We start from the raw sequence: 230,686 nt of genomic DNA, 5'->3' as shown, positions 1-230,686 counted from the left end.
GGCAGGGCGAGCCGCTCCGCGTAGGCCCGGCGGGGCCATGCGCAGGTGGAACCGGGACCGGTGGGGCAGGGCGGCCGGAGCCCCGGCCGGGGTGCCGGCCCGCCCTCACCCGCATTAGCCTAGTGCGCAGGCGGGGCAAAGGTGCAGGGAAGCCGGGCAACCGGCCCATCCCGGGCGGCCCGGAGGCGGAGCCGGGCCCCGGCGGACCGGGACCCGCCCTGGCTGCACGCCGCGCCGGTTCACGTTCTAGGGGCGGAGGATCCGGCGGCGGGCCGCAGGTGGGTAGGGCGGTGACGTGGCGCCAGGCTCAGTGGCGCCGCTCGAGGAAGGCCTGGTCCTGGAGCCGGCGCAGGCCATCCTTAATGGCCCGGGCGCGGATGCCGCCGATGCCCTCTACTTCGTCCAGCTGGTCGACGGTGGCGGCCAGGATGCGGGGCAGCCGCTGGAAGTGGCGGACCAGGTTCTCGATCACCGCGGCGGGCAGGCGGGGGACCTTGTGCAGGATGCGGTAGCCCCGGGGGGTAAGGGGGGATTCGTCGTCCTCCTGGGCGGCGTAGCCGAGGCAGCGCGCCACCGCCGCCCGCTGGGCCAGTTCCTCGGGCGAGAGGGCGTGCAGGGCGGCAAGGGCCTCCCGCTCGGTGCCGGGCTCGGCCACGTAATCCCGCACCACCAGCCGGTACTCGTTTTCCAGGCCGCTGAGCAGCTCGTCCAGCTGCAGGCGGACCAGCCGGCCCTCGGTGCCCAGCTCGACGGTGTACCCCTCGATCTCCTGGCCGATGCGGCGGACCTGCTCGGCCCGCCCCAGCACGTAGGCCACGTCGCCGGCGGTGACCAGGTCCTCGAACTCCAGCACCGTCAGGTGCCCGAGGGCCTGGAGGAACACGGCCCGGTAGCGCTCCAGGGTGGCCAGGGCCTGGTTGGCCTTGGCCAGCATCAGGGCGGGATCGCGCAGCACGTAGCGCAGATCCCCCCGGTAGACGGTGATCACGTTGCGGCGCTGGGAGATGGCGATCACCAGGGCGCCCGTCTGCCGGGCCATGCGCTCGGCGGTGCGGTGGCGGATGCCCGTCTCGAAGGACAGCACCCGCGGGTCGGGGATCAGCTGGACGTTGGCCCGCACGATACGCCGCCCGTCGGACGAGAGGATGATGGCCCCGTCCATCTTGGCCAGCTCGTAGAGGTGGGCCGGGGTCAGCTCCACGTCGAGCTCGAAGCCCCCGGAGCACAGCTCCAGCACCTCCGGGCCGTCGCCCACGACGATCAGGCCCCCGGTGCGGGCCCGCAGGATCTGGTCCAGGCCCTCCCGCAACCGGGTGCCGGGCGCCAGGCGGCGCAGGGCGGCCATCAGGCTGTCCTTGCGGTCGTCGGCGGTCATGGCAGCCTCCTCGCTGGCGGGCCGGGCCAGCCTGGCCCGCCTCCTAGCCCACGGTGGCGGCGATGGCTTCTTCCACCCGCTGCACGGGCACCAGCTCCAGCTCGCCCGCCACCCCCGCCAGGGCCGGGGTCAGGTTGCCCCGGGGCAGCACCACCCGGCGGAAGCCCAGGCGCTGGGCCTCCCGCAACCGCTCGTCAACCCGCTGGACCGAGCGCACCTCGCCCGCCAGCCCCAGCTCGCCGATGACCACGGCCTCGGGATCGGCAGGCCGGTCCCGGTGGCTGGAGGCCAGGGCGACCGCCAGGGCCAGATCCAGGGCCGGCTCGTCCACCCGCAGCCCGCCTGCCACCTTGAGGTACACGTCACAACCGCCCAGGTGGAGGCCGGCCCGCTTGTCGAGCACCGCCAGCACCAGGGCGGCCCGGCCCAGATCCAGGCCCGTGGCCACGCGGCGAGGGTTGCCGTAGGGGGCCGGCGCCACCAGGGCCTGGATCTCCACCAGCAGGGGCCGCGTCCCCTCCACGGCGGCCACCACCGCCGAGCCCGCCGCCCCCCGGGGCCGCTCGGAAAGCAGCCGCGCCGACGGGTTGGCCACCTCCGCCAGGCCGCGATCCTGCATCTCGAACAGGGCGATCTCGTGGGTCGCCCCGAAGCGGTTCTTGATGGCCCGCAGCAGGCGGTAGGCGTGGTGGGCGGGCGATTCGAAGTAGAGCACGGCGTCGACCATGTGCTCGACCACCCGCGGCCCGGCGATGGTCCCCGCCCGCGTGACGTGGCCCACCAGCACCAGGACCACCGGCAGCCGCTTGGTCACCGCCATCAGAAGCGCCACGCTCTCCCGGACCTGGCTGACGCTGCCCGGTGCCGAGGCCACGTCGGGGTGCGCCAGGGTCTGGATGGAGTCGATCACCGCCAGGGCGGGCTGGTAGCGGCCGATGGCCTCCGCCGCCTGCAGGGCGTCAGTGGTGGGCAGCACCGCCAGGTCCGGGGCCAGGGCTCCCAACCGCTCCGCCCGCAGCCGTACCTGGGCGGCCGACTCCTCGCCCGTTACGTAAAGCACCGGCAAGCCGCGGGCAGCCAGGTGCTGGGACACCTGCAGGAGCAGGGTCGACTTGCCCACCCCGGGGTCGCCGCCCACCAGTACCACCGACCCCGGGACGAACCCGCCCCCCAGCACCCGGTCCAGCTCCGCCATGCCCGTGGGCAGCCGCGGCTGCCGGCCGGCATCCACCTGGTGCAGGGCGATGGGCTCCACCGGCTCCGTGGCCGCAGCCAGAACGCCGGCCAGGGCATGACCGCCGCGGCGCCCGCCACCTCGGGCGGGCGCCGCGGCCCGTTCTTCCACGAAGGTGTTCCAGGCGCCGCAATCGGGGCAGCGGCCGAGCCACTTGGGGCTCGCGTGGCCGCAAGCCTGGCACGTGAAGACGGTGCGCGAGGCCACCGCCGTCCTCCTTCCACCGGCCGGCCGCCTACCGGCGGGCTGCCTGCGTGGCCGGCCACGGGGCCCGGGGGTTCGCGCCCGGGCCTGGCCCCCGGGACCCGGGCCGCACGCCGGACCCCCGGCAGGGGCGATCCCGCAGAGGCCTGCCCTACTGGGCGGCCGGTTCGTCCGCGCCGGCCGGGCCGCCGCCGGCCGGAGCCGCCGCGCCCGCCGCCACCTTCTCGCCCTGGCGGAAGACGATCTTGCCCTCGGCGTCCACGTCGACCAGCACGGTGTCGCCTTCCTTGAAGCGGCCCGCCAGCATCTCCTCGGACAGCGGGTCCTCCACCAGCCGGGTGATGGTGCGGCGCAGCGGCCGGGCGCCGTAGACCACGTCGGACCCTTCCTTGACCAGCTTGCGCTTGGCCGCCTCGGTGACCTCCAGGGCCAGGCCGTGTTCCTTGAGCCGCTCGGCCACGCGCTTGAGCATCAGGTCGACGATCTTCATCAGGTGCTCTTCCGTCAGCGCGTGGAAGACGATGAGCTCGTCGATGCGGTTGAGGAACTCCGGCCGGAAGGTCCGCTTGACCTCGTCCATGATCTTGCGCTTCATGTCCTCGTAATCGGGCGCCTCCTGCTCGGCGGCCTGGAAGCCCACCCGGCCCTGGCGCCGGATCAGGTCGGCACCCACGTTGGAGGTCATGATGATCACCGTGTTGCGGAAGTCCACGGTGCGGCCCTTGGCCTCCGTCAGGCGGCCCTCCTCCAGGATCTGCAGCAGCACGTTGAAGACCTCGGGGTGGGCCTTCTCGATCTCGTCGAACACCACCACCGAGTAGGGCCGGCGGCGCACCTGTTCGGTCAGCTGCCCGCCTTCCTCGTAGCCCACGTACCCCGGCGGCGACCCCACCAGGCGCGATACGGTGTGCCGCTCCATGTACTCCGACATGTCGAGGACGATCATGGCGTCCTCGTCGCCGAACAGCGCCTCGGCCAGGGCCTTGGCCAGCTCCGTCTTGCCGACGCCCGTGGGCCCCAGGAAGATGAACGAGCCGATGGGCCGCCGCGGGTCCTTGAGGCCGGCCCGGGCCCGGCGGATGGCCCGCGCCACGGCCCTGACGGCATCGTCCTGGCCGACGATGCGCTCGTGGAGGATCTCCTCCAGCTTGAGCAGCCGCTCGCTCTCCGCCTGCTCCAGCCGGCGCACCGGGATGCCCGTCCAGTTGGAGACGATCTGGGCGATGTCGTCGGCGGTGACCACGATTTTCTCGTTGAGCTGCTGCTGCTGCCACTCGCTCTTCTTCCGCTCCAGCTCCTCCACCAGCTTCTGCTCCTGGTCCCGCAGGTTGGCGGCCTTCTCGAACTCCTGGGACTGCACGGCCGCCTCCTTCTCCTTGCGGATCTCCTCCAGGCGCTGCTCGATCTCCTTGAGCTCGGGCGGCGCCACGAACGCCTGCAGCCGGGCGCGGGAGGCCGCTTCATCGATCAGGTCGATGGCCTTGTCCGGGAGGAACCGGTCGGAGATGTAGCGGTCCGCCAGCTTCACCGCCGCCACGATGGCGTCGTCGGTGATCTCCACCCGGTGATGCGCCTCGTACCGGTCCCGCAGGCCGCGGAGGATCTGGATGGCGTCCTCCACGCTGGGTTCCTCCACCATGATGGGCTGGAAGCGCCGCTCCAGGGCAGCGTCCTTCTCCACGTGCTTGCGGTATTCATCCAGCGTGGTGGCGCCGATGGTCTGCAGCTCGCCCCGGGCCAGGGCCGGCTTGAGGATGCTGGCCGCGTCGATGGCCCCCTCGGCGGCGCCGGCCCCGATGATGGTGTGCATCTCGTCGATGAACAGGATGATGTTGCCGGCCCGGCGGATCTCGTCCATGACCTTCTTCAACCGCTCTTCGAACTCGCCCCGGTACTTGGAGCCGGCCACCAGGGCGCCCAGGTCCAGGGCCACCACCCGGCGGTCCTTGAGGATCTCGGGCACCTTGCCCTCAGCGATGCGCTGGGCCAGGCCCTCGACGATGGCCGTCTTGCCCACGCCGGGTTCCCCGATCAGCACCGGATTGTTCTTGGTCCGCCGGGAGAGGATCTGGATCACCCGCTCGATCTCCTTGTCCCGGCCGATGACGGGATCCAGCTTGCCCTCCTCGGCCATCTGGGTCAGGTCCCGGCCGAAGTTGTCCAGCACCGGGGTGGTGCTCTTCTGCCGGCGCTGGCGGGCTGCGGGGGCCGGCGCCGCGGTGCCGCCCAGCAGCTTGATCACCGTCTGGCGCACCCGGTCCAGGTCGGCGCCCATGTTCTCCAGGACCTTGGCCGCCACGCCCTCCCCCTCACGGATGAGCCCCAGCAGGATGTGCTCGGTGCCCACGTAGTTGTGGCCCAGCAGCCGGGCCTCCTCCGGGGCCAGTTCCATGACCACCTTCTTGGCTCGCGGCGTGTAGCCGATCTCCCCCTGGATGGGGCCGTTGCCGCGGCCGATGATCTTCTCCACCTCGGCCCGGACCTGCTCCAGGTTGATACCCAGGCTCTGCAGCGCCTTGGCGGCGATGCCCGTGCCCTCCCGGATCAGGCCGAGCAGCAGGTGCTCCGTGCCGACGTAGTTGTAGTTCAACCGGCGCGCCTCTTCCTGGGCCAGCAGGATCACCCGCTGGGCCCGCTCCGAATACCGGCCAAACATGGGCGGACCCCCCTCCACCGGTCACTGGGTAGTTTTCCGTAGCGCTGCGGCGATCCTCTCCCGGATCAGCCGCGCCCGGAGCAGATCCCGCTCCCGGGCATCCAGTTCCTTGCCCGCCAGCTTCTGCAGGCAGGCCGGCCGCGTCAGCACGATCAGCTCGTTGAACACCTCCGGCCGCACGTGGGAGAGAACGTTCAGGTCGATCCCCAGGCGCAGGTCCGAGAGCAGCCGGATCGCCTCTTCCGACGAAATGGTCCAGGCGTTGGTCAAAAGGCCGTAGGCCCGCATCACCCGGTCCTTGACCCCGTCCTCGTTCTCCCGGTAGAGCCGCTCCCGGGCGCTGCGCTCCTGATCCAGCAGCTGGCGGGTGAACCCGATCAGGTTGTCGATCAGCTCCTCCTCCGACGGCCCCAGGGTGATCTGGTTGGACACCTGGAAGACGTTGCCCAGGGCCTCGGTGCCCTCGCCGTACAGGCCCCGCACCACCATGCCCACCTTGCCCAGCTGGCTGAGCAGGCGGCCCGCCTGGCGGGCCAGCACCAGCCCCGGCAGGTGGACCATCACCGACGCCCGGATGCCCGTCCCCAGGTTCGTCGGGCAGGTGGTCAGGTAGCCGCGCTCGTCGTCAAAGGCGTAGCGCACGTGGGCCTCGATCACGTCATCCACCCGGGTCGCCACGGCCCACGCCTCGTGCAGCTGCAGCCCGCCCAGCAGGCACTGGATGCGCAGGTGGTCCTCCTCGTTGACCATGATGCTGATGGAGCGGTCGTCGTTGAGGATCACGGCACCCGTGGCCGCGTTGCGGGCATGCTGCGGACTGATGAGGTGCTGTTCCACCAGCACCCGCCGGTCCAGGGGGCTGAGGTCGGCCATGCGCAGCAGGGTGAACCGGCCCAGGCCCGCTGCCGACAGGTGCTCGGTCACCCCCTCCATCAGCCGGATGATCTCCTGGCCTTGCTCAGGGCCCAGCAGGGTGGGGAACGGGTAATCCTCCAGGTTGCGGGCCAGGCGGATCCGGCTGGAGAGGACCAGATCCGCAGCGGGCCCGCCCCCCTCCATCCACCGCACCCGCTGGACACCCGGGTTTGCCGTCATGTCCGGTCCCTCCTAACGGCCGGGTGCGGTGCCCGGGGGCGCACTGCCGGGACCGCCCGGCGGCGCCCCGGGCCCGGCGGTACCCGCCCAGCCCTCGCCCGCCCGCACCCGCTGCTCCAGCTGGCGGATCTGGTCGCGCAGGCGGGCGGCTTCCTCGTATTCCTCCCGCGCCACGGCCTCCCGCAGCCGGGCCCGCAACTGCTCCAGCTGCCGGCCCAGCTGGACCCGGCTGCCGGCCCGGGACGGCACCTTCCCCCCGTGACGAACCTGCCCCTGGATCCGCCGCAGCACGGGCTCCAGCTGCTGGCGGAAATCCTCATAGCAGTGGCTGCACCCCAGGAGCCCCGTCCGGGCGAACTCCCGGTAGCGGAGACCGCAACGGGAGCAGCGCAGATCCTGCACCGTGCCCGCCGGCGGCTGCCATCCTTCCAGCAGACCAGCCAGCAGGTTGTGGATGGAAAACTGGGGCTCGAAGAAGAACTCGTGCTCGTGCCGCTGGGCGCAGTGGGCGCACAGGTGCCGCTCGGTCTTCTTACCGTTGATGATCTGGGTCAGGTGCACCGTGGCCTTGCGCTGCCCGCACTCGTCGCAGAGCATCGCCACCGCCTCCGTCCTCCCGGGTAGGCTCCCCGCCCTTGAGCAGCTCCAGCACCATGGCCTTGAGCAGGCGGGCCCGGACCATGTCCCGCCAGGGCAGGTCGACGGCCAGGGTGTTGCGGTCCACCGCCGCCCGCATCAGCGCCGCCTCGCGGCGGCCGGCGATGCCCTCTTCCTCCAGCCGCGCGATCAGCGCCTCGGCCCCGTCCTGGTCGATCATGTCGCCCACCCAGCGGTCCAGCACGTCCAGCAGGTTGCCCCGCTCCGCCAGCGGCAGCCGCACGATGCGGATGAACCCGCGGCCGCCGCGCCGGCTCTCGATGGCGTAGCCGGCCGCCGGCGTGAAGCGCGTCTCCAGCACGTAGTTGATCTGGGAGGGTGCGCAGGCGAAGCGGGCCGCCAGCTCGCTGCGCTGGAGTTCGAGCACCCCGCCCGCCCGCTCCAGCTCCCGCTTGAGATATTGCTCAATCAGGGAACACAGCGATGCCATGGCTCCTCCTCCCCGCTTGGCCCCACCAGCACCCGCGGGCCCGGGCGCCGCACCCCTCCCGGTGGCCCGGGCCCGCCTGGCGGGCCCCGCGGCCTGAGCGGCCCTGTTTGACTATCTTTGACCTTTCGCCCTTATTATAGGAATCCCCCAGAGGCGCCACAAGGGGGCAACCCTGGACATTCCCACCCGCAGCTGCCAGCAAGAGGTCACGGGCGGGCGGGTCGTGGCGGTGGGATGCGCCCCCCCCACCACCGTCGCCACCGGCTTGCCGCGTCGGGCCCGGCTTGCCGGCCGCGGGCACCCCGGCAGCCCCGGGCCCGGCTGCCCGCGGCACCGTGGCAGGGGCATCGCCCCACGGCCCCGAATCCCGAGGAGCGGACTCGACGGAAAAGGGAAAGGGTGTCCAGCCTTGGCCGCATCCCCCCCACCGCATCGCCCCCGTCCCGGGGACGCACCCGCCGGTCCCGCCGGTCCGGTTCCCAGCCCGCCCCGGCCGCCCGGGTCAGAGGACCTGGGCACCCCCGCCATGGTGCTGGCCCCCGGCCGCCGGCGCCGGACGGGCGACCGGCCTTTGCAAGGGCGGCGCCTGCTGGCCGTCGCCCTGACGGCCGCCGTGGCCCTGTCCCTGCTGGGCGGTACCGCCTACTGGGTCCGGACAGCGGCAGGACAGGGCACGGGGAGGGACCCGCAGGGCCTGCCCGGGCCCCACGGCGGGGTACCGGGTGGTACGCCAGCCGGCGCCGCGGGCCCGGCCCCGGCGTCGGGCGACCCTGCGGCTGCCCCTGGGCAGAGCCCGGCGGCGGCCACCGGCGCACCCCCTGCCGCCGGAAGCGGCCATCCTCCGGCCGCCGGCCCCGGTGTGCCACCGTCCGGGGGCACCGGTCCCTCCTCGGGAGGCGACCGCCCCGGCGACGCCCGGGATAGCGGCGCTGGGCCGGCCTCCGCGGGCCCCGTCTTCGACCTGTTGATCCGCGGCGGCCTGGTGGTCGACGGCAGCGGCCGGCCGGCTTACAGGGCCGACGTGGGCGTGCGGGGTGATCGGATCGCCGCCCTCGGCCGGCTGGACGGTGCCCGCGCCCGCCGCGTCGTCGACGCCGACGGCCTCGTGGTGGCGCCAGGCTTCATCAACGCCCACTCCCACACCTACGAGTACGTGACGTCGGTGCCGGGCGGCGATGCGGACCTACTTCAGGGCATGACCACGGTGATCGGCGGCGTGGACGGCCGCTCGGCCATTCCCCTGGGCCCGTTCCTCCGGCGCCTGGAACGGCAGGGCGTGGGCACCAACCATGCTCTCTTTGCCGGTCACGGCAGCATCCGGGCCGCGGTGATGGGCACGGTCCGGCGGGAGCCCACGGGCGCCGAGCTGCGGGCCATGACCCGGCTGCTGGAGCAGGCCATGGCGGACGGGGCCCTGGGCCTGTCGACGGGCCTGGAGTACGTGCCCGGGCGGTACGCCACCACCGCCGAGATCGTGGCCCTGGCCCGGGTCATCGCACCGTACGGCGGCATCTACTCGACCCACATGCGCAGCGAGGGCGATGCCGTCGCCCAGGCGCTGGCCGAGGCTCTGGCGATCGGGCGGGAGGCCGGTGTGGCGGTGGACATCTCCCACTTCAAGGTGGTCTACCGGCGGAACTGGGAGGTGCAGCCCCAGCTGATCGAGCAGATCCTGGCCGCCCGGGCGGAGGGCCTGGCCGTGGTGGCCGACGTCTACCCCTACCGGTCACCGGACTACGCCAGCGCCCTGCCCCTGGCCCAGGCCTGGAACCGCTACCCCCCAGAGGATCTGGTGATCCGGCATAGCCGCCTGCCGGAGGTGGAGGGGATGACCCTGGCCGAGCTGGCCGCCGCCCGGGGAACCTCCCCCGCCGCCGCGGCGCGGTGGCTTCTCGACCGCGACCCGGGCGCCGTGGCCACGGCCCTGGTCGTAGGCGAGGACAACCTGCGCCAGCTGCTGCGACAGTCCTTCACCATCATTTCCAGCGACGGCGGGGCCCGCTCCCCGTCCGCCGCCCGCAGGGACCCCCGGCTCCACCCGCGGGTGTACGGCGCCTACCCGCGGGTGCTGGCCCGTTACGTTCGGGAGACCGGGGTGCTGGGGCTGGAAGAGGCGATCCACAAGATGACGGGCCAGCCCGCCGCCTTCTTCGGCCTGCGGAACCGGGGCCTGATCCGGGTGGGCATGTACGCGGACCTGGTGGTCTTCGACCCGGCCACCGTGGCGGACCGGGCCACGTGGCAGGAGCCGGCGGTGCCGCCGGAGGGCATCGACCTGGTGGTGGTCAACGGCCGGATCGCGGTGGAAGATGGCCGCCGGGTTCCCGGCGTCCTGGCGGGCCGGGTGCTGCGCGGCGGGCGGGATGCCCTGATGGCCCCGGCGGCTGGCGCTGGCCGGGACTGAGGGCGGGACTCAACCCTGGCGCGGCCCCGGGCCGGCCCCCTCAGCGCCCGCCCGGGGCCGCCTCTTCCTCCAGCCAGCGCAGATAGTCGGGGTTCCCGTCCCGCACCTCGAAGACCAGGATGGCAGGCACCGTATAGCTGTGCCAGCCGCGCACGGCCCGGATCAGCTCGGCCACGCGGTCGCGCCGGGTCTTCAGGACGACCACCGCTTCGTGGTCTTCCACCAGCTCCCCCTGCCACCAGTAGAAGGAGTCGATGTGCGGGTAGACGTTGGCACAGGCGGCGAGGCGCTGTTCCACCGCCTGCCGCCCGATTCGCCGGGCCTCGCCGGCGTTGGCGGCGGTCACGTAGACCAGCACGGCCTGGGCCCCGCCCGCCTGGGGGCGGCCCGCGGCCGGTTCGACCCCGGGACCTTCCCCTGCGGGCCCTTCCGTTCCGGGCACCCGCGCGGCCGCGGGCTGCTGGGGGCTGACATCCCGTGCCATGGCGATCCCTCCAGCGCACGTCCCGGCCGGTGTCCGGGCGGGCCCGCCAGGGACACCGCCCGTTTGCGGGCCCTCGGGCCCGGGACGGGCTCAAGTGGCCGGCAGGCTGCGACGGCGGCGCCGGCGTCCCTCCTCCTGGCGCTGGGGCAGGCCGATGGCGAAGTCCTGCTTGTAGATGTCCAGCACCAGGGAGGTCTGGGTGTTGGTGATGCCCTCGATCTGCGACAGTTCCTCCAGCAGGAAGGACGCCATCTCCCGGTTGTCCGAGAAGAAGGCGTACACGATGATGTCATAGATGCCCGTGGTCATGGCCACGTAATGGACCCGGGGCAGCCGGGTGAGCTTCTCCACGATCTCGCGGATCCGGCTCTGGTCCACGTTGAGCCCGATGATGGCCGGCGCGTTGAACCCCACCTCGAAGGGATCCGTCACCGCGGCGATCTTGATGATGCCCTCTTCCAGCAGCCGGTAGAACTTGCGCCGGATGGTCCCCTCGGTGACCCCGATCTGCTCGGCCATGTCCACGAAGGACATGCGCCCGTCCTTCTGCAGGAGCTTGACGATCTCCCGCTCGGTCTTGTCCAGCACCACCATGGTCTGCGCCTCCGTCGACCCGCGCCCGCCGGGAGGGCCGGGGCGGCCCGGGCCTGGGCCGTCCCGGCCCCGCGCCCGTCACCGGAACACGGCGGCCAGGGATTCTTCCAGCACGTCGCACGCCTCGTCGATCTGCTCGGGGGTGATGACCAGCGGCGCCAGCACCCGGATCACGTTCCCGTACAGGCCTGCCCGCGCCGTGATCACGCCCCGCTTGAGGGCCTCGGCGATGATGCGGCCCACCGCCTCGCTGGCGGGTTCTTTGGTCGCCCGGTCGGTGACCAGTTCCATGGCCACCATGGCACCCAGACCCCGCACCTCCCCGATCTGGTCGAACCGGCTCTGCATCGACTCGAACCGTTGCCGGAAGCGGAGGCCCACCTCCTCCGCCCGGGCCAGCAGGTTCTGCTGCTCGAACACGTCAAGCACCGCCAGGGCGGCCGCGCAGGCCACAGGATTGCCCACATAGGTCCCGCCGATGGCGGTGTCGCGGGCGGCGTCCATGATCTCCGCCCGGCCGACGACCCCCGAAAGCACCATGCCGCCGGCAATGGACTTGGCCACCGTCATCAGGTCCGGCTCGATGCCGAAGTGCTCGGTGGCGAACATCCGGCCGGTACGGCCGAAGCCGGTCTGGACCTCGTCGCAGATCAGGACGATGCCGTGCCGCGTGCACAGCTCCCGCACCTTCTGGAGGAAGTTGGCCGGCGGCACGACGAAGCCGCCCTCGCCCTGCACCGGCTCGATGACGATGGCGGCCACGTCCTCGGGCGCCACCGTCACCTCCAGCAGCCGCTCCAGCTGCCGGTACGCCCACAGGCCCACCTCGTCGGGCGACAGGCCCTGGGGTCCGCGGTACGGGTAGGGATAGGGTGCCCGGTAGACCTCGGGGACGAAGGGCCCCAGGCCCGCCTTGTAGGGCTTGACCTTGTGCGTGAGGGTGAGGGCCATCCAGGTGCGGCCGTGAAAGGCGCCTTCAAAGGCGATCACGGCCCGGCGCCCGGTGTAGTGCTTGGCGATCTTGACGGCGTTCTCCACGGCCTCGGCGCCCGAGTTGAAGAAGGCGGCCTTGACGGGGCCGGGGATGGGTACCAGGTCCGCCAGGCGCTGGGCTAGGCGCACATAGGGCTCGTAGGGCACCACGGTGAAGTCGGTGTGGGTGTAGCGCTGCGCCTGGCGGCAGATGGCCTCCACCACCGCCGGCTGGGAGTAGCCCACGTTCATCACGCCGAAACCGCCTGCCAGGTCGATGTAGGTGTTCCCGTCCACATCGGTGATCAGGGCGCCCTCCGCCCGCTCGATGAACACCGGGGCCAGCACCGACTTGGCGTTGGCCACGTACCGCTGCTTCAGCGCCAGGAGCTCCTGCGAGCGCGGGCCGGGAATCTCCGTCCGGCGCACGATGGAACCTGCCACCCCGATCCCCTCCTTGGGCTGGTGAACCGCACATCCTTACAGTGACCCCTGCTGCGATGCCAAGGGCACCCGGGCCATGCGATCGCCGGCCGCGGCACCGGCGCCTGGGCCGTTCTTCCTGCCGGTTCTCGCATGAAGAAAGCGCCACCGCCGCGATGGCGCAAGTAAACCTTTATAGTATTCATGCTTTTCCCGCAAGCCCCTGCCGCGGCCGCCCGGGAGGCCCGCCTTCGGCGCCCGCCCGCGGGGCCGGTGATCCGAACACCCTGAGGCCCACGTCGAACCCGGACGACCAGGTGGACCGAGCATCCTGGGACGGCCCCGGGGGCGACCCGGCCCCGGTGACCTTGGCGGCGGACCGCATCGCTGGCGAATCCCGTTTCTCTCTACACCTAGTAAAAGGAAATTAGCCTATCGACTGGAAGTATCCCGGGAAGCACCCCTACCGGTGAGGAGGACTGCCCTTGCGACCGGTCCATGCCGCCAACCCCAGCAGTGCGCCCGGGCCCGCCGGCTCGCTGTCACCCGGCCCGGCACCCGTGCCGCCACCGGCTTCACCCGCCATCCACGGCCGACCACGCCCTTCGGGGCCGTGCCCGGACAAGGCCACATGGGCCACGGCGATACCGGCAGCCCGGGGAATGGGACCTGCGCCCATCCCCGCGGCTCCTGCCGCAGGGTTTCCCCACGGTCTGGGCATTTCGCCTCAGGACTGGCGGTGGGCCATGGCCCAGGCCCAGATCCGGCGCTGGCGGCCCGGCGAGCTGGTATTCGCGGGAGGCACCGCAGCCCAGGGTATCTTTTGGCTCGCCCGGGGCGCACTACGCCTGGCCACCGATGACGGCGGCGAAGCGCGCCTGGTGGCCGTGGTGACCGCCCCCGCCCTGGCCGGGGATCTCGCCCCCCTCTTCGGCCGCCCGGCCGCCCTGCTGGCCGCCACATCCATCACCGCCTGCCACACCGCCTTCTGGCCGTACCACCGCTTCGCCGCCCTGCTGGCCCAGCGCCCGGGTCTGGCCCTCCTTCTCGCCCAGCAGGGCATGCAGTCCTACCACCAGACCCTGGGCCGGGTCACAGGGTTGCTGTGGCCGTGCGCCCGCCTGCGCATCCTCCACGTGCTGGTCACCCTGGCCCAGGCTTTCCCCGCGCCGGGCGGCGGGGGAAGCCGGCTACCGGCAGCGCTGACCCAGCGGGCCATCGGCCTGGCGGCCAACACCAGCCGGGTCAGCGTGAACCGCGTTCTGGCCGACCTGCGGCGCCAGGGCATTGTCGGTCGCACCCGGCCGCTCCACGTCCGGGACACCGCCCGGCTGGAAGCCCTTTTGCAGGCGGAAGTCCTGGCGGCCGGCGAGGAGGCCGCCGGGTGCTGATCCGGGGGTGATCCGGGGACCGTGACACCGGCACCGCTGCGGGGTGCCGTGGCACCGGCACGGCCGCGCACACCCGGTTCCACCCGCGGGCATGGGCCGGCCCGGGGCGGGCGCTGGCCGCACCCGCCCCGGGCCGTTTCCCTCCGGGCCGCGGACTGGTTCAGCGGCCCCGGCCGGTTCCAGGACCACCTGCGGGGGCCGGCGGCCGGTCCTCAGCCTGCCGTTCCACGCGGGACCACCGGTGCCCCAGCGCCCCTGGTTGAGCCGCGACCGGCCTCTCCTGCCGGATCCTGGCCAGGGTAGGGAACGGGCCTGACCTGGCCTTCCGGCCGGCCATACCGGTCCTGCCGGGCTCCCCGGCCGGCGTGGAGGGCGCCGGGTACATCGGAGCCCGCTCGCGGCCCTGCGGCGTGATCCCGGGAACGGGCTCGGGCGGCTTGCTCCCCCTTGCGGAGGCCGGTAGGGCGCGGTACCGATCCGTGCAGGGCACCAGGTACCGGGGCCCGGCGACGGGCGGGCGGGTGCCGCCGCGCCTGCCGGGGCGGCAAGGTCCAGCGGGAGGGGTGCTCGGCGGCCAGCAGGGCCAGGTCGCGCAAGATGTCGGTGAGGTGGACGGGCGACACGGGCACCCGAGCCTCCGCCAGGCGGCCGAAACTCTGGCGGGCCGCCTGTTCGTCGTTGCGCCCGGGCAGCCGCTGAACGGCAAAGTCCTCGCCGGTCAGCCGGCCCTCGTCCCAGGTCTCCACCCGGCTCTTGATGTAGAAAAAGACGGCCCCATGGGGCGTCCGCTCGCGGCAAAGGATGTACCAGTACCGGCGCTCCACGCCACCGGCGGCCAGGGAGCGGCTGGCTCTTGCCAGCTCGGTGTAGGCGGCCACCTTCCCCCACCGGCCGTGCTGTGGCTGGTCCATCGACTCCATCCCCCATCTCTCCCCCGGCTGCCGGCTGCAACGGCATCCGGCAGCCTGCTCAGGCGTGATGACACCTCCCAGCGTGCACCGGTGCAATTCCTGGGAGGCCCATTATAAAACGGGTCCGGGCCCCACCTGTGTTCAGCACGATACACCGGAAGCGATTTCCGTGGACCCTGGCGCCCATTTTTTGCCCGAGGTAGCCATGACGGCTACCCCATGGTGGACCCGCACCCCGACGGGACGGGTCCGGACGGCGGTGACGGCAATGGGCTATCCTGGAGGGGAGCGGCCTTCCGGCCGCCAGGTATCCCTGCCGGCCTCCGGCGAAGGATGAGCGAGCATGGAACGGAACCACCCTGGCCGTCCCCCGGCCGATCACCTGCTGGCCGCCGTCGACGAGGCCATGCTGGCCCGGCTGGCGCCCGAGCCTGTTCGCATCCGGGCCCTGGACCTGTTTCTGCTGGGCCGGGTGGAACACCGCCTGGTTTCGGGTGTCCGGTTGCTGGGGGAAGTGCGCGGCTCTCGCGGCGTCTACCGGACGGTGGTCCATGTGCTGCGCGGCCCGGAGGGGCCCGATGCGGCAGGCCAGTGCGAGTGCCCGCGCCGGGCCCGGGGCGGCCTGTGCAAGCATGCCGTGGCGCTGCTTTACGCCTGGATCCACGCGCCCGAGACCTTCGCCTCCGTGGACCAGCGGCTGGAGCACCTGGAGGAACGGCCCCGGGGGGAGCTGCTGGAACTGATCCGCCGGCTGGTCGAGGAAGAACCGGCCCTCTTGGCCGAAGTGGACGCGGCGATCCCGGCTCCGGCCCCGCCGCCGGAGGAATCGGCTCCGGCGGGCGGCACGGGCCCGGCGGGTACCACCCCTGGTGCCCAGGGGGATGACGGCTCCGCCTCCCGGCAGGATCCCGTTGCCGCCGGCGGCCGGGAGCCGGACTCCGCCGGGGCGCCGGAACCCGCACCGGACGGCCGGGTGGCCGCGGCACCGGCGGGCTCCCGGCCTGCCGCGCGCCCGTCCGCGTGGCTGCTGGAGCTGGAGCGCCGGGCAGACCCCGACCCGGAGACCCTGCACCGGTGGGCGGATGCCCTGGAGGCCGGATGGGCAGGCACGCAGAGCTCCCCGGCCCCCCTGGCAGGCCCCGGCTCTCCCTCCCGGGCCCTGGCGGCGGCCGCCGTCGACGCCCTGACCCTGACGGTGACGGGGCTTCTCTGGCGCCAGGCCGGCCTGGTGCTGGCGGCCCGGGCCCGAGGCGAGGCGGCGGCCGCCCGCTGGCTCTTCCGCCGGTGGGAGGCAGCCGCGCGCCTGTTGACCCGACTGGAAGCCCTGCCCACCGGCGGCTCACCGGAGGCCCTCGGCCACGGTCCGGGCACCGGCGACCCCGCAGCCGGGTCCGGCACCCCCGGCACCCGCGGCGCCGGCGAACCGGCGACCCGGGACGGGAACGGAAGCCGCGCCCCCCGCCACGTTCCGGGTGCCGCGGGCCGGCCCGGCCACGGCGTCACCCACCCGGCGGGCCAAGGGCTCGCGGCCCAACCGGCGGGCGGTCCCGGCCGGCCGGGACCGCTCCGGTCCCGCGCAGCGGCCTCCGTGGCCGTCACCGCCGCTGCCCTGGGCCCCGAGGCGCTGCTGGCCGGGAGCCGGTTCTTCCGGGAAACGGGGCGGTACGAGGTGGCCCTCAGCCTGGCTCGCCGTGCCCTGGCCCAGGCGGGCGAGCCGGACGTCTTGGCGGCGGCCCGCCAGGCCGTGGCAGAGGTGTGGCTGGACCGGGGGCGTCCCGAGCGGGCGGTACCGTATCTGGCCGCCAACTTCGCCGACCGCCCGTCCCGGGCGGCCCTGGACGCCCTGGAGGCCGCCGCCCGGGCCGCGGGCGAATGGGAGAGGGTGGCCCCAGGGGTAGAGCGCCACCTGGAGCAGAGGGGCGATGCCGCCCTGCGCGCCGAACTGCTGCTCCGCCAAAACGATTGGCGCCGTCTGGCCGCCTGGTTGGAGCAGCCCGACGCCCGCTCGGTCCTCCCCGCCCGGCTGCTGGTGGCCGCGGCCGACCAGCTCCGGCGCCCCGCACCGGAGCTGGCCGCCGTCCTCTACCGGGAAGCCATGGCCCGCCCGGACGCCGGCAACCCGCGGGATCTGGCGGCCCGCTGGCAGGCCCTGCAGCACCGCCTGGGAGGCGGCCACCCCGTGCCGCCCGGGATCTCCTCGGGCGGCGACGGCGGCAGCCCCCAGGAGGACGGGGAACGGTGAAGTCATCCGCCCCCGGCTACGGGTGTCCAAGCGGGCGGCGGGGGCCATCCCCGCAACAGCCGGGCGGCCCGGCCTGCCGGCGCCCGCTCAGGGAGCCGCCGCCCCCGCCACCACCGCCGCCCCCGCAATGACCAGCACGGCCAGGACGGCCAGCCCCAGGAAGGCCAGAACGGGAACGAACAAAACGATGAGCGCGTCGCCGCGGCTGAGGTGCTTGGTGGCCCGCAGGGCCCGGTAGGTGAGGATCAGCGACCAGATGCCCATCGCCAGGGCGCTCACGTCGCGCAGCGCACTCCCGGCGCTGCCCAGCCGCGCCGCCAGCGCCTCCAGGGGGATGCCGATCAGGTTGGGGGGCAGGGAGGCCAGCGCCATGGCGGCCAGCAGGTGGACCCCGCTTCCGCGGCCGCCCGCCAGGTCGGCGACCAGGTGGAGGAACCCGGCTCCCACGAATATCATCACCACGCCCAGGATGGCCACCAGCACCCCCAGGGCCAGGTTCACTCCCGGATTCCGGGCCAGGTCCGGGGGCAGCAGCGGGGATTCCCCGGGCGCCACCGGCAGGGCCAGCTCCCGGACGGCCGCCGTGCCCTGCACCAGGCCGCTGACGGCGGTGATCAGGATCGCCACGGTGAGCAGCATCCCCAGGGGCGGGCGGTCCAGCGCCGCCAGGCGGGCAAAGGTCGCCCGCGGCGTGAAGATCACCCCGAACACCCAGTCCACCAGCCCCGGCCGGTCGCCGGTGCCCAGGGGCTCTGCAACCCCTCCGGGCCCGCTGGGGACCCCCTCCCGGGAGGCCCCCCCGTCCCCGTCGCGCCCGGCCCTCTCCCCGGAATCGGATCCCGCCGGGGAAGGGGCCGGCTGCTGTTCCGTAGCGGGCCGCTGATCGGCACGGGACGGCCCGCCGCCTCCATCGGGCTGCTGGCGGGCGGGCGACGCCCCCGCCTCCTCCTGGAAACCCCGCTCCGTCTCCGCCTGCTCGCCCTGGTTCCTCGGCTGCTCTTCCACTCCGCCCTTCCCCCCTGGTCGCGCCCCGCCGGTGCAGGCCGGGGCGCTCCTCACCCGCTGCGGTTTCCCGGACCGCGGCCCCGAGGTACTAGCGAGGCACCGCCCGGTACAGCTCCCAGCGCACCAGCTCCGGCACCAGGCCGGCGCCCTGGACCAGTCCCGTGCGGCCGCTGGCGGCGAGCCAGCGCAGCAGGTCCTGCAAGGGACTGGAGGGACCGTATTCGATGAGCTCGTAGTCTTCAAGCCCCGCCAGCTGGGCGGCCAGGTCGGCCGCATCCTCGAAGGTGCCCAGCTGGTCCACCAGGCCCTCCGCCTTGGCCTGGCGCCCCGTGAAAACCCGTCCGTCGGCCAGCTCCAGCACCCGCTCCCGGCTCATGCCCCGCCCCCGGGCCACCACGTCGACGAACTGCTGGTAGATGTCGTTGACCAGCCCCTGAAGCAACCGCCGCTCCTCGGCCGTCAGCGGCCGGGTGGCCGAGCCGATGTCCTTGAAGGGCCCGCTCTTGATGGTCTCGACATCGATGCCCAGCTTCTCGTAGAGGTCCTCGTAGTGGGTGACCTCCATGATCACGCCGATGCTGCCGGTCAGGGAGGCCGGGTTGGCGACGATGCGGTCGGCCATGGCGGCGATCCAGTAGCCTCCCGAGGCACCCAGGTCGCCGATGGACACCACCACCGGCTTCCCCGCCTCCCGCAGGCGCTGGACGGCCACGCCGATCTCCTGGGCCGCGGCCGCGCTGCCACCGGGCGTGTTCATCCGGATGACCACGGCCGCTACCGCCGGGTCCTCGCGGGCCTGCTGCAGCTGGCTGACGATGTCGTCGGCCCCCACCACGGCGCCCAGCAGCCCCTCGGCGCTGGCCCCGGCGGCGATGGGCCCGTCGATGGTCACCACGGCGATCTGGCCGGCGGTTCCTGCCCCCAGGCCGTCTCTTCCGCCGGGTACCAGCAGGGCCACCACCGATCCGGCCACCAGCAGGCCGAGGACGAGCACAAAAGCCCACTGCAGGCGCCGGCTGGCCCATGGCTGACGCTGGCTGGTCATGGTTCGCTTCTCCTCGTGGGGGATTCCTCCCGCCGGTCGTCCGGGCCCCGCCGGGTACCCGGTATCCCTGCCGGTTCAGGTTCAGGTTCCGTTCAGCCGCCCCGGTTCCCTGCCGGCGCCCGCGGGGTCAGGACCGGGCCCCTGCCCGGACAGGCCGCAGGCCGGCTCGCTCCGCCGCCGCCCGGACGAAACCGGCAAAGAGGGGGTGGGGACGCGTGGGCCGCGACTTCAGTTCGGGGTGGTACTGGGTACCCACGAACCACGGATGGCCCTGCAACTCGACGACCTCCACCAGATCGCCTTCCGGCCACACGCCGGTGGTGCGCAGGCCCGCGGCATTGAGGCGGTCGCGGTACCGGTTGTTCACCTCGTAGCGGTGGCGGTGCCGCTCGTAGATCAGCTCCTGCCGCCCGTAGAGCTCCCAGGCCAGGGATCCCGGTTCCAGCCGGCAGGGATAGCGCCCCAGCCGCATGGTGCCGCCCAGGTTGGTGACCTGCTTCTGTTCCTCCATGAGGTCGATGACGGGATGGGGCGTGCCGGCGTCGAACTCGGTGCTGTGGGCTTCCTCAAGCCCCAGCACGTGGCGGGCGAACTCGATCACCGCGCACTGCAGCCCCAGGCAGATGCCCAGGTACGGCACCCCGTGTTCCCGGGCATAGCGGGCTGCGGCGATCTTGCCCTCCACGCCGCGGTAGCCGAAGCCCCCGGGAACCAGGATGCCGTGCATGTCCTTGAGAAGGCGCTCGGCGCCCTGTTCCTCCACGGCCTCGCTGTGGATCCAGTGGAGGTCGACCCCCAGCCGGTGGGCGATGCCGCCGTGGCCCAGGGCCTCCGCCACGCTGATGTAGGCGTCGGTCAGGTCCACGTACTTGCCCACCACGGCGATCCGCACCTGGCCGTCGGGATGCTTGATGTGTTCGACCATCTCCCGCCACTGGCGCAGGTCCGGTTCCCGCCGGGGCAGGCCCAGGCGGCGCACCACGATCTCCCCCAGCCCCTCTTCCTCCAGGCGCAGGGGGACCTCGTAGATGGTGTCCACGTCGGGGTTGCTCACCACCGCCGAGGGTTCCACGTCGCAAAAGAGGGCGATCTTCTCCCGCACGTCCCGCGGCAGGGGCCGCTCGCAGCGGCAGACGATGGCGTCGGGCTGGATGCCGATGCTGCGCAGCTCCTTGACGCTGTGCTGGGTCGGCTTGGTCTTCAGCTCTCCGGCGGCACCGATGTAGGGGACCAGGGTCACGTGGATGTACATGACCTCGTCACGGCCGATGTCCCGGCGCAGCTGCCGGATGGCCTCCAGGTAGGGCAGGCCCTCGATGTCGCCCACCGTCCCGCCGATCTCGACGATCACCACGTCGGCCCCGCTGGTCTCGGCCACCGACAGGATGCGGCCCTTGATCTCGTTGGTGATGTGGGGGATCACCTGAACGGTACCGCCCAGGAAGTCCCCGCGCCGCTCCTTTTCGATCACCGCCTGGTAGACCTGCCCGGTGGTGACGGTGTGGGCCCGGGAGACGTTCTCGTCGATGAACCGCTCGTAGTGCCCCAGGTCCAGGTCCGTCTCGGCCCCGTCTTCGGTGACGAACACCTCGCCGTGCTGCAGCGGGCTCATGGTGCCCGCATCCACGTTGATGTACGGGTCGATCTTCTGGATGGCCACCCGCAGGCCGCGGGCCTTGAGCAGGCGGCCCAGCGAGGCGGCGGTGATGCCCTTGCCCAGGGCCGAGACCACGCCTCCGGTGACGAAGATGAACTTGGCCATCGATCCCCCTCCGGATTGCTCGCTGGCCGCCCGGGCGGGCGGGTCCCGCGGCAGGACCCCGGCCCGGGGCGGCCGCCGGCGCCGCCTACATCCGTTCGGGCGCCGTCACCCCCAGGAGCCCCAGGGCGGTCGCCAGCACCTGGCGGGTGGCGTCCACCAGGACCAGCCGGGCCCGGGCCACGGGGTCCTCCTCACCCAGCACGCGGCAGCGGGTGTAGAACTGGTGGAACAGGGTGGCCACGTCCTTCAGGTAATAGGTCAGCCGGTGGGGCTCCCGGGCTTCGGCCGCCGCCGCCACCTCACCCGGCAGATCCAGCAGGCGCCGGGCCAGATCCCGCTCGGCCGGGTCGCCCAGGGGGCTCAGGTCGGCCGACCCGTCAGGACGCAGGCCGGCTTCCGCTTCCGCCTGCCGCAGGATGCCGCAGGCCCGGGCGTGGGCATACTGCACGTAGTAGACCGGGTTTTCGCTGGAGCGCAGGTTGGCCAGGTCCAGGTCGAAGTCCAGGTGGGTGTCGGGCGAGCGCATCAAGAAGAAGTACCGGGCCGCGTCCACATCCACCTCATCCAGGAACTCGGCCATGGTGACCAGCTCGCCGCGCCGCTTGGACATGCGCACCGCCTGGCCGCCCCGCACCAGGTGCACCATCTGGGTCAGGAGCACCTCGAACCAGCCGTCGGGCAGGCCCAGGGCCCGGAGCGCCGCCTGCATCGGCACCACGTGGCCGTGGTGGTCCTGGCCCCAGATGTCGATGGCGCGCTGGAAGCCCCGCTCCCACTTGGTCAGGTGATAGGCGATGTCCACCAGGGTGTAGGTGTACTCGCCGTCCCGCCGCACCAGTACCCGGTCCTTGTCGTCTCCCACCGCGGACGAGCGCAGCCACAAGGCCCCGTCCTGCTCGTACACCATGCCCCGCTGGCGCAGGCGCTCCAGCACCCGCTCGGGGTAGCCGGCCTCCCGCACCCGGGTCTCCGGGTACCACTCGTCGAACTCCACGCCGAACCGCGCCAGCTGGGTGCGCATCTGGGCCACGATGGCCTCGACGGCGAACCGGGCCATGCGCTCCCAGCGCTCTTCCTCGGGCCGGTCCAGGAGGGCCGGGCCCTCGGCGGCCAGAAGGTCCCGGGCGATATCGATCAGGTACTCGCCGGGGTAGCCGCCTTCGGGGATCTCCGCCGGCTGGCCCAGTTCCTGGCGCATGCGGGCCTCCAGGGAGAGGGCCAGCTTGCGGATCTGGTTGCCGGCGTCGTTGAGGTAGAACTCCTTCTCCACCCGGTAGCCCGCGGCTTGGAGCACCCGGGCCAGGGCATCGCCCAGGGCGGCGGCCCGGGCGTTCACCACGCCCAGCGGCCCCGTGGGGTTGGCGCTGACGAACTCCACCTGCACCCGCAGGCCGCCGCCCCGGTCCGTGCGCCCGAAGGCCTCGCCCGCCCGGAGGATGGCCCGCACGCCCTCCCTCCACCAGTCGTCGGCGAGATGGAAGTTGAGGAACCCGGGGCCGGCTGCCTCCACCTTGCGCAACCAGGCGCCGCCCGGCAGGTGGCGCTCCAGGACGGCGGCCACCTCCCGGGGGGCCCGGCGGGCCCGCCCTGCCAGCGCCAGCGCCGCATTGCTGGCGAAGTCCCCGTGGCGGGGATCCCGGGGCACCTCGACCTGCACGCCCCGCCAGGCCTCGGTGCCGGGCGCCGCCTCGCCGGGCAGCTCGCCCGCGGCCACCGCTGCAGCGGCGGCCGACTCCAGGGCCTGGCGCACCTGCTGCCGCGCCGCCGCAACGGGATCCATCGCCATCACTGCGCCACCTCCCCCGTGAAGGCCAGCAGGATTTCCCGGGCAATCTTTGCCGCCACGATTTCCGTCCGCCCGCTGGGGTCCAGGGGCGGCGCCGTCTCGACGATGTCGGCCCCCACCAGCCGCGCTCCGGCCCGGGCCAGCCGGTAGAGGGCCCGCAGCAGGGTCGCGAAGTCGGGCCCGCCGGGCTCGGGGGTGCCGGTTCCCGGCGCCACCGACGGATCCAGCACGTCGATGTCCACCGTCAGGTACAAGGGAACGCCCCGCAGCGGCCCCGCCAGCTGGCCGGCCAGGGCGTCCGCACCCTGCTCCACGTCGTGGTAGAACCGGCCCTGTTCCCGCGCCAGCTGGAACTCTTCCCGCAGCCCCGAACGGGGCCCCAGCTGCCAGAGCCGGCCGGGACCCACCAGGTCCAGCACCCGGCGCATCACCGTGGCGTGGGAGTAGGGCTCGTCCAGGTACCGGTCGCGCAGGTCCGTGTGGGCGTCCAGCTGGACCACCACCAGGTCCGGATAGCGGTCCAGGGCGGCGTTCACCGCCGCCAGGGTGACCAGGTGCTCGCCGCCCAGCAGGAGCACCCGTTTCCCGCCGGCGTAGGGCCGCCGGAGGGCGGCCTCGATCCGGGCCAGGCTCTGGCCCAGATTGCCCAGCGGCAGGGCGATGTCCCCGGCGTCGTGGATCGCCAGCTCCTCCAGGTCCCGGTCCAGATGGGGGCTGTAGGTCTCCAGGGCGTAGGACGCTTCACGGATGCGGGCGGGCCCCCAGCGGGTGCCCGCCCGGTAACTGACGGTGAGCTCCAGGGGCGCGCCGGCCAGCACCCACTGGGCTTCGGGGTAGCCGGCCTCCGCCGCCATGAACCGTCCCGGCCGTTCCCAGAGGCCGGGAGACCAGGGTTCTTCCATGGCCGTGTCCCTCAAGACCCCTTGCCGCCCGGAACCGGTGGGCCACCCGCCGGTGCACCGGCCGGCTCCGGCTCCACCAGCTCGGCAACGAAGGGTGGTAGTGCAAAAGCTGCCCGGTGGACCTCCGGACTGTAGTACCGCGTCTGGAGGCGCGCTTCTTCCCAGGCCCCTTCCCGCGGCCGGCGCGGGTCGGTGCCCCGCGTGCCCACGCTGTAGGTCCAGAAACCGCCGGGGTAGGTGGGCACCACGCCCCAGTACAGGCCGGCCACGGGGAAGACCTGGCGCAGCGAGGACTGCACCTGGCGAATCAGCTCGCGGTTGAAGAAGGGCGACTCCGACTGCTGGACGAAGACGCCCCCGGGCCGCAACGCCCGGAAGACGGCACGGTGAAAGTCCGAGCCGAAGAGGGCCACCGCCGGCCCCACCGGATCGGTGGAGTCGACGATGATCACGTCGTAGGTGTCGGGATGCTCTTCCACGTGGCGGATGCCGTCGGTGAAGAACACCCGGGCGCGGGCGTCGGCGAAGTTGTTCAGCTCGGGCAGGTGGCGGCGCGAGACCTCGACCACCCGCTGGTCGATCTCCGCCATGTGGGCCTCCTCCACCGTGGGGTGGCGCAGGACCTCCCGCAGGACGCCGCCGTCCCCGCCGCCGATCACCAGCACCCGCCGCGGGTGGGGGTGGGCGAACAGGGGCACGTGGGCCATCATCTCGTGATAGGCGAACTCGTCCTTCTCGGTGGTCTGGATCACGTCGTCCAGCACCAGCATGCGGCCGAACTGGACGGTGTCCAGCACCATGATCTCCTGGTAGGGGCTGCGCTCCTGGTGGAGCACCTGCCGCACCCGTACCGAGATCCGGAGGTCGGCCGTCTGGTCTTCGGAGAACCAAACCTGCACTGCGCCCACCCCGCTCTACCGCCGGAACGGCGCCCCTCCGGTGGCGGGTCCGCCGGCCGGCATGCTGAAACCTAATACCAGAGCACCGCCGCAGCCACCACGGCGCCGGGCCGGTCCCCCACCACCATCTCCGCCGCGGCGACCCGCACCTCCCGCAGGGCCATGCCCCGACGCCGGAAGGCCTCTTCCACCATGGCCCGCACGGCCTGCTCGGCTTCCTTCTGGGTACAATGCCCCGAAAATTCCATGATGGTGCCGTAGTCACGGTCGGAGAACCCGACCGCCACCGCCGCGGCGATCCGGTCGCCCTTGACGTCGCTGGCGATGGTTCCGTAGGCCGTGGGGGTCAGGGAACCCGGAGGGATGTCCAGCTTGTCCACCACCTCGCAGTCGGGCGGAAGGATGCTGGACACCTTGATCAGATTGAGGTTGCCGATGCCGGCCGCCAGCAGGGCGTTGTCGAAGGCCGTCAGCTTGTGGTCGCCCTCGCCGCTGCCCGCCACCACAGTGACCTTCTTGGGTGTGGGAAGCAACCCCTTCGCCTCCTTGCCCGGTGCCGGTATGCGGCGCGGGGGCTCGCGGGGCCCTGGCCGCCGCGAAAACACGGCCGCCGGCCCTGTTCCCGGCCGGCATGCCCCTGCAGCGCCGGACGGGCGCCCGGCGAGCCGCACCGGCGCCGTCCACGGCCCCGCGCCCGCTTTGCCGGCCGCTCGTCCGGCCGGGCCGTCCTGAAAACCATGCTGTAATGTATCGAAACCCTCCCGGCCATGCAAGGACGAGTTGGGCGGCCATACTACCCGTGGGAGGGTTGCCGATGGGCACCGCCAACGGCGGCCGGCACGGGGGGACGAACCGGCCCGGGCCGCGCGGCGGGGACTACACCGAGTGGCGCCCGCGGCGCCGGGCCGGCGGTATGGGCGACCGCCGGCCCGGGCCCGCAGGAACCGGCGGGCGCGGTTCCGGACCTCGGGGCGGCCGCCACGGCCGGCCGTCCCTGGCCCGGCGGGTTGCCCGCTGGGCGGGCCTGGCGGTGGTCTTCCTGGCCCTGGCCGGTGCCGGCGTCGTGGCTTTCGCCGCCGCCACGCCCCTGCCCAAGCCCCAGGTCCCCCAGGCCACGGTGGTCTACGACATCGAGGGCCGCATGATCGCCAGCCTGTACCGCCAGAACCGCCAGCTGGCCCGGCCCGAAGAGATCCCGCGCAGCTTGCGCCAGGCCGTGGTGGCCGCGGAGGACGCCCGGTTCTACCGCCACCACGGCTTCGATCCCGTGGCCATCGGCCGGGCCGTGGTGCGGAACCTGGAAGCCGGTCGCATCGTGGAAGGAGGCTCGTCCATCACCCAGCAGCTGGCCCGGACCCTGTACGACCTCTCCCTGGAACGCACCTTCGGCCGCAAGTTCCGGGAAGCCCTGCTGGCGGTGAAGCTGGAGACCCACTACACCAAGGACCAGATCCTGACCATGTACCTCAACCAGGTGTACTTCGGGCGCGGCGCCTACGGGGCCAAGGTGGCGGCCCGGGAGTATTTCGGCAAGTCCCTGGATCAGCTGACCCTGGCCGAATCGGCCACCCTGGCCGCCTTCATCCGCGGTCCCGAGATCTACTGGCGCGATCCGGAGCGGGCCAAGGGGCGGCGCGACTGGGTGCTCTCGCGCATGGCCGAGCTGGGGATGATCACGGCGGCGGAAGCCGAGCAGGCCCAGGCGGAGCCCCTGCGCCTGCGGCCGCCGGACGAGCCGGACACCCGGGCGCCCTACTTCGTCGACTACGTCCGGGACCAGCTGGCCGCCCAGATGCCTGAGCTGGCAAACCAGATCTATACCGGCGGGTTCCGCATCTACACCACCCTGGACCTGGACATGCAGCAAGCGGCGGAAGCCGCCGTGCAGCGGCTGGACGACCTGGTGGCCCCCCTGGAGGAGCACCGGGGCATCCCGCAGCCCCAGGTGGCCCTGATCGCCCTCGACCCGTCCACCGGCGGCATCCGGGCCATGGTGGGCGGCCGTGACTTCAAGACCACCCCCTTCAACCGGGCGGTGCGGGCCCGCCGCCAGCCGGGGTCCGCCTTCAAGCCCTTCCTGTACACGGCCGTGCTGGCCTCCGGGGAACCGGTCACCGCGCCGGTGGCCTGCCGTGCCCGCGAGTACCCCGGCGGCGAGGGCGGCCGGCCTTACGTGCCCAGCGACTACGGGGACGAGAGGTACCACAACGCCTTCCTGGACATCCGGCGGGCCGTGGCCATCTCCGACAACGTGGTGGCCGTGGAGTGGATGAACCGGGTCAAGCCGGGCCGCGTGGCCGCCCTGGCCCGGCGCATGGGCATCACCTCGCCCCTCACCACCCAGCACCTGACCCTGGCCCTGGGCGAATCGGCGGTCACCCCCCTGGAGCTGGCCCGCGGCTACGCCACGCTGGCCAACCTGGGCCAGCGGGTCGACCCCTTCGCCATCCTGCGGGTTGAGGACCGGGACGGCAGGGTGCTCTTCCGGAACGACCCCCAGGCGGAACGGGTCCTCGCCCCCGAGGTGGCCTGGCTGATGACCGACGTGCTCAAGAGCGTCTTCGATCCGGCCTATAGCGGCACCGGGCGCGCCCTGGGCATCGGCCGGCCTGCGGCGGGCAAGACGGGAACCACCGACGCGTCGCGGGACGTCTGGTTCGTGGGCTATACACCGGACCTGGTGGCTGCGGTCTGGGTTGGTGCCGATGACAACCGGCAGACGGTCCGGCTGCCCGGTGGCGCGGGGGCCACGGGGAGCAGCACCGCCGGGCGCATCTGGCAGGCGTTCATGCGGGTTGCGCTGGAGGGCCGCCCCGCCCGGGACTGGCCCCGTCCCGACGGGGTGGTGCGGGCCAGCGCCTGCACCCTGACCGGTGCCCTGGACAACCCGCAGTTCCAGTGGCGGGAGGAATGGTTCCTGGCCGGGCACGTGCCTCCGCCCAACTGCCTGGCCCTCCTGCAGGATCCTCACATCCGGGAGGACCTGGCCGCCGCCGGAGGCGCGCCCCGGGGGCTCTTGCCGGTGCCCCTGCCTTCGCTGCCCGAGCTACCGGGGCTGCCCGGGTTGCGGCCTCCCGCAACGGAGCCGCCGGGCCCAGGGCGGGAAGCACCGGAGGGCGGCCCGCCCGGCGGCCGTCCCGATCCCGAGAGCCCGCAGGCGCCGGCGGAGCAACCTCGCGGGCCGGCACAGGGACCGGAAGGCGGGCCGGAAGGGGAAGAACCGGAAGAAGCTCCGTCCCAGCCCGGCGGCCCCAGCCCGGGCGCCGCGCGCGGGGGTAGGGAGCGCGGCGGGCCAGGCTCCCCGCCTGGCAGCCCGCAGGGCGAGGCCACCCCCGAACAGGGCCCTGCCGGCCAGGGCGGGCCGGAGGCGCCCGCAGGAGACGTGCCCGGCAGCGGTGCCGGTCCCGGGCAGGACGGTGCCGGTGACGCGACCCCGGGGCACCGACCGCCGGCCGGTCCCCGGGATGCCGGTGCGGGCTGGCCCTGGGAGAGCTTGCCGCGCCCGCCCGAGGGCCGGGCACCGCAGCCCTCGCGGAACGGCTGGGCCAGCTTACCGGGTCAGTAGTGGTACGGCTCGCCCCGGAGGATGCGGAAGGCGCGGTAGAGCTGCTCCAGCAGGATCACGGGCACCATCTGGTGGGGGAAGGTCAGGTGGGAGAGGGACCACCGTTCCCGTGCCCGCTCAAGGACCTGGGGTGCCAGGCCCAGGGGACCGCCGATGATGAAGACCAGCCGGCTGTCCCCCTCCACCATGCGCTGGTTGAGCCACCCGGCCACGTCCTCGGAGGTCAGCATGCGACCCCGGCGGTCCAGGGCCACCGCGTAGCTCCCCGGATCGAGGGCGGCCAAAAGCCGCCGGCCTTCGGCCTCCAGGACCCTTTGGACCTCCCCCTGGGTCCGGCGGGCCGGGATGGGCTCGCCGGGCACCCGCCGCTGGTGGACCCGGGCGTAGCGTTCCAGGCGGCGCGCGTACTCTTCCGCCGCCCGCCGCAAGGCCGGCTGGTCCAGGTCCCCGACCGCCAGCAGTTCGATGTGCACGGGCAATGGGCTCACCCCGGCCCCATGATACACCCTGTCAGGTACCGAGTTCGGCCAGGGTGACCTGGATGCGGCGGGTGCCGGCGGCACCGGCCACCTCCAGGGTGACCTGCTGGCCCGCGGCCTTGCCGTCGATGATGCGCAGGAGGTCGACGGTGTCATGGACGGGCTCGCCGTCGCAGCCTACCACCACCTGACCGCGGGCCAGGCCCACGCGAGCCGCCGGGGAGCCGGGTTCGACCCGCCAGATGACGGCGCCGCGCCCGCGGGCCAGAGCCGTGGCAAACTCCAGGGCCCAGGCGGGATCTTCCCGGGCCAGCGCCGTCACCTGGACCACGTCCACCACCTCGACCCCCAGGGAGGGCCGCCGCACCCGGCCGTAACGGATCAGGTCGCCGGCGATGCGGCGCACGTCGTTGGCGGGGATGGCGAAACCCAGCCCCTCGAAGTGGTCCTCGAGGCCGCCGCCGCCGGCGATCTTGACGGTGTTGATCCCGATGACCCGGCCGCGGGCGTCCACCAGGGCCCCGCCGCTGTTGCCCGGGTTGATGGCCGCGTCGGTCTGGATCAGCCTGAAGATCCGTTCGCCCACCACCGGGGCGCCTGCGGCGGGCGGCGGCACCGGCTGGAACAGTTCCTCCCGCACCCCGCTGACGATGCCCAGGCTGACGGACCGGAAGAGCCCGGCCGGGCTGCCGATGGCGGCCACCCACTGGCCCACCCGCACCCGGTCGGAATCGGCGAAGGTCGCCGGCTGGAGGGGGCCCGCCCTCTTGGGGTCGACCCACAGGACGGCAAGGTCGGAATAGGGGTAGTCTTCGGCGACCAGCCGCGCCGGCACTCGCCGGCCGGTGGGGAGCAGGACTTCGATGCGCTGGGGATGGATGTCCCCGTGCCGGTCCGGCCCGCCGCCCGCGCGGCCCGGGCTGCTTCCGGGCGGGGAGGCGGAGGGGGACGGCGGCCCGCCGGGGGCGCTGGCGGAGCCGGTGCCGCCCGCGGTCGTCCCGGGGGCAGCCGGCATGGACACCACGTGGTGGTTGGTGACAATGAAGCCCCGCGCATCGAAGACGACCCCCGAACCGGTCGCCCGGGCAGCCACCATGGGCGTTCCCGTCACGGGATGGGGTCGCAGGTAGGTGCTGATGACACCGACCACCGAAGGCCCGGCGATGCGGTGGATCGCCTCGGCGGGGGAGGACGCCGCGGGGCCGGCGGGCCACAGCCCCGTGCCCGGGAGACCGGACTTGGCAAGCCAGGCCGTGCCCGCGCCCACCAGCCCGCCCACCACGCCGGCCAGCAGCGCCAGCGCCCAGCCGGCGGCCAGCCGGCGCACGGCGCGGCGGCCCCCTTCTCCCAATCCTTTCACCGGCCTGCCTCCTCGGGTCAGGAGCCCGGTGCCCCCGGCAGCAAGCGTGCCGGTTCGACCCCGTAGACCTGGCGGGCCGCCGCGGCGAAGGGGCGCCCTGCGGCCAGCTCCCGGGCCGGCTGGGCCAGATGGCCGGGCCCCGCCTGGGCGGCCAGCCGGTCGTAGAGGCACAGGGCCGCGCCGTAGGCGTCGTCCGTGGGCAGGGAGGCAAAGGCGCCGTTCAGGGCGTCCCATGCCACCGGCGGGCACTGGCCGGCCCAGCCGAAGGTGAAGCCCGTCAGCTCCCGGTCCACGGCCTGGGCGAGGCCCTCGGTGAACCAGGCGGGATAGTTTCCAAGGGCGGCCCGATCCAGCAGCCAGTGGGCCAGCTCGTGGGGCACCGGTCCCAGGCGCATGAAGGTCTCCCGCTCCCCCGCCCAGGTCAGGGGGTCGGCCACGTGGATCACGCCCGCGGCGTAGAACCCCAGGGGCGGGTCCTGCGGGTCCCATCCGAAACTACGCGCCAGGTCGGCCGGGGATGCGTGCACCACGAATACCGCCGGCTGGGCGGGCAACGGCAGGCCGGTGACCTGGGCCACCCGCGGCAAGGAGGCAAGGGCGTAATCCCGTACCCAGAGGGCCCCTTCCCGGTGGCCGGTAGGGTAGATCACCTGCACGCTGCCTGCCGCCAGCTGCTCCCAGCCTGGCCGCGGCAGCTGGACGGCAGCCCGGGCGGCGGCGGTGCGAGCCGTCCAGGCCACCTGGGCGGCCCGCACCGAGGGCGAGGCGCCACCGGGCGCCATACCCAGCACCCATCCCAGCAAGGCGACCAGCAACAGGGCGGCCAACCGGCGCCGGAGGTGGGCTCGGTGCGGGCCCCCGGTTACAGGGTCCGGGGCGCCACCGCCCGTCGCAGGATCCGAAGCGCCGCCCGCAGCCGGGCAGGCAGCCGGCGCAAGAAGGCAGGCGGAGGCCGGCACGCCGGAAGCGGGCCGATCCGCGGGCAGGTCCGCGGGCCGGCCCGTCCCGGGCGCGCGCCGGTTGCGCAAGAACTGGTGGATCCAGCGATGCAAAATCCCCATGGTGGCGCCTCCTCCGGTCTCTCCCGCCTTTCTTTGTACAGCGGGCCGGTGGAAGGCGCCACGTAAGAACTGCCACAGCCGCGCCGGTCACGTTCCAAGGGGCCGGATGCAGAGACGATGGGCTTGCTTGATCGCCAGGTCCCGGCACCGGCGCGTCCAGGCTCGCGCCGGCCGGCGCCGTCAGGCAGGAAGGGACGAGCGGCACCCGGGCTGGGTGCCGCTCCCTGGAATTCCGGATCGCCCGGGGATCAGAGCAGGCAGCCCCACGGCATCAGGGCAGGTGGGGCCATGGCGAGACGGCGCAGCCGGGGCTTGGGCAGCGGCGCACCTCGAAGTGCAGGTGGGAGCCGGTGCTGTAGCCGGTGCTCCCGACGTAGCCGATGACCTCGCCCTGGGCGACCCCCTCGCCCACGCGCACCGCGATGCGGCTCATGTGCGCGTAATAGGTGTACAGCCCACCCTGGTGGCGGATCTGGACGGCGTAGCCGTACCCGCCTGCCCAGCCTGCACTGACCACCGTGCCGCCGTCGGCGGCCCGCACCGCCTGGCCCGTAACGCCGTCGATGTCGATGCCGGTGTGCAGGGAGCCCCAGCGCGGGCCGTAATTGGAGGTGATGCGGCCGCGCAGCGGCCAGATGAAGCGGCCCGTGCTGACACCGGCCACGGGCCTGGTGCCGATGACCACGATGCGGTCCACCGGCTGGCGAGTGACCTCTTCCTTGACCTTCTCTTGTTCGACGATGCGGCCGTCCTGGCGCTTGACGGCGTAGGTGATGACCTTCTCGCCGTATTCGCCCTCCTGCTTCACCCGCTGCTTGCCCGCATCCAGATCGTCGTCGTACTCGCGGCGGGTGGCGAAGGGCACGCGCTCGGTGACCACCAGGAGTTCTTCCGACTCGAAGCTGATCCACTGCTCCGGCACGTTGAGGCGCAGCTCCTGGCCGGGCTGCAGGCGCTCCGGGTCGACGTCCGGATTCGCCGCCAGCAACTGGTCGACCGTGAGGCCGTTGGCGGAGGCGATGGTCCAGGGCGACTCGCCCTCCCGGACCACGTGCACCTTCTCCTCTTCCTTACCGGCCGCCAGCATGGCGAGAACCTGGACCGCATCCTTGATCTGATCGACGGGGACGTTGTCGCGCTCCTGGAATTCCACCTTCTGGCGGATGGTCACCCGGCGAACGTCCAGCTTGCCCTTGCCGGCGCGGGCCTCCAGCTCCCGGACGTACCGCGCCTTCAACTCATCCAGGACGGACTGGGCGGCTTCTTTTGAGGGCAGCGCCGCCACTTCCTGACCGTCGACCACCAGCACGGTCGCCCGGGTCAGGAAATCGCCCGCTGCCCGCAAGCGCTCCGCCAGGGCATCCTGGGAGAGGGTGGGGTACCGGTCGTGGGTCACGATCTGCTCGACCGAAGGCGGCGTGGCGAGGCGCACCGGAAAGCCGAACTGGTTGCTGGCGTCGCGCTCGGCCTGGGCCACGGCGTCACCCACCGTCTGCTGGCCGGCGACATACCCCAGGGTCTCGCCCCGCAACTCCACACGGTAATAGGTCGACTGGGACTGGACGTAGACCGTGGTGCCAAACAAGTACACCACGATGGCGGCGGGAATAAGGGCAACCCACCAGCGCCTCCCCCCCGGCGGCGCGTGGGAGCCAAAGAACGACAGGATTCGCTTGGCCACGGGCCGATTCTCCCTCCCCGGAGGATACGGAACCCATAAAGGGGATTCGCACGCCCACCAGGTTTTCCTTCTGGTGGACAGCCCTTTTTTCGCATTGGCAGGGTCCTCGCCGTCAACACGCGGGGAAGGCGGCCCGTCCTGGGCCAATTACGGTTCATGCGCGGCCGGTGCTTGTCCAGATTGGTCAACGCCAGCCCGCCAGCCACGCGGCGTACTCGACGGGCGAGCGGTGGATGCGTTCATGGGCCTGCGGGTCGTGGGCAAAGATGCCCAGGTCCGGCCCGCCGTTGCATTCCAGCAGCCAGAGGCGCCCGCCCTGGTCCACCGCCAGGTCCAAGCCGAGGTCGGCCAGGTGGGCAAAGCCGCGATCCAGGGCAGCGGCCACCAGCAGCGCGGCCTGTGCCAGCTCGCGGGCGAGTTCCGCGCCGCGGGAGGGGCCGAATACCTCGACCAGCACCGCCTCCGGATCCATGGGGGTGGTGCCATGGCGGATGTGGGTCAGGACCGCGCCCGGTGCGGCCACTCGCGCCACCGCAGCCGTGCACTGCCAGTCGCCACCGGCCCCGCGCTGAACCATGTAGCGGAAGTCGAAACGGCGCCCGTGCCAGCAGGCCAGGTCCAGCCCCTGCTGCACCAGGAAGCGGCTGCCGGGCGCCAGGCGCTCCAAGAGAGCCACCAGTTCTCCGTGGGAGGCACGACGCCGGTGGCCTGCGGGCTGTTTGGCGGCTGATCCATGGCGATGTACCGGGGGCAGTGGCCGCAACGGACACGAGCATGAGCAACCGCCCAATTTGGTGAAACCGGCGACATTGCGCGAAGCAAAAACAAACCCGCCGCGGGTCGCGCCGCGGCGGGCTCTGGAGCTGGTGGCCGGATTCGAACCGGCGACCTGCGCATTACGAGTGCGCTGCTCTGCCTGCTGAGCTACACCAGCCCGTCGGTGGGAATGGCGCCGGGTCTCCCGGCGCTAAGCCACACCCATTCTAGGCCCCGCCGGCGGGAGCCGTCAAGCCGCCCGGCCCGCTGCCGCGGGGAACGGGGCGCGCGCCTTCAGGGGACGATGGCTCCTGAAGCCCTGCCGTACCCGCGGGCCCTGCGGGGCCGTCCCCAGCCGGGAATTCCCGGGCCCGCCTCCGCGAGCGCCGGTACAGCCAGCGCAGCCAGAGAAATCCGCCCAGGTCGCCCAACAGGCGACCCGCCACGTAGAGGCCGCCGCCCACCCACAGGGCGTATTGCAGGAGGGAGAACGGGTATCCCCACAGGGGCACCCGCAGGCTGTGCCAGGACACCCATCCGGCCGCCAGGGGAAGAACCAGCAACGCGGGCAGGGCCGCCCAGGCCCAGCCGTCGGGCCGCCGCCCGATCCGCCACAGGCCCGCGCGCGCCAGCGCGAAGACCGTCCAGGTGACCACCAGGAGCCAGAGCACGTCCCGGCGCCGGGTCACCACCCGGCCCCACATGCCGGTGGTGGCCGTCGTGGCGACAACCACCCGGGGCGGCGCCGTCTCCCAGCGGTGATAGCCGTAAGCCCCCGGCCGGGATCCGGCGCGGCCGGCCTCGTCCCGGACCCCCTGGCCGGTAGAAGCAGGTTGCGGCCCTCCCTGGTCAGGGCCGGATGCAGCCACGCCCGCCACGTAACCCGGCGGCACCGCCACGTGCACGTCGACGGGGCCGAAACCGGCCCATGCCTCCGGGGACAGTGGAACCTCCAGCTGGTAGACGGGCGACAGGTACCTGCTGGTCTCCCATCCCAGGGCCACGCGGGGAAAGCGCAGGAGAAGTTCGTGGCTCTGTCCCGGGCGAAGGGTGACGTCGGTCCCCAGGGCCTGGCTGGCAACCAGGGCGGCCGGTGGCGACGGGACGGGGTAGAACGCGCCCGCCAGCGGGTCCAGCCACAGCCCGGCGCCAGCGGGCGGCCAAGGCGCCCTGGTGCCGGGTCCGGGTTCCGTCCCGGTGCCCGCCGGCTGTCCGGGCTGCTCGCCGGGGTAGACACCGGGATACAGCTCGGCCGGCCGCCCGTCCCATCGGGCGTCGACCTCCGGCGGCGCCAGAAACCGCAGCGACACCGCGCGCGGGCGGCCAGCCTCGCCGGCCAGGCGCAGGGTGTACCGTGCCTCCACCGTGGCCGTCACCCGGGCGGGCAGCAGGGAGAGGGTGGCCTCCTCGGCCTCCACGTTCACCGACAAGACCAGGCGGCTGACCTCCACGGGCACGGCCTTGTCCACCGGTACCACGCCCCCTACGGCGGGTCCTGCTACTACCGGCGGCAGGCCGTCCTCGGCGGCTGCGGGCCCCGTCGCCAGCGGCCCCGCCACTACCGCCGCGCCAGCCACGGCAGCCACCAGGAACCAGCGCGCCAGGACCCGCAGGGGACGTCTTGGGAGCCGCGGCCCTGGTCCCCGGGTATCGATGGTGCCGCCCCGCCCTGGATGCTTGACCCCTCGGCCCATGCCATCACCGCCGCCATTCGCTGCCCGCGCCATGCGCCGGCCGGCCCGGTCCTGCCGGGCTTGCCTCGTCAACCGGCCTTCGCCAGCGGCGGCGGCCGTTCCTGCCGCGTTCCGCTAAGCTCGCGGGTCTACCCATGACGCCCTGGAATCACCCGGGCGGCAGCGCCAAGCGGCAAGAAGCGGCACGAAAAGGCCGGGGCGCCCGGGTCCCCAAAGGGACCGGGCGCCCCGGTTCCGGGTCGTCACCGGCTGCCTGGCTCCGGTCCGGCCGGCGGTTACCGGCCTCGCCATCCAGGCTGGTACCGGTCAGATGGCCTGGCGGAGGCGACGGGGATCGAACCCGCGATCTCCGGCGTGACAGGCCGGTGTGTTAACCACTACACCACGCCTCCAACCGCAGCACCCGCCACCGCAAAAGCTCCCGCCGGTGTTCGGGAACCCTGGCAGGAACGGCCCCGGCGGCGCCGGGCGCGATGGTCATTCTAGCACCGGGCCCGGGCGGGTGTCAACGGGCGTCGCGGGCCGCGGCCTCCGGCCGGCACCGTCAACCCAGGCCGCCCGCGCCCCGCGGCACGAAAACGTCGCGCAACCCCAGGGTCTGGGCGCGCTCGCGGCCGATGGACACCAGCACCACGGGCACGCCCACCAGCTCGGCGATCCGCTCCAGGTAACGGCGCGCCGCAGCGGGGACCTCCTCCCAGCGGGTGAGCCCCGAGAAGTCGGCCGGCCAGCCGGGCAACTCCTCGTAGATGGGCCGGCAGCGGGCAAGCTTGAGGGCGCCGGGCGGCAAATCCTCGACCCGCCGCCCGTCCAGCTCATAGGCCACGCAGATGCGCACGGTGTCCAGACCGCCCAGGGTGTCCAGGCGGGTGATGGCCAGGCCCGTCAAGCCGGAAACCCGGGCCGCGTAGCGCAACACCACGGCGTCCAGCCAGCCGCAGCGCCGCGGCCGCCCCGTGGTGGTGCCGTACTCATGACCCCGCTCCCGGATCCAGTCGCCCGTCTCGTCCAGCAGCTCGGTAGGGAAGGGGCCGTCGCCCACCCGCGAGGTGTAAGCCTTGGCCACCCCGATGACCTGGTCGATCCGCGTCGGCCCGACGCCCGCGCCGATGCACGCGCCGGCCGCCGTGGGGTAGGACGAGGTCACATAGGGATACGTCCCGTGGTCCAGATCCAGCATGGTCCCCTGGGCGCCCTCGAACAGGACCCGCTGGCCGGCGTCGATGGCATCGTTGATGAGGCGGGAGGTATCGGTCACGAAGGGCCGCAGCCGCTCGGCGTACTCCAGATATTCCTGGAGCATCTGATCGTAGTCGTACCCCTCCACGCCGTAGACCCGCTCCAGCAGCCGGTTGACCTGGTCCAGGTTGCGGCGCAGCAGGCGGCGGAACTGGGCCTCGTCCAAAAGATCGTCGACCCGGATGCCCGTGCGCGCCGCTTTGTCGCGGTAGGCGGGCCCGATGCCCTGGCGCGTGGTGCCGATGCGGTCCTCGCCCCGCCCGGCCTCCTCCAGCTCATCCAGGCGCTTGTGGTAGGGCATGATGACGTGGGCGGCGCCGCTTACGGCGACGGCGTCCACGGCGTGGCCCCGTTCCTCCAGATATTCGATCTCCCGGAGGAACACGGCCGGATCCAGCACCACCCCGTTGCCGATGACGCAGCGCTTGCCGTGCAGGATGCCCGAGGGAATCAGGTGGAGCCGGTACTCCCGGCCGTCGACCACCACCGTGTGGCCGGCGTTGGCGCCGCCCTGGTACCGCACCACCATGTCCGCCTGTTCCGCCAGGTAGTCCGTGATCTTCCCCTTGCCCTCGTCGCCCCACTGGGCGCCGACGATCACCACCGTGGACATGGGCGTCCCCTTTCTTGTTCCCCGCCCTGGCCTGGGGCGTGCGTTGCCAGCCCGGGCCCGGCTTGCCTGTACCCCGTTCCCTAGCCCGCCGCGTAGCGGGTGGTGTCCAGGTTGCCGAAACGGCCGAACTCCTTCAGGAAGTATAGCTTGACCGACCCTGTGGGGCCGTTGCGCTGCTTGGCCACGATGATCTCCACCACGTTCTCGGCAGCGTCCTCCGGGTTGTGGTAGATGAACAGCACCACGTCGGCGTCCTGCTCGATGGCCCCCGACTCCCGCAGGTCCGACAGCTGCGGGCGCCGGTCCTGCCGCTGCTCCACGGCGCGGCTCAGCTGGGACAGGGCCAGCACCGGCACCTTGAGCTCCCGGGCCAGCGCCTTGAGCGACCGCGAGATCTCGGAGATCTCCTGCTGGCGGCTTTCGGCACGGCCCCGGGTGTGCATGAGCTGCAGGTAATCCAGGACCAGCAGGCCGATGTCGTGTTCCGCCTTCATGCGCCGGGCCCGCGCCCGTACTTCCATGATGGAGAGGTTGGGCGTGTCGTCGATGAACACCGGCAGCTCGCTGAGCCGGCCGATGGCGTCGGTGAGCCGTGGCCAGTCGTCCTCGGCCAGCATGCCGGTGCGGAGGCGCTGCTGGTTCAGCCGCGCCTCCGCCGCCAGGAGACGCATGGCCAGCTGGTCGCGAGACATCTCCAGGCTGAACACGCCCACGGGATAGCCATGGGCGGCGGCGTGGGCCACCATGTTCAGGGCAAGGGTCGTCTTGCCCTGGGAGGGCCGCGCCGCCAGGATGATCAGCTCGGACGGGTGCAGGCCCGCCAGCATGCTGTCCAGGTCGCGGAAGCCTGTGGGCACGCCGATGGTCTCGCCCTGGTGCAGGTAGAGGCGCTCGATGTGCTCGAAGGTGTCCACCAGCACGTCGCGGATGGCGGCATAGCCCTGCCGCCGGCGATCCTGGGCGATGGCGAAGATGGCCTGCTCGGCCGCGTCCAGCTGTTCCTCCGCCGGATCCTGGCCCTCGTAGGCGCGCCGGGCGATGTCCGTCGCCGCGGCCACCAGCCGGCGCAGCAGCGCCTTCTCCTCGACGATGCGGGCATAGTGCTCGGCGTTGGCCGCCGTGGGGACGGCATTGGCCAGGGAGGTCAGATAGGTCAGCCCGCCGACTCGTTCCAGCCAGCCCCGCTGGCGCAGGGCCTCGCTGAGGGTGATGGTGTCCACCGCTTCCCCGCGCTCGAAGAGTTCGGCAGCCACCTCGAAGATGCGCTGGTGGGCTTCCCGGTAGAAGTGGGAGGGCTCCAGGATCTCCAGCACCCGGGCCAGGGCCTCGCGATCGATCAGGATGGCGCCCAGCACCGATTGCTCCGCTTCCACATTCTGCGGAGGAACCCGGTCGGGTGGTGGCAGGGTGCTCACGGTCTCACGCCTCCGGGCGCACCACCACGGTGACCCGGCAGGTCACCTCAGGGTGCAGGCGCAGGACCACGTCGTAGGAACCCAGTTGCCGCAGCGGTTCCGGCAGCTCGACCCGCTTGCGATCGATCTTGACGCCGAAGGTCCGGGCCAGGGCCTCCACCACGTCCTGGCTGGTCACCGAACCGAACAGGCGGCCGCTCTCTCCGGCCCGCGCGCGCACCTCCACCGCGCGGCCGTCCAGCCGCTGGGCCAGCGACCGGGCCTGCTCCAACTCCTGGCGGGCGCGCCGCTGCCGGGCCGCCTCCTGCTGCTGGATCTGGTTCAGCACCTCGCGGGTGGCCTCCCGGGCCAGGCCCTTCGGCAGGAGGAAGTTGCGGGCGTAGCCGTCGGCCACGTCCTTGATGTCGCCCTTGCGGCCAAGCCCCTTGACGTCCTGCAGCAAGACCACCTTCATGTTTCTCGCCCCCTGCCCTGAGGTACCGCCGCGTGACTCCGCCAGCGGCCGCGCCGCCGCGGCCGCCGGCCATCCGGTACCGCTGCAGGCCGGTTGGTGCGGGCCGGCCGGCGGTCGCGGTGCCTGGCTTTCACCCGGATGCCTGGCCCGTCTCCTGCGGCCGCCCGCGGCGCTCCAGGTGCTGGCGGATGGCGGTCAGGTCGCCGAACCGGTCCTCCAGATAGTGGCCGCTCAGCGCCTCCGCGGCCAGGCGGCGGGCCACCTCGGCGTCCAGGCGCTCCAGTGGGATGCCCCAGCGGCGGGCCAGGGAGTAGACCGTGATCTGCAGGGCAGCCAGGGTTTCCAGCAAGCGTGCCGGCTCCCGCGCCACCCCGGCACGCAGCACCGCCCCGGCGGCCGCGACCAGCTCGGCCTTGAGCCAGTCCAGCACCTGCAGGCTTTCGGTGATGTCGAGCCCCGGCACCGGGTCGTCCACCGCTGGTGCTCCTTCCTTCTCCCCCGGGCGTGGCCCGGACCTGGCCGCCGCCGCGGGGCGGGCGGCCCCGGGGCTTCTTTCCTTCGGCGGCGCCCGGGTGGTTCCCTTTGCCCGCGCACCCGTTGGCCGCAAGGCGACCGGACCCGCCGAGTCGCCGCGACCGGACGGCGGCGGCGGCAATGCCGGGCCCAGCGACAGGCAAGGCCCGCCGGTGGCGGGCCCTGACCTGGCGTGAGCTGCCGTGATGCACCGGTCCGCCGCCGGACCGGTGCATCACGGCCGGCCGGAACCCGGCTGCGGCACCGGCTTGCCGGATCGCACCGGGCCGGGCGGCGCGGCGCCGGTGAACGGCTCACGCCCTGCGAACGGCTTACTCGATGGTGAACGGCAGCAGGGCCATGATGCGCGCCCGCTTGATCGCCCGGGTCAGCTGGCGCTGGTGCCCCGCGCAATTGCCGGTGATCCGGCGCGGCAGAATCTTGCCCCGCTCCGTGAGAAACTTGCGCAGGCGGGCGCTGTCCTTGTAGTCCACCACCGCGATGCGGTTGACGCAGAACTCGCAGACCTTGCGCCGCTTGCGCCGGTCACGGCGCCCCATGATGGCTCCAACCTCCTCAGGATTCAGAAGGGGATGTCGTCGTCCGGCAGGCCCGTCACGTCGCCGAAGTCGGCCAGGTCCTCGCCTCCCGGGGAGTTGCCGCCAGGAGCGCTTCGCTCCCCGCCCGGCCCCCGGTCAAGGAAACGGACGTCGTCAGCCACCACTTCGGCCACGCGCCGCCGCTGGCCGTCCTGGGTCTCGTAGCTGCGGACCTGCAGCCGTCCCCGAACGGCCACCAGGCGGCCCTTGCTCAGGTGGTTGGCACAGGTCTCGGCCAGCTTCCGCCAGACGACGATGTCGATGAAGTCCGCGTCGCGCTCGCCCTGCTGGTTGGCAAAGGGCCGGTCGACGGCCAGCGTGAAGCCCCCGACCGCCACGCCGCTGGGCGTGTAGCGCAGCTCGGGATCGCGTACCAGGCGGCCGATCAAGACCACCACATTCAGCACGGGAGCGACCTCCTTGCCCCGCGGCCCGCCTCCAGGCCCTATCCGGCCGGCGCAGGCTTCGGGTGCCGGCACCGCCGGTGCCGGCACCTCCGGGCACGCGCCCGCGGCGGACCTTGTCGCCCGGCGGCCCTCAGGCCACCTTCTCGCGCAGCACGATGATGTGGCGGATGATGTCGTCGGTGATGCGGATCACCCGCTCCAGCTCGTGGGTCACCCCGGCAGGGCCCTGGAACTGGACCACCGTGTAGTGCCCCTCGCGGTAGCCGGCGATCTCGTAAGCCAGCCGGCGGCGGCCCCATACGTCCACCTGCTCGACGGTGCCACCCCCGTCGGTGATGATCTTCTGCAGGCGGTCGAGGAGCGCCTTTTCCGCCTCCTCGTCCAGGTCGGGGCGGGTGATGTACATGAGTTCATAGGCGCGCACGACGGCACCTCCTTCCTCCGGACAAATGGCCCCCGCCCGGTTGCCGGGCGGCAACGGCGGGAGCAGGAAGGCTCGTGGAAGCCTTTTGGCGTACCCGATGGGGATCGCCGGTGCTGATGCAATGGAAAGGACCCATGGGCCCGGCAACCGGTGCCGGACCACACGCTAACTCTAACCCCCGCCCGCCTCGGGTGTCAACGCGGCCTGCTGCCGGGCTCCCCCGGCGGCGCGCCCGGTCCACGCCAGGGCCTGTGGCACCGGGCGCTGCCCTGCCGCCGCACCCGTCATGGGGCCGAACCGGTTCCCTGGGCCGGGTCCTCCTGGGGCGGGCGGTTGGGCCCGCCCAGCACCTGGCGGACCGCCCGCTCGAACTTGCGGCGGGGCATCATCACCAGATGACCGCAGCCCAGGCAGCGGATGCGAAAGTCCATCCCGACCCGCAAGACCTCCCAGCGGTCCGAACCACAGGGATGCGTCTTGCGCATGCGGACCACGTCTCCCAGATAGAACTTCATCGGTCCCGCCATGATGGGCTCCTCCCCACGGCGCCGTCCCGCGGCGCGCAGTGCGCCGGGCACCGGGCCGGCGGCGCCCGCCGGGCTCGGCCGTCCCGCCCCGCGGGGGGCCATGCCGGCCTGCGGCGGTCCCGGGCGGTCCCGGGTCGGAACGTTCAACGGGTTCCGGTTGCGGGCAAGGCGCCCCGGCCCAGGGCGGCCCAGACCCCTTCCCCGAGGACCAGCAGGCCCGCCGCCAGCCGCGATTGCTCCATCCCGGTCCACCACGCCGGATCGATCCAGCCGGGTGCCAGGCCGGCCAGCTGGCGGGCCAGCAGCAGCAGGCCCGCCAAAAGCAGCGCTCCTTCCAGGCCGCCCGCCACCACCCCCAGCAACCGGTCCCAGCGGCCCCAGCCCCGGTGGTGCACCGTGCCCGCCAGGCGGCGGGCGGCGGCCGACAGCACCAGGCCTCCGGCCAGGGGGAGACCGTACAGGGCCACGTCGGCAATGACAGCCGAGGCCAGCACCGTGGCCAGCAGGCTCGCCACCGTCGTCTGGCCCCCGGCGGCGCGGGCGGCCTCCCGCAGGGCATCGGCCCACTCTGCCCGGACTGCCGGCGGCAGGGGCATGGCGTCCAGCACATGGAGGACCCGCAACACGTAGGCAGGCTGCACCGGAGCCCGAGCCACCTCCGGCGGCAGCCAGGCCGCCGCCGCCGGCTGGAGCAGCTCGGCCAGGCGGGGCAGCAGCCCGGTACGGGCCGCCCACGCCTGGACCTCGGCCGCCCGGGTGGCGACGAACCAGGCGGCCGCGGCGAAGCTCAGCAGGCCCGCCGTCGCCACCAGCCCGCCTCGCCGCCATCCCTGCCAGGCGGCGATTAGGATCATGGCGGCCAGCCCCGCATCCAGGGCCCAGGCCCCGGCCCCCGGGGCGGGCCCCCCGGTACTGCCCCCCACCACCTGTTGCCTCCCTGCCTCGAGGCCCCGGGCTCCGGACGAACCCGGCGGGAAGCGGCCACCCAAGGCCGGCCGCAACACCGGCCGGGCACCCTTCGCCATCACGGCCGCCCGCCGGGGCGACGTCGGGCCGGCCGCCGCCTGCGCCGGTCCTCTAGGCACCCAGGTAGGCGGCCTGGACCCGCGGATCGTCGATCAGCCGGTCCGCCGGGCCCTCGAGGGCCATGCGCCCGCTTTCCAGGACGTAGGCCCGGTGGGCGATCTGCAACGCCTGGTGGGCGTTCTGCTCGACCAAGAGGATGGTCACGCCGTCCCGCTGGTTGATTTCCTTAATGGTAGCGAAGATTTCCCGGACCAACAAAGGGGCCAGGCCCAGCGACGGCTCGTCCAGCAGCAGGAGCCGGGGCCGGGTCATCAGGGCCCTGCCGATGGCCAGCATCTGCTGCTCGCCGCCTGACAGGGTGCCGGCCAGCTGGTGCTGTCGCTCCTCGAGGCGGGGGAACCTGGCAAACACCTCCCGCATCCGGGCCTCCACATCGCCCCCGCTGCGCACCGTGTAGGCACCCAGCTCCAGGTTCTCGCGGACGGTGAGGGGAGCGAACACCCGGCGCCCCTCGGGAACGTGGACCAGGCCCGCCGCGACGATGCGGTGGGCCGGCCACTGGGTGATCACCCTGCCGTCGTAGACGATGCGTCCCGACCGGGGCCGGATGAGCCCGCTGATGGTCCGCAGGGTGGTGGTCTTGCCGGCGCCGTTGGCACCCAGCAGGGCGACGATCTCCCCTTCGCCCACCTCCAGGGAGAGGTCCTGGACGGCCTTGATGGCGCCGTAGGCTACGTTCAGTTGTTCCACCGCAAGCAGCATCAACCCGCCTCCTCCCCCAGGTAGGCGGCGATCACCGCCGGGTTGCGGCGCACCTCATCCGGGGTGCCCACGGCGATGGTGCGGCCGTAGTCAAGGACCACCACCCGCTCGCAGACACTCATCACCACGTCCATGTGGTGTTCGATGAGCAGCGTGGTCAGGCCGAACCGGCGGTGCACCTCTTCGATCAGGTCCCGCAGTTCGCGGGATTCGCTGGGGTTCATCCCCGCCGCCGGCTCGTCCAGCAGGAGGATGCGGGGCCCCGTGGCCAGGGCCCGGGCGATCTCCAGCCGCCGCTGCTCGCCGTAGGGCAGGTTGCGGGCCAGCTCCTCGGCCCGGTGGGCCAGGCGCAGGGTTTCCAGCAGCTCCAGGGCCCGCCGGGTCACCGCCTGTTCCTCCGCGTGAAAGCCGCGGGTGCGCAGGATGGCCGGGATCACGCCGGTCCGGGTGCGGGAGTGGAAGGCCGTCCGCACGTTGTCCAGCACGGTCATGTTGCCAAAGAGGCGAATGTTCTGGAAGGTGCGCGCCACCCCCAGCTGGGTGATGCGATGCGGCTTCAACCCCGCGATGGGCCGGTGGAACAGGCGGATCTCACCGGCGGTGGGGCGGTAGATGCCGGTGATCAGGTTGAACACCGTGGTCTTGCCCGCGCCGTTGGGCCCGATCAGTCCCACCAGCTCCCCCTGGCGCAGGGTGAGGTTGAAGCCCGCCAGGGCGACCAGTCCTCCGAAACGGATGCTGACGTCCCGGCACTCCAGCACCACGGGCAGCGCGCCGGTGTCCAGGCCGGCCTGCTCCCCGGCGGCGTCCGGCTCACCAACAAGCCCCGGATCGCCGGAAGCGGCCGTGCCGCCGGGTGTGAACGTGCCCGGCCGGGCGCCGGATGCGGCAGCCGGGGCGGTCCCGTACGGTTCCGCCGGGCCGGCGCCGGTATGGGTGCCGGTGTTGCCCGCCTGTTCTTCTTCCCGGGGTTCCCGTTGCACGCCCATCACGCCTGCCCTCCTCTGGCCACACCGCGCTGCCGGCCGGCACCGGTGAGCAGGCGCCAGGCCCGGCCCAGCTGGTCCCAGGTGAGTTCGACCCCGCCCAGCAGGCCGCGCGGCCGGACCAGCATGACCACGATCAGCAGCACGGAGAACAACACCATCCGCACCGCCGGAGGGTCGATGGACGGGGGCAGGTGCAGCGCCTGCATCCAGTTGGGCAGCGCCTGGTTGGTGTAGGTGAAGAACACGGCGGCGGCCACCGCCCCCGTGGTGCTGCCCATGCCGCCGATGACCACGATGACCAGGATGAACACGGAGTTCATGAAGCCCGCCACGGCAGGGTTGAGATAGAGGTACTGGTGTGCGTACAGCCCCCCGGCCACCCCGGCCAGCATGGCGCTGATGGTGAAGGCCAGCACCTTGTAGCGGGTGGACGGGATGCCCATGGCCTCCGCCGCCACCTCGTCCTCGCGGATGGCGATGCAGGCGCGGCCGTGGGTGGAGTGGACGAAGTGCCAGACCACCTTGATGGCCAGCACGGCCACCAGGTAGGTCCAGGCAAAGGTCGTGTGCCGGGGAATCCCGATCAGCCCCTGGGCGCCGCCCACGTCGATGACCCGGTCCCCCACGGGCACCTCGTTGATCAGGGAGAGAAGGACGCTGATGATCTCGCCAAAGCCCAGGGTGGCAATGGCCAGGTAGTCGCCCCGCAGCCGCAGGCTGGGGATGCCCACCAGCAGTCCGGCCGCGCCTGCCGCCACGGCCCCCGCCAGCAGCGCTGCCGGAAAGGGTACGGAAAAGAACTTGGTCAGGATGGCCGCGGCGTAGCCGCCCACCGCCATGAAACCCGCATGGCCGATGGACAGCTGCCCGGTATAGCCCAGGATCAGGTTGAGGCTGACGGCCAGGATCACGTAGATGCCCGCCTGGGTCAGGACCACCAGCAGGTAGCGGTTGCCTCCTACCCAGGCCAGAAGCAATTCATAGATCCCGACGATCACCGCCAGCTGCAGCAACCAGCGGCCGATGACCACCGGCCACGGCGTGGCCCGCAAGGGTCCGGCTGTCGCTGCCGGTGCCAGCTCGCTCACCGCACGACCTCCTTCGGCGCTAGACCTTGTCGTAGACCCGCTCGCCCAAAAGACCAGTGGGCTTGAAGAGCAGCACGATGATCAGGACCAGGAAGGCCACGGCGCCGGTGAGTTCCGAACGGACGGACGCAACCCCCACCTCGGCCATACCCATCAGCAGGCCGCCCAGCATGGCCCCGGGAATGCTGCCGATGCCCCCCAGCACCGCCGCCACGAACGCTTTGAGTCCGGGAAAGATGCCCATGAAGGGGTCGATCCGGGCATAGGTCACGCCGACCAGCACCCCGGCACAGGCCGCCAGGGCCGATCCCAGCATGAAGACGGCGGCGATGATGCGGTTGACGTCGATGCCCATGAGCCGCGCCGCGTCAAGGTCGTAGGCCACGGCGCGCATGGCCTTGCCGACCCGGGTGCGCATGACCAGATACTGCAGTCCGGCCATCATCACCAGGGCGATGAGGAAGGCGACACCGAAGCGGAGGTTGATGACGATCCCGGCCAGGTCGACCTGGCGCAGGGGGATGAGCCCCGGAAAGGGGCGCGGGTTGGGCCCGGCGATGATCTGCATCAGGTTTTCCAGCAGCAGGGAGACGCCGATGGCCGTGGTCAGCGCCGCCAGCCGGGGCTGGTTCCGTAACGGCCGGTAGGCGGTGCGTTCAATGAGGGCGCCCAGCAGCGCACAGCCCGCCATGGCCGCCACCAGGCCCACCGCGAACAGCACCAGCGCCTGGCCCGGCGTGACGTCACCCGCAGCGGCCGCCGCCGTCACGGCAAAGGCCACGTACGCGCCCACCATGTACACGTCGCCGTGGGCGAAGTTGATCATCTTGACGACGCCGTAGACCATGGTATAGCCCACGGCGATGAGGGCGTAGATCGCGCCCAGCTGCAGCCCGTTGATCAGCTGTTGCAGGCCGTAGATGCCCACGTAGGCGACGACCAGTAGGACGATCAGGGTCAACACGCCCCACCGGCGTACCCTGGCGCCCTCGGCCACCTTCTGCACCGTCGTCTGGGCTGTCGTCTGCACCGTTGCCGACCCTCCCGACCGCCGGGAAGCTTGGCGCCGCCCGGACCCGGGCGGCGCCGCCCCCCTCGTGTGCGGTCATGCTTGCCGGCCGGTGGCGCCCGTGGGGGCCGGGAGGGCTCTCAGCCTCCGCCCAGGGTGCGGGCCGCCGCCGGCCTGCCCCGGTGTGTCACTGGGGCGAGACGGTGGTCACGTACTTGTGCCCCTCGGAAGTGGTCTGCAAAACCACCGCGTCCTTGATGGGGTTGTGGTTTTCGTCGAAGGAGATGGTGCCCGTCACGCCCTTGAAGCCCTGGGTCTGCTCCAGCGCGTCGCGGATCTGCGCCGGGTCGGTGGGATCGCCGCCGCCGTCGATCACCCGCTGGATGGCATCCAGCAGCAGGTTGGCGGCATCGTAGCCCAGAGCCGCCAGGGCGCTGGGGTCTTCACCGTACTCCTGGCGGAAGGCTTCGACGAAGGCCTTCGATTCGGGATTCTCCTGCTCGATGGAGTAGTGGTTGGAGAAGTACCCGTCCAGGATGGCCTCGCCGCCCAGCTCGTAGAGCTTGCTGTCGTCCCAGCCGTCAGCCCCCAGCAGGGTCGCCTTCACACCCACCTCGCGGGCCTGCTGGGCGATGACGCCCACCGGATCATAATAGTCGGGCAGGAAGAGCACGTCCGGACCGGCCTGGGCGATGCTGGTCAACTGGGCCCGGAAGTCCTGGTCACCGGTGCGGTAGGAGTCCACCTTGACCACCTGGCCGCCCATCTCCTGGAAGGCCGCCTCGAAGGACTTGTACAGGCCCTCGCTGTAGGGGTTCGCCATGTCGTAGAGGATGGCCGCCGTCTGGGCGTTCAGCTCCTCGCGGGCGAACTTGGCCATGACCTGGCCCTGGAACGAGTCATAGAAGCAGGCTCGGAAGATCCACTTCTTCCCCGGCGTCAGGGAGTCCGCCGTGGAGGTGGGCGAGATCATCACCACGCCCTGCTGCTCCAGCACCTCGGACACCGGGATGGAGATGCGCGACGAGACCGACCCGATGACGGCCACCACCTGGTCCTCGGTGACCAGCTTCTGTACCCGCGCCACCGCTTCGGTCTCGTTGTTCTTGTCGTCCTCCACGATGGGGTTGATGGTGTAGTTCCCCACCTTGTTGCCCTTCTGCTTGATGGCCAGCAGGGCCCCGTTGCGGGTCTGCTCACCGAACTGGCTGATTTGCCCCGTCAGCGGCATGAGGAGGCCGATGTTGATCGTTCCGCCACCGTCGCCGCCGCCTCCCCCGCCCTCTCCCCCGGAGCTGGGCGCGCCGCCGCCCCCGCCGCAGGCCGCCAGCAGGAGCGATGCCGCCATCAGACCGGCCAGGACCGCCCGGCGCCGCCAGCGCTTGGACCTTGCACCCACCCGACAATCCCCCCTGCATGAAGTTTAAGTCCGAAGATTCAACGAAAACTGGACAACTCCTGCAATCTGGGTGAGCTATTCGCATGCGGAACTGGGAGATGCGATGGATTTCGTCCAAGGTCTTGGGAATCGGAACCGGTTCGGGCTGCGGACTGTGCTGGCGCCCCGGCCTGGCCGACGGTCCGAGCCCCCGCCGCGCTCCCCCACCGCTCCCCGCCCTGGCTCCCGTTGCGGGTGCTACGGCCATCACGTGCCCCCTTTTGTGCGCCGCTGAATACCCTGCCGCGCGCCGGCCATATACTTCAGCGGTGTCCCCCGGCAGTTCGGGCTTCTGCCCTGGCCCGGCCAGGGATACCGGTTCTGGCGGGAGGGAGCCGGCGTGCCGCGACGTGACGCCCCACAAGCCCAGGAGGGCCCGGCCCTGCCTCCGTTCCGGGCGGAACTTCGGGTCCGGGCAGAGGATCCCCGCGGATGGCAATTGCTGGGCGAGACCCTGGCCGCCTGGCTGGAACAGCGGGGCAGCCGCCGCCTGGCCGTGGTCTGCATCGGCACGGACCGTTCCACGGGCGATGCCCTCGGGCCCCTGGTGGGCACCCTGCTCGCCCGCAGCGGAGAGGCCGCCCGGCAGGAGGTGGTGTTGCTGGGAACCCTGGACGAACCGGTCCACGCCGGCAACCTGGACCAGGCCATCGCCCGGCTGGCCGCCCTGGAGTCCGGCACCACCGTGCTGGCGGTGGACGCCTGCCTCGGGCGCAGCGAGAACGTGGGCAGCATCAGTGCAGGGCGGGGCGCCCTGCAGCCGGGGGCGGGCGTCAACAAGTCGCTGCCGGCGGTGGGTCACCTGTTCGTCACGGGCACCGTCAACGTAGGGGGGTTCATGGAATACTTCGTCCTGCAGAACACCAGGCTGGGACTGGTCCTGCGCATGGCCGAAGCCATCGCCGCGGGCATCGCCCTGGCCGCCCGCCTGCACTTTGCGCGGCCGGGCCCGGCGCGGGCCCCCGGCGGGGTAGCCGTGGCCCTGAGGGCGACCCGTGACCTCCGGCCCGGCGGCGAAGAGGTCCCCGGGGCACCCTTCACCGCACGGCGGGTGCCGGCCGGCGCCGGGTGGGCTGCCCCGGCACCCGGCGGCACCGTTCCGGCCGGCGGGAAACCGGGCGATCCGCGGGGCTCCGGCGCGGGCGCCGGCGGTGCGGCAGAGGGGCGGCACCCGGCAGGCGAACCGCTCCCGGGCCGCGCCGGTTCGGCCGCCCCCTTGCCGCTGACCCTCAGCCTGGTGGCGGCTTCCCAGCGGCCTGGGACGACGGCCGGGGACCCGACAGAAGCCACAGCCGGGAGCAGCAGCGCCCAGGGTTAGGTCGGCCTCCGTCCGGCCGTCGCCCGCTGCAGCGCCGGTCGCCGCCGGCGGGGGCACCGTCCCCCGCCAGGGCCGGCGGCGGAACCGCCTCTATTCGGAATGGGCCTTGGGGGAATGGGCGGGCGCAGGTTCGCCGGGCGGCCGGGAGGCTGCCGCCGCATGCCGTGCCGCGCCGGCCGGCACCACCACCGCCATGCCGCCGGGGTGATTGCGGTAACGCACCGGGAGGTAGCCTGCAGGCTCCCCGTCGGCGTGTACGGCCACCTGCTCCCGGCTGCGGATCTCCACCGTGGCCCCGCGGAGGCAGGTGACCAGACGGTGCCGCACGTGGGTGCCGCGGAAAACCTTCGGAAAGACCATCAGCGTCTCAAGCTTCCCCAGGTCCCCGATGAGGAGGATGTCAAACTGGGCGTCGTCGGGGGTCGCACCCGGCAGGATGTGCATGCCCCCTCCGTAATAGGGCGAGTTGCCGACCACCGTCATCAGGGACACGTGGCGATGGACCCGGCCGTCCACGTGGATCTCCATCTGGACGTTGCGGTAGCGGCGCAGGGTGCGCAGCATGGAGAGGACATAGGGGAGGGCACCCCGTCCGGGACCGCCCTCTTCGTATACCCGGCGGGCGACCTCGGCGTCGAACCCGGCGCCGCTGACGTTGACGAAGTAGCGCCCGCCCTCGGCCGTCTCGAGATGGCCCAGGTCCAGCCGGCGCACGTGCCCCCGGGTCACCACATCCGCGATGCCCTCCGGCGTGGGGCTGATCTGGAGACCGCGCGCCAGATCATTCCCCGTTCCCAGGGGCACCACCACCAGGGCCGGGCCTCCCGGCCCTAGCCCGTTCACGGCTTCGTGGACGGTGCCGTCGCCGCCCGTGACCAGCAGCAGCTCCACGTGCCGCTCTCGGGCCCGGCGGGCCATCTCCCGGGCATCTCCTGGCGCCGCAGTATACCAGACCTCCGGGGAGACACCCCGCCGCCGCAGGGCGGCCTCGAAGGCCGGCCAGGTCCGGCCGGCCCGCCCCCGTCCCGCCACGGGATTGACGATGGCCACGATCCCGGACAAGCGCATCGACTCCTCTCGCGACGGTGCGGCCCAGGCCGCCCGCTCCACAGCCCCCGCAATAGGCTGCTCCCGGCGCCCTGCCGAGGCCGCACGGGTTCCCCGCGCTCCGGTCCGCGGGAGCCCGCCCGGGAGGCCCTTCCTGCCCTAGCGGGTCGAACGCGGCCCCGCCCGCCCCGGTGCAGGAGCGCCCACCGCCGGTGCCGGCGGCTCCCCCGCCAGAGCCCGCCGGATGGCCTCCCGCTCCTCCTCGCTGAGCAGATAGGGGGAACTGCCGCCGGCGATGGGCTTGGCATACGTCCGCGTTTCCTCCCGGCCCGCCAGGGTGGTGATGACGGCGCCGTTGCCGTGGGCGTCGAGAAGGGCCAGGGCGAAGCTCTGCTCGCCTCCGGTGTTGGGGAAGGCATTGAACCGCACCACCGCCACGTGGCGCACGCAGCGGGCCAGTTCGTCCGCCATCGCCATCACCCGCCGGCCGGTATCGTCCTGGGCCACCTCCAGGCGGTGCAGCCGGGCCAGCACGTCCCCCAGGCTGGGTTCGTCGGGCTGGCGGGTGGCCGCCACGCCGTCCCGTCCCGGGGCGCGCAACCAGCGCTCCAGGGTACGCAGGCGGCGGTGGGCGGCGCCGGCCCGCCAGGTCGCGATCAGGGCGATCACCAGGGAGGCGGCCGCCATCCCGCCGGGGCGGGCCGCGATGGCGGCCAGCAACTGCCGGAACGATTGGGCGAGGTCTTGCCATGAAAACGAAGCGAGAAAGTCCTGCATCCCTGTCTCCCTGCCGTTTCCGAGGGACTTAGAACGACGCCGCGGCCGGCGATTCCAGCCGGGCCAGGATGCGCTCCAGGTCGTCCCAGCTGTAGTACTCGATGACGATCTGGCCCCGCGGGCCGCGCCCCCGCAGGGCCACCCGGGTGTTCAGGGCCCGCTGCAGGCGGTCGATCAGGTCCTGCACTTCCGGTTCGGGCGCAGGCGGCCGGCTGGCGCCCGGACGGCGCCGGGGGGCCTTGCCCCCGCCCGCCACCCGCTGCTCCAGCTGCCGGACCGTCAACCCCTCCGAGAGGACCTCCGCGGCCAGCCGGCGCATTTCGACCGGCGAGGGCACGCTGAGCAGCACCTTGGCGTGGCCCGTGCTAAGCTTGCCCTCGGCCACCAGCCGCCGCAGGTCGTCCGGAAGGGAAAGAAGGCGCATCAGGTTGGCGATATGGGAACGGCTCTTGCCCACCCGCTGGCTCACCTGCTCCTGGGTGAGCCCCAGTTCCTCGCACAGCATCCGGTAGCCCTGGGCCTCTTCGATGGGATTGAGGTCCTCCCGCTGGAGGTTCTCCACCAGGGCGATCTCCATCATTTCAACGTCGGAGAACTCCCGCACCACCGCGGGGACTGTTTCCAGGCCCGCCGCCTGGGCGGCCCGCCAGCGGCGCTCGCCGGCCACCAGCCGGTAGCCGTCGCCCTCGGGGCGCAGCAACAGGGGCTGGACGATGCCGTGTTGCCTCACCGATTCCACCAGCTCCGCCAGGGCGTCGGGGTCGAACTGGCGGCGCGGCTGGTAGGGGTTGGGTCGGATACGGTCGACCGGAACCTGCTCCACCTGCTGGCCGGCCGCCGCAGCCTCCGGACGAACCCCCGGCAAAAGGGCATCGAGGCCCTTGACATCGATCCCTCTAGCCAGCCCGCGCTTGTTCCTCGACATAGTCCACCACTTCCTTGGCCAGTTCCATGTACACCTCGGCCCCCCGGGACCGGGCATCGTAGAGGATGACCGGCTGGCCATGGCTGGGGGCCTCCGACAGGCGGACGTTGCGGGGGATGATGGTCCGGAAGACCTTGTCCCGGAAGAACCGCTTGACCTCCTCCACCACCTGGATGGAGAGGTTGGTCCGGGCGTCGAACATGGTCAGCACCACACCATCCAGCACCAGGCCGGGGTTGAGATGGGCCTGCACCGCCCGCAGGGTGTTGAGCAGCTGGCTCAGGCCCTCCAGCGCGTAGTACTCGCACTGGATGGGGACCAGCAGGCCGTCGGCCGCAGCCATGGCGTTCAGCGTGAGGAGCCCCAGGGACGGGGGACAGTCGATGAGGATGAAGTCATACCCGTCCTTCACCCCCTCCAGCGCCCGGCGCAGGCGGGTTTCGCGACCAATCATCCCCACCAGTTCCAGCTCCGCTCCCGCCAGCTCGATGTTGGCCGGGACGAGGAACAGGCCGGGGATGGCCGTCGAGCGGACCACTTCCCGCAGGCCGCGGTCATCGATCAATACATCGTAGATGCTCCGCCCAACCCGCCCCTTGTCCAGGCCAAAGCCGCTGGTGGTGTTGGCCTGGGGATCGATGTCGACCACCAGCACCCGCCGGCCTAGGGCCGCCAGGCACGCCCCCAGGTTGACGGTGGTGGTCGTCTTGCCGACTCCACCCTTCTGGTTCGCAATGGCGATAACCCGTCCCACGGGGTGAGTTGCCTCCTCCCGGCCGGGGACTCGGGGCCCCTGCGGGTGACGGGCCCCGGCAAGCCTCCGGGTCGCGGCCGTCGCTGGCCTCTCATGCAGCGGCGGGGCATCCTAATGTTCCACGTGGAACACACCGGGTTCCTGCCGCGCCGTGGCCCGGACCCTGCCCTGTTAGGACCCGGGATGAACCCGCCCCGCGGCGGGCGGCCACCGGCCTCCGCCCCGGGCGGCCGCGCCTGCTAGGGCTCCCGCCCCGGCGCTCCGCTCGCCCCACCCGAACCCGCTGCGGCTCCTGACCTGCCTGCCCCTCCCGGGCCACCGCGGACGGGGGCCGCCTTCGGAATGCGAATCCGCACCTCGATCCACTCGGCCCGCTCGGACTGCTCCACCTCGGCGGCCAGACCGGCCCGCCGCAGCGTCTCCACCCCGGCCCGCACGGTATTCAAAAGGATCCGGACGTCCTTGATCGCCCGCAGCCCCTGCAGCCGCCGCTTCCGCCGCCGCACCGGCGGTTCAGCCCGTCCGGCCGCCAGCGCCCGTTCCACTTCCTCCTCCAGCTGCCGCACGCTCCACTGCCCGGCGATGGCCAGCTCCAGCAGCCGTTCCTGCTCCTCCGGGGTGGGCAGGCGCAAAAGAGCCCGGGCGTGCCGCTCGCTCATCCCCGCCGCCACGATCCGCTGCCTCAGGCCGACGGGCAGGCGGAGCAAGCGCAGCTTGTTGGCGACCGTCGACTGCTGCCGCCCCAGCATGGCGGCCAGCTGTTCCTGCGTCAACCCGAACCGCTGCAGTAGATCCTGGTAGGCCGCCGCTTCTTCAAAGAAGCCCAGATCCTCCCGCTGCAGGTTCTCGACCAGGGCCAGCACTGCCGCATCCTGGTCTCCCATGGGGCGGACCAGTGCAGGTACCTCGTCCAGGCCTGCCAGCCGCGCCGCGCGCCACCGCCGTTCGCCCGCCACCAGCTCGTAGCCGCCACCTGGGACCGGCCGAACCAGCAGCGGCTGCAGCAAGCCGACGCGGCGAATGGATTCGGCCAGTTCCGCCAGCGACCCCTCATCGAACTCCACCCTGGGCTGAAAGGGATTGGGCCGGATGTCCGCAAGCCGGATCCGCCGGACCGTCCCGCCGGGCGGCCCGTCACCTGCCGCCGCCGCGGGCCTGCTGCGGCCATCTTCCCGGTTGCCGCCCATCCATGCCAGCCACTGCCCTGCCCGCATTGCCGACCTCCTCCAACCCCGGACGTCAGCCCACCTAACCGCTCCCCGGCCACCAGCCCGCCCCGACCCTCTTCTGACGGGCCCGAGGGCTTCTCCCTCCCGCAAAGGCAGCCGCCCGCCGCCCCCGGCACCCCGGCAACCGGCCCTCCCCAGACCATGGGGCCCCGGCCGGCTGCCCACACCCCCTGTTGCGCGACCCACCACGGTCCAGGGGCCTTGCTGCGGGCCCTTCGCGGGACCTGCTCCTCCTTCCGGCGTCCCCGCCGGCGCGCCCACGCACGCCGCCGCCGGCCCTCGCCGGCCCGCCCCGCCCTGCCTCCCGCCTGGCGCAGCCCGTACGGGTCCGGCGAATTCCGGCCGGCGTCACGACGGCAGCGCCTCACCCGGACAGCACCGCCCCCTATCACCGGCCGCCGCTGCTGGCCTGGGCCGCCGCGGTGGAGTCGCCTTCCCTACGCTCCGAGGGGGCGGCGGGCCGGCAGTCCCGGGCGCCGTGGGTAGCCGGCTGGGGTGGGCTCCTCCTTCACCACCTCGACCAGCACCCGCCGCCCCGCACCCCCCGGAAGCTCCACTTCCCGCGCTCCAACCAGACGGCCGCCCAGCACGGTCGCCGCCCGCCTTCCCGCTTCCCACTCTTCGGCGACGCGCGGGCCCTTGTACGCCCACAGCCGCCCCCCGACCCGCAAGAGCGGCAGCCCGTATTCCGCCAGGACGTTGAGGGGAGCCACAGCCCGCGCCACCACCAGGTCGGCCTGCTCCCTCCAGGAATCCCTGCGGCCCGCTTCCTCGGCCCGCACCGGCTCCACAATGACCCGCCCGTCCAGACCCAGCACGGTCACCGCCTCCCGAAGGAAAGCAGCCTTCTTCCCCTGGGATTCCAGCAGCAGCCCCCGCCAGCCCGGCCCCAGGGCCACCAGCAGCGGAATCCCCGGAAACCCTGCTCCACTCCCCAGGTCCACGAGCAAACCCTCCGCCGCCCAGGGACCGGCGATCCCGAGCAGCACCAGCGAATCCACGTAGTGCCGCACCAGCGCCTCCGCATCCTCCCGGACGGCGGTGAGGTTAAAGCGGCCCGTGGCCTCGCGAACCAGTTGCCAGTGGCGCCACAGGGCGACCAAGGCATCCCCGGAGAGCCGTACCCCAAAGGCCGCCCCCAAGCGCGCCAGTTCGTCCTGCCAGCGCGCGCCGTCCACCGCTCCACCTCCGCCCCGAACCCCCGCGACCCGCCCGGCGGATGCAAGCCGGCGGATGCAAAAAAACGGCCGGCCGGCCTCAGGGCCGGCCGGTTCCCGTGCTGACGCCACCCCGACCCGGCCTGCGCGGCACGATCACCACCCGGCGGTAGGGTTCCGTTCCGGTGCTTTCGGTTCGCACCTCCGGGTGGTTCTGCAGCGCCAGGTGAACCACCCTCCGCTCCGCCGCCGGCATCGGCTCCAGGGTGACCGGACGGCGGGTCCGCCGCGCCCGCTCCGCCATCCGCAGCGCCAGCCGCTCCAGGGACTGCCGGCGCCGCTCCCGGTATCCCGCCACGTCCAGCACGACCCGCCGTTGCTCCTCGCTCACCCGCGCCGCTGCCACGTTGAGCAGGTACTGCAGGGCTTCCAGGGCCACGCCCCGCCGCCCGATCAGGGCCCCCAGCTCCGGCCCGCCCTCCATCCGAGCCAGGATCCGGTCGGGCCCTTCCTCCACCGCCACCTGCACCGCCAGCCCGGCTGCCCGGGCCAGCTCCTCCAGAAAGGCCGCCGCGAACCGCGCCTTGGTCGGACGAACCCGGGCCTGGACCACCGCATCCCGCTGTCCCACCAGCCCCAGGAACCCCCGCGACGGTTCCGCCACCACCCGCGCCTCCAGCGCCTCGCGGCCCACGCCCAGACGGCGCGCCGCCGCCTCCAGGGCTTCTTCCACCGTGCGGCCGCGGGTTTCGATCCAGGGCCCGGCACCCAGAACTTCACGAAACGCCGCGCTCATGCCCCGCCTTCCCCTTTCCGGCCGGTGCCGGCGCCGGCCGCCGGTTCATCAGAACCTGCTGGACGATGGAGAAGATGTTGCTGGTCACCCAGTAGAGTGCAAGGCCCGCGGGAAAGCTCCAGGCAAAGAAGGTCAGCATCGCGGGCATCAACACCAGCATGGTCCGCTGCTGCGGCTGGACGGTGGTCATCGAGGTCTTCATCTGAAAGTACGTGGTCACACCGGCCAGGACGGGAAGAACAAACCAGGGATCTGGCTTGCCCAGGTCGGGAATCCAGAGAAACGAGCCGATGCTGAAGTCGCGGAAGGCGATGAACAGCGCGTAAAGGATGGGAAACTGGATAAGAAGCGGCAGGCACCCCGCGGCGGGGTTGACGTTGTTCTCCCGCCACAACTGCATGATGGCCTCGTTGGCCTTCTGGGGGTTGTTCTTGTACTTTTTCTGGATGCGTTCCACTTCCGGCTGCAGCGCCTGCATGCGCTGCATGGACCGCGTTTGGGAGAAGGTGAGGGGTAAAAGCACGAGGCGGACCAGCACGGTGAACAGGATGATGGACAGGCCGGCGCTGCCGGTGGCCGACCGGCTCAGCTCCAACCCCGCCTCGATCAGGTCGACGAACCACTGCCACAACTGGCTCAAGCCGGGGCGCCTCCTTCTGCCATCCCTGAGCCGGCCGCGGAGAACAACCCCTCGCCGGGGCATCCCCGGGCCGCCGTCGTTTCACAATCTTTTGCCAATTCGACCACGGGTATCCTGAATCCTTGCCCCGGTCGACCCGTCTTGCGCCTGCCCCGCGTCGTCACCCGGAGTCGTCGCCCAGATTCTTGGATCCCGCGCCGCGATCCCCGCCACGGCCCGTCACCAACCTCAGGGGCGCAAGCTGCGGAACGGGGTCATAACCGCCCGGCGCCCAGGGATGGCAGCGCAGCACGCGGCGCACCGCAAGCCAGCCTCCCCGCAGGACGCCGTAGCGCTCCACGGCCTCCATGGCATACGCGGAGCACGTCGGCGTGTACCGGCAGGCAGGCGGCTTGAGGGGCGAGATCCACCGCCGGTAAAATCGCAGGAACGCCAGGGCGACCCGCGTCAGCACATGCGTCACCCTTCCCCCGCCCGCCCGTCCCGGCCATCGTCTTCCCGGGCATCGCGAAGGCCCCCTGCCAGAGGGGGCCTCAGAATCCGCGCCTTGCGCAGGACGTCTTCCACGGCACGCCGCGCGGTCCCAAAATCCATTCCCGCCGCCGCATCGCGGGCCACGAACACCAGCCACCAGCCCCCCTCCACCCGGGGGGCCAGCTGGCGGTAGGCCTCGGCCAGAAGGCGCCGGACCCGGTTTCGCCGGACGGCCTTGCCCAGCCGGCGGCCGACGGTGAAACCTGCCCGGCTCGGGTCATCGCCGCCGGCCCCGCCCGGTCGCCAAGCAAAAAGGACCACCCAGCGGTTGCTCCAGGACCGGCCCTGCCGCCGGACCTGGCGAAAGGCGTCACCGCGTTGCAGGCGCCAGGGCCGTGGCAGGCTCACGCGTCCCTCGCCTCACACCGCCAGGCGGTGGCGACCCTTGCGCCGCCGGCGAGCCAGGACCTTGCGCCCGCCGCGGGTGCGCATGCGCACCAGAAAGCCGTGGGTACGGTGACGGCGCCGGCGGTTGGGCTGGAAGGTTCGCTTCATCCCACTCCACCCCGCTTTCCAAACCTGCGGGCCGGTGCAAAAGCCGCCGGAAACCAGACGGCTAGCCCGTTCCGGCGGCTCAAAAGCATGCCCATTATAGCGGCGCCTCCCGGACAGTGTCAACGCGACCGGGCGTCTCGGCCCACAGTACCCCCGCCCGCCCGGGAACCACCGGCCCGCCTTCGGGGCCGCCGCCGGGCGGCGGCCCCCGCTTCGTCCCGCCGGGCTTCGTCTCTGCGGCCGGCAGCTCATCCGTTCCCGATTGTGGAAGTTCCCGGGCCTCTGCTATCATCTTGGCGCCGGCCCTCCATGCAGGCATCCGTCATGCCGCCGCCCTGCCGGGGTGGAAGCCCGCCGGGGCGGCCGCCGGCCGGGCGCCGTGACGTCCTTTCTTATTCACACCCTGTGGATAGACTGTTGATAGATCGGCGCGGCGGATGCGCCGCCGACAGCGCCCGGCCCGGTTCGACTCCCCTCGCCGGCAGGAGAGAGGCCGGCCAAGGGGGAACTAAACCGACCCATCCCTCGCTGTCGTACAGGGGGCCGACAAACTTCGACCTTCCACCACCCGCACGGGTGGTGGAAGGGTCTTTTTGCGTTAGGGGCTCTGTGGATAGGTTGTGGATGAGCCGTGGACAAGCGGTGGGCACGCCACCGGGCGGGTCGGGTACGGCGGCTCCGCGACGGCTCAAGACTGCCCACCACGCCGTCCCCAACTTATCCACAATCCGGACCCACCCGTTAGGAGGACCGTACCGTGGTAAAGGGCGAGCTGGCCGAGGTATGGGCCGAGGCGCTGCAGCTGATCGAGCGCCAGCTGACCCGGCCGAGCTACGAGGCCTGGTTGCGCAACACGCGACCCCTATCCCTGGAGGACGGCCGCCTGGTGCTGGCGGTCCCCAACCAGTTTGCCCGGGACTGGGTGCTGGAGCGCTGCTCCACCGCCATCGTGGACTCCCTGCGGCGGGTGTTGGGTCACGACGTTCGCCTGGAGGTGGTGGTCGAACCGCAGCCCGCCCCGGCAGCCGGCCAGGTGGCGGCCACGAGCGAAGCCGCCCTGGCACCGGGCACACCGGCGGGACCGGCCGCCGACGCCGGCTCCTCCTGGCGGACGCTGTCCCAGCCGCTCAACCCCAAGTACACCTTCGAGACCTTCGTCACCGGCTCGGGCAACCGGCTGGCCCACGCCGCGGCCCTGGCCGTGGCGGAGGCGCCCGCGCGTACCTACAACCCCCTGTTCATCTACGGCGGGGTGGGGCTGGGCAAGACCCATCTGATGCAAGCCGTCGCCCACCACGTGCTGCGCAAGCATGGCAGCCGCGTGGCCTATGTGTCCTGCGAGACCTTCACCAACGAGATGATCAACGCCATCCGCGACGGCAAGACCCTGGAGTTCCGCAACCGCTACCGGAACGTGGACGTGCTGCTGGTCGACGACATCCAGTTCCTGGCGGGAAAGGAAAGCACCCAGGAGGAGTTCTTCCACACCTTCAACGCCCTGCACGAGGCCAACCGCCAGATCGTCATCTCCAGCGACCGGCCGCCCAAGGAGATCCCCACCCTGGAGGAACGGCTGCGCTCCCGTTTCGAGTGGGGGCTGATCTCGGACATCCAGCCGCCCGACTTCGAGACGCGGGTCGCCATCCTGCGCAAGAAGGCCCAGCTGGAGAAGCTGCGGGTGCCCGACGACGTCATCGCCTTCATCGCGGAGCGCATCGACACCAACATCCGGGAGCTGGAAGGCGCCCTGATCCGCCTGGTGGCCTTCGCCTCGCTGACCAACCACGAGATCGACCTGGATCTGGCGGCGGAGGTCCTGAAAGACATCTTGCCCCCGCCGCGGGCCAACAAGGTCACCATCGCGCGGATCCAGGAGGTGGTGGCCGAGTACTACGGGGTCAAGGTGCGGGACCTCAAGGCCCGGCGCCGCACCCGGGCCATCGCCTTCCCGCGGCAGGTCGCCATGTACCTCTGCCGCGAGCTGACCGAGGCGTCCCTGCCCCGGATCGGGGAGGAGTTCGGCGGCCGCGACCACACCACGGTGCTCCACGCGTACGAGAAGATCAGCCAGGATGTGCGCAACGATCCCCAGCTGGGCCGCCAGGTCAAGGAGCTGATGGAGCTGATCCGCAAGGGCTGAGCTCCGCCCGGCCGCCCCGGCCGCAACGGGCCCGCGGGCTGTGGCTCCCTGTGGCGTTCCTGTGGAAAGGCCGTGGACAAGGCGCCGCCTCCTGGGGACAAGGTGGGGAGCCATCGCAGGATCCCCGGCACGGCCGGGGAAAGTGTGGACAGAGGCGACGGGTTATCGACAGGTTGTCCCCCGTCACGACACCGTTCGACACCAGGGTCCGGCGGGCTTTTCCACAGTGCCCACAGGCCCTACTACAACTACGGCGAGGAGACCGATTACATTCTTTGAGGAGGAAGGCCACCTTGCGCCTGACCATCGACCAGAGCGACCTGCACGCGGCGCTGCAAGTGGCCAGCCGGGCTGTGGCCACGCGGACCACCCTGGCGGCCCTCTCCGGGATCCTCCTGGTGGCCGAGCCCGAGCAACTGCGCCTGGTGGCCACCGACCTGGAGATGACGGTGGAGGCCCTGGCGCCTGCCCGGGTCCAGGAAGAAGGGTCCGTCATCCTGCCCGGCCGCCACCTGGCGGAGCTGGTTCGCCGGCTTCCTCCCGGGGAGGTCCAGCTGGAGGTCGATCCCGGCCACCGGGCCCGCTTGCTGCAGCACCGCTCCCGCTTCACCCTCCACGGCATGGATCCCGCGGCCTTTCCGGCCCTGCCCCGGGTCGGGGCGGGCAGCACGGTCCTGTTCGACAACGCGGTGATGCGCCACGTGCTGCGGCGCACCACCATGGCCGTTTCCACCGACGAGTCGCGGCCCATCCTGACCGGGGTGAGCTTCCGGGTGGAGGGCGACCGCCTGGAGGCGCTGGCCACCGACGGGTTCCGCATCGCCGCGTCCCGCGTCACCCTGGAGCGGCCCGTGGAGGGCCAGCCCGTGGACGCGGTGATCCCCGGCCGGAGTCTGGCCGAGGTGGCGAGGCTGCTGCCCGACGAGGGGATCGGCCGGCTGATCCTCGACGACACCCAGGCGGGATTCCAGCTGGGGGAGGTCCGGCTGATCTCGCGGCTCCTGGAAGGGACGTACCCGCGGGTCCTCGACCTGGTGCCGTCCCAGTACCCCACCCGGGTGCAGGTGCCGACCCGGGCCTTCCAGGAAGCGTGCGAGCGGGCCGCCTTGCTGTCGGATACGCGCCAGGCGGCGCGCTGGCTGATCCGCCTGACCGTGGAACCCGGGCGACTGGTCGTCACGGCCAGCGATCCGGAGCTGGGCGAGGCCCGGGAGGAGGTTCCCGCCCAGGTGGACGGGGAGGGCATGACCATCGGGTTCAACGCCCGGTACCTGGTCGACGGGCTCAAGGCCATCGACAGCGACGAGGTCCTGTTCGAGCTGACCGACCCGCTCAAGGCCAGCCGGCTGCGGGGCGTAGCGAGCGACGACTTCTTCTACATCGTGCTGCCGGTCAAGATCAGCTGACCGCCCGCAGCCGGCGGCGGCCGGGGGCAGGAAGCGCCCGCCAGCCGACCGCCCGCGGCCGGGGTGGAACCGGCTGCCACCGGTACCCGGTCCGGGCACGGGCCAGGGAGGGAAGGCTGTGGTCATCCGGAGGGTGGTGCTGCGGCAGTTTCGCAGTTACGAACAGGCCACCCTGGAACTGGATTCCGGCCTGACCCTCCTGGCCGGTCCCAACGGCATCGGGAAGACCAACCTGCTGGAGGCGATCCACTTCGCCGCCACCGGCCGCTCGCCGCGGACCACCCGGGACACGGACCTGATCCGGCACGGGGCGCCGCTGGCCTACGTGCGGGTGGAGTGGGACGACCCGGTGGCGGGGCGCCGGGTGGTGGAGATGGCCCTTCACCGCCAGCACGGCAAGGCCCTGCGCCTGGACGGGCGCAAGCGCCAGCGGCTGGCGGATCTCCAGGGCGCGCTGCCCATCGTGTACTTCGCGCCGGAGAGCCTGGTCCTGGTCAAGGCGGGGCCCGCGGCGCGGAGAGGCTTCCTCGACGACCTGCTCGGCCAGCTGGTGCCGGGATACACCCAGTTGTTGCATGACTACCAGCGGGTGCTGGCCCAGCGCAACCAGCTGCTGCGGGAGATCCGTGCGGGCCGCGCCGCCGGCTCCCTGCTGGCCATCTGGGACGAGCCCCTCTACCGCCACGGCCAGGCCATCCGCCAGCGCCGGCAGCGGCTTCTGGACGAGCTGGCCCCGCTGGCCGCAGCAGCGGCGGGCCGGGTAGCAGCGGGCGGTGCGGCGGGGGCCGGTGTGCTGGAGCTGGATTACCTGGCCGCCGAGCCCGATGGACGGGTGGAGGGCGGCGCCGTTTCCTCGCCGGAAGGGCTGGCCGCCTTCCACCGGGAAGAGGTTGCCCGGGGGACGACCCTTTGGGGACCCCAGCGGGACGACTTCGCCCTCTTCCTGGATGGCCAGGACGCCCGCGCCTTCGCCTCCCAGGGGCAGCAGCGGGCTCTGGCCCTGGCCCTGACCCTGGCACAGGTCGAGCTCATCCACCGGCGGCTGGGCCGTTGGCCGGTGCTGCTGCTGGACGATGTGCTGTCGGAGCTGGATGGAAAGCGCCGGCGGTACCTGCTTGAGGCCGTCAGCGACCTGCCCCAGGTGATCCTGACGGCCACCGAGCCGCCGGAATGGCCCGAGGGCACGAGGCCTCGGGTCATCCCGCTGCCGCTGGGGCCGGAAGGGGAAGCGGAGCCGGGATGGCCGGGATGAGACGCCAGCCCGCCAACAGGGACGCCGGCGCCATGGCCGGGCGAACAGGCAGGGAGGCCGCGGAGGGGCGGTCAGGGGGACCGGCCCAGGCGCTGGGTCCCGTGCTGGAAGGACTTTTGACGCGCCTGGGCCTGGCCACCCGGGCCCGGCGCTTTCGGATCCTGCAGGAATGGGCCCGGGTGGTGGGGCCGGTGATCGCCGCCCGGGCCCGGCCCTACCGGCTCACCGGTGACGTGCTGTGGGTGGCCGTTCAGCACCCCGGCTGGGCCCAGGAGCTGTCCTTCCTGAAGGGAAAGATCGTGGCGGACCTGAACGCCGCCGCCGGTGTCCCCGTGATCCGGGACATCCGCTTCACCGCCGGGCCGCGCGGCCCGCGCCGGGAGGCGCCTTCTGGTGCCCCTTCTGCGGCGGTTTCCCGGGTGCTTTCCGGCGGCTGCGCATCGCCGGGGGACGGCAGGGTACCGGCCGCGCCCTCCGGCCGGGAGCTCGCCGGGGAACCGGGCGGGACGGACAACCGCCTGCCTTGGCCCGCCGATCCGGCGCTGCAGGAAGCCGCCACGCGCTGGCTGGGGGCCGCCCGCTGGCGGCGAAGGTGGGCTTTGGAGCGGGGGTGGCGGCCCTGCGGATCCTGCGGTAGCCTATTCCCCCCGGGACCGGAGGCCGGCGGTACGGCCGGGGCCGGCCTTTGCCCGGCCTGCCGGGCGGCCCGGGAGGAGCGGCTGCGGCAGCAGGTGCGGGCTCTCCTGGAGCGGGATCCCTGGCTCACCTGCCCCCAGGTAGCCCAGGCGCTGGGGGTAGGGCCGGAGGTGGTGGCCCGCCTCTACCGGGAGGAACGGGCCGCCCTCCAGGATCGCTGGCGGGCCCGGTTGCGGGTGCTGGCGGCCGGGCTCCGCCGCGGCGAGCCACCGCCGCCGGAGACCCGCTCGCTGCTGCTGCGCTACGTTCTCCTGCGCACGGGGCGAGAACCGGGTGCCCTCACGGCGGAAGAGGCGCTGGCAGCGCTGGGGGTGAGGCTGGCTCCCCTCTGGGAAGCCTGCTTCAGCGGCAGCCTTCCCGGGGCGAGTGCCGGCCCGGCCGGCGGGCACCGTCGGCCGCTGGGCCGTGAGCCCGGCGGCCGGGATGCGGGCCGGGAGGGGCCGGCGGTTCCTCCCGGCCAGGGTCGTCCGGCCCGGTCGCGGCCCGGCAGCCGCCCGCGGCGGCCCGGCGCGGTGGGCGAGGGGCCGGGTGAGGGAACGTAAGAAACGGGTACGTGCGGTACCCTGGAAGCGGGGGTTGGCCGTGTTCCTCCACATCGGGTCGGATGCGATCCTGCCCTGTCGGGAGATCGTGGCCATCCTGGACGCGGAGCTCCTGCGCCACTCGCAGGCGGTGCGCGACCTGGTGGCCCTGCAGCAGCTCGAAAAGCGGGTCACCGACCTTTCCGGCGGGCAGCCCCGCTCCATTGTGGTGGCCGACCGCGGGATCTTCCTCTCGCCGATCTCGGTGCTCACCTTGCGGCGGCGCGGCAACGTGTTGCTGACCGAGGGGACGGCCCCGGCCCGGTGAGGGGTGGTGCCGCCTCGGGCCGGTGGTGCCGCCGGCCGCCGGCGGCGGGAGGCAGCGGGCGATCGAACCGGATCGCCCTCCAGGGCACCGGGCAGGCCGGCCGGGCGGCGCTCCAACCCGGCCGGTCGCCTGCGGCCGGCCGCCGCCCCGGCACGGCTGCGGACCCCGCCGGCCGTCGCCGGAGTGCCAAACTATTCATGGTATAATCAACGCCGTGTCTACCGCCCGTTGGACCGCGCCGGCGGCCCGTTTCGCCGGCGACATCGTCACCCAGCAAGGAGGCTTCGGCGTGGCGCGCACGGGTTACGACGAGAGCCAGATTCAGGTCCTGGAGGGCCTGGAAGCCGTCCGGCGGCGGCCGGGCATGTACATCGGCTCCACGGGACCGCGGGGGCTCCACCACCTGATCTGGGAAGTGGTGGACAATGCCGTGGACGAAGCCCTGGCGGGCCGGTGCACGGCCATCACCGTGACCCTCCACGCCGACGGCAGCTGCAGCGTGCGCGACAACGGCGGCGGCATCCCCGTGGGCATCCACCCCAAGGTGGGCAAGCCCACGGTGGAAGTCGTCCTGACCATGCTTCACGCCGGCGGCAAGTTCGACGGGCAAGCCTATAAGGTTTCGGGCGGCCTCCACGGGGTGGGCGTGTCGGTGGTCAACGCCTTGTCGGAGTGGCTGGAGGTCGAGGTTCGCCGCGAGGGCCGGATCCACCGCCAGCGCTACCGGCGGGGCCAGCCGGAGACGGGCCTGGAGGTGGTGGGCACCACCGCCGCGGACGACACCGGCACCTACGTCCGGTTCAAGCCCGACCCCGAGATCTTCGAGGAGACGGAGTTCAAGTACGACGTGGTGGTGGGCCGGCTGCGGGAGATCGCCCTGCTCAACTCCGGCCTGTACATCGAGCTGCGGGACGAGCGCACGGGGGAGCGCAACCTGTTCCAGTTCATGGGCGGGCTGCGGTCCTTCGTGGCGCTGCTCAACCGGACCAAGGAGGCCCTGCACCCCGAGCCCATCAGCTACAAGGCGGAACGCGACGGCGTCGAGGTGGAGATGGCCCTGCAATGGACCACCTCTTATGTGGAGACCCTGTACTCCTTTGCCAACACCATCCACACCCACGAGGGCGGCACCCACGAGGCGGGCTTCAAGATGGCCCTGACGCGGGTGGTCAACGACTACGCCCGCAAGGCGAACCTGCTGAAGAACGGGGACGAGAATCTCGCCGGCGACGACATCCGCGAGGGCCTGACGGCCGTCCTCAGCGTGAAGCTGCCTGAGCCCCAGTTCGAGGGCCAGACCAAGACCAAGCTGGGCAACTCTGAGGTCCGGGGCGTGGTCGATTCCGTCACCGGCGAAGCCCTGGCCACCTACTTTGAAGAAAACCCCCAGGTGGCGCGGCGGGTGGTGGAGAAGGCCATCACCGCCATGCGGGCTCGGGAGGCGGCCCGCAAGGCCCGGGAACTGACGCGGCGCAAGTCGGCCCTGGAGGTCACCGCCCTGCCGGGCAAGCTGACCGACTGCACGGTTCGCGATCCGGCCATGGCCGAGCTGTTCATCGTCGAGGGCGACTCGGCCGGCGGCTCGGCCAAGCAAGGGCGGGACCGGCGCTTCCAGGCGGTGTTGCCGCTGCGGGGCAAGATCCTCAACGTGGAAAAGGCGCGGCTGGACAAGATCCTGGCCCACGACGAGATCCGGGCTCTGATCACCGCCATCGGCACGGGCATCGGCGACGAGTTCGACATCCACCGGGCCCGGTACCACAAGATCATCCTGATGACCGATGCCGACGTGGACGGTGCCCACATCCGGACGCTGCTTCTGACCTTCTTCTTCCGGTACATGCGGCCGCTGATCGAGGCCGGCTACGTCTACATCGCCCAGCCGCCCCTGTACCTGGTACGGCAAGGCAAGGAAGAACACTACTTCTACGACGACGACCAGTTGGAGGCCTTCTTCCGCCAGGTCGGCAAGCGCATGCCCGCCCAGCGGTTCAAGGGCCTGGGCGAGATGAACGCCGAGCAGCTCTGGGAGACCACCATGAACCCGGAAACCCGGACCCTGCTCCAGGTCACCCTGGAAGACGCCATGGCGGCGGACCAGATCTTCTCCATCCTGATGGGAAGCCGCGTCGAGCCGCGGCGGGAGTTCATCGAGCAGCACGCCCGCAAGGTGCGGTTCCTCGACACCATCGGGTGACCCGGTGGGCCGGCGGAACTGGCGGGTAGGACCCGCCGGTCCTCCGCGGCCCTGCCGGCCGGCGGCTTGAAGCGGGGGTAGCGCGCCACGCCTCCGGCAGGGCTGCGCAGGAGCGGGAGGTGCACCGGGCCCTGGGGGATGGGGGCCCGGTGGGAGCGGCTGGCAGGAGCAGAGGGCGCAGGCTCGTCCGGGCGGGGGCATGGCGCGGGCGGCGCGCCGGCCGCCTCCATGGCGCGGGCTGCCGGTGCCCGCCCGGCTGCGTTCGTCCGGTGACGGTCCGGACCCACCCCGGGGGATGAACCCGCCGGCCCGCGGGCCGCGGCGACGGCGGCGCGGACGGGCCCGGCACGGAGGACGAGGAGCGACGCAATGGCAGAGTACACTCACGGCAAGATCCTCCCCGTCGACATCGAGGAGGAGATGAAACAGTCCTACATCGATTACGCCATGAGCGTGATCGTCAACCGGGCGCTGCCCGACGTGCGGGACGGCCTCAAGCCCGTCCACCGCCGCATCCTCTTCGCCATGCGGGAGGGGGGGAACACCCCCGATAAGCCCTTCAAGAAGTCGGCCCGCACCGTGGGTGACGTGCTGGGCAAGTACCATCCCCACGGCGATGCCGCCGTCTACGACGCGCTGGTGCGCATGGCCCAGGACTTCTCCATGCGCTACCCGTTGATCGAGGGCCATGGCAACTTCGGCTCCATCGACGGCGACCCCCCGGCGGCCATGCGCTATACCGAGGCCCGCCTGAGCCCCCTGGCCATGGAGCTCATGCGGGACCTGGACAAGGACACCGTCGACTTCGTCCCCAACTTCGACGAGACGGAGCAGGAGCCGGCCGTGCTGCCGGCGCGCTTCCCCAACCTGCTGGTCAACGGGGCCGCGGGCATCGCCGTGGGCATGGCGACCAACATCCCGCCCCACAACCTGCGGGAGGCCATCGACGGCGTCATCCACCTGATCGATTATCCCGATGCCACCGATCGCGATCTGATGAAGGTGATCAAGGGGCCGGACTTCCCCACGGGCGGCATCATCGTGGGGCGGGAAGGCATCCGCCAGGCCTACACCACGGGCCGGGGCATCATCACCATCCGCGCCCACGCCCAGATCGAGACGGCGGCCAGCGGCAAGGCGCGCATCGTGGTCACCGAGATCCCCTACGAGGTGACCAAGAGCAAGATCATCGAGAAGATCGCCGAGCTGGTCCAGGAGCGGCGCATCGAGGGCATCACCGACCTGCGCGACGAGACGGACCGCTCGGGGCTGCGGGTGGTCATCGAGCTGGCCCGGGGCGCCAACCCCAACGTGATCCTCAACCAGCTGTACAAGTTCACCCCCATGCAGGTCAGCTACGGCATCATCCTGCTGGCCCTGGTGGATGGGCAGCCGCGGGTGCTCACCCTCAAGCAGCTCTTGCGCCACTACCTGGACCACCAGAAGGACGTGATCGTGCGCCGGACCCGGCACGACCTGGCCAAGGCCGAGGCCCGGGCCCACATCCTGGAAGGGCTGCGCATCGCCCTGGACCACATCGACGCCGTGATCACCCTGATCCGCCAGTCGCGCACCGTCGACGAAGCCCGCACCGGGCTGATGGAGAACTTCAACCTGACGGAAAAGCAGGCCCAGGCCATCCTGGACATGCGCCTGCAGCGGCTGACCGGCCTGGAACGGGAAAAGGTGGAGGAAGAGTACCAGGAGCTCTTGAAGGAGATCGAATATCTGCGGGCGGTCCTGAACTCGGAGAAGATGGTGCTGGACATCATCAAGCAGGAGCTGGGCGAGATCCGGGACCGCTTCGGCGACGACCGGCGCACCAAGATCGTCGCGGGCGCCGCCGAGTTCGAGGTGGAGGACCTGATCGCCGAGGAGGACGTGGTGATCACCCTGACCCACCGCGGCTACATCAAACGGCTGCCCGTGGACACGTACCGCAGCCAGCGTCGCGGCGGCCGGGGCATCACCGGCATCCAGACCCGGGAGGAGGACTTCGTCTCCCAGCTCTTCATCGCCACCACCCACGAGAACCTGCTCTTCTTCACCAACCGGGGCAAGGTCTATCACCGCCGCGTGCACGAGGTGCCCGAGGCCAGCCGCACGGCCCGGGGCACGGCGGTGGTGAACCTGATCGAGATCGGGCAGGACGAGCAGGTGACCGCCGTCATCCCCGTGCGGGATTTCGGGGAGGACCGCGACCTGCTCATGTGCACGCGGCGAGGGGTGGTCAAGCGCACGGCCCTGGCCGAGTTCGGCCACATCCGCCGCGGCGGGCTCATCGCCCTGTCCCTGGATCCGGGCGACGAGCTGGTGGCGGTCCAGCTCACCGACGGCCGCGGCGACGTCCTGCTGCTGACCCGGCAGGGCCAGGCCATCCGCTTCCCGGTGGCGGAGGTCCGCACCATGGGCCGGACCGCCCGCGGCGTGATGGGTATTCGCCTGGAAGAGGGCGATGAGGTGGTGGGCATGGAGGTGGCCGACGACGAGGCCCACCTGCTGGTGATCACCGACCGGGGCTACGGCAAGCGCACGCCCGTCCGGGAGTTCCGGGCCCAGGGACGCGGGGGGAAGGGGATCCGGGCCATCACCCTGACGGCCCGCAACGGGCAGGTGGCCGGCTTCGAGGTGGTGCGGCCGGGTGAGGAGGTCATGCTGATCTCCCAGGGCGGCATCGTGCTGCGGGTCCCCGTGGACCAGGTGTCGATCCAGGGCCGGGCGGCCCAGGGGGTCACGGTGATGCGCCTGGAGCCGGGCGATCGGGTCTCCGCCGTGGCCACCGTGGCCCAGCGGGGAGACTGAGGGGACATATCGGGTCATCCGCCCCCACTCCCGGGTGGCCAGTCCGTGGCTCCGGGGCTGCGGACCAACCGGCGGACGAACAGGCGGGGGAGAGGCGATGAACCAGGATCCCACCAGGCCCCAACCGGCTGCGGCCGCACCGGGCCAGCCCGCCGGGCCCAGGGCCGGCGGCCCGGGCGAGTTGTTGCCGGAGGGCAAGCTGCCGGCCGCGCTGTTGAAAAAGCTGGTTCTTCCGCGGACGGGGATGCAGCGGCGCGAGGTGGTGCTGGCCGCGGCCCCGGGGGAAGACGCGGCCGCCCTCGACCTGGGGGGCGACCTGCTGGTTGCGGCCAGCGACCCCATCACCGGAGCGGGTCACCATGCCGGCTGGCTTGCGGTGCACGTCAATTGCAACGACGTGGCCGCCACCGGCGCTGAACCCGTGGCCGTGCTCCTTACCATCCTCCTGCCGCCGGGCGCGCCCCAGGCGATGCTGGAAGAGCTGATGGCCGGGGCCCACGCCGCCGCCCGGGAGGTGGGTTGCCAGATCGCCGGCGGGCACACCGAGGTGACCCCCGGCCTGGCCCAGCCCCTGGTGGTGGCCACGGCCCTGGGCCGCACGCCGCCGGAAGGCCTGATGCCCAGCGGGGGCGCCCGGCCGGGCGACGTGCTGCTGCTGACCAAGTGGGCGGGCCTGGAGGGAACGGCCATCCTGGCCGCTGACTGCCGCCAGGCCCTGCGGGACCGGGGCGTGGCCGAGCCGGTGCTGGAGGCAGCGGCCGGCCTGGGGCGCTGGCTCAGCATCGTGCCCGAGGCCCGGGTGGCCGCGCGGCGCGGCGCCCACGCCATGCATGACGTCACCGAAGGGGGCGTGCTGGGCGCCGTCTGGGAGATGATCGCCGCCGCCCGGCAGGCCCAGGGCGAGCCCGTGGGCTGCGTGGTGGAAGCCGGTGCCATCCCCGTGCGCGACGAGACGCGGGTCATCTGCGCCGCCGCGGGGATCGATCCGCTGCGGCTCATCGGCTCGGGAGCCTTGCTGGTGGCGGCACCGCCCGCCCGGGCTGCGGAGCTGCAGGCGACATGGCAGGAAGCGGGCATCCCGGCGGCAGCCATCGGCCGGGTGACCGGAGACGGGCGGCTGCGCCGGGTCGGCCCCGGTGGACAGGAAGGGAAGCTGGAGCCGCCCGGGACCGACGCCCTGTGGGCCGCGCGGGCGAGGCTCTCCTGATGGCAGGCCGGCCCGGCCGGCCAGCCGGGCCGTCGCGGATCGGCGCCGGGGAAGCGGGGGTCCGGCCAGCGTGCTCGCGCGGCCGGGTGCTTCCGCCCTGAGTGGGGCGGTGCCCGCCCACCTCAAGCGAAGGGGGAACGATCGTTGCTGGACCTGCGCTTTGTACGCCAGCATCCGGAAGTGGTGCGGGAAGCCCTGCGCCGGCGACGCCTGGATGCGGCGGACCTTGACGCCCTGCTGGAGGCTGACGCCCGCTGGCGCCAGCACCTGCAGCGGCTGGAGGAATTGCGGGCCCGCCGCAACGAGACTTCCGAGGCCATCGGGCGCTTGCGCCGTGAAGGGGCCGATACCTCGGAACTCATTGCCGCCATGCGCCAGGTGGGCGACACCATCAAGGAACTGGAAGAGCAGGTGCGCCAGCTGGAGCAGGAGATCCAGGACCGGCTGCTGCGTTTGCCCATGATTCCGGACCCCGAGGTACCCGACGGCGACGACGCCGGCGACAACGTGGAGGTACGCCGCTGGGGCACGCCGCCGGAGTTCGGCTTCGAGCCCAGGGCCCACTGGGATCTGGGACCCGCCCTGGGGATCCTGGATTTCGAGCGTGCCGCCAAGATCACCGGCGCACGCTTCACCGTCTTTCGCGGCCCGGGCGCGCGGCTGGTGCGGGCACTGATCCAGTTCATGCTGGACCTGCACACCCGGGAGCACGGCTATGCCGAGGTGCTCCCGCCCTTTCTGGTCCACCGCCAGAGCATGATCGGTACCGGCCAGCTGCCCAAGTTCGAGGAGGACGCCTTCCGGGTGGCCGACTCGGACTTCTATCTGGTCCCCACGGCGGAGGTGCCCGTCACCAACCTCTACCGGGACGAGATCCTGGACGCGGGCCAGCTGCCGATCTACCACGTGGCGTACACGCCCTGCTTCCGCGCGGAGGCGGGGTCGGCCGGCCGGGACACCCGCGGGCTGATCCGCCAGCACCAGTTCGACAAGGTGGAGCTGGTGAAGTTCGTCCGGCCCGAAGCGTCGCCGGAGGAGCACGAGAAACTGGTGGCCGATGCCGAGGCGGTGCTGCAGCGACTGGGCCTGCCGTACCGGGTCGTCCTGATCTGTACGGGTGACATGGGCTTTGCCCAGGCCCGGCAGTACGACCTGGAGGTCTGGATGCCCAGCTACGGGCGTTACGTCGAGATCTCGTCCTGCAGCAACTACCGCGACTACCAGGCGCGCCGGGCGAACATTCGCTTCCGCCCTGAACCCGGTGCGCGGCCGCAGTTCGTCCACACCCTCAACGGGTCCGGCCTGGCCGTGGGACGTACCCTGGCGGCCCTGCTTGAAAACTACCAGCAGGCCGACGGCAGCGTGGTGATCCCGCCCGCCCTGCGTCCGTACGTGGGGGTGGACGTGCTCCGGGCATAAAAGGCGTTGCGGACGAGCGACGCCGGGCCCGTGCACCGTGGTCCCGGGGGGCAGGCGTTCCCGTGGGGCGGGCGCGGGCGCCCGGCGTGCACGCGGCAGGCACCCACAGGACCGGGTGTCCCAGCGGCAGGGATCCTGTGCCAGCCCGGGCGAAGCCGGTAAGGGGCAAGCCCGCGGGCGTCCGGGGCTCCACCTGCGCCCCCGCGGCTCCACCCGCGCCCCTGGGGCTCCATGCCGCGCCCCCGCGGCTGCGTGCCGTGTTACAATTCTGAATGTCTCCGGTCTGGATGTCTCCGGATGTCCGGAAGGGTGGCGGAGTGGTTGAACGCGGCGGTCTTGAAAACCGCTGTGGGCCTCGGGCCCACCGTGGGTTCGAATCCCACCCCTTCCGCAGGACTTGTTCCCGCGCGAGCGGTCCGCCGGCGGGCGGCGTAAAGGCGGGACCCCGCGCCACACCTTCCATGCCGCCCCGACTGCCGGGCCGGCCCAGCCGACTGGCGACGGCCAGGCCCTTACCCGATACGGGTACCGATGAGGATCAGGGCCACGCCTCCCAGGATCAGGGCCAGCTTGAGGGGCGGCAGGGAGCCGGCCAGGCCGGCCAGGCCGATGGCCGTGGCCAGCATCATGGCCAGCGGCCCCGCCCCGGCCAGGAGGGCGTTGATCTCCAGCGCGCGGTCGACGCGGCCGTAACGCCAGATCAGCACCGCCGCCAGCACCTCCAGGCTGCCCGAGAGGAGCCGTGTCAGGGCCATGCCGGCCACGTACGGGTTGGGCGGTACCACAGGCCTCGCCTCCGTTCCCAGTCCACCCTACGCCGGCCGGCGGCCGTCCATGATGGAGTGCCGCCAAGGTGCCGGTGGTTGCGGGCCGGCGCGCCCGGCGCGCGGGCAATTCGGCGTCCCGGTGCGTCCGTGCCCGGAGCCGGGCGGCGCCGCCTGGCGGGCGACGCGGGTTGCACCGCCCGCGAGCCTGTGCTAACATTGGGGCTGTCGCCGGGAAGGGTGCCTGAGAGGTCGAAAGGAGCCGCCTGCTAAGCGGTTGAGGGGCCTTTAAAGCCCCTCCGAGGGTTCGAATCCCTCCCCTTCCGCTGAGCGCCAAGCCTAGTCGTGCGCCGTTAGCTCAGTCCGGATAGAGCGGCTGACTACGGATCAGCAGGTCGGGGGTTCAAATCCTCCACGGCGCACCGAAGAAACCCGGAACCAGGCAGGGTTTCTTCAGCGTTTCCAGCCCGGGAGCCTCGGCTCCCGGGCTTTTGCGCTGCAAGCAGGCTTTCAGACCAGCGTCGGCCTGATCCGCCGGCGGATCGCGAGCGATCCCCGCGCCAGCTTCCGCCGGACCTGCATCCAGAACCGCCACGCCGCCGCTGGCCCGCGGTCCGGCAGGTGCCCTGCGGGAACTTGAGCGGCTGCGCCCGGGCACCGCGGTGCACCGGTGGGTTGCCGTCCCGCCGCCGGTCCAGGGCTTCCAGGCGGGTGCCAGGTGGGTGCGGCGGGCCCGCGAGCACCGGCTGCCGGCGACCGATCCTGGGACCCGATGGCTCGGCCCGAGGTGCCTGAGCGCCAGGTGGTTCGGCTCGCGGTGGCTTAACGCGCCTGGCGGCGGCGGAGCACCTGAACCAGGGGATAGCCAAGAAGAAACACGACCCCCGCTTCCCCGGCGCCGATCCACAACACCCAGGGCAGGTAGGGGGTATGGGTCAGGTAGGACAGATAACCGCCGACCAGCACGGCGTTCAACACCACGGGCGCCAGATAACCCACCGGGTGGAAGGGGAAGCGGCGGGTGATCAAGGCCGCGGCCAGGGTCACCAGGGAGCCTCCGACCACGTCCCAGAGGCCGAAGGGGCTCTGGAGGTTGGCCAGGGCCACGCCGGCAAAAAGGCCCGGCACCGCCTCCGCCCAGAGCATGGGCAGCAGGGTGAGGGCCTCGCTCACCCGGAACTGGACCTGCCCGAAGGAGATGGGCTGGAAGATCAGGGTGAGCACCACGTACAGGGCGGCGATCATGCCCGCCCGCAACCAGCGCCGGAGGTCCATGCCATGCGCTCCTTCCTCAGCCGTTGTCGCTCCTTTCCCGGCCGTCACCAGGCCGGGCCGGGGCGCCGCGCCGGGACGCCGTCCTTCCCTTCCCGGATTCCGGAGGCCGGACAACCGCCGGGCGGCACCGGGTTCGGCAGGATCATCGCCGGCCCGCGCACGGCCGGGGCGACCCCGGCGAACCCTGTCAGGCCGGGTCGCCCGGCGGCCAGGGTCCATGATAGAATAACCGCGTGGCGGCGCGTAGCCCGGCGGTCCGCCACATGCGCCCGTAGCTCAGGTGGAAGAGCGCTTCCGTCCTAAGGAAGGCGTCGGGGGTTCGAGTCCTCCCGGGCGCACCGTGCAGCGTCATGGCGGGCGCACCACGGGGCGGGGCCGGTGGCACCGGCCAGCGGCTGGACCGCAGACCGCTCCGTCCCGCCGGATCCCGGCCAGAGCCCGGCTGCTCTGGCCTTTCTCATCGCCTCTTTCGTCCCCGGCCGCGGCCTGAGGGTGCGCCGGCCGAGGGCGCACCGCCAGCCCGGTGTCCTGAGGCGGCGGGCGCGCGGGCGGCCCCGGCCAGCTCGGAGAGGGGGTGCCGTAGTGGCCGGTACCGTTCATCCGGACGAACCGGCTCCGGGCACCGCGGCCGCGGAGGGTGGCGCGCAGGCCGGCGACGACCCGGACCAGCGGTACATGGCCGAGGCCCTGGCCGAGGCCCGGCGCGCCCTGGCCCTCGGGGAGGTTCCCGTGGGGGCGGTCGCCGTCTACCAGGACGCCATCATCGCCCGCGGCCACAACCTGCGCGAGCGGCTGGGCGACCCCACGGCCCACGCGGAGATCCTGGTGCTGCGGGAAGCGGCTGCGCGCCTGGGAGGCTGGCGGCTGGAAGGGGTGACCCTGTACGTCACCCTGGAACCTTGCCCCATGTGCGCGGGTGCCATCGTTCTGGCGCGGGTGCCGCGGCTGGTCTATGGTGCTCGCGACCCCAAGGCCGGCGCGGCCGGCAGCTTGATGAACCTGGTGCAACATGATAGACTGAATCACCGAGTCGAGCTGCGTTCCGGTGTGCTGGCCGACGCCAGCGCCGCTTTATTGCGGGGCTTCTTCCGCCGGCTGCGCGACACGGGCTTGCGGGATCCGGGCGGCGTGTTCCCGGATCCCGGTATGCGGCCCGATCCCGGTGGAGCCGGCCCGGGCGCCTGAACGTGTGGGCCGGACCGGCGGCGGGGGCGGCTGGCGGCGGCGGTGAACCGCCGTCGCGGCGGCCGGGGAGGGCCGGGGCGGAACACCGGAGCGTGGCCGGCGGGGGTCTGCGGCGCTGTGCCCCCCGAGGGGGCGAGGCCATGGCCGGGTCGCAGGCAGCATGGAAGGGTGCCGGAGTGGTTGAACGGGGCGGTCTCGAAAACCGTTGTGGGCGCAAGCCCACCGTGGGTTCGAATCCCACCCCTTCCGCAGGATGCCGGCCCGGCCGCACTCGCGGTCCGGTCCCGGGACCGGCCCCGGCCCGCTGCTTGGATGCCCGTCCCGGACGGCCGGCGGCGGTCCGGCCCAGCTGAAAAAGCGAGCAGGGCACGACGGAGAACCGTCCACGGCGAGGAAGGGTGGCCGAGCGGTTTAAGGCACACGCCTGGAGAGCGTGTGTGGGCGCAAGCCCACCGTGGGTTCGAATCCCACCCCTTCCGCCCTTTTTGTCTTCAGGACTCGCCTTTCTTGCCTTGGGTTTTGGTTCTGGCCTTTACCTTTATGCTTTGGCCGTGCTAGACGGGGAGGTAGCGGTGCCCTGTACCCGCAATCCGCTATAGCGGGGTCGAATTCCCGTCCGAGGCCCTCGCGGTCGGGGCCAGCACCGGACACGGGGTGTTGAAGGCCGGGTCCCGCGCAACGCGGACTCGTGAACCCCGCCAGGCCCGGAAGGGAGCAACGGTAAGCGAGCCACCGCGTGTGCCGCGGGGTAGCCGGGCCGGAGCCCACGGTTCGGCCAGCGCCCGGGTGCGGGTGTCGACGACGGGTGCACGGCCAAGCCTTTGCGGGAGGGCGACGGCGGAACCGCTACCGCCGCCGCCCTTTCTTCTTGGCAGGGGGGTTTTTGTTGAGCCAGCCCTACCAGGCCCTCTACCGCAGCTGGCGGCCCCAGCGCTTCGACGGTGTGGTGGGGCAGGAGCATGTCATCCGGACCCTGGCCAACGCCCTGCGCACCGGCCGTGTGGCCCACGCGTACCTCTTCGCCGGGCCGCGCGGCACCGGCAAGACCTCCGTCGCCAAGCTCCTGGCCAAGGCGGTGAACTGCCAGTCCCCCGAAGGCGTCGAGCCCTGCAACCGCTGCGACCTCTGCCGGGAGATCAACGACGGCTCCACCATGGACGTGCTGGAGATCGATGCCGCCTCCAACCGCGGCATCGACGAGATCCGCGAGCTGCGGGAGCGGGTGCGCTACGCGCCGGCCCGCGGGCGGTACAAGGTGTACATCATCGACGAGGTCCACATGCTGACCACCGAGGCGTTCAACGCCTTGCTGAAGACCCTGGAAGAGCCGCCGGCCCATGCCCTCTTCATCCTGGCCACCACCGAGCCTCACCGGCTGCCGGCCACCATCATCTCCCGCTGCCAGCGCTTCGACTTCCACCGGCTGAGCCCCGAGCAGATCGTCCAGCGGCTGGAGGCGGTCTGCACCGCCATGGGCGTCGAGGCGGAACCCGAAGCGCTGCGCCTGCTGGCCCGGCTGGCCGAAGGCGGCCTGCGGGACGCCTTGAGCCTGCTGGACCAGTGCCTGGCCATGGGCGGTGACCGGCTGGAGGTCGCCGTGGTGACCGAGCTGCTGGGGCTCGCCCCGGGGGAAGGCATCCTGGCCCTGACCCGCGCGGTGGTGGAAGGCGACATGGGCGCCGGCCTGCGGGCGGTGGCCGACCTCGCTGCCCAGGGCGTCGACCTGGCCCAGGCCCTGCGCGACTGGGTCGCCTGCTGGCGCGACCTGCTGGCCCTCCGTTCCGGCCTGGACAGCCGGCACCTGCTCTATGCCGGCGAAGACCTGGCGGCCCGGCTGGAGCCCCTGGCCCGCACCCTGGACGACGCCACCGCTCTGGCCTGCTTTGATGCCCTGGCCGAAGGGGAGGCGCTGTTGCGCTGGAGCGGCCAGCCCCGCCTGGCCTTGGAGGCTGCGCTGATCCGGGCGGTGGGGGAGCGGCTCGCCCGGCTTCCCGGTGGTGCCGATGGCACGGCGGCGGCGCCGGCCGGCGCCGAACCGGCCCGCACCGCCTGGGGCGGCCGGCCCGGGGACGGGGGGCCGGGCCGGGGGGCGGGGGCGACCGCCCCCCCGACTGCACCCGCCGCCGGGCCGGAGCGGCCCGAGCCGGAGGCGTCCGGGCCGGAAGGGCCGGCCACCCGGACGCCCGCCCGGGAGCGGTCCCGGCCCACCGGGGGGAGCGGGCAAGCCTCCACAGCAGGCCCGGCACCGGCGGGGCCCGACCCCGCTGCGGAGGGCGGCGCCGCGCCGGGGCAGGCGGCGGTCACCCCGCCCCAGGCGCTGGCCCGACAATGGGAGCGCTTCTTGCAGTCCCTGCGCCGGCGGCGGGAGTGGACGGCCCTGCATGCGCTGCTGCGAGCGGCGGGCGCGCCCCGGGTGGCAGGGGACGAGCTGGAGATCCCCTTTGCCCAGCCGGGGATGGCCCGGACGGCCGAGGTCAAGCTGCCCCAGCTGCGCCGCGCCATCGAAGCCTTTCTCGGCGCGCCGGTACCGGTCCGGGTTACCGTCGGCAACGGTGGTCCACCTTCCGGCCCGGGGGCGTCACCGGCCCAGGCCCAGGAGGCCGACGGACCGGCCGCCGCCCCCGCCGCAGGGCGGGCCAGGGAGCCGGAAGGGCGTGCGGACGGGGCGGCCCCCGAGGTCGCAGGGGCGCAGGAGCCCCCCACCACCCCGGTGGACCCCGGGATGCAGGTGCCTTTTGGGCCCGCTGCGCCCCAAGGTGCCCATGCCCGGCAGACCCCGGACCTGCAGGAACGCGATGCACCCCCTGCGACCGGGGGCGACGGCGCGGCCCAGGAGAGGGAAAGGGGAGCGGCGCCGCCTCGTGGCAGCGGTGACACCCCGGGGGCAGGCACGGCGTCACGCCTGGCGCCGGGGCCGGCCCAGGGGCAAGCCGCGGAGAGGGGGGCCGCCGGCAACTCCGGCGGGCGGGCGGCAGCCCGCCGCCATCCGCCGATGGGGCAAGGGGGGCCCGAGGCCCAGCTTCCGGGGACGCAGCCGCTGGCTGCGTCCGATCCTCCGCCGGCGCCGGCGGCGGCCGCACCGGCGCCGGGTTCGTCCGACGAGAACCTGCCACCGGACCTGGACGCGGTGCAGAGGGCGGCCTGGGAACTCTTTGGAGGGCAATGGATCCCGGTGAAGGAGGAATGGCAGCGTGAGCTTCGGCCCCATGGGCAAGATGCTGAAACAGCTTGAGAAGATGCAGCAGGAGATGGCGCGCCTGCAGGAAGAGCTGGGCCAGCGCGAGGTGGAGGCTACGGCCGGGGGCGGCATGGTCAAGGCGGTGGTCAACGGGCGCCAGGAGCTGCTGCGCCTGGAGATCGCACGGGAAGCCGTCGACCCTGACGACGTGGAACTCCTGCAGGACATGATCGTGGCGGCGGTCAACGAGGCCAGCCGCAAGGCCCAGGAGATGGTCCAGGCCGAGATGGCCCGGGTGACGGGCGGGCTCAAGCTGCCGAAGCTGCCGGGCTTGCCCGGCTTCTAGGGAGCGCGATGCCGGCATGGAGCACGCGCCTGCCTTTGCCCGCCTGATCGCCGAGTTGGAGAAGCTGCCCGGCATCGGCCCCAAGACGGCCCAACGCCTAGCCTATCACCTGCTCTTCCGCCCCCAGGAGGAGGTCCGGGCCCTGGCGGAGGCCATGGTGCAGGCCCGTGCCAGCGTCCGTTACTGCAGCGTCTGTGCCAACCTGACCGACCGCGATCCCTGCCCTGTCTGCCGGGATCCCGGGCGGGACCCGCGGGTGATCTGCGTGGTCGAGCAGCCCCGTGATGTGGTGGCCATGGAGCGCACGCGGGAGTTTCGCGGCCGTTACCACGTGTTGCACGGGGTCATCTCACCCATGGATGGCGTGGGGCCGGAGCAGCTCAGGGTGCGCGAGCTGCTGGCCCGCCTGCGCCAGGACCCGCCGGTGGAAGAGGTGATCCTGGCGACCAACCCCACGGTGGAGGGCGAGGCGACCGCCCTTTATCTGGCCCGCCTGATCAAGCCCCTGGGCATCCGGGTGACCCGCATCGCCCGCGGCGTGCCCGAGGGCGGGGACCTGGAATACGTGGACGAGCTCACCCTGACCCGCGCCCTGCAGGGACGGCAGGCCCTGTAGGATACGCCAGCCCTCTTCCTTGCTGGAATAAATCCCTGCTTCTGGGTCCATGTTTCCTCTTGCCGGCCGGCCGCGGCGGTGGTTCAACCCGCGTGTCCCGCCGCATACCCATAGGACAGGGGTCACCGCATGCCGGGACCCCCAGGCCGGCAAGGGGCGTGGAAGGGAATGCACGCAGAACGGGAACGCAGCTGGCTGCGACGCTGGTGGTGGCTGTGGCCCCGGCGGCGGCCCGCCGGCCCGGCCGGGGACGAACCGGCCAAGGTCCTGGTCCCGTGGCCCGCAGGAGGTCCGGGGCCTTCTCCGCATCATCCCCACGGTTCCTCCTCCCTCGCGGGATGCGGGCGGCCGCGCCCGGCCCCAGGCCGGCGCGCGCTTCGCCTCCCCTTCTCCCCCGCCGGGCCCGGCCAGGAAACCCGGGCTGGGGGCCGGGGAGCGCGGACCGGCAGCCCTGAGGACGACGCCGCCTTCGACTGGGTGCGCGCCGTCGAGGAGGCCCGGCGGGACTGGGAGCAGGCCCGCCTGTACTTCGAATGCGTCACCGACCAGGACCTGGTGGACCAGGCCATCCACCTTGTGCTTGCGGCGGAAAAGCGTTACGCCTACCTGCTGAAACAGGCGCGCCAGCGGGGCATCCAGGGCCTGCCGGCCCACCCCGGGGATCCGGCGGGACGGAAGGTGGCGCCTTGAAGGCCTTGAAGGCGGGGTGATGGCCATCGCCGGCGACGGCACCTGGGGGACCCTGGGCCTGGCCGCGGTGCTTTTGGGGGCCCTTGCCTGGCGCGCAGCCACGGCCGCGTCTGCCGGTGAGGCCCTGGCGCGCCTGATGGCCGACCTGGCCGTCGGGTCCGGCTGGGTCCTGGCCTTGAACCTGCTGCTGTCCCCTCTGGGTGCCCACGTGGGGTGGAACCCGGCCACCGCCTGGCTGGCGGGCACCCTGGGCCTGCCCGGCGCCATGGCCCTGGCGCTGCTGGCCGTGATGGCGCGCTGGCAGCCCTAGCGGCCCCCTGCGGGCGCGCCCCTTGGGCGATCCCCTGGGGCGCCCCGGGTGCCCCTCCCATGCCCGGCCTCCCTTTCCTGGGCAGCCCTCCCCGGGCCCTGCCTCCCTTTCCTTGACGCTGCCAGGCCGCTTTGTTACGATACCGCCGCTCCTGACGAGGCCGCGGCGGGCCGAGCCGGCCCCTGGCCCGGCGCGCGGCCGGTTCGTCCGGCATCATTTCGCGATGTTCGCGGTCGCGAGGAGGCAAGCCCCATGTCCCAGCCGGTGCGGGTCCGGTATGCGCCGTCGCCCACGGGTTACCTGCACATCGGCGGCGTCCGGACCATCCTGTTCAACTGGCTGTTTGCGCGGAAGCACGGGGGCCGGTTCGTCCTCCGGTTTGAAGACACCGACCCCGAGCGGTCGCGGGATGAATTGATCGAACCCATGCTGGAGAGCATCCGCTGGCTGGGCCTGGACTGGGATGAGGGCCCCGACGTGGGCGGTCCCTACGGCCCCTACCGGCAGTCCCAGCGGCTCGACCTGTACCGGCAGGAGCTCGACCGCCTGCTGGCCGAGGGGAAGGCGTACCACTGCTATTGCACCCCCGAAGAGCTGAACGCCGAACGCGAGGCGGCGCGGGCGGCGGGCCGGCCGGCCGTCTACAGCGGCCGCTGCCGCCATCTGACCGAGGCCCAGCGGCGGGAACTGGAGGCCGAAGGGCGCCGCCCGGCGGTGCGCCTGCGGGTGCCCGATCAAGGGCTGGTGACGGTCCGCGACCTGGTGAAGGGCGAGGTCGCCTTTGACGTGGCCCAGTTCGGGGACTTCATCATCGCCCGCGCCGACGGGATGCCCGTGTACAACTTCGCCGTGGTGGTGGATGACCACCACATGGCCATAAGCCACGTGATCCGCGGGGACGAGCACCTCTCCAACACGCCCAAGCAGCTGCTGGTCTACCAGGCGCTGGGCTGGGAGCCGCCCCAGTTTGCGCACGTGCCCATGATCCTGGCGCCCGACCGGAGCAAGTTGAGCAAGCGCCACGGTGCGGTGGCCGTCGACGAGTACCGGCGCCAGGGGTTCCTGCCCGAGGCGATCCTCAACTACGTGGCCTTGCTGGGCTGGTCCCCCGGAGACGACCGGGAGATCCTGTCCCTGGACGAGATGATCCAGCTCTTCGATCTGGACCGGGTCTCCCATACCGCGGCCATCTACGACGTGGAAAAGATGGCCTGGATGAACGGCCACTACCTTCGCGAGGCCGATCTGGACCGGGTGGTGGAACTGGCCCTGCCGCGCCTGCAGGCAGCGGGACTTCTGGACGCGCCGCCCCAGGGCGAGGAGCGCCGGCGGCTGCGGGCCATCCTGGACGCCGTACGCCAGCGGGTCCGGACCCTGGATGAGCTGGTGGAAGCCAGCCGCTATTTCTTCACCGACGTGGAGGGGTACGACGAGGCCGGGGTGCGCAAGCACTTCGACCGCGACGACGCCATCCCGATCCTCGAGGCGGTGGCGGAGACCCTGGCCCGGGTCGAGCCCTGGACCCAGGCGGCCATCGAACAGGCCTTACGCGGCCTGGCGGAGCGGCTGGGTGTGGGGACCGGGCGCATCTTCCACCCCACGCGCCTGGCGGTGTCGGGGCGCACGGTGGGCCCCGGTGTCTTCGATGTGATCTGCTGGGTCGGGCGCGAGCGCTGTCTGGAGCGGATCCGGCGCGCCATCGGGTGGATCCGGCAGCGGCGGGCCGCGCGGGCGGCGGCGCAGCCGGCTGGGCGCCCGGGCGGGCCGGTGGGCAGCTGAGGCTGTGCCTTGCGCCTTCGGGGTTGCCGGTTCTACCGGAGCCGGTGGCGGCACGGGCTGCCGGCCGGCCGGGCGGTTAGGGCCGCCCGGCGGCGGGAACCGCCAGGCCACCGGCCTCCCGCCGCCCCCCGGCCGTGCTTGGCGCGGTGGTTTTAAGGGGCCGTGGGGCGGGCGTTGCCGGTGCCGGTTTCCGGCTATGTCATGGGCTTCCCTGCCCGCCATCGGGAACAGAGGCACCAGGCGTGCCCGTGTTTCCTCCACCGCAGCCTTGGGTATGATAGGGCCCGGCCGGACCGCCGCGGCCCGTGCGTCGCGAGGCAGGGAGGGACCGGCATCCCCGGGACGCCCCAGCGGCACCACAGCCTGCCGGCCGGCCCGTGGGGCCAAGCAGTTGTAGCAGCGCGGATGCCGTGCTATAATGCGTGTTGCGCCCGCGGGGCGCCGGTTCGAAGGCCTTGACAGGCTCGCGAATCGAGACAACATGATGGGGATTGGGGTAACGGCAGCCCGCCAGGTTCTGGCCCTGGTAGTCCAGGTTCGAATCCTGGATCCCCAGCAGTGCCCCGTTCGTCTAGCGGCCTAGGATACCGCCCTCTCACGGCGGAGACACCGGTTCGAGTCCGGTACGGGGCACACCAGCACCCGGGAGCTCGCTTCCGGGTGCTGCTTCTGCGGCGGCCTCGGGCCGCCTCGGGCGCGCGGCAAGCCGGCGCCACGGGGTGTTGACAGGGTCAAAGGCCGCTGCTAAGATACCAAACCGTCGGCGCCACGAGCGCCGGGCGAAACGACTGGTCCTTGAAAACGGAGCAGCGCGTGGAGAGGCAGGCCTTGCGAGCCTGGTGGTCATCGTGCCGCTGCGCGGGAGCGCAGGGGTGGCGGTGGCCGGGCAACGCGAAAAGAGCGCGAGCCGCGAGAGGACTCTCTTGCGGGAAGGGAACTTTCCGGAGGAGAGTTTGATCCTGGCTCAGGACGAACGCTGGCGGCGTGCCTAAGACATGCAAGTCGAGCGGGGGGACTGGGGAGCTTGCTCTCCGGTCTCCTAGCGGCGGACGGGTGAGTAACACGTGGGCAACCTGCCCGGCAGTGGGGGATAACCCTGGGAAACCGGGGCTAATACCGCATACGGTCCGCGCTCCGCATGGGGTGTGGAAGAAAGGCCGTCGTGAGGCGGTCGCTGCCGGAGGGGCCCGCGGCCCATCAGCTCGTTGGTGGGGTAACGGCCCACCAAGGCGACGACGGGTAGCCGGCCTGAGAGGGTGGCCGGCCACACTGGGACTGAGACACGGCCCAGACTCCTACGGGAGGCAGCAGTCGGGAATCTTGCGCAATGGGCGAAAGCCTGACGCAGCGACGCCGCGTGGGGGAGGAAGCCCTTCGGGGTGTAAACCCCTGTCGTCCGGGACGAAGGTGAGGGGCTGAAAGGCCTCTTGCTGACGGTACCGGAGGAGGAAGCCCCGGCTAACTACGTGCCAGCAGCCGCGGTAAGACGTAGGGGGCGAGCGTTGTCCGGAATCACTGGGCGTAAAGGGCGCGTAGGCGGCCTGGCAAGTCGGATGTGAAAGGTCCCGGCTCAACCGGGGAGGTGCATTCGAAACTGCCGGGCTTGAGGGCAGGAGAGGGCAGCGGAATTCCCGGTGGAGCGGTGAAATGCGTAGAGATCGGGAGGAACACCAGTGGCGAAGGCGGCTGCCTGGCCTGGCCCTGACGCTGAGGCGCGACAGCGTGGGGAGCGAACGGGATTAGATACCCCGGTAGTCCACGCCGTAAACGATGGGTGCTAGGTGTGGGAGGTATCGACCCCTTCCGTGCCGGAGCTAACGCACTAAGCACCCCGCCTGGGGAGTACGGCCGCAAGGCTGAAACTCAAAGGAATTGACGGGGGCCCGCACAAGCGGTGGAGCATGTGGTTTAATTCGAAGCAACGCGAAGAACCTTACCTGGGCTTGACATCACCGCGAACCTGGCCGAAAGGCCGGGGTGCCCTTCGGGGAGCGCGGTGACAGGTGCTGCATGGTTGTCGTCAGCTCGTGTCGTGAGATGTTGGGTTAAGTCCCGCAACGAGCGCAACCCCCGCCCTGTGTTGCCAGCGGCTTGGCCGGGCACTCACAGGGGACTGCCGGTGACAAACCGGAGGAAGGTGGGGATGACGTCAAATCATCATGGCCCTTATGCCCAGGGCTACACACGTGCTACAATGGCCGGTACAACGGGTTGCGAACCCGCGAGGGGGAGCCAATCCCTAAAAGCCGGTCCCAGTTCGGATCGCAGGCTGCAACTCGCCTGCGTGAAGCCGGAATCGCTAGTAATCGCGGATCAGAATGCCGCGGTGAATACGTTCCCGGGCCTTGTACACACCGCCCGTCACACCACGGGAGCCGGCAACACCCGAAGCCGGTGGCCCAACCCGAAAGGGAGGGAGCCGTCGAAGGTGGGGCCGGTGACTGGGGTGAAGTCGTAACAAGGTAGCCCTACGGGAACGTGGGGCTGGATCACCTCCTTTCTAAGGAGTGCCCGCCGGTGCACCGCACCGGCCCACTCCAGGTCGATCCTGCCTCGACGAAGCGCGCTGCTCGGTTTTCAAGGACCGGGTCGCCCGGTGCCTGGGCGCCCTGGGTTTTGCACCTTGACAGCGGCATAGGGGAAGCAGGAGAGCGTGACGCGGGAAGCCGGTGTGCGCGCCTTGCGCGTGGGCACCCGCGGGGCAGCGGTTGGCGCTGCGGCGGGTGGGTGGCGTGTGAGGGCGAGAAGGTAGGAAGGGCACACGGTGGATGCCTCGGCGCGAAGGGCCGATGAAGGGCGTGGTAAGCTGCGAAAAGCCTCGGGGAGCCGCAAGCAGGCGTTGATCCGGGGATGCCCGAATGGGGAAACCCGGCGGGGGGAATGCCCCGTCATCCCGGACTGAATCCATAGGTTCGGGAGGGGAACCGCGGGAACTGAAACATCTCAGTACCGCGAGGAAAAGAAATCAACCGAGATTCCCCGAGTAGCGGCGAGCGAAAGGGGAGGAGCCCAAACCCGGGCGGTGGAGAAGGCTGCCACCGTTGCCGTCCGGGGGTTGCGGGGCGCAGGAGCGGAGCTTGGCAGGGCTCCGGCGGAGTGAGCAAGCCGTCCGCTAGCCGAAGCGGTCTGGAAAGGCCGGCCAGAGAGGGTAACAGCCCCGTAGGCGAAAGCGGAAGGCCTCCGTTGCTGCGTTCCCGAGTACCACGGGGCACGTGGAACCCCGTGGGAAGCTGGGGGGACCACCCTCCAAGGCTAAATACCCGAGCGACCGATAGTGCACCAGTACCGTGAGGGAAAGGTGAAAAGCACCCCGGGAGGGGAGTGAAAGAGAACCTGAAACCGTGTGCCTACAGTCAGTCGGAGGGGCGCAAGCCCTGACGGCGTGCCTATTGAAGAATGAGCCGGCGAGTGACCGTCTGCAGCGAGGTTAAGGGCCGCAGGTCCGGAGCCGTAGGGAAACCGAGTCCGAACAGGGCGCCAGTTGCAGGCGGTCGACCCGAAACCGGGTGATCTACCCATGGCCAGGGTGAAGCGCGGGTAAGACCGCGTGGAGGCCCGAACCAGGTTGGTGTTGAAAAACCATCGGATGAGCTGTGGGTAGGGGTGAAATGCCAAGCGAACCCGGAGATAGCTGGTTCTCCCCGAAACCACTTGAGGGTGGGCCTTCCGGGCTGACGCGCGGGGGTAGAGCACTGCTTGGGCTAGGGGCCTTCGCGGGTTACCGAACTCAGGCAAACTCCGAATACCGCGCGGTGAACCGGAGGAGTTAGAGCACGGGGGATAAGCTTCGTGCTCGAGAGGGAAACAACCCAGACCACCAGCTAAGGCCCCCAAGTCCGTGCTAAGTGGCAAAGGATGTGGGGTCGCTAAGACAACCAGGATGTTGGCTTAGAAGCAGCCATCATTTAAAGAGTGCGTAATAGCTCACTGGTCGAGCGACCCTGCGCCGAAAATGACGCGGGGCTCAAGCACGGCGCCGAAGCTGTGGACGGGCGCAAGCCCGTGGTAGGGGAGCGTTGCCTGGGCGGCGAAGGCCGGTCGTGAGGCCGGCTGGAGCGCAGGCAAGTGAGAATGCCGGCATGAGTAGCGAAAAGGCCGGTGAGAATCCGGCCCGCCGAAAGCCCAAGGGTTCCTGAGCAAGGCTCGTCCGCTCAGGGTTAGTCGGGACCTAAGCCGAGGCCGAAAGGCGTAGGCGATGGAGAACCGGTTCATATTCCGGTACCACCGGGAAGCCGTTACGAGCGATGGGGGGACGCAGGAGGGTAGGTACCGCCGGCCGCTGGAGATGGCCGGTGCAAGCGGGTAGGGAGCCCCGGGAGGCAAATCCCCCGGGGAGTCCTGAGACGCGACGCCGAGCCCCCTCGGGGGCGAAGGGGCCGATCCCCCACTGCCAAGAAAAGCCTCTAGCCAGGCTTCCGGTGCCCGTACCCGAAACCGACACAGGTGGGCGAGGCGAGAAGCCTAAGGCGCGCGGGAAAACCCTCGCTAAGGAACTCGGCAAACTGACCCCGTAACTTCGGGAGAAGGGGTGCCCCCTGGGGTGAAGGCCCTGGCGGCCGGAGCGCCGGGGGGTCGCAGCGAAGAGGCCCAGGCGACTGTTTATCAAAAACACAGGTCCCTGCGAAGCCGTAAGGCGCAGTATAGGGGCTGACGCCTGCCCGGTGCTGGAAGGTTAAGGGGAGGGGTTAGGGCGCAAGCCCAAAGCTCCGAACCGAAGCCCCAGTAAACGGCGGCCGTAACTATAACGGTCCTAAGGTAGCGAAATTCCTTGTCGGGTAAGTTCCGACCCGCACGAAAGGCGTAACGACCTGGGCGCTGTCTCGGCGAGGGGCCCGGTGAAATTGAGCGGCCCGTGAAGACGCGGGCGACCCGCAGCTGGACGGAAAGACCCCGTGGAGCTTTACTGCAACCTGTCATTGAACGTCTGCCGGCCATGTATAGGATAGGTGGGAGGCTGCGAACCCGGGCCGCCAGGTTCGGGGGAGCCGACGGTGGAATACCACCCTTGGACGGCGGGCGTTCTAACCGCGGCCCGTCATCCGGGTCCGGGACCGTGGCAGGTGGGCAGTTTGACTGGGGCGGTCGCCTCCTAAAAGGTAACGGAGGCGCCCAAAGGTACCCTCGGCACGGTTGGAAATCGTGCGCGGAGTGCAAAGGCACAAGGGTGCTTGACTGCGAGACCGACGGGTCGAGCAGGGGCGAAAGCCGGGCTTAGTGATCTTACGGTCCTGTGTGGAAGGGCCGTGACTCAACGGATAAAAGCTACCCCGGGGATAACAGGCTGATCTCCCCCAAGAGTCCACATCGACGGGGAGGTTTGGCACCTCGATGTCGGCTCATCGCATCCTGGGGCCGCAGCAGGTCCCAAGGGTTGGGCTGTTCGCCCATTAAAGCGGTACGTGAGCTGGGTTCAGAACGTCGTGAGACAGTTCGGTCCCTATCCACTGCGGGCGCAGGAGACTTGAGGGGCGCCTTCCCTAGTACGAGAGGACCGGGAAGGACCGACCGCTGGTATCCCAGTTGTCCCGCCCGGGGCACGGCTGGAACGCCATGTCGGGACCGGATAAGCGCTGAAAGCATCTAAGCGCGAAGCCGACCCCAAGATGAGGTCTCCCATCCCGTCAAGGGAGTAAGACCCCTGGTGGATCACCAGGTCGATAGGCCGGGCGTGTAAGGACCGCAAGGTCTTCAGCGACCCGGTACTAATCGGTCGAGGCCTTCTCCCTTCATCCCTCCACCCCCCGCCCATCGCCAAGCGTTGCTCCGCTCCCGCCTCACCCACGCTCCCCTTCCCCTGTGCCGCCCTCAAGGGGCAAAACCCCCCACCGTTCCGGTGGCCATAGCGGAGGGGTCCCACCCGTTCCCATCCCGAACACGGCCGTTAAGCCCTCCAGCGCCAATGGTACTGGGCGGGTCACCGCCCGGGAGAGTAGGTCGCCGCCGGAACACTTTTTTAACTTTATTCAGCTTCAAAGTTACATCACGGTTCCCAGCCGTTCCGGGCCGATGACCGCGGTGGTTTCAACCTGGCACGACGGGCACGGCGCTGTACGGATCTGGCAGGCGTTCTGACAGGGATTGTAGGGTGCCCTGGCAGAGGCTATAATGGGGACTGTGATGGTCGTTCCAGCGTAGCTCAGCGGTAGAGCACCCGGCTGTTAACCGGGGGGTCGCAGGTTCGAATCCTGCCGCTGGAGCACGCCTAGAGCCGAGAGGCGACGGTGTTCAGCCGTCGCCTCTCGGCGTTATGGAACCCGAGCGGGCCCAAGCAGAACCGCGACCGGCGGTTCCGCTAGATCCTGTCGAGGAGATAGGGTACCGGCCGGCGAACCTATGAAGGACCATGGTGGAGGTCGCGCCGGCTGAGTGCAGGCGTTCCAGCTGAGTGGCTTCCTCAAGGTAGGGCACCAGGACATGGGGAAGGACACGGCGGCTGACTCGGCGCAGGACCGGGCGGCAAGCGGGCCGGCGGGACGCGGCCCGTTACGGGCTGCCGCCCGGCGCGGCTGGTTCATCACCCTGGAGGGTGGGGAAGGCAGCGGCAAGAGCACCCAAGCGGCGGTGGTGATGGACTGGCTGCGCTCCCGCGGCATCCCGTCCCGGCTGGTCCGCGAGCCCGGCGGCACGGCCCTCGGCGAGCGCCTGCGGGAGCTGTTGCTGGACGGCGCCGGCAGGCCCGTGCCCATGGCCGAGATGCTGATGTTCGCGGCGGCCCGCGCCCAACTGGTGGAGACGGTGATCTTGCCGGCCCTCCTGGCGGGTGAGACGGTGGTCTGCGACCGCTATGTCGACTCGAGCCTGGCCTATCAAGGGGCGGGGCTCGGTCTTGGCGGCACCACGGTGTGGAGCGTCAACCGCCTGGCCACGCGCGGGCTGCTACCGGACCTGACGCTGCTCTTTGATTGCCCTCCCGATGTGGCGCGGGCCCGCCTCCGGCGCCCGGCCGACGGCATCGAGAGCCGCGACACCGGTTTCCACCACCGGGTGCGCCAGGGCTACCTCGACCTGGCGCGGGCCGAGCCGCGTCGCATCGTGGTCATCGATGCCACGCGCCCTGCCCTGGTGGTGGCTGAGGCTGTTCGCGAGGCGCTGGAGCGCACGCTTGGCCCCCAGCTGTAGCCCGGGCTTGCAGGGACCGGTCCGAATTCGGCGGCTCATCCGGGTCGCGCATGCCCCGGGCGGCCCGCGCACCGGGACAGGTGCCCGCGATTAAGCTATTAAAACAGGCCCGCAGGACAGGGCCGGAAGCGGTCCTGCGCCGCGCAGCCCCGTGGCCAGGGCGGCCCTGGCGGCCCTGGCGCCTGCGGCGAGGGGCGGACGACCAGAAAGGCGGGTGGCCGCGGTGAAGCTGGTGGTGGCGGTGGTACAGGATAAGGATGCCGGCCGCCTGATCGAGGAACTGGTGGACCGGGGATACCGGGCCACCACGCTGGCCAGCACCGGTGGCTTCCTCAAGGAGGGCAACACCACCCTGCTGGTGGGGGCCGAAGATGCCCAGGTGGACGAGGTGGTGGCCATCATCAAGAGGGTCTGCCGGCCCCGGGAACAGGTGGTGACACCGCTGGGGCCCATCGGTGGGGCCGTGGACACCTATGTGCCCTATCCCGTCGAGGTGATCGTGGGCGGCGCCACCATCTTCGTCCTGAACGTGGAGCGCTTCGAGCATGTTTGAACGGGATGGCCAGCCCCCCGAACAAGTACCGGCGAGACCCCAGTCGTTGCGTGGTGCCGGCGTGCGAAACCATGCCCCCTTCTGGTCGCGGCGGGTGGCCCATGCGTACCTGCTGGCCGGGCCTCCGGGAGCGGGGCACCAGGAAGCCGCCCAGGAAGCGGCCGCGGCCCTGCTGTGCCTCACACCGCGAAGCGGACAAGCCTGTGGAGATTGCGCCGCCTGCCGGCAGGTGGCGGCCGGTACCCATCCCGATTTGCTGGTGCCCGACGGCCACGGCATCGATGCGGTGCGGCGCCTCCTGGCCCTGCTGTCCCTGCGACCTCACGCGGGCGGGCGCAAGGTGATCCTCTGGCAGGACGCCGACCGCCTGACGGTGCAGGCAGCCAACGCCCTGCTCAAATCGGTGGAGGAGCCGCCGCCCTTCGCCGTCTTTCTCTTTACCACCGACCACCTGCCGGCCGTCCTGCCGACCCTGCGATCCCGCTGCCAGGTCGTTCCCTTCCGGCCGCAACCCCGGGAGGAGCGCGCGAAGGACCTGGCGGACCGGTCCGGGTCGTCCTTGCTGGCAGCCTACTGGGCCCTCTGCGCCTGCGGCGACCGCCCCGACGCCGCCCGATCGTATCTGGACGAACCCGGCTGCGCCGCGGAAGCAGAGGTGCTGGAGCGAGCAGCGGCCACCCTGGAGCGGGGCGGTCCCGCTGATGCCCTGGCGGTGGGCCGGACATTGGCTGAGTGGGGGGACCGGGCGGAAGGGGCCGTGGAGGTCCTGGTCTGGCGGTTGCGGCGGGGCGAGAAGGGGCAAGCGCCCGGCCGGTTGCTGGGCTGGACCCGTGCCCTGGCCGCGTTCCGCCGGGCCTGGCAAGCCAACGCCAACCGCCAGCTGGCCCTTGAGGTCTTCTGTTGGCGGTGCTGGGGGGTGGCGCAGGCAAGCGCCGCCTACCCTGAAGACCGTGCCGCCGCCCCGGCCTCGCGTCGCCGCGACGCGGAGCGGGGTGACCTGGCCCTGACCGGCGCCGGACACCCCTCCGGTGTCGTGCCCGGGCGGGTATGGCTTCAGGGGAGGTGACCGCTCCGGTGAGCGGAGGCGCGACGGGCGACTGGGTGCGCCCGGGCACCCTTTACGTTTGCGCGTCCCCCATCGGCAACCTGGGTGACGTGACCCTTCGCCTGCTGGAGGTCCTGCGCCAGGCGGGTTACATCCTGGCCGAGGATACCCGCCGCACGCGGCGCTTGCTGTCCGCCCACGGACTCCGCGGCCGGGTGATCTCCTGCCACGAGCACAACGAAACCCAGCGGGCCGGGCAGGTGCTGCGCTGGCTGGCCGCGGGCGAGGTGGTGGCGCTGGTCACCGATGCCGGCACGCCGGGTCTGGCCGATCCGGGTGCCCGGCTGGTCGGCCGGGTGGCTGCGGCCGGCTGGCCTGTGGTGCCGGTGCCGGGACCCAGCGCGGCCCTGGCCGCCCTTTCCGTGGCCGGCATCCCGGCGTCGCGCATCCTGATCGAAGGGTTTCTCCCCCGGGAGCGGGAGCGTCGCCGCCAGCGCATCGCCGCCTGGCACCGGTGGGACGGCGTGGTGGTGTTCTTCGAGGCGCCTCACCGCCTGGCGGCGGTCCTGGAGGACCTGCAGGAGCTACTGCCGGATGCCTACCTGGTGGTGGCCCGGGAAATGACCAAGCGGCACGAGGAGATCCTGCGGGGCCGGGTAGCCCGGCTGGCCCCGGTCCTTCAAGCCGCACCCCCGCGGGGGGAGTACACCCTGGTGCTGGCGCCTCCCGGGGTTGCGGTGCCGCCGGACCGGCCGGCGCCGGGGGAGGGGGCCGGCACGGCCAGCGTCGGGGGAGGCCCAGGTCCGGACGAGGAAGCGGGCCTCCACCCAATGCCGGCGCTGTCATGGACGGACCCTGGGCACCTGCGCGAGAACCGATCCGGAAACCGGCCGGTCCGGGCGGTGGAGGGGCCGGAGGGATGGGAAGGCACCGGGAAGGCGGCCGGCGCGGGGGTGGCCAGCCCCAGTGACGGCAGGCCCGCCGGTGACGATAGGCCCGCAACAGGGAGCGTGCCAGAGGAGCCGGTGCCCCTTGCTGGCCCGGAGGAGCCATGGCAGCAGGAGGCCGTTCCGCCCGATCCGGGACGGCTGGCCGTGGAGGTGGCCCAGCGGGTGGCGGCCGGCCTGGCTCCCAGCGCGGCCGCGCGGGAGGTGGCACGCCGGTACGGCCTTAGCCGCAGCCGGGTGTACCGTGCTTACCTGGACGCCGCCGGTTCAGGCCGTCCCCCATCGGACACGACCTGAACGGGAAGGCGTGCACGGGGGGCGGGCCAGGGCGCACCCATACTAGGCCGTGGCGACAGGGCGCGGGCTCCATACATCATGGAAAGGGGCCCTGTACAGGGCCCCACTCTTTTCCACGTTTGTATGCATCGCCGGCAACGCTCCCCGGTCAGGCTCTGCCGGGCATCCCTGGCCCGACCCCGGGGCCCGGACCCCCTGCCAGGCGGTCCTTGCCACCGCCCCTGGCAGCCACCCCCACCTGCAGCAAACCGCCTGCTGCCCACGGCGGCCGTCCCTGCCGGATGGTGGTGAAGGTCCGTCTGGTCCACGCACCTGGCGGTGACGGGTCACGCCCCGATCGCACCGGTTCCACCTACGCCAGGCTCCGTCCCGGTTCTGCCCCCAACCGGTTCCGGATTGGCGGCGCGGCCGCCTGCCCCGTGGAGCCGCACCAGCCTGGCGGGTGTCTCCCCTGCGGATGCCGTCCGAGCGGGCCCGGTCCGGTCGCCCGGTTCGCTCAGCTCGCCCGGGTGGCCATGATGGCCATGCAGCTCTTGCAGACGTTCTTCCCCTTGAAGTTCTCGACGTTGTAGGCGTTCCCGCAGAAGATGCAGGCGGGCTCGTACTTGCGCAGGATGATCTTGTCGCCGTCAACGTAGATCTCCAGCGAATCCTTCTCCTTGATGTCCAGGGTCCTCCGCAGCTCGATGGGGATCACCACGCGGCCCAGTTCGTCCACCTTGCGGACAATACCCGTAGACTTCATCATTTACCCAGAGGCCCCCTTAACCGCTGATTTCTTTTGCCCCTCTATCAAGACCGTAGCACCAGTACCAAAAAACGTCAAGACACATCTCGACAACGCCAACGGAATGGCTGGGTGGGAAAAAGCTTACGGAACGGGGCCACCGGCGTTGCCGGGGAACGCCAGGCCGGGCGGCGGTGAACCCGGCCTGGGGCGGAACCCCCGGCCGAACCGTCGAACACCCTGCCGGGCCGCGGCACGCCCGGACGGGTCCCGGACCCCCGGTCCGGCTGCGGATCCGCAAGCGCTCGCCGAAGGGCGGTCGGGGCGCCCGCTTGCGGTCTTGGAAGGCGGTGGTGACGCCTAGGCGAGGGAGACACCCCAGCCGGTTGTCCCGGCCGGTCCGGCCATGATCCCGGCTGCAAGCGCAGGCGAGGTGACTCCGAGGGCGGGCTGGTTCGCCAGCCCCGGCGCCGACGTTGCAACGGGCCCAGGCCAAGGACCAGGAGCGGCGGGCCAGGGCGGCTGCGCGCGCGGGAGCGGCCCCGGTGCCGGCAAACTTGACAGCGGGGGCACGGCCAAGCCAAAATACGGCGCGAGCGGGAGGAACCCGGGAAAAGGGGGTCTTCCCCCGAAACCCGCAGGCCACCGGTCCGGAACCATAGTAATAGCAAAGGCCATGAAGGGGATGAGTAACCGGTCCGGACGCCCCAGCGAGGCGGGGATGGTGCAAGCCCGCCCGTCCGCCCGGCGAACATGGCCCCGGAGCCGCCGGCCCAACGGCGCCAGCCCAGTAGGCCCGGCCGGGTGCGCCCGTGAACGCGCAAGCCCCGCTGGTGCAGGCAACGCGGCGTCAGGCCTGGCGCTGGCGGGGTGCCAAGGCCCGTCCCCGCAAGGGGCGGGTGAAGCAGGGTGGTACCGCGAGAGTCCCTCGCCCTTGCCGGGCGCGGGGCTTTTTCTTTTGCCCGGCCCGGGCCCATCTTCCAGCCCAGCGGAGGACAGGAGGTGCACGGTGATGGCAGGTTCGTCGGCAACGCAGTTCCCGGCACAGGAGCCGGCCGGGTCGCAGGCCGGCCGCGGCCGGGGCCGGTTCTACATCACCACCCCGATCTACTACCCCAACGACCGGTTGCACATCGGGCACACCTACACCACGGTGGCCGCCGATGCCCTGGCCCGTTACCACCGGCTGCGGGGCGATGAGACCTGGTTGCTCACCGGAACCGACGAGCACGGCCAGAAGATCGAGCGGGCGGCACGCCAGGCGGGCAAGGAGCCCCTGGAGTACATCGATCCCATCGTGGAGGCGACCCGGCAGCTCTGGCAGAGGCTGCACATCAGCTACGACGATTTCATTCGCACCACCGAGCCGCGGCACAAGGCGCGGGTGCAGCAGATCTTCCAGCGCCTGTATGACCAGGGGGATATCTACAAGGGGGTCTACGAAGGCCTCTACTGCACGGCCTGCGAGGCCTACTACACCGAGGCGGAGCTGCTGGACGGGGGGCGTTGCCCGGTCCACGAGACGCCGGTGGAGCGGCTGCAGGAGGAAAGCTACTTCTTCCGGCTTTCCCGGTACGCCGAGCCCCTGCTGGAGCACATCGAGCGGCACCCCGGGTTCATCCAGCCGCCCAGCCGGCGGAACGAGGTGATCGCCTTCATCCGCCAGGGGCTGCAGGACCTCTCGGTGTCCCGCACCTCCTTCCGCTGGGGCATCCCCGTGCCCTTCGACCCGGACCACGTGATCTACGTCTGGATCGACGCCCTGGCCAACTACATCACCGCCCTGGGCTGGCCCGACGGCGAGCTCTACCGACGCTTCTGGCCGGCGGACGTCCACCTGATCGGCAAGGACATCCTGCGCTTCCACGCCATCATCTGGCCCGCCCTGCTCATGGCCCTGGGCGAGCCCCTGCCCCGCTGCGTGTACGGCCACGGCTGGCTGCTGATCGACGGCGGCAAGATCGGCAAGTCGCGGGCGGGCGGCCAGGTGATCGACCCGGTGCAGCTGATCGAGAAATACGGCGTCGACCCGGTGCGCTACTTCCTCCTGCGGGAGGTGCCCTTCGGCGACGACGGCAGCTACAGCGAAGAGGCCCTGGTGCGGCGGCTCAACACCGACCTGGCCAACGACCTGGGCAACCTGGCCTGGCGGACCACGGGGATGATCCAGCGCTTCCTGGACGGTCGCATCCCGCGGCCGCCCGCCGGGGCCAGCGACGGCGTGCTGGCGGCGGCGGCCCGGGAAACGGCGGCGCGGGTGGAACAGGCCCTGGACCGGTTCGACCTGCCGGCGGCCCTGCAGGCCATCTGGGACCTGATCGGCCGGGCCAACAAGTACATCGACGAACAGGCACCCTGGGCGCTGCGCCGGGAGGGCCGGCAGGACCGGCTGGAGGCCGTTCTTTACGACGTGGCCGAGACGGCGCGGGTGGTCGGGGTGCTGCTCTCGCCCTTCCTGGCGGAGACGCCGGCCCGGCTCTGGACCCAGCTGGGCCTGGGGCCGGACTACCGGCCGGCAGGCTGGCAGCAGGGTCTGGAGTGGGGGCAGCTGCCGGCGGGGGCGCGGGTGGTTCGCGACCAGCCCCTGTTCCCGCGCATCGAGCTGGACGAACCGGCGGCCCGGGAGGCCGGCGATGGGGTGACGGCAGCGCCGGCGGGCCCTGCGGTGGCGGCGGCTGCCGGGACCAAGCCCACGCCCCAGGCCGGGACGGCGGCAGCGGCCGGTCCGGCCGGTGCCGGCGGCGGCGCCGCCCCGGCCGGCCAGGTGACCATTGAAGAGTTCGGGCGGATCGAGTTGCGCACGGCTCGGGTGATCCACGCCGAGAAGCACCCGCGGGCCGACCGGCTCCTGCGCCTGGAGGTCGACCTGGGCGGGGAACGCCGCCAGATCGTGGCGGGGATCGCTGCCCATTACCGGCCGGAGGAACTGGTGGGGAAGACCATCGTGGTGGTGGCGAACCTCAAACCCGCCGTGATCCGCGGCGTGGAATCCCAGGGCATGGTCCTAGCGGCGGAGGATGGCCAGGGGCTGGCCCTGCTCACCACCGACCGGCCCATCGGGGAAGGGAGCCGGATCCGGTGAGGCCCGGCGAGGGGGCGGAGGCCCACGGACCGGCCCCGGTGGCCCTGGTGGATACCCACTGCCACCTGGACTTCCCCGACTTCGACCGGGACCGGGACCAGGTAGTGGCCGCCGCCCGGGCGGCCGGGGTGGTGGCCATGATCACCATCGGCATCGACCTGGAAAGCTCCCGCCGGGCCGTGGCCCTGGCCGAGGGGTATCAGGACGTCTACGCCGCGGTGGGCATCCATCCCTACAGCGCCGGGGAGTGCACCGCCGCGGCCCTGGCCGAGCTGCGCCGCCTGGCCGCCCACCCGCGGGTGGTGGCCATCGGGGAGATCGGGCTCGACTACCACCGCGGCCGCGCGGGGGAAGCCCAGCAGAAGAAGGCTTTCCTGGCCCAGCTGGAGCTGGCGGCGGATTTGGGGTTGCCGGTGATCATCCACCAGCGGGACGCGGTGGACGACCTCTGGGACCTGCTGGCGGCGCCGGGCCGGCCGCAGGTGGAAGGCGTGCTGCACTGCTTCAGCGCCGGTCCCGACTGGGCCGCCCGCTGGGCCGCGGCGGGCTGGTTCATCGGGCTGGACGGGCCGGTGACCTTCAAGAACGGCGAGGACGCTCGAGCCACCGCCAGGGCGGTGCCCCTGGAACGGCTGCTGGTGGAGACGGACGCGCCCTTCCTGGCGCCCCATCCCCACCGGGGCCGGCGGAACCAGCCGGCCTGGGTTCGGCTGGTGGCCGAGCGGATTGCCGCCGAGCGCGGGCTTCCCCTGGACCGGCTGGCCGCCCAGACCACGGCCAACGCGGCCCGGCTCTTCCGGCTCGCCCTTCCCCCGGTGGCCCCGTCGGGGCCGCCCCGGGGGGAGGAAGCCGGCCGCCCGGCGGGGGGCGAAGGCCTCTAGACGGGAGGAGCGGGCCCCGGCGCCGGGCCGGCCGGAACCGCGACCCGGCAGGCGGGCAGGATCCGCGGAGCCGGGCAGCGGCGGTGCCGGCGGCCCGCGCCGGCGATGACGCTGGGGGCCGGGCCGCGCGGCCGCCAGGTTGGCCGGCCACCTGGAACCACGCTGGTCAGCCGGTCCACGCGGGTCAGCCGGTGCCGCCGTGGGGATGGTCGTCGGGGCGGCGGTACCGGGCCAGGCGGCCCCGGCCCGGGTACCGGTCCCGGCCCGGATCCCGCCGGTACCACGGGGCTGTTCGAGGAGGCACGGGGTGTGGCAGGTTCGTCCGGCATGCAGGGCCAGGAAAGGGGGCCCGGGGTCCACAGGGCCACCCACCGGTCCGAGCTGCGCCGGTGGCTCGAACGGTACGGCGTGCGGCCCAGCCGGCGGCTGGGACAGAACTTCCTGGTCGACGACAACTGGGCGGAACGGATCGTCACCGCGGTGGAACCCGGCCCGGACGATCTGGTGATCGAGGTGGGACCGGGCCTGGGCGCCCTGACGGAGCGCCTGGCGCAGCGGGCCGGCCGGGTGCGGGCGGTGGAGGTCGACCGCCGGCTGGCCGCGGCCCTGCGGGAGCGGCTGGGGCACCTGCCGAACCTGGAGCTGGTGGAGGGGGACATCCTGGCCGTCGACCTGGACCGCCTGGCGTCACGCCAAGACCCGGCGGGGGGGCCGGTCAAGCTGGCCAGCAACCTTCCCTACGCCATCACGTCGCCTTTCCTGGTGCGCTGGCTTGAAGCTCCCATCCGGTGGGAGCGGGCCGTGCTCACCTTGCAGGCGGAGGTGGTCGACCGGCTGGTGGCTGCGCCGGGCTCCGCGGCCTACGGCGCGCTGACGGTCTTCGTCGCCTACCATGCCCGGGTGGAGCGGCTGGGCACCGTGCCGGCGGGTGCCTTCTGGCCCCGGCCGGAGGTGGACTCGGCGGTGGTGCGCCTGTGGCCCCACCTGCGCCCGCCGGTGGCGGTGGCCGACCCGGAGGCCCTGTTCGCGCTGGTGCGGGCGGCGTTCAGCCAACGCCGCAAGCGCCTGGCCAACGCCCTGGCGGCCCATCCGGCGGTGGAGCGGGTGCAGGCCGAGGCGGCGTGCCGGGCGGCCGGGATCGACCCGGGAGCCCGGCCCGAGAACGTCGATCTGGAAGGGTTTGCGCGCCTGGCCAATCAGTTGTTCCCCCCAGGGCGACCGCCCCTGCCCGGCGGCGGGCCGTCCTTGGATATAATGAATAACGAGCACTGAAGAACAACGAGCACTCAAGCGGCAATCCTTGCAGCGGCTCGCAGCGGGCTTCCGGCCGGGGGGAATGGCCGTGCAGACACCCTTCATCAGCCCAACCCGCGGTGCCCTCTCCTTCGACGGCCTGTGTGCCGAGATCCTGGACTACATCCGTGCCGAACCCGATGCCCAGTACAAGCTGATCATCGGCACCGACTCCCAGGTCCGGCAGCAGACCCAGTTCGTCACGGCCGTAGTGATCCACCGGCTGGGGAAGGGCGCGCGGTACTTCTACCAGGTGCGCAAGCAGCGGAAGATCACCAGCCTGCGGCAGAAGATCTTCTACGAGGCGAGCCTGAGCCTGTCCCTGGCCACCCGCCTGGCGGAGCGGCTGGCCCAGAGGGGCGGGCGGCTGCCCAACGTGGAGATCCACCTGGACGTGGGCATGCAGGGCGAGACCCGGGACCTGATCCGGGAGATCGTCGGCATGGTGGTCGGCAGCGGCTTTGACGCCAAGATCAAGCCCGACTCCTACGCGGCCTCCTCGGTGGCCGACCGCTACACCAAGTGACACCGGCCTGCCGGCGTGCCGCGCCCCTGGAGTGCGGCACGCGCACTGCGGGTCCCTGGAAAGCCCCCTCCACGCGGTGGGGCGGCGGTCGCGGAGCGGCGGTTGGGCTCACCGACAATTCGCGCTTGACACTCGAAAAAGGCCTCTGGTAGACTACCGCTTTTGACTCGCCCGGGTGAATGCAGTATAATGGGGCTTGAGCTTGCGGGGCAAAAGGGGTGTTCCTGTGGGCGAGTCGCGGAACGTGCTCGCCGAGATCCGGCGAGACCTGGAGAACTACGTGGGCAAGCGGGTCCGCATCCGCGCCAACAAGGGGCGCCGGCGCATCGTCGAACGGGAAGGCACCCTGGAGAAGACCTATCCCAACCTGTTCGTCATCAAGCTGGACGAGGAGTACCAGAACCGCAGGCTGTCGTATACCTATGCCGACCTGCTGACCGCCATGGTAGAGGTCAGCGTGTACAACGGCAACGAGCGCAAGAAGCTGAACTTTTCGGCCTCATCGGCCAGTTGACGGCGTCTCCGCCGGCCGGTGGGGCCGAAAAGGCGCAGGGGCGGGAGCACCGCAGGCGCGGTGCTCTTTTTCGTTTGCACGCACGGCCGCTCCAGCGCACGGTCGCCGACGCCCGCCGGCACCCGCCGGCGCCGGGAGGAACGCGTCCCGTACGCGGGGGAACAGGAGCTGCGCCCTTCAGGACGAAGTGCTCATGGGTTTGTGCCGAAGGTATGCCCTGACGGTTGGTGCTCCACGGGAGCCCCTGGCGGCGGGGCAACGACTGGGGAGGGAGCCGGGCGTTGCAGGACCGCTGGCCGGCGCCGGCGGTGGTGCGGGTGCGGGCCTACGCCAAGATCAACCTGCACCTGCGCATCGGGCCGCGCCGCCCTGACGGGTATCACGAGATCGACTCGGTGCTGCACCGGATCAGCTGGCGCGACGACCTGGAACTGCGCTGGCGTGGCGACGGCGCCATTCGCCTGGCGGTCGAACCGGCCGGGGCCGCACCGGGCGGCGGCCCGGCGGAGCCGGAAGCCGGCGCGGAGGCGGGGCCGGAACCGGCGCCGGCCCGGTGGGTCCCCTCCGGTCCAGCTGCGGTCATGCCCGGGGGGGAGGCACTCCCCGGGGCGATGCCGGGCCGAGGCGATGCCCTGGGCGCACCCCTCGCCCCGCCGGTCCCCTCGGGGCCGGACAACCTGGCCTGGCGGGCGGCGCGCCTGCTGCAGCAGGCGCTGGACGTGGCGGCCGGCGTCGACATCCGGCTGGTCAAGCGGGTGGCCGCGGGAGCCGGGCTGGGCGGTGGCAGTGCCGATGCGGCGGCGGTGCTGCGGGGGCTGCGCCGGCTGTGGAGGCTGGCTGTGGATGGTGCCACCCTGCGGCGCCTGGGGGACCGGCTGGGGGCGGACGTCCCCTTCCTGCTGGGCGGGCGGGCGGCCCGGGTCCGGGGGAAGGGGGAGCGGATCCAGGTGCTGCCCTCCTGGCCCGGTCTGGCCCTGGTCCTGGTGCCCCTGCCGCGGCCGGTATCCACGGCCTGGGCATACGGCGAATGGGACCGGCGGTGCGGAGAAGGGCAGGCCGGGGAGGCCTTCGCCGACGGTGGCGCCGTGGCCCGGGCGGTGGCGCGGCGGGACCTGCACAGCCTCGCTCGTCTGGTGCGGAACGACTTCGAAGCCGTGGTGGCGGCGGCCTTCCCCGAGGTGGCCGAAGCGCTGGAGCGCATGCGGCGCGAAGGAGCCGTGGTGGCGCGGATGAGCGGCAGCGGTCCCGTGGTTTGGGGGATCTTCCCCCATGGGGAGGCGGCCCAAAAAGCCTGGCGGCGGTTGAGGCGCTGCTACCCCGGCGCCCGGCTGGCCCGCACCCTTTAGGGCCTGCCGGAGCCGGGAGGAAGCGAGGAGGAAGCTGGCGTGGACGGTGTGACGGGAGCCGTCATCCTGGCGGGGCGCCGCAACACCGGAGCCCTGCGCCAGGTGAGCGGCGCGGAGTGGGAGGCGCTGGTCCCCCTGGCCGGACGGCCCATGGTGGCCTGGGTGGTGGAGGCCTGCCTCCAGGCGCCTTCCCTGCAGCACGTGGTACTGGCCGGTCCCGACCCCGGCGACGCCGGGACGGTGCTGGCCCGCGCCCGGCAGGAAGGGCGGTTCAGCGTGGTGCCGCCCGGTGACGACCTGCTGGGCAGCGTCCGGCAGGGGCTCGAGGGCCTCAAGGCGGCCCTGCCGGGGGCCACCGGGGTCCTGCTGGTCACCGGCGACGTGCCGCTGGTCGACGGCGCCGTGCTGGAGCGCTTTCTGGCCGCCATCCCGGCCGGGGCCGACGTGGGCTATCCCATCGCCCGGCGCCAGAACATGGAGCGGCGTTTCCCCGGTGCGGCCCGTACCTACGTCCGGTTGCGCGACGGCGAGTTCACCGGCGGCAACGCCCTGTACCTGCGGCTGGCCGCCGCCCCGCAGGCCCTGCGGTGGGCCGAGGCGCTTTACGCTGCGCGGAAGCAGCCCCTCAAGCTGGCCATGATGTTCGGCCCGGCGGTCCTGGTGCGGGTGGCGACCCGCCGGGCCACGGTGGCCGAGCTGGAGCTCCGGCTGGGCCGGCTGGCCGGCCTGCGCGCCCACGCCGTCGAGGTGACCGATCCGGAGCTGGCCATGGACGTGGACAAGGTCGCCGACTATCGCCAGGCCGAGGCACGACTGCAGGCTGCGGCCGGTTCGTCCCCGGGGCGGGAGGCGGCCGCGGGGGATGGCACGGGAGCCGGCTGCGCGACCGTCCCGGTACCGCCCGGAGGAGGGCCCCGCCTTGGCTAAGCTCAAGCGCAGCGAGCGGATTGCCGCTCTGGTGAAGCTCCTGGCCGACAGGCCCGGCCATCTGTGGTCCCTCAGCCAGTTCGCCGAGCGGTTCGCCACGGCCAAGTCGACCATCAGCGACGACCTGTCCCTGGTCAAGGCCGTGCTGGACCAGGAGGGACTGGGCACCATTCGCACCTACCCCGGCGTGGCCGGCGGCGTCACCTACGAGCCGCGGGTCACGGAGGCAGCGGCCTGGCAACTGGCGGAGGAACTGGCCGCCCAGCTGCGCGACCCCCAGCGCATCCTGCCCGGCGGGTTCGTCTACATGACGGACCTGCTCTTCTCGCCCACGTGGGCCGAGCGGCTGGGGGCGCTCTTCGCGACCCGCTTCCGCGGGGAGGAGCCCGACCTGGTGGCCACGGTGGAGACCAAGGGCATCCCTCTGGGCCTGATGACCGCCCGGGCCCTGGGGCGGCCGCTGGTGCTGCTGCGGCGGGACAGCCGGGTAACCGAGGGGCCGTCGGTGAGCATCACCTACGTGTCCGGTTCGTCCCAGCGGATCGCCACCATGTCGGTGCCGCGCCGGGCCGTGCCCCAGGGGGCGCGGGTGCTGCTGGTGGACGACTTCATGAAAGGCGGCGGCACCGCCCGCGGCATGATGGACCTGATGCGCGAGGTGGGGGCCCGGGTGGCCGGCCTGGGCGTGATGATCGCCACGGCCGAGCCGGCCCGTAAGCTGGTGGAGGACTATTTCGCCGTGGCCGTGCTGGAGGGCGTGGACACCGTGCGCCGCCAGGTGCGGGTCCGGCCCAGCCTGGGCCGCTAGGACGCGGGCGCTAGCGGGCAGCGGCCTTGACCAGCGGCAGCAGGGCGGCGGGCGGGCGGCCCGCCGCGGAGGCTGGCGGTGCAGGCGGGCGGCCCGGGGGGACTGCCGTGGCAGGCCGGCGGTCCGCGGCCGCCGGCGCCCGCCGCGTGGCGCAGCGCATGAGGCGCGTCGCAAGTGCCGCGCGAGGCGCACTGACGAACGGGAGGCGCAGCGCAATGACGGAAGGGCGTACGAGGGCGGCGGAGGAACCCGGCCCGGCCCGGACCGGCGTGGGGGTCGGCCGCGGGGGACCGGCCGGGCCGGGCGGTCCGGCGGCCGCGGGGGCTGCGGCGGGGACCGCCCCGGGGGCCGGCGCCGGCGTCCCTGCCGGCACCGCTTCCGCCGTCGATCTTGCCGCCGTCCAGGAGGCGGCCCGGACCATCGCCGGGTTCGTCCATCGCACGCCCCTGCTGGGTTCGGCGGCCTTTTCCGAGCTGGCGGGGGCCGACGTCTTCCTGAAGCTGGAGAATTTGCAGAAGACGGGCTCGTTCAAGGTCCGGGGAGCCTTCAACCGCCTGTCCCGGCTGGATCCGGCGGCCCGGGCCCGGGGGGTGATCTGCGCCTCGGCGGGCAACCACGCCCAGGGGGTGGCCCTGGCAGGCTCCCGCCTGGGAATCCCCGTCACCGTGGTGATGCCCGAGACGGCCCCCACCACCAAGGTGGTGGCCACCCGGGGTTACGGGGCCGAGGTGATCCTGCACGGCGAAGGCTATGACGGCGCCTACGACCTGGCTTACCGCCTGGCCGAAGAACGCGGCCTCACCTTCATCCACGCCTTCGACGACCCGCTGGTGGTGGCCGGGCAGGGCACGGTCGGGCTGGAGATCCTGGAGGACCTGCCCGACGTGGACACGGTGGTGGTGCCGGTGGGCGGCGGCGGGCTGATCGCCGGGATCGCCATCGCCCTGAAGGCGCAGCGGCCGGGGGTGCGGGTGGTGGGAGTGCAGCCCCAGGAGGCGCCTGCCCTGGCCCGTGCCTACGTCACGGGGCGCCTTGAGCCGGTGGAGCGGGCCCGCACCATCGCCGACGGCCTGGCGGTCAAGACGCCGCGGGAGATGACCTTCGGGCTGATCCGCCGTTACGTGGACGGCATGGTCACCGTCTCCGAGGAGGAGATCGCCCGCGCCATCCTGCTCCTGCTGGAACGGGCCAAGCTGGTGGTCGAGGGGGCGGGCGCGGCGGCCCTGGCCGCCCTGCTCTCCGGCAAGGTCCCGCAGGCCGGCCGGGTGGCCGTGGTGGTGAGCGGCGGCAACATCGACGTCAACCTGCTGGCCCGGATCATCGAGCGCGGGCTGCTGGAAGACGGGCGCCTGATCCGCATCCGCACCCTGGTGGCCGACCGGCCGGGATCGCTGCAGGCCCTGCTCAAGGTGATCGCCGACCAGGGCGGCAACATCCTGGCCGTCTACCATGACCGGTTGCGTCACGAGGTCGCGCTGGGTGAGGCCGAGGTGGAGCTGATCATCGAGACCCGGGACACGACCCACGTGGACGCCATCCGCCGGGCCCTGGCGGATCACGGCTACACCCTGCAGGGCCTGGAGGTGGAGCCGGCGAGGGCCGGCGGGGCTGCGGGCCTGCGGCGGCGATGAGGGGCTATCCGGACCCAGGCAAGCCCAAAATCTGGATCAGACAATGGAAGGAAATGGGTTCATGGCGGCGAATCCTCCCCGCAGAAGGGGGGTGACGCCATGGACATCTCGGAGGTGCGGATCCGGCCGGTCAAGGGTGCGGGCCGGATGCGGGCCTTTGCCTCCGTCGTCTTCGGCGGCCAGTTCGTGGTCCACGAGCTGAAGGTGGTCGAGGGGTCCGAGGGGCGCATGTTCGTGGCCTTCCCGTCCAAGCGGGCGGCCAGCGGCGAGTACTTCGACATCGCCCACCCCATCACCGCCGATGCGAGGGACCGCATCCAGCAGGCGGTGCTGGCGGCCTACCGCCAGCAGGTGGGCGGGATGGCAGCCGAGCAGGCGGGCTAGCCCTGCCCGGCGCCGCAGGTACCGGTGGCGGCGCCGGGGCGGGACAGGCGGGGCGGCTGTCCGGGGCCGGTGGGGCGGCACGGCGGGCGGGCTGCCGAGCCCTCGACCGGCCCCGGCTGCGACCCGGGCCGGCGGCCGGGGTGGGACCGGGACGGGCCACAGCTTGACCCTTTACCCGGGCATCCCGAATCTGATACAGGAGGAGTGGGGTGCCACCGCGCCGGGTGGCACCGCGCCGGGCGGGACCGCGGCGCGGCCGGCCGGTAAGGCGGTGGCGGCCTGCCAGCCGACAGGAGGGATGACCATGGCGGCTCAGGTGGGGGACAAGGCTCCGGACTTCCGGCTGCCGGCGACCGGCCCGGAAGACACCATCTCCCTGGGGCAGTTCCGCGGCAAGAAGAACGTGGTGCTGTACTTCTTCCCCTTCGCCTTCAGCTCGGTGTGCACCCAGGAGATGTGTGCCCTGCGGGACACCTACAGCGAGCAGTTCAGCGGTCTCGATGCCCAGGTGCTGGGCATCAGCGTGGACAGCCCCTTCACCCTGCGGGCATGGGCCGAGCAGCAGAAGTTCGACTTCCCCCTGCTCTCGGACTTCAACAAGGAAGTGTCCCGGGCGTACGACGTGTACTACGACGAGCTGATGAACCTGCGCGGCGTGGCCAAGCGGGCGGCCTTCGTCATCGATAAGGACGGGGTCATCCGCTACCGCTGGGTCACCGACGACCCCAAGGTGCTGCCCGACCAGGAGGCCATCCGCAAGGTCCTGACCGAGCTGCAGGGTTGATCCCCTTGCGGCGCGGGACTGGGGCCGAACCGGCACCCCTGGGGTTGCGCTGGGCGGCGGGTTTGATCGACCTGGTGCTGCTGTCGGCGGCCGGCAACCTCCTGGGCCTGACCGTCCTGGAGGTGGCCGAGGCCTGGACCGGCGGCACGGCCGCTCTGACGCTGGCCGGCACCGCGGTCCTGGCGGCCGCCGCCGCCTACTTTGCTGCCGGCGAGGGCTACTGGGGGACCACCCTGGGCAAGCTGGCATTGGGCCTGCGGGTGGTGGAGGCCCGAGGCCAGTGCCCCGGCTGGCGGCGGGCGCTGGTCCGCTTCCTGGCCCGGATGGCGGGCACCGTCCTGGCCGGCGCGGGCTGGTGGCCGGCCCTGGGGATCGGGCAGAGGCCCGCCGGCCCGCCCTGGCACGACACGGTGGCCCGGACCCGCGTGGTGCGGTGGCGGCCGTGGCAGGTGGGCGCGGAAAGCGCCGGCCGCTGAGGAGGCCGCAGGCAAGGGGGCCTGCGGGTCCCCGCGGGGCCGGACGGCCCCGACTGGTGCCGTCCCGGACCCTGCAGGTCCCAGCAGGGGTCCGGCGAGGCCCTGAAACCGGGATGGGAAAGGATGGGCACCCCGGCACCCCGGGCGGTCGCGCCATGCGGCGCGGCGGCGGTCCGGGGTGCAGGCCTGTGCCCACGGGGAGGTTACCTCGTTGGATCATCCGCTCCACGCCGTGATCCTGGCCGCGGGGCTGGGCAAGCGCATGCGGTCGAACCGGGCCAAGGTGCTCCACCCGGTGGCCGGGCGGCCCATGGTGGAGCACGTGGTGCGGGCGGCCGAAGGGGCCGGCGCCGGCCGGGTGGTGGTGGTGGTGGGCCACCAGGGCGAGCAGGTGCAGGCCCTGCTGGGGGACCGGGTGGTGTATGCCTGGCAGCACCAGCCCCTCGGCACGGGGCACGCGGTGCTGCAGGCGGAAGCGGCCGTGGCCGGGGCGCAGGATGTCCTGGTGCTCTATGGGGATACGCCCCTGCTGGAGGCCGATCTGCTGCGCCAGTTGATCGACGCCCACCGCCGGTCGGGTGCGGCGGCCACCCTCCTCACCGCGCAGCTGGACGACCCGACGGGCTACGGCCGGATCGTCCGGGATGAGGCGGGCCGGGTGGTGCGCATCGTGGAAGAGGCCGATGCGACCCCGGCCCAGCGGGCCATCCGGGAGGTCAATACCGGCATGGCCTGCTTCCGGCGGGAGCCCCTGTTCGACGCCCTCCGCCGCCTCACGCCGGCCAACGCCCAGGGGGAGTACTACCTGGTGGACGTGGTGGCGCTGCTTCACCAGCAGGGTCTGGCGGTCCACACCGTCACCGCCCCCGATCCCCGGCAGGTGGAAGGGGTCAACGACCGGGAGGCGCTGGCCCGGGCGGAAGCCATCCTGCGCGACCGCATCCGCAGGCGGTGGATGGCGGCGGGCGTGACCCTGATCGACCCGGCCAGCGCCTGGATCGATGACGACGTGGAGATCGGGCGGGACACGGTGATCTTCCCCAACACGGTGGTGGCGGCGGGCTCTCGTATCGGGGAGGGCTGCCGCCTGGGTCCCGGCGCCCACATCACGGGCAGCGTCCTGGGCAACCAGGTGCAGGTCTGGTATTCGGTGGTAGAAGACAGCCAGCTGGGTGACGGCTGCCGGGTGGGCCCCTTCAGCCACCTGCGGCCAGGCTGCCGCCTCGCCCCCGGCGTCCACATCGGCAACTTCGCCGAGCTGAAGAACGCGGAGGTGGGCCCCGGGTCCAAGGTGAACCACCACTCCTATCTGGGCGATGCCCAGGTGGGCGCCGGCGTCAACATCGGCGCCGGCACCGTGACGGTCAACTACGACGGTTTCCGCAAGCACCGCACCATCATCGAGGACGAGGCCTTCATCGGTTGCAACACCAACCTGGTGGCGCCGGTGCGGGTCGGCCAGGGAGCGTACGTGGCCGCCGGTTCGACCGTCAATCAGGACGTTCCGCCCGGCGCCCTGGCCATCGCCCGGGAGCGCCAGGTCAACAAGGAAGGATGGGCGGCCCGCTGGCGCCAGCGGGCCCGGGGGAGGAACGGCGATGGCGTACGATAGCGGGCGTCTGAAACTCTTCGCGGGCAGTGCCAACCCGGCGCTGGCACGAGCCATCGCCCAGCACATCGGCGTTCCCCTGGGGGACCTGGAACTGGGCCGCTTCGCCAACGGCGAGGTGCGGGTTTCCGTCAACGAGAGCGTGCGCGGGGCCGACGTGTTCGTGATCCAGCCCACCTGCCACCCGCCCAACGACACGCTGATGGAGCTGCTGGTCCTGCTGGACGCCCTCAAGCGCGCCTCCGCCTGGCGGGTGAATGCGGTGGTGCCCTTCTACGGATACGCCCGCCAGGACCGGAAGACCCGGCCCCGGGAGCCCATCACGGCCAAGCTGGTGGCCAACCTGCTGACGGTGGCCGGGGCGGACCGGGTCGTCACCATGGACCTGCATGCCGGCCAGATCCAGGGCTTCTTCGACGTGCCGGTGGACCACCTGACGGCGGTGCCGCTCCTGGCGGAGTACTTCGCCCGCAAGAAGCTGGAGAAGCCGGTGGTGGTGTCCCCGGACCACGGCGGGGTGAGCCGGGCCCGGGAGCTGGCCGACCGGCTCGGGGTCCCCATCGCCATCATCGACAAGCGCCGGCCCGAACCGGGTGTGGCCGAAGTGATGTCGGTGGTGGGCGAGGTGGAGGGCCGCACGGCCATCATGATCGACGACATCATCGACTCGGGGGGTACCATCCGGCACGGGGCGGAGGCTCTCATCGCCCTGGGCGCCCGGGCCGTGTACGCCTGCTGCACCCACGCCGTATTTTCGGGCAACGCCTTGCAAAAGCTGGCGGAGGCGCCCATCGAGGAGATCGTGGTGACGGACACCATTCCCCTGCCGCCCGGGGCGGAGAAGGCGCGGGTCAAGGTGCTGTCGGTGGCGCCCCTGCTGGGGGAGGCCATCGTCCGCATCCACGAGGACCTGTCCGTCAGCCGGCTCTTCAACTGAAACGGCTCCGGCCGGCCGGGGCTGCGGCCGTCCAGGGCGCCCTTTGACACCGCCGGCGTTTCGGGGCTAAACTAGCGCCGGCTTGTGAAGGCTCACCGATCCTGGAGTCGGGAGGGATGTCCTGGTGCAGGCCGTCTTGCGTGCGGTTCCCCGGGAGCCGGGCCACCCGCGGCGGGTACGCCGCGAGGGCGGTCTCCCGGCGGTTCTGTACGGGCCCAGCGGCAACTTTCCCGTGCGCCTCGATGCCCGGGAGTTCCACCGCTTGCTGGCGTCGGGCCGGGCGCGGGGTATCCTGACCGTCGAGCTGGTGCAGGACGGGACGACCCGCTCCCTCAGCGCCATGGTGAAGGAACTGCAGTACCACCCCGCCCGGGGCGACCTGCTCCACGTGGACCTCTTCGAGGTGCGGGAGGACGAACCCGTCCGGGCCGAGGTGCCCATCGTCCTGCGGGGTGTGGAGGAAGCCGAGAAGCGGGGCATCCTGCAGCACCAGCTGGCCGAGCTGGAGATCGAATGCCTGCCGCGCCACATGCCGGCGGCCGTGGAGGGGGACGTGGCCCGGCTGCCGGTGGGCGAGGAACTGCGGGTGCGTGATCTGGAGGTGCCGGCCCAGGTCCGGGTGCTGAACGATCCGGACGAGATCGTGGCGGTGCTGCTGCCGCCGAAGGACCTGGGTGCGGAGGAGGAAGAGCAGCCGGCTGCTGAGGCCGCTGCGGGTGCAGCCACGGAAGAGAAGGGCGAGAAGGGCGAGGCGTGACGCCGGTGGCGGTGGCCGGGGGCAGGGCCGGGCGGTAACGCGGCGGCCCGGTACGCGGACCCCGGGAGCCGGCCTCGCGGCAGGGGGCGGCGGCCCGCCGGGTCGAACCGGGCGAGCCGCTCGCCCACCCCACCGGCCCGGCGCCCTCGCCCCCGCCGGCGAGGACGGAGGCGGGGCCTGTGCCCCGGATCATCGTCGGGCTTGGCAACCCGGGTCCCGAGTACGAGGGAACCCGGCACAACGTGGGCTTTGCCGTGGTCGATGCCCTGGCCCGGCGGCTGCGCACGGCCGGCTGGCGCCGGGGCTTCCGCTCCCTCTGGGCGGAGGGGACGTGGCGCGGCCAGCCCGTGGTGTTGCTCAAACCCCAGACCTACATGAATCTCAGCGGCGAGGCCGTGGCGCAGGCCTGCCGCAACCTGCGCGTCCCGCCGGGGGAGGTCCTGGTGATCTACGACGACCTGGACCTGCCGCCCGGCCACCTGCGCTTGCGGCCGCGGGGCAGCGCCGGCGGCCACCGCGGGGTCGCTTCCATCATCGCCAGCCTGGGCCGGGACGATTTCCCGCGCCTGCGGGTGGGCATCGGGCGCCCGCCCGCGGGCGTGGACGCCGCGGACTACGTGCTGGCTCCCTTTGCTCCGGCGGAGCAACCTCTGATGGCCGCGGCCGTCCAGCGGGCCGCGGAGGCCGTCCTGGCGGTGCTGGCCACGGGCCTGGAACGGGCGATGTCCCGTTACAACGGGCCCACTCCCTGGCCCTCAGGCACCCAGGGCGCCGGCACCGGCGGTGGAGGCGAAGGGGAAGAATGACCACCCTGCCAGCCCAGGACCTGACGGAAGACCTGCTGCGCCTGTGGCAGCAGCTGCCGGAGTTCCCCTCCCTGGCCGGAGGGGTGCGCCGGGAACTGCCCGCCCAGGCGGTGTACGGCCTGGGCGGGCCGGCCGCGGCCAGCCTGCTGGCTGCCCTCGCGGCCGCCACGGGCCGGACCTTGTTCATCCTTACCGCAGAGCAGGGGGCGGCCGACGCCCTGGCTGCCGACCTGCGCGCCTGGGTGCCTGCGGAGCGGGTGGTGGTCTTCCCCGCCATCGAAGTCCTGCCCTTCGAGGTGCTGGCCGCCAGCCCCGAGCTTATGGCCCTGCGGCTGGAGGCGCTGGCCCGGCTGCGCCAGGGCCCCTGCCTGGTGGTGGCCCCGGTAGCCGCTGTTGCCCGCCGGCTGCCCCATCCGGAGCGCTGGGCGGCGGGGCTGATCGAGCTGGAACCGGGGCAGGTCATGGACCGGGACGACCTCCTGACTCGCCTGGTGGCCGCCGGCTACCAGCGGGCCGAGCAGGTTGACCGTCCCGGCGAGCTGGCCGTTCGCGGCGGGATCGTGGACGTCTACCCACCGGCCGGTGAGCCCGTGCGCATCGAGTTCTTTGGCGACGAGATCGACTCCCTGCGCCGGTTCGACCCCGGTACCCAGCGGTCGACGGGCGCCCTGGAGCGGGTGCGCCTGGCCCCCGCCCGGGAACTGGTGCTGGACGAGGCTTCCTGGCGGCGGGGACTCGCCGCCCTGGCCGCCGAGCTGGACTCCCTGCGGGACCAGACGCGCCACCGCAGGGGGGGCGCCGCCCGCCAGCTGCTGGACCGGCTGGAGCAGGACCTGGTCCGGCTGGAGGCCGAGCGCTCCATCGAGCTGGCGGAGCACTACCTGCCCTTCTTCGAGCCGGAGATGGCCACCCTGCTGGACTATGCCCCGGGGCCCGCCCTGGCCGTCTGGGTGGAGCCCCGGTCCCTGGAGGAGGCGGTGGCCGATCGGGAGCGCCAGTGGCAGGAGCGCCAGGCCGACCTTCTCTCCCGGGGCGAGATCCTGCCCGCCCAGGCCGCCCTCTACCTGGACGAACCGGCCCTCTGGGGCGCCCTGGCTTCCCGGCCCGTGCTGTACCTGTCGGTGCTGGCCCGGGCGCCGGGCCAGGGGCCGGAGCCGCGGCAGGTATATCCCGTGACGGCGCGGCCTGCCCCGATGTTCCACGGGCAGTGGGACCTGTTCGAGGAAGAGGTGCGCACCTGGCAGCGCCAGCAATACCGGGTGCTGCTGGTGGCCGGCGACGGCGACCGGGCCGGCCGGTTGCGCCAGGCTCTGCTCGACGCCGACGTGGCGGCTCGCCAGGTGGAGCGCCTGACCCTGCCCGCCCCCGGGGAAGTGCTGGTGGCTCCGGCCGCCCTGAGCGAAGGCTTTGAGGTGCCCGCCCTGCGCTGGGTCGTCCTGACGGAGCGGGAGGTATTGGGCCGCCGGGTGGCCCGGCGACGCAGCCCCACCGTGGCCGCCGACCGGGCAGAAGCCCAGGCCCTGGAACGGCTGGTGGACCTCAAGCCCGGCGACTACGTGGTCCACGTCCACCACGGCATCGGCCGGTTCCTCGGCCTGCGCACCATGGAGATCCAGGGCGTGCACCGCGACTACCTGACCCTGCAGTACGCCGGCGGCGACCGGCTCTACGTGCCCACCGACCAGATCGAGCTGGTGCAGAAGTACGTGGGCGCCGAGGGTCACCAGCCGCGGCTGGCCCGGCTGGGTTCCGGCGAGTGGAACAAGGTCAAGCAGCGCGTCAAGGAATCGGTGCGGGAGATGGCCGGGGAGCTGCTGGCCTTGTACGCCGCCCGCCAGTCGGTCCGCGGTCACGCCTTCAGCCCCGACACCCCCTGGCAGCGCCAGTTTGAAGACGCCTTTCCCTACCAGGAGACGCCGGACCAGCTGGCGGCCATCGCCGCCATCAAGGCCGACATGGAGCGGCCGGTCCCCATGGACCGGTTGCTGGTGGGCGACGTGGGCTTCGGCAAGACCGAGGTGGCCATGCGGGCGGCCTTCAAAGCGGTCCAGGACGGCAAGCAGGTGGCGGTGCTGGTGCCCACCACCGTGCTGGCGTACCAGCACGAGCGGACGTTCAAGGAGCGCTTCGCGCCCTTTCCCGTCACCATCCGCACCCTGAGCCGCTTTGCCTCGCCGGCGGAGCAGGCGGAGATCCTGACGGGCCTGGCCCAGGGCACGGTGGACATCGTCATCGGCACCCACCGGCTGGTCCAGCCCGACGTGCGCTTCAAGGACCTGGGTCTGTTGATCATCGACGAGGAACACCGCTTCGGCGTGGCTCACAAGGAGCGGCTCAAGCAGCTGAAGCAGAACGTGGACGTGCTGACCCTGTCGGCCACGCCCATCCCCCGCACCCTGCACATGGCCCTGGCGGGAATCCGGGACCTGAGCCGCATCGACACGCCACCGGAGAACCGCTTCCCGGTCCAGACCTTCGTGGTGGAGTGGCACGAGTCGCTGGTGCGGGACGCCATCCAGCGGGAGCTGCGCCGTGGTGGCCAGGTGTTCTACGTGCACAACCGCGTCCAGAGCATCCACGCCGTCCGGCGGCGGCTGGAGCGCCTGCTGCCCGAGGCCCGCTTCGCCGTGGCCCATGGCCAGATGGCCGAGGGCGAGCTGGAACGGGTCATGGTCGACTTCATGGAGGGCAAGGCCGATGTGCTGGTGTGCACCACCATCATCGAGTCGGGCCTGGACATTCCCAACGTCAACACCCTGATCGTGGAGGACGCCGACCGGATGGGCCTGGCCCAGCTCTACCAGCTGCGCGGCCGGGTGGGGCGATCCGACCGGGTGGCCTATGCCTACTTCACCTACCGCCGCGACAAGGTGCTGACGGAAGACGCCCAGAAGCGCCTGCAGGCGATCAAGGACTTCACCGAGCTGGGGGCGGGGTTCAAGCTGGCCCTGCGGGACCTGGAGATCCGCGGCGCCGGCAACCTGCTGGGTGCCGAGCAGCACGGCTTCATGCTGTCGGTGGGCTTCGACCTGTACACCCAGCTGCTGGAAGAGGCCGTCAACGAGCTGCGCGGCCGGCAGCGGCCCGCGCGGCTGAAACCGGTGATCGACCTGGTGGTCGACGCCCACATCCCCGACACCTACATCCGCGACGCCCGCCAGAAGATCGAGTTCTACAAGAAGGTCAACCTGGCGGAGACGCCGGCCGACCTGGCCGAGGTGCGGGAGGCGCTGCAGGACCGCTACGGCCCGCCGCCGGAACCGGTACGGAACCTGCTGGCCCTGGCCGAGGTGCGGCAGCTGGCGGCCCGCTGCGGCGTCTTCCGCATCGAACAGCAGGGCACCCGGATCGACATGGAAGCCGTCGCTCCCCAGGCCGGGGCCCTGACCCAGGCGTGCGAGGCGCTGCGCCCGCAGCTGGGCCGGCGGCTGCAGCCGGTGCGGGGCCGGGCGGCGGCGTTCTTCCGCACCGACGGCCTGGGCGAGCGCGAGGTCCTCACCGCCCTGCGCCGCTTTCTGCGCGAGCTGGCCCGCCACACACCCCTTCCCGCCGGAGAGCAGCCGGTGGACGAGCCGGCGGCAGAATAACGGAAAATTTTTGGCGGCACACTGTCTTCGCGGTGGCTGTCCCTCGAGAAGGGACCCCTGCGTGCGAAAAGCTATTCCGGAAGGATCACCCGCCCGCCCCCGGCGAGCGCGCCGGGCCGGGACGGGACACCAGGCCGGAACCCGGAAACGGACCGCCACCACCGCGAGGAACCAGGCGAGGAGGGGTGACGGATGAAGGCGACGGGCATCGTGCGCCGCATCGACGACCTGGGCCGGGTCGTGATCCCCAAGGAGATCCGGCGCACCCTGCGCATCCGCGAGGGCGACCCGCTGGAGATCTTCGTGGATCGCGACGGCGAAGTGATCCTGAAAAAGTACTCGCCGATTGGCGAGTTGGGTGATTTTGCCAAGGAACTGGCCGATTCCCTCCACGAGGCCGTCCACCACATCGCCCTGGTGGCCGACCGGGACGCCATCATCGCCGTGGCCGGTGCGCCCCGGAAGGAGTTCATGGAGAAGCGCATCGGGGGCGCCGTGGAGGAGGCCATGGCCCAGCGGCAGCCCGTCCTGCGCAACCGCCCGGCCCAGAACCCCGGCGCCGGCACCCTCCTGGCCGACGACGAGACCGACGAGCGGTTCTCCGCCTACGTGATCGCGCCCATTCTGGCCACGGGCGACGTCATCGGGGCGGTGATCCTGGCCTCCAAGGAGCCCGGCACCCAGATGGGGGACCTGGAGCTCAAGCTGGCCGAGACGGCGGCGGCGGTGCTGCGCAAGCAAATGGAGGACTAGGCGGTGCCCATGTCCAACCCCCGCCCGGGGGGTTTATCGTGACGGATACCTTTGTGGATCGCAGCAGGCAGGACCCCTACGGATTCGCCAGGCTGGTGGACCTGGTCCGCCGCCTGAGGGCACCGGGCGGCTGCCCCTGGGACCGCGCCCAGACCCACCGCTCCCTGCGCCGCTTCGCCCTGGAAGAGGCGTACGAAGTGGTGGAAGCCATTGACCGCGGAGATCCCCAGCACCTGGCCGAAGAACTGGGCGACCTTCTCCTCCAGGTGCTGCTCCATGCCCAGATTGCCGCCGAAGCGGGTCACTTCGACGTGGCGGACGTCTGTCGCCGGCTGGCGGACAAGCTGATCCGCCGCCATCCCCATGTCTTCGGCCAGGTGGAGGCCCGTAGTGCTGCCGACGTGCAGCGCCTGTGGGCCGCCATCAAGGCGGCGGAAGCCGGCGGCCGGCCCGGGCTCCCCTCGCCGGCGGACGAGCCGGCCTCCGGGGACGGCCAGACCCCGGTGCCATCCCCGCCGGCGGTGCCCCCGCTTGCGGCGGGACGGGCCGGGACCGGTGGCGCGAGCGGCGAGCATGGGGGTGCCGGCGACCGGTATGGGACCGGCCCGGGTGCCCCGGCTGCGGGCAACCCGGCAGCCGGCCGGGGCAGGGAAGCTGCGGCGGACCAGGGCGCGCCCGGCCTGCCGCCGGATGTCCGGTCCCAATCCGGTGCCCGGGCGGCGACGGCCGGCGGGGTGGACGCGGAGGACTGGCCGCCCAGTGCCCTGGTCCAGGCTTACCGGATCCAGGAGCGGGCGGCCCGCTCCGGCCTGGACTGGCCCGATCCCCAGGGGCCTCGCGCCAAGCTGGACGAGGAACTGGCCGAACTGGACGAAGCCGTCGCCCACGGCGACCCGCAGCGCATCGAGGAGGAGCTGGGCGACGTCCTCTTCATCCTGGTCAACGCAGGCCGCCACTGGGGCGTGTACCCGGAGGCGGCCCTGCTGGGGGCCGTCCGCAAGTTCCGCCGGCGGGTCCGCCTGATGGAAGAACAGGCCGCCCACCAGGGCCGCCGCCTGGAGGACATGTCCCCCGAAGAGCTGGACCATCTCTGGGAAGCGGCCAAAGACCGGGAACGCGGGAGGATTCAGGGCTCGTCCGCAGAACACAAGAGCGGAATTTGACGCGAGGCGAGGGGAGGGAAACGTGGGTGAACAAGCCTGAGCTGGTGAACGCCATCGCCGAGAAGACCGGCTTGAACAAGAAGGACAGCGAGCGGGCGGTCAACGCCTTCGTGGAGTCCATCAGCGAGGCGCTGGCCCGGGGCGACAAGGTCTCCCTGGTCGGCTTCGGCACCTTCGAGGTGCGCACGCGCCAGGCCCGCACGGGCCGCAATCCGCGGACGGGGCAGACCCTGACCATCCCCGCGGCCAAGGTGCCGGCCTTCAAGCCCGGCAAGCAGCTGCGGGACATGGTGAAGTGAGACCGGCCCCGCTCCGGCAAGGGTGACCCTGCGGGGTCCTGCGGGGCACAGAAGGACCGGCACCGGCGATACCCGGTGCCGGTCCTTTTCGCTGTGCGCCCGGCATGGGCGAGTGCTAAGGGGTGAAAGTCCCCTGCGGAGGGTGGCCCCGTACAACCGCTAGCCGAAGGCAAGGGTGCCCGCGGCGACGCGGGATCCGAAGGAAGCCGGAGGCAAAGTCGCGACCCGACGACCAGGAACCGCGGGCGAGGCAGTGCCGACTGGGCGAGCCGGCAGCACACGGCGAAGCCCGAGATGGGCCGAAGGGCGGCGCTGTAAACGCGGCGGGTGTGCGACGAAAGTGCTCGCTCTTACCCGGGGAGGCCTGCCGGTAGGCCAGCATGGCTGGCAACCCGCGACCGCAAGGCGCGGCTGAGCCGGCAGGAGTCAGCAGAGGCCGTAGTACCGCCGGCCGGGCCGGCGGGAAGGGCCGAACGTCGAGTCCGGGAGGGTGTTGGCGCGTTCGCGCCGGGTGCGAGGAGAGCAGCCAACCCGAGAGGGCCTCGCCCAGGAGGCGGTGGTGAATCCCACCGGGGCCTGGGCGAGAGCGGAGCACCCGGCCGGGACAGACCGGCGCCCCTCCCCGCGGAGGACGTGGTGGCGTGGACCTGATGGAGCAGGTGGTGGCCCGGGAGAACATGGGGGCCGCCCTGCGACGGGTGGAGCAGAACCGGGGCGCACCGGGTATCGACGGCATGACCGTCGAACAACTGCGGGGTTTTCTGCGGGAGCGGTGGCCGCAGGTGCGCGCCCAGCTGCTGGCGGGAACCTACAAGCCGCAACCCGTCCGCCGGGTGGAAATCCCCAAGCCCGGAGGTGGCACGCGCCTCCTGGGGATTCCGACCGTCCTGGACCGCCTGATCCAGCAGGCTTTGCTGCAAGTGCTGACGCCGATCTTCGACCCCGATTTTTCGGAGCACAGCTACGGCTTTCGGCCGGGGCGCTCCGCCCATCAGGCGGTCGAAGCCGCGCGCCGGCACGTCGAGGAAGGCTACACCTGGGTGGTGGACCTGGATGTCGAGAAGTTCTTCGACCGGGTCCACCACGACGTCCTCATGGCCCGGGTGATGCGGAAGGTTGCGGACAAGCGCGTCCGGATGCTCATCCGCCGCTACCTGCAGGCCGGTGTGATGGTCGGCGGGGTGAAGGTGCGGACGGAGGAGGGCACGCCCCAAGGCGGCCCCCTGAGCCCGCTTTTGGCCAACATCCTGCTGGACGAGCTGGACAAGGAGCTGGAGCGGCGGGGACACCGCTTCGTTCGCTACGCGGACGACTGCAACATCTACGTTCGCTCGGAACGGGCGGGGCACCGGGTCATGGCGGGAGTGCGACGCTTCCTCGAAAAGCGGCTGAGGCTCAAGATCAACGAGCCAAAGAGCGCGGTGGACCGGCCCTGGCGACGCAAGTTCCTCGGCTTCAGCATGTACCGCGGCCGGGAAGGCATCCGCCTGCGCGTGGCCCCGCAAACGGTGCAGCGGCTCAAAGACCGCATCCGCGGCCTGACGAGCCGGACCTGGCCGGTTTCCATGCCCGAGCGCATCCGCCGGATCAATGTCTATTTGCGCGGTTGGCTCGCTTACTTCCGCATCGCGGACATGGCGGACCTGCTCCGCAACGTGGAAGGTTGGCTCCGGCGACGCTTGCAGGCGTGCCTTTGGAAGCAGTGGAAACGGCCGCGCACCCGGTTGCGGGAACTGCGGGCCCTGGGCCACCCCGAGTGGCGAGCCCGGCAGTGGGCCATGGCGCGACGCGGGTACTGGGCCATGGCCGGTGGCCCGCTCAACAGCGCCCTGGGCAAGCCGTACTGGCTTACCCAGGGGCTGCTGAGCCTCACTCGATGCTACCACGAACTTCGCCGTGCTTGACGAACCGCCCGGTGCGGACCCGCATGCCGGGTGGTGTGAGGGGACGGGGCCTTCACCGGCCCCTCCTACTCGATTTCCAGGGCCGGCCGCCCTGGAGGGAGCGGCCCGCGCCGGGCATCCCCGCCACGGGTGCCGGTCCTTGTGCTTTCTGTGGCCAACGGCGGGTGGCAGCGCGGTTGACCGGCCGGATTCCCGTGGCGGCGCCGGTGGCCGCGTCTCCCCGCCGCCAACCCGCGGTCGGGGCCGGGCACGGCCGGGACACCGGCCCGGTACATAGCCCCTTCCCCCGGGCATATCCATGAGCGAGGGCACCAGCCACATCCATGGATCGGGGGCCTGGCAGGCCCCCTGCCAGGGCGGTAGGGAAGGAGGTCCGGGCCGTGGCCGAGGGCCAGGCTGCGCCGGGCAACCGGGGGCGCCACACCCTGACGCTGGCCGGGCGGGAACGGCTGGAGCTGGACGGCGTCCAGCGGGTGGAGAACTTCGACGACCACACGGTGGTGCTGGAAACGGTGATGGGCCGCCTGACCATCCGGGGCGAGGGGCTGCACATCCACGAACTCAACCTGGAGGAGGGGCGGCTGCGCATGACGGGCCGGGTTTCCCTGCTGGCCTACGATGACTCCACCCAGCGCCGCCGCGACCGCCGCAACCTGCTGGAGCGTCTGCTGAAGTGAAGGGGCCCGCAGGCCCACACCGGCAGGAACCGGAGGCGGGCGGCCGATGTTCCCCCTGACCGTGCAGTTGTACATGCTTGCCGTCAACGTGGCCCTGGGCCTCACCCTGGGCTTTCTCTTTGATGCCTGCCGCGCCCTGCGTGCCGTCCTGGGGGGCGGCCGGCCGCCCCGCCGCCCCTGGCTGGACGCCCTGCTGGACGGGGCCTTCTGGGCGCTGGCCCTGCCTCTGGTGCTTCTGGCCTGGGGATGGGGCAACTGGGGCCAGGTGCGCACCTTCACCTTCCTGGGCCTGGCCCTGGGCCTGGGGGTTTACGCCGGGCTGGGCTCGCCCTTCCTCTATCCCGCCCTGGCAGCGACCTACCGGGCCACCGGCCAGGGCACCCTCCGGTTCATCCGGTGGAACCGGCGTGCCGCCGGCGCCCTGGGGCGGGGCTGCCGGTGGGTGGTACGCAGCCTGGCGCTGCTGGTGCGGTGGCTGCTCAAGCCGGTGACCATCCCCCTGGGCTGGCTGCTGGCACCCGTCTCCATTCCGGTGCAAAGGCACTTCATCGACCCCTGCCGGGCCGCCCTGCGACGCCACCTTCTCGATCCCTGGCGCCGGTACCGGGCGGCGGCCGGCCGCCGGCTGTCCGGGCAGTGGAACCGGCTGCGGGCCGTCCTGGCCGCCTTGATCGGGCCCCACCAGGGCGCGCCACCCCCGCCCCCGGCGGGGTGACGGCCGGCGGCGGATCCCAGGTGGGGGACCGGCAGGAATCCCCCTTCCCCCGGCGAACCGTACCCGGTACCTGCTGTATAAAGTTTGTCCACAGTATGTGTGTAATTTGTGGATAACCTCGCTCGAGGGCGGACATCGGGGGTCGCCAGCCGGCCATGCGCATCGAGATTCGCGGGGCCGAGCGCCTGAGCTTTCGCGAGCGCCAGGTGGTCGTCCTGAAGGAGACGGGCTACAGCACCGAGGCCATCGCCCGCCGCCTGGGGCTGGCGCCCGGCACCGTGGCCACCCTCTACAACCGGGCGCGCAGCAAGGGCTACGAGGTGGTCATCGTCGTCGACGGCGACCCGCTGCGGTTGTTCGGCGAAGGCGACGAGGAAGCGCTGGACGGTGAAGGCGGCGGCGAAGAGATCCGCTAAAGGACGCCTGATGGCGGCTTGCCGGCACCGCCGGCGCACCGAGGGGTTGCAAGGGCCAGCCAGAGACGCCCAGGGGCCGTGGGCCTGGCGGGCCGCCCCGAGCCGTGCGCGGGGTGGGGCTGGAGGGTACGGTGCCAGGGCCACAGGCCGCGGTGACGCAGGGAGGTTGGGCAGGGATGCCGGTTCGTCCGGTGGGAACTCGCTGGATGCGCCTGGGGGAGCCGGGGTGGACGGGCCGGGAAGGTGACGGCCGGGCTCCCGGCGCCGGGGATGCGTTACGGGCGGAGCGCGGCGGGCGCGGCCCCGGCACCGGGCCGGACGGTAGCGTCCTGGCGGGCGCCGGGCGCCCTTCGCCCCACCCTTCGAGCCGGGCGCGGATCGCCGGCCGGGGCACCCCGCAGGGCCGGGCGGCGGCACACCGGGCCGCGGCGGCTTCCGTCACGCCCCTGCGGCCGGTACCGGGAGGCGGCGGTGCCCGTGCGGGGCGCGCCGTTGCCGGGTTCCACCGCGGTCCTGGGCAGGCAGCCGGTCCCGGTTGGCCGCCCGGGGCCGGTGGGCGGGGGGCGCCGGTGCCCGGGCCGGGGCGCCGTCCCGTACGGCGGCGTCTCCGGCTGCGCCTGGGGCGGCTGGCGGCAGTGGTGGTGGCCGCCTACCTGCTCTCGGGGCTCGTCCTTCAGCAGTGGGCCCTCTGGCAGGCGCGCCAGGAACTGCGCGCTCTGGACCGGCAGGTCCAGGTCCTGCAGGACCGGGCGGCCGAGCTGGAGGCGGCCCGCCGGCGGATCCAGGATCCGGCCTACGTGGACGAGACGGCCCGGGAACGCCTGGGGCTGGTGCAGCCGGGCGAGACGGTCATCCAGCTGGTGGACGAGCCTGCGGCGGCGCACTAGAATTATGGGCGCGGCGCCTCGGGCGCTGCGCCTCCGGCCGGGGTGTCGGAATCGGCAGACGAGGCGGACTTAAAATCCGCTGGGCGCAAGCCCGTGTGGGTTCGAGGCCCACCCCCGGCACAGGCCATAAAGCAGCCTGGCCAACGCGGTCTCCCGCCCGGCGCAACGGTCCCCTTGCGGCGAGGCCGCGCTGCAAACCGTCCCCGCGGGCCGCTTTCTAATCCCTTTCGAATCCCGTTCTAGTCCCGTTCTAGTCCCTTTCTAATCCTCCGGCTGCGGTGCCATCGCCTGGCTGGTCGCGGGTCGCTGCGCCTGTTACCATCGGAAGGGTGGGAGGTGGAGTTGGCATGGGAGGAGAGCTTGGAACCCTGCTTCTCAAGCTGGTTCTCGCCCTGGTGGGCGGCGGCCTCACCATCGTCGGCCTTGCCGGTTTGATTCAGGGCAGCCTTTCGAGCCTGCGGGTGCCCAACCGGGTCGTGGCCACGGTGGTCTTCGTCGTGGGCCTGGCCCTGGTCACCATCTTTGGTGAGCCCGATCTGGTCACCAACATCATGGCCGCCATGGGCGGTTCCTGAGCCTTAAGCCCGCGGTGCCGGCAGCGTCCGCAGTCCCCGCCGGGGTACCTCGCCTTCGTGCACGAGGGCGGACAGGCGCCCCGGTTGATGCCCCATCGCCTGCGGGGTGGTGCGGGATGCGACCATGCGGTGTCCCGGCCGCCGGGCGGGCGGTGCCGGGCCTCGCGGGCGGTGCCGGTGCCGCAGCGCCATCGGGACCGTGAACTTGCCACGCCGTCACGCTGGAGGCGGGCCGCCGCTTGGTGCCCGCCTTTTTTCGTCCCCTACCCAGGGCCAGACCAGGACGGCACCCAGCACGTTGAAGAGGGTGTGGGCCCATGCCACCTGGCGAGCAGGGTCGGAAGACAGCCCGCGGGCCACGGCGGCCAGCAGGGGCCCCAGGGGAACCGCCGCCAGCGCATTCAGCAGGTTCATCCCCAGGTGGAACAGGGCCAGGTCCAGGGCCACGCCCCGCAGAAGCAGGCCCGCCAGCAACACGTCGCTGGTCGTCCCCACGTTGGCGCCGTAGACCACCGGCAGGGCCTGTTCCATCCGGAGGAACCCGGCCGAGACGGCGCGCTGCAGCACGGCCAGTACCGCGCTGCTGGACAGCGCCCCGGCGGACAGGACGAGGCCGGCGGCGAATCCGGCCCAGGGCTGCTGGACCCAGGCCAGCCAGTCGGGTCCCGGGCTCCCCGCGGGGCCGGCCGGACCCGGGGTGGCGCCGGCTGGACCGGCCAGGGTCACCAGGGCGCGGCCCAGGCCGTCCAGTGCAGCCAGCGCGGCACCCAGGCCCAGGGCAGCCAGGCCTGCGGCCCGCACCGTTGCCCGGCGCCACCCCAGCACTGCCGCCACCAGGCCGCCGCCGGCCAGCAGGGTGGCCAGGCCCAGGTGGGGCGCGGCCGTGAGATGGGCGGTGAGGGTGGTCCCCAGATTGGCCCCCACCAGGGCGGCGCGGCCCGCCGGCCGCCGCACCCAGCCCGCTGTGGCCGCTGCTAACAAGAGCAGGCTGAAGGTGCTGGATGACTGCAACAGGGCGGTGACGGCCAGGCCGGCCATCAGCCCCTGCCAGGGGCCGGCATCCTGCAGGCGCCGCACCGCGTCGTCCAGCCGGTGGCCCGCGGCCTGCCGCAGGCCCCAGGTCATCAGGGCCAGGCCTGCCGCCAGGCCGCCCAGGTGGATCATGACGTCGATCCAAAGGGGTGCGCCCAACGGTTTCACCTTCTCCGGCGCAGGCGCCTGGTCCAGGTTTATGACGCGCGCCGGAGCGGTAGGCGGCCCACGGGCACAGGGCCTCTAAATGGCACGGGGGCCGGCCCGGCCGGGTGACCGGCGCCGGGTCCCGTCCCGATGTGCAGAAGAAGGGCAGCAAGGGGGCCTGGCTGGGGAATCCCCCGTGCCCCCCAACCGCCAGCGCCACGGGCCACAACGAAGCCCGGGGCCGGCCGCCGCACGGCGACCGGCCCCGGAAGACAGCTCCTGTTACTCGAGGCGCGCGAGCGCGCTAGCGGCGGATCAGTCGGGCGACCAGCATGGCCGCCGCGGCACCCACCGCCGAGATCACCCAGTTGGGGATTCGGGTCTTGGCCCGGGTGCGCATGCTCAGGCGCATGGGACCACCCCCGTCGCTAGCGTGTGCGGCGCAGGCGGCCCGCTCCCCTGGGAATGCCTAGTGCCGGCCACCGGCTTCCGGCCACCGGGCTTGGGTCCCGCGCCTGAGGGCCTGCGCCCTCATGGCGCGGCAGCGAACCGGCCGGTACGGTCGCCCGGTGCCGGCGACGGGCCCGGGCGGGAGACCCGGAGCCACCCGCCTAGCGGCCGCCTCCGTTGGACGCCACATCCTGGCCCTGGGCGGCCGGCACCGCGCCGGCGGGCGGCACCACGTCGCTGGTCCCTTCCAGGAACCAGGCGGCCTCCATGGCGGCCTTGCACCCCTCCGCCGCCGCCGTCACCGCCTGGCGGTAGCGGTGGTCGCGCACATCTCCCGCCACGAAGACGCCCGGGATGCTGGTGCGCGGGCCGTCGGCGACGACGTAGCCGCGTTCGTCCAGGTCCAGATGGCCCCGCAGGAAGTCGGTGTTGGGCTTGTGGCCGATGGCCACGAAGACGGCGGCGCACGGGATCTCGCTGGTCTGGCCGGTCTTCACGTTGCGAACGCGCACGCCTTCGACCTTCTCCTCGCCCAGGATGTCCTCGACTACCGTATCCCAGACGAACCGGATCTTGTCGTTGGCCATGGCCCGCTCCTGCATGATCTTGCTGGCGCGCAGCCGGTCGCGGCGGTGGATCACCGTCACCGAGCGGCAGATGCGGGCCAGGTAGAGGGCCTCTTCCATGGCGGTGTCGCCGCCGCCCACCACCACCACGTCCTGGTCCCGGAAGAAGGCCCCGTCACAGGTAGCACAGCTGGAGACGCCGCGGCCCATGAGCCGCTTCTCGCCGGGCAGGCCCAGCCACTTGGCCGAGGCGCCCGTGGCCAGGATCACGGCGTCGGCCTCCAGCTCCCTGGACCCGACCTGAAGGCGGAAGGGCCGGCGGCTGAAATCCACACCGGTCACGTCACCGTCGACGAACCGGGCCCCGGCCCGCTCGGCCTGCTGGCGCATGCGGGCCATCAGGTCGGGCCCCATGATCCCATCGGGAAATCCCGGGAAGTTCTCCACCTCGGTGGTGAGCATCAGCTGGCCGCCGGCTTCCCACCCCGCCACGACGGTGGTATCCAGGTTGGCCCGCGCGGCATAGATCGCCGCCGTCAGGCCGGCGGGGCCGGAGCCGACGATGACCACGCGCTGGGAGGACATCATCCCTCACCTACCTTCCGCCGCCATTCTATATCAAGATGCCTGGCAACGCCCGGCAGCCCGTGGCGCCTGGCGCGCTCCGGCGGCCGCCAAGACAGCCGGGGCGCACGGTGCTTGACCGGCCGGTTTGTGGGTAGGGCTTACCGTGACGGCTGCTGCGACCGGCCCCAAGCCTCTCGGGGGTCCGGACCAGCGCCCCCCGACCCTCTGCTGCGGGCCCTCTCTGTGGAGCCTCCCGCCTGACGGAGCTGCCGCCCGCCTGCCGGAGCTGGGGCCGGAGCCGCCACCGCCCGGCAAGCACCGGTTTTTGCCGCCTGCGGCGCCCTTCGGATATGATGTAGAGCGGGTTGCAGCCCGCCGGCGTGCCGGCGGTGGGCGCAGGACCCGCCCCCGGTGGCAATCCGGCCGGTGTCCTGCCGGCGCGGTGCCGCGGGGGCGCGCCCTGCGACCGGAGACGGCCGCCCGCCGCGGGTTGCCCCGCGGAAGGAGGGCGCCCGATGCCGATCGTTCCCCAGTTGCTGCGCCAGGCCATGGGGCAGTTTGCCACGGGGGTCACCTTGATCACCGCCGAGGTGCAGGGGGCCGTTCACGCCATGACGGCCAATGCGGTGACGTCGGTGTCCCTGGAGCCGCCCCTGGTCCTGGTGTGCGTGGGACGGGACCGGGTCATGCACGGCGTGCTGGAGCAGGCGGGACGGTACGGGATCAACGTCCTGTCCGCCGAACAGGAGCCCCTGGCCCGGTATTTTGCGCGCCAGACCGACCAGGAGCCGCCCTATCGCTTCCTGAAAGAGCCGCCCCGGGCTCCCCGCCTGGAAGGCGCCCTGGCCTACCTGGACTGCCGCATCGTGGAGAGCCTGCCCGGTGGCGACCACACCATCTTCCTGGCCGAGGTGGACCACGCCGAAGTCCAGGGTGGCGACCCGCTGCTGTTCTTCGCCGGCCGCTACTCCCGGCTGGCGGGACAGCCGGCGCCCACGGCCCGGTAGGGACTCCTGGGGCAGCGGCCGGCCCGGCGCGTGGCGGTGGCCGGCCCCCGGCCCGCCGCGCCCCCGGCGCGCTCCAGGCCGCGTCCCGGCGGCCGCACCTTGCCGGGCGGGATCGCCGGCCGGCGCGGGCCCGTGCACGGGTGGCCACCGCGGGATCGCCGGCATGGCAAAAGGGGGAGCTGCAGGTGGACGAGCGCGGCCGGCCGCCGGCGGTTCCGGGGCCCGGCGACTGGACCGGGCGGGATTCCTTCCTGGCCTGGACCAAGAGCCGGCGGGCGGAGGAGCTGCTGAACCGCCTTCCGGAGGCGGCGCGGCAAGGCTGGACCTTCGAGCGGCTGGTCGAGCTGCTTACGGCGCTGGGGCTCTCCCAGCCCCGGCAGTACCTGGAGGCGGGCTGGTGGGTCCCGGAGGCCGTGCGGCGGGACCCGCCCCGCTCGGAGGCCCTTTACCAGCGGGTCCAGGAGGCCATGGCGGCGGGGCGCCTTCCCCCCGCCGATGCCCCGTACACGTGGGACGACGTCCGGCGGCTGGTGGAGCTGTGCGGCTTTACGGCCGACCAGCTGCTGGCCCAGCTGGCCTATGTGTACGCCCTGACCATGGGCGAGACCATCTTTGTCGAGACGGCCGCGCGGGTTGCCGGCGCGCCGGCCGAAGGCCAGGGCGCTCGTCCCTCCGAAGGGCGGGGCGCGGGTCCCCCCGGAGACCAGAAGGGGGGCTAAGCCTGAGGTCAAGCCGGGCCCCCGGCCTGTTCCGCCTCATAGCGGTAGATGCCGGCCTGCAGGACCTTCAGAGCCAGCAGGGCGCACTTGAGCCGCACCGGGCTCAAGGGAATCCCCAGGAGGGCCAGGACGTCGTCCTTGTCCATGGCCTTGATCTCCTCCAGGGTCTTGCCCTGGACCGCTTCGGTCAGCATGGAAGCCGACGCCTGGCTGATGGCGCAGCCGCGGCCGTCAAAGGCGGCTGCTTCCACCCTGCCTTGGGGATCCAGCCGTACTTCGAAGCGTATCTGATCGCCACAGAGAGGGTTCAGATCCTCGTTCCGGATCTGGGCGTCCTCCAGGTGGCCGCGGTTGCGCGGGTTGCGGTAGTGGTCCAGGATGTTTTCCCGGTAGAAATCGCTGCCCACGGGTGATGCCTCCCCAACAGGCCGTCCCCGCCCTTCGCCGGGCCGCCGTCCCGGACCCCTGGCCGGGGGTGGCGGTGCCCGGGCGCCTCCTTCGGGCGTTCAGGAACCGGCCAGCAGGCGCCGGGCCTTTTCGATCCCGTCGACCAGCCGGTCCACGTCGTCCCGATCATTATAGATGTAGAAGCTGGCCCGGGCGGTGGCGACCACGCCCAGGTGGCGGTGCAGGGGTTGGGTGCAGTGGTGGCCGGCCCGGATGGCCACGCCCTCGCCGTCCAGCACCTGGGCCAGGTCGTGGGGGTGGACTCCCTCCAGGGTGAAGCTGAGCACACCGCCCCGGTGTTCGGGGCCCGGGCCGTAAAGGACCAGCCCCGGCACCTGTTGCAGCCGCTCCCAGGCGTAGCGCACCAGCTCGCGCTCGTGGGCGGCCACCGCCTCCAGACCCAGCCGCTGCAGGTAGTCCAGGGCCGCGGTGAAGGCCGCCGCCTCGGCGATGGGGGGCGTCCCTGCCTCGAAGCGCTGGGGCGGATCGGCCCAGGTGGACCGGTGCACCTCCACCCGCCGGATCATCCCGCCCCCGCCCAGCAGGGGTTCCATCTCGGCCAGCCGCTCCCGGCGGCCGTAGAGCACGCCCAGGCCGGTGGGACCCAGCATCTTGTGGGCGGAAAAGGCCAGGAAGTCGGCCCCCAGGGAACCCACGTCCACGGGCAGGTGGGGGACGCTCTGAGCCCCATCCACCACGACCACCGCGCCGGCGGCGCGGGCTTGCCGGGCCAGCTCCGGAACGGGATTGATGGTGCCCAGGACGTTGGACATGTGGGCCAGGGCCACCACCCGGGGGCGGTGGGCCTCCAGGAGGCGGGTGAACGCCTCCGTGTCCAGCCGCCCGTCGGGCGTCAGCGGCACGGCCCGCAGCTGGAATCCTCCCCGGGCCGCCACCTGCTGCCAGGGCACCAGGTTGCTGTGGTGCTCCATCAGGGTGACCAGGATGGTATCTCCGGGCCGCAGGTGATGGAAGGCCCAGCCCCAGGCGACCATGTTGAGGGCTTCCGTGGTGCCGCGGGTGAAGACGATTTCGTCCTCGCAGGCACCGAGGAAGGCGGCGGTACGGGCCCGCGCTCCCTCGTATGCCGCCGTCGCCTCCTCGGCCAGGGTGTGGATGCCCCGGTGGACGTTGGCGTTGCTCTCGCGGTAGAACGCGGCCAGGGCGTCGATGACCGCGGCGGGCTTCTGGGAGGTGGCGGCGCTGTCCAGGTAGGCCAGCGGGCGCCCGTGCACGGTGCGCTGCAGGATGGGAAAGTCGCGGCGCAGGACCGCCGGGTCGAAGGCGGGTGCGCCCTTGGCGCCGGCCGGTGGAACCGCATCACCGGCCGGCGGCTGAACGGAGGTGGCCATGGCCCCAGGCCTCCTTGCATCGCGGGGGTCGAGGGCGCGAGCGCGGGCCGTCCCGGCCCGCGCTCGGCACCTGCGCGACTCCTTTTCAGACCACCTTTTCCAGGACCAGCTCGCTGATGCGTTCCTGGGCCGCCTCGTTGGGGATCTTGCCCAGAAGCGGCTCAAAGAACCCGCTGACCAGCAGGCGCCGGGCCTGCTTTTCGTCCAGGCCGCGGCTGCGCAGGTAGAACAGCTGCTCCTGGTCGATCTGGCCCACGGTGGCACCGTGGCTGGCCTTGACATCGTCGGCCTCGATCTCGAGGCTCGGGATGTCATCCAGCACCTTCGCCTCGGGCGAGAGGATCAGGGTGTTGCTGCTCAGGTAGTCCTCGCTCTTGTGGGCGCCCCGATCGATGCGGATCAGCCCCTGGTAGACCAGCCGGGAGGCACCCGTCAGGATGCCCCGGGCCGTCATGTTGCCGAAGGTGCTGGGGGCGCCGTGCCGGCTGCGGGTAAAGAGGTCGAAGTGCTGCTGGCCCGCCGCGGCGTAGGCCAGGATGTGCTCCATGTTGGCGCCGGGTTCGACCATATCCAGGAAGAACTGGTGGCGGGTCTGGTTCCCGCCGAAGAAGCCCGTGGTGACCCGCAGGGTCGCATCCCGCCGGACCACGCCGGCCTTCTGGGAAAACTCCCGCACCGGGCCGCGCCAGTTCTGAAAGCTGACGTAATTCAAGCGGGCGGCCGGCTGCACGTGAATCTCCAGCTGGCCGGTGTAGAGGGCCGCTTCCGCCAGGTCATGGGCGTCGCTCTCGTCGAACAGGGTCGCCTCGGCCTGCTCGTCCACCACCACCAGGCCGTGACCGGAGACGCTGGCCCCCGCCGCCCGGCCGGTGATCAGGTTGACCAGGTAGATCGGCTTTTCCACCACCAGGCCCCGCGGCACGTAGACGAAGAAGCCTCCGGTCCAGAAGGCCGCGTGCAGGGCGGCGAAACGGTCGGCACCGGCGTCCAGGCCGCTCTGCATGAAGTACTTCTGCACCAGTTCCCCGTGGGTCCGGGCGGCGGTGTGCAGGTCGGAGACCACGAGACCCCGTTCGGCCAGGGCCGGGTCCAGGTGGGTCACCTCCACCCGGCCGTCCACCTGGACGGCGATGGCGGCGGCCTCTGCCGCGGGCGGCAGGGAGGCCTCGGCCCAGGCCGGCAGCGCCGAGGCCGGCGCCACGGGCCGGAGCCGTTCCAGCTTCAGGTCATCCACCCGGGTATGCCGCCAGGACGGCAGGGGCAGCTCGGAAAAGATGCGGAAGGCTTCCCGCCGGCGCTCCACCAGCCAGTCGGGCTCGTCGTGGGCGCGAGCGATGCGGTCCACCAGCTCGGCCGTGAACCCCTGCGCCTGCGCCAGGGTTTCCAGGTTGTCCACGGACTTGGCCATCGTCCTTCCCCTCCTGCCTCGGCGGCCTCAGCCGACCTGCGCCTTGATCCAGTCGTAACCCTTGGCTTCCACCTCTTCGGCCAGCTCACGGCCGCCGGAACGGACGATGCGCCCGTCGACCATGATGTGGACGAAGTCGGGCTCGATGTACTTCAGGATGCGCTGGTAGTGGGTGATGATGATGGCGCCCAGCTCCGGCCCCCGCAGGCCGTTGAAGACCCGGGCCACGTCCTTGAGGGCGTCGATGTCCAGGCCGGAGTCCGTCTCGTCCATGATGGCGAACTTGGGCTTCAGCACCGCCATCTGGAGCATCTCGCCCTTCTTCTTCTCGCCGCCGGAGAAGCCTTCGTTCAGGTAGCGGCGGGTGAAGGAGGGATCCCAGCGCAGCTGCTCCAGGGCGCCCTCGATCTCCTTTTGCAGGGCAGCCAGGGCGGCCAGGTTCTTCCCCGACCCGGCGGGGCCCGACGGCGCTTCGCCCCGCACGGAGTTCACGGCGGTGCGCAGGAAGTTGGCCACGGTCACGCCGGGCACTTCCTGAGGATACTGGAAGGCGAGGAACAGGCCCTTGCGCGCCCGCTCGTCCGGCGGCAGCTCCAGCAGGTTCTCGCCGTCCAGAAGGACCTCGCCGCCGGTCACCTCGTAGCGGGGGTGGCCCATCAGGGTGTACGCCAGCGTGCTCTTGCCGGACCCGTTGGGGCCCATGATGGCGTGGACCTCGCCCTGCCGGACCGTCAGGTTCACGCCCTTGAGGATTTCCTTGTCTTCAACGTTGCAGCGCAGCTCGCGGATCTCCAGCGTCGACGCCATCGGCGTGACCTCCTCCGTCAGCCGGCACGCATCGCCGCCGCGCGGAGGCGGCGGCGGCCGGGACTTTTGATGGCCAGTTCTCAATTTATAATACTTTTAAATGCCGGGGCTGGCAAACACGGCCGGGCTCAGCCGGGGGAAGGGTGGAAGCGCAGGCCCCCCGACGGGGCCGCCGCCCACCCCAGCGGGAAGGCGCCGGCGGGGGCCGGCCCCGGGGCCATGGCAAGGCCATGGTGATCGCGAAAGGATGGGTGCCGATGGCCGACTGGCAGCATACCGCCCGGCTTTTAGAGGAACTGGCCGAGGCGCCGGGTGTACCCGGCGAGGAGGATGCGGTCCGGCAGGTACTGCGCCGGTACCTGGCGCCGGTGGCGAAGCTGGAGCAGGACCACCTGGGCAGCCTCATCGCCCGGCGGCAGGGCAGCGCCCTGCGGCCCCGGGTGTTGCTGGCGGCCCACATGGACGAAGTGGGCTTCATGGTCCGGCGCATCACCGACGAGGGTTTCATCAAGTTCCAGCCCCTGGGCGGCTGGTGGGGGCAGGTCCTCCTGGCCCAGCGGGTGGTGATCCACACCCGCAAGGGCCCGATCCTCGGGGTGATCGGTTCCAAGCCGCCCCACCTCCTGCCGGCCGACGAGCGCAAGAAGCCCGTGGAGCTCAAGGCGATGTTCATCGACATCGGCGCCCGCAGCCGCCAGGAAGCCGAGGAGTGGGGCATCCGCCCGGGCGATCCGGTGGTGCCCTACGGGCCCTTCACCCGCCTCCGCAATCCCGAGCTGGTCCTGGCCAAGGCCCTGGATGACCGGGCGGGCTGTGCCATCATCGTCCGGGTGATGGAAGAACTGGCCGCGGGCGGCCATCCCAACACGGTCTACGGGGTGGCCACGGTGCATGAAGAGGTGGCCCGCACCGGCGGTGGTGCCCGGACCTCGGCCTTTGCCGTGGACCCCGACGTGGCCATCGCCGTGGACGTGGGCATCGCCGGCGACATGCCCGGTGTTGAGCCCGATGAAGCCCAGAGCCGCCTGGGCCGCGGGCCCACGGTGCTGCTTTACGACAGCAGCATGGTGCCCCACCGGCGGCTCAGGGACCTGGTGGCCGAGACGGCGGAGGCCGAGGGCATTCCCTACCAGTTCGACATGATGCCGGGCGGAGCCACCGACGCCGGGTTCTTCCACGTGCACGGGCGCGGCGTCCCTTCGGTGGTGGTGGGGCCGCCGGCCCGGTACGTCCACAGCCACGGCGCCATCGTGCACCTGGCGGACGTGGAGCACACGGTGCGGCTTCTGGTGGCCCTGGTCAAACGGCTGGATGAGGCGACGGTGGCGGCGCTGCGCCAGGGTTAGCAGCCCGGATGCGGCGAGCCTCCCGCCAGGGCGGGAGGCGGGCCCGTCACCGGCCCGCTTGCCGGCCGGCTGAAGGCCGGCTGAGGACCGGCGGGGCGAAGTTGACTTCGCCCCGCCGCTGTTCTTACTTTGAGTTGGGAAGGCAGGAAAACCCCTGCAAGGGCGGCAGCGCCGGTCTTTTCTTTTCGTAGGCGGGTTGTCTGGTAGGCGGGTTGTCCGCGGCGGGTTGCCGGTGGCGGGGTTTCCAGAGGGCGGGGTTTCCAGACCGGTCGCCAGCTTGCTTGAGAGGAGGGTCGGGATGGGCCTCTACCGCGGCTACCGCGGCAGCCAGGGCCAGTGGGCGTGGATGCTCCACCGGCTGAGCGGCGTGGGCATCATGCTCTTTTTGATGATGCACATCGTCGACACCTTCCTGGCCGGGTTCGGGCCGCAGGTGTACGACCACGTGATGGCGATCTACCGGGCACCGCTGTTCATGGTGCTGGAGGTGGTGCTGGTCGGCGGCGTGGTGTACCACGCGGTCAACGGCCTGCGGGTGATCATCATCGACTTCTGGCCCAACGCGTTGCGGTGGCACAAGTCGCTGATCGTGGCGGAAGTCATCGTCTTCCTGGTGCTCTTCATCCCGGCGGCGGTCATCATGCTGGGCCGCCTCTTCGGCTAGGGGGGTGGCGGGGTGTCGTACGGAGAAGGAAGCCCGCGCCCGGCCAGCGGGTTCGAGCTGTGGTCCTGGTTCTTCATGCGGATCTCCGGTCTGCTGCTGGTCTTTCTCGTCCTGGGGCACCTCTACATCATGCATATCCTCAACAGCGTGGAAATCATCGACTACAACTTCGTCGCCCGGCGCTTGGCCAACATCGGATGGCGCACCTACGACTGGGTGATGCTGGCCCTGGCGCTCTTCCATGGGGCCAACGGGATCCGGGTCATCATCGACGACTACGCCCACCGGCCGGGATGGCGTACCTTCTGGCTGACGCTGCTCTACGTGGTGACGTTCATCCTGCTGGTCCTGGGCACCGTGGTCCTGGTGACCTTCCCGTTCCCGGCCTGATCGGGGGTGTCTGCGATTCGTATCCACCGGCATCAGTTTGACGCCGTCATCGTCGGCGCCGGCGGCGCCGGCTTGCGGGCGGCGGTGGAACTGGCCAAGTATCCCGACCTCAAGGTGGCCGTGGTCAGCAAGCTGTACCCCTCCCGCTCCCACACCGGCGCGGCCCAGGGCGGCATCGGCGCGGCCCTGGGCAACATCGAAGAGGACCACTGGGAGTGGCACATGTTCGACACGGTGAAGGGCAGCGACTACCTGGGTGACCAGGACGCCATCGAGGTCATGTGCAAGGAAGCGCCCGAAGCCGTGTACGAGCTGGAGCACATGGGCTTGCCCTTCAGCCGCACCGAGGACGGTCGGATCAACCAGCGGCGCTTCGGCGGGCACACCAAGGAGTTCGGCAAGGCACCCGTCCACCGCTCCTGCTTTGCTGCCGACCGCACCGGCCACATGATCCTGCAGACCCTCTACCAGCAGTCCATCAAGCACGGCGTGCGCTTCTTCGACGAGTTCCACGTGGTCGACCTGATCATGGACGGGCGGCGGGTAGCCGGAGTGGTGGCCATCGAGCTGGCCACGGGCGACCTGCACGTCTTCCATGCCAAAGCCACGCTGTTCGCCACCGGCGGCGCCGGCCGCATGTTCAAGGTCACCAGCAACGCGCTGGCCTTGACGGGCGACGGCTTGGCCATCGCCTTCCGCCACGGCATCCCCCTTGAGGACATGGAGTTCTTCCAGTTCCACCCCACGGGCATCTACCGCCTGGGGATCCTGATCACCGAAGGGGCCCGGGGCGAGGGCGGCATCCTGCGCAACCGGCACGGCGAGCGGTTCATGGAGCGGTACGCGCCCACCATCAAGGACCTGGCGCCGCGCGACGTGGTCTCGCGGGCCATTTACCTGGAGATCCGCGAGGGGCGCGGCATCGACGGCAAGGACTACGTCCACCTGGACCTCACCCACCTGAGCCGCGACATCATCGAGACGCGCCTGCCCGACATTACCGACTTCGTCCGCACCTACCTGGGCATCGACCCGGTGGAGGAACCCATCCCCATCCAGCCCACCGCCCACTACGAGATGGGTGGCATCCCGACCGACGTGGACGGGCGGGTGATCTGGGACGCGCAGAACACCCCCGTGGAAGGCTTCTACGCCGCAGGCGAATGCGCGTGCGTCTCGGTGCACGGGGCCAACCGCCTGGGCACCAACTCCCTCCTGGACCTAGTGGTGTTCGGGCGGCGGGCGGGCCGCCACATGGCCCGGTATGCCCGCGAGTCGGACTGGCCGGCCCTGCCCGGGGACGCGACGGACTGGGCCCGGGAGCAGGTGGAGCGGTTCCTCACCCGCCAGAAGGGCGAGAAGATCGGTGCCATCCGGGCACGGTTGCAGGAAGAGATGATGGACAAGGCCGGGGTCTTCCGTACGGAAGAAGGCCTGACGGAGATGGAGGGCATCCTGAAGGAGCTGGAGGCCCAGTACCAGGAGGCCGCCATCGACGACCGCGGCCGCATGTACAACACGGACCTGCTGGAGGCCCTGGAACTGGGCAACCTGCTGGAGTGCGCGCGGGCGACGGTGGTGGCCGCCCGGAACCGGAAGGAAAGCCGGGGCGGGCACGCCCGCGAGGACTACCCCAAGCGCGATGACGCCAACTGGCTCAAGCACACGCTGCTCTACCGGGAGCCCGACGGGTCGGTCCGGATCGACTACAAGCCGGTGGTCATCACGCGCTTCCAGCCCCAGGAGCGCAAGTACTGAATCCGGGGGAGGCCGGCACCCACGGCAACGGTCACGGGGAGTGAGAACCTTGCAGGTGACGCTGCGCATCCGGCGCTACAATCCGGAGCAGGATCGGGAGCCCCACTGGGAGGAATACCGGCTTGAGGCGGACCCCACCGATCGGGTCCTGGACCTTTTGAACCGGGTCAAGTGGGAGGTCGACGGCACCCTGGCCTACCGGCGGTCCTGCGCCCACGGGGTCTGCGGCTCCGACGCCATGATCATCAACGGCAAGGCCCGGCTGGCGTGCAAGACCCTGGTCAAGGAGCTGTCCCAGCCCATCACCGTGGAACCCATGCGGGGCTTCCGGGTCAAGAAGGACCTGATCGTGGACTTCACCGGTTTCTTCGCCGCATACCGGTCCATCAAGCCTTACCTGATCAACCACGACCCGGAGCCCGAGCGGGAGCGGCTGCAATCCCCCCACGACCGGGAGCGCTTCGACGACACGACCAAGTGCATCCTCTGCGGTTGCTGCACCACGTCGTGCCCGTCCTTCTGGGCCAATCCCGACTACGTGGGCCCGGCCGCCATCGTCAACGCCCACCGCTTCATCTTTGACAGCCGGGACCAGGCGGCCGACGAGCGGCTGCGCATCCTGAACTCCCGCGACGGGGTCTGGCGTTGCCGCACCATCTTCAACTGCACCGAAGCCTGCCCGCGGGGCATCGAGGTGACCCGGGCCATCCAGGAGGTCAAGCGCGCCATCCTCCTGGGGCAGCGCTGAGCCGTTGCGCGAACGGCGTCGAACGGCATCGGGGCCGTGGGGGACGAACCCGGCCTGCCCGGGAGGGAACCGCCAGCGCCCGCACCCCGGCCGGAAGGGCGAGGGGTGAGGCGTGAGGCCCGGGCCGCCGGGGACCCGGCGGGGCCTCGCCTCCCGCGGGAGCCGGGAGGGGGAAGTGGCGGCCCACCGCAGGGCCGGGCGTGCCCCGCCTACGGGGCTGGCAAGGTCGCCTGGCCGGGTTCGCCCACCACCAGGTGGACGGCCTGCCACCGGCCCGCCAGCCGAGCGAACCGGATCCAGGCGGGCCGCGTGGTGCCGCCGTCGGAGACGTCGTAGCGGGCGACCACCTGCCCGTCCCGCAGGAGCACCAGCTGGGCGAGGGTGACCTGGCGGGCGCGCCAGCCCTGGCGGGCCGCCGCCTGGCCCAGGATCTCGCTGCCCGCGGCGGCCAGCTCCGGCGCGAACTGGCGCAAAAACACGCGGGCATCGGCGGCCGAGCCCACGGCGATGGGCGGGCCGCCCTCTTCGTATGCGGCGGGCGTGGTGTCCCCCTCCAGGGCGATGCTGAGGCCGGCCTGGGCGGGCACGGCGGCGGGAACCCCCGGCAGCCAGCCGACCCGCGGGGTGGCCAGCATCCAGGGCAGGCCCGCCAGCAGGGCCAGGAGGAGCAGGAGGGCCCAGGGGCCTGCGGGCAGGCCGGAGTACGAAGCACCCGCCCGGCGCGGGCTCGAAGCGGGGACCCGGAGACCGGCGGCGGAGGGATCTTGCCCGCCCCGGCCGGCGGCAGCCGCTTCGCTTCCCGGTCCCGGCGTGGGGCCGCTGCTGAAGGACAGGGACGCCGCTGGGGAGGAAGAGAGCAGCCGGCGGAGCAAGGGATTTCCCGAAGGGGGCCGCGAACCGGGTGGCCTGGCGATGGCAGCCTCCGGCGGGCCCGCGGGAACCGGCGGGTTCGTCCGGGAACGGAGGCGGGCCGGCCGGCTGCTGCGGAGACTCCAGAGGATGTGCGGCAAACGCGCCTGCTTCATGGCTTGTGCACCCCCTGCACCCTATGCGCGCCGGGGGCGGGCCTAGACCGGGCGTCACGGCCGCGCCGCGTCATGCGATGGTGACCCCGACAGCCGGTCGCAGGGGATACGGTTCACGGGCGAAGGGCCAGCGGAGGCATCCCAGATCCTTTCCATGTCCGGGCCAGAGGCGCACCCGCCGGCGCGCTCCACGCGGGCCCCGGTGAGCGGAACCCCTCGGGACCGGTGGACGACGGGAGGGAACGGAATGAAGATCTACACCCGGACGGGCGATGCCGGCGAGACGGGCATGCTGGGCGGCGGCCGGGTTCCCAAGGCCCATCCCAGGGTCGAAGCCTATGGCGCCGTGGACGAGTTGAACGCCGCCCTGGGCTGGGCGGCGGCGCTGCTGGACGGCGCCGACCCGGCGCCGGTGATCCACCAGCTGCAGCAGGAGTGCTTTGCGCTGGGGGCGGATCTGGCGGCGCCGCCGGGTCCCGCCCGGGAGGCGGCGACGGGCCTGCCCCGGGTGACGGCCCAGCAGGTGCAGGCGCTGGAGGGCCTGATCGACCGGTATGACGCCCAGTTGCCGCCGCTGCGGCAATTCATCCTGCCCGGCGGCGCGCCGGCGGCCGCGGCCCTGCACCTGGCGCGCACGGTGGCGCGGCGGGCCGAGCGCAGGGTCGCCGCCCTGGCCGCCCAGGAGGAAGTCAACCCCGTGGTCCTCCAGTACCTGAACCGCTTGTCGGACCTGCTGTTCGTGCTGGCGCGCTGGGTCAATCACCGGGCGGGCGTGCCCGACGTCCCGTGGCAGCCCCAGTGACCGTGGGACAGGAGCCCATGCAGGACCCGCCCCGCTCCCTGCCGCCGCGCCCCGCGCCACGATCCCCGGCGCGCACAGCGGTGGATCCGGCGTGACGGGGAGGGGGACCAGTGCCCAACGTGCGCGGCCCACGGTCAGGACAGGCTTCCGTGGCGCCCGGCTCCCGTTCCTGTCACAGTCCGGTCCAGCGGCGCTTTTGCGCGGGGCCGAAAAGCAAGAAACCCGCGCCGTGCGCGGGTTTCTTGTAGGCCCTGTGGGACTCGAACCCACAACACCCTGATTAAGAGTCAGGTGCTCTGCCAGTTGAGCTAAGGGCCTGCGTGCCGGATCCCATTATACCATGGCGCCCACGGCCTGGTGAAGCGGCAGGAGCCGGTACCCGGGCGCCGCGACCGGCATCCGGCAGCTGTACGCGGAGCACCGCGGCGCACAGGCCGCGGCATCCGACGGTAGCGGCGGGTGGATTCGAACCACCGACCCTGCGGGTATGAACCGCATGCTCTAACCAACTGAGCTACGCCGCCTCACGTATCTCCCACGATGGCCTGCAACGGCCGCCGCGGGCCCGGCAGCCGCCACCCGCAAGACGGTCCCGCCGGCTGCCGGGGCGCTCGCGCGCTCGCAAGGCCTATTATAGGGACGGCTGCTGCGGCGTGCAAGCCATGGCCTGGACCCCGCTGTCACGCCCCTGCTGCCTTCCCGGTCGGTTCCGCCGAGTCGCCGCCGGCCCCTGGCCTGGGCCCGGACGGCGACCGGCACTGCGCACCCTGCCGGCCCAGCTGCCGCAGGCATCGGTCCTACGACGCTACGACGCCGCATACCGATGAACCGTGTCGAGACCTGATGGCGGCCGCGGGCGGCTTGCGGTGCCGAGGGCCCATCGCCCGGAGCGAACTTGCCGCGTTCGTCCGCCGAGTTCGGCGAAAGGAACCCCTTTCCGCCAGCGCAGGGAACGGGCAATGAAAGCCAAATATTATCGGAAAAACCCGCCTTTCCGGGTTGTGCCCAATTCGCCGACGGGATGAACGCGCGTTGTGACCGCTGCCGGCTTACCGCCACCTACCACGCAAGGGGAACATTCGACCCTGCACGACCGCTGGATGTTCCTTGTCCCTGCCGCGCCCTGGCGCCCGGCGGCTTCGCTTGCACGAGACCGGGTAGGTACCCAGGCCGGCCTCCCGGTACGGGTCCGGAACGGCCGGCGGCCCCGGCTCCCGTGGGCGGGGCGGCCATGGCTGCGGTGGCACCTCCGGGCGTCCACCGGATGTGGGTGATTCGTCGCAGCCCTGCGGGTAGCAACCCGGTCCCCGCTCGCAGGGAGTTACCTGCGCCCGGCGCGGATCCGGCGGGCGGGGGCCGGGCTGACCCGCACTTCGTCGCCAGATCACCGATCCCCGGCTGCAAGCCCGGCGGTGCGTTCCCGCCCCGTCGCCGGCGCTTTTCCAGGGGACGATCCAGAAGGGGGGCATTCCGTGCGGTGGGTACTTCTCGGCCGGTTCGGCGGCACGACGCAACAGTGTGCCGTCTTCATCCTGGGCCGGCATGACACCGTAGCGGCCATCCTCGAACCCCGGGCCCGCCTGCGCCCCTCCTGGGACGAGGACGCCTTCCGCGCCGCCCTGCGCCAGTGGGCCGGCCGTCACTTCCCCGAGGTGCGCCCGGTGCTCGGCCTGCAGTATCCCCTGGGCCCCGGCCTCTACGAGACCGAGTGGCTCCTCTACTGCCCCCTCTGCGGGGCCGGTCCCTTCTGCCTCCCGGCGGTGGCCGGCGCCGCGGGCCTTGCGCCGCGCACCTGGGACGACCGCCGGCTGGCGCAGGAGCTGGCGAAGCGGTTCCAGCACATCCACCGCGATCCTGAACCGCCGGGTTACGATCCCGGGGCCGGCAACGTAGAGGGGGAGGCCGCGATGCGGTCCACCGTCCTCCAGGGCGAACCGGCTGCCAGCCCCCCGGGCCAGGCGCCCCTCAGCCCTCCGCAACGGGCAGGCCCCGGCCCTGCGCGGCCGCGGCCCGAGGACGAGCCCTGCCTTGCACCAGCAGGACGCCCGCTACGGCTACGGCTCCTCCCAGCCACTCCGCCCAGGTCGGGCGCTCGCCCAGCATGACCCAGGCGGTGGCCACGGCCAGCAGGGGATTCAGGTTGAGCAGGCTGGCCACCCGGGCGGCAGGTGCCCGGGCCAGGGCCGCCGACCAGCACCAGTAGGCCAGGGCCGACGGAAAGACCCCCAGGTACACCGCGGCCAGCCACGCCGCCGGCGCCAGCTGGCCGGCCGCCACCTGGCGGGCCAGCCCTGGGCCAAAGGCGGCCCCCAGCAGAAGGGTGCCGGCCCAGGTGTAGAAGGCGGTCAGGGTGAGGGCATCGTAGCGCCCGCTGAGGGGCCGCTGCAGGACAAAGAAGGCCGAGGTGCCCAGGGCGGCCACGCCCACGGCCGCAGGGCCGGCCCAAGCGGGCAGGGACGGGACGGCGCCGCCACCCGCGGCCGTGACCGCCGCCGCGGGCTCCGGCGCCGCCGGCTGGGCGGCGGCCCAGCTGATCAGCGCCACCCCCGCAAAGCTGAGCGCGAGACCCAGCCAGCCCCGCGGTGCCAGCCGCTCCCCGAGCCAGAAACGGGACATCAGGGCCGTCAGCGCCGGGGCAGTGGCCACCAGCAGGCTGGCGGTGGCGGCGGAAACCCTGGTCTCGCCCCAGTTCAAACCCGTGTGATACAGGAAGATCCCCGTGGCCCCCAGCAGGACGAAGCGGCCCGCATCCCGCCACCACCCGCTCTCCACGCCTGACGCCGCCGGCGCGGCCGGCAGCGCAGGACGCTCCCCACCGGCGGCCTGGGCCAGCCGGTGGGCCCGGCGGCGACCGGTACCGGCGGCACCCGGCCCGGTTGCTGCGCCGGTCGTTGCCGGGCCCGTCGCCGGTGCCGGCTGCTCCTGCCTGCGGGCCAGCCGGCGCAAGCCCAGCCCCAGCGCCAGGGCAAGGGAGGCGACGATGAAACGGGCCAGCGCCAGCTCGCCGGGACCCCAGTACCGGAGCCCGGCCCGGATCACCGCGAAGGCCGACGACCAGAACAGCAGGGTGCAACCCGCCAGGGCCAGGGTTCGCCAATCCATCGGGACCATCGCCGTCCTTTCCGCGGGGGCGGCTGGCTGCGCACCGGGGGCGGTTGCCGGCGGAGCCTCCGCCGGCTGCAGCACGCTTCGGGCGGAGCACCCCCGCGGGCTGTTGACAGCCGCCTAATAAGAGTGCTAATAAACAATTCAGGATAGATCCACCAGGCCACCGCGTCCTCACACCAACCGTCGTTTACTGGCTGCCGAGTCTCTACCCTTTTCCCTGCCGGCCTGGCCGGCACTACACGACGCACAACCCATCACCAGGAGAAGCCTCCGGCCGGTGTCAGCGGCGCGATGGAACCCGGCTGGCCGCCCGCACCGTGCCGGTGGTCGAGACCATCTTTGCCCATGAAGGGGACGGCTCCTGCCCCGTTCGTCCCGCCGGCTCCGGCAAGGATCCGGCGGAATGCCGCAGGGGCCACGCCCTCCGCAGGGGAAGGCACGTTCCTTGCCGCCGGTGGCCTGGTGGCGGCCGTGGGGACGCCGTGGCCTGTCGATCCCCAGCGGACACCACGTCCACAGGGAAGCCATCCGCATCACACGGGGCGCCGGCGCCCGCGGGCCCGGCCTGGGCGAGCCGTGCCCGCGGGCGGCGCCAGGGCTCTGGAGGGGAGGGCAGCTGCGATGCGCAAGATCCGCGTGGCCATCGCGGGGGTAGGCAACTGCGCCAGCTCGCTGGTGCAGGGGATCTACTACTATCGCGACACCCAGCGGCTCAAGGACGGCACCGGGCTGATGCACCCGGAAGTGGGCGGCTACTACCCGGCGGACATCGAAATCGTCGCTGCCTTCGACGTCGACCGGAGGAAGGTGGGCAAGCCGCTCCGGGAGGCGCTCTTCGCCAAGCCCAACTGCACGCCGGTGTTCTGCCCGGACCTGCCGGACATCCCCGTGACCGTCCAGATGGGGCCCGTACTGGACGGCGTCAGCGAGCACATGGCGGACTATCCCGAAGACCGCACCTTCGTCCTGGCCGACGAGCCGCCGGTGGACGTGGCCAGGGTGCTGCGCGAGACCCGGGCGGACATCCTGGTCAACTACCTGCCGGTGGGGTCGGAGCAGGCCACCCGCTACTATGCGGAAGCCGCTCTGGAGGCGGGTTGTGCCTTCATCAACGCCATCCCCGTCTTCATCGCCTCGTCGCCTCGCTGGGCGGAGCGCTTCCGCCGCAAGGGCCTGCCCGTGGTCGGCGACGATATCAAGAGCCAGGTCGGCGCTACCATCGTGCACCGGGTGCTGACCCGGCTGTTCGAAGACCGGGGCGTGCGCCTGCGGCGTACCTACCAGCTCAACTTCGGCGGCAACACCGACTTCCTCAACATGCTGAACCACAGCCGCTTGAAGAGCAAGAAGCAGTCCAAGACCCAGGCGGTCCAGTCCCAGCTGGGCGAGCCGCTGCCGGGGGAGGACATCCACATCGGTCCCAGCGACTACGTGCCCTGGCTCAACGACAACAAGATCTGCATGATCCGCATGGAGGGCACGGGCTTCGGCGACCAGCCCATCGAGCTGGAACTGCGCCTGTCGGTGCAGGACTCGCCCAACAGCGCGGGGGTGATGATCGACGCCATCCGGTGCACCAAGCTGGCGCTGGACCGCGGCCTGGCGGGGCCCATCGAGCCCGTTTCCGCCTACTTCATGAAGTCGCCGCCGGTGCAGTACACCGACGACGAGGCGCGGCGCCTGGTGGAGGCCTTCATCCGCGGCGAGTCCCTGGCGGCTCGCACCCAGGCAGGGGACTGAACCCATGGACGCGGTGGTGCTGGCGGCCGGCGCCGGAACCCGCTTCCGGCGCACGGCCGCTTCCTGTCCCAAGCCCCTTTACCGGCTCTTCGGCGTGACCCTGGTGGAGCGGGCCCTGCGGGTCGCCCGCCAGGCCGGTTGCCGCCGGGTCATGGTGGTCACCGGCTACCAGGCGGAGGCGGTGGAACGGGCAGTCCTGAAGGCTGGGCGGCCCTGGGTCGAAGTGGTCCGGGCCGAGGGGTGGGAGCGGGGCAACGGTGCCTCGCTGCTTGCCGTCCGGGGCCGGGTGGACGGCCCCTTCCTCCTGCTGATGGCGGACCACCTGGTCGACCCCGGCCTGGTGCGCCAGGCCCTGGCCGCGGCCCAGGCGCGGCGGGACGAGCTGCTGGCCGGCGGGGTCCTGCTGCTGGTGGACCCGCGCCTGGACCGGGTGTTTGACCTGCCGGAAGCGACCAAGGTACGAACAGGCGACGGGGGTCGCCGGATCGAAGCCATCGGCAAGGACCTCGGCACCTTTGACGCCGTGGACACGGGGATCTTCGTGGCCTCACCTGCCCTGCTGGACGAACTGGCCCGGCTGGCCGGCGGCAGCGAGGCCGCGGCGCCGGTGGTCCCCGGCGCCGGCCCGCCCGCCGGTTCCCAGGACCGCCCCGGGGATCCGTTACCACCCGCCGGGACCGAAGCCGTCACCCTGACGGCGGCTGCGGGCCGGCTCGCCCAGCGGGGCCGGCTGGGAGCGGTGCCGGTGACCCGGGGCTGGTGGATCGACGTGGACGATGGGGCCGCCCTGGCCCATGCCCGCCGGCTGCTGCTGGATCACGCCGCGGCCTCAGGGGGCGACGGGCCGGTGGCCCGCTGGCTCAATCGCCGGCTTTCCCGGCCCCTCTCCGCCTGGCTGGCCTCCGCAGGGGTAGGGCCCAACGGAGCCACCTTGCTGGCCTTTGCCACCACCCTGGCCGGGGCGCTGGCCTTTGCCGCCGGGAAACCCTGGCTGGGGGGCCTGCTGTGCCAGGCGGGATCCGTCCTCGACGGCTGTGACGGGGAGGTGGCCCGCCTGCGGCTGGAGGCCCAGCCCCGGGGTGCATTCCTCGATACCGTGTTGGATCGTTATGCGGACGCGGCAGTGGTGGCAGGCCTGGCAGCGGGCGCCCTGGCAGCGGGAGCGGGCGGGGGGGTGACCCTGACCCTGGCCCTGGCTGCCATGGCCGGCATGCCGCTGTCGGCCCTGATGAAGGACCGCCTGCAGCTGCTTCGGCCGGCCACCGGCCAGGGGGCCGGTGCCGCGGAGGCTGCCGGCGGCCCTAGGACCGGGCAGCCGGAGGACGGCTCGCCTGGGACCCGCCGATTCGACCCCATGCGTGATGACCCGCCGTGGCTGCGCTGGATACCGGGCAACCGGGACGGCCGGTACTTCCTGATCTGCCTGGCGGGCCTGGCGGCCGCACCCTTGGCCGGCCTGGCGGCGGTCGCCCTGGTCTCCCACGTCCTGGCCGTGGGCAGGCTGTTGCACGGCTGGCGGGCGCTGGCGCTCCGGCAGGAATGATCCTCCAGCTGGACAGGGCTGGTATAATTGTGGCGGCACGGGGCCATACGGGGCACCGGTCCCCACACGGGGCACCAGCCCCCATGCGGGGATGAGGGCTCCATGCCGGGGAGCGGGCACCATGCGGGGGTGAGGGTCATGTGCGGCCGTTTCACCTTGACCACGCCGGCGGTAGAACTGGAACGCCGGTTTCTCGTCGACTTACAGGGCCGGCATGTGCCCCGCTACAACGTGGCCCCCGGGCAGGAGGTCCTGGCGGTGGTGGCCCCGGCAGGGGAGCGGCGGCCCGCGCGGCTGGTGTGGGGGCTGATCCCGCCCTGGGCCCAGGACCCCCGGCCGGGTCCCATCAACGCCCGGGCAGAGACGGCAGCGGTGCGGCCCATGTTCCGGCAGGCCCTGCGGCGGCGCCGGTGCCTGATCCCCGCCGATGGGTTCTATGAGTGGTGGCGGCGGGAAAAGGCCCGGCTGCCGGTGCTCTTTCGCCTGCGGGAGGGAGAGCCCTTTGCCCTGGCCGGCCTCTACGAGCGCTGGGACGGGCCCGGCGGGCCCCGCTGGACCTGCTGCATCCTGACCACCCGGCCCAATGACCTGGTGGGTCAGGTGCACGACCGGATGCCGGTCATCCTGCGCCGCCCGTGGGAAGAGGCCTGGCTCGATCCCCGGGTGCCGCCCGAGGAGCTGGCACCGGTCTGGGAGCCCTTCCCGGCGGAGGCGATGGAGGCCTACCCGGTCTCGCCCCGCGTCAACTCGCCCCGCTACGATGATCCCGGGTGCCTGGCGCCCGCAGGGCCGCCGCTGTCCCGGCCTGGCGCCGGGGGTTGACCGGTCCCGGTGGACGGGAAGCGTCCCGGGGCCGGAGGTTGCCGGGGAGCTGACGGTCCCGCCGCTGGGGGTGAGCCGGCCACGCCCGTGCCGCCTGCGGCGGCGGGAGGAGGGAAGCCGGTGGCGGCGCCCCCCGGAAAGGGCGCGGTGGACGGGACCTGGTGCTGGCCCCAGGCCCGCTGTAGGGCATCGGCCACCACCTGGCGAAGCCACTCCCGGGCCTCCGGTTCGACCAGATAGGAGGCGGGGGAGGGACTGCCGGCGGGACCGGATCCTGGAGTCTGGATCACGCCGGGAAGGGCCGTCCCGGGACCTGGTCCGGGGGTGGCCGCGCCTCCGCGCCTGCCGGTGACGGCGCCGGGGTAGCCGGCGGCGAAAGGTGCCGGGCCCGGTCCCGAAGCAGCGCCGGAAGCGGCGCCGAGGGCCTGGACCACCATGCTGCCGGCGAGCCGGGCCAGGCCCAGGGCGGCATCCAGAAGGTCCACCAGGTGCTCCCGGGCGGCATCGTCCAGGGGCAGCCCCTGATACCGCAGGGGACGGGTGGGATCCCGCAGCAGGCTGCGGAGGTCCAGGGGGCCGGGCAGCGGATCACGCCCGGTCACCAGCCAGTCCAGGCTGCGGTCCAGGGCCGCCGCCAGGGTGACGGCCACGGCCAGGGACGGGTGCTTGACGCCCCGTTCGATGTCGCTCAGGTGGGACGGGGAGATGTGAGCCCGCCGGGCCAGGTCCTTGACGGACAGACCGGCGGCCTGGCGGGCGAGGCGGATGCGCTGGCCAACGGCAACGGGATCGGATTGCATGACGTCATGAACATTAGCACCGCTTGCAGAGGCGATGAAGCGGCCGCGGTTCGCCGGAGGCGAACTTGACGGAACCAGCCGCAGCCCCCGGTGCCTGCGGGTGCGGCGAAGGGCGTGCTGGGGCCTGCCTTAACAGGTTGCGGTAACAATGGAGGCTTGAGGATGTTAGGGTACTGCTGGGCACCGCCCGGGACTGACAACAAATCCCGCGCGGGCGTGGCATTCTGCGGTACACCTGCCCCACCAGCGACCCTGCTGCCATCCTCTGTTCGCTAGAAGCGTGTTTCCGTCTTGAGTTCCCCATGGTAGATTTCACTATCGGCGAAAAGAAATCGCCATCGGCGATAACCAGTATTCGCCCCGGGAGGGCAAAGGCGGGAGAGTCAGGGTGGTCGGCGAGGGCATTTCTGCGGCGCTGCGCGACCTGGCGGAGTTCGGGTGGGTGGATGTGCCCGGCCGTCAACTGGCGGAGGTGATTGCCGCCGAAGCCCGGCGGCTGGGCGTGGAGGCCCGCATCATCCCCTTGACCAACCAGTGGTTCCGGGTGGAGACCTATTCCAAGCCCAATCCGGGCCGGGCCTGGGTGGCGGTGCGGGCGGTGGTGACCCGGCCGCGGGGAGGCCGGCCCCGCCCGGGTGGAGCGGGAGGGCAAGGGGGTGCTCCGGGGCCGTCGCGCCAGCCGGGCGGCGACGACCAGGTCACCGAGCATCTGGTCATCGTGGACACGGGGTCGGTGGTCCACATCTTTGCGTTCCCGCCCGATTCCCTGGATGAAGCACGGGTCTTTGCCCGACAGGTCGAACAAGAGGGGATTGCAGACCCCCGTCGCCTGGAGGCGCTGGCGGGCCGTATGGGCGGCCGCCGCCGCTAGCATCGACCCGGCTGGGCCCTGCCGGGCACTGGGCGTATCCCCCACCTCCCGGGGTGCCCCGGTCCGGGTCCCTTCACCGGGCCCGGGCGGGCCTCCAGTGGGCTGGCGCCGATGGTGGGGCGCGGCAGGAACCCCCGGCGGGCCCGCGAAACGTCTCCAGGTGCCCGCCGAGCTGCCCCGCCCGCTGTCGCCGCGGGGGCGGGTGGCCCGCCGTGGCGGCCTGTCGCCCCGATCCCGCCCGTTCCACCGCCCGCGCCGGAAGGGGGAGGGCCGATCGGAGAGCACCCCGGCGGCCCGGCGGCGCACCGGGAGGCGAAGCACGGCATGGGACAGCGGACGCCCCTGGCGGTCGACATCGAAACCGTGGGCTTCGACTGGGACGAGTTACACCCCGAGGTGCAAGATTACCTGATGCGCCGGGCTCGGGACGACGACGAGCGGTCGCGGGTCAAGGACCAGCTGGGCCTGCATCCCGGCACGGGCCGGGTGGTGGCCATCGCCCTCTGGCGGCCCTATGAAGACCGGGGCGGTGTGCTGGTGGAAGACCCGGCCGCCACGGCCCCCCGCTGGGCCCCCTTCCCCGAGGCCGGTGCCGGCGCCCTGATCTACCGGGGCTCGGAGCGGGATATCCTGACGGAGTTCTGGCGCTACGTCAGCCAGCACGCAGGGACCCTGATCACCTTCAACGGCCGGTCCTTCGACGGGCCCTTCCTCATGATCCGCTCGGCCATTCTGGGAGTCGTGCCCACCCGCAACCTGGTGCCCTACCGGTACAGCTTTCAGGACCACTGCGACCTGGCGGAGGTCCTGTCCTTCTACGGTGCGCGCCAGCGCAATTCGTTCCTCTTCTGGTGCCACCAGTTCGGCATCCCCTCGCCCAAGCAGGCAATGGACGGGGCGGAGGTAGGCGAAGCCTACAGGCAGGGGCGCATCGACGACATCGCCCGCTATTGCCTGGCCGATGCCCGGGCTACGGCCGAGCTGTACCGGCGGCTGGAACCCATGATTGCCGTGATGGACGGGCGGAGCCAGGGCGGCGAGGGCGGCACGGCCCCTGGCAACGGCTCGTCCCCGGCCGGACCGGGCGCATCCGGTGGCGAAGCGCCGCCGGGCACGGCCCGGTGATGGCCGGCCCGCAGAGGGGTACCCGGGTCCCGGCAGGGCGGTGCCGCGTGCGGCCCCGCCTCCCCCGGGGCATGGTGGTTGGAGCGGAACTCGTGGCGGGTGCACCCCGTCGAGGGCGGGTCCCCAGGGGCGGGCGCCCGCCGGTGCCCCGGCGGCTACGACCGGGTACACTGACGGCGGGTGAGACATGGAGCGGGATCGTAAGGTATGGGGCGTGATCATGGACCGGAACGGACTTGAGCCAGACCAGCCGGAGTTCAGCGTGCCGCCGGGGCCGGGGCCTGCACCCGGCCGGCGGGGGCCCCTGGCGATGGGGGACCTTGTGGTCTTCGTCGACAGCAAGCAGCGCCGTCGGCTGCAGCGGCTGCGCCAGGGCCGGGTCTTCCAGGCCCCGGCGGGTGGCATCGTGCGCCATGAGGCCGTGGCCGGCCTGCCGGAGGGCAGCACGGTGGTGACCAGCACCGGCGGCCGCCTGCGGGTGCTGCGCCCGACCCTGGAGGAGTACATCCTCGCCATGCCGCGACGGACCCAGGTGATCTACCCCAAGGACCTGGGGCAGATCATCATCCGGTCGAACCTGCGCCCGGGGGACCGGGTGCTGGAGGCGGGGGTGGGTTCCGGCGCCACCACCCTGGCCCTCCTTCAGGCCGTGGGCCCGGGAGGCCAGGTGATCTCCTACGAGCGGCGGGCCGAGTTCGCCCGGCTGGCCCGGGAGAACGTGGAGCGCTTCCTGGGCTACGCGCCGTCGTGGTGGCGGGTCGAGTTGCGGGATGTCTACCAGGGGATCGGCGAGCGCGATCTGGACGCCATCGTGCTGGATGTGCCCGAACCCTTCCACTGTGTGGGCGCGGCGGCGGAGGCCCTGCGCCCGGGCGGCGTCCTCCTCTGCTGGCTGCCCACCACCAACCAGGTCCAGCAGCTGGTCACCGCCCTCCAGGCCCACCCTGCCTGGGACCTGGTGGAGACCACCGAGCTCCTGCTGCGGCCCTGGCACGTGACGGCGTCCAGCGTGCGTCCCGAACACCGCATGGTGGCCCACACCGGCTTCCTCATCAGCGCCCGGCGGGTGGTGCCTGGCGCTGCCGCGGGGGCTACCGGCGTTGGCCCAGGCGCACCTGCAGGGGAAGCCTCGGACGCACCCCCGGCAGGGGATGGGGAAGGGGGCGAGCCCGAGGTGGCCCGGGAGCACCCCGGGCCGCACCCCGGACCGGCTGATCGTCTCAATTGATGAGCTTCCCGTGTCGACCGGCCTTCCCGTATTGACGCGCCTTCCCGTCACCCCGCCGGCCTGCCCGGGCCGGCCCTGCCGGGATCCGGGCGGCGAAGCTTGTCGGCCGGTCCTGGCCGGCTTGCCGTCACCGTCCATCAAAATCTGGCGCCTCCAGCCTGCGGCCGCCGGTACCGGCGGCCTATTCTCTTGCTCTCCCAGCTCCGCGGCGTGCCGGCCCCGGTCCCTGCCGCCGCCGCCCTGCCGGGCGGGCCAGGCGGTGGGCCGCGGGCCTGTCCCTGCCCCCGTTCCTGCCCCGCACCGAACGGGCCTTCCTGGCCCCTTCGCATCTTGTCGGCCGGTTCCCGGGCCTGTCGCAATTTTTGTCCGGGCCACCTCGCCGTTGCGACAAAACTCCGGCAGGCGGCCCCGTTACAATCGGGCCACAGCTTGTCCCCCGGCCGGGGGACAGGCTCCCGGCATGCGTCACGGGATGGCCGGCCGGTGGACCCTGCGGGGAGGAGCGCCGCCGCCGGCCGGAGCGAGGTGAACGGTCATGGGGAAGAACGGGCGGCGCGGGTCGCTGGCATGGCGATCCCTGGCGTCAGGGAGCGGAGGCCGGATCCGCCAGGACCAGGGCGGCCGGAGGGAAGGCACGGTGCCCGGCCCAGGCGACCGGGGCCACGGCAGCCCGGCAGCGGGAGGTGGCCCGGCCGCCGCCGCAGGGACCTGCAGGGGTTCCGGTGCCCGGCAACGCGCAGGTACCTGGAAAGGGCGATGGCGCCAGGCCCTGGCCTGGGGGCCCCCATGGGCTGCCGCGCTGGCCCTGGCCTGGCTGGCCGGGCGGGTCCAGCCGGCGGGCCTGCCCTCACCCCTGGCTCTGCCCCTGGTTCTGGCCACCCTGGCCATGGCGCCCCACCTGGGCTGGCTGCTGGTGGCGGCCGCCGCCGCCGGTGCGGCCAGCCGCGGTGCCCTGTACGGGGCAGCGGTGCTGGTGACGGCGGCGGCCCTGCTGCGGCTTGAGCAGCGGATCCTGGCCCGCTGGGAGCGGGCGGGTGAGTCCCTCCGGGAAGGTGGAGCGTTGGCGGGAGGAACCCCTGCCGCCGGCGCCGCCCCCTCCTGGCGGCTGCTGGACGGCTCCGCCGCGGGCATCGTCCTCCTGGCCGGGGCCCTCTGGGGGTGGCCCCGCAGCGACCTGGGGTGGGCGCTGGATCAGGTGGTGGGGCTGGCGGTCACGGCCGGGATCTTGCTCCTGGCCCTGCCCTGGGCCCGCCAGGCGGTGGCGGTGGCCCTCTCCCTCCTGCCGCCCTTGCCGGGCAGCCTCGGCCGGGTGGCGGCCGGGCCGCCCGTCGTCCGGACGGTTCACGGCCGGAGAGCGCTGGCCCTGCTGGTGGTCCTGGCCACGGGTGGCCTGGACGGGGTCCAGCTGCTGGGCATCGACACGGCCCTGGTGGTCCGCGGTGTCGCCGTTCTCGTGGCGGCTCACCTGGGAGGTGCCCAGGCGGGGGCCCTGGCGGGCACGGCCGCCGGGCTGCTTGGGCTGCTGGGCGGTCAGGGGGCCCTCTGGGGCCTGGCGTGGCTCGCCCTGGCGGGCGCAGCCAGCGGGCTCCTGCAACGGTATGGGAGGGCGGCGGCGGTGGCCGGCTTCCTTCTGGCCACCGCGGTGGTCGGCGGCTCGCTGCCCACGGCGGCTGGGGTCGGACAACTGGCGGGCGGCGCCGCCACGGCGCTGGTCATCTACCTGGGCATCGCCGCCACGGGCTGGCCCGGGCGGCTGGCGGAGCGCCTGGAGGCCGCCCTGCCGGGCCACTGGGCCGGCGGGCGGTCCGGGGAGGCCGGCCGGGTGGGCGGCGCGACCGGACCGGCCGGGTTCGTCCCCGGTCCCGGACAGGCAGGTGGGGAGACCGGCTACGGGCCCGCTGCCCCATCAGCAGGCCGGGGCCGGGCGGCCGCTGCGGCGGGATTCCAAGGGGTGCACCCCGGCGGGGCAAGCCCGACCCTGCCTGCCGCGGGTCCTGCCGCCGGTGGGGGCGCCGCTGCCCGCCGGTCGCCGGCGGCAGCCGGGCTGGCCGGTGGCCTCGACGGCCAGGGGCGATGGGACGTCCCTGCGCCGGCCCCGGGCCCCGGCCCGGCGGGCCGGCCCGCGACGGCGCCGGCGGCCGGTACCGCGTTCCCTCCCCATGCCGGCATGCCGGCATGGCCCTCCCTGCTGGCCGACCTGGCCCGGTTGATCGAGCCGGACCCCAGGGCCTGGGATCCGCGGGAGCAGGTGGGGGAGCTCATCAACGACGTGGCCCGGCGCCACTGCCTGCGCTGCCCCATGGCCCGCACCTGCTGGCAGGACCAGTTCACCCAGACCTATCAGGCCTTCTTCGATATCCTGGCCGGCCATGAGCGGGGCACCGGCTTCCGGCCGGAGGCCGTCGCCCCGGCCCTGCGGGCCCGCTGCCCGCGGTTGCCCGCCATCAGCCAGTCGCTGGCGGAAGGACTCGACGTGCTGCGCATCGAGATGCGCTGGCAGCGGCGCCTGGACCGCCACCATCGCCTGGTGGCCCAGCAGCTGCGCGAGCTGGCGGCCCTGGCGGCCCAGGGGACGGGGCAGCCCCCGGCTCCCCGCCGCCCGGGATGGCGCTACGGCATGCGCGTGGGCGTGGCCCGCACCCCCAAGGAGGGGCGCTGGATCTCCGGCGACGGTTACCTGTGCCGGTCCTTCGACCAGGGCGGCCGCATGGTGCTGGTGATCAGCGACGGCATGGGGTCGGGGCGCCGTGCCGCCAACGAGTCACGCCTGGCCCTGCAGTTGCTGGAACGGATGCTGGAGGCCGGCCTGCCCGCCACCCCGGCGGTGCGGTTGCTCAACACCGCCCTGGCCCTGCGGGACCGGGAGACCTATACCACGGTCGACCTGGCCGCGGTGGACCTGGAACGGGGCCGGGTGGAGTTCGTCAAGATCGGCGCCGCGCCCAGCTTCGTGCGGCGGGCCCGGGAGGTCCAGATGATCGCCCACCCCGCGCCGCCGGCCGGCTATGTGGAGGAAGGCGATGTCCAGGCCGGCAGCGGGGTCCTGGAGCCGGGCGACCTGGTGGTGCTGGTCTCCGACGGCGTGCTGTCCGCCTTTGGTGACGTGGACGCCGCCACGGCGTGGATCCGCGGCTATCTGGCCGGCCTGGAGGACGACGACCCCCGCCGGGTGGCGGCCCGCATCGTCAAGGAGGCCCTGCGCCGCTCGGGCGACCGGGCCCCCGACGACATGACGGTGGTGACCGGAAAACTCTTGCCGCGGGCCCAGCTGGCGCCAGCCGCCGGTGCCGGCGCCGGTGGCCTGCGGTAGCACCAACCCAAACCCTCTCTCCCCTGAGCGGCGGTTCCCGGCGGCGGGCCGTCGCCTTCCCCTGCGCGGTCCTCCGGAGCCTGCGGGCCAGCCCGCGGCGGCCGGCGGCCGCGCTGCTTTTTGTCCCCGCGCCTAGTAATGTAAATAGGAAACGACCCTCGCCCGGCGACGGGATAGGGGGGGCGGGAAGCCGTGGAATGGCCCGGCGAGGCGGGGGGCACCGCCGTCCCCCCGGCCATCCGGCGACTGGAAGAACAGGTGCTCCTGGCGGCCGGCCGGCGCCGCCTGCTGGAGGCCGGGCAGCGGGTCCTGGTGGCCGTCTCGGGCGGCCGCGACTCCATGGTCCTGCTGGATGTGCTGGACCGGCTCCGGCCGGTCCTTGGGCTGGCCGCCCTGGGGGTTGCCCACGTGGACCACGGCCTGCGGCCGGATTCGGCGGGCGACGCCCGCTGGGTGGAAGAGCAGGCCGCAGCCCGCGGCCTGCCCTTTCTCTGCCGCCGGGTGCACATCCGGCCGGGACGCCGCTCCCTGGAGGAAGGGGCCCGCCTGGCCCGCTACCGTGCCCTGGCGGCCATGGCCCGCCAGTTCGGCGCCCAGCGGGTGGCCCTGGCCCACCATGCCGGCGACCAGGCGGAAACGGTGCTGATGCGCCTGCTGGCAGGGGCCGGGGTGCGGGGGCTGGCGGGGATGCCCTGGCGGCGGGGCCCCTTCGTCCGGCCCCTGCTGGCCACCGAGCCGGCCCTGCTGGCCGCCTATGCGGCCGCCCGGGGCCTGGGCTGGCGCGATGACCCCTCGAACCAGGACCTGACCTTTCTCCGCAACCGGATCCGGCACCGGCTGCTTCCCCTGCTGGAGGCCGAGTTCAACCCGCGGGTGGTGACCGCCCTGGGCCGGGTGGCCGCGGTACTGGCGGCGGAAGGCGCCCTGCTGCGCCGGCGTACCCGGAGGCTGGAGGGGCGGCTGGGATACAGGCTGGGACCCCGCTGGGCGTGCCGGGTGGACGATCTGGCCCGGCTCCCCGTGGCCGACCAGCGCCGGTTGCTGCAGGCCGCCTACCACCGGCTGGCCCGGCGGCCTTTGCCCCTGGCCCACTGCGAGGCCGTAAGGGCCCTGGCGGCGCCGGCGAAAGAGGGCGAGCCCCGGCCATGGGCGCCGGAAGTCCGGCCGGACGCGGCAGCGGGGCCGGCGGTGGGACAGGGGGCACGGCCACCGGGGGCGGTACCGTCCGTAGAGGCGCCGCCACCGCCGCCCGGGGCACCGCCGGCAGAGGCGCCGCCAGCGCCGCCCGGGGCACGACCGCAAGGGGAGGCCCGGCCGGAGGGGTGGCCCGGGTCAACCCCGGAGCCCGGGCCGGAGGCAGGGAGGAGCTTCGAGGCACCGGTGGCGGGCCGTGGGCTGGATCTACCCGGCGGGTGGCGGGCCCGGCGCCAGGGGTCGTGGCTCTGGCTGGAACCCCAGGCCGGCGGCCGGCTCCGCGCCGCCACGCCCGTTCCCGGGACGCCCGGCGGGGAGGAACCCGCGCAGGCGCCGGCGCCGGGCGAGCCGGCCCCTGGAACGGCGCGGATCCTGCGGGTTCCCGGCGCCTGGCCGCTGGAGTCCGGCCTGTGGCTCCGGGCCCGCTGGCTGGAGGGAGACGCGGCGCGCCAGGCGGTAGCCCGGCTGCTGGCCGCAGGGCCGGCTGGCCCGCACCTGCCACCATACCCGGAAGGGAGGGCGGCGGCGCACCGGGCGAATCCCGGTCCCCGGTTCCTGGCCCGGGTGATCTGCCCCGCCCGGGCCGTGCAGGGACCCCTGATCCTGCGCCGGCCCCTGCCCGGCGAGAGCATGCAGCCCCTGGGGGGCAAGGGGCACCGCTCCGTGGAACGGCTTTACCGCACCGCGGCCCGCCGGGGCGACCTGGACCTGGTGGACCCCGCCACGGGAACCGGCGCCCGCCTGGGACCGTGGGTGGTCGCCGCCGGCCGGGATGTCCTCTGGCTGGTGGGGGTAAGGGCGGCGGAAGGGTGCCGGGTTCGTCCGAAAGACCAGCGGGTGCTCTTGCTGGAGGTGCAGGCGGGGCTCGGGCCGGGCGGCGGGCCTGGAGGGTGGTGAGGGGCGACATAGCCGCACCATGGGCGCCGTGTTATAATGGGGGCGCCTTTACGGCGTCAGAAGGCGCAAAAACGCGGCGCCATGCCGTCGAGGTCCGGCCTGAACCCGCCTCGGCCGGGGGCAGGCCCGCGGGCCGCGCCCTGAGCGGCCGCAAGGAGGGCCATGATGAAGCCAAACCGCGTCTTCAAGAACCTGCTGTTCTACCTTATCCTGCTCTTCTTCGCCATCGCCATCGTCCAGCGCTTGAACCCGGTGACCACCGAAGTCCAGTCCCTGTCCACCGGTGAGCTGCTGGAGAAGATCGAGCAGGGTCAGGTGGAACGCCTCGTCTATGACGAGAGCCGCCGGGCGGTGACGGGGCAGCTCAAGGACGGCACCCACTTCCGCGCCAACGTCCCCGACCTGGACTGGCCGACCATCCGGGAATGGCAGCAGAAGGGTGTGCAGGTGGACACGCGGCCCATCGAGGAGACACCCTGGTGGACCAACCTTTTGACGGCCCTGCTGCCGGTGATCCTGGTGGTGGCCGCGTTTTTCTTCATCATGCAGCAGACCCAGGGGACGGGAAGCCGGGTGATGCAGTTCGCCAAGAGCCGCGCCCGGCTGCACCAGCCCGACGAGAAGCGGCGCATCACCTTCGACGACGTGGCGGGGTACGAAGAGGTCAAGGAAGAGCTGAAGGAGATCGTCGACTACCTGAAGAACCCGCGGCGCTACATCGAGCTGGGCGCGCGCATCCCCAAGGGCGTGCTGCTCTACGGCCCGCCGGGCACGGGCAAGACCCACATGGCCCGGGCGGTAGCCGGCGAGGCGGGGGTTCCTTTCTATTACATCAGCGGTTCGGATTTCGTCGAGATGTTCGTCGGCGTGGGCGCGTCCCGGGTGCGGGACCTGTTCGAGCAGGCCAAGCGCAACGCGCCGGCCATCGTGTTTATTGACGAGATCGACGCCGTGGGCCGGCAGCGGGGCGCGGGCTACGGCGGCGGCCACGACGAGCGCGAGCAGACCCTCAACCAGCTGCTGGTGGAGATGGACGGCTTCGGCACCAACGAGGGCATCATCGTCATGGCGGCGACCAACCGGCCGGACGTGCTGGACCCGGCCCTGCTCCGGCCGGGCCGGTTCGACCGCCAGATCGTGATCGACCGGCCCGACCTGGTGGCCCGGGAGGCGATCCTCAAGGTCCACACCCGGTCCAAGCCGCTGGCGCCCGACGTGGACCTGGCGCTGCTGGCGCGGCGCACGCCGGGCTTCACCGGGGCCGATCTGGAGAACCTGGTCAACGAGGCGACCCTGCTGGCGGCGCGGCGGCGCAAGAAGCAGATCGACATGCAGGACCTGGAGGACGCCATCGACCGCATCGTGGCCGGCGGCCCCGAGCGCAAGACGCGGGTGATGGGCGAGAAGGAGAAGCAGCGGGTGGCCTACCACGAGGCGGGGCATGCCCTGGTGGCCAAGCTGCTGCCCAACACGGACCCGGTGCACAAGATCTCCATCATTCCCCGCGGGGCTGCCCTGGGCTACGTGATGCAGCTGCCCACCGAGGACCGTTACCTGATCACCCGCCAGGAGATCCTGGACCGGGTCACCATGGCCCTGGCGGGCCGGGCCGCGGAGGAACTGGTCTTCGGCGAGGTCAGCACCGGCGCCCAGGACGACCTGGAGAAGTCGACCAAGATGGTGCGCCGGATGATCACCGAGTTCGGCATGAGCGACGAGCTGGGCCCCATGACCTTCGGCCACAAGATGGACGCGCCCTTCCTGGGCCGCGACCTGATCCGCGAGCGCAACTACAGCGAGGAAGTGGCGGCGGCCATCGACCGGGGCATCAGCGAGGTGATCAACGACTGCTACGACAGGGCCCTGCGGTTGCTGCGGGAGCACCGGGACAAGCTGGAGCGCATCGCCCGCCGCCTGCTGGAGAAGGAGACCATCGAGGCCGAGGAGCTGGACGCCCTGCTGCAGCAGGAGGGGGACGAACCGGCGGCGGCCGGCGAGAAGGCCTCCTGACGCCTGAAGCCGCCTGCGACCTGGGGCCGCCTGACCGCGCCACCGGCCCCGCGAAGCCGCCAGCTGGGTCTATGCGGAGAAGGCAGCCCGGGGCACGCCGCCCCGGGCTCTTTGCCGCCGGCGGGCCGGGTCTTCAGGAATATCCCTGACCGGGAGCGTCGCCTTCACAGGCCGCAGGCGGTGCGGCACAATGGGGAATGTCCTGAAGAAGGAAAGCAAGGGCACCGCGCCCCGGGGAGGGTGAAGGATGGGCGACGGGCAAGCCACCCGCCAGCGGGAAGAGAAGCTGCAGCGGCGCCAGCGGGAGCGGCAAAAGCTGCAGGCCACGCGGGAGACCCTGCGCCGGCTGCTGGCCATCACCCGCCGCTGCCGCACCGGGGAGGAGTTTGCCCGTGCCCTCACGGCCCTTTGGGCCCAGGACACGCGTTTCGGCGGCGATCCGGGGCGGGGAGCGGGCCCGGCCTCCGGCGCCGCCCGTGCCGATGCGGGGGGTGCCGTCGCCGGCGATCCCGCGGGCACTCCTGCCCCCGGTACGGCGGCCGGCGCCAGGTCCCCCGGCGCCGACGGCGCCCTCGTCACCGGGACTGCGGCTGCGAATGGGGCCGGCGCCGGCCCGGCTGCCGGACCTGCCGCTGCGGCCCTGTGTGCCCTGGCGGCGCTGCCGCCGCGGCAGCGGCCTGCCGAGCTGCGGCGCCGGTTCGGCCAGCTGGTGCCCGCTCCGGTGAGGGAGATCCTCCAGCGCCTTGACCAGCACGGGTACGGCGCCTTCCTGGTCGGCGGGTGCGTCCGGGACCTCCTGATGGCCCGGCCGCCCAAGGACTGGGACGTGGCCACCGCCGCCCGGCCGGACGAGGTGCGGCGCCTCTTCCCGCGCACCATCCCCACGGGCATCGAGCACGGTACGGTGACCGTCCGGCTGCGGGGCATGAGCGTGGAGGTCACCACCTTTCGCCAGGAAGCAGGCTACAGCGATCACCGTCACCCCGACCGGGTGGAGTTCACCCGCGACCTGCGGGCCGACCTGGAGCGGCGGGATCTGACCATCAACGCCATGGCGCTGGACCACCAGGGGCGGCTGCACGATCCCCTGGGCGGCCTGGATGACCTGGAACAGGGGCTGGTGCGGGCCGTGGGCGATCCCGAGGAGCGCTTCCGCGAGGATGCCCTGCGCCTGCTGCGGGTGGTGCGTTTCGCAGCGCGCCTGGGTTATCGGGTCGAACCCCGCACCGGGGCGGCCCTGGCGCGCTGCGCCTCCCTGATCCGCCACGTCTCCTGGGAGCGCATCCGGGAGGAGATGGCCGGCCTGCTCACCAGCCCGCGTCCTGCCTGGGGGCTGGAGCTGCTGCGCACCAGCGGGCTGCTGGAGCCCATCTGGCCCGAGCTGCTGGAAGGGGTGGACGTTCCGCAGAACGTCCACCATGCCTACACCGTCTGGGAGCACAACCTCCTGGCTTGCGAGTACACGCCGCCGGTCCTGCGGCTGCGCCTGGCGGGCCTCCTGCACGACGTGGGCAAGCCGCGGACGGTGTCCGTCGACGCCCAGGGCGAGCGGCACTTCTACCACCACGAGGTGGTGGGGGCCCAGATGGCCCGGGACATGCTGCGGCGGCTGCGCTTCGACAACGAGACCGTCCAGCACGTGGTCCACCTGGTCCGCCACCACCTGGCGCTGCACCACTACCCCGGGATGACCGACGCCGCCATCCGGCGGCTGATCCAGCGCATCGGCTTCGACTACCTGGAAGATCTCATCATCCTGCGGGTGGCCGACCGGGCCGCCTCGGGAACCAAGCGGGCGCCCATCTCCCGGGGCGCCTACCGGCTGCTCACCCGCATGGAGAAGATCCTGGAGCAGGACGCGGCCTTCAGCCTGCACGACCTGGCGGTGGACGGCCACGACGTCATGGCGGCCACGGGCCTGGGACCGGGACCGGCCATCGGCTGGATCCTGCAGCAGCTGCTGGAGGACGTGCTGGACGAACCCGCCCGGAACCGGCGGGAGTGGCTGCTGGAACGGGCCGCCCAGCTGCGGGGGGAGGCCGAGGAGCGGTTTGCCGGCCGGAAAGGGCGATCTTCCTGAGAGCGGGCTGAGACGGGGGGAGGGATGCCCCGGCTCCGGTGGCCCGCTCGGGAGTTGGGCCCCGGGGCGCGGCGCCGCGGCATCCCCCTGGCGGGAGCGGTCCGGCCCGTGCCGGGCGGCAGCGCAGCCGGGTCACCGGGACGGGCACGGGCCGCCAGCATGGTGCGGGACGGAGGACCAGGGAGGGTGAGGGGCGTGGACGGGACGAGGGGCGCGGGCACGGGCCCGGCAGGAGGGGCCCGGCGGGACGGTGCCGCCGGGACGGCGGCAGGGGGTGGACCCCGGGCAGGAGGGCCTTCCGTACCCCAGATGGGGCGGCTGCGGGCCCTGCAGGAGCGCATGGCGTCGGCGGGGATCGACCTTCTGATCCTGACCCCGGGGACCAGCTGGTTGTATCTCACGGGCCTTCCCCTGCTGGGCAGCCGGCTGGCCCTGGCCGTGGTACCGCGGCGCGGCGAGCCCGCCTTCGCCGTGCCCCTGCTGGAGGCCGGGCGGGTGGCGGAGGCGCCCCTGGTGCGGGCCCTGGCGGCAGGAGGGCCTGGGGAACCCCGGGCGCCGGCTGCGGGGTCCGGCGTCGGTGGGGCTGCGCGCGGCGCCTCCGGCGTATCCCCCGCGGCCCGGCCCGCCCCGGTTGACCCGGCCACCCCGGCTGCTGCGGCCGCCCCGGCCGAAGGCCCCGCCCCCACCGGGGCCGGGGCCTTCGGCCGGGTGTGCCCGTACGCCGACGGAGCCGATCCCGCCCCCGCGGTCGCCAGGGCCGTCGCCCTGGCGACCGCGGGGCTGGGCGGGCCGGTGCGGGTGGCGGCCATGGAGGAGCGGGTCGCCCGGCTGTTCGAGTGGCGGGCGGCGGCGGCGGCGCTGCCGGGGGTGTCCTGGCAGCCGGCCGACCCGGTGCTGGGCGCCCTGCGGGCCCGCAAGGACGCCGCCGAGGTGGCGGCCCTCCGCAAGGCGGCGGAGCTGGTGGAGACGGCCCTGGGCCACGGCATGGCCTTCATCCAGCCGGGGTACCGGGAGAGCCAGATTGCCCGGGAAATTGAAAAGGCCCTGCGGGAACTGGGCACCCGCAGTCCCTTCGGCATCCACGTGGCCTCCGGCCCCCGCTCCGCCGTGCCCCACGCCGAGACCGAAGACCGGGTCCTCCAGCCGGGGGACCTGGTCTGGGTCGACGTGGGGGCCGAGGTGGACGGCTATGCGGCCGACATCACCCGCACCTTCCTCCTGCCTGGGGGCGACCCCCATGGAGCGGCCCGGAAGGCCGAGATCTACCGCGTGGTCTACCTGGCCCAGGCGGCGGCCCGGGCCGCCGCCCGCCCGGGGGTGCGGGCGCAGGAGGTGGACGCCGCAGCCCGCCGGGTGATCGAGCAGGCCGGTTACGGGCCGTACTTCACCCACCGCACCGGCCACGGCCTGGGGCTCGACGTCCACGAGGCGCCCAACATCGCCCCCGGCGACGAGACCGTCCTGGAACCCGGCATGGTCTTCACGGTGGAGCCGGGCATCTACCTGCCCGGCCTGGGTGGCGTTCGCATCGAAGACGACCTGCTGATCACCGAGGAGGGGGCGGTCAGCTTGACCCGCTCCCGGCGCTGGCTGGCGCCGGGCCCCGAACCCGCCCTGCCGGTGGCCGGCCCTGAACCCGCCCCGCCGGCGCCCGCTCGCGCACCCGCCCCGCCGCGGGCGGCGGCCCCCGATCCGGCGGCCGCACAGCCGCCGGCGGAGGACGTTTCGGGGTCCCCGCCGGCCGTCCCGCCCGGGGGAACGGCCCGGCCACCGGCGGGGCCGTCCCCGCGGCCGGAGGAGGGCGGCCGGTGACGGGCACCTCCGACCGGCGGGCCCTGGTCCTGGACGGCTGCAGCCTGACCCTGGCCGCCATCGCCCAGGTGGCCCGGGAAAGCCGTCCCGTCGCCCTCGACCCGGCGGCCCGGCAGCGCATGGAGGCCAGCCGGCGGCGGGTGGAGGCGGCCGTGGCCCGGGGGGAGATCCTCTACGGGATCACCACCGGCTTCGGCAAGCTGGCGGACGTGGCGATCCCTCCCGCCCAGGCGCGCCAGCTGCAGGAAAACCTTCTGCGCAGCCACGCCGCGGGGGTGGGTGAACCCCTGCCCACGCCGGTGGTCCGGGCCATGATGCTGCTGCGGGCCAACGCCCTGGCCCGCGGCTTCTCGGGGGTCCGGCCGGAAGTGGTGGAGCGGCTGCTGGACCTGCTCAACCACCGGATCCACCCCGTGGTGCCCTCAAGGGGTTCCCTGGGCGCCAGCGGCGACCTGGCTCCCCTGGCCCACCTGGCCCTGGTGCTCATCGGACGCGGCGCCGCCGAGGTCGACGGCCAGGTTCTTCCCGGCGCACGCGCCCTTGCCCGCCGGGGCCTGGAGCCGCTGGCGCTGGAGGCCAAAGAAGGGCTGGCGCTGATCAACGGGACCCAGGCCATGACCGCTCTGGGCTGCCTGGCGGTGGAGGAAGGGCTCTACCTGGCTGCCGTGGCCGACGCGGCCGGGGCGCTGACCCTGCAGGCCCTGCGCGGCATCCCTGCCGCCTTCGACCCCCGGATCCACGCCCTGCGGCCCCACCCGGGCCAGCAGGCGGCCGCCGCCCACCTGCGCCGGCTTCTGGCGGGCAGCCGCCTGGTCACCGAGCCCGGCCAGCTGCGGGTCCAGGACGCCTACAGCCTGCGCTGCATGCCCCAGGTGCACGGGGCGGTGCGGGATGCGCTGGCCCATGCCGCCCGGGTGCTGGCCGTCGAGGCCAACAGCGTGACCGACAACCCCCTGATCTTTCCCGACGAACCCGGCCCGGGGGACGAGCCCGGCGGCGCGGCCGGCGTCTTCGCCTCCCGCGGTGCCACCGCCGCCGGCGGGGCGACCCCAGGTGCGTCCAGCGCCAGCGAAGCCACCGGCGCTGCCGGCGCGGCGGGCGACGTCCTCTCCGGCGGCAACTTCCACGGCGAGCCCGTGGCCCTGGTGCTGGACTACGCCGCCATGGCCCTGGCCGAGCTGGCCGGCATCGCCGAGCGCCGCGTCGAGCGGCTGGTCAACCCCCAGCTGAGCGGCCTGCCGGCCTTCCTGACCCGCCACGGCGGGCTCAACTCCGGCCTCATGCTGGCCCAGTACACCGCCGCGGCCCTGGTGTCCGAGAACAAGACGCTCGCCGTGCCGGCCAGCGTCGATTCCATCCCTTCCTCGGCCAACCAGGAGGACCACGTGTCCATGGGCATGACCGCCGCCCTGAAGCTCTGGCGGGTGGTCGAGCACACGCGCCAGGTGCTGGCCATCGAGCTTTTGTGTGCCGCCCAGGCCCTCGACCTGGTGGGGCCGGCCATGCTGTCGCCGGCGACGCAAGCGGTCTATGAGGCGGTGCGGGCGGCGGTGCCGCCCCTGGACGGCGACCGGGAGCTGGCGCCGGACATGGCCGCCCTGGCGGCGCTCCTGGCCCGGCGGCAGCTGCCCCTGCCCGCCGCCGGGGATCTCCCTGCTGGGGGAGACGGGACCGCGGCCGGGGACCTCACCGCGGGGGGAGACCCGGCCGCCGCCGGAGATGGCCCCGCTGGCGAGGACCCGCCCGCCCCCGGACCCCTTACCACCACGGGAGAACGCCCGATCCCCGGGGGACCCGGCGATGGGGGCGGCGGCGTGCAAGCGGGCCGGCCGGGCGCCGGCCCGGAGGAGGTGGAACCGCGGTGAGCCGGTCGTGGCAAGTGATCCCCGGGGGGCTGGCCTGGGGCGACCGCCGGTTCGTCTGGGGCAGCCGGACCTACGTGATGGGAATCCTCAACGTGACGCCCGATTCGTTCTCGGACGGCGGCCGTTACCTGGACCCGGCAGCGGCGGAGGAGCATGCCCTGGCCATGGCGGAGGCCGGCGCGGACATCATCGACATCGGGGCCGAATCCACCCGGCCCGGGGCGGTGCCCGTCCCGGCCGATGAAGAGCGGCGCCGCCTCCTGCCCGTGATCCGGCGCCTGGCGCCCCGGCTGGACGTGCCCATCTCCGTCGACACCTATAAGGCGGAGGTGGCCCGGGCCGCCCTGGAGGAAGGGGCGGCGATGATCAACGACGTGGGCGGCCTGCACCGCGACCCTGCCATGGTCCAGGTGGCGGCCGCCTACCGGGTGCCCGTGGTGGCCATGCATACCCGGCCCCACGGCGACACGGACTATGCCGACTTCTGGGGCGAGGTGCTGGGCTTCTTACGGGCGGCCGTCGACCGGGCCACGGCCGCCGGCCTGCCGCGGGAGATGGTCATCGTCGACCCGGGCTTCGGCTTCGGCAAGACCCCCGAGCAGAACCTGGACCTGGTGCGGCAGCTGCCCCGGCTGCGGGTCCTGGGGGCGCCCGTGCTGCTGGGGACCTCGCGCAAGAGCACCATCGGCCGGGTGCTGGACCTGCCCGTCGACCAGCGGCTGGAAGGGACGGCGGCCACCGTGGCCCTGGCCGTGGCCCGCGGGGTCGACCTGGTCCGCGTTCACGACGTGGTGCCCATGGTGCGCCTGGTGCGCATGGCCGATGCGGTGGTCCGCCACCCCCACTGGGACGAACCGGCCCCCGCAGCGCCCGGCGGGGCTCCGGCGGTCCGCGGCGCCGGTGTGATCCAGCTGCGGGGCCTGCGCTTTGTGGCCTGCCACGGCGTGCTGCCCGAGGAGCACAAGAGCCCCCAGCCCTTCCTGGTGGACGTGGACCTGGGCGTCGACGTGACCGCGGCCGCGGCCCGGGACGACCTGTCCTTCACCATCGATTACGCCGAGGTCCACCGCAGGGTGGCGCGGATCCTGGAGGGTCCCCACCGCCGGCTGATCGAAACCCTGGCCTGCGCCGTCGCCGACGATCTCCTGGCCGCCTTTCCTGTCGGCTGGGTGCGGGTCCGTGTGGCCAAGCCGGAGGCGCCGCTGCCCGGCCCCTCCCAGGGCGCGGCGGTGGAGGTGTGGCGGGGCCGTGAGCCGCGTTCGTCCTGGATCTGACGAGCCGGCGCCCGTGCGGGCCTACCTGGGTCTGGGCGCCAACCTGGGGCGGCCCCGGGAGCAGCTGCGGTGGGCGGTGGCGGCCCTCGCGCAAGAGCCGGGCATCACCGTCACCGGGGTGGCATCCCTGTACGGCTCCCGGCCCGTAGGCGTCACCGACCAGCCCGACTTCCTCAACACGGTGGTGGCCGTGGACACCACCCTGCCGCCCGGGCAGCTGCTGGACCGGATGCTGGAGCTGGAGCGCCGGGCAGGCCGGGTCCGGCTGCGGCGCTGGGGGCCCCGCACCCTGGACATCGACCTTTTGTGGTACGGCGGCCGGGTGATCCACGATCCGCCGCGCCTGATCGTTCCCCACCCCCGGGCGGCCGAGCGGGCCTTCGTCCTGATCCCGTGGGCCGAGCTGGCACCGGGGACGGTGGTGCCGGGCCACGGCAGGGTGGCCGACCTGTGCGCGGCCGCCGATCCTTCCGGCGTCTGGCTGGAAGAACCGGCCCCCGCCTGGTGGCAGCGACAGGAATCGCCGCTCACGGGCGGCGAATAGCCTGCCTGGCCGCCACCTGCACGGGGGAAGGGGGCGAGGGGCGTGACGGCGGAGCGGACACCTGACGGCGGCCGGGAACCCGGCGGTTCCGGCCGCCCGCCGGGCCAGGAGGCCGGTGCCCCGGTGGCCGGGGCAGCCAGCTCCCCGGCGGGCGGGGAGGCCGGTTCGACCGGAACCGGCCGGGATGCGGGCGCAGGGGACGGTACCCTGACGCGGGTCGAAGGGCTGTGGGTCGGCCATGCCAGTGATCCGGAGGGGCTGACGGGCTGCACGGTGATCCTCTGCCCCGGGGGAGCCGGCTGCGCTGCCGACGTGCGCGGCGGGGCGCCCGGCACGCGGGAGACCGACCTGCTGGGTCCGGGCCGGCTGGTGCAACAGGTGCACGGGATCTGCCTGGCGGGGGGCAGCGCCTTCGGGCTGGCGGCGGCCCAGGGCGTCATGGCCTGGCTGGAAGAACGCGGCTACGGCTTCGACACCGGGGTGGCCCGCGTGCCCATCGTCCCGGCGGCCATCCTCTTCGACCTGGCGGTGGGCGATCCCCGGGCGCGGCCCGACGCCGCCATGGGCTACGCCGCCTGCCAGGCGGCCAGCCGGGAGCCGGTGCAGGAGGGCAGCGTGGGCGCCGGGACCGGGGCAGTCATCGGCATGGTGATGGGCCCCCAGGGGGCACGCAAGGGTGGCGTCGGCTCCGCCGCCCGGTTCCTCCCCGCTGGTTGGACCGTGGGGGCCCTGGTCGTGCTAAATTGTTACGGAGGCGTGCGGGATCCCGCATCGGGACGCTGGCTGGTGGGCCCGCCGCCGGTGGTGTCGGCCCCGTCCTGGCCGGGGGCGGCGGAAGGCGGGCCGGGCATGTCCCACACCTCCCTGGTGGTGGTGGCGACGGACGCGCCCCTGGCCCGGGACGATCTCTACCGCGTCGCCCAGGTGGCCCAGACCGGCCTGGCGCGGGTGATCGACCCCGTGCACACCTGGGTCGACGGCGACGTGGTGTTCGCCCTGTCCACCGCGCGGCACCGCCAGGTGCCCGACATGGCGGGCCGCATGGCCCTGGCCGTGGCCGCCGCCCAGGTCACGGCGGAGGCGGCGCTGCGGGCTGCCCTGCGGGCGACGCCCCTGGGCGGGATTCCCGCGGTGGACGCGGCGGGGCGGCCCGACCCTGGCCGCTGAGCCGGCCCGGGGCGCCGTGCAGGAGGCGATGCCGGCGGTGCTGCTGGCCATCGACATCGGCAACACCCATACCAAGCTGAGCCTTTATGACGATCGCCAGCAGCTGGCCGGGTGGCGCCTGGCGACCAACGGCGAGCGGACCGCGGACGAGTTTGCCGTCACCCTGGCGGCCCTGATGCGGTCCCGGGGGCTCGAGCCGGCCCGGATCACCGCCGTGGCCATCTGCTCGGTGGTGCCGCCGGCCCTGGTGCCGGTGGTGACCATGGTGCGGCGCGACCTGGGCCTGGAGCCGCTGGTGCTGGGGCCGGAAACGGACACGGGCATGCCCGTGGCCTACGAAAACCCGCGGGAGCTGGGCGCGGACCGCATCGCCAACGCGGTGGCCGCGCGTGCGGAGTACGGGGCGCCGGTCATCGTGGTCGACCTGGGAACCGCCACCAAATGGGAGGTGGTGTCCCCCGAAGGGGTCTACCTGGGGGGCGCCATCGCGCCGGGAGTGGCCATTTCCCTGGACGCCCTCTTCGGACGGGCCGCGCGGCTTTCCCGCATCGAGCTGGCCCGGCCCCGGCGGGCCATCGGGCGGAGCACGGTGGAGGCCCTGCGGGCCGGGGTGCTGTACGGGTATGCGGGCCAGATCGACGCCGTGGTCGACCGGATCCAGTCCGAACTGGGGTGTCCGGCCCCCGTGGTGGCCACGGGGGGGCTGGCGGGACTGATCGCCCCCGAGTCCCGGCGGATCCAGCACGTGGACCCGCACCTCACCCTGAAGGGGCTGCGCTGGATCTACCAGCGCCAGCGGGAACGCGCCCGGCGGGTGCAGGATCCCGGGGCGGGCGGCGGGGCGGGACGAGGGGCCGGATGAGGGGCCGCCGGGATGAAGGGGCGCGCCGGCAGGGCCTTGCCAGGCTACGCATAAACTGGCTAAAGGAATCAACCGGAAGGGATCGAAACTCTGTCGTTACACGTGGCGCCGGAGGCCGCCGGGTCATGGCGGCCGGGCCGGTGCCGTGGTCCCGCCGGGCCGGCGACGGCCGGGCGGGTGCCGGCCGCGGGGCCGGCCGAGAGGGGGAACGGGCCTTGGTCGAGATGAAGGTCCTCAGCGTGGGGATGGTCCAGGGTTCGGACGGCAACGTGGTCGTGCTCAAGGAAGCCGACGGGGACCGCCTGCTGGTCATCGCCGTGGGCCTGGCCGAGGCCAGTGCGATCGCGTTGCAACTGCAGGGTATGCAGCCTCCCCGGCCCCTCACCCACGATCTGATCGTCAACCTGGTCCGGCGGATGCAGGGCGAGATCGTCCGGGTCGTGGTCCACGACCTGCGGGACGAGACCTTCATCGGGCAGATCGACATCCAGACGGAGCACGGCATCATGGAGGTCGACGCCCGTCCCAGCGATGCCATCGCCGTTGCCCTGCGGGCTGACGCACCCATCTACGTGGCGGAGCCGGTCCTGGAGATGGCTGCGGTGCGCAGCGACATCCTCTCCGGCGATTCGTCCGAAGAATAACTCAGGGAGGAACCGGCCGGGGTGGGAGGCGAAGGGGGGATCGGATCCCTGCCGGGCGCCGTGCCCACCCGGCCTGGGCCCGGCCTGGGGGGCCGCCGGGCGACGGGAGGCATCGATTTTGAAGCGGATCGTCAGCGTCAGCCTGGGCTCGTCCCGGCGCGATCACAAGGTGCGCCTGGAGCTCCTGGGCGAGACCCTGGAGATCCAGCGGATCGGCACCGACGGCGACATCCGCAAGGCGGTGGAGCTGATCCGCCGGCTGGACGGCCAGGTCGATGCCTTCGGCATGGGGGGCACCGACCTCTTCCTCGTTGCGGGGCGCCGCCGGTACGTGCTGCGCGCCTCCCTGCCGCTGGCGCGGGCGGCGCGGAAGACCCCCATCGTGGACGGCAGCGGCCTGAAGAACACCCTGGAACGGCGGGTGGTGCGCCAGCTGGCCCGCGAAGGGGTCATCGACTTTCCCCGTTCCCGCGTCCTGGTGACCGTGGCCGTCGACCGCTTCGGGATGGCGGAAGCCCTGGCCGAAACCGGTTGCCAGCTGATCCTGGGCGATCTCATCTTCGCCCTGGGCATCCCCGTCCCCCTGCGCAGCCTCGACGCCCTGGAGCGCCTCGCGCGGGTCGTCGCGCCCATCGCCACCAGGCTGCCGCTGAGTGTCCTCTACCCCACGGGCGAGAAGCAGGAGCAGACGGTACCAAAGCATGGCAAGTTCTTCGCCTGGGCCGACGTCATCGCCGGGGACTGGCACTACATCCGGCGCCACATGCCCCCCGCCCTGCCCGGCAAGGTCATCCTGACCAATACGGTAACGCCCGAAGACGTGGCCTTGCTGCGGCAACGGGGGGTGCGGATGCTGGTCACCACCACGCCCGAGCTGGAAGGCCGGTCCTTCGGCACCAACGTGATGGAGGCGGTGCTGGTGGCCCTTTCAGGCCGCCGCCCGGACGAACTCGGCCCGGCCGATTACGAGCGGATGCTGGATGCGCTGAACTTCCGCCCGCGCATCGAACAGCTGCAGGCGAGCCCGGCCCAGGGGGTGGCCGGGCAAGGCCCTGGACGGTGAGGCCGGCGGGTGCCGGCCCAGGGACGGTTCCCGGGCCGTGGCGGTGCCCGGGCCGCCCGGCCGGATGGCCGGAAGGCCGGGGGTGACAGGGGCATGCAAGCCCCCGGCGGTTGCGGGGTACCCTGCATCCCGGTGCCCGGAGGCGGCCGCCTTCGGCCCGGTTGCCGCGGCGGCGGGGAGGATGCCTCGGCCGGGACGCGCAACGAGCGGAGGGATGGACCGGTCCGGGCGGCATGGTTTGACAGTCACGGGGTGGCCACATATAATACAACACCGCTCGCCAGCTGGATCCCGGTCCCTGCCGGGACGGGGTTCCTGCCGGGGGGCGGTCGCCTTGGAAGGGCCGGCTTGGAAGGAGCGAATGGGGGACGATGGATAAGGAGCTGCTGCTCTCGGCGGAAGGCCTGCGCAAGCTGGAGGAAGAACTCCAGTACCTGAAGTCGGTCAAGCGCCGCGAGGTGGCGCAGCGCATCAAGCAGGCCCGCGAGTTCGGGGATATTTCCGAGAATTCGGAGTACGAGGAAGCCAAGAACGAACAGGCCTTTGTGGAAGGGCGCATCATCGAGCTGGAGAAGATGCTGCGCAACGCGCGCATCGTCAACGACGACGAGATCGACCCGACCAAGGTCAACATCGGGTCCACCGTTTACCTCAAGGACGTGGACACCGGCGAGGAAGTGCAGTACACCATCGTCGGGTCCAACGAGGCCGATCCCGCCGCCCTGCGCATCTCCTACCAGTCGCCCGTGGGCAAGGCGCTGTTTGGCCGCTCCGTGGGCGACGTGGTGGAGGTGAAGGTTCCGGCGGGCACCTTGCGTTACGAGATCGTCCGCATCGAGAGGGCCGGGTAGGGCGGACCCCGGGCAGGGAACGTACGGGCCGGGGGCCGGCCGTCGATGGGCCCGGCGACTCGCGCAGGCTCGGGCGGCCGGCGTCCATCCGCCCCACGGCCCCCGGCAAGGTGCACGGCGGGGATCCGCCAGCAGGATGCCGACGGTTGTCATGCTTCGCGCCGGTCCTGGCAGGACTGGCGCCATTTGTATTCGGCTCGGGAGGGACAGGCCGTGGTCGATGAGGGCGTGACGGGCCCCGTCGCGGGTGCCGGAAGGGCCGGCTTGCGGGGCGTGGACGGCCGGGGTGCAGAGGCCGGGCCTCCGCCGGCCCAGGGCGCGGCGGGCAGTACGGAGGCGGTCTCCGGTGCGAACGGGGCAGCCGGCCGGGAGGTACCGTCCGGCGCGGACGCAACGGGTGGAACCGGCGAGGGTGCCCGCCTGCAGGAGGTGCTGCGCGCCCGCCGCGCCAAGCTGGAGTTCTGGCGGCAGCGGGGCGTCGATCCCTTCGGCCGGCGCTATGACGTGACCCACCACGCCCGCGAGATCGTCGACCGGTTCGCCGAACTGGAGGGGCACCCGGTTCGGGTGGCCGGGCGCCTCATGGCCCTGCGCCGGCACGGCCGGGCCGCCTTTGCGGACCTGCAGGATGCCAGCGGCCGGATTCAGCTGCTGGCCCGGGTGGGGCCGCTGGCCGAGGACACCTATTCAGCCTTCCTGGAACTGGACCGGGGTGACTGGGTCGGGGCGGAGGGGACGGTGATTCGCACCCGCCGCGGCGAGATCAGCGTCGAGGTCACCGGGTTCGTCCTGCTGGGCAAGTCCCTTTATCCCCTGCCGGAAAAGTGGCACGGCCTGCAGAACGTCGATCTGCGTTACCGCCAGCGGTATGTGGATCTCATCGTGAACCCCCAGGTGCTGGAGACCTTCAGGCTGCGCTCGCGCATCATCCGGGAGATCCGTGCCTTTCTGGACCAGCGGGGGTTTTACGAGGTGGAGACGCCCGTGCTGCACCTCATCTATGGCGGTGCCGCGGCGCGCCCCTTCGTCACCCACCACAACGCGCTGGACCTGGACCTCTACCTGCGCATCGCCCTGGAGCTGCACCTCAAGCGGCTGATCGTCGGGGGCATGGAACGGGTCTACGAGATCGGCCGGGTCTTCCGGAATGAAGGCATCTCGACCCGGCACAACCCCGAGTTCACCATGCTGGAGCTGTATCAGGCCTTCAGCGACTACGAGGGCATGATGGAGCTGACGGAACAGCTGGTGAGCCATGTGGCCCAGGCCGTGCACGGGTCGCCTGTGGTGCACTACCAGGGCCAGGCCATCGACTTCACCCCGCCCTGGCGCCGGCTGTCCTTCGCCGAGGCCCTGGAGAGCATGGCCGGCGTGCGCCTGGAGGACGTGCTGACCGACGAGGGTGCCCGGCGCGTCGCCCGCGAGCGCGCGCTGGAGCTGACCAGGGACCCGACACCCGCGGCGGTCCTGGATGAGCTGGTGGACGTGTACGTCCAGCCCCGGCTGGTCCAGCCCACCTTCCTCTACGACTATCCGGTGGTCCTGTCGCCCCTGGCGCGCCGCATACCCGACCGTCCCCATCTGACCTACCGTTTCGAGGCCATGGTGGCGGGGATGGAGATCGCCAACGCCTTCAGCGAGCTCAACGACCCCGACGACCAGCGGCAGCGGTTCGAAGAGCAGCTGGCGGCCCGGGCGCGGGGTGACGAGGAAGCCCATCAGATGGATGAGGACTACATCCACGCGCTGGAGATCGGCCTGCCCGCCACGGGCGGCCTGGGCATCGGCATCGACCGGCTGGTGATGCTGCTGACCGACAACCCGTCGATCCGCGACGTCATCCTGTTCCCGCTGATGCGTCCCCGGGATTAGGCCCGTTTCTTGCCGGCTCCCGGGTGGCTTGACGCGCCGCCGGACCGGCGTTATACTCACCGTTGCCGGTCGGGCGGCGCGATGCGCCCGCGCCGCCGGCGCCCGGCTCGAAGGGCGGGGCGCCAGGCGGCGGCAGCCGGGCCGCGTACGCCAGGGAGCGTGCGGCCGGGTTGCACCGATGCGGCGGCCGTGGCCGGAAACGGCAGCGGCGGGGGCTTGACGGCCCCGAACGAGCCTGATAAGTTTCAAACCTGCCGGTGCGACACCGGCGGCGCCGCAACCGGCGGCGCAACCTGGTCCTTGAAAACGGAGCAGCGCGTGGAGAGGCAGGCCTTGCGAGCCTGGTGGTCATCGTGCCGCTGCGCGGGAGCGCAGGGGTGGCGGTGGCCGGGCAACGCGAAAAGAGCGCGAGCCGCGAGAGGACTCTCTTGCGGGAAGGGAACTTTCCGGAGGAGAGTTTGATCCTGGCTCAGGACGAACGCTGGCGGCGTGCCTAAGACATGCAAGTCGAGCGGGGGGACTGGGGAGCTTGCTCTCCGGTCTCCTAGCGGCGGACGGGTGAGTAACACGTGGGCAACCTGCCCGGCAGTGGGGGATAACCCTGGGAAACCGGGGCTAATACCGCATACGGTCCGCGCTCCGCATGGGGTGTGGAAGAAAGGCCGTCGTGAGGCGGTCGCTGCCGGAGGGGCCCGCGGCCCATCAGCTCGTTGGTGGGGTAACGGCCCACCAAGGCGACGACGGGTAGCCGGCCTGAGAGGGTGGCCGGCCACACTGGGACTGAGACACGGCCCAGACTCCTACGGGAGGCAGCAGTCGGGAATCTTGCGCAATGGGCGAAAGCCTGACGCAGCGACGCCGCGTGGGGGAGGAAGCCCTTCGGGGTGTAAACCCCTGTCGTCCGGGACGAAGGTGAGGGGCTGAAAGGCCTCTTGCTGACGGTACCGGAGGAGGAAGCCCCGGCTAACTACGTGCCAGCAGCCGCGGTAAGACGTAGGGGGCGAGCGTTGTCCGGAATCACTGGGCGTAAAGGGCGCGTAGGCGGCCTGGCAAGTCGGATGTGAAAGGTCCCGGCTCAACCGGGGAGGTGCATTCGAAACTGCCGGGCTTGAGGGCAGGAGAGGGCAGCGGAATTCCCGGTGGAGCGGTGAAATGCGTAGAGATCGGGAGGAACACCAGTGGCGAAGGCGGCTGCCTGGCCTGGCCCTGACGCTGAGGCGCGACAGCGTGGGGAGCGAACGGGATTAGATACCCCGGTAGTCCACGCCGTAAACGATGGGTGCTAGGTGTGGGAGGTATCGACCCCTTCCGTGCCGGAGCTAACGCACTAAGCACCCCGCCTGGGGAGTACGGCCGCAAGGCTGAAACTCAAAGGAATTGACGGGGGCCCGCACAAGCGGTGGAGCATGTGGTTTAATTCGAAGCAACGCGAAGAACCTTACCTGGGCTTGACATCACCGCGAACCTGGCCGAAAGGCCGGGGTGCCCTTCGGGGAGCGCGGTGACAGGTGCTGCATGGTTGTCGTCAGCTCGTGTCGTGAGATGTTGGGTTAAGTCCCGCAACGAGCGCAACCCCCGCCCTGTGTTGCCAGCGGCTTGGCCGGGCACTCACAGGGGACTGCCGGTGACAAACCGGAGGAAGGTGGGGATGACGTCAAATCATCATGGCCCTTATGCCCAGGGCTACACACGTGCTACAATGGCCGGTACAACGGGTTGCGAACCCGCGAGGGGGAGCCAATCCCTAAAAGCCGGTCCCAGTTCGGATCGCAGGCTGCAACTCGCCTGCGTGAAGCCGGAATCGCTAGTAATCGCGGATCAGAATGCCGCGGTGAATACGTTCCCGGGCCTTGTACACACCGCCCGTCACACCACGGGAGCCGGCAACACCCGAAGCCGGTGGCCCAACCCGAAAGGGAGGGAGCCGTCGAAGGTGGGGCCGGTGACTGGGGTGAAGTCGTAACAAGGTAGCCCTACGGGAACGTGGGGCTGGATCACCTCCTTTCTAAGGAGTGCCCGCCGGTGCACCGCACCGGCCCACTCCAGGTCGATCCTGCCTCGACGAAGCGCGCTGCTCGGTTTTCAAGGACCGGGTCGCCCGGTGCGGTGCCGGTGGTTGGCCGGCGGGGCGACCGGTGCTATAATAAAGCCCGGTCACGGGCGTGGGGATATAGCTCAGGTGGTCAGAGCGCACCCCTGATAAGGGTGAGGTCGGTAGTTCGAATCTACCTATCCCCACCGTCCCTTTGAGCCCTTTTATGTGGGGACGTAGCTTAGCTGGGAGAGCGCCGGCTTTGCAAGCCGGAGGTCGGCGGTTCGAATCCGCTCGTCTCCACATAAACCAGGAGCCGCCCCCTCGGGGGCGGTTCTTTGGGCCGAGGGTTTTGCACCTTGACAGCGGTATAGGGGAAGCAGGAGAGCGTGACGCGGGAAGCCGGTGTGCGCGCCTTGCGCGTGGGCACCCGCGGGGCAGCGGTTGGCGCTGCGGCGGGTGGGTGGCGTGTGAGGGCGAGAAGGTAGGAAGGGCACACGGTGGATGCCTCGGCGCGAAGGGCCGATGAAGGGCGTGGTAAGCTGCGAAAAGCCTCGGGGAGCCGCAAGCAGGCGTTGATCCGGGGATGCCCGAATGGGGAAACCCGGCGGGGGGAATGCCCCGTCATCCCGGACTGAATCCATAGGTTCGGGAGGGGAACCGCGGGAACTGAAACATCTCAGTACCGCGAGGAAAAGAAATCAACCGAGATTCCCCGAGTAGCGGCGAGCGAAAGGGGAGGAGCCCAAACCCGGGCGGTGGAGAAGGCTGCCACCGTTGCCGTCCGGGGGTTGCGGGGCGCAGGAGCGGAGCTTGGCAGGGCTCCGGCGGAGTGAGCAAGCCGTCCGCTAGCCGAAGCGGTCTGGAAAGGCCGGCCAGAGAGGGTAACAGCCCCGTAGGCGAAAGCGGAAGGCCTCCGTTGCTGCGTTCCCGAGTACCACGGGGCACGTGGAACCCCGTGGGAAGCTGGGGGGACCACCCTCCAAGGCTAAATACCCGAGCGACCGATAGTGCACCAGTACCGTGAGGGAAAGGTGAAAAGCACCCCGGGAGGGGAGTGAAAGAGAACCTGAAACCGTGTGCCTACAGTCAGTCGGAGGGGCGCAAGCCCTGACGGCGTGCCTATTGAAGAATGAGCCGGCGAGTGACCGTCTGCAGCGAGGTTAAGGGCCGCAGGTCCGGAGCCGTAGGGAAACCGAGTCCGAACAGGGCGCCAGTTGCAGGCGGTCGACCCGAAACCGGGTGATCTACCCATGGCCAGGGTGAAGCGCGGGTAAGACCGCGTGGAGGCCCGAACCAGGTTGGTGTTGAAAAACCATCGGATGAGCTGTGGGTAGGGGTGAAATGCCAAGCGAACCCGGAGATAGCTGGTTCTCCCCGAAACCACTTGAGGGTGGGCCTTCCGGGCTGACGCGCGGGGGTAGAGCACTGCTTGGGCTAGGGGCCTTCGCGGGTTACCGAACTCAGGCAAACTCCGAATACCGCGCGGTGAACCGGAGGAGTTAGAGCACGGGGGATAAGCTTCGTGCTCGAGAGGGAAACAACCCAGACCACCAGCTAAGGCCCCCAAGTCCGTGCTAAGTGGCAAAGGATGTGGGGTCGCTAAGACAACCAGGATGTTGGCTTAGAAGCAGCCATCATTTAAAGAGTGCGTAATAGCTCACTGGTCGAGCGACCCTGCGCCGAAAATGACGCGGGGCTCAAGCACGGCGCCGAAGCTGTGGACGGGCGCAAGCCCGTGGTAGGGGAGCGTTGCCTGGGCGGCGAAGGCCGGTCGTGAGGCCGGCTGGAGCGCAGGCAAGTGAGAATGCCGGCATGAGTAGCGAAAAGGCCGGTGAGAATCCGGCCCGCCGAAAGCCCAAGGGTTCCTGAGCAAGGCTCGTCCGCTCAGGGTTAGTCGGGACCTAAGCCGAGGCCGAAAGGCGTAGGCGATGGAGAACCGGTTCATATTCCGGTACCACCGGGAAGCCGTTACGAGCGATGGGGGGACGCAGGAGGGTAGGTACCGCCGGCCGCTGGAGATGGCCGGTGCAAGCGGGTAGGGAGCCCCGGGAGGCAAATCCCCCGGGGAGTCCTGAGACGCGACGCCGAGCCCCCTCGGGGGCGAAGGGGCCGATCCCCCACTGCCAAGAAAAGCCTCTAGCCAGGCTTCCGGTGCCCGTACCCGAAACCGACACAGGTGGGCGAGGCGAGAAGCCTAAGGCGCGCGGGAAAACCCTCGCTAAGGAACTCGGCAAACTGACCCCGTAACTTCGGGAGAAGGGGTGCCCCCTGGGGTGAAGGCCCTGGCGGCCGGAGCGCCGGGGGGTCGCAGCGAAGAGGCCCAGGCGACTGTTTATCAAAAACACAGGTCCCTGCGAAGCCGTAAGGCGCAGTATAGGGGCTGACGCCTGCCCGGTGCTGGAAGGTTAAGGGGAGGGGTTAGGGCGCAAGCCCAAAGCTCCGAACCGAAGCCCCAGTAAACGGCGGCCGTAACTATAACGGTCCTAAGGTAGCGAAATTCCTTGTCGGGTAAGTTCCGACCCGCACGAAAGGCGTAACGACCTGGGCGCTGTCTCGGCGAGGGGCCCGGTGAAATTGAGCGGCCCGTGAAGACGCGGGCGACCCGCAGCTGGACGGAAAGACCCCGTGGAGCTTTACTGCAACCTGTCATTGAACGTCTGCCGGCCATGTATAGGATAGGTGGGAGGCTGCGAACCCGGGCCGCCAGGTTCGGGGGAGCCGACGGTGGAATACCACCCTTGGACGGCGGGCGTTCTAACCGCGGCCCGTCATCCGGGTCCGGGACCGTGGCAGGTGGGCAGTTTGACTGGGGCGGTCGCCTCCTAAAAGGTAACGGAGGCGCCCAAAGGTACCCTCGGCACGGTTGGAAATCGTGCGCGGAGTGCAAAGGCACAAGGGTGCTTGACTGCGAGACCGACGGGTCGAGCAGGGGCGAAAGCCGGGCTTAGTGATCTTACGGTCCTGTGTGGAAGGGCCGTGACTCAACGGATAAAAGCTACCCCGGGGATAACAGGCTGATCTCCCCCAAGAGTCCACATCGACGGGGAGGTTTGGCACCTCGATGTCGGCTCATCGCATCCTGGGGCCGCAGCAGGTCCCAAGGGTTGGGCTGTTCGCCCATTAAAGCGGTACGTGAGCTGGGTTCAGAACGTCGTGAGACAGTTCGGTCCCTATCCACTGCGGGCGCAGGAGACTTGAGGGGCGCCTTCCCTAGTACGAGAGGACCGGGAAGGACCGACCGCTGGTATCCCAGTTGTCCCGCCCGGGGCACGGCTGGAACGCCATGTCGGGACCGGATAAGCGCTGAAAGCATCTAAGCGCGAAGCCGACCCCAAGATGAGGTCTCCCATCCCGTCAAGGGAGTAAGACCCCTGGTGGATCACCAGGTCGATAGGCCGGGCGTGTAAGGACCGCAAGGTCTTCAGCGACCCGGTACTAATCGGTCGAGGCCTTCTCCCTTCATCCCTCCACCCCCCGCCCATCGCCAAGCGTTGCTCCGCTCCCGCCTCACCCACGCTCCCCTTCCCCTGTGCCGCCCTCAAGGGGCAAAACCCCCCACCGTTCCGGTGGCCATAGCGGAGGGGTCCCACCCGTTCCCATCCCGAACACGGCCGTTAAGCCCTCCAGCGCCAATGGTACTGGGCGGGTCACCGCCCGGGAGAGTAGGTCGCCGCCGGAACAAACTTTCAGGCTCCGCGCCTTCGCGCGCGGGGCCATTTTGTTTATGATCGAGGGGATCAGGAGGGACCGCTGATGGCACCGGTGGTCATTGGCATCGCCGGCGGCACCGGCTCGGGCAAGAGCACGCTGGTGCGCCGCATCGTGGAACATCTCCCGGGGCGGGTGGCCGTGCTGCCCCAGGACGCCTACTACCTGGACCGCCGGGATCTTCCCTTCGAGGAACGGGCGCGGCTGAACTACGACCATCCCCTCGCCTTTGATACGCCGCTGCTGATCCGGCACCTGAAGGAACTGCGACGGGGCCGGCCCATTCGCCGGCCCGTATACGACTTCACCCAGCACCTGCGCGACCGGCGGACGGTCCGGGTCGAGCCGCGAGACGTGATCGTCGTCGAAGGGATCCTGGTGCTGGCCGACGAGACACTGCGCTCGTTGATGGACATCAAGATCTTCGTGGATACGGACGCCGACGTCCGAATCCTGCGCCGGCTGGTGCGGGACATCGAGAAGCGCGGCCGCACCATGGAGTCGGTGATCAGCCAGTACCTGGAGACCGTCAAGCCGATGCACGAGCAGTTCGTCGAACCAAGCAAGCGCTATGCCGACCTCATCATCCCCGAGGGCGGTTTCAACCGCGTGGCCGTCGACGTCCTGCTGGCGCGCATCCGGGCGGCACTCGGCTCGCAGGCGGCGGCCCTGGGGACTCGTGCCCGGCTGCTGGCGGCATCATCAAGCCTGCCGGGCGTGGAGGCCGGGCGGAGCCCGGGCACTGCCGTCGAAGGAGACGGCACGACACACAAGGCCCGCAAGCGGAGAAGGCGCAAGCGGCGGCGCAAGGCTGTCGTTGCCCCGGCTGCTCCCACCCCCGTCACAACCGGCACCCGGGCTGGTGACCCTGCGCCCGCCCCGCCGGCACCATGAGGCTTCCCCCGGTCCGGCGGCGCACCGGGCGGCAGCGGTGGCAGGCTGGCCGAGCGAGCTCTCGCCGGTACTCCGCAGTCCCGTCCCCCGTTTGAACTCCTCATCGGGGGCCTCGCCCGGAAGTCTCCGGCCGGTAGGCTGTCGAACGGCAGGGATGGTGGTGCTCCCGTCAAATGGGGAGGCCGATGATGGCATGGTGATGATGGCATGGTCAGGGAAGGGACCCCTCGTCGCTACCGGTGGCGGACCCGAGGTGGCACGGCAGCCGTGATCAGCCTCCTTCTTCTGGGTCTTGTGCTGCCATGGGCGCCAGGCGCTGGGCGACCCGGCCCCGTGGAAGCGGCGTCCGGGCCGCCCGCCGCCTCCGGCGGGGCTGGCCCGGCCGAGGCTGGACCCGGAGGCCGGCCCCGCACCACCCCCGAGGCCCGTCTCGGTACGGGCGGCCGGCCCGATCCCGGTGCGGGATCCGTCACCACGCAGGGGCCCGGCCCGGGAACCGGGGCGGAACTTGCGACCGCCGTGGTCCTGGCGGACCCGAGCGGGCCGGCCGCCCCAGAGCAGGGCGATCATCCGAACCGGTCCCCGGCGCCCGGCACCGGCAGCGCGCCGGGCGGCGAGGAGACCGCGCGGCAGGACACCGGCGCCCTCGAGGCCGCCCGTGCCCTGTGGCGGGCGCGCCGCTGGCCCGAACCTCAGGGGCCCTGGACACGGCCCGTCACCCGGGAGGAACTGGCGCGCTGGCTGGTAACGGCCCTGGTAAGGCCGGCGCCGCCTTCCCTGTCTGCACAGGCGGCGCTGTCCATGGCCGTGGCCCTGGGCTGGGTTCCACCCGAGTGGGCGCCCGGGGGCGCCGGCACCTCAGGGGGCAGTACCCCCGCCGGTGGTGGGGACCAGGTGCCGGCGGGGGTGATGGACGGGCAGCCAGCAGGGCGGCCCCAGGGAGCGCAGGCGGGACACCCGTCGGGACAGCCCGAAGAGCGGCCGGCGGGCAAACCGCCTGGGCAACCGGGGGAGGAGCGGCCGGGACAGCCGGCCGGGGGCGTGCTGCCGCTGCAGGCGCGCGACCTGGGCGAGGTGGAGGCCCGGGTCCTGGCGGGACAGGGGTCCGGTGAAAGGGCGATGTCCCACCCCGCGGCGGGGGTGACGCTGGCCGAGGCATTGCCGTGGTTCTTGGGCCTGGTGGAGCGGGCTGGGATGCTTTTCGACGGGGAAGGCACCGTGGTCAGGCTGGATGCCGGGCACGGCTGGATCGAAGTGACCCAGGGCGATCTCCACCGCATCCTGGTCCTGGACGGGCAGGCGGCGGTCTACCTCAACGCACGCACGGCGCGGCTGGACGATCTGCAGCCGGGCGACGAGATCCGCTGGGTGGAGTCTCCCCCCGGCCCGGATGGCAGCATCCCACCTCCCCCGGACGGCAAGCCCGCCGGCGCGCCCTCGACCGCGGTGGCCTATGTCGAGGGGTATCGCTGGATCCTGCAAGGAACGGTCGACCGAGTGGACTGGCGCCGGCACCACCTGGTGCTGGTCCTGGCGGGATGGGCGCCGGCCCCTCCAGGGAACGAGCCGGGGTCGACCCCGCCCGCGCCTGCTGCCGGGAGGCCGCCGGCGCCCTGGCAGGTGCCCGGGCCAGGGGATGCGCCGGAGCGCAACGTGCCACCGGCGGCCGGCACAGGGGGCGACCGGGCCGCTTCCGGCCGGGCAGCGGTAGAGCCGGGCCCGGGCGCAGTCGCTGGCGCCTCCGCACCAGTCCCGGGCGCCAGCCTGGCGGGACGGGGGGCAGAGGAGGGCCAGGACGCCCCCGGTGCGCCCGGCCCGGCGGTGCGGGTGGCGCTCCAGGTGGAGCCGGGGGCGACCGTCCAGGTGAACGGCCGGGCCGGCATCCTGGCGGCGCTGCGCCCGGGGGACCGGGTGAGCGTGACCCTGCGGCGCGCCACCGGGGCAGTGCGCCAGCTCAGGGCCGCCCGGATTGCCGTCCGGGGGCAGGTGGTCGCGGTGGACCTGCTGCGTGGTGTCGTCACCGTGCGGACCGGCAGCGGGACAGGCCGCTGGGTGATCGGCACCGACGCCGTCATCCTGCGCGACGGTGTCGGGGCACGCCTGGCCGACCTGAGGCCCGGTGATGGGGTCTGGCTGGCCCTCGAGGCCCCCAGCCTGGCATCCTACGTCGAGGGGCGCACCGGGCCGGACGAACTGCCGCCGGGTGGCGCCTGATGCCGGGTGGCGCGCCAGGCAGGGGCACGCCAACGCGACGGGCCGCGCAAGGCCGGGGCCGCGCCATGCCACGCGCAATGCCGGTGGAGGCGCAGCACCCCGGGGCACGCAAGGGCAGGGCCGCAATACCAGGGGCCGCACTGCCCGGGACCCGACCGCAGGGGAGGGGCGCAGGTTGTCCGCCCGCCGGGGGGCGAATCCACGGCGTCGGGGGTTGAAGCCCAGGCCATGACCGAACGACAGCACAGGGTTCGTGGACCCGGTGGCGGTGCTGCTGCCCTTCGCCGGGCGGGTTCCGGCTGCGGCCCCAAAGCCGCGCGCCGGGGTGTGGGGCATGCCCTGCTGGCCCTTCTGCTGGCAGGGCTCACGCTGCTGCAAGCCGTTCCGGCGGCCCCGTGGGTGCTGCTGCAAGCCGCTCCGGCGGCGCCGTGGGCAGGCGAGCCGGCACCCGTCCAGGCTGGTGCGGCCGGCCCGCACCCCTCCGGTTCCGGGACCCCCGGACCGGCAGAGCCGGGACCCCGCACCCCTTCGCCAATGGTGCTCACGCCCGAAGCCGGGCATCCGCCTTGGGCCGGGGACGGGACAGGGGCCACCGGCACCGTGGCCGGCTGGTCGGAGGGGGCGCGGGCCCAGTGGCTCGAGGCCCTGGCCCGCGGCGGCCAGGTGGCGCTGACCCTCTCCCCCCGGGTCGGGCGGAGGGCCGAGTTGGAGCGATGGATCGTCCAGGGCGGGGGGCAGGTGCTCTGGACAGGCCGGGCCACACCGGTTCTGGCTGCGCGGGTCCCGGCGGCGGTGGTTCCCCGGCTGTTGCCCTTGGTGGAGGCCATTGAGGTGGCCCGCCGGGCAGGGGTGGCGGTGCCCAGCGCACCGTCGCCGGGGCCGGAGACCGGGACCGGTTCGACCTCGTTTGAGCGGGCCCTGCACCAGGCCAACCAGGAGGTGCTGGGTGCCCCGGCCCTGCGCTCCGTCCACGGCGTGACGGGCCGCGGCGTCCGGGTGGCGGTGATCGACACCGGGGTCGACCCCGGCCTGCCGGCGTTCCAGCGCCACCTGGTGGACTACGTGGATTTCACCTCGGCGGTGCCTTTCGTCCAGCGGGTGGAGCGCGCCCGGGCCGCCGGGGAGGCAGTGCTCCAGCAGGGGCAGAACCCGGCCTGGGCGGCCGAAGGGGACGTCTTTTTGACGGGTACGGCGCGGGCCGGCCGGGCAGGCGGGGACGGCGCAACCCTGCGCTGGGGGAACCTGCAGGTCCGGCTGCCCGCCTGGGCCGCCGGCACGGAGGTGCGCCTGGGCTGGCTGGACGAGGCGAACGTGGGGCCCGGCGGCACCGACCTGAACGGCAACGGCACGGCCCGCGACCGGTGGCTGGTGGTGGCCTACCCCTGGCGCGGTGACCGCGTGCCGGTACCCGGCGGGGATCACCCCGGGACCGGTGCGGCCGTCGATGGTGGAGTTGAAGCGCGGCAGGAATCCGCGCGAGGGGCGGCCACCCCGGCCCCTGGCGAGGGAACTGCCGGCGGGGCGGGCGGGACCGGCAGCCCTGCGATGCATGGTCCTGCGGTGCATGGTCCTGCGGCGCTAGGGCCTGTGGTGCAGATCGACAGCGATCAGGACCTGGACCTGGCGGAGGAGACGGTCCTTTGGCCGCTGGCGGCCGGAGGACCGGTCGCCTGGCTGGCGCCGGCGCAGCCTTCCGGCCAGGCCGCGGTGCAGGGCGGGGGCGGTGGCACGGCCCTGGTGGTGACGGCCGCCGACCCCGGTGGGATCCTGGTGAATTTCGGTTTCGACGCCAACGGCCACGGCACCCGGATGGCGTCCATTCTGGCGGCGGCGGGGACGGCTTATCAGGGAGTCGCCCCAGGCACCGGCCTGATGGTGCTCAAGGCTCTGGGCAGCCGCGGTCAGGGAGACTGGAGCCAGATCCTGGCCGCCGTGGACTACGCCGTGGCGCAGGGAGCGGACATCATCAGCCTCAGCGCCGAGAGCCAGACCCCGGGCGAGGAGCTGGCGGTGACGGAGCGGGTCCTCCGCCAGGCCATGGCCCGGGGCGTGCTGCCGGTGCTGGCCGCGGGCAATGGCGGGCCGGGTCTCCACACGGCTCTGGCCCTGCCCGCCGATGCGGGGCTGGTGGTGGGGGCCTTCCTGCCGGGCGCGGCGGCCGACCTGCTGGGCGACCCCGCCGGGGAGCGCCTGCTGCCCTACAGCGCCGCCGGGCCTGCCCGCGATGGGACGCCGTCCCCCTCCCTGGTGGGACCTGGCGTCACCTACACCCTGGTTCCCGCCTGGCAGGAGGAGCTCTGGCCCGGAGGCCTGGCCCCCGACGAGGGCACCAGTGTGGCCGTCCCTTACATCGCCGGGCTGGCGGCTCTACTGCTCGAGCATGCCCGGAGAGAGGCACCGCAGTGGCCGGCGGCTGCCCTGGCGCCCGTGCTCCAGGCCTCCGCCCGCCCCCTCCCGGGAGTGCCGGCGGCGGTGCAGGGGTTCGGCGTCCCGGAGGCGGCGGCGGCCGTCGAGCGCCTGGCGGAGCGCCGGAGGGCCGTCGGCGGTGGCGAGGCAGGTCCTCCTTCCGGCACCGGATGGTCCATCACGTGGCTTCACCGGGGACGCCCGTACCGGGGCGTGGTCTGGGAAGGGGCGGCGCCGGGGGTGCTCACCCTGGCGGTGGGCCACGGCGGGGGGCAGCCGGTGACCGGGCGGTGGACGGGGACGCCTCCCTGGGCCCGTTTCCCCGGCCCCATGCCCTACCCCGGCGGTGACGGCATCTACCTGCCCGCGCAGTACGACCTGCCGGGCCGGCCGGGGCTTTATTCCGCCCTTGTCCGGCTGGAGGGCGGACCGTCCCTGCCGGCCGGGTTCCTCCAGACCTTCGTGCGACCCTATCTCCTGGATGGTGACGGCCTGGAAGTGACCGGCCAGGTGGGCCGGGGCCAGATCGAACGAGTGTTCGTGGAGGTGCCGCCCGGCGTCACGCGCCTGGTGGTGCGCGTCGACCGGCCGGGGGACGGTGCGGAAGGGGCGGCCGCGGAACAGGAAGGCGGCAGCCTCAACGCCTGGGTTTACGCCCCGGGGGGGCGCCTGGTGCGGGACAGCGCCCGGGACACGGGCCGGTTGATCGGCGGGCCCGAACTGTCCGACTGGACGGTGGAGATTCCGTCGCCCGAACCGGGGGTCTGGGAGGTGGACCTGTTCTTCTCGACCCTGTCGCCGGTGGCCTTCGACCGCCGGGCCAGCAGCTTCCGGGTGACGGTGACGGCCCAGGGGGTGGCCTGGGAGCCGCGGGAGCTGGAGGTCCGGGCTCCGGGCGCCCAGGGGGGAAGGCTGTGGGCCGGCGTCACCCTGGTGCCCTACGGCCGCGCTGTGCGAGGCCGGGTTGCGGGCATGGGCTGGGATGTGCCGGTGGAGACGACCGCCCGCCCGGTCGAGGGGAACCGGCCGGAGGCGGCGCGGCAACTGCCGCCCGGCCCGTCGTCCGCGACGGAGCAAACGGCCGGCGGCGCGCCGGGCCCGGCTGCCGGCGAAACCGCAAGCGCCGCGCAGCCGGCGGGCATGGCGGAGGAACGGGCCCAGGTGATGGTGCTGGCCGGTGAGCCCCAGCCCTACGGTTTCGACGTCCCGGCCGGTACCGCGCTGTTGGAAGTGCAGGCGGGACCGGTGCCCCGCGCCGGTTGGCGGCCCCGCCTCTACCTGTACCGGGTGGAGGGCGGCGCGGCCGAACCGGTGGGGGACGGCCGGGGCGAGCCGGTGGCGGTGGTGGCCGACCCGCCCCCGGGCCGCTATTATGCCGTGGTGGAACTCGAGCCCACCGGCGCGGGCGCGCCCTCCTGGGACGAGCCGCTGGACCGGGACGCCGGGCCCCTGGCCATCCCGCTGGTGCTGCGCCGGTTCCGCGACGGGGGCGGCATCCGGGTCTCCGCCGGCTCGGTGGAACTGGCGGCCGGCCAGCCGGCCCGGATCATGGCGCTCCTCGACGTGCCGCCGGGCACCGGTGAACCGCAGGGTTACCTGGTCCTGCTGGACGAGGACGGGGCCGTCGGCGCGCCGCTTCCCGTACGGGTGCGCCGCGGCCCGCCGCGGCTGGTGGTCACCGCCCTGGTCCCGCCCCTGTCGCCGGGCGTGCCGGCCCGCATCACCCTGCAGGTGCGGGACCGAACCGACGGGCGGCTGCGGGATGCCAGCCTCATCGTCCAGGGGCGCCTGTATACCACCGCGGGAGGCCAGGTGACCCTGGCCTGGGACGGGCGCAGCAGCGGGCTGGTGGTGCGGGTGCTGGGGGCAGGGGAGGAGAGCGTGCAGGTTGTTCCCCTTCCGCCCGCATCCTAGGACAGGGCCGGCGGCCCAGGGCCGGCACCGCCCGCCTCGGGCCGGCCGCCGGGGGCGCCCCGCTGGCGGCGACCGCCCACCAGGGCTGGGCCGCCGGCCCGAAACCAAGGACCGCGGACCGCCAGCCCGCGGTCAAGGGCGGCCAGCCCGGAAACTGCCGGCCGGGGGCTGAGGCCAGGGTTCGCCTGCCGGAAACCTGCTTGCCTGAGGGCGGGCTGGGTGTCCGGGCGGCCCGGGGCAGGAGGCGGGCGGCAGACCCGGGGCAGGAAGCGGGCCGCTGCCCCCGAAACTCTTACTGCCAGAGGAGCGATGGGCCATGGAACTGTTTCTCGACACCGCCCAGGTGGATGAGGTGCGCCGGGCTGCGGCCTGGGGCGTGGTGACGGGGGTGACCACCAACCCCACCTTGATGGCACGAGCCGGTGGGGATCCGGAAACCATCCTTCGCACCATCGCCGGTCTGATCCCCGGCCCCATCAGCGCCGAGGTCATCGCCACCGACGTCGAGGGCATGGTGCGGGAAGGGCGGCACCTGGCGTCCCTGGCCGACAACATCGTCGTCAAGATCCCCATGACGGCGGCGGGCCTGGAGGCGACCCACCGGCTGAGCCGGGAGGGGATCCGGGTCAACGTCACCCTGGTCTTCCAGCCGGGGCAGGCGCTGCTGGCCGCCCGGGCGGGGGCGAGCTTCGTCAGCCCCTTCGTGGGCCGGCTGGACGACATCGGGGAAGACGGCATCGGCCTGGTGGCCGAGATCGTGGAGATCTTCCGTACCCACCGCCTGCCGGCGCGGGTTCTGGCGGCCAGCATCCGCCACCCGCGGCACGTGATTGCGGCGGCACGGGTGGGGGCCGACATCGCCACCATGCCCATGGCGGTGCTGGAGCAACTGATGCGCCATCCCCTGACCGATGCAGGCCTCGAGCGCTTCCTGGCCGACTGGCAAGCCGCTCAGCAGGCACGCGCGGCAGCGCCGGCCTGAGCGCCCGGAGGGCCGGCGGCGCCCAGGGGCCCCGAGGGACCGGGGGCCAGGGTCCGCGGGGCCAGAGGCGACCGCGGGCCCCGGAGGGCCCAGGGGGCCGGTCCGGGCGCCCCCTGGCGCTCGTGCCTTGCCTTGACGGCGACTCCGCCGCCTGCTATACTGCCACCGCACACCAGCGGTGATGGCGCCTCGCCGGGCGCATAGCCTTTTACCACCGACGCAATCCTTATGGTTGGCCTCCTCCTCCCCCAGACGCAGCGCCAAACTCGCCAGCGAGGGTACATGCCCGCCTAAGGGAAGGTGACCTCTTTGCCGGACACAACCGAATCCCACACCGCGTCGCGCTCCCGTTCCGGACGGGCGCGAGGTTCACGCACGCGAAAAGCAGCGGCTGAGGCCGCCCAGCCCGAAGGGGGCGCGGCCGGCGCCGAGACCCGAAAAAGTGAGGCAGGTCCCATGCTAGAAGAACCGGCCGCCACCCCGGCGGAGCCCTCACCGCCGGCCGGAGCCGGCGGAACCGGCGGGACTCCCGGGACTGCCGCGACCATCCCCGCTCCCGGCGGCGAGGACGCCGGAGCCGGTGCCTCCGGCGCCGCCCGCGACGGGGGCGAGAGCGGTCCTTCCGCCGAAGAGGCGGCGACTTCGTCCACCCGTACCCGCCGGCGCCGCACGGGCACCACGGGAGCCCGGCGATCCCGCCGACAGGCAGCCACGGCCGAAGCGACCGCGACGGAAGCGGCGGGCACAGCCGCTGTAGAGCCCCCGGCCGGACCCGGCGAGACCATGGCAGCCGCCGCCCCGGCTTCCCCTGCTGCGCCGACCTCCTCCCTGCATGACGGGAGCCTTTCCGTGCCGGACGAACCGCCAACCGCCGCCCAGGATGAAGAAGGTGATGCCAAGGCCGGGCCGGATGGAGCGACCGTTGCCCCGCGCTCTGCAACGCGGCGGGGACGGAGAGGCCGCACCGCGTCCCGGAACGCCACCGCGCAACCGGCAGGTCAACCCGTCCAGGAGGCCCCGGCGGAAGGGATCGCCAGGGCGGGTGGCGCAGGCGCCCCGGATACCCCGGGTGGTGAAGCCGTTGCGGGCCATGGAACCTCCCGGGCCATCCCCGGCGCTGTCGACGGGGCGGATGCACCGGGCACGCCGGCCGCGCCGGATGCGAGTACGGCACCGGCGGCCACTGCGGGTGCCGGGCCGGCGCCTTCCGCTGCAGCGGAAGCGGCGGCCCCCCGGCCTGCGGAGACCGGCACCGGCCAGGAGCCCGGCGGGCCGCAGGTGGGCGAAGGTGGGCGGCGGCCCGACCCGTCGCCTCCCGTGGCTGCAGCCGCGCCGGCGTCCCGCTCCGCGGTGGAGGAGCCCGCCTCCCCCGCCGGCCCCGAGCCCGTGGTCCCCGTCGCACCGGCGGTGCCTGCCGGGCCGTCCAACCAGCCGGCAGCGGCGACCCGCCGGCCGGAGGCGGCCTCCTCGTCCCAGGTGCCGGGGTCGCCCCAGTTGCTGAGCCGGCCGGCCGAGCCGGCCCGGACGGACGCCCGCCCGCGTGCCCAAACCCGGCTGCCGGAGCCGCAGCGCGGGGAGCCGCGGCCGCGACCGGCCGGGCCCGAGCGGGTCGAGGGCCGTTACCGGGGTGGAGCCGCGGCCCGTCCCAACGGCGCGGAGGCGGCCGGTCCCGGCCGCCCGGGCAACGGGTGGCAACGGGGGACCGCGGCGGGGCATCGTCCGGGGGTGGTGGCCCGGTGGGAAGCCCGTGAAGGAGGGTTCCAGGTGCCAGCAGCGATGCCGGCGGAGCCGGCGGCGTCCGGGGAGCGCCCCGGGCTGTACCCTGCCGCGCACCCCGTGGCGGAAGGGGTCCAGCCGGGCACCGGCGGGCCGGGCCAGGGGACCTATGGTGCCGTGGCCGAGCCGGGGGTGGACACCGTCCTCCCGGGAGCACCCGGCGCACCGGCGGCCGGGCCCGGCGGGGCCGGTTCTGCCGGCGGCGAGGCGGCGTCCCGCGGGGGGCGCCCGCAGGGACCCGGCCGGGTTCGTCAGGGTAACGGCGGCCGTCCGGACATCCGCGAGATGGAGCAGATGCCCCTCAAGGAGCTCTACGCCCTGGCCCGCCAGCTGGAGATCCCGTACTACAGCTCCATGCGCAAGCAGGAGCTGATCTTCGAGATCGCCAAGGCGCGCACGGAGAAGGACGGCCTGCTCTGGGCCGAGGGCCTGCTGGACATCATGCCCGAGGGGTTCGGGTTCCTCCGGCCGGTCAACTACCTGCCCAGCAAGGAGGACATCTACGTCTCGCCGTCGCAGATCCGGCGCTTCGACCTGCGGCCCGGCGACATGGTGTCCGGCCAGGCGCGACCGCCCAAGGACAACGAGCGCTACTTCGCCCTGCTGCGGGTCGAGGCGGTCAACGGCGTGGACGCGGAGCTGGCCCGGGACCGGCTGCACTTCGAGGGCTTGACGCCTATCTTCCCCAACGAGCGGCTGACCCTGGAGACGCCCAACGGCAGCATCGCCCAGCGGCTGATCGACCTGGTGGCGCCCATCGGCAAGGGCCAGCGCGGCCTGATCGTCGCCCCGCCCAAGGCCGGCAAGACGATCCTGCTCAAGCAGATCGCCAACGGCATCGCCTTCAACTACCCCGACGTGGCCCTGATGGTGGTGCTCATCGACGAGCGGCCGGAAGAGGTCACCGACATGGAGCGGTCGGTGCGGGGCGAGGTGCTGAGTTCGACCTTCGACCAGACGCCGGAGAATCACGTCAAGCTGGCCGACATGGTGCTGGAGCGGGCCAAGCGCCTGGTCGAACACGGCCGCGACGTGGTGATCCTGCTGGACAGCCTGACCCGGCTCACCCGGGCGCACAACCTGGTCACGCCGCCCAGCGGCCGCACCCTGTCGGGCGGTCTCGACCCCGCCGCCTTCTACAAGCCGAAGCGGTTCTTCGGGGCGGCCCGTAACATCGAGGAGGGCGGCAGCCTGACCATCATCGCCACGGCCCTCATCGACACCGGCAGCAAGATGGACGACGTGATCTACGAGGAGTTCAAGGGCACGGGCAACATGGAGCTGCACCTGGACCGGCGCCTGGCCGAGCGGCGCATCTTCCCGGCCATCGACATCAAGCGCTCGGGCACCCGGCGCGAAGAGCTGCTCCTCAGCAAGGACGAGCAGGAGATCATGTGGGCCCTGCGCCGGTCCATGGGCGACCGCGATCCGGCCGACATCCTGGAGAAGCTGATCGAGCGGATGCGCAAGACCCGTTCCAACGCCGAGTTCATCGCCCAGATCAAGGAGCACCGCAGCTAGGCCGGTGCCGGCGGGGGCGGGGACCAGGCCCTCGGGCAGGCTCCGGGACGGGCTGCATACCTTCGGTAGGTTCCAGCCAAACTCCACCTCGTGCCTGGTCGGTCCACGAGACGGCCCACGAGGTGGTGTCCTTTGGCCAACCTGAGCCGCTGGCTCAACCGCATCAATGCGCTCCTGCTCGCCGCATGGCTCGGGATGGTGATGGCCTGGGGGTCCGGACGGGCGGACCCGGCCCCGGGACGGCCCCAGTCCCTGGACAAGCCCGCCTGGGCGGCCGGGCTCGATGCCCTGGCCGGCCGGTGGCTGGGGTCCCGGTCCGGTCTCCAGGAGGCCGGCGGCCCCCAGGCGCACGGCGAGGGCGGAGCCGGGCGGGCCGGCGCCGGTGGAGCCGGCCAGGAGGCGAAGGCGCCCGGGTCGCCCGCCCCGGCGGCCGGCGGGGCCGGGCCTTCCGCCGCGGCGGGGACGGCCCAGGCCCCCGGGTCGACCGCCGGCAGCCCACCCGGCCAGCCGGCCATTCCGCCCGGCCGGTGGTGGCACCCTCCCGTGGAAGGGGTCGCCACCATCACCTCCCTCTTCGGCCCCCGGGAGGGGCGCTGGCACCATGGGGTCGACCTGGCGGTCCCGGCCGGCACGCCGGTGCGGGCGGTCTGGGCGGGGCAGGTGCGGCAGGCCGGCTGGCGCGGCGATTACGGCCTGGCGGTGGAAGTGGCCCATCCCGGCGGCTGGTCGACCCTCTACGGCCACCTGGAGTCCCTGGCGGTCGAACCCGGCCAGAAGGTGACCAGGGGCCAGCTGCTGGGGTGGGCCGGTGCCACGGGCAACGCCACCGGCCCGCACCTCCACCTGGAGGTGCGGGCCGACGGTGGGTTCTTCGATCCCCTGGCCTGGCTCGACCCCCGCTGGTACCGGCCTTCGCCGGCCCTGCCCGGAAGCCGGGAAACCGGGCCGGGGACGGGAGCCGGGGCGCGGGGCGGATCGTGAGGAGGGGGCCGGGCCGCGGGGCGGGCGGCCGTGGCCCAGGCAAAGGGCAACGGCCCGGCAAAGCTGGTATAATGGTTGGGTGCATTCGAGCCGGAACCGCGCCAGCGGTCCGGCCATCTTGTGCGGGCGATGGCATCCCGCCGCGATGAGGTGAAGGGATATGAAGCCGGGCATCCATCCTGAATACAAGCGGACGGTGATTACCTGCGCCTGCGGGGCCGTGTACGAGGTGGGTTCGACCCGGGAGAACCTGCGGGTCGACGTCTGCGCCCAGTGCCACCCCTTCTACACGGGCACGCAGCGCATCGTCGACACCGGCGGCCGCGTCGACCGGTTCCGCCAGAAGTACGAGCGGTTCCGCCAGGAGCAGCAGGCGGGCGCGGGCGGCCGCTGACGGCCGGGGCCCGGCCCGGCCGGTTCCCCACCGGCGCTGGCAGGTTGGCTGACCGGGTGGCCGGGGGCCCGCGGAAAGGGCGATGGGCATGGACTGGCGCAACCGCTTCGGTGGCCAGGCGGTGATCGAGGGTGTGATGATGCGCGGCGCCGGGCGCCTGGCCCTGGCCGTCCGGCGGCCTGACGGGAGCATCCACGTCACCGTCCGGCCCCATACCGCCTACACCGCCCGCCGGTCCTGGCTGGGCTGGCCTTTCCTGCGCGGCATCGCCGCCCTGGCCGAGGCCCTGGTGGTGGGCATCCAGGTCCTCAACGAGTCGGCCCGGCTGGCGGAAGAACCGGCCGGCGGGGCGGCCCGCGGGGGGACGCAGGGGCTCGACCACCCGGCGGGCCGTCACGGCCGGGAGGTGCCGGCCCGCGACGCGGGCGTGCCGCCCGGCGACCGCTGGGTGACGGTGGTGAACGTCCTGGCCCTGGCCCTGGGGCTCGGCCTGTTCGTGCTGGTCCCCACCTGGGTGGCCACGGCGATGGCCACCGGCGAGCTCGCCCGCAACCTGGTGGAAGGTGCCGTCCGGCTGGTTCTGCTTTTGGGTTACATGGCGGCCATCGGGCGCCTTCCCGACATCCAGCGGGTCTACCAGTACCACGGGGCTGAGCACAAGGCCATCCATGCCCTGGAAGCCGGCGCGCCGCTGGAACCCGAGGTGGCGCAGGGCTTCTCCCGCTTCCACCCGCGCTGCGGGACCGCGTTCCTGCTGTTTGTGGCCGTGACGGCCGTGCTGGTCCACGCCCTGTTCGGCTGGCCGGACTTCTGGCAGCGGACCCTGTTGCGCCTGGCGCTGGTGCCGGTGGTGGCCGGCCTGGCCTATGAATGGATTCTCCTGGCCGCCCGCAGCACAAGCCCCTGGGTCCGCTGGATGTCGGCGCCCGGCCTGTGGCTCCAGCGGCTGACCACGGCCGAGCCCAGCCTGGATCAGCTGGAGGTGGCTCTGGCGGCCCTCAAGGCCTGCCTGCCCCGCGAGGGGTTGCAGGCCCCTGCCGGAAGGGAGCCCGGCGCGACCACGGCCGGCCGCGCCCAGGCCGCCGGCCCCGGTGCCGCTACCGGCGCGGCGGCAGCCCAGCCGGCCCAGGCACCGGCGGGAGCCGTGCCGGTGCCGGCCTCGCCCGGTGCTGCCGCCTTCCCTCCGCCTGCTTCGAGGTGACGCCGCATGGCCGAAAGGTCCAACTCCGTCCACGCGCACGGCGCGCCGGGTGAAGGCCCGGCCCAAGGCCCGGAGCCGGGGCCCCTTCCCGAGCTGCCGGGAGCCCTTCGGGAGGCGCTGGCGGCGCGCCTCGGCCGGTTCGACCAGCTGGAGCGGGAACTGGCCGATCCGGCGGTGGCCGCCGATCCCCGCCGCTGGCAGCCCCTGGCCCAGGAACGGGCGGAGCTGGAGCCGCTGGTCGAGGCCTATCGCCGCTGGCGGGAGGCGGCCGCGGACCTGGAGGCCGCCCGGGCCCTCTTGCGGGAGGCCGAGGAGGCCGACGAACGTGCCTACCTGGCGGCCGAGGTGGAGCGGCTGGAGGGTGAGCGCCAGGCTCTGGAGCGGGCCTTGCGCGGCCTGCTCCTTCCCCGCGATCCCCGGGACCAGCGGGACGTGATCATGGAGATCCGGGCCGGAACCGGCGGCGAGGAAGCCGCCCTCTTCGCCGGCGACCTCTTCCGCATGTACCAGCGCTATGCCGAGCGCCAGGGCTGGCGCACCGAGATCATGGCGGCCACCGAGAGCGACCTGGGCGGGTTCAAGGAGATCATCTTTGCCGTCAGCGGCCGCGGCGCCTTCAGCCGTCTCAAGCACGAAAGCGGCGTCCACCGCGTCCAGCGGGTTCCCGTGACCGAAGCCGGCGGCCGCATCCACACCTCCACGGCCACGGTGGCCGTGCTGCCCGAAGCCGAGGAGGTGGAGGTCCAGATCGACCCCGACGACCTGGAGATCGACACCTTCGCCGCCAGCGGCCCCGGCGGGCAGCACGTGAACAAGACGGAGTCGGCCGTGCGTATCACCCACAAGCCCACGGGGATCGTGGTGACCTGCCAGGACGAGCGCTCCCAGCACAAGAACCGGGCGCGGGCGATGAAGATCCTGCGTGCCCGGCTGCTGGACTACTACACCCGCCGGCAGCAGGAGGAGCTGTCCAAGCAGCGGCGCTCCCAGGTGGGGACGGGCGAGCGCAGCGAGAAGATCCGCACCTACAACTTCCGTGAGAACCGCGTGACCGACCACCGCATCGGCCTCACCCTGTACCGCCTGCAGGAGGTCATGGACGGCGACCTGGACGAGCTCCTGGATGCCCTGGCCGCCCACGACGAGCAGGTGCGCCTGGGCGAGGCGGTGAGCTGAGATGCCGGGTTTCTGGGAGGAACCCGCCGCTCGGCCGCCCGGCGGCACCTCCGGCTCGTTGCCGACGCCGGGCCCGGCCACGGCTCCCCGCCGGGCGGGGCCGGCCGGCACCGGCTTGCCCGCCGAGCGTCCGGCCCGGGTGGGCGAGGCGCTGGCCTGGGCCCGGGCCTTCCTGGTGGAGGCGGGCCTGGCGCCGGACGAGGCCAGGGCCTCGGCGCGGGTGCTTTTGGGGGCCGCCATGGACATGCCGGGCGCCCGCCTTCTGGCCGAACCGGAGGCGCCGCTGCCGCCGGCCGCGTGGGCCCGGTTCGTCCAGTGGGTCCTGCGCCGCGCCCGGCGGGAACCCGTGGCCTACATCCTGCAGCGGGCCGAGTTCTTCGGCCGCCCCTTTCGCGTCACCCCCGCGACCCTGATCCCGCGGCCGGAGACGGAGGTGCTGGTGGAGGCGGTCCTGCGCACGCTGTCGCCGGAACCGGCGGTGGTGGCCGACCTGGGGACGGGGACGGGCATCGTCGGCGTGACCCTGGCGGCCGAGCGGCCCCTGTGGACGGTGCTGGTCACCGATTGCTCGGCCCGTGCCCTCAAGGTGGCGCGGGATAACGCGGCGCGCCACGGGGTGGCGGCGCGCATGCAGTTCTGGGCGGGCGACTGGGCCGAACCCCTGCTGGCGGGCGGCTGGGCGGGCAAGCTGGCCGCCGTGGCCAGCAATCCGCCGTACGTCGCCTCCGGCGACCTGCGCCAGCTCCAGGCGGAAGTCTACCGCTACGAGCCCCACCTGGCCCTGTGCCCGGGGCCCACGGGGCTGGAGGCGTACCACCGGCTGATCCCCGGGGCCGTCCGGCTGCTGGCGCCTGGGGGCTGGATCTTCCTGGAGGTGGGGGCAGGGCAGGCCGCCGCCGTCCGTCACCTGCTGGGCGCGGTGGGTTGCCGCAACCTGTGCCAGTGGCCCGATCTGGCCGGCATCCCCCGGGTGGTGGCAGGACAATGGACGGCCTGAACCGCCCGCCGGCCGATCCCCCGCCCGCGCCGCCGGGCCGGAAGACCGGGCGGCCCGCCCGGGCGGCGGGGCCGCATGCGCGGTCCCGGTTGGCCGGTGAGGGGACCAGGGCGGCAGGTGGGCTCCCCGGCGCCAGCGGCCGGGCCGGCGGGCGGGAGGGGGATCCCGGCCCCGGCGCCGCCTGGGTCCGCCTGGGGACGGACCCCCGCCAGGACGAGGCCGCCGTGCGCCGCGCCGGCGCCATCCTGCGCCAGGGGGGCCTGGTGGCTTTTCCCACGGAGACGGTGTACGGCCTGGGCGCCGATGCGCTCAACCCCCGCGCCGTGGCCCGCATTTTTGCCGCCAAGGGACGGCCCGCCGACAACCCGCTGATCGTCCACGTGACGGGTCCCGAGCAGGCGGGTCCCGAGCTGGTGGCGTCCTGGCCCGAGGCGGGCCGCCGGCTTGCGGAGCGCTTCTGGCCGGGCCCGCTGACGCTGGTGCTGCCGGCAGGCCCCGCCGTGCCCGCGGTGGTGCGGGCCGGGCTGCCCACGGTGGCCGTGCGCTGCCCTGCCCATCCGGTGGCCCAGGCGCTCATCGCGGCTGCCGGTACCCCCGTGGCGGCTCCCAGTGCCAACCGCTCGGGGCGACCCAGCCCTACCCGCGCCGAAGACGTCTGGGCCGACCTGGGGCCCCACCTGGACATGCTGCTGGATGCGGGGCCTGTACCCGTGGGGGTCGAGAGCACGGTGGTCGATGTGACCGTGTGGCCTCCCAGGCTCCTGCGCCCGGGGGGTGTGCCCGCGGAGGACCTGGAAGCCGTGCTGGGGGTGCCCCTGGCGGTGCCGCCGGTGGTGGCGGCCGGGGAAGCGGCGCCGGCACCGGGGATGAAGTACCGGCACTACGCCCCGGAGGCGCCCCTGGTCCTGGTGCCCGATGCCGGCGCGGGGGCCGTGCTCGTCCGCCGCTGGCTGGCCGAAGGCCAGCGGGTCGCCCTGGTGGGCTGCCGCGAGGACCTGGAGGCGTTGCTGGGACAGCTGGGGGCGGGCGGCCGGTGGGTTCCGCTGGATGAGGGCGAAGGCGACCCGCGGCGGGCCGGCGGGGATGCCACCGGTGAGGCCGCGGGATCCGCCGCGGGACGGGCGGGCGGCGAGCCGGCCGCGGGGGCGGGTTCTGCACCCGGCGGTGGCACGGGCCCCGGCGGTGCCACGGAGCCCGGCGGCCCGGAGGGTCCCGGCCGGGAAAGGGCGGGGGATTTCGCTCGGGGGCCGGTGGTCCTCGACCTGGGATCCCGGCACCGGCCCGACCAGCAGGCGCGCCGCCTGTTTCGCGCGCTGCGGGCCGCCGACGCCCTGGGGGCGACGCGGGTGCTGGCCCTGGCGGTGCCCGAGCACGGGCTGGGGCGCGCCGTGATGAACCGGTTGCGCAAGGCGGCGGCAGGAGGGGAGGTGCCCGGCGATGACCATCCGCAGGGTGCTGGTCGTCTGTAGCGGTAACACCTGCCGGAGTCCCATGGCCGCAGCGTACCTGAAGCAGGCCCTGGCGGAGGCGGGCCTGCAGGACATGGAGGTGGCGTCGGCCGGTCTCCATGCCGTCCCGGGGCTCCCGGCGGCGGCCGAGGCCCGGGAGGCCGTGGCTCGCGACGGGCTGTCCCTGGCAGACCACCGCAGCCAGCCCGTGACGCCGGATTTGCTGGAGGGTGCCGGCCTGGTCCTGGCCATGACCCGTTCCCAGGCGGAGGAACTCCGCCGCCGCTTTCCCGGGATCGCGCCGCGGGTCGCCCTCTGGCGGGAGTGGGCGACCGGCGCCTCCCTGCCCGACGCCGATGTGCCCGACCCCTTTGGCCAGGGGCTGGCGGACTACCAGATCCTGGCCCGGCAGTTGCGGCGGGAGGCGGCCATGGCGGCGCAGCGGCTGGCCAGCCTGCAGCGGGACGCTGCGCAGGGGGGAGGCGTGCCCGGGCGCGCTGGGGGCCCCGCGGTGGACGCGGCGGACCGCACCCCCGGCACCGGCGTCTCCCCCGCCACCGGAGCCGCCCCCGGCGCCGGTGCCGGGGGCGGAGCGGGCATGGCTTTCCATACCAGGACGGAGGAGGAACGCGCCGTGACCGGGAGGGAAGAACGCGCCGCGGACCAGGCCGGCGGAGCCCGGGGAGCATCGGGACGCCTTCGGGTCGCCATCGGCAGCGATCACGCCGGGTTCGACCTCAAGCAGGATCTCATCGCCTTCATGGAGGAGCAGGGCCTGGAGGTCATCGACGTGGGCACCCACCAGCGGGAATCGTGCGACTACCCCGACTACGCGCGGGCAGCCTGCCAGAAGGTGCTGGAAGGTGAGGCGGACCGGGCGGTGCTGATCTGCGGTACGGGCATCGGCATGGCCATCGCGGCCAACAAGCTGCCGGGCATCCGGGCCGCGTGCTGCACCGAGCCCTACTCGGCTCGCCTGACCCGGCAGGACAACGACAGCAACGTCCTGACCCTGGGCGCGCGGGTGGTCGGGCCCGGGATGGCCCGGGAGATCCTGGCCACCTGGCTCGAGACGCCCTTCGCCGGCGGGCGCCACCAGCGCCGGCTCGACAAGATCGCTGCCCTGGAACGCGAATCTATGCAACGGTGACCCCCTTTCGAGCAGGAAGGAATGGTTTTTAATCTTCTGTAAATAATGGAAACCGCCCTGGCGAGCCCTTTGACACCGCAGGGGGCGGGTTCTACAATCCATGAGGACGCCGGCCGGTCGAGACCGGCCGCGGCGGGCGGCGCCCTGTGGGGGAGGGGGGCGCCCGCCGGTCGGGAGAGAACGGGAGGAAGAGCCGTCATGCCATCGTGGGCCCATTCCCCGTCGCACTGGCTGGCGCTGGCCGTCGCGGCGCTGGTGGCCCTGGTGACCACCCCCCTGGTCCGGGCTGTGGCCCTCCGCCTGGGGCTGGTCGCCCGCCCGACCCCGCGCAGCGTGCACCGGGTTCCCGTGCCGCACCTGGGCGGTCTGGCGATCTTTGCCGGGTTCGTCGCCGCGGCGCTGGCCAGCCTGGGTTGGGCCGATGCCGATGTGGCGGCGGTGCTGCTGGGCGGCCTGGTCATGGTGGCCGTGGGCCTGGCCGACGACGTGCTGGATCTGCCGCCCGTGGTCAAGCTGGCGGGCCAGGTGGCGGCGGCACTGGTCGCCGTGGTACAGGGCATCCGCATCGAAGTGCTGACCAATCCCCTGGGGCTGCTTACGCCCACCGGGGCCGACGACCTGCTGGTCCTCGGGGCATGGGGCGTTCCCCTCACCGTGCTGTGGATCGTCGCCATGAGCAACGTGATCAACCTGATCGACGGGCTGGACGGCCTGGCCGCGGGGATCGCGTCCATTGCCGCCCTGACGGTGCTGGTGGTGGCGCTCCAGACGGGGCAGCCGCTGGAAGCGGTGCTGCTCATGGCGGCCCTGGCCGGCAGCACCCTGGGGTTCCTGCCCTACAACTTCAACCCGGCCAAGATCTTCATGGGCGACACGGGGGCGCTGTTCATCGGCTACACCATCGCCACCGTCTCGGTGGTAGGCCTATTGAAGAGCGCGGCCGTGGTGGCCCTGGCCGTACCCGTGATGGTCCTGGCCCTGCCCATCGCCGACACCGCCCTGGCCATCCTGCGGCGCCTGCAGGCGGGACGGCCCGTCATGGCCGCCGACCGGGACCACCTGCACCACCGGCTGATGCGCCTCGGCTTCAGCCACCGGGACGCGGTGCTGGTGATGTATCTCATCACCGCCTGGCTGGCGCTGGGGGCCGTCTCGGTCGCCCAGGGGAACATCCTGCAGGGCGTGCTGATCGTCGTCACCTTGGCCGCGTCGGTTCACCTGGTGGCCCGCAAGCTGCTGGAGTGGAACCGGCAGCGGCCGCGGCGCCTGGGCCACTGAGCTTCCCGCCACTCACCTGCCCCAGGACCCGGTGCCAACGGGGGTCGACCCGGCGGCTTCTGGCCGGCCTCCTGCCGGAATGCCGGACCTTGTTTGGCAAACCTCCAACGTGACAACCTGACACCATCGCCTTCACACCCCCCAATGTTTCCGGCCGGCGCCAGGGGACCGGCATCCGATCCCCGGGGGGAGCAGGCTCCCCGCTGCGGCCGGTCCCCGCGTGGCGGGGGCGGCGGGGGCGAAGGAGGGCAGACCTGCATGGGACAAGCTCAGTGGGCCCGCCCGTTCCCGGGTGGCGCGGCGGGCGGCACGATGCCGCGGGCGCGCCGGCGGGAACCGGGCGCCGGAGGTCGAGGGGAGGCCGGGACCCCCGGGGGGACCGCGCCGTTCCACCCGGGCAGTCCGGCCGGGAGGCCGGGGAGACCGGCGGGCGGGGAGGCGGGGGGCAGCGGCCGTCCTGGTGGTGCTACGGTAGCGGCCGGAACGGCAGCCCTGCGCGCCCGCCTGGGGGCGCGCAGGCCGGCGGGCCAGCCGCTCAAGGTCCTGGTGGTGTTCGGCACCCGCCCCGAAGCCACCAAGATGGCACCGGTCATCCACCGGCTGGCGCGGCGGCCGGCCATTCGCGTGCAGGTGGCCGTGACGGCGCAGCACCGGGAACTGCTCGACCAGGTCCTTCATCTCTTCGGCATCGAACCCGACTTCGACCTGGACATCATGCAACCCCGGCAGACCCTGACCGACATCACGACCCGGGCCCTGCAGGGCCTGGAGGCGGTGCTGCGCCAGGCGCAGCCCCATCTGGTGCTGGTCCACGGCGACACCACCACCACCCTGGCCGGCGCGCTGGCCGCCTTCTACCACCAGGTGGCCATCGGCCATGTCGAGGCGGGCCTGCGGACCTACGACAAGTACCAGCCTTTTCCAGAAGAGATCAACCGGCGGCTCACCGACGCCCTGTGCGACCTGCACTTCGCGCCCACCCCGGCCTCCCGGGCGAACCTGCTGCGGGAGGGCATCGACCCGGCCGGGATCTTCGTCACGGGCAACACCGCCATCGATGCCCTGCTGTCGGTGGTTTCGCCCGGTTACCGCTTCCGCCGGGACGAGCTGGCCCGCTTCCCGTCGCCGGGCCGGCGCCTGGTCCTCTGCGAAGCCCACCGCCGGGAGAACTGGGGCGAGCCCCTGGAGGCGGTGGCCCGTGCCCTGCGGCGGCTGGTGGAGAGCCACCCCGACATCGAGCTGGTCTACTCGGTCCACCCCAACCCGGTGGTGTCCGGCACCATCCGCCGCCACCTGGAGGGGGTCGAGCGGGTGAGCCTGCTGGATCCGCCGGAGTACGCCGACTGGGCCAACCTGATGGCCCGCGCCACCCTGCTGCTGACGGATTCCGGCGGGTTGCAGGAAGAGGCGCCCGCCCTGGGCTTGCCGGTGCTCCTGTTGCGGGACAAGACGGAGCGGCCGGAGGCGGTGGAGGCAGGCACCGTGCTGCAGGTCGGCCCCCACGAGGAGCCCATCCTGCGCACGGCCCGGCGGTTGCTGACCGATCCCGCCGCCTACCGGCAGGTGGCCCGGGCCCGCAACCCCTTCGGCGACGGGCAGGCGGCGCGGCGTACCGTGGAGGCCATCGAGTACGTGTTCGGGCTGCGGGACCGGCCGCCCGACCCCTGGGATCCGGGCCTGCCGCCGGCCCAGGCGGTCCGGGCCCCCGCTCCGGCCGACTCGCCGCCGGGCCACGGCCTGAACCCGGGCGACCCGCAGGCGGCCCGTTGGTCCTGAGGCGCCCGGTACAGCTACGGGGTTCCGGCGGCCCACCCCGGCTGCCACGGGGCCGGCGAGCCGGGGGCGCGGTCCCCACCCTAAGGGCCCGGGTGCCGGGAGCAGGGCTTCGCGGGCCTCGGGCGGGGATCCGGTTGCCCACCCTACCGCCCTCTGCTAATCTACCGCTGGTGCGCGTGCCAGCGGCCTCCGGAACCGGCCCGGCGGCGCCCCGGCGGTAACCTGGCAGGGGACCGCAGCAGGGAGGATGGACCATGGCGGGCGAGAGCCCTTCCAGGCCCAGGCGGCCCCGCAAGGCCGTGCTGCCCCCCCGCAAGGCCACGCCGCCCGGGGCGCGGGACCGCTCCGGGCGGGCGTGGGGCGGCTCCGGGAACGGGCTGCGGGGCGCGGGCACGCTCTTCGAGCTGGCTTTCACCTTCGCGGGCACCCTGCTGGCCGGCATGGCCATCGGCTACTACGGCGGCCGCTGGCTGGACGGATGGCTGGACACGGCGCCCTGGCTGCAGCTGCTGGGGCTCATGCTGGGCGTGGTGGCTGCCTTCCGGGTCTTGTGGCGTACCCTCCAGCGCCTGGATGCGGACGAACCCGCCGCCGGCGGCCCGGGGCGCGGCCACGGGGGGGCGGGCATGCCGGGTAGAGGGCCGGGCGCAGCCGGTCCGGGCTCTTCCGGCTCCGGGCCCGATGCCTCCGCCGGCCGCGAAGTTCCCAGGCACCCGGCGGAGCAGGAACGCGGCGGAAAGGGCGGGCCGTCTTCGTGAACGCCTTCACAAGCTGGACGGATCCGGTGCTGGGACTGGCGGCCGGGGTGTGGGGCATGCTCTGGGGACTTGCCAACTACCGGTTGCTTGCCGGTCCCCTGCAGCGTATGCGGACCGCCACGGATCGCGAAGCGATTGCCACACTTCAACAGCAGGTCCTGGGCCGATTCTTGTTGCGCATGGCTCTAAGTTTTGTTTCACTCTTGATGGTGTTCCTGGTTACCGGCCGGCCCCTGGCCATCCTCGCGGCCGTTGCCGGGCTCATCCTGGCCGGTGACGCTCCCCTGTTCTTCCGGATGCGAGCAAGGAGGGAACGGGCTTGACCCCATGGCTGCAGCTGGCCGCCGCGGGCGGCGAGGCGGCGGAGGGCGGGCACGTGGTCTTCCACCTGTTCGGGCTGCCCGTGCACGAGTCCATCGTCACCATGTGGATCCTCATGGCCCTGATCATCGTGCTGGGGATCGCGGCGGCCCGCGGCCTGCACCTGGTGCCGCGCAATCGGTTTCAGATGGCCGTCCAGTGGGCCGTGGAATCCCTTTACGGCTTTGTGACCGACATCATGGGCCGGGAGCGGGCGCGGCAGTTCACTCCGCTGTTGGGCTCCTTCTTCGTTTTGATCCTGCTGAGCAACTACACCGGCCTGCTTCCCCTTCTGCCCCACGAGAACTGGTTCCAGCCGCCGACGAGCCGCTGGGGCGTGACCGGCGGCTTGGCCATCTTCACCTTCGTGGCCGTCCAGGTCTACGGCTTCCGGCGCCACGGGCTGGGGTACTTCCGGCGCTTTCTCGAAGGGCCTGTCTTCCTCTGGCCGCTGACGGTTCCCCTGGCGGTCATTGAAGAGCTGATCAAGCCCTTCTCCCTGTCCTTGCGTCTGTTCGCCAACATCTTTGGTGGCGAGGCGGTCCTGGCAGGGCTTTTGGCCGCCCTGCCCTGGTTCCTGCCCATGGGCGTGATGTTCATCGAGGTCATTGCCGGGTTCGTGCAGGCGCTGATCTTCACCATGATGTCGGCCCTGTACATCGAGGCGGCCACCGCCGAGTTCCACCACGAGCATTGAGGAACATTTTCAGGCTTGACCCGCGGGCGGCTGCGGCGGCCCGCCGGGCAAAGTTTTCGGAAAGGAGGGGGAGACGCGGTGGAAGGAATCACCGGGATTGCGTTCTTCTCCGCGCTGGCGGTCATCGGCCTGGCCATCGCAGCCATCGGCTCGGCCACCGGCCAGGCGCGGGCGGCGGCGGCGGCGCTGGACGCCATCTGGCGCCAGCCTGAGGCGGCCGGCCGTATCCAGACGGTCCTGATCCTGTCGCTGGCCTTCCTCGAGTCGCTGACCCTGTTCACCTTCGCCCTCGCCTTCCTGTTCGCCGGCCAGGTGGCCGGTTGATGGGACGCCGGCAGGGGCGTAGCAGCCCCTGCCGGCGGCGAGGCGGATCGGGTGGCGGGGGGCGGCCGGGCCCGGGCTCGATCGGTTGCATCGGACCGCCCCCCAATGGCGTTGTGGGGCCATGGACCACGCCCCGGCGGGGCCGGGCAGGCTACGGCCTGCGACGGCAGGCCACGGCCTGCCAACGGGTACCGCCCGCGGCTGGAGGGAACAACGGTGCATATTTCACCCGAGTTGATCTGGGCGTTCATCAACTTTTTCCTGTTCGTCATCGTGCTCGCCCGGTTCTTCTGGCGCCCGGTGATGGAGTTGCTGGACCGGCGCCGGGAGGAGATCGAGGTCAACCTGGCCGCTGCCGAGCGCGCCCGGGAGGAGGCGGCCCGGGCCGAGGCCGAGTACCGCCAGCGGCTGGCGGCCGCCCAGCGGGAGGCCCAGAGCATCCTGGAGCGGGCGACCCAGCTGGCGGAGCAGGAGCGCCAGGAGCGGCTTGAGGCAGCGCGCCGCGAGGCGGAGCAGCTGCTGGAACGGGCCCGGGCCACCATCGAGCGGGAGAAGGAGCAGGCCATCGCCGCCCTGCGGCGGGAGGTGGCCGACCTGACCCTGCTGGCCACGGAGCGGGTGCTGGGCCGGGTGCTGGACGCCGAAGACCAGCGCCGGCTGGTGACCGAGGCCGTGGAAGAGGTGGCGAGCCTGCGATGAAGCGCCGCCCCCTCGCCCAACGCTACGCCCGGGTTCTGTACGATCTCGGCCGCGAGAGCAGTGAACTCGACCGCCTGGCCGCCGACCTGGCCCGCGTGCTCGACGTCTTCAGCGAGCATCCCGAGTTGAGCCAGCGCTTCGAGAGCCTGGCCGTCCCGGCGCGTGACAAGCAGCAGCTGATCGAGTCCGTCTTCGGGGACCGGGTCCATCTGTGGGTAGGCAACCTGCTGCGGCTGCTGGTGCGCCGGCGGAGGGAAAACCTGCTGCCGGACATCGTGGCCGAGTTTACTGCCCTGCGCGACCGGGAGGCGGGCGTGCTGGAGGCCGAGGTGGAGGCGGCGGCGGAGCTGGATGCCGCCACCCGGCAGCGCCTGGAGGAGGAGCTGGCCCGCTCCCTGGGGGCTCGCCAGGTGCGCCTCGCGGTGCGGGTTCGTCCGGAGCTGCTGGGCGGCCTGGTGGTGAAGATCGGCGACCGCCGGCTGGATGCCAGCCTGCACCGCCGGCTGGTGCAGCTCCACCGCCGGCTGGCCACGGGCGGTCAGGCGTAGGAGGGACGAGCTGGTGAGCATTCGTCCGGAAGAGATCACCGCCGTCATCCGGCAACAGATCGAAAACTTCGAGGGCCGCGCCGAGCTGGAAGACGTGGGCACCGTGATCCAGATCTCCGACGGCGTGGCCACCGTGTACGGCCTGGAGAAGGTCATGGCCAGCGAGCTGGTGGAGTTCCCCAAGAGCGGGGTCTACGGCATGGCCCTGAACCTGGCCGAAGACTCCGTGGGCGTGGTCGTCCTCGGGCCCTACACGGACATCAAGGAAGGCGACGAGGTGCGGCGCACGGGCCGCATCATCCAGGTGCCCGTGGGCCCCGAGCTCCTGGGCCGGGTGGTGAACCCCCTGGGCCAGCCCATCGACGGGGGCCCTGCCATCAATGCCACCCGGACGCGGCCCATCGAGTCGCCGGCTCCCGGCGTCATCGTGCGGCAGTCGGTGAACCAGCCCCTGCAGACGGGGTGGAAGGCCATCGACTCGATGATCCCCATCGGCCGCGGCCAGCGCGAGCTGATCATCGGCGACCGCCAGACCGGCAAGACCGCCCTGGCGGTGGACACCATCATCAACCAGAAGGACCAGAACGTCATCTGCGTCTACGTGGCCATCGGCCAGAAGGCGTCCACCGTGGCGGGCGTGGTGGAGACCCTGCGCAAGTACGGCGCCATGGACTACACCATCGTGGTGTCCGCCACCGCGTCCCAGCCGGCGCCTCTGCTCTACATCGCGCCCTACGCCGGCTGCGCCATGGGCGAGTACTTCATGTACGAGGAGCACCGGGACGTACTGGTCATCTACGACGACCTCACCAAGCAGGCCTGGGCGTACCGCGAGCTGGCCCTGCTGCTGCGGCGGCCGCCGGGACGCGAGGCCTACCCCGGTGACGTGTTCTACCTGCACTCCCGCCTGCTGGAGCGGGCGGCCCGGCTGAGCGACGAGGTGGGCGGAGGGTCCCTGACGGCCCTGCCCATCATCGAGACCCAGGCCGGCGACATCTCGGCGTACATCCCGACCAACGTCATCTCCATCACCGACGGCCAGATCTTCCTGGAGTCGGATCTGTTCTACTCCGGCGTCCGGCCCGCCATCGACGTCGGCCGGTCGGTGTCCCGCGTGGGCTCGGCCGCCCAGATCAAGGCCATGAAGCAGGTGGCCGGCCGCCTGCGCCTCGACCTGGCCCAGTACCGCGAACTGGCCGCCTTCGCCCAGTTCGGCTCCGACCTGGACAAGGCCACCCAGGCGCGCCTGGCTCGCGGCCAGCGGGTGACGGAGATCCTCAAGCAGGGCGAGCACCAGCCCATGCCCGTGGAGGAGCAGGTCGTCGCCATCTACTGCGGCGTCAACGGGTATCTGGACGACGTGCCCGTGGAACGGGTGCGGGAGTTCGAGCGGGAGTTCCTCCAGTACCTGAAGCGGTACAATCCGGAGGTGCTGGAGTCCATCCGCACCCAGAAGGAGATCACCAAGGAGAACGAGCAGCGCCTGCAGGCGGCCATCCAGCAGTTCAAGGCCGGCTTCCTGGCGGAGGGGCAACAGGGCACGGGGCAGCCCGCCCCGCAGGCGCAGCGGGCGTCGTGAGCCCGGCCGGGAAGGGTGAGTGGCCATGGCCTCGATGAGGGACATCCGGCGGCGGATCCGGGCGGTGCGCAGCACCCAGCAGATCACCCGCGCCATGTACATGGTCGCCGCCGCCAAGCTGAAGAAGGCCGAAGAGGCCGCCCGTTCCGGCCGCCCCTATGCCGCCGCGCTGCGGGCCATGCTGGCCCGCCTGGCAGGCTCCGAACAGGCGCGCCAGCATCCCCTGGTGGCGCCGCGGCCCGTGCGCCGGGCCGGGCTGGTGGTCATCACCGGTGACCGGGGCCTGGCGGGCAGCTACAACGCCAACGTCATCCGCCGGGCCGAACAGGAACTGCGCCAGCTGCCCGAAGGGGTCGAACCGGTCCTGGTCACCGTGGGCCGCAAGGGCCGCGACCACTTCCGCCGCCGGGGCTACCCGCTGGCCCATGAGCTGACGGGCATCGGCGAGGACGTGGACTTCGCCACGGCCCGGGAACTGGCCCGCTGGCTGGTCGACCGCTACCTGGCGGAGGCCATGGACGAGGTCCGGCTGATCTACACCGAGTACCGCTCGGCCATCAGCCAGCGGCCGGTGGTGATGCGCCTCTTGCCGGTGGCCGGCCTGGAGGAGCAGCCCGGCGGGGAGCCGGGCCGGGGCGCCGCGAGCGCCGCCGGGGCCGAGCCTGCGGGACGGCAGGCTCCCGGTTCCGGCCCCACGCCCGGCTCCTGGCGGGAATACATCTACGAGCCGTCGGAGCAGGCCATCCTGGAGGCGCTGCTGCCCAAGTACGTGCAGATCCTGGTCTTCCGCGCCCTGCAGGAGGCGAAGGCCAGCGAGCACGGGGCCCGCATGACGGCGATGAAGAATGCCACCGACAACGCCGGCGAGCTGATCGACACCCTGACCCTGGAGTACAACCGGGCCCGCCAGGCGGCCATCACCAAGGAACTGGCGGAGATCGTCAGCGGCGCCGAGGCCCTCAAGGGCTAGCCGTCCCGGCTGGCGGCCCCCGCCGGGTCCGGCCCGGAGCGGCCGGGCCTGGACCGGCGAGGGCCAGGCCGGAGGCGGCCGGTTCGTCCAGCACCGGGCGGGACGGAGGCGCCGAGGACCGGAGGGAACACAGCAATGGCCGAGAAGAACGTGGGCCGGGTCGTGCAGGTCATCGGCCCGGTGGTCGACATCGAGTTCCCCGAGGGCAACCTGCCCGACATCTACAACGCCATCAAGATCCAGGCCAAGACCGAAGAGGTGGAGATCGACCTGACGGTGGAGGCCGCCCAGCACCTGGGCAACAACGTGGTCCGCTGCGTGGCCATGGCCTCCACCGACGGCCTGCAGCGCGGCATGCCGGCGGTGGACACCGGCGGCCCCATCTCGGTGCCCGTGGGCCGTGAGGTGCTGGGGCGGATGTTCAACGTCCTGGGCGAGCCCATCGACGGCAAGGAGCCGCCCCAGGCCAAGAAGCGGTATCCCATCCACCGGCCCGCGCCGGACGTGGCCGACGTCAACCCCGCCACGGAGATCCTGGAGACCGGCATCAAGGTCATCGACCTGATCTGCCCCTTCGCCCGCGGCGGCAAGGTCGGCCTCTTCGGCGGCGCCGGCGTGGGCAAGACCGTCATCATCATGGAGCTGATCCACAACATCGCCTACAAGCACGGCGGCTTCTCCGTCTTCGCCGGCGTGGGCGAGCGCACCCGCGAGGGCAACGACCTCTACCACGAGCTCAAGGAGTCCGGGGTGCTCGACAAGACGGCCCTGGTGTTCGGCCAGATGAACGAGCCCCCGGGCGCCCGCCTGCGGGTGGGCCTGACGGGCCTGGCCATGGCCGAGTACTTCCGGGACGAAGAGGGCCAGGACCTGCTGCTCTTCATCGACAACATCTTCCGCTTCACCCAGGCCGGTTCGGAGGTATCGGCCCTGCTGGGCCGCATGCCCAGCGCCGTGGGTTATCAGCCCACGCTGGCCACCGAGATGGGCAACCTGCAGGAGCGGATCACCACGACGCGGAAGGGCTCCATCACCTCGGTGCAGGCGGTGTACGTCCCCGCCGACGACTACACCGACCCGGCGCCGGTGACCACCTTCGCCCACCTGGACTCCACGGTCCGGCTGGAGCGGGCCATTGCCGAGCGCGGCATCTACCCGGCCGTCGACCCGCTGGCCTCCACCTCCCGGATTCTGGACCCCAACATCGTGGGCCAGGAACACTACGAGGTGGCCCGCGGCGTCCAGCAGGTGCTGCAGCGCTACAAGGACCTGCAGGACATCATCGCCATCCTGGGCATGGACGAGCTGACGGAAGAGGACAAGCTGATCGTGCAGCGGGCGCGCAAGCTGGAGCGCTTCCTGTCCCAGCCCTTCTTCGTGGCCGAGGTGTTCACCGGCACGCCGGGCAAGTACGTCAGCCGCGAGGAGACCGTCCGGGGCTTCAAGGAGATCCTGGAGGGCAAGCACGACGACCTGCCCGAGGCGGCCTTCTACATGGTCGGCACCATCGACGAGGCCGTGGAGAAGGCGAAGACCCTGGTCTGAGAGGGGCGACACCATGGCGGAGCGCGCCATCACCCTGGAGGTCATCACGCCGGAGCGGGTGGTCTTCCGCGAGGAGGTCGACTCGCTGATCGTGCCGGGGGCCGAGGGCTTGCTGGGCGTGTTGCCCGGCCATGCCCCCATGGTGGCGGCCCTGAAGATCGGCATCCTGACCTACCGCAAGGACGGCGAGCGGCGCCGGGTGGCGGTGGCGGGCGGGTTCTTCGAGGTGGCGGACAACCACGCCGTGGTGCTCTCCGACGCCGCCGAGCGGGCCGAAGAGATCGATGTGCTGCGGGCGCGCCAGGCGGCCGAGCGGGCGCGCCGCCGCCTGGCCGAACGGGAGGCCAACTGGGACTTTGAACGGGCGCGGGCGGCCCTCAACCGGGCGCTGAACCGGCTGCGGGCCGCCGGGGCCGACACCGGCGACCTGGCCTGAACCCGCCGCTGCGCGCCGGCCCCGCGCCGGCGCGCAGCCTGCGTGGGCACGCATCGCCCGGGCCGGTCGCCGCCCCCCGGGGCCGGCGAAGGTCCACCCGCCGGACGGCGGGGACCGGGCCTGCGCGACGGGTGGGCAACCCCCAGGATGGGCAACCCCCAGGGCGGTGGGCGCCTTCCCAGGAGCCGCCTGGAACCCCGGACGGGCCGGGGACGATAACATACATGGGGATCCACGCGGCGGCCCCCGCCCGCCCCAGGGCGGCCGGGCGCATAACCGGGCGGCCGCCCGCGAATCCCCTATCGGCGGGCACGCCGAAGGTGCGCCGGCAGCGTGCGCGGTGCCACGGAACGGAGCACCGCGCGGCAGGGTGGGGCCCCGGCGCTCGGCGTGTCCCGGTTGCGGCCCGCCCGCCTGCGGGCGTGGCCCTGGAGGGGGTTGAGACGGTGGAACGAATCGTGGTTCGCGGCGGGCGCCCCCTGCAGGGTCAGGTGAGGATCAGCGGAGCCAAGAACGCGGCCTTGCCGATCCTGGCGGCTACCTTGCTGGCGGAAGACACCTGCTTGCTGTACGACATCCCGTCGCTGGACGACGTGGTCACCATGACCCGCATGCTGACCCAGCTGGGGGTCACGGTGGAGTCCACGGGGGAGGGTGCCCTGGCCGTCCACCCGGCGGCGGAGCTCCAGTACGCCGCGCCCTATGACCTGGTACGGCGCATGCGGGCGTCCATCCTGGTCCTGGGACCGCTGCTGGCCCGCCTGGGACGCGCCCGGGCCGCCCTGCCCGGAGGCTGCGCCATCGGGCAGCGTCCCATCGACCTGCACCTGAAGGGCTTTGCCGCCCTGGGCGCCGACGTGGAGGTCAGCGGCGGCGAGGTGGAGGTCCGGGCCCCCAGGGGGCTGCGCGGCACCTCGATCTACCTGGACGTACCCAGCGTCGGGGCGACGGAGAACATCATGATGGCCGCCGTTCTGGCCGAGGGCACCACCACCATCGAAAACGCCGCGGAAGAACCGGAGATCGTCGACCTGGCCAACTTTCTCAACACCCTGGGAGCCGACGTGCGCGGCGCCGGCACGCGGGTGATCCAGATCCACGGCGTGCCGGTGCTGGGAGGCGGGACGTACACCATCATCCCCGACCGCATCGAGGCGGGCACCTTCCTGCTGGCGCCCCTGGTGGCCGGCGGCCAGGTGACGGTCACCGGGGTGGTGCCGGAACACCTCAAGTCCCTGCTGGCCAAGGTGCGGGAGATGGGCGCCGATGTGGTGGTCGACGGGGACGAGGTGACCGTGGCGATCAGCAGCCGGCCCAAGGCGGTGGACATCAAGACCCTGCCCTACCCGGGCTTTCCCACCGACCTGCAGGCGCCCATGATGGCGGCCCTGGTCACCGCCGAGGGAACGGCCACGGTGACCGAAACCCTCTTCGAGAATCGCTTCGCCCACGTGCCGGAGCTGCGCCGCATGGGTGCGCGGATCCAGATCCAGGGGCAGACGGCCATCATCACCGGGGTCGAACGGTTGCAGGGTGCGCCGGTCACCGCCACCGACCTGCGCTCGGGTGCGGCCCTGGTGCTGGCCGGGCTCGGGGCCGAAGGGATCACCGAGGTCAGCGGCGTCCACCACATCGACCGGGGCTACGTGGCCATCGAGCAGAAGCTGCGGGCCCTGGGCGCCGACGTGGCGCGTCTGTCCACGGAGGACGACCCGCTGGCGGCGGCCCTGCTCCTGCACTAGGCCTTGCACCAGGCCGCCCAGCGCAGGTCGCGCGGCGCCGGATCCGCCGTCGCGGAGCCGGGTGGCGCCAGGAACTCCGAACCCTTTCGGCCGAACGCGGGCCCCGGAGCCATGGACCCGGGGCTCGCACCGCTTTTATGAAGGTCTTGCACCCCTATCTTCCCGGGCCTCGTGCCCAGGGCCCCCGTCCCCGTGGTGCCGGCGCAGGCATGTCCCCCCTCCCCGTTGCATAGAGATGTCCCGAATCCGAGGGAGGGATCGCCCTTGCCTGTTCGGCCGGCGTGGCGCCGCCCCGTAGCCGGCTGGTTCCTCCTGGCGCTGGTGCTGACGGTGCTGCTGCCTTTTCTCGTGGTGCTGACCCGGGGCCTGCGTATCGAGACGCCTCAGGCTCCGGCCGTGCCCCTGGACCCCGGCCAGCTGCCGGTGCGGGTGTGGATTCCGGGACAGCATGGCGTGCAAGCCCTGCCCCTGGAGGTCTACCTGACGGGCGTGGTGGCCGCCGAGATGCCCGCTTCCTTCCACATCGAAGCCCTCAAGGCGCAGGCGGTGGCGGCCCGCACGTACACCGTGCGGCAGATGCAGGTCTTCGGGGGGCCGGGTTGCCGCGAACACGCGGAGGCGGACGTCTGCGGCGACCCGCAGACGGGACAGGCCTGGCAGCCCCTGGAGGCCCGGCGCCGGGACTGGGGGCTGTTGAACGGGTGGCGCTTCGCCCGGAAGATCCAGCAGGCGGTGCAGGAGACGGCCGGCCTGATCCTGGTCTACCAGGGGGCGCCCATCGACGCGGTCTACCACTCCACCTCCGGCGGGCGCACCGAGGACGCTGCCGCCGTCTGGGGCAACCAGGTGCCTTACCTGCGGCCCGTGGACTCCCCGTGGGAGACGGCCTCACCCCACTGGCGCAGCACCCGGACCATGACCCTGCAGGAGTTCGCCCGCCGCCTGGAGGTCGACCCCAAGGTCGTGCGGGACCTGCCGGGGGAGCAGTGCTTTGCGCGGGTCGAATCCTCGCCGGGGGGGCGCGTGGGCCGGGCCACCGTGGGCGAGAAGACCTTCACCGGTCCCCAGCTCCGCCAGCGGCTGGAGCTGCCCTCCACCTGGTGGACGTGCCACCGGCAGGGGGAGCAGCTGACCTTCACCATCCGGGGCTGGGGCCACGGGGTGGGGATGTCCCAGTACGGTGCCGACGGAATGGCCCGCCAGGGGCACAGCTACGAGGAGATCCTCCGGCATTACTACCCCGGGACCAGCCTGCGGCCCATCTTCAGCGAGTAGCCCACCCGTCTCCGGCGGGAAGCCCGCCCGGCCCGTCGGCGGGTCCGGCCATCGGGACCGGACGGCCTGCCCCTTGGCCCGGGCCGACCCGCCGGGCTCCTACGCCACGGCCCTGCTGCCGGTGCGTCCGGTGAAAGCCGCACTTTCCTGCATAAATGCACCAGCCCTGGTAACACTACCGCCCAGAGGTGGTGCCACATGCAGGAGACCCCGCAAAGCGGGCAGAGCCGCCTGGCGGGCCGGCTGGCCGGCTGGATGGCCAGGATGCGCGGGCGGCCGGCGCTGCGGTCGCTGGTGGGTTTCGCCGTGCTGGTGGCCGTCTTCATCGGGTCTTATCTGTACTTCCAGGGCTGGCCGGGGTTGAGCGGGCCCGAGACCGCTTCCCTGGATGAGCAGACCCCCTTGGAGACGGGTGCCGACCAGGGCGTGGCACCCAGCACGGCCACCCCGGAACCCATGACCGGCCAGGCCGGGGCCGGCACGGAGGCGGGGACACCGGCGCAACCCCGGGACAACGTGCCCACCCGGGAAGTCACGGGCGAGACGACTCCGGCCTTCATCTGGCCCGTCGCCAGCGGCAAGACGGCCATGGGCTTCGGCTGGCAGTACTCCGAGACCATGGGTGACTGGCGCTGGCACCCCGGCGTCGACCTGGCGGTCGAGGAGGGCGCCCAGGTGGTGGCCGCCGCCGACGGGCGGGTGGTCGCGGTCCACCGCGACCCCGATCGCGGCCTGACGGTGACCATCGAGCACGATGGCGGGTACCGCACGGTCTACGCCAGCCTGGCCGAGGCGACGGTGGAAGCCGGACAGCAGGTGCGGCGCGGCCAGGCCATCGGCAAGGCGGGCCAGTCGGCCCGGATCGAGGCGGCCGCCGGCACCCACGTCCACTTCGAGATCTGGCGTGGCGACGAGGCCGTCGACCCGCAGACCCTGATCGGCTAGGAGGATCTCCCGCCGGACGAACCGGCCGGAAGAACCAGCCCCCGGCCGGAGAACCGGCCCCGGCCTGGAGAACCGGGCCCGGCCCGGAAAACCGCACCGGGCCCGGCGCCGGCTGCCGGGGGACCCGCAGCCCCGTACCACCCGCGGCCCCGCTCCCCCGAGCCCCCTCGGGGGAGCGGGGCCGCGGCCTTTGGCAGGGTGAGCCGCCCCCACGCCCTGGCGGGCCCGGTGACCCAGCGGGCCTGTCCGCCCGTCCGCGGCCGTCCGGTGGCCTGCGGCCAAGGTATGTTTGCCTAACGCCCTCATATAGATGGTACCAGACCAGGGCGAAGGGGGCAGGTCGGTGAAGGACTACATCTGGAAGCGCGTGGTGGAGGTGAGCACGTACATCGCTCGCACCCGTTCCACCGTGCGCGAGGCAGCCAAGGTGTTCGGTGTCTCCAAGAGCACCGTCCACAAGGACGTCACCGAGCGCCTGCCCAAGATCGACAGCCAGCTGGCGGCCAAGGTCCACCAGGTCCTGGAGACCAACAAAGCGGAGCGCCACCTGCGGGGCGGCGAGGCCACCCGCCTCAAGTACCTGCAGGAACAACGGGGCCAGGAAACCAGGCAAACCCCTTCGGAGCCCCCCGTCGGGGCCTGACGCGCCGTCCCTGCCCGCACCGGCCCTGGCCCCTGGACGAACGCGGCCGTGGCGGCGGCCCGCCGGGTTCCACCCGGCTGATCCCGGCCCGCAGCCCGGCCCCCTTCCTTCCCGCCCCCTTCAGGGCCCGTCCGGACGCGGCCCCCGCCGCCCCCCATTCCGGCCACGGGACGGACAACCCACGAATTCGCCTTCGCCGGCCGGCACGGCATCGAACCCGTCGGTGAAGCGGCGGTCAAGAGGAACGCGGCCTTATGGCAAAGAAATCCGCCACAGCAACCGCAGCGCCACAGTCAGACGGATTCCTGCCAGCCCTGAGGCCCCGGCGCGGCCGCCGGCACCGGGACATCCCGCCGGTTCCCCGCCGTCGCCCAGGCGGCTGCCGGGCGGTCAGGAGGGGGACAGGCTATGGTCGGGTTCGTCCGGGACCTGGGGGTCGACCTGGGAACGGTCAACACCCTGGTCTTCGTCGAAGGCCGGGGCATCGTGCTCAACGAGCCTTCCGTCGTCGCTATCGATCGGGAAACCGGGCGGGTGCTGGCCGTGGGGTCGGAGGCCCACCGCATGCTGGGCCGCACCCCGGGCCACATCGTGGCCGCCCGGCCCCTGCGGGGCGGGGTGATCGCCGACTTCACCGCCACCGCCACCCTGCTCAAGATGCTGCTCCAGCGGGCCATGCCCCGACGCCTGGGGGTCCGGCCGCGGCTGGTGGTGTGCGTCCCCTCGGGGGTGACCACCGTGGAGCGGCGGGCGGTCATCGAGGCCGGCTACGAGGCGGGGGCCCGCAAGGTCTACCTCCTGGAAGAACCGGTCGCCGCCGCCCTGGGGGCCGGCCTCAACATCCACGAGCCCGGCGGCCACATGGTGGTCGACGTGGGCGGCGGCACCACGGACATTGCGGTCCTGTCCCTGGGCGGGGTGGTGGTGGCCGGTTCGGCCCGGGTGGGCGGCGACACCTTCGACGAGGCCATCGTGCGCCATGTCAAGCGCCGGTACAACGTGTTGATCGGGGAGCGGACCGCCGAGCAGGCCAAGATCGCCATCGGCCGGGCCGAGCCGCCGGAGGGGGATGGGGAGCAGTTCGAGGTTCGCGGCCGCGACCTGGTGACCGGACTGCCCCGCACCCTGCACCTGACGGCCGCCGAGGTGCAACAGGCCCTGGACGAACCCGTCTCGGCCCTCATCGCGGCCCTGCGCAGCACCCTGGAGCGGGTTCCTCCCGAGCTGGCGGCCGACATCCTGCACCGCGGCCTGGTGCTGACAGGAGGCGGCTCCCTCTTGCGTGACCTGGACCGGCGCATCGCCCGGGCCACGGGCCTGCCCGTGGTGAAGCCGGAACAGCCGCTGCTGACCGTGGCGCTGGGTACCGGCATCGCCCTGGGCATGCTGGACCGCCTGGACGGCGTGCTCATCGCCGGGTGACGGCCGCCGGTTCCTGGAAGGCATACCGGTCGCCCGGACCGGGAAGGAATTCCCCTTCAGGTGTCGAATGGGTGGGCATGTAAAGCCTCCTGAGGCCGTACGTTCTAAGACGTGGTCCCGCGCATCAGGCGATGCACCTCGGCGAAAGTACGGCCGAGGCACCACAGGCTGCAACACGACCGTGACACGGCACGTGACCACGCCGCGATAAAGGCAAACCCGCCGAAAGGCGGGGGCGCAAAGCCACGGGTCTACCGCACGGCGGGACGGAGGGACGCCTCGCCCGGCGCGCACCGGAATGCGGGAGTCGGGCCAGGTTCCCGGGACAGGGAACCTGGCACCGGACCGGTACGGAGGCGCCAGCCCCGGCCGGGCTCCGGTTCCGGAGAGCAGCCGGGCCGGTTCCTGCAGCGAGGTGTTCCAGCCCCTCCCGCCGGCCATGACGGCCGGGCTGCCGAACGGGTGGAAGGGATCTGCCGCCGGGTTCGCCCGCCGAACCCGGCGCGGCGCCAGGATGTTCCACCCCCGGTTGCCGCCGGGGGTTTCGTGTTTCGCGGCCGGCTGCATCTCGCGGCGGCCGGTTGCATGCCGCAGGACGGCCAGCCGGCGGGGCGGGGCGATCGCGGGGTCTGGCGTGGCGGAAGGGGTGATCCGGTGCTGCGAGGTCTTTACACCGCGGCCAGCGGCATGCTGGCCCGGGTGCTCCAGCAGGAGCGCCTGGCGGGCGACCTGGCCAACGTCAACACGCCCGGGTACAAAGCGAGCCGCAACGTGACCGAGGCATTTCCCGAGCTCCTGCTGTCGCGGCTCGACGGGACGGGAGCCCCGGTGGTGGGGCCCCTGGGCACGGGTACGGTAGTGGCCGAACCGGGCGCCGACATGCGGCCCGGACCCTGGGTCACCACCGGGCGACCGCAGGACCTGGCCCTGGAGGGGGACGGCTTCTTCGTGGTGATGGGCCCCGGCGGCCCGGCCTACACCCGGGCCGGCAACTTCACCGTGGGACCCGAGGGGTACCTCCAGGCTCCCGACGGCTCGCCCGTCCTGGACACCACGGGCCAGCCGCTGCTGGTGGGCAGTGCCCAGTTCACCGTCCGGCCCGACGGCCAGGTGGTGGTGGGGGACGCGGTCCTGGGCACCATCGCCCGGGTCACCTTCGCCAACCCCGCCGGCCTGCGGCGGGTGGGTGACAACCTGTGGCAGGCAACGGCCGAGTCCGGTCCCGCCGTCCCGGCGGCCACGCCCGTGCGCCAGGGGGTGCTGGAGCAGTCCAACGTCGACCCGGTGCAGGTGGTGGTCGCCATGCTGGCCAACTTCCGCGCCTTCGAGGCCGCCCAGCGGGCCGTCCAGGCCCAGGATCAGACGCTGGGGCTGGCCATCCAGGAAGTGGGGCGGGTCACATGATCCAGCGGGCCCTCTGGTCGTCCGCCGCGGGCATGGCGGCCGCGGCCCGGCAGGTTGATCTCACCGCCGGCAACCTGGCCAACGTGAGTACCCCGGGCTTCAAGGCCGCCCGGGCGGACTTTGCCGATCTGGTTTACGCCGCGGCCCAGGTGCCGGTGGCGCCTCCTGCCGCCGCGGCGGGAGGCGTCCAGGTTGGACACGGCGTCCGCCTGGCGGCCACACCCCGGTTGTGGAGCCAGGGTCCGTTGCAGGCCACGGGTTCCCCCTGGGACCTGGCCATCGAGGGTGCAGGCTTCTTGCAGGTGGCCGATCCCGGCACCGGTGAGGTCCTCCTGACGCGGGGCGGGACCTTTGCGGCCAGCCCCGTACCCGCCGGCGTCCCCGGCGGTGGGGAGGCCGGTGAAGCGCTTCTTGTCACCGACGGCGCCGGGCGGCCTCTGCTGGCGGCCGGCGGTCAGCCCCTCCTGCTCCCGGCGGGATCCCGCGGCTGGGTGGTATCGCCGGACGGAGAGGTACGGGCCCTCCTGGTCGGGGGTCGCGAGGTGCCCGCCGGGCGGCTGGCGGTGATGGTCCCGCCGGCGCCCGATGCCCTGGAAAGCCGGGGCGAGGGCCTGTACGCCCTGGGCGGCAACCCGGTGCCGGCCGGGGCGCCCGGCCAGGACGGAGCGGGGTGGATCCGGCAGGGGATGCTGGAGCAGTCCAATGTGGACCTGGCCCTGGAGATGACCCGGCTGCTGGCGTCCCAGCGGGCGTACCAGCTCAACGCCCGCGCCGTGCTCACAGGCGATGAGATGCTGGGCCTGATCAACCGGTTGCGCTCCTGAGGCACCGCTCATGCACTCCAGTGCATGCGCCCAAGATTGTTAGCGGTTTAGCCCGACGGCCCGCATGGGCCTCCCCCCTGATGCGGCCGGGGTCCGGGCGGCAGGCGCCGCCCGGACTCCGGCCCTTTTCCGGCGTTCCGCCCTGTGCCCGGCCGGTCCCCCGGCCAGCTTCCCGCCCCCGCCCGGCCCCCGGGGGCCCCGCATGAAAGCTGCCGATGCTTGGTATATACTCGTAATCGAGCGCAGGAAAGACTGGATCCTGGGAACGGGCAGGATTCCGGTGCCACCGGGCCGGTCCTGGCGGGGCGGACCTGCTGTGCTGCCGCCAGCCTGTCCCCGCAACCGGAGGCGCCGGGGCCGGTTCGTCCCGGGAGCCGGTCGCTGCGCACCTGCCGATTCAAGGAGGGATTGCCGGTGGCTTACCAGTTGCCGCCCCTGCCGTACGACTACAACGCCCTGGAGCCCCACATCGACGAGCAGACCATGCGGATCCACCACGACCGGCACCACGCCACCTATGTCAACAACGTCAACGCCGCCCTGGAGAAGTACCCCGAGCTGCAGGACAAGCCCATCGACCAGCTCCTGCGCCAGATCGACCAGGTTCCCGAGGACATCCGCACGGCGGTCCGGAACAACGGCGGCGGCCACGCCAACCACTCGCTCTTCTGGGAGATCATGAGCCCCAACGGCGGCGGCCAGCCCACCGGGGCCCTGGCGGACGCCATCAACAAGGCCTTCGGTAGCTTCGAGGCCTTCAAGGACCAGTTCACCAAGACGGCCACGACCCACTTCGGCAGCGGCTGGGCCTGGCTCGTGGTCGACGAGAAGGGCGACCTGCAGCTTTACAGCCTGCCCAACCAGGACAGCCCGTACATGAAGGGTCATACGCCCATCCTCGGCCTGGACGTGTGGGAGCATGCCTACTACCTGAAGTATCAGAACAAGCGGCCCGACTACGTGGCGGCCTGGTGGAACGTGGTCAACTGGGACGAGGTGGCCCGCCGCTACCAGCAGGCCCGCGGCTGAGCCGCCCATTGCCACCCGCATCCACCCGGCCCGGGGTGACAAGGACCACCGTGGCAGGGACAGCGGCGCCAAGGGGAGCCGGCGATCCGGCCCCCCTTTATTTTCCATCCAGAAGGGGGACGGCGGGGGGCGGCGAATTCTGAATCCTAGTGACGAACCTTCGTACCGGGTCGGCCACCGGGGCAGCCTGGGTGGCGGAGGTTCGCGACCAGCCAGCGTGGAGGACTGGGACCAGCCCATGGCGGAACAGGATCAGCCCCAGGGGAGCTTGGACATCCAGGCGATCCTCGAGGTGTTGCCCCACCGTTACCCCTTTCTCCTGGTCGACCGGATTCTTTCCCTCGAACCGGGACGCCGGGCGGTGGGCCGGAAGTGCGTAAGCGCCAACGAACCCTTCTTCCAGGGTCACTTCCCCGGTCGGCCCATCATGCCTGGGGTGCTGATCCTGGAGGCCATGGCCCAGGTGGGGGCGGCGGCGGTGCTGTCCGTCCCCGCGAACCGCGGCCGCCTGGCCCTCTTCGCCGGCGCCGACCGGGTGCGCTGGCGCCGGCCCGTGATCCCGGGCGACTGCCTGGAGATCGAGGTGGAGATCATCGCCATGCGCGGTCCCCTGGGCAAGGGCCGCGCCCGCGCCACCGTGGACGGCGAGCTGGCCGCCGAAGCCGAGTTGAGTTTTGCTTTGCGGTAGGTGACCGGCTACTCCGTAGGCGTCCCATCGACCCCCTGAGGGGCCCCCGGCCCAGGGCGCTTGACCGGGAACCGTCCTTGACCCGGAACCGTTGGCACCGGCCTTGAACTATTCTCCTCACGTGGGAACCCTGGCACCCGAACCACCAGCGGGCGCAACCGGCACGGCAACCTCGGTCCTCGTTGCCCCTTGCATGTCCGTTGCCCGGCCCTGGATGGACATGGTGAAAAGCCTGGCCGACCTGCTCACTTTGGATAAGGCGGGTGCATATTCCATAACCTACATGCAGATATGCCGTACCCGTGGCGTGGTATCGCTTGCGGCCGGGCGTGGCGGAACCCGGCCCCGGCCTTGAGGAGGCGTCTTCCCGTATGCCGGATGCGATGAAGGATTCCCTGCTTCCTGAGGAGGATTCGCCCGCGTCACCGCCCGTGCCATCGCCGGTGCCGTCCGCGCCTGCTCCGCCCCCTGACCTCGCCGGACGAACCGGCCGCACCGGCCCGGGCCCGGAGCGGGAAGGTCGCGTCCCCGTCGCCCTGGAACCGGCCCGGGCGGCCGGCGCCACGGTTCCCGCCGGGACGGGAACCGGTGCTGCTATGGTACCGGCGGCGGGACCGGCGGCAGGGCCGGTGGCGGCAGCGGGCGAGGGAGTGCGGGACCTGGCCGGGCTTGTGCCCCTGGCGCCCGGGACCCGGGTCCACGGCACCATCACGGGCATCGTGAACTACGGCGCGTTCCTCGTGACCGACGACGGCCGCCGGGGGCTCATCCACATCTCGGAGATCTCCGACTGGTACGTGGAACGGGCGGAAGATTACTTCTACAAGGGCGAGCGGGTCCAGGTCGAAGTGGTGCACTTTGATCCCAACAGCGGCAAGTACGCCTTTTCCACCCGCCGCCTGGGCGGCAAGCAGCCCCTGGCCAACCGCTACGCCGACCGCCTGCTGGAGCTGCACCGCCATGGCGTGACGGGCGCCCGTTACCGGTACGGCACCGGCTGGGCTCGCCGCCCCCATGCCCGACGAACCGGCCGCCCCGGTCCGGCGGCCGGCGCCAAGGGCTCCCAAGGCTCTGCCGGCGGCCCTGGATACCGGCTGCCGGGCGGCACGAGCGGCGATGGCCGGCGGGGCCCGGGAGCGCCGCGCAGCCTGGCGCGGCAGGGCAGTGATCCGGCCGGCGCGGCCGGCACCGCCGGGAAAACTGGCCACGGGCCGGCGGGCCACCACGGGCCGGCGGAACACGGTGTCCCGAGCCACGGGCCCCGACCGGGCGGCAGCGGGAACCTGGAAACGGCCGGGGGCGCCGCCAGACCGGCGACCGGCAGCTGGCGGGACCGTGATGCGGGCCGCCTCCGCACGCGGTACCAGGCAGGTACGGGCTGGCGCAGCGCCGCTCCGGTTGCCGGTGAGAACCGGGAATCGCGGGAGGCCCTGCTCCAACTCCTCCGCCATCACGTGGGTCAGGTATCGCCCGCCGCCCGCACCGAGCTGGACCGGCTGGTCGAGACCTACGGGAGCGAGCGGGTGGCCACCGCCCTGGCCCGGGTGCTGGAAGAGACGGACCGGGCGCTGCAGGTGGTCGAGGCGACGGGCCGGCGGCTGGCCAGCGGCACGGCGGACTGAGCGCGGGGGCCGGAGGCGGGTCTGGGCCTGGCCACAGGGCTCCCGGCAGGACCCGCCCGTGACCGCGGCCCGCCGCAAGCGAGGCCGGCCTGAAGGCGAGCATGGCCCGCGGGTGAGGGCGGGCTTGAGGCGAGTGGTCCGCAGGCGAGCACGGCCCGCAGGCGAGGGTGGGCCGCAGGCCAGCACGGGCCGCGGGCGAGGGCGGGCTGCAGGTGAGCATGCCGGCCAGCATGGCCCGAGGGCGGGCATGACGAACGAATCTGCACAGCGGCGCAACCACGGGTAGAGCCTAGCGTCGCCCGCCGCCGCCGTGATTTACCCGCAGTAGTTCGCCGGGCAACCTACCGGGCGATCGACCACGGCAATAATATCTGGGGTCAATAGCTGGGGCCCGGGCTAGGCGGAAGACCGGAGGCTGCAGGGCGACGCCCCGGACAACCCGCCGCCCGGGCCCCGTCGTCCCCGTTGCCTTCCGGAACGTGATCCCCGGTTGCTATACAGCGTCGCCGGTAGGGTGGAGCCGGGCCCGGGCCCTCGTGGCATGGCTGAGTGGGAGCCCGGGGTGCTCGAAGTCGCCTGCCCCGTAACCGCACCTGCACCATCATCACCAGCGCCACCGCAACCCCAACCCCGACCACAACCACAGCCACAACCACAACCGGCGAGGACCCCGCATGCCCGGGATCCCGGCTCAGCATGGCCCCGCCCCGCCCTGGGCCCCGGGCTGCCCTGTAACCCTATAATAAGAGGCGGTTTGATCTTCAAAGGAGGATGCCCCTTGCTCCCTTACCTGATCGCCCTCGACGTCGACGGCACCCTCTTGGACAGCCAGGGCCGGCTGCGCCCACGGGTGAAGAACGCGGTCCGCGCGGCCGTGGCCGCCGGTCACCACGTCTGCCTGGCCACCGGCCGCCGCTGGGTGGCCAGCCGCCCCTTCGCCCAGGAGCTGGGCCTGCGCACGCCCTGCATCGTGCACAACGGCGCCGTGGCCGTCGACCCGCTGACCGACCGGCCGGTGTGGAAACAGTCCCTGCCGGCCGAGTTCGCCCGTCAGGCCATCCTGAAGGCCCGGGAACTGGGGGTGTCCCTGTTCTTCCACGACCTGGACCATCCCCACGGCGACCGCATGCTCTACGAGCCCGGGGCCCGGCTGCCCAAGGCCTCCTGGTTCTTCGAGGCGGGGCGCCTGACCCAGGAGGTGCCCGACCTGCTGGAGTGGGTGAGCGTCGGGGCGGTCCGGGTGCTGGTCCGTGACCGGTACGAGGGCGCGGAGGCCTTCCGCCGGTGGATCACGGCCGAGTGGGGCGACGCGGTGCGGGTGCTGGCGGGGACCGACCTGGAGCCGGGCCTCTACGCCGTGGAGGTGTCCGACGCCCCCGTGTGCAAGGGCTGGGCGGTGGAGCGCCTGGCCGCCCACCTGCAGGTACCCGTGGAGCGGGTGGTGGCCTTCGGCGACTGGGACAACGACATCGAGATGCTCCAGTTCGCAGGCATTGGTGTGGCCATGGCCAACGGTTCCCCCGCCGCCCGGGCCGCGGCCAACCGGGTCACCGCCAGCAACGATGAGGACGGCGTGGCCCTGGTGCTGGAGGAGCTGCTGGGCGGGGCGGTGGGGGCGGGCCGATCCTGACCTGGCTGGCCGTCGTACGGGCTATTGACTGTCCCACACCGGTGGCCTTCGGATGTCCAATCAGATGTCCAATCAATGGTTGTCTCTACCCGAACGGCGTTTTCACCCGCACTGCGGAACGCAATCTCGCGTTCGCAGGAGTCGCACCTCGCGTTGGGTTCCCATCCGTTTGGAGCCGGTTGTTCGGCGTGGAGGTTGGATACTGACCGCCTAAAATGGGACCGTGCCCGCCCTAACATGGCAGTCCCCTCCCCTCGATATTCCGGGTAGCCAAGCACACCCCGGGCCGGCAGGCGCGCATGCCGTCACCGGGGTAGAACCCGGAACAGGGAGGGCTGTACCCGATGCGGATCAACCACAACGTGGCCGCCCTCAACGCCTGGCGGAACCTCAGCCAGACGAACGGCCTGCTCAACAAGAGCCTGGAGCGGCTGTCGTCGGGCCTGCGGATCAACCGGGCGGCCGACGACGCGGCGGGCCTGGCCATCTCCGAGAAGATGCGGGCCCAGATCGCCGGCCTGCAGACCGCCCAGCGCAACGCCCAGGACGCCATCTCACTGATCCAGACGGCGGAGGGCGCGCTGAACGAGAGCCACAGTATCCTGCAGCGGATGCGGGAGCTGGCGGTGCAGGCGGCGAGCGATACGAACACAGCGGCGGACCGGGCGCAGATCCAGAAGGAAATCGACCAATTGGCGCAGGAAATCGGCCGCATCGCCCGCACCACGGAGTTCAACACCCAGAAGTTGCTGGACGGGTCGTTCGAGCAGGATGGCATCACCTTCCAGACCGGAGCCAATGCCGGGCAGAACATCTCGGTCAAGATCGGGAACATGGGAGGTTTCAGCCTGGGCGTGGTCAGTGACGAGGTCAAGGCCCAGGCGACGGTTAGCGGAACGCTAAGCACAGGAGGCGACACGACGCAGCAGATTGCGGATGGAACTTACACTGTCCAGGCAGGTGGAAGCGGCGGCTACGAACTGGTCGATGCCAGCGGCACCGTTGTAGCGACGTCAACTGACGGCAAGAACTGGACAGGGGCGGGCAACGACGACACGATCACCTTCTCGGTGGCGGTGACGAGCGGCACCGTCACCGTGTCGGGCACCAGCGTGACTGCCAATGGTACGGTTTCCTTGACGAACAGTGGCCTTGAGGCCGGTACGTACACGTACGATGCGGCTTCCAAGGCCCTTAAGGACAGCAGCGGCAACGTGGTCGCGACCGAAGATCCGACGACGGCCGGCAAGTTCATTGATAGCAAGGGCAATGTGGTGTTGGATGCGAGCGGCTTAGGTACGCTGAGCGATGGTCAAGTCTTCACGGTTAGCGGTCTCGACGTGACCTCCCAGGCGTCCGCCAGTTCGGCCATCACCGCGTTCGACAGCGCCATCGAGAGCGTTTCGGGCCAGCGCGCCGACCTCGGTGCCATCCAGAACCGTCTCGAGCACACCATCGCCAACCTGGGCGTGGCGGTGGAGAACCTGCAGGCGGCCGAGTCCCGCATCCGCGATGTCGACATGGCGCTGGAGATGGCCAACTTCACGCGGAACCAGATCCTCCTGCAGTCCGGCACGGCGATGCTGGCGCAGGCCAACGCCATGCCCCAGGCGGTCCTGCAGCTGCTGCAGGGTTAAGCGAAAGCGTAGACTCCCCCAACTCAGGTGGCGGCGTCGTCCGATCCACCGAACTCCCCCATGTATGGTCCGTGGTGAACTCCCCCTCACCGGACCGGAGCGGAGCCCCCATGGGGAGCCGGCCGTCAGGCGACGGCCGGCTCCGCTATGTATGGCGGTCGAGTGGACAGTCCCGGGAGGAGGGGAAGACCGGGCAGTTCCAACGAGATTAGGACCCCGGTACCGTAAACGATCCAGCGCGTCCAACCGATACGACGGGCAAACGGTTAAGCGTGGCATACGGGACTGGGTCGGGTGGGTGAACCCGGTGCACCTGCGGTCCACTCGGTAAACCGGGCCCGGCCTACCGTGGATAAGGCCTGCCGTGTGTCACTGGTTTCGCTGCGGAGTTCGGCCAGGGAGACGTGAGGTCCGTGATGGTTTCACCCCAGGAACCCCTTAGGGCAGCCTTCCATCCCCTTCTGGCGGCGGGCGGTGCTCCCACCCCGGCCGCACAACCGGGCCCCGAGCACCTGGGGCCTGTTCTTCCCGCGCCAGAAACGGCTCGTGGTGCTGGAGCCATCGTTGGGGCCACGGGCCTTCGTGGCCTCCGCGGTCCTGGTGGAAGCCCCGGCGCCGCCGGGGTCCAAGGACACGCCGATCTGGCGGCTCACGCCGGCCCGGCGCATCACGCCGCGGCTGCGGGCGACGGGGCTGCTTCCGCGGGCGCGACCACAGGCGACACCCTGCCCGGTAATTTCAGCCCGTGGATGCCACCCCTGCCCGACCTGCCCCGGGACCCCTTCAGCTACCAGCTCCAGTTTCACTTGGACGAGGCCACGGGCCGGGTGGTGGCGGAGGTGGTCGACCGGGAGACGGGCGAGACCGTGCGGCAGGTTCCACCCGAGCACGTACTGCGGATTGCCATGTACGTCAAGATGCTCCTCGGGCAGCAGGTCGACCAGCGCGGCTAGGCCGGTGAGGCGGCCAGGGCGGTCAGGTGATTCGGGCGGTGCGGCCAGGTGACTCGGGCGGTTCGGTGACTCGGGCGAGGTAGGCCAAGGGTTCGGGCAAGGAGGACTACCATGCGCATCGGTGGACTGGCCAGCGGTCTCGACTGGGAGCAGCTCGTCGAGCAGCTGATGCAGATCGAGCGGCGGCCGCTGCTGCTGCTCGAGCGGCGCAAGCTGGAGATCGAGTCCGAGAAGAACGCCTGGAGCGACATCCGCTCCCGCATCGACACCCTGCAGGACCGCATCGCGGATGTCCTGGCGCAGGACCTGTTCTGGCGGCCGCGGTCCACCAGCAGCGACGAGGCACGGGTGACGGCGGAGGCTTCCGCCGCCGCCACCCCGGGCACCTACACGGTCGAGGTGCAGCAGCTGGCCACGGCCCACTCCATCGCCACCTACGACCCGGTGGCCGACCCCCAGGCCGCGCTGAACCTGAGCGGGACCTTTCGCATCACCGTCGGCAGCACCAGCTTTGACGTCACCGTCGACACCACGGACTCCCTGAACGCCATCCGCGACCGGATCAACGCGGCGGTCGAACAGGCGGTGCAGGCGGACCCCGCGGCGGAGGCCAGCGCCGTGCGGGCGGAGGTGATCGGCGGCCATCTGGTGATCACCCGCACCCACACGGGCCAGGGCGCCATCGACGTCAGCGATGTGAGCGGCACGGTGGCCCAGTCCCTGGGGCTGATCGACGCCACCGGGGCGGAACGCCGGGTGCTGGTCACGGGCCAGGATGCCCAGTTCACCGTCAACGGCCTCGCCTTCACCCGCTCGTCCAACACCGTGGGCGACGTGATCCAGGGGGTCACCCTGGAGCTGCACCAGGCCGCCCCGGGCAATCCCGTCACCGTCACCGTGGCCTGGGACGACGACGCCGTGGTCGATGCGGTGAAGAAGTTCATCGAGCAGTACAACAGCGCCCTGTCCTTCATGGCGCAGCAGCAGGACTACCAGGGCGCGGGCGGAGGCAAGCTGGGGGGCGACGTGCTCCTCACCACCCTGCGCAACGAGCTGCGGCGCATGGTCTCGGACCCCGTGGCGGCGCTGGCGGGTTCGACCACCCTGGACCGGCTGGCCGCCGTGGGCATCACCACCCAGGACAAGTCGGGCGCCCTGCAGCTCGACGAGGCGAAGCTGCGGGAGGCGCTGGCGGCCGACCGGGCGGGGGTGCAGCGGCTGCTGGCGGGCGACCCCGACGCCTCCGCCACCAGCGACGACGGGGTCTTCGTGCGGCTGCAGAAGGCCCTGGACGGATGGCTCAAGACGAACACCGGGCTCTTCGACCGGCGCATCGACTCCCTGGACGACCGGGCCCGGGACTACGCCGAGCAGATGGAGCGGATGGAGTACCGCCTCAAGTTGCGGGAGCAGAACCTGACCCGGCAGTTCGAGGCGCTGGAGACCCTGCTCTCCACCCTCCAGTCCCAGGAGCAGTGGCTGGTCCAGCAGGTGAACCAGCTGGCGTCCCTGCGGCCGAAGGACTGACATACCGGTGAACGGCGGGGCCGGCGGCTGGTGGGACAGCGGGGGCAAGGCAGGGAAAAGGCCGGGTTGAATGGCAGGGCGAAATGCAGGCGGGAGGACACGGTGACCGGCAGGGCAGGCGGCCCAACGCGCGGGCAGCAGGCGGGAGGGGTTGGCCCATGCTGAAGGCAAGCGGCGGCCAGGGCGGAATCGCTGAGCAAGGCGCAATCATCGCGGGTGTGAAGCCGGAGCCGGAGACCGGCGGGATGCCGGGATCGGAAGCCGCCGGATCCGCAACCGGCCGGCGCCCGGGCGAGGCGGGGGCACCGGCGCAGAAGGGGCGCGAGGGTGGGGGTTTCCCCCACGGCCTGCCCCGGCGGGCCGTGGTCCATCCGGCCCGGGCCTACGTGGCGACCCGGGTGCTGACGGCGCCGCCCCAGGTCCTGGTCTTGATGCTGATGGACGGCGTGCTGCGGGAGGTGGCCCGCGCCCTGCAGGTCGACCTCAAGGCCCCCGGCGGCCGCGAGCGGCTGCACCGGGCCCTGACCCGCGCCCAGGACTTCCTGCGCGAGCTGATGCTGGCCCTGGACCACCAGCAGGGGGGCGAGCTGGCCGCCCGGCTGACCGCCCTGTACCTGTTCTGCCAGGAGCGGCTCATCGAGGCCAACGTCAAGGCCAACCCCCGGCTGGCGGCCGACGCCGTGCGGGTCCTGGCTCCCATCCGGGAAGCCTGGGCCGCCCTGTGCACCGAGGGCACGGGTGGAACCCGTCCGGCGCCGTCCCCGGAGGTGCCGTCATGAGCGAGACCGACCTCTGGGAACTGGTGCTGGAAACCCGCAGGGACCTGGACCGGTGGATCGAGCGGGGCCGGCGGGCCCAGGCGGCCGCCGGGCGGGGCGACTGGGAGACCGCCCGGGCGGAGCTGGAGGCCCGCCGGTTCCTCCAGGAACAGGTCAGCGCCCGGCTGCACCGGCTGCATGCGGGGGCAGCCCCCGGCGGACGCGGGTTGCCCGGCGGGGAGGCCGCCCGGCAGTGGCTGGCCCAGCTGGAAGAGCACCTTCGCCAGGCCCTGGAGGCCGACCGCCAGCTCCGCCTGGCCCTGGCCGTCCGCCATGAAGCCCTGGCCGAGCGGGCCCACTTCCTCGAGCAGGCCCGGCGGGCCGTGGCCGCCTACGCCCGCAACGCGCCGTCGTCGACACCCGTTGACAGCGCCAATTGACACCACGGCGCGGGGGTTGCTAGACTAACCTGGGTTTAAGGAGGCCCGGCCGGTTCGACCGCCGGGTTGCACCGGTTCATCCAGACGAACCGGCCGCGGGGCGGGGCGCAGCGGCCTTCCGCCACCCCACCGCCCGGGCCGCAGGGATGGAGGCTCCTTCTCCTCGGAGAAGGGGTCCTTTTATCTCTATCTCTGTCTCGCGGAAAGGAGGAACCCCGCGTGACGCGAGCCAGGGGCCGCCACCTGTTTACCTCGGAATCGGTGACGGAGGGCCACCCCGACAAGATCGCGGACCAGATCTCCGACGCGGTCCTGGACGCCATCCTCGAGCAGGATCCCCAGGCCCGGGTTGCCTGCGAGACGGCGGTGACCACGGGCATGGTCCTGGTGATGGGCGAGATCTCGACCACCTGCTACGTCCACATCCCGGCGCTGGTCCGCGACGTGCTGCGCGAGATCGGCTACACCCGGGCCAAGTACGGGTTCGACGCGGACACCTGCTCGGTGCTGACGGCCATCGACGAGCAGTCGCCGGACATCGCCCAGGGCGTCCTCGATGCCTGGGAGGTGCGCCACGGCGAAGCCCCGCCGGACGACTTCGCCCGCATCGGCGCCGGCGACCAGGGGATGATGTTCGGCTTCGCTTGCCGGGAGACGCGGGAGCTGATGCCGCTGCCCATCACCCTGGCCCACCGGCTGACCCGCCGGCTGGCGGAGGTGCGCAAGTCCGGCCTGCTTCCCTACCTGCGCCCCGACGGCAAGGCCCAGGTGACCATCGAATATGAAGGGACGCGCCCCGTGCGGGTGGCCGCCCTGGTGGTGTCGACCCAGCACCGGGAGGACGTCAGCCGCGCCCGGCTGGAAGAGGACCTGCGCCAGCACGTCATCGACGCTGTCGTCCCGGCGCCCATGCTGGACGAGAAGACGCGGATCTACATCAACCCCACCGGGCGGTTCGTGGTCGGCGGCCCCCAGGGCGACGCCGGTCTGACGGGCCGGAAGATCATCGTCGACACCTACGGCGGCTATGCCCGCCACGGCGGTGGCGCCTTCTCGGGCAAGGACCCGACCAAGGTCGACCGTTCCGGTGCCTACGCCGCCCGCTGGGTGGCCAAGAACGTGGTGGCCGCGGGGCTGGCGGAGCGCTGCGAGATCCAGGTGGCCTACGCCATCGGCGTGGCCCAGCCCGTGTCCATCCGTGTGGACACCTTCGGCACGGGCCTCATCCCCGACGACCGCATCGAAGATCTGGTGCGCCAGCACTTCGACCTGCGACCAGGGGCCATCATCCACCACCTGAACCTGCGCCGGCCCATCTACCGCCAGGTGGCCACCTACGGCCACTTCGGGCGGCCCGATCTGGACCTGCCCTGGGAGAAGATCGACCGGGCAGCCCAGTTGCGGGAGGCGGCGGGGCTGGGGGCGATGCCCGACGATCCGCTGGCCGAGGTGGCGGTGGCGCTGTAGGGTCCGGTGCTTGCAGGGCGCGACCGGGGCCGGTTGCGGGCCGCGGCCGGGGTCGCGGGGCCGCAGCCCGGTCGCAGGGTTGCGGGTAAGCCGTCCGGCCGAGGAACGGCCCTGCGGCACGGCAACGCGCCACCCGGTGCAGCCAGAGAATGTGACCGGGTGCGGATGTGACCGGGTGCCCGTCGCGGCAGGCCTTCGGGGTTGCAGCCTTGTACAGCCGCTTTGACGGGCCTTATGCGTCCTGGCCGGGCAGGCGGCGGCGCCCCGCAGGGGGCGGCGGCCGGTCCGGCCTTTTCCGTCTTGGGGACCGCCCGGGTGACGGTTCGTCCGCTCAGGGACCTTCCGGTCCGCCGCGGCATACCTTGGAACCGCGACAGCACCATGACGACCCTGACCTCCCGGCCCCACGGGGGTGCCGAGTCCATGGGGCACGATGCCGTGTGGTGGGCCCTGGCGGTCCTGGCCGTCGTGACGGCGGCCGGTGTGCTGGGCGCGTTGCGGGGTGCATGGCACCGCGGGCGGCGCCGGGTCCAGCCCCAGGGGTGGGAACCCTGGCCCCTGGTGGTGCTGGTGCGGGACGCGGCTTCCTTCATCGAGGGATTCGTGGAGGACCTGGCTGCCCTCGCACCCGGTTCGCCCATCGTGGTGGTGGACTGCGGGTCTGCCGATGAAACCGCCGCCATCCTCTACCGTTTGCGCCAGCGGGTCCCGACCCTGCAGGTCCTGCGCTGGCCGGCCCAGCGTTCGGGGGCGCCCGGCCCGCTGGAGGCGGCGCTTTTCGTCACCGGGGCGCCGCTGGCGGTGACCATCGACCTGACGAATCCCGGCGGATGGCGCTGGCAGGACCTCCGCGTACCCCTCATTCACCTGCTCGAGGCGTCGGCATCCAGCAGGAAATGCATGACAGGTTGAGAATGAAATAAGGACCGCGACACGGGGTGGGGGTCACGATCGCCGGTGAGGTCCTGGCGTAGCCCGCAGCGGGTGTATATCCTGGCCGTCGGTGTGGGCGGGATGGTGGCTCTGATCCTGGCCTTGCGCCAGTGGGAGCCCGTTCCCGCCCTGCCCATGTTGATGATGCTCGCCGCGGCCGTCCTGATGGACGCCTACCCGCTGCCGATGCCCGGCGGCGGGGCGATGTCGCTGACTTTCGGGGTCACCCTCACGGCCCAGTTGCTGTACGGTACCGTGCCCGCGGCCATCATCAACGTGCTGGGCAACCTCATCGGCTACGGGGTGCTGAACCGCCGGCCTTGGGACCGCACCCTGTTCAACGCCGGCCAGTTCGCCCTGACCATCCTGACGGCAGGGGCCGTTTCGACGCGGCTCGGCCTCCATCCCTGGCCCGCGCCCACGGGGATCACCGTTCCGCCGCTCCACCTGGTCTTTGTTTATGTGGCGATCTACTGGGTGATGAACAATGCCCTGGTGGGCCTGGCCCTTTACTATCACCAGGCCCATCCCACCCGGGAGTTCCTCCGCCTGTTCTTCCGCTGGTTGCCGGTGGATGCCCTCAGCACCGCCTTCGCCGTGGCCGCCCATTCGGTGGTGATGATCGCCTTTCAGGCGTACGGTGAAATCGGCATGGCCGTGGGCCTGACCCTCTTCCTGATGATCAACTACCTGCTCCGCCTGCACATGCGGCTGGTGGAGGCCCACCACGACCTGCAGTCGCTGTATGAGATCACCAAGGGACTGGCTTGCGTGCTGGAACTGGACGATGCCTTCGGCTGGATCGACCGGGCCGTGCAGCAGCTGGCACCGTCGGACGCCTTCGCCGTCTACCTGGCGGAAGAGGGCGACGTGCTGCGCCTGCAGCATGCGGTCCATCCCGATGCGGGGGAGGTTCAGGGCCGGGTGGCAGGGGAGGGGGCCGTCCGGCGGGCCGCCAGGGAGCGCCAGCTTGTCGAGCACGTGGACGAGCCCACCCTGGTGACGGAGAACTTCGAGCCGTCCAGCGTGCTGGCGGTACCCCTCTCGGCCGACGAGCGGCTCATGGGCTGCCTGTGCCTGGCCCGGCGCCACCGGGCCTTTGGCGATCGCGAGCGGCGCCTGCTGTCCATCCTCGCGTCGCCAATGGCCATGGCGATCCAGAACGGCCTGATCTATGGCCGGACCCAGACCATGGCCCACACCGACCCGATGACGGGCCTTTACAACTACCGGTTCTTCAGCATGCGCCTGCGGGAGGCGGTGCGGCGGGCCAGTGCTACGGGCCAGCCCCTGGCGCTGATCCTGATCGACCTGGACAACTTTTCCGACATCAACAACCAGTTCGGCCACCGGGACGGCGATCACGTCCTGCGGCAGTTCGCCGACCTCCTGCGGCATTCGGTGCGCCAGCAGGATCTGGTCGCCCGGTATGCGGGCGACGAGTTCGTCGCCATCCTGCCCGGTGCCCGCCGGGAAGAGGCCGAAGCGGTGGCCGACCGCATCCGGGAAGCCGCCCTGAGGTACCGTTTCACCGACCTCTCGGGCCAGATCTTCTTCCCCCTCCGTTTCAGCCTGGGGGTCGCCGTGTACCCCTATGACGGCCCCACCGATGAAGACCTCATCGCCGCCGCCGACCGCAACATGTACCGCGAAAAGCGCCACCACCGGGAGCGGTACCGCCGCGAGCACGCGTGAGGCTTTTCCGGCCGGCGGCCGCCCAGGGCTGTCACCGCCTGGCGAGCGCAGGGAGAGGGGCTGGGAGGCGATGCCCCCGCAACGTTCCGGGGAGTGCCGGGCAGGCTGGGCCTTCACCGGCCCCCGCCCGAGGCCAGGGGGGAACTGGCAGAAGGTGTGGGCCGCCGTGCGCGACGAGCTCCTGGCCTGGGTCTTCCCCTGGCCACCCTATTGCCTGGGCTGCGGGGCTGACCTGCCCCACTGGCCGCCGGCCGACCCTGCGATATGCCCGCGCTGCCAGGCCCGGCTGGGACACGAGCCCGGCAGCCGGTGCCTGTGGTGCGACCGGCCTGCCTGGCTTGCCCATCCGGACGAACCCTGCAGCCAGTGCCGCACCCTGGGACCGCCCTGGGTGGCCGTCCGGGCGGTGGGGACTTACCGGGGCCTCTTACGGCGCCTCATCCTGCGGATGAAATACGAAGACGAGCCCTACCTGGCCGAACTCCTGGGTCGCGCCATGGCCGCCCGGACCGGGGGCTGGCCGGCAGCGGCGCTGGTTGTACCCGTGCCCATGCACCCCGACCGGCTGCGCCAGCGGGGCTTCAATCAGGCGATCCTTCTGGCTCGGGCCGTGGCCCGGACGGGAGGCTGGCAGCTGGCGGAAAACCTGCTGGTGCGGCGCCAAGCCGGAGCCGGCCAGGCCACCCTGGGGGCGGCGGGGCGGCGGCTGAACGTGGCCGGCGTCTTCGCCCCCTCGCCCAGGGCCCGTCGGCTGGCGGGGCGGCCGGTTCTTCTGGTGGACGATGTGCTCACCACCGGGCGCACCCTGGCTGCGGCCTGCGAGGCCCTCCAGGCGCTGGGGGCGGGGGCTGTCTACGGCCTGGTGGCAGCGGCCACCCCCCTCCAGCCCGCCCGGTATACCGCGCCCGAACGCTCGGGGGAGATGATGCCGTTGTAACGGTGCCGCAGTCCCCTCTAAACATCACGACCCGGCGTCACGAAAACCGGGTTAGTCACAGCTGGCGAGGAGGACGGGGCAATGATCATCTCCCGGCAGCAGGTCTTGAATGCGCTGAAGGCCTACGGCATGCAACCAGGCGCCGGTACCCCGGCCGCTGGCCCGGCGGGGAGCCCGGGTCCCGTCCAGCCGGCCGCACCCGGAGTGTCTTCGGGTACCGGGGCAGCCGGCGGCGCACCAGTACCCGGCCGCGATCGGGTCGACCTCTCCCCCGCGGCCGCGGCAGTCCAGCGGCTGGTGGACGAAACCCGCGGGTTGCCCGAGGTTCGGGCGGAGCGGGTGGCGGCGTTGCGGGCGCAGATTGCCCGCGGGGAGTACCAGATCGACGCCCAGCAGGTGGCGGAGCGGATGCTGTACCGCCTGCTGGCGGACCGGGTTCAGGAGGACCGGTGAGCATGGCGCCCATTGTCCCGGCCCGGCCCGGCCCCGCCTTCCCGGCCGCCGGCGAAGGATCGGAGCCCGCCCCTGCCGTCCCCGTGGCCCCGGCCCCTGCGACCGGCGAGGCACCGGCCGCACCTGCCGCAGCCCTGGCGCATCAGCTGGTCGCCCAGCTGGCGGCCATGGTGGAACCCTGGGCGCGGCTGCTGGAAGCCACCCGGGCGACCAACCGGGCCCTGGTTGCGGGGGACCCGGCGGTCATCGAGGCGGCCCTGGCCTCCGAAGAGGAATGCCTGCGGGTGATCGGCGAGCTGGAGCGGCGCCGGTTCGACCTGCAACAGGAGCTGGCGGCGGCATGGGGGCTCGATCCCGCCCGCTTGTCCTGGGAGGAGCTGGCCCGCCGCGTTCCCGACCTGGCCCCGGCCCTCGCCCGCTGCCGGGATTCCCTGAAGGCGCTGGCAGAGGGTGTAGAGCAGCTCAACCGCCAGAACCGGGCGCTGGCGCGCCAGGGCCTGGCCTGGGCCCGGTTCGGCCTGCAGAGCCTGGCGGCGGCCCGAGGTACCGCCGGCCCGGGGTACGGACCCGACGGCCAGTTGCAGTGGCGGCCGCCGGCCCTGGCCGTGGACCGGGCCTTTTAAGCTTCTTGTGTCAGGCTTCTTGTGTCAGGCATGGTTGTCAGGCATGGTGCGGCATTCAGGTGCCTAGGCGTTTCAAGGGTCAAAGGATGATGCCCCCGTGCGCAGCACCTTCTTCGGACTCGAACTGGCCCGGCTCGGCCTCTGGGCCCAGCAGCGAGCCCTGGATGTGACCGGGCACAACATCGCCAACGCCAGCACCCCCGGTTACTCCCGGCAAGTGGCGCGCCTGGCGCCCACGCCTTCCTACGCGCCACCCTCCCGGGCCATGGCGGTGGCAGCCGGCCAGGTGGGGACCGGGGTGCAGGTGGCCGGGATCCAGCGGGTCCGGGACCTGTTCCTCGACCGGCAGGTGCGGGACTTGCAGGGGCAGCTGGGACGCTGGCAGGTTCGCACCCAGACCCTGGCGGAGCTGGAGACCATCCTGGGTGAACCATCCGACGCCGGCCTGGCCCGGGCCCTCGCCGACTTCTGGGAGGCCCTGGGGGTCGTGGCGAACCGTCCTGACAGCCTGCCGGCGCGGACGGCGGCCATTCAGCAGGCCCATACCCTGCTGGAACGCTTTCAGGAGGCGGACCGCCAGCTGGCGGACCTCCAGCGCAACCTGGACGCCAGCATCCTCGCCCGGGTCGACCGCGCCAACCAGATCGCCACCCAGCTGGCCGACCTCCACCGCCGCATCCAGGTCGCCACCGCAGCAGGGCAGTCGCCCAACGACCTGCTGGATGAACGGGACCGGCTGGTGGAGGAGCTGGGCGGCCTGCTGCCGGTCCGGGTGACGGAACGGGAGGGCGGCGCCCTGCGGGTCGAGGTGGCCGGGCTGCCCCTGGTGGACGGCCGGGTCGTCCACCTGCTGGTGGTCCGGGAAGAACCGGTCGCGGCCACCGGCGGCGGCACCGGTGGCGCCGGCAGCCCGGGCGGCGGGCCGGCCCCCGGCGATCCGGGTGCCGGCGACCTGGTGGTCCGGATCTACTGGTCGGGAACGGCCCAGGTCCTGGCGGAGGGTACCGGGACGGGTGCCTTGGCCGGTGAGCCGGGTGCCGGCACCGGGGCCGGACCCGCCCTCCTGCCCCTTGACGACACGGTGCTGGAGGGCGGCGAGATCGACGGCTTTCTCGAGTCGCGGGACCGGCTGGTGGCGGGCTTGCGGCAGGATCTGAAGGCGCTCTTTTTCGCGCTGGCCACGGCCGTCAACCAGGTCCACCGGGAGGGGTACGGGCTCAACGATGCCCCCGCTTCCGGCTCCCAGGGCGGCGGGGCAGGCCGGGACATGTTCCTGCTGGGGACGGGGACCGACCTGCAGGCGGTGGTGGTCAATCCCGCCCTGGACGATCCGGCCAACCTGGCAGCGGCCCTGGAGGCCGGTGCGCCCGGAGACGGGCGCAATGCCTTGGCCCTGGCGCAGCTGCGCCACGCCGCCCTGGCTCTGCCCGGCGGGGCGCCGGCCCAGGATTACCTGGAGAGCGTGGTAGCGGGGCTGGGCATCGCGGGGCGCCAGGCCCAGGAAGGCCAGCGCACCACCCAACTGCTCATGGATCAGGTGGCGGCCCAGCGGGAGAGCGTGCGAGGCGTTTCCCTGGACGAGGAGATGACGCAGCTGGTCCGGTACCAGCACGCCTACGCGGCGGCGGCCCGGCTGGTGACGGCGGTGGACTCCATGCTGGCCGTCCTCATCGAGCGGACGGGCCTGGTGGGTCGTTGAGGCGGCGTCCTCGAGGGCTGCTCACAGGAGGGAGCACGGGTGCGCATCACCGGCGGAATGATGATCACCACCCTGCTGGCCGACCTGCGCCGGGCTCAGCAGCGGCTGAGCACCTTTCAGAACCAGCTGGCTTCGGGCAAGCGGGTGCAGCGCCCTTCGGACGATCCCGTGGCCACCGTGGACAGCCTGCGCCTGCGGGCGCGCCTGGCCGAGGTGGAACGCCTGCGGGCCAACGCCCAGGATGCCCGGGACTGGCTCGAGATGACCGACAGCGCCCTGGACCGGGCGACCCAGATCCTCCAGCGGGCGCGGGAGCTGGCGGTCCGGGCGGCTTCGGGTACCCTGCCGGACAGCTCCCTCCAGGCCATCCAGGCCGAGGTCCAGCAGCTCCAGGACCACCTGCTGGAGGTGGCCAACAGCACCCTGGGCGACACGTACCTGTTTGGCGGTTTCGGGACGCAGCAACCGCCCTTCGTGGCCGATCCGGCCAGTCCCAGCGGCGTCACCTATCAGGGAATCAACGGGCCCATCCAGCGGGAGGTGGCGCCCGGCACCACCCTGACCATCAACGTGCCCGGGGACGCCGCGTTCGACCCGGCTTTCGCGGCCCTGAGCGGGTTGCAGGTGGCCCTTCAGAATCGGGACCTGCAGGCCGTATCCGCAACCGGGATCGCGGCTCTCGACCAGGCACTGGACGGCCTGCTGCGGTTCCGCGCCGAGGTGGGGGCCAAGGTGAACCGAATCGAGCTGGGTCTTTACCGCATGGACGAGATCCGCGTCGACACCGAGCAGCTGCTCAGCGGCGTAGAGGATGCGGACATCGCCGAAACGGCCATGCGCCTGTCGGTGTCCCAGGCGGCGTACCGGGCGGCGCTGAT

Annotated in this window: 187 protein-coding genes, 16 tRNA genes, 6 rRNA genes, 1 other RNA gene and 1 riboswitch (1 of these 211 only partly in view); of the genes, 146 read left to right on the top strand and 64 right to left on the bottom strand. The window is 72.3% G+C overall.

The window, feature by feature from the left end:
• Window positions 1-307: 307 nt before the first annotated feature.
• The 6 genes from disA to ACZ5T9_RS02435 form a co-directional block, all read right to left on the bottom strand.
• Window positions 308-1,375: a DNA integrity scanning diadenylate cyclase DisA gene (disA, locus tag ACZ5T9_RS02460; protein ID WP_464833716.1), complete on the bottom strand. Its 1,068-nt coding sequence runs from the start codon at window positions 1,373-1,375 to the stop codon at window positions 308-310.
• Between the two features lie 43 nt (window positions 1,376-1,418).
• Window positions 1,419-2,816: a DNA repair protein RadA gene (gene radA / locus ACZ5T9_RS02455; protein WP_464833714.1), complete on the bottom strand. Its 1,398-nt coding sequence runs from the start codon at window positions 2,814-2,816 to the stop codon at window positions 1,419-1,421.
• A 148-nt stretch (window positions 2,817-2,964) separates the two neighbouring features.
• Window positions 2,965-5,469, bottom strand: coding sequence for an ATP-dependent Clp protease ATP-binding subunit (locus tag ACZ5T9_RS02450; protein ID WP_006902802.1), 2,505 nt, complete (start codon window positions 5,467-5,469; stop codon window positions 2,965-2,967).
• A gap of 21 nt (window positions 5,470-5,490) precedes the next feature.
• On the bottom strand, window positions 5,491-6,564 hold the full coding sequence (locus tag ACZ5T9_RS02445; RefSeq protein ID WP_006902801.1) for a protein arginine kinase: 1,074 nt from the start codon (window positions 6,562-6,564) through the stop codon (window positions 5,491-5,493).
• Window positions 6,565-6,576: 12 nt separating this feature from the next.
• On the bottom strand, window positions 6,577-7,161 hold the full coding sequence (locus ACZ5T9_RS02440; RefSeq protein ID WP_051009214.1) for a UvrB/UvrC motif-containing protein: 585 nt from the start codon (window positions 7,159-7,161) through the stop codon (window positions 6,577-6,579).
• Window positions 7,097-7,651: a CtsR family transcriptional regulator gene (locus tag ACZ5T9_RS02435; RefSeq protein ID WP_006902799.1), complete on the bottom strand. Its 555-nt coding sequence runs from the start codon at window positions 7,649-7,651 to the stop codon at window positions 7,097-7,099. The genes ACZ5T9_RS02440 and ACZ5T9_RS02435 overlap by 65 nt, the downstream gene beginning before the upstream one ends.
• Before the next feature lie 571 nt (window positions 7,652-8,222).
• Between ACZ5T9_RS02435 and ACZ5T9_RS02430 the strand changes: the two genes are divergently transcribed.
• Complete coding sequence (locus ACZ5T9_RS02430) at window positions 8,223-10,055, top strand: N-acyl-D-amino-acid deacylase family protein (RefSeq protein ID WP_464833713.1); 1,833 nt, start codon at window positions 8,223-8,225, stop codon at window positions 10,053-10,055.
• Between the two features lie 40 nt (window positions 10,056-10,095).
• On the opposite strand, the gene cutA is transcribed toward ACZ5T9_RS02430, so the two are convergent.
• The 3 genes from cutA to gabT all read right to left on the bottom strand — a co-directional run bounded on the left by cutA (window position 10,096) and on the right by gabT (window position 12,549).
• Window positions 10,096-10,539 carry a divalent-cation tolerance protein CutA gene (cutA, locus tag ACZ5T9_RS02425; protein ID WP_464833711.1) on the bottom strand — a complete coding sequence of 148 codons (444 nt, stop codon included), beginning with the start codon at window positions 10,537-10,539 and terminating at the stop codon, window positions 10,096-10,098.
• A 90-nt stretch (window positions 10,540-10,629) separates the two neighbouring features.
• On the bottom strand, window positions 10,630-11,133 hold the full coding sequence (locus ACZ5T9_RS02420; protein WP_006902796.1) for an Lrp/AsnC family transcriptional regulator: 504 nt from the start codon (window positions 11,131-11,133) through the stop codon (window positions 10,630-10,632).
• A gap of 78 nt (window positions 11,134-11,211) precedes the next feature.
• Complete coding sequence (gene gabT, locus ACZ5T9_RS02415; RefSeq protein ID WP_464833709.1) at window positions 11,212-12,549, bottom strand: 4-aminobutyrate--2-oxoglutarate transaminase; 1,338 nt, start codon at window positions 12,547-12,549, stop codon at window positions 11,212-11,214.
• Window positions 12,550-13,274: 725 nt separating this feature from the next.
• Between gabT and ACZ5T9_RS02410 the strand changes: the two genes are divergently transcribed.
• The gene (locus ACZ5T9_RS02410; protein WP_464833707.1) at window positions 13,275-13,919 is read left to right on the top strand and encodes a Crp/Fnr family transcriptional regulator; all 645 of its coding nucleotides are present in this window, start codon (window positions 13,275-13,277) and stop codon (window positions 13,917-13,919) included.
• A gap of 212 nt (window positions 13,920-14,131) precedes the next feature.
• Here ACZ5T9_RS02410 and ACZ5T9_RS02405 read toward each other — a convergent pair whose 3' ends face one another.
• Window positions 14,132-14,839: a hypothetical protein gene (locus ACZ5T9_RS02405; RefSeq protein ID WP_464833705.1), complete on the bottom strand. Its 708-nt coding sequence runs from the start codon at window positions 14,837-14,839 to the stop codon at window positions 14,132-14,134.
• Between the two features lie 334 nt (window positions 14,840-15,173).
• Here ACZ5T9_RS02405 and ACZ5T9_RS02400 point away from each other — a divergent pair, with 334 nt between their 5' ends.
• Window positions 15,174-17,072 (top strand): SWIM zinc finger family protein, encoded by a 1,899-nt coding sequence (locus tag ACZ5T9_RS02400; RefSeq protein ID WP_464833703.1) that lies wholly within the window; start codon window positions 15,174-15,176, stop codon window positions 17,070-17,072.
• An 87-nt stretch (window positions 17,073-17,159) separates the two neighbouring features.
• Here the strand turns inward: ACZ5T9_RS02400 and ACZ5T9_RS02395 are convergent, their stop codons facing one another.
• The 7 genes from ACZ5T9_RS02395 to ACZ5T9_RS02365 form a co-directional block, all read right to left on the bottom strand.
• Window positions 17,160-18,077 carry a Yip1 family protein gene (locus ACZ5T9_RS02395; protein ID WP_464833702.1) on the bottom strand — a complete coding sequence of 306 codons (918 nt, stop codon included), beginning with the start codon at window positions 18,075-18,077 and terminating at the stop codon, window positions 17,160-17,162.
• Window positions 18,078-18,165: 88 nt separating this feature from the next.
• The gene (gene sppA, locus ACZ5T9_RS02390; RefSeq protein WP_464833701.1) at window positions 18,166-19,122 is read right to left on the bottom strand and encodes a signal peptide peptidase SppA; all 957 of its coding nucleotides are present in this window, start codon (window positions 19,120-19,122) and stop codon (window positions 18,166-18,168) included.
• A 127-nt stretch (window positions 19,123-19,249) separates the two neighbouring features.
• Window positions 19,250-20,884, bottom strand: a complete 1,635-nt coding sequence (locus tag ACZ5T9_RS02385; protein WP_464833699.1) for a CTP synthase — start codon at window positions 20,882-20,884, stop codon at window positions 19,250-19,252.
• Window positions 20,885-20,969: 85 nt separating this feature from the next.
• Window positions 20,970-22,670 (bottom strand): arginine--tRNA ligase, encoded by a 1,701-nt coding sequence (gene argS / locus ACZ5T9_RS02380; RefSeq protein ID WP_464833698.1) that lies wholly within the window; start codon window positions 22,668-22,670, stop codon window positions 20,970-20,972.
• Entirely contained in the window at window positions 22,670-23,587 is a 918-nt protein-coding gene (gene speB, locus ACZ5T9_RS02375) for an agmatinase (protein ID WP_464833696.1), read from the bottom strand. Before speB ends, argS begins: the two co-directional genes overlap by 1 nt.
• Window positions 23,584-24,471 carry a polyamine aminopropyltransferase gene (gene speE, locus ACZ5T9_RS02370; RefSeq protein WP_464833695.1) on the bottom strand — a complete coding sequence of 296 codons (888 nt, stop codon included), beginning with the start codon at window positions 24,469-24,471 and terminating at the stop codon, window positions 23,584-23,586. The genes speB and speE overlap by 4 nt, the downstream gene beginning before the upstream one ends.
• A gap of 71 nt (window positions 24,472-24,542) precedes the next feature.
• Window positions 24,543-25,004: a pyruvoyl-dependent arginine decarboxylase gene (locus ACZ5T9_RS02365; RefSeq protein WP_006902785.1), complete on the bottom strand. Its 462-nt coding sequence runs from the start codon at window positions 25,002-25,004 to the stop codon at window positions 24,543-24,545.
• 281 nt (window positions 25,005-25,285) lie between these two features.
• Here ACZ5T9_RS02365 and ACZ5T9_RS02360 point away from each other — a divergent pair, with 281 nt between their 5' ends.
• Complete coding sequence (locus ACZ5T9_RS02360; protein ID WP_464833694.1) at window positions 25,286-28,036, top strand: transglycosylase domain-containing protein; 2,751 nt, start codon at window positions 25,286-25,288, stop codon at window positions 28,034-28,036.
• Here the strand turns inward: ACZ5T9_RS02360 and ACZ5T9_RS02355 are convergent.
• The 22 genes from ACZ5T9_RS02355 to ACZ5T9_RS02250 form a co-directional block, all read right to left on the bottom strand.
• Entirely contained in the window at window positions 28,030-28,524 is a 495-nt protein-coding gene (locus tag ACZ5T9_RS02355; protein ID WP_464833692.1) for a 23S rRNA (pseudouridine(1915)-N(3))-methyltransferase RlmH, read from the bottom strand. The two genes, ACZ5T9_RS02360 and ACZ5T9_RS02355, sit on opposite strands and share 7 nt — an antisense overlap.
• A gap of 22 nt (window positions 28,525-28,546) precedes the next feature.
• Window positions 28,547-29,875 (bottom strand): S1C family serine protease, encoded by a 1,329-nt coding sequence (locus ACZ5T9_RS02350; RefSeq protein ID WP_464833690.1) that lies wholly within the window; start codon window positions 29,873-29,875, stop codon window positions 28,547-28,549.
• 17 nt (window positions 29,876-29,892) lie between these two features.
• Window positions 29,893-30,936, bottom strand: coding sequence for a hypothetical protein (locus ACZ5T9_RS02345; RefSeq protein ID WP_464833689.1), 1,044 nt, complete (start codon window positions 30,934-30,936; stop codon window positions 29,893-29,895).
• A gap of 271 nt (window positions 30,937-31,207) precedes the next feature.
• Window positions 31,208-32,617, bottom strand: a complete 1,410-nt coding sequence (locus tag ACZ5T9_RS02340) for a peptidoglycan DD-metalloendopeptidase family protein (protein WP_464833688.1) — start codon at window positions 32,615-32,617, stop codon at window positions 31,208-31,210.
• A 184-nt stretch (window positions 32,618-32,801) separates the two neighbouring features.
• Complete coding sequence (locus ACZ5T9_RS02335; protein WP_464833687.1) at window positions 32,802-33,293, bottom strand: YheC/YheD family protein; 492 nt, start codon at window positions 33,291-33,293, stop codon at window positions 32,802-32,804.
• A 182-nt stretch (window positions 33,294-33,475) separates the two neighbouring features.
• Window positions 33,476-33,551, bottom strand: a tRNA-Thr gene (locus ACZ5T9_RS02330).
• A gap of 49 nt (window positions 33,552-33,600) precedes the next feature.
• Window positions 33,601-35,067, bottom strand: a complete 1,467-nt coding sequence (locus ACZ5T9_RS02325; RefSeq protein ID WP_464833686.1) for a hypothetical protein — start codon at window positions 35,065-35,067, stop codon at window positions 33,601-33,603.
• 316 nt (window positions 35,068-35,383) lie between these two features.
• A tRNA-Asp gene (locus tag ACZ5T9_RS02320) sits at window positions 35,384-35,459 on the bottom strand.
• Window positions 35,460-35,611: 152 nt separating this feature from the next.
• Window positions 35,612-36,919 carry an adenylosuccinate synthase gene (locus ACZ5T9_RS02315; protein WP_006902777.1) on the bottom strand — a complete coding sequence of 436 codons (1,308 nt, stop codon included), beginning with the start codon at window positions 36,917-36,919 and terminating at the stop codon, window positions 35,612-35,614.
• Between the two features lie 80 nt (window positions 36,920-36,999).
• On the bottom strand, window positions 37,000-38,334 hold the full coding sequence (dnaB, locus tag ACZ5T9_RS02310) for a replicative DNA helicase (RefSeq protein WP_116899666.1): 1,335 nt from the start codon (window positions 38,332-38,334) through the stop codon (window positions 37,000-37,002).
• A gap of 4 nt (window positions 38,335-38,338) precedes the next feature.
• A complete protein-coding gene (gene rplI, locus ACZ5T9_RS02305; protein ID WP_006902775.1) occupies window positions 38,339-38,788 on the bottom strand; it encodes a 50S ribosomal protein L9 in 450 nt (149 codons plus the stop codon).
• A 130-nt stretch (window positions 38,789-38,918) separates the two neighbouring features.
• Window positions 38,919-39,263 carry a MazG-like family protein gene (locus ACZ5T9_RS02300; protein ID WP_464833684.1) on the bottom strand — a complete coding sequence of 115 codons (345 nt, stop codon included), beginning with the start codon at window positions 39,261-39,263 and terminating at the stop codon, window positions 38,919-38,921.
• 370 nt (window positions 39,264-39,633) lie between these two features.
• Window positions 39,634-39,861 carry a 30S ribosomal protein S18 gene (rpsR, locus tag ACZ5T9_RS02295; protein ID WP_006902773.1) on the bottom strand — a complete coding sequence of 76 codons (228 nt, stop codon included), beginning with the start codon at window positions 39,859-39,861 and terminating at the stop codon, window positions 39,634-39,636.
• 23 nt (window positions 39,862-39,884) lie between these two features.
• Window positions 39,885-40,307 (bottom strand): single-stranded DNA-binding protein, encoded by a 423-nt coding sequence (locus ACZ5T9_RS02290; protein WP_464833682.1) that lies wholly within the window; start codon window positions 40,305-40,307, stop codon window positions 39,885-39,887.
• A gap of 130 nt (window positions 40,308-40,437) precedes the next feature.
• The gene (rpsF, locus tag ACZ5T9_RS02285) at window positions 40,438-40,731 is read right to left on the bottom strand and encodes a 30S ribosomal protein S6 (RefSeq protein WP_006902771.1); all 294 of its coding nucleotides are present in this window, start codon (window positions 40,729-40,731) and stop codon (window positions 40,438-40,440) included.
• Window positions 40,732-41,015: 284 nt separating this feature from the next.
• Window positions 41,016-41,258: a DUF951 domain-containing protein gene (locus tag ACZ5T9_RS02280; protein ID WP_006902769.1), complete on the bottom strand. Its 243-nt coding sequence runs from the start codon at window positions 41,256-41,258 to the stop codon at window positions 41,016-41,018.
• A 143-nt stretch (window positions 41,259-41,401) separates the two neighbouring features.
• Window positions 41,402-42,184 carry a CvpA family protein gene (locus tag ACZ5T9_RS02275; protein WP_464833680.1) on the bottom strand — a complete coding sequence of 261 codons (783 nt, stop codon included), beginning with the start codon at window positions 42,182-42,184 and terminating at the stop codon, window positions 41,402-41,404.
• A 151-nt stretch (window positions 42,185-42,335) separates the two neighbouring features.
• Window positions 42,336-43,046, bottom strand: coding sequence for an ABC transporter ATP-binding protein (locus ACZ5T9_RS02270; RefSeq protein ID WP_006902767.1), 711 nt, complete (start codon window positions 43,044-43,046; stop codon window positions 42,336-42,338).
• A complete protein-coding gene (locus tag ACZ5T9_RS02265; protein WP_040826534.1) occupies window positions 43,046-43,816 on the bottom strand; it encodes an ABC transporter ATP-binding protein in 771 nt (256 codons plus the stop codon). Before ACZ5T9_RS02265 ends, ACZ5T9_RS02270 begins: the two co-directional genes overlap by 1 nt.
• A gap of 218 nt (window positions 43,817-44,034) precedes the next feature.
• Window positions 44,035-45,123 (bottom strand): branched-chain amino acid ABC transporter permease, encoded by a 1,089-nt coding sequence (locus ACZ5T9_RS02260; protein ID WP_464833678.1) that lies wholly within the window; start codon window positions 45,121-45,123, stop codon window positions 44,035-44,037.
• Window positions 45,124-45,142: 19 nt separating this feature from the next.
• The gene (locus ACZ5T9_RS02255) at window positions 45,143-46,045 is read right to left on the bottom strand and encodes a branched-chain amino acid ABC transporter permease (RefSeq protein WP_464834380.1); all 903 of its coding nucleotides are present in this window, start codon (window positions 46,043-46,045) and stop codon (window positions 45,143-45,145) included.
• 274 nt (window positions 46,046-46,319) lie between these two features.
• The gene (locus ACZ5T9_RS02250; protein WP_006902763.1) at window positions 46,320-47,531 is read right to left on the bottom strand and encodes an ABC transporter substrate-binding protein; all 1,212 of its coding nucleotides are present in this window, start codon (window positions 47,529-47,531) and stop codon (window positions 46,320-46,322) included.
• 379 nt (window positions 47,532-47,910) lie between these two features.
• Between ACZ5T9_RS02250 and yyaC the strand changes: the two genes are divergently transcribed.
• Window positions 47,911-48,888 carry a spore protease YyaC gene (yyaC, locus tag ACZ5T9_RS02245; RefSeq protein WP_464833676.1) on the top strand — a complete coding sequence of 326 codons (978 nt, stop codon included), beginning with the start codon at window positions 47,911-47,913 and terminating at the stop codon, window positions 48,886-48,888.
• 90 nt (window positions 48,889-48,978) lie between these two features.
• Here the strand turns inward: yyaC and ACZ5T9_RS02240 are convergent, their stop codons facing one another.
• From ACZ5T9_RS02240 to rpmH, 11 genes are all read right to left on the bottom strand, one after another.
• Window positions 48,979-49,956 carry a diacylglycerol/lipid kinase family protein gene (locus ACZ5T9_RS02240; protein ID WP_464833674.1) on the bottom strand — a complete coding sequence of 326 codons (978 nt, stop codon included), beginning with the start codon at window positions 49,954-49,956 and terminating at the stop codon, window positions 48,979-48,981.
• 138 nt (window positions 49,957-50,094) lie between these two features.
• Entirely contained in the window at window positions 50,095-50,712 is a 618-nt protein-coding gene (locus ACZ5T9_RS02235; RefSeq protein WP_464833673.1) for a DUF4446 family protein, read from the bottom strand.
• A 28-nt stretch (window positions 50,713-50,740) separates the two neighbouring features.
• The gene (locus ACZ5T9_RS02230) at window positions 50,741-51,637 is read right to left on the bottom strand and encodes a ParB/RepB/Spo0J family partition protein (RefSeq protein ID WP_464833672.1); all 897 of its coding nucleotides are present in this window, start codon (window positions 51,635-51,637) and stop codon (window positions 50,741-50,743) included.
• The gene (locus ACZ5T9_RS02225; protein ID WP_006902758.1) at window positions 51,609-52,391 is read right to left on the bottom strand and encodes a ParA family protein; all 783 of its coding nucleotides are present in this window, start codon (window positions 52,389-52,391) and stop codon (window positions 51,609-51,611) included. Before ACZ5T9_RS02225 ends, ACZ5T9_RS02230 begins: the two co-directional genes overlap by 29 nt.
• 239 nt (window positions 52,392-52,630) lie before the next feature.
• Window positions 52,631-53,605 carry a ParB/RepB/Spo0J family partition protein gene (locus ACZ5T9_RS02220; RefSeq protein WP_464833671.1) on the bottom strand — a complete coding sequence of 325 codons (975 nt, stop codon included), beginning with the start codon at window positions 53,603-53,605 and terminating at the stop codon, window positions 52,631-52,633.
• 452 nt (window positions 53,606-54,057) lie between these two features.
• Entirely contained in the window at window positions 54,058-54,798 is a 741-nt protein-coding gene (rsmG, locus tag ACZ5T9_RS02215; protein ID WP_464833670.1) for a 16S rRNA (guanine(527)-N(7))-methyltransferase RsmG, read from the bottom strand.
• 79 nt (window positions 54,799-54,877) lie between these two features.
• Window positions 54,878-55,573 (bottom strand): RNA-binding cell elongation regulator Jag/EloR, encoded by a 696-nt coding sequence (gene jag, locus ACZ5T9_RS02210; protein WP_006902755.1) that lies wholly within the window; start codon window positions 55,571-55,573, stop codon window positions 54,878-54,880.
• Complete coding sequence (locus ACZ5T9_RS02205) at window positions 55,554-56,213, bottom strand: YidC/Oxa1 family membrane protein insertase (RefSeq protein WP_006902754.1); 660 nt, start codon at window positions 56,211-56,213, stop codon at window positions 55,554-55,556. The genes jag and ACZ5T9_RS02205 overlap by 20 nt, the downstream gene beginning before the upstream one ends.
• Before the next feature lie 160 nt (window positions 56,214-56,373).
• Window positions 56,374-56,676 (bottom strand): membrane protein insertion efficiency factor YidD, encoded by a 303-nt coding sequence (yidD, locus tag ACZ5T9_RS02200; RefSeq protein ID WP_464833668.1) that lies wholly within the window; start codon window positions 56,674-56,676, stop codon window positions 56,374-56,376.
• Window positions 56,673-57,095: a ribonuclease P protein component gene (gene rnpA / locus ACZ5T9_RS02195; RefSeq protein ID WP_006902752.1), complete on the bottom strand. Its 423-nt coding sequence runs from the start codon at window positions 57,093-57,095 to the stop codon at window positions 56,673-56,675. The genes yidD and rnpA overlap by 4 nt, the downstream gene beginning before the upstream one ends.
• 12 nt (window positions 57,096-57,107) lie before the next feature.
• The gene (gene rpmH, locus ACZ5T9_RS02190) at window positions 57,108-57,242 is read right to left on the bottom strand and encodes a 50S ribosomal protein L34 (protein ID WP_006902750.1); all 135 of its coding nucleotides are present in this window, start codon (window positions 57,240-57,242) and stop codon (window positions 57,108-57,110) included.
• 757 nt (window positions 57,243-57,999) lie between these two features.
• Here rpmH and dnaA point away from each other — a divergent pair.
• The 10 genes from dnaA (at window position 58,000) to ACZ5T9_RS02140 (ending at window position 71,601) form a co-directional block, all read left to right on the top strand.
• Window positions 58,000-59,382: a chromosomal replication initiator protein DnaA gene (dnaA, locus tag ACZ5T9_RS02185; protein ID WP_006902747.1), complete on the top strand. Its 1,383-nt coding sequence runs from the start codon at window positions 58,000-58,002 to the stop codon at window positions 59,380-59,382.
• 293 nt (window positions 59,383-59,675) lie between these two features.
• The gene (gene dnaN, locus ACZ5T9_RS02180; RefSeq protein WP_006902745.1) at window positions 59,676-60,788 is read left to right on the top strand and encodes a DNA polymerase III subunit beta; all 1,113 of its coding nucleotides are present in this window, start codon (window positions 59,676-59,678) and stop codon (window positions 60,786-60,788) included.
• A 118-nt stretch (window positions 60,789-60,906) separates the two neighbouring features.
• Window positions 60,907-62,040 (top strand): DNA replication/repair protein RecF, encoded by a 1,134-nt coding sequence (gene recF / locus ACZ5T9_RS02175; RefSeq protein ID WP_464833666.1) that lies wholly within the window; start codon window positions 60,907-60,909, stop codon window positions 62,038-62,040.
• Window positions 62,037-63,278 (top strand): DciA family protein, encoded by a 1,242-nt coding sequence (locus ACZ5T9_RS02170; protein ID WP_464833665.1) that lies wholly within the window; start codon window positions 62,037-62,039, stop codon window positions 63,276-63,278. The genes recF and ACZ5T9_RS02170 overlap by 4 nt, the downstream gene beginning before the upstream one ends.
• Before the next feature lie 40 nt (window positions 63,279-63,318).
• Window positions 63,319-63,585, top strand: coding sequence for an extracellular matrix regulator RemB (gene remB / locus ACZ5T9_RS02165; RefSeq protein WP_006902742.1), 267 nt, complete (start codon window positions 63,319-63,321; stop codon window positions 63,583-63,585).
• Between the two features lie 289 nt (window positions 63,586-63,874).
• On the top strand, window positions 63,875-65,782 hold the full coding sequence (gene gyrB / locus ACZ5T9_RS02160; protein WP_006902741.1) for a DNA topoisomerase (ATP-hydrolyzing) subunit B: 1,908 nt from the start codon (window positions 63,875-63,877) through the stop codon (window positions 65,780-65,782).
• 369 nt (window positions 65,783-66,151) lie between these two features.
• The gene (gene gyrA / locus ACZ5T9_RS02155) at window positions 66,152-68,584 is read left to right on the top strand and encodes a DNA gyrase subunit A (RefSeq protein WP_464833663.1); all 2,433 of its coding nucleotides are present in this window, start codon (window positions 66,152-66,154) and stop codon (window positions 68,582-68,584) included.
• A 97-nt stretch (window positions 68,585-68,681) separates the two neighbouring features.
• Window positions 68,682-69,791 carry an AIR synthase family protein gene (locus ACZ5T9_RS02150; RefSeq protein ID WP_464833662.1) on the top strand — a complete coding sequence of 370 codons (1,110 nt, stop codon included), beginning with the start codon at window positions 68,682-68,684 and terminating at the stop codon, window positions 69,789-69,791.
• 144 nt (window positions 69,792-69,935) lie between these two features.
• On the top strand, window positions 69,936-71,210 hold the full coding sequence (serS, locus tag ACZ5T9_RS02145) for a serine--tRNA ligase (RefSeq protein WP_464833660.1): 1,275 nt from the start codon (window positions 69,936-69,938) through the stop codon (window positions 71,208-71,210).
• 303 nt (window positions 71,211-71,513) lie between these two features.
• Window positions 71,514-71,601 (top strand) — tRNA-Ser (locus ACZ5T9_RS02140).
• 121 nt (window positions 71,602-71,722) lie between these two features.
• On the opposite strand, the gene ACZ5T9_RS02135 is transcribed toward ACZ5T9_RS02140, so the two are convergent.
• Window positions 71,723-71,995, bottom strand: coding sequence for a YqhV family protein (locus ACZ5T9_RS02135; RefSeq protein WP_464833658.1), 273 nt, complete (start codon window positions 71,993-71,995; stop codon window positions 71,723-71,725).
• A 213-nt stretch (window positions 71,996-72,208) separates the two neighbouring features.
• On the opposite strand from ACZ5T9_RS02135, the gene ACZ5T9_RS02130 reads away from it, so the two are divergent.
• Both ACZ5T9_RS02130 and ACZ5T9_RS02125 read left to right on the top strand, forming a co-directional pair.
• Window positions 72,209-72,300 (top strand) — tRNA-Ser (locus ACZ5T9_RS02130).
• 21 nt (window positions 72,301-72,321) lie between these two features.
• A tRNA-Arg gene (locus ACZ5T9_RS02125) sits at window positions 72,322-72,396 on the top strand.
• 400 nt (window positions 72,397-72,796) lie between these two features.
• Here the strand turns inward: ACZ5T9_RS02125 and ACZ5T9_RS02120 are convergent.
• On the bottom strand, window positions 72,797-73,249 hold the full coding sequence (locus ACZ5T9_RS02120; protein ID WP_464833657.1) for a QueT transporter family protein: 453 nt from the start codon (window positions 73,247-73,249) through the stop codon (window positions 72,797-72,799).
• Window positions 73,250-73,514: 265 nt separating this feature from the next.
• Between ACZ5T9_RS02120 and ACZ5T9_RS02115 the strand changes: the two genes are divergently transcribed.
• The 21 genes from ACZ5T9_RS02115 to rsmI all read left to right on the top strand — a co-directional run bounded on the left by ACZ5T9_RS02115 (window position 73,515) and on the right by rsmI (window position 91,314).
• Window positions 73,515-73,587, top strand: a tRNA-Arg gene (locus ACZ5T9_RS02115).
• A 244-nt stretch (window positions 73,588-73,831) separates the two neighbouring features.
• Window positions 73,832-74,434 (top strand): tRNA adenosine(34) deaminase TadA, encoded by a 603-nt coding sequence (gene tadA, locus ACZ5T9_RS02110; protein WP_006902729.1) that lies wholly within the window; start codon window positions 73,832-73,834, stop codon window positions 74,432-74,434.
• Between the two features lie 162 nt (window positions 74,435-74,596).
• Window positions 74,597-74,683 (top strand) — tRNA-Ser (locus tag ACZ5T9_RS02105).
• Window positions 74,684-74,826: 143 nt separating this feature from the next.
• Window positions 74,827-74,913: transfer RNA gene (locus ACZ5T9_RS02100), tRNA-Ser, on the top strand.
• A gap of 70 nt (window positions 74,914-74,983) precedes the next feature.
• An RNA gene (gene ffs / locus ACZ5T9_RS02095) (signal recognition particle sRNA large type) lies at window positions 74,984-75,247 on the top strand.
• A gap of 73 nt (window positions 75,248-75,320) precedes the next feature.
• Window positions 75,321-77,666, top strand: coding sequence for a DNA polymerase III subunit gamma/tau (dnaX, locus tag ACZ5T9_RS02090; RefSeq protein WP_464833656.1), 2,346 nt, complete (start codon window positions 75,321-75,323; stop codon window positions 77,664-77,666).
• Window positions 77,626-77,958 carry a YbaB/EbfC family nucleoid-associated protein gene (locus tag ACZ5T9_RS02085; protein ID WP_006902727.1) on the top strand — a complete coding sequence of 111 codons (333 nt, stop codon included), beginning with the start codon at window positions 77,626-77,628 and terminating at the stop codon, window positions 77,956-77,958. Before dnaX ends, ACZ5T9_RS02085 begins: the two co-directional genes overlap by 41 nt.
• Before the next feature lie 16 nt (window positions 77,959-77,974).
• A complete protein-coding gene (recR, locus tag ACZ5T9_RS02080; RefSeq protein ID WP_006902726.1) occupies window positions 77,975-78,574 on the top strand; it encodes a recombination mediator RecR in 600 nt (199 codons plus the stop codon).
• 477 nt (window positions 78,575-79,051) lie between these two features.
• A complete protein-coding gene (locus tag ACZ5T9_RS02075; protein ID WP_464833655.1) occupies window positions 79,052-79,264 on the top strand; it encodes a YaaL family protein in 213 nt (70 codons plus the stop codon).
• Between the two features lie 19 nt (window positions 79,265-79,283).
• The gene (locus ACZ5T9_RS02070; protein WP_464833654.1) at window positions 79,284-79,574 is read left to right on the top strand and encodes a pro-sigmaK processing inhibitor BofA family protein; all 291 of its coding nucleotides are present in this window, start codon (window positions 79,284-79,286) and stop codon (window positions 79,572-79,574) included.
• Window positions 79,575-79,826: 252 nt separating this feature from the next.
• Complete coding sequence (gltX, locus tag ACZ5T9_RS02065; protein ID WP_464833653.1) at window positions 79,827-81,353, top strand: glutamate--tRNA ligase; 1,527 nt, start codon at window positions 79,827-79,829, stop codon at window positions 81,351-81,353.
• Between the two features lie 485 nt (window positions 81,354-81,838).
• Window positions 81,839-81,909, top strand: a tRNA-Gln gene (locus tag ACZ5T9_RS02060).
• Window positions 81,910-81,913: 4 nt separating this feature from the next.
• Window positions 81,914-81,986 (top strand) — tRNA-Glu (locus ACZ5T9_RS02055).
• Between the two features lie 308 nt (window positions 81,987-82,294).
• Window positions 82,295-83,853, top strand: a 16S ribosomal RNA gene (locus ACZ5T9_RS02050).
• A gap of 241 nt (window positions 83,854-84,094) precedes the next feature.
• Window positions 84,095-87,079 (top strand): 23S ribosomal RNA (locus tag ACZ5T9_RS02045).
• Between the two features lie 103 nt (window positions 87,080-87,182).
• A 5S ribosomal RNA gene (gene rrf, locus ACZ5T9_RS02040) occupies window positions 87,183-87,299 on the top strand.
• Together the 16S, 23S and 5S rRNA genes with 3 tRNA genes alongside form the textbook arrangement of a ribosomal RNA operon.
• A gap of 179 nt (window positions 87,300-87,478) precedes the next feature.
• Window positions 87,479-87,550 (top strand) — tRNA-Asn (locus ACZ5T9_RS02035).
• Between the two features lie 169 nt (window positions 87,551-87,719).
• Window positions 87,720-88,472, top strand: a complete 753-nt coding sequence (tmk, locus tag ACZ5T9_RS02030; RefSeq protein WP_464833651.1) for a dTMP kinase — start codon at window positions 87,720-87,722, stop codon at window positions 88,470-88,472.
• A gap of 223 nt (window positions 88,473-88,695) precedes the next feature.
• Complete coding sequence (locus ACZ5T9_RS02025) at window positions 88,696-89,025, top strand: cyclic-di-AMP receptor (RefSeq protein WP_464833650.1); 330 nt, start codon at window positions 88,696-88,698, stop codon at window positions 89,023-89,025.
• 61 nt (window positions 89,026-89,086) lie between these two features.
• The gene (locus ACZ5T9_RS02020) at window positions 89,087-90,091 is read left to right on the top strand and encodes a hypothetical protein (RefSeq protein WP_464833649.1); all 1,005 of its coding nucleotides are present in this window, start codon (window positions 89,087-89,089) and stop codon (window positions 90,089-90,091) included.
• An 8-nt stretch (window positions 90,092-90,099) separates the two neighbouring features.
• Window positions 90,100-91,314: a 16S rRNA (cytidine(1402)-2'-O)-methyltransferase gene (gene rsmI, locus ACZ5T9_RS02015; protein WP_464833648.1), complete on the top strand. Its 1,215-nt coding sequence runs from the start codon at window positions 90,100-90,102 to the stop codon at window positions 91,312-91,314.
• A 496-nt stretch (window positions 91,315-91,810) separates the two neighbouring features.
• Here rsmI and ACZ5T9_RS02010 read toward each other — a convergent pair whose 3' ends face one another.
• Window positions 91,811-92,059, bottom strand: coding sequence for an AbrB/MazE/SpoVT family DNA-binding domain-containing protein (locus tag ACZ5T9_RS02010; RefSeq protein WP_464833646.1), 249 nt, complete (start codon window positions 92,057-92,059; stop codon window positions 91,811-91,813).
• 994 nt (window positions 92,060-93,053) lie between these two features.
• Between ACZ5T9_RS02010 and metG the strand changes: the two genes are divergently transcribed.
• From metG to ACZ5T9_RS01875, 27 genes are all read left to right on the top strand, one after another.
• A complete protein-coding gene (metG, locus tag ACZ5T9_RS02005) occupies window positions 93,054-95,123 on the top strand; it encodes a methionine--tRNA ligase (RefSeq protein ID WP_464833645.1) in 2,070 nt (689 codons plus the stop codon).
• Complete coding sequence (locus ACZ5T9_RS02000) at window positions 95,120-96,004, top strand: TatD family hydrolase (protein WP_464833644.1); 885 nt, start codon at window positions 95,120-95,122, stop codon at window positions 96,002-96,004. The genes metG and ACZ5T9_RS02000 overlap by 4 nt, the downstream gene beginning before the upstream one ends.
• Window positions 96,005-96,313: 309 nt before the next feature.
• Window positions 96,314-97,276 carry a 16S rRNA (adenine(1518)-N(6)/adenine(1519)-N(6))-dimethyltransferase RsmA gene (gene rsmA / locus ACZ5T9_RS01995; protein ID WP_464833643.1) on the top strand — a complete coding sequence of 321 codons (963 nt, stop codon included), beginning with the start codon at window positions 96,314-96,316 and terminating at the stop codon, window positions 97,274-97,276.
• Between the two features lie 70 nt (window positions 97,277-97,346).
• Entirely contained in the window at window positions 97,347-97,823 is a 477-nt protein-coding gene (locus ACZ5T9_RS01990; protein WP_006902712.1) for a ribonuclease H-like YkuK family protein, read from the top strand.
• 226 nt (window positions 97,824-98,049) lie between these two features.
• A complete protein-coding gene (locus ACZ5T9_RS01985) occupies window positions 98,050-98,337 on the top strand; it encodes a Veg family protein (protein WP_006902711.1) in 288 nt (95 codons plus the stop codon).
• 281 nt (window positions 98,338-98,618) lie between these two features.
• The gene (ispE, locus tag ACZ5T9_RS01980) at window positions 98,619-99,683 is read left to right on the top strand and encodes a 4-(cytidine 5'-diphospho)-2-C-methyl-D-erythritol kinase (protein WP_464833642.1); all 1,065 of its coding nucleotides are present in this window, start codon (window positions 98,619-98,621) and stop codon (window positions 99,681-99,683) included.
• Between the two features lie 39 nt (window positions 99,684-99,722).
• Window positions 99,723-100,610, top strand: coding sequence for an NTP transferase domain-containing protein (locus tag ACZ5T9_RS01975; protein ID WP_464833641.1), 888 nt, complete (start codon window positions 99,723-99,725; stop codon window positions 100,608-100,610).
• Window positions 100,603-101,418, top strand: coding sequence for a pur operon repressor (gene purR, locus ACZ5T9_RS01970; RefSeq protein ID WP_006902708.1), 816 nt, complete (start codon window positions 100,603-100,605; stop codon window positions 101,416-101,418). Before ACZ5T9_RS01975 ends, purR begins: the two co-directional genes overlap by 8 nt.
• Before the next feature lie 215 nt (window positions 101,419-101,633).
• Window positions 101,634-103,049, top strand: a complete 1,416-nt coding sequence (gene ilvA / locus ACZ5T9_RS01965) for a threonine ammonia-lyase (RefSeq protein ID WP_464833640.1) — start codon at window positions 101,634-101,636, stop codon at window positions 103,047-103,049.
• Between the two features lie 99 nt (window positions 103,050-103,148).
• A complete protein-coding gene (locus ACZ5T9_RS01960) occupies window positions 103,149-103,433 on the top strand; it encodes a SpoVG family protein (RefSeq protein ID WP_006902706.1) in 285 nt (94 codons plus the stop codon).
• A 304-nt stretch (window positions 103,434-103,737) separates the two neighbouring features.
• Window positions 103,738-104,217 (top strand): peroxiredoxin, encoded by a 480-nt coding sequence (locus ACZ5T9_RS01955; RefSeq protein WP_006902705.1) that lies wholly within the window; start codon window positions 103,738-103,740, stop codon window positions 104,215-104,217.
• 5 nt (window positions 104,218-104,222) lie between these two features.
• The gene (locus ACZ5T9_RS01950) at window positions 104,223-104,693 is read left to right on the top strand and encodes an RDD family protein (protein ID WP_464833639.1); all 471 of its coding nucleotides are present in this window, start codon (window positions 104,223-104,225) and stop codon (window positions 104,691-104,693) included.
• 211 nt (window positions 104,694-104,904) lie between these two features.
• Window positions 104,905-106,305, top strand: coding sequence for a bifunctional UDP-N-acetylglucosamine diphosphorylase/glucosamine-1-phosphate N-acetyltransferase GlmU (glmU, locus tag ACZ5T9_RS01945; protein WP_464833638.1), 1,401 nt, complete (start codon window positions 104,905-104,907; stop codon window positions 106,303-106,305).
• The gene (locus ACZ5T9_RS01940; protein ID WP_116899607.1) at window positions 106,292-107,239 is read left to right on the top strand and encodes a ribose-phosphate diphosphokinase; all 948 of its coding nucleotides are present in this window, start codon (window positions 106,292-106,294) and stop codon (window positions 107,237-107,239) included. Before glmU ends, ACZ5T9_RS01940 begins: the two co-directional genes overlap by 14 nt.
• Before the next feature lie 124 nt (window positions 107,240-107,363).
• The gene (locus tag ACZ5T9_RS01935; RefSeq protein WP_464833635.1) at window positions 107,364-107,996 is read left to right on the top strand and encodes a 50S ribosomal protein L25; all 633 of its coding nucleotides are present in this window, start codon (window positions 107,364-107,366) and stop codon (window positions 107,994-107,996) included.
• Window positions 107,997-108,175: 179 nt separating this feature from the next.
• Entirely contained in the window at window positions 108,176-108,802 is a 627-nt protein-coding gene (pth, locus tag ACZ5T9_RS01930) for an aminoacyl-tRNA hydrolase (RefSeq protein ID WP_006902700.1), read from the top strand.
• Window positions 108,799-112,389: a transcription-repair coupling factor gene (gene mfd / locus ACZ5T9_RS01925; protein ID WP_464833634.1), complete on the top strand. Its 3,591-nt coding sequence runs from the start codon at window positions 108,799-108,801 to the stop codon at window positions 112,387-112,389. The genes pth and mfd overlap by 4 nt, the downstream gene beginning before the upstream one ends.
• Before the next feature lie 192 nt (window positions 112,390-112,581).
• Complete coding sequence (gene spoVT, locus ACZ5T9_RS01920; RefSeq protein WP_006902698.1) at window positions 112,582-113,142, top strand: stage V sporulation protein T; 561 nt, start codon at window positions 112,582-112,584, stop codon at window positions 113,140-113,142.
• A gap of 38 nt (window positions 113,143-113,180) precedes the next feature.
• Window positions 113,181-114,305 carry a nucleoside triphosphate pyrophosphohydrolase gene (gene mazG / locus ACZ5T9_RS01915; RefSeq protein WP_464833633.1) on the top strand — a complete coding sequence of 375 codons (1,125 nt, stop codon included), beginning with the start codon at window positions 113,181-113,183 and terminating at the stop codon, window positions 114,303-114,305.
• Window positions 114,306-114,331: 26 nt separating this feature from the next.
• Window positions 114,332-114,604: an HU family DNA-binding protein gene (locus ACZ5T9_RS01910; protein WP_006902696.1), complete on the top strand. Its 273-nt coding sequence runs from the start codon at window positions 114,332-114,334 to the stop codon at window positions 114,602-114,604.
• Between the two features lie 650 nt (window positions 114,605-115,254).
• A complete protein-coding gene (gene ltrA, locus ACZ5T9_RS01905; protein WP_464834379.1) occupies window positions 115,255-116,508 on the top strand; it encodes a group II intron reverse transcriptase/maturase in 1,254 nt (417 codons plus the stop codon).
• A gap of 380 nt (window positions 116,509-116,888) precedes the next feature.
• A complete protein-coding gene (yabP, locus tag ACZ5T9_RS01900; protein WP_006902695.1) occupies window positions 116,889-117,185 on the top strand; it encodes a sporulation protein YabP in 297 nt (98 codons plus the stop codon).
• A 46-nt stretch (window positions 117,186-117,231) separates the two neighbouring features.
• Window positions 117,232-117,900, top strand: coding sequence for a spore cortex biosynthesis protein YabQ (gene yabQ / locus ACZ5T9_RS01895; RefSeq protein ID WP_464833632.1), 669 nt, complete (start codon window positions 117,232-117,234; stop codon window positions 117,898-117,900).
• 155 nt (window positions 117,901-118,055) lie between these two features.
• Entirely contained in the window at window positions 118,056-118,316 is a 261-nt protein-coding gene (locus ACZ5T9_RS01890; RefSeq protein WP_006902692.1) for a sigma factor-like helix-turn-helix DNA-binding protein, read from the top strand.
• Between the two features lie 569 nt (window positions 118,317-118,885).
• Complete coding sequence (locus ACZ5T9_RS01885) at window positions 118,886-119,203, top strand: FtsB family cell division protein (protein ID WP_169328688.1); 318 nt, start codon at window positions 118,886-118,888, stop codon at window positions 119,201-119,203.
• Window positions 119,204-119,239: 36 nt separating this feature from the next.
• Window positions 119,240-119,323 (top strand) — tRNA-Leu (locus ACZ5T9_RS01880).
• A gap of 227 nt (window positions 119,324-119,550) precedes the next feature.
• Window positions 119,551-119,778, top strand: coding sequence for an ABC transporter permease (locus ACZ5T9_RS01875; RefSeq protein ID WP_464833629.1), 228 nt, complete (start codon window positions 119,551-119,553; stop codon window positions 119,776-119,778).
• A gap of 216 nt (window positions 119,779-119,994) precedes the next feature.
• On the opposite strand, the gene ACZ5T9_RS01870 is transcribed toward ACZ5T9_RS01875, so the two are convergent.
• Both ACZ5T9_RS01870 and trxB read right to left on the bottom strand, forming a co-directional pair.
• Entirely contained in the window at window positions 119,995-120,978 is a 984-nt protein-coding gene (locus ACZ5T9_RS01870) for a Na/Pi symporter (protein WP_464833628.1), read from the bottom strand.
• 590 nt (window positions 120,979-121,568) lie between these two features.
• Window positions 121,569-122,558, bottom strand: a complete 990-nt coding sequence (trxB, locus tag ACZ5T9_RS01865) for a thioredoxin-disulfide reductase (protein ID WP_464834378.1) — start codon at window positions 122,556-122,558, stop codon at window positions 121,569-121,571.
• 497 nt (window positions 122,559-123,055) lie between these two features.
• Here trxB and ACZ5T9_RS01860 point away from each other — a divergent pair, with 497 nt between their 5' ends.
• Window positions 123,056-123,547 (top strand): flavin reductase family protein, encoded by a 492-nt coding sequence (locus tag ACZ5T9_RS01860; protein ID WP_464833626.1) that lies wholly within the window; start codon window positions 123,056-123,058, stop codon window positions 123,545-123,547.
• A 185-nt stretch (window positions 123,548-123,732) separates the two neighbouring features.
• The gene (locus tag ACZ5T9_RS01855) at window positions 123,733-124,266 is read left to right on the top strand and encodes a hypothetical protein (RefSeq protein ID WP_464833624.1); all 534 of its coding nucleotides are present in this window, start codon (window positions 123,733-123,735) and stop codon (window positions 124,264-124,266) included.
• Between the two features lie 8 nt (window positions 124,267-124,274).
• On the opposite strand, the gene sufU is transcribed toward ACZ5T9_RS01855, so the two are convergent.
• The 4 genes from sufU to sufC form a co-directional block, all read right to left on the bottom strand.
• On the bottom strand, window positions 124,275-124,673 hold the full coding sequence (gene sufU / locus ACZ5T9_RS01850) for a Fe-S cluster assembly sulfur transfer protein SufU (RefSeq protein WP_006902683.1): 399 nt from the start codon (window positions 124,671-124,673) through the stop codon (window positions 124,275-124,277).
• Between the two features lie 99 nt (window positions 124,674-124,772).
• On the bottom strand, window positions 124,773-126,065 hold the full coding sequence (locus ACZ5T9_RS01845) for a SufS family cysteine desulfurase (RefSeq protein WP_464833623.1): 1,293 nt from the start codon (window positions 126,063-126,065) through the stop codon (window positions 124,773-124,775).
• Window positions 126,066-126,150: 85 nt separating this feature from the next.
• On the bottom strand, window positions 126,151-127,473 hold the full coding sequence (gene sufD, locus ACZ5T9_RS01840; protein ID WP_464833621.1) for a Fe-S cluster assembly protein SufD: 1,323 nt from the start codon (window positions 127,471-127,473) through the stop codon (window positions 126,151-126,153).
• A 27-nt stretch (window positions 127,474-127,500) separates the two neighbouring features.
• Entirely contained in the window at window positions 127,501-128,280 is a 780-nt protein-coding gene (gene sufC / locus ACZ5T9_RS01835) for a Fe-S cluster assembly ATPase SufC (RefSeq protein ID WP_006902680.1), read from the bottom strand.
• A gap of 257 nt (window positions 128,281-128,537) precedes the next feature.
• Here sufC and ACZ5T9_RS01830 point away from each other — a divergent pair, with 257 nt between their 5' ends.
• From ACZ5T9_RS01830 to ACZ5T9_RS01810, 5 genes are all read left to right on the top strand, one after another.
• Window positions 128,538-129,626: a M42 family metallopeptidase gene (locus tag ACZ5T9_RS01830; protein WP_006902679.1), complete on the top strand. Its 1,089-nt coding sequence runs from the start codon at window positions 128,538-128,540 to the stop codon at window positions 129,624-129,626.
• Window positions 129,627-129,924: 298 nt separating this feature from the next.
• Window positions 129,925-130,290: a succinate dehydrogenase, cytochrome b556 subunit gene (gene sdhC, locus ACZ5T9_RS01825; RefSeq protein ID WP_006902678.1), complete on the top strand. Its 366-nt coding sequence runs from the start codon at window positions 129,925-129,927 to the stop codon at window positions 130,288-130,290.
• Window positions 130,291-130,302: 12 nt separating this feature from the next.
• A complete protein-coding gene (locus tag ACZ5T9_RS01820) occupies window positions 130,303-130,680 on the top strand; it encodes a succinate dehydrogenase/fumarate reductase transmembrane subunit (RefSeq protein WP_006902677.1) in 378 nt (125 codons plus the stop codon).
• 6 nt (window positions 130,681-130,686) lie between these two features.
• The gene (sdhA, locus tag ACZ5T9_RS01815; protein WP_207635407.1) at window positions 130,687-132,438 is read left to right on the top strand and encodes a succinate dehydrogenase flavoprotein subunit; all 1,752 of its coding nucleotides are present in this window, start codon (window positions 130,687-130,689) and stop codon (window positions 132,436-132,438) included.
• A gap of 55 nt (window positions 132,439-132,493) precedes the next feature.
• Window positions 132,494-133,186, top strand: coding sequence for a succinate dehydrogenase iron-sulfur subunit (locus tag ACZ5T9_RS01810; RefSeq protein WP_242823321.1), 693 nt, complete (start codon window positions 132,494-132,496; stop codon window positions 133,184-133,186).
• Window positions 133,187-133,395: 209 nt separating this feature from the next.
• Here ACZ5T9_RS01810 and ACZ5T9_RS01805 read toward each other — a convergent pair whose 3' ends face one another.
• The gene (locus ACZ5T9_RS01805; RefSeq protein WP_464833619.1) at window positions 133,396-134,058 is read right to left on the bottom strand and encodes a hypothetical protein; all 663 of its coding nucleotides are present in this window, start codon (window positions 134,056-134,058) and stop codon (window positions 133,396-133,398) included.
• A 400-nt stretch (window positions 134,059-134,458) separates the two neighbouring features.
• Between ACZ5T9_RS01805 and ACZ5T9_RS01800 the strand changes: the two genes are divergently transcribed.
• On the top strand, window positions 134,459-135,013 hold the full coding sequence (locus tag ACZ5T9_RS01800) for a cob(I)yrinic acid a,c-diamide adenosyltransferase (RefSeq protein WP_006902673.1): 555 nt from the start codon (window positions 134,459-134,461) through the stop codon (window positions 135,011-135,013).
• Window positions 135,014-135,258: 245 nt separating this feature from the next.
• On the opposite strand, the gene ACZ5T9_RS01795 is transcribed toward ACZ5T9_RS01800, so the two are convergent.
• The 3 genes from ACZ5T9_RS01795 to ACZ5T9_RS01785 all read right to left on the bottom strand — a co-directional run bounded on the left by ACZ5T9_RS01795 (window position 135,259) and on the right by ACZ5T9_RS01785 (window position 138,115).
• A tRNA-Lys gene (locus ACZ5T9_RS01795) sits at window positions 135,259-135,331 on the bottom strand.
• A gap of 132 nt (window positions 135,332-135,463) precedes the next feature.
• Window positions 135,464-135,537 (bottom strand) — tRNA-Met (locus ACZ5T9_RS01790).
• 1,441 nt (window positions 135,538-136,978) lie between these two features.
• The gene (locus ACZ5T9_RS01785) at window positions 136,979-138,115 is read right to left on the bottom strand and encodes a DMT family transporter (RefSeq protein WP_464833618.1); all 1,137 of its coding nucleotides are present in this window, start codon (window positions 138,113-138,115) and stop codon (window positions 136,979-136,981) included.
• Between the two features lie 627 nt (window positions 138,116-138,742).
• Between ACZ5T9_RS01785 and ACZ5T9_RS01780 the strand changes: the two genes are divergently transcribed.
• The 3 genes from ACZ5T9_RS01780 (at window position 138,743) to ACZ5T9_RS01770 (ending at window position 142,226) form a co-directional block, all read left to right on the top strand.
• A complete protein-coding gene (locus ACZ5T9_RS01780; RefSeq protein ID WP_006902670.1) occupies window positions 138,743-139,861 on the top strand; it encodes an inositol-3-phosphate synthase in 1,119 nt (372 codons plus the stop codon).
• Between the two features lie 4 nt (window positions 139,862-139,865).
• The gene (locus tag ACZ5T9_RS01775) at window positions 139,866-141,404 is read left to right on the top strand and encodes an NTP transferase domain-containing protein (RefSeq protein ID WP_464833617.1); all 1,539 of its coding nucleotides are present in this window, start codon (window positions 139,866-139,868) and stop codon (window positions 141,402-141,404) included.
• Window positions 141,405-141,506: 102 nt separating this feature from the next.
• On the top strand, window positions 141,507-142,226 hold the full coding sequence (locus ACZ5T9_RS01770; protein WP_464833616.1) for an SOS response-associated peptidase: 720 nt from the start codon (window positions 141,507-141,509) through the stop codon (window positions 142,224-142,226).
• On the opposite strand, the gene ACZ5T9_RS01765 is transcribed toward ACZ5T9_RS01770, so the two are convergent.
• Window positions 142,160-143,026, bottom strand: coding sequence for a helix-turn-helix domain-containing protein (locus tag ACZ5T9_RS01765; RefSeq protein ID WP_464833615.1), 867 nt, complete (start codon window positions 143,024-143,026; stop codon window positions 142,160-142,162). The genes ACZ5T9_RS01770 and ACZ5T9_RS01765 overlap by 67 nt on opposite strands.
• Before the next feature lie 388 nt (window positions 143,027-143,414).
• Between ACZ5T9_RS01765 and ACZ5T9_RS01760 the strand changes: the two genes are divergently transcribed.
• The 70 genes from ACZ5T9_RS01760 to flgL all read left to right on the top strand — a co-directional run.
• Entirely contained in the window at window positions 143,415-143,897 is a 483-nt protein-coding gene (locus ACZ5T9_RS01760) for a hypothetical protein (protein ID WP_464833614.1), read from the top strand.
• A gap of 324 nt (window positions 143,898-144,221) precedes the next feature.
• A complete protein-coding gene (locus ACZ5T9_RS01755; RefSeq protein WP_464833613.1) occupies window positions 144,222-145,022 on the top strand; it encodes a 3'-5' exonuclease family protein in 801 nt (266 codons plus the stop codon).
• Window positions 145,023-145,209: 187 nt separating this feature from the next.
• Window positions 145,210-146,250: a tRNA (adenine-N1)-methyltransferase gene (locus tag ACZ5T9_RS01750; protein ID WP_464833612.1), complete on the top strand. Its 1,041-nt coding sequence runs from the start codon at window positions 145,210-145,212 to the stop codon at window positions 146,248-146,250.
• Window positions 146,251-146,785: 535 nt separating this feature from the next.
• A complete protein-coding gene (locus ACZ5T9_RS01745) occupies window positions 146,786-149,560 on the top strand; it encodes a SpoIIE family protein phosphatase (protein ID WP_464833611.1) in 2,775 nt (924 codons plus the stop codon).
• A gap of 192 nt (window positions 149,561-149,752) precedes the next feature.
• Window positions 149,753-151,651, top strand: a complete 1,899-nt coding sequence (tilS, locus tag ACZ5T9_RS01740) for a tRNA lysidine(34) synthetase TilS (RefSeq protein WP_464833609.1) — start codon at window positions 149,753-149,755, stop codon at window positions 151,649-151,651.
• A 165-nt stretch (window positions 151,652-151,816) separates the two neighbouring features.
• Entirely contained in the window at window positions 151,817-153,661 is a 1,845-nt protein-coding gene (ftsH, locus tag ACZ5T9_RS01735) for an ATP-dependent zinc metalloprotease FtsH (RefSeq protein ID WP_464833607.1), read from the top strand.
• A gap of 247 nt (window positions 153,662-153,908) precedes the next feature.
• Window positions 153,909-155,741, top strand: coding sequence for a CCA tRNA nucleotidyltransferase (locus tag ACZ5T9_RS01730; RefSeq protein ID WP_464833606.1), 1,833 nt, complete (start codon window positions 153,909-153,911; stop codon window positions 155,739-155,741).
• 195 nt (window positions 155,742-155,936) lie between these two features.
• Window positions 155,937-157,553: a M24 family metallopeptidase gene (locus tag ACZ5T9_RS01725; RefSeq protein ID WP_464833605.1), complete on the top strand. Its 1,617-nt coding sequence runs from the start codon at window positions 155,937-155,939 to the stop codon at window positions 157,551-157,553.
• Window positions 157,550-159,418: a histidine ammonia-lyase gene (gene hutH / locus ACZ5T9_RS01720; protein ID WP_464833604.1), complete on the top strand. Its 1,869-nt coding sequence runs from the start codon at window positions 157,550-157,552 to the stop codon at window positions 159,416-159,418. The genes ACZ5T9_RS01725 and hutH overlap by 4 nt, the downstream gene beginning before the upstream one ends.
• The gene (gene folP, locus ACZ5T9_RS01715; RefSeq protein ID WP_464833603.1) at window positions 159,415-160,692 is read left to right on the top strand and encodes a dihydropteroate synthase; all 1,278 of its coding nucleotides are present in this window, start codon (window positions 159,415-159,417) and stop codon (window positions 160,690-160,692) included. Before hutH ends, folP begins: the two co-directional genes overlap by 4 nt.
• Window positions 160,667-161,236: a 2-amino-4-hydroxy-6-hydroxymethyldihydropteridine diphosphokinase gene (gene folK / locus ACZ5T9_RS01710; protein ID WP_464833602.1), complete on the top strand. Its 570-nt coding sequence runs from the start codon at window positions 160,667-160,669 to the stop codon at window positions 161,234-161,236. Before folP ends, folK begins: the two co-directional genes overlap by 26 nt.
• Window positions 161,237-161,278: 42 nt before the next feature.
• Window positions 161,279-162,403, top strand: coding sequence for a P1 family peptidase (locus ACZ5T9_RS01705; RefSeq protein ID WP_464833601.1), 1,125 nt, complete (start codon window positions 161,279-161,281; stop codon window positions 162,401-162,403).
• 37 nt (window positions 162,404-162,440) lie between these two features.
• The gene (locus ACZ5T9_RS01700; RefSeq protein ID WP_006902653.1) at window positions 162,441-163,265 is read left to right on the top strand and encodes a type III pantothenate kinase; all 825 of its coding nucleotides are present in this window, start codon (window positions 162,441-162,443) and stop codon (window positions 163,263-163,265) included.
• Between the two features lie 224 nt (window positions 163,266-163,489).
• Window positions 163,490-163,909 (top strand): bifunctional nuclease family protein, encoded by a 420-nt coding sequence (locus tag ACZ5T9_RS01695; RefSeq protein ID WP_242823318.1) that lies wholly within the window; start codon window positions 163,490-163,492, stop codon window positions 163,907-163,909.
• Window positions 163,910-164,027: 118 nt separating this feature from the next.
• Window positions 164,028-164,972, top strand: coding sequence for a quinate 5-dehydrogenase (locus ACZ5T9_RS01690; protein WP_464833599.1), 945 nt, complete (start codon window positions 164,028-164,030; stop codon window positions 164,970-164,972).
• Between the two features lie 371 nt (window positions 164,973-165,343).
• Window positions 165,344-165,823: a transcription elongation factor GreA gene (gene greA, locus ACZ5T9_RS01685; RefSeq protein WP_464833598.1), complete on the top strand. Its 480-nt coding sequence runs from the start codon at window positions 165,344-165,346 to the stop codon at window positions 165,821-165,823.
• 213 nt (window positions 165,824-166,036) lie between these two features.
• Complete coding sequence (gene lysS / locus ACZ5T9_RS01680) at window positions 166,037-167,695, top strand: lysine--tRNA ligase (protein ID WP_464833596.1); 1,659 nt, start codon at window positions 166,037-166,039, stop codon at window positions 167,693-167,695.
• A gap of 446 nt (window positions 167,696-168,141) precedes the next feature.
• A 16S ribosomal RNA gene (locus ACZ5T9_RS01675) occupies window positions 168,142-169,700 on the top strand.
• A 159-nt stretch (window positions 169,701-169,859) separates the two neighbouring features.
• Window positions 169,860-169,933 (top strand) — tRNA-Ile (locus tag ACZ5T9_RS01670).
• A 24-nt stretch (window positions 169,934-169,957) separates the two neighbouring features.
• A tRNA-Ala gene (locus tag ACZ5T9_RS01665) sits at window positions 169,958-170,030 on the top strand.
• A gap of 174 nt (window positions 170,031-170,204) precedes the next feature.
• Window positions 170,205-173,189: ribosomal RNA gene (locus tag ACZ5T9_RS01660) — 23S ribosomal RNA — on the top strand.
• Between the two features lie 103 nt (window positions 173,190-173,292).
• Window positions 173,293-173,409, top strand: a 5S ribosomal RNA gene (rrf, locus tag ACZ5T9_RS01655).
• Window positions 173,410-173,483: 74 nt separating this feature from the next.
• On the top strand, window positions 173,484-174,332 hold the full coding sequence (gene udk / locus ACZ5T9_RS01650; RefSeq protein WP_464833595.1) for a uridine kinase: 849 nt from the start codon (window positions 173,484-173,486) through the stop codon (window positions 174,330-174,332).
• 267 nt (window positions 174,333-174,599) lie between these two features.
• Window positions 174,600-176,546 carry a hypothetical protein gene (locus ACZ5T9_RS01645; protein ID WP_464833594.1) on the top strand — a complete coding sequence of 649 codons (1,947 nt, stop codon included), beginning with the start codon at window positions 174,600-174,602 and terminating at the stop codon, window positions 176,544-176,546.
• Between the two features lie 600 nt (window positions 176,547-177,146).
• Window positions 177,147-180,866 (top strand): S8 family serine peptidase, encoded by a 3,720-nt coding sequence (locus ACZ5T9_RS01640; RefSeq protein ID WP_464833593.1) that lies wholly within the window; start codon window positions 177,147-177,149, stop codon window positions 180,864-180,866.
• 316 nt (window positions 180,867-181,182) lie between these two features.
• Window positions 181,183-181,848 (top strand): fructose-6-phosphate aldolase, encoded by a 666-nt coding sequence (fsa, locus tag ACZ5T9_RS01635; protein ID WP_464833592.1) that lies wholly within the window; start codon window positions 181,183-181,185, stop codon window positions 181,846-181,848.
• Between the two features lie 1,278 nt (window positions 181,849-183,126).
• Entirely contained in the window at window positions 183,127-185,145 is a 2,019-nt protein-coding gene (gene rho, locus ACZ5T9_RS01630) for a transcription termination factor Rho (protein WP_464833591.1), read from the top strand.
• A 132-nt stretch (window positions 185,146-185,277) separates the two neighbouring features.
• Window positions 185,278-186,126, top strand: coding sequence for a M23 family metallopeptidase (locus ACZ5T9_RS01625; protein WP_464833589.1), 849 nt, complete (start codon window positions 185,278-185,280; stop codon window positions 186,124-186,126).
• A gap of 160 nt (window positions 186,127-186,286) precedes the next feature.
• Window positions 186,287-186,520 carry a 50S ribosomal protein L31 gene (gene rpmE / locus ACZ5T9_RS01620; protein WP_006904697.1) on the top strand — a complete coding sequence of 78 codons (234 nt, stop codon included), beginning with the start codon at window positions 186,287-186,289 and terminating at the stop codon, window positions 186,518-186,520.
• Window positions 186,521-186,608: 88 nt separating this feature from the next.
• The gene (locus ACZ5T9_RS01615) at window positions 186,609-187,721 is read left to right on the top strand and encodes a DUF1385 domain-containing protein (RefSeq protein ID WP_464833588.1); all 1,113 of its coding nucleotides are present in this window, start codon (window positions 186,609-186,611) and stop codon (window positions 187,719-187,721) included.
• Window positions 187,722-187,727: 6 nt separating this feature from the next.
• Entirely contained in the window at window positions 187,728-188,897 is a 1,170-nt protein-coding gene (gene prfA, locus ACZ5T9_RS01610) for a peptide chain release factor 1 (protein WP_464833587.1), read from the top strand.
• A 1-nt stretch (window position 188,898) separates the two neighbouring features.
• A complete protein-coding gene (gene prmC, locus ACZ5T9_RS01605) occupies window positions 188,899-189,894 on the top strand; it encodes a peptide chain release factor N(5)-glutamine methyltransferase (protein ID WP_464833586.1) in 996 nt (331 codons plus the stop codon).
• An 89-nt stretch (window positions 189,895-189,983) separates the two neighbouring features.
• Window positions 189,984-191,363: an L-threonylcarbamoyladenylate synthase gene (locus ACZ5T9_RS01600; RefSeq protein WP_464833585.1), complete on the top strand. Its 1,380-nt coding sequence runs from the start codon at window positions 189,984-189,986 to the stop codon at window positions 191,361-191,363.
• A complete protein-coding gene (gene rpiB / locus ACZ5T9_RS01595; protein ID WP_464833583.1) occupies window positions 191,332-192,492 on the top strand; it encodes a ribose 5-phosphate isomerase B in 1,161 nt (386 codons plus the stop codon). Before ACZ5T9_RS01600 ends, rpiB begins: the two co-directional genes overlap by 32 nt.
• 198 nt (window positions 192,493-192,690) lie before the next feature.
• Entirely contained in the window at window positions 192,691-193,770 is a 1,080-nt protein-coding gene (locus ACZ5T9_RS01590; protein WP_464833582.1) for a glycosyltransferase family 4 protein, read from the top strand.
• Window positions 193,771-194,028: 258 nt separating this feature from the next.
• Entirely contained in the window at window positions 194,029-195,546 is a 1,518-nt protein-coding gene (gene wecB, locus ACZ5T9_RS01585) for a non-hydrolyzing UDP-N-acetylglucosamine 2-epimerase (protein ID WP_464833581.1), read from the top strand.
• Window positions 195,547-195,800: 254 nt separating this feature from the next.
• The gene (locus tag ACZ5T9_RS01580; protein WP_006904689.1) at window positions 195,801-196,304 is read left to right on the top strand and encodes an AtpZ/AtpI family protein; all 504 of its coding nucleotides are present in this window, start codon (window positions 195,801-195,803) and stop codon (window positions 196,302-196,304) included.
• Window positions 196,301-196,627 carry a hypothetical protein gene (locus tag ACZ5T9_RS01575; RefSeq protein ID WP_464833579.1) on the top strand — a complete coding sequence of 109 codons (327 nt, stop codon included), beginning with the start codon at window positions 196,301-196,303 and terminating at the stop codon, window positions 196,625-196,627. The genes ACZ5T9_RS01580 and ACZ5T9_RS01575 overlap by 4 nt, the downstream gene beginning before the upstream one ends.
• Window positions 196,624-197,361, top strand: coding sequence for a F0F1 ATP synthase subunit A (gene atpB, locus ACZ5T9_RS01570; protein ID WP_006904687.1), 738 nt, complete (start codon window positions 196,624-196,626; stop codon window positions 197,359-197,361). Before ACZ5T9_RS01575 ends, atpB begins: the two co-directional genes overlap by 4 nt.
• 78 nt (window positions 197,362-197,439) lie before the next feature.
• Window positions 197,440-197,685 (top strand): ATP synthase F0 subunit C, encoded by a 246-nt coding sequence (locus ACZ5T9_RS01565; protein ID WP_006904686.1) that lies wholly within the window; start codon window positions 197,440-197,442, stop codon window positions 197,683-197,685.
• A gap of 216 nt (window positions 197,686-197,901) precedes the next feature.
• Window positions 197,902-198,384, top strand: coding sequence for a F0F1 ATP synthase subunit B (atpF, locus tag ACZ5T9_RS01560; RefSeq protein WP_464833577.1), 483 nt, complete (start codon window positions 197,902-197,904; stop codon window positions 198,382-198,384).
• Complete coding sequence (gene atpH, locus ACZ5T9_RS01555) at window positions 198,381-198,932, top strand: ATP synthase F1 subunit delta (protein ID WP_464833576.1); 552 nt, start codon at window positions 198,381-198,383, stop codon at window positions 198,930-198,932. The genes atpF and atpH overlap by 4 nt, the downstream gene beginning before the upstream one ends.
• 13 nt (window positions 198,933-198,945) lie before the next feature.
• Entirely contained in the window at window positions 198,946-200,511 is a 1,566-nt protein-coding gene (atpA, locus tag ACZ5T9_RS01550) for a F0F1 ATP synthase subunit alpha (protein WP_464833575.1), read from the top strand.
• Between the two features lie 25 nt (window positions 200,512-200,536).
• Complete coding sequence (gene atpG / locus ACZ5T9_RS01545) at window positions 200,537-201,481, top strand: ATP synthase F1 subunit gamma (protein ID WP_006904682.1); 945 nt, start codon at window positions 200,537-200,539, stop codon at window positions 201,479-201,481.
• A gap of 135 nt (window positions 201,482-201,616) precedes the next feature.
• The gene (gene atpD, locus ACZ5T9_RS01540) at window positions 201,617-203,026 is read left to right on the top strand and encodes a F0F1 ATP synthase subunit beta (protein WP_006904681.1); all 1,410 of its coding nucleotides are present in this window, start codon (window positions 201,617-201,619) and stop codon (window positions 203,024-203,026) included.
• 13 nt (window positions 203,027-203,039) lie between these two features.
• Window positions 203,040-203,462: a F0F1 ATP synthase subunit epsilon gene (locus tag ACZ5T9_RS01535; protein WP_006904680.1), complete on the top strand. Its 423-nt coding sequence runs from the start codon at window positions 203,040-203,042 to the stop codon at window positions 203,460-203,462.
• 446 nt (window positions 203,463-203,908) lie between these two features.
• On the top strand, window positions 203,909-205,204 hold the full coding sequence (gene murA, locus ACZ5T9_RS01530; protein ID WP_464833574.1) for a UDP-N-acetylglucosamine 1-carboxyvinyltransferase: 1,296 nt from the start codon (window positions 203,909-203,911) through the stop codon (window positions 205,202-205,204).
• A gap of 264 nt (window positions 205,205-205,468) precedes the next feature.
• Window positions 205,469-206,479, top strand: a complete 1,011-nt coding sequence (spoIID, locus tag ACZ5T9_RS01525) for a stage II sporulation protein D (protein ID WP_464833572.1) — start codon at window positions 205,469-205,471, stop codon at window positions 206,477-206,479.
• Window positions 206,480-206,677: 198 nt separating this feature from the next.
• Window positions 206,678-207,424, top strand: coding sequence for a peptidoglycan DD-metalloendopeptidase family protein (locus ACZ5T9_RS01520; protein ID WP_464833571.1), 747 nt, complete (start codon window positions 206,678-206,680; stop codon window positions 207,422-207,424).
• Between the two features lie 343 nt (window positions 207,425-207,767).
• Window positions 207,768-208,067 (top strand): sporulation transcriptional regulator SpoIIID, encoded by a 300-nt coding sequence (spoIIID, locus tag ACZ5T9_RS01515; protein WP_006904676.1) that lies wholly within the window; start codon window positions 207,768-207,770, stop codon window positions 208,065-208,067.
• 408 nt (window positions 208,068-208,475) lie between these two features.
• Window positions 208,476-209,489, top strand: coding sequence for a rod shape-determining protein MreB (gene mreB / locus ACZ5T9_RS01510; RefSeq protein ID WP_464833569.1), 1,014 nt, complete (start codon window positions 208,476-208,478; stop codon window positions 209,487-209,489).
• Between the two features lie 202 nt (window positions 209,490-209,691).
• A riboswitch (cyclic di-GMP riboswitch) is annotated at window positions 209,692-209,748 on the top strand.
• A 395-nt stretch (window positions 209,749-210,143) separates the two neighbouring features.
• Window positions 210,144-210,893, top strand: a complete 750-nt coding sequence (locus tag ACZ5T9_RS01505) for a flagellar hook-basal body protein (RefSeq protein ID WP_464833567.1) — start codon at window positions 210,144-210,146, stop codon at window positions 210,891-210,893.
• Window positions 210,890-211,717: a flagellar hook-basal body protein gene (locus tag ACZ5T9_RS01500; protein WP_464833565.1), complete on the top strand. Its 828-nt coding sequence runs from the start codon at window positions 210,890-210,892 to the stop codon at window positions 211,715-211,717. Before ACZ5T9_RS01505 ends, ACZ5T9_RS01500 begins: the two co-directional genes overlap by 4 nt.
• 414 nt (window positions 211,718-212,131) lie before the next feature.
• Entirely contained in the window at window positions 212,132-212,746 is a 615-nt protein-coding gene (locus ACZ5T9_RS01495; protein WP_464833564.1) for a superoxide dismutase, read from the top strand.
• Between the two features lie 238 nt (window positions 212,747-212,984).
• On the top strand, window positions 212,985-213,434 hold the full coding sequence (gene fabZ, locus ACZ5T9_RS01490; RefSeq protein ID WP_464833562.1) for a 3-hydroxyacyl-ACP dehydratase FabZ: 450 nt from the start codon (window positions 212,985-212,987) through the stop codon (window positions 213,432-213,434).
• Window positions 213,435-213,805: 371 nt separating this feature from the next.
• Window positions 213,806-215,056: a S1 RNA-binding domain-containing protein gene (locus ACZ5T9_RS01485; protein WP_464833560.1), complete on the top strand. Its 1,251-nt coding sequence runs from the start codon at window positions 213,806-213,808 to the stop codon at window positions 215,054-215,056.
• 778 nt (window positions 215,057-215,834) lie between these two features.
• A complete protein-coding gene (locus ACZ5T9_RS01480; protein WP_464833559.1) occupies window positions 215,835-216,686 on the top strand; it encodes a Cof-type HAD-IIB family hydrolase in 852 nt (283 codons plus the stop codon).
• 344 nt (window positions 216,687-217,030) lie between these two features.
• Entirely contained in the window at window positions 217,031-218,323 is a 1,293-nt protein-coding gene (locus ACZ5T9_RS01475; RefSeq protein WP_464833558.1) for a flagellin N-terminal helical domain-containing protein, read from the top strand.
• A 749-nt stretch (window positions 218,324-219,072) separates the two neighbouring features.
• Window positions 219,073-219,276 carry a flagellar protein FlaG gene (locus ACZ5T9_RS01470; protein WP_464833557.1) on the top strand — a complete coding sequence of 68 codons (204 nt, stop codon included), beginning with the start codon at window positions 219,073-219,075 and terminating at the stop codon, window positions 219,274-219,276.
• 111 nt (window positions 219,277-219,387) lie between these two features.
• Window positions 219,388-220,803, top strand: a complete 1,416-nt coding sequence (fliD, locus tag ACZ5T9_RS01465; protein WP_464833556.1) for a flagellar filament capping protein FliD — start codon at window positions 219,388-219,390, stop codon at window positions 220,801-220,803.
• 245 nt (window positions 220,804-221,048) lie between these two features.
• Window positions 221,049-221,582 (top strand): flagellar export chaperone FliS, encoded by a 534-nt coding sequence (gene fliS, locus ACZ5T9_RS01460; protein WP_464833555.1) that lies wholly within the window; start codon window positions 221,049-221,051, stop codon window positions 221,580-221,582.
• Window positions 221,579-222,001: a hypothetical protein gene (locus ACZ5T9_RS01455; protein ID WP_464833554.1), complete on the top strand. Its 423-nt coding sequence runs from the start codon at window positions 221,579-221,581 to the stop codon at window positions 221,999-222,001. The genes fliS and ACZ5T9_RS01455 overlap by 4 nt, the downstream gene beginning before the upstream one ends.
• A gap of 219 nt (window positions 222,002-222,220) precedes the next feature.
• The gene (gene metK, locus ACZ5T9_RS01450; RefSeq protein ID WP_464833553.1) at window positions 222,221-223,468 is read left to right on the top strand and encodes a methionine adenosyltransferase; all 1,248 of its coding nucleotides are present in this window, start codon (window positions 222,221-222,223) and stop codon (window positions 223,466-223,468) included.
• A gap of 381 nt (window positions 223,469-223,849) precedes the next feature.
• Window positions 223,850-224,380, top strand: coding sequence for a hypothetical protein (locus ACZ5T9_RS01445; protein WP_464833552.1), 531 nt, complete (start codon window positions 223,850-223,852; stop codon window positions 224,378-224,380).
• A 45-nt stretch (window positions 224,381-224,425) separates the two neighbouring features.
• Window positions 224,426-226,096 carry a GGDEF domain-containing protein gene (locus ACZ5T9_RS01440; protein ID WP_464833551.1) on the top strand — a complete coding sequence of 557 codons (1,671 nt, stop codon included), beginning with the start codon at window positions 224,426-224,428 and terminating at the stop codon, window positions 226,094-226,096.
• A 166-nt stretch (window positions 226,097-226,262) separates the two neighbouring features.
• A complete protein-coding gene (locus tag ACZ5T9_RS01435) occupies window positions 226,263-227,033 on the top strand; it encodes a ComF family protein (RefSeq protein WP_242823315.1) in 771 nt (256 codons plus the stop codon).
• A gap of 81 nt (window positions 227,034-227,114) precedes the next feature.
• The gene (gene flgM / locus ACZ5T9_RS01430) at window positions 227,115-227,486 is read left to right on the top strand and encodes a flagellar biosynthesis anti-sigma factor FlgM (RefSeq protein WP_464833550.1); all 372 of its coding nucleotides are present in this window, start codon (window positions 227,115-227,117) and stop codon (window positions 227,484-227,486) included.
• A 2-nt stretch (window positions 227,487-227,488) separates the two neighbouring features.
• Window positions 227,489-228,109 carry a flagellar protein FlgN gene (locus tag ACZ5T9_RS01425; protein WP_464833549.1) on the top strand — a complete coding sequence of 207 codons (621 nt, stop codon included), beginning with the start codon at window positions 227,489-227,491 and terminating at the stop codon, window positions 228,107-228,109.
• A 97-nt stretch (window positions 228,110-228,206) separates the two neighbouring features.
• Entirely contained in the window at window positions 228,207-229,808 is a 1,602-nt protein-coding gene (gene flgK / locus ACZ5T9_RS01420; RefSeq protein WP_464833548.1) for a flagellar hook-associated protein FlgK, read from the top strand.
• Between the two features lie 39 nt (window positions 229,809-229,847).
• Window positions 229,848-230,686 carry the 5' portion of a flagellar hook-associated protein FlgL gene (flgL, locus tag ACZ5T9_RS01415; RefSeq protein WP_464833547.1) on the top strand. 49 nt of this gene lie beyond the right edge of the window, so the window shows 839 of its 888 coding nt (coding positions 1-839); it begins with the start codon at window positions 229,848-229,850; its stop codon lies off the right edge, out of view.

The sequence above is a fragment of the Thermaerobacter nagasakiensis genome, from assembly GCF_055396825.1.
This window is presented reverse-complemented; position numbering and strand designations above follow the sequence as displayed.

Coding starts and splice junctions, on each gene's coding strand:
- metG (WP_464833645.1), top strand. CDS start 93,054: ATGGCAGGTTCGTCGGCAACGCAGTTCCCGGCACAGGAGCCGGCCGGG.
- ACZ5T9_RS01500 (WP_464833565.1), top strand. CDS start 210,890: ATGATCCAGCGGGCCCTCTGGTCGTCCGCCGCGGGCATGGCGGCCGCG.
- ACZ5T9_RS02410 (WP_464833707.1), top strand. CDS start 13,275: ATGGCCCAGGCCCAGATCCGGCGCTGGCGGCCCGGCGAGCTGGTATTC.
- ACZ5T9_RS01535 (WP_006904680.1), top strand. CDS start 203,040: ATGGCGGAGCGCGCCATCACCCTGGAGGTCATCACGCCGGAGCGGGTG.
- atpD (WP_006904681.1), top strand. CDS start 201,617: ATGGCCGAGAAGAACGTGGGCCGGGTCGTGCAGGTCATCGGCCCGGTG.
- udk (WP_464833595.1), top strand. CDS start 173,484: ATGGCACCGGTGGTCATTGGCATCGCCGGCGGCACCGGCTCGGGCAAG.
- ACZ5T9_RS01455 (WP_464833554.1), top strand. CDS start 221,579: ATGAGCGAGACCGACCTCTGGGAACTGGTGCTGGAAACCCGCAGGGAC.
- spoVT (WP_006902698.1), top strand. CDS start 112,582: ATGAAGGCGACGGGCATCGTGCGCCGCATCGACGACCTGGGCCGGGTC.
- ACZ5T9_RS01520 (WP_464833571.1), top strand. CDS start 206,678: ATGCAGGAGACCCCGCAAAGCGGGCAGAGCCGCCTGGCGGGCCGGCTG.
- rpsR (WP_006902773.1), bottom strand. CDS start 39,861: ATGGGGCGCCGTGACCGGCGCAAGCGGCGCAAGGTCTGCGAGTTCTGC.
- gltX (WP_464833653.1), top strand. CDS start 79,827: ATGTCCCAGCCGGTGCGGGTCCGGTATGCGCCGTCGCCCACGGGTTAC.
- sdhC (WP_006902678.1), top strand. CDS start 129,925: ATGGGCCTCTACCGCGGCTACCGCGGCAGCCAGGGCCAGTGGGCGTGG.
- ACZ5T9_RS01425 (WP_464833549.1), top strand. CDS start 227,489: ATGGCGCCCATTGTCCCGGCCCGGCCCGGCCCCGCCTTCCCGGCCGCC.
- ACZ5T9_RS02120 (WP_464833657.1), bottom strand. CDS start 73,249: ATGGACCTCCGGCGCTGGTTGCGGGCGGGCATGATCGCCGCCCTGTAC.
- rplI (WP_006902775.1), bottom strand. CDS start 38,788: ATGAAGGTGGTCTTGCTGCAGGACGTCAAGGGGCTTGGCCGCAAGGGC.
- ACZ5T9_RS01890 (WP_006902692.1), top strand. CDS start 118,056: ATGCGCATCGAGATTCGCGGGGCCGAGCGCCTGAGCTTTCGCGAGCGC.
- ACZ5T9_RS01695 (WP_242823318.1), top strand. CDS start 163,490: ATGAAGGTCCTCAGCGTGGGGATGGTCCAGGGTTCGGACGGCAACGTG.
- rpmE (WP_006904697.1), top strand. CDS start 186,287: ATGAAGCCGGGCATCCATCCTGAATACAAGCGGACGGTGATTACCTGC.
- recR (WP_006902726.1), top strand. CDS start 77,975: ATGGAGCACGCGCCTGCCTTTGCCCGCCTGATCGCCGAGTTGGAGAAG.
- fliD (WP_464833556.1), top strand. CDS start 219,388: ATGCGCATCGGTGGACTGGCCAGCGGTCTCGACTGGGAGCAGCTCGTC.
- ACZ5T9_RS02230 (WP_464833672.1), bottom strand. CDS start 51,637: ATGTCGAGGAACAAGCGCGGGCTGGCTAGAGGGATCGATGTCAAGGGC.
- ACZ5T9_RS02385 (WP_464833699.1), bottom strand. CDS start 20,884: ATGGCCAAGTTCATCTTCGTCACCGGAGGCGTGGTCTCGGCCCTGGGC.
- mfd (WP_464833634.1), top strand. CDS start 108,799: ATGACCACCCTGCCAGCCCAGGACCTGACGGAAGACCTGCTGCGCCTG.
- ACZ5T9_RS01475 (WP_464833558.1), top strand. CDS start 217,031: ATGCGGATCAACCACAACGTGGCCGCCCTCAACGCCTGGCGGAACCTC.
- ftsH (WP_464833607.1), top strand. CDS start 151,817: ATGAAGCCAAACCGCGTCTTCAAGAACCTGCTGTTCTACCTTATCCTG.
- rpiB (WP_464833583.1), top strand. CDS start 191,332: ATGACCATCCGCAGGGTGCTGGTCGTCTGTAGCGGTAACACCTGCCGG.
- ACZ5T9_RS01485 (WP_464833560.1), top strand. CDS start 213,806: ATGCCGGATGCGATGAAGGATTCCCTGCTTCCTGAGGAGGATTCGCCC.
- disA (WP_464833716.1), bottom strand. CDS start 1,375: ATGACCGCCGACGACCGCAAGGACAGCCTGATGGCCGCCCTGCGCCGC.
- rpmH (WP_006902750.1), bottom strand. CDS start 57,242: ATGAAGCGAACCTTCCAGCCCAACCGCCGGCGCCGTCACCGTACCCAC.
- ACZ5T9_RS01730 (WP_464833606.1), top strand. CDS start 153,909: ATGGGCGACGGGCAAGCCACCCGCCAGCGGGAAGAGAAGCTGCAGCGG.
- ACZ5T9_RS02360 (WP_464833694.1), top strand. CDS start 25,286: ATGGGCACCGCCAACGGCGGCCGGCACGGGGGGACGAACCGGCCCGGG.
- ACZ5T9_RS02440 (WP_051009214.1), bottom strand. CDS start 7,161: ATGCTCTGCGACGAGTGCGGGCAGCGCAAGGCCACGGTGCACCTGACC.
- ACZ5T9_RS02150 (WP_464833662.1), top strand. CDS start 68,682: ATGAACCAGGATCCCACCAGGCCCCAACCGGCTGCGGCCGCACCGGGC.
- ilvA (WP_464833640.1), top strand. CDS start 101,634: ATGACGGAAGGGCGTACGAGGGCGGCGGAGGAACCCGGCCCGGCCCGG.
- sppA (WP_464833701.1), bottom strand. CDS start 19,122: ATGACCAGCCAGCGTCAGCCATGGGCCAGCCGGCGCCTGCAGTGGGCT.
- gyrA (WP_464833663.1), top strand. CDS start 66,152: ATGGCAGAGTACACTCACGGCAAGATCCTCCCCGTCGACATCGAGGAG.
- ACZ5T9_RS02170 (WP_464833665.1), top strand. CDS start 62,037: ATGAGACGCCAGCCCGCCAACAGGGACGCCGGCGCCATGGCCGGGCGA.
- ACZ5T9_RS01615 (WP_464833588.1), top strand. CDS start 186,609: ATGGACTGGCGCAACCGCTTCGGTGGCCAGGCGGTGATCGAGGGTGTG.
- ACZ5T9_RS01940 (WP_116899607.1), top strand. CDS start 106,292: ATGGCGTACGATAGCGGGCGTCTGAAACTCTTCGCGGGCAGTGCCAAC.
- ACZ5T9_RS01775 (WP_464833617.1), top strand. CDS start 139,866: ATGGACGCGGTGGTGCTGGCGGCCGGCGCCGGAACCCGCTTCCGGCGC.
- ACZ5T9_RS01785 (WP_464833618.1), bottom strand. CDS start 138,115: ATGGATTGGCGAACCCTGGCCCTGGCGGGTTGCACCCTGCTGTTCTGG.
- ACZ5T9_RS01780 (WP_006902670.1), top strand. CDS start 138,743: ATGCGCAAGATCCGCGTGGCCATCGCGGGGGTAGGCAACTGCGCCAGC.
- ACZ5T9_RS01745 (WP_464833611.1), top strand. CDS start 146,786: ATGGGGAAGAACGGGCGGCGCGGGTCGCTGGCATGGCGATCCCTGGCG.
- atpG (WP_006904682.1), top strand. CDS start 200,537: ATGGCCTCGATGAGGGACATCCGGCGGCGGATCCGGGCGGTGCGCAGC.
- sufD (WP_464833621.1), bottom strand. CDS start 127,473: ATGGCCAAGTCCGTGGACAACCTGGAAACCCTGGCGCAGGCGCAGGGG.
- ACZ5T9_RS02445 (WP_006902801.1), bottom strand. CDS start 6,564: ATGACGGCAAACCCGGGTGTCCAGCGGGTGCGGTGGATGGAGGGGGGC.
- jag (WP_006902755.1), bottom strand. CDS start 55,573: ATGAGCGCGGCGTTTCGTGAAGTTCTGGGTGCCGGGCCCTGGATCGAA.
- ACZ5T9_RS01590 (WP_464833582.1), top strand. CDS start 192,691: ATGCCATCGTGGGCCCATTCCCCGTCGCACTGGCTGGCGCTGGCCGTC.
- fabZ (WP_464833562.1), top strand. CDS start 212,985: ATGGCGGAACAGGATCAGCCCCAGGGGAGCTTGGACATCCAGGCGATC.
- ACZ5T9_RS01955 (WP_006902705.1), top strand. CDS start 103,738: ATGGCGGCTCAGGTGGGGGACAAGGCTCCGGACTTCCGGCTGCCGGCG.
- cutA (WP_464833711.1), bottom strand. CDS start 10,539: ATGGCACGGGATGTCAGCCCCCAGCAGCCCGCGGCCGCGCGGGTGCCC.
- ACZ5T9_RS02280 (WP_006902769.1), bottom strand. CDS start 41,258: ATGGCGGGACCGATGAAGTTCTATCTGGGAGACGTGGTCCGCATGCGC.
- ACZ5T9_RS02345 (WP_464833689.1), bottom strand. CDS start 30,936: ATGGGGATTTTGCATCGCTGGATCCACCAGTTCTTGCGCAACCGGCGC.
- fsa (WP_464833592.1), top strand. CDS start 181,183: ATGGAACTGTTTCTCGACACCGCCCAGGTGGATGAGGTGCGCCGGGCT.
- ltrA (WP_464834379.1), top strand. CDS start 115,255: ATGGAGCAGGTGGTGGCCCGGGAGAACATGGGGGCCGCCCTGCGACGG.
- ACZ5T9_RS01580 (WP_006904689.1), top strand. CDS start 195,801: ATGGCGGGCGAGAGCCCTTCCAGGCCCAGGCGGCCCCGCAAGGCCGTG.
- ACZ5T9_RS02240 (WP_464833674.1), bottom strand. CDS start 49,956: ATGCGCTTGTCCGGGATCGTGGCCATCGTCAATCCCGTGGCGGGACGG.
- ACZ5T9_RS01860 (WP_464833626.1), top strand. CDS start 123,056: ATGCCGATCGTTCCCCAGTTGCTGCGCCAGGCCATGGGGCAGTTTGCC.
- ACZ5T9_RS01875 (WP_464833629.1), top strand. CDS start 119,551: ATGGGAGGAGAGCTTGGAACCCTGCTTCTCAAGCTGGTTCTCGCCCTG.
- flgM (WP_464833550.1), top strand. CDS start 227,115: ATGATCATCTCCCGGCAGCAGGTCTTGAATGCGCTGAAGGCCTACGGC.
- mreB (WP_464833569.1), top strand. CDS start 208,476: ATGGTCGGGTTCGTCCGGGACCTGGGGGTCGACCTGGGAACGGTCAAC.
- ACZ5T9_RS01845 (WP_464833623.1), bottom strand. CDS start 126,065: ATGGCCACCTCCGTTCAGCCGCCGGCCGGTGATGCGGTTCCACCGGCC.
- ACZ5T9_RS02010 (WP_464833646.1), bottom strand. CDS start 92,059: ATGAAGTCTACGGGTATTGTCCGCAAGGTGGACGAACTGGGCCGCGTG.
- ACZ5T9_RS02450 (WP_006902802.1), bottom strand. CDS start 5,469: ATGTTTGGCCGGTATTCGGAGCGGGCCCAGCGGGTGATCCTGCTGGCC.
- ACZ5T9_RS02235 (WP_464833673.1), bottom strand. CDS start 50,712: ATGCAGGACTTTCTCGCTTCGTTTTCATGGCAAGACCTCGCCCAATCG.
- ACZ5T9_RS02325 (WP_464833686.1), bottom strand. CDS start 35,067: ATGGGCCGAGGGGTCAAGCATCCAGGGCGGGGCGGCACCATCGATACC.
- sufC (WP_006902680.1), bottom strand. CDS start 128,280: ATGGCGTCGACGCTGGAGATCCGCGAGCTGCGCTGCAACGTTGAAGAC.
- prmC (WP_464833586.1), top strand. CDS start 188,899: ATGCCGGGTTTCTGGGAGGAACCCGCCGCTCGGCCGCCCGGCGGCACC.
- ACZ5T9_RS01765 (WP_464833615.1), bottom strand. CDS start 143,026: ATGCAATCCGATCCCGTTGCCGTTGGCCAGCGCATCCGCCTCGCCCGC.
- prfA (WP_464833587.1), top strand. CDS start 187,728: ATGGCCGAAAGGTCCAACTCCGTCCACGCGCACGGCGCGCCGGGTGAA.
- ACZ5T9_RS01470 (WP_464833557.1), top strand. CDS start 219,073: ATGCCACCCCTGCCCGACCTGCCCCGGGACCCCTTCAGCTACCAGCTC.
- ACZ5T9_RS01770 (WP_464833616.1), top strand. CDS start 141,507: ATGCCGGGGAGCGGGCACCATGCGGGGGTGAGGGTCATGTGCGGCCGT.
- ACZ5T9_RS02400 (WP_464833703.1), top strand. CDS start 15,174: ATGGAACGGAACCACCCTGGCCGTCCCCCGGCCGATCACCTGCTGGCC.
- ACZ5T9_RS01750 (WP_464833612.1), top strand. CDS start 145,210: ATGGAGCGGGATCGTAAGGTATGGGGCGTGATCATGGACCGGAACGGA.
- fliS (WP_464833555.1), top strand. CDS start 221,049: ATGCCGGGATCGGAAGCCGCCGGATCCGCAACCGGCCGGCGCCCGGGC.
- atpH (WP_464833576.1), top strand. CDS start 198,381: ATGAAGCGCCGCCCCCTCGCCCAACGCTACGCCCGGGTTCTGTACGAT.
- ACZ5T9_RS01800 (WP_006902673.1), top strand. CDS start 134,459: ATGAAGATCTACACCCGGACGGGCGATGCCGGCGAGACGGGCATGCTG.
- ACZ5T9_RS01830 (WP_006902679.1), top strand. CDS start 128,538: ATGGCCGACTGGCAGCATACCGCCCGGCTTTTAGAGGAACTGGCCGAG.
- greA (WP_464833598.1), top strand. CDS start 165,344: ATGGATAAGGAGCTGCTGCTCTCGGCGGAAGGCCTGCGCAAGCTGGAG.
- ACZ5T9_RS01960 (WP_006902706.1), top strand. CDS start 103,149: ATGGACATCTCGGAGGTGCGGATCCGGCCGGTCAAGGGTGCGGGCCGG.
- trxB (WP_464834378.1), bottom strand. CDS start 122,558: ATGTCCTCCCAGCGCGTGGTCATCGTCGGCTCCGGCCCCGCCGGCCTG.
- ACZ5T9_RS02405 (WP_464833705.1), bottom strand. CDS start 14,839: ATGGAGTCGATGGACCAGCCACAGCACGGCCGGTGGGGGAAGGTGGCC.
- yabQ (WP_464833632.1), top strand. CDS start 117,232: ATGTTCCCCCTGACCGTGCAGTTGTACATGCTTGCCGTCAACGTGGCC.
- ACZ5T9_RS02435 (WP_006902799.1), bottom strand. CDS start 7,651: ATGGCATCGCTGTGTTCCCTGATTGAGCAATATCTCAAGCGGGAGCTG.
- ACZ5T9_RS02070 (WP_464833654.1), top strand. CDS start 79,284: ATGGCCATCGCCGGCGACGGCACCTGGGGGACCCTGGGCCTGGCCGCG.
- ACZ5T9_RS02420 (WP_006902796.1), bottom strand. CDS start 11,133: ATGGTGGTGCTGGACAAGACCGAGCGGGAGATCGTCAAGCTCCTGCAG.
- ACZ5T9_RS02315 (WP_006902777.1), bottom strand. CDS start 36,919: ATGTCCACGGTGGTGATCGTCGGCGCCCAGTGGGGCGACGAGGGCAAG.
- wecB (WP_464833581.1), top strand. CDS start 194,029: ATGGGACAAGCTCAGTGGGCCCGCCCGTTCCCGGGTGGCGCGGCGGGC.
- ACZ5T9_RS01755 (WP_464833613.1), top strand. CDS start 144,222: ATGGGACAGCGGACGCCCCTGGCGGTCGACATCGAAACCGTGGGCTTC.
- ACZ5T9_RS02270 (WP_006902767.1), bottom strand. CDS start 43,046: ATGCTGCTTGCGGTGGAACAACTGAACGTAGCCTACGGCGCCATCAAG.
- ACZ5T9_RS02220 (WP_464833671.1), bottom strand. CDS start 53,605: ATGCGGGCAGGGCAGTGGCTGGCATGGATGGGCGGCAACCGGGAAGAT.
- ACZ5T9_RS01445 (WP_464833552.1), top strand. CDS start 223,850: ATGACGACCCTGACCTCCCGGCCCCACGGGGGTGCCGAGTCCATGGGG.
- argS (WP_464833698.1), bottom strand. CDS start 22,670: ATGGCGATGGATCCCGTTGCGGCGGCGCGGCAGCAGGTGCGCCAGGCC.